Annotated in this window: 193 protein-coding genes, 3 rRNA genes and 2 pseudogenes (2 of these 198 cut by a window edge); 104 read left to right on the top strand and 94 right to left on the bottom strand. The window is 61.9% G+C overall.

From position 1 onward, the window contains the following. The 7 genes from QMK50_RS17600 to QMK50_RS17570 all read right to left on the bottom strand — a co-directional run. On the bottom strand, window positions 1-1,351 hold the beginning of the coding sequence (locus QMK50_RS17600; protein WP_320333620.1) for a type I restriction endonuclease subunit R. Its footprint begins 1,751 nt before the window's first position; only the first 1,351 of its 3,102 coding nucleotides appear in the window; it begins with the start codon at window positions 1,349-1,351; its stop codon lies beyond the left edge, outside the window. Further along, a complete protein-coding gene (locus QMK50_RS17595; protein WP_320333619.1) occupies window positions 1,344-2,543 on the bottom strand; it encodes an AAA family ATPase in 1,200 nt (399 codons plus the stop codon). The genes QMK50_RS17600 and QMK50_RS17595 overlap by 8 nt, the downstream gene beginning before the upstream one ends. 1 nt (window position 2,544) lies before the next feature. Then, on the bottom strand, window positions 2,545-3,810 hold the full coding sequence (locus tag QMK50_RS17590; RefSeq protein WP_320333618.1) for a restriction endonuclease subunit S: 1,266 nt from the start codon (window positions 3,808-3,810) through the stop codon (window positions 2,545-2,547). Further along, window positions 3,807-5,369, bottom strand: coding sequence for a type I restriction-modification system subunit M (locus QMK50_RS17585; protein WP_320333617.1), 1,563 nt, complete (start codon window positions 5,367-5,369; stop codon window positions 3,807-3,809). The genes QMK50_RS17590 and QMK50_RS17585 overlap by 4 nt, the downstream gene beginning before the upstream one ends. 92 nt (window positions 5,370-5,461) lie before the next feature. Then, window positions 5,462-5,665, bottom strand: coding sequence for a helix-turn-helix domain-containing protein (locus tag QMK50_RS17580; protein WP_095962098.1), 204 nt, complete (start codon window positions 5,663-5,665; stop codon window positions 5,462-5,464). Window positions 5,666-6,698: 1,033 nt separating this feature from the next. Next, a complete protein-coding gene (locus QMK50_RS17575) occupies window positions 6,699-7,790 on the bottom strand; it encodes an HNH endonuclease signature motif containing protein (protein WP_320333616.1) in 1,092 nt (363 codons plus the stop codon). A gap of 199 nt (window positions 7,791-7,989) precedes the next feature. After that, window positions 7,990-8,427: a YciI family protein gene (locus QMK50_RS17570; RefSeq protein WP_320333615.1), complete on the bottom strand. Its 438-nt coding sequence runs from the start codon at window positions 8,425-8,427 to the stop codon at window positions 7,990-7,992. A 180-nt stretch (window positions 8,428-8,607) separates the two neighbouring features. Between QMK50_RS17570 and QMK50_RS17565 the strand changes: the two genes are divergently transcribed. The 10 genes from QMK50_RS17565 (at window position 8,608) to QMK50_RS17520 (ending at window position 18,388) form a co-directional block, all read left to right on the top strand. Then, entirely contained in the window at window positions 8,608-10,017 is a 1,410-nt protein-coding gene (locus QMK50_RS17565) for a DUF2252 domain-containing protein (protein ID WP_320333614.1), read from the top strand. Between the two features lie 80 nt (window positions 10,018-10,097). Continuing rightward, window positions 10,098-11,054 carry a LysR substrate-binding domain-containing protein gene (locus QMK50_RS17560; RefSeq protein WP_320333613.1) on the top strand — a complete coding sequence of 319 codons (957 nt, stop codon included), beginning with the start codon at window positions 10,098-10,100 and terminating at the stop codon, window positions 11,052-11,054. Window positions 11,055-11,205: 151 nt separating this feature from the next. Then, entirely contained in the window at window positions 11,206-12,660 is a 1,455-nt protein-coding gene (locus QMK50_RS17555; protein WP_218274103.1) for a 2-hydroxymuconic semialdehyde dehydrogenase, read from the top strand. Window positions 12,661-12,677: 17 nt separating this feature from the next. Then, on the top strand, window positions 12,678-13,499 hold the full coding sequence (locus QMK50_RS17550; RefSeq protein ID WP_320333612.1) for a fumarylacetoacetate hydrolase family protein: 822 nt from the start codon (window positions 12,678-12,680) through the stop codon (window positions 13,497-13,499). Beyond that, entirely contained in the window at window positions 13,492-14,430 is a 939-nt protein-coding gene (locus tag QMK50_RS17545; protein WP_320333611.1) for an acetaldehyde dehydrogenase (acetylating), read from the top strand. Before QMK50_RS17550 ends, QMK50_RS17545 begins: the two co-directional genes overlap by 8 nt. Before the next feature lie 11 nt (window positions 14,431-14,441). After that, window positions 14,442-15,461 (top strand): 4-hydroxy-2-oxovalerate aldolase, encoded by a 1,020-nt coding sequence (gene dmpG / locus QMK50_RS17540; RefSeq protein WP_320333610.1) that lies wholly within the window; start codon window positions 14,442-14,444, stop codon window positions 15,459-15,461. A gap of 150 nt (window positions 15,462-15,611) precedes the next feature. Continuing rightward, window positions 15,612-16,400 carry a 2-keto-4-pentenoate hydratase gene (locus QMK50_RS17535; RefSeq protein WP_320334527.1) on the top strand — a complete coding sequence of 263 codons (789 nt, stop codon included), beginning with the start codon at window positions 15,612-15,614 and terminating at the stop codon, window positions 16,398-16,400. After that, the gene (locus QMK50_RS17530; RefSeq protein ID WP_095169511.1) at window positions 16,397-16,822 is read left to right on the top strand and encodes a RidA family protein; all 426 of its coding nucleotides are present in this window, start codon (window positions 16,397-16,399) and stop codon (window positions 16,820-16,822) included. Before QMK50_RS17535 ends, QMK50_RS17530 begins: the two co-directional genes overlap by 4 nt. A gap of 10 nt (window positions 16,823-16,832) precedes the next feature. Beyond that, window positions 16,833-17,405 carry a 3-hydroxyanthranilate 3,4-dioxygenase gene (locus tag QMK50_RS17525; RefSeq protein ID WP_095169512.1) on the top strand — a complete coding sequence of 191 codons (573 nt, stop codon included), beginning with the start codon at window positions 16,833-16,835 and terminating at the stop codon, window positions 17,403-17,405. Next, window positions 17,402-18,388, top strand: a complete 987-nt coding sequence (locus tag QMK50_RS17520; RefSeq protein ID WP_095169513.1) for an amidohydrolase family protein — start codon at window positions 17,402-17,404, stop codon at window positions 18,386-18,388. Before QMK50_RS17525 ends, QMK50_RS17520 begins: the two co-directional genes overlap by 4 nt. Before the next feature lie 401 nt (window positions 18,389-18,789). On the opposite strand, the gene QMK50_RS17515 is transcribed toward QMK50_RS17520, so the two are convergent. From QMK50_RS17515 to kynU (QMK50_RS17495), 5 genes are all read right to left on the bottom strand, one after another. Continuing rightward, a complete protein-coding gene (locus tag QMK50_RS17515; RefSeq protein ID WP_095169514.1) occupies window positions 18,790-19,815 on the bottom strand; it encodes a porin in 1,026 nt (341 codons plus the stop codon). A gap of 97 nt (window positions 19,816-19,912) precedes the next feature. Further along, window positions 19,913-21,634 (bottom strand): hypothetical protein, encoded by a 1,722-nt coding sequence (locus QMK50_RS17510; RefSeq protein ID WP_320333609.1) that lies wholly within the window; start codon window positions 21,632-21,634, stop codon window positions 19,913-19,915. 76 nt (window positions 21,635-21,710) lie between these two features. After that, window positions 21,711-23,027, bottom strand: coding sequence for an OprD family porin (locus QMK50_RS17505; RefSeq protein WP_320333608.1), 1,317 nt, complete (start codon window positions 23,025-23,027; stop codon window positions 21,711-21,713). A 200-nt stretch (window positions 23,028-23,227) separates the two neighbouring features. Further along, window positions 23,228-24,643, bottom strand: a complete 1,416-nt coding sequence (locus QMK50_RS17500) for an amino acid permease (protein WP_320333607.1) — start codon at window positions 24,641-24,643, stop codon at window positions 23,228-23,230. Between the two features lie 31 nt (window positions 24,644-24,674). Then, window positions 24,675-25,919 carry a kynureninase gene (gene kynU, locus QMK50_RS17495; protein WP_095169518.1) on the bottom strand — a complete coding sequence of 415 codons (1,245 nt, stop codon included), beginning with the start codon at window positions 25,917-25,919 and terminating at the stop codon, window positions 24,675-24,677. Between the two features lie 282 nt (window positions 25,920-26,201). On the opposite strand from kynU (QMK50_RS17495), the gene QMK50_RS17490 reads away from it, so the two are divergent. Together QMK50_RS17490 and QMK50_RS17485 are read left to right on the top strand one after the other, a co-directional pair. Next, a complete protein-coding gene (locus tag QMK50_RS17490; RefSeq protein WP_320333606.1) occupies window positions 26,202-27,656 on the top strand; it encodes an ArnT family glycosyltransferase in 1,455 nt (484 codons plus the stop codon). 232 nt (window positions 27,657-27,888) lie between these two features. Continuing rightward, complete coding sequence (locus QMK50_RS17485; RefSeq protein WP_320333605.1) at window positions 27,889-28,272, top strand: hypothetical protein; 384 nt, start codon at window positions 27,889-27,891, stop codon at window positions 28,270-28,272. Between the two features lie 98 nt (window positions 28,273-28,370). Here the strand turns inward: QMK50_RS17485 and QMK50_RS17480 are convergent, their stop codons facing one another. After that, a complete protein-coding gene (locus tag QMK50_RS17480) occupies window positions 28,371-29,204 on the bottom strand; it encodes a phosphatase PAP2 family protein (protein ID WP_320333604.1) in 834 nt (277 codons plus the stop codon). Window positions 29,205-29,467: 263 nt separating this feature from the next. Here QMK50_RS17480 and QMK50_RS27410 point away from each other — a divergent pair. Together QMK50_RS27410 and QMK50_RS27405 are read left to right on the top strand one after the other, a co-directional pair. Continuing rightward, window positions 29,468-30,481, top strand: a pseudogene (locus QMK50_RS27410) (methyl-accepting chemotaxis protein); the annotation flags it as partial. A gap of 42 nt (window positions 30,482-30,523) precedes the next feature. After that, entirely contained in the window at window positions 30,524-31,387 is an 864-nt protein-coding gene (locus QMK50_RS27405) for a methyl-accepting chemotaxis protein (RefSeq protein WP_401129984.1), read from the top strand. 51 nt (window positions 31,388-31,438) lie between these two features. On the opposite strand, the gene QMK50_RS17470 is transcribed toward QMK50_RS27405, so the two are convergent. From QMK50_RS17470 to QMK50_RS17445, 6 genes are all read right to left on the bottom strand, one after another. Continuing rightward, on the bottom strand, window positions 31,439-32,812 hold the full coding sequence (locus QMK50_RS17470) for a DUF1329 domain-containing protein (RefSeq protein WP_320333603.1): 1,374 nt from the start codon (window positions 32,810-32,812) through the stop codon (window positions 31,439-31,441). A 59-nt stretch (window positions 32,813-32,871) separates the two neighbouring features. Beyond that, window positions 32,872-34,827 carry a DUF1302 domain-containing protein gene (locus QMK50_RS17465; protein ID WP_095169524.1) on the bottom strand — a complete coding sequence of 652 codons (1,956 nt, stop codon included), beginning with the start codon at window positions 34,825-34,827 and terminating at the stop codon, window positions 32,872-32,874. A gap of 50 nt (window positions 34,828-34,877) precedes the next feature. Then, entirely contained in the window at window positions 34,878-36,194 is a 1,317-nt protein-coding gene (locus tag QMK50_RS17460) for a phospholipase (protein WP_320333602.1), read from the bottom strand. 1,032 nt (window positions 36,195-37,226) lie between these two features. Then, window positions 37,227-38,795 (bottom strand): FGGY-family carbohydrate kinase, encoded by a 1,569-nt coding sequence (locus tag QMK50_RS17455; RefSeq protein ID WP_320333601.1) that lies wholly within the window; start codon window positions 38,793-38,795, stop codon window positions 37,227-37,229. Window positions 38,796-38,870: 75 nt separating this feature from the next. Continuing rightward, window positions 38,871-40,454: a glycerol-3-phosphate dehydrogenase/oxidase gene (locus QMK50_RS17450; protein ID WP_320333600.1), complete on the bottom strand. Its 1,584-nt coding sequence runs from the start codon at window positions 40,452-40,454 to the stop codon at window positions 38,871-38,873. Between the two features lie 4 nt (window positions 40,455-40,458). Continuing rightward, complete coding sequence (locus QMK50_RS17445; RefSeq protein ID WP_320333599.1) at window positions 40,459-42,054, bottom strand: FAD-binding oxidoreductase; 1,596 nt, start codon at window positions 42,052-42,054, stop codon at window positions 40,459-40,461. A gap of 211 nt (window positions 42,055-42,265) precedes the next feature. Here QMK50_RS17445 and QMK50_RS17440 point away from each other — a divergent pair, with 211 nt between their 5' ends. Further along, the gene (locus QMK50_RS17440) at window positions 42,266-43,294 is read left to right on the top strand and encodes an AraC family transcriptional regulator (RefSeq protein ID WP_320333598.1); all 1,029 of its coding nucleotides are present in this window, start codon (window positions 42,266-42,268) and stop codon (window positions 43,292-43,294) included. Window positions 43,295-43,822: 528 nt separating this feature from the next. Here QMK50_RS17440 and QMK50_RS17435 read toward each other — a convergent pair. The 4 genes from QMK50_RS17435 to QMK50_RS17420 all read right to left on the bottom strand — a co-directional run bounded on the left by QMK50_RS17435 (window position 43,823) and on the right by QMK50_RS17420 (window position 49,007). Then, entirely contained in the window at window positions 43,823-45,283 is a 1,461-nt protein-coding gene (locus QMK50_RS17435; RefSeq protein WP_320333597.1) for a D-aminoacylase, read from the bottom strand. Window positions 45,284-45,647: 364 nt separating this feature from the next. Continuing rightward, on the bottom strand, window positions 45,648-47,315 hold the full coding sequence (gene ggt, locus QMK50_RS17430; protein WP_320333596.1) for a gamma-glutamyltransferase: 1,668 nt from the start codon (window positions 47,313-47,315) through the stop codon (window positions 45,648-45,650). A 139-nt stretch (window positions 47,316-47,454) separates the two neighbouring features. Then, window positions 47,455-48,366 carry a LysR family transcriptional regulator gene (locus QMK50_RS17425; RefSeq protein WP_095171262.1) on the bottom strand — a complete coding sequence of 304 codons (912 nt, stop codon included), beginning with the start codon at window positions 48,364-48,366 and terminating at the stop codon, window positions 47,455-47,457. Between the two features lie 44 nt (window positions 48,367-48,410). Further along, window positions 48,411-49,007, bottom strand: coding sequence for an NAD(P)H-dependent oxidoreductase (locus QMK50_RS17420; RefSeq protein ID WP_320333595.1), 597 nt, complete (start codon window positions 49,005-49,007; stop codon window positions 48,411-48,413). Between the two features lie 203 nt (window positions 49,008-49,210). Here QMK50_RS17420 and QMK50_RS17415 point away from each other — a divergent pair, with 203 nt between their 5' ends. Then, a complete protein-coding gene (locus tag QMK50_RS17415) occupies window positions 49,211-49,525 on the top strand; it encodes a putative quinol monooxygenase (protein ID WP_320333594.1) in 315 nt (104 codons plus the stop codon). Here QMK50_RS17415 and QMK50_RS17410 read toward each other — a convergent pair. Next, complete coding sequence (locus QMK50_RS17410) at window positions 49,515-50,279, bottom strand: sulfite exporter TauE/SafE family protein (RefSeq protein ID WP_320333593.1); 765 nt, start codon at window positions 50,277-50,279, stop codon at window positions 49,515-49,517. The two genes, QMK50_RS17415 and QMK50_RS17410, sit on opposite strands and share 11 nt — an antisense overlap. A gap of 165 nt (window positions 50,280-50,444) precedes the next feature. Here QMK50_RS17410 and QMK50_RS17405 point away from each other — a divergent pair, with 165 nt between their 5' ends. After that, window positions 50,445-51,329 (top strand): LysR substrate-binding domain-containing protein, encoded by an 885-nt coding sequence (locus tag QMK50_RS17405; protein ID WP_320333592.1) that lies wholly within the window; start codon window positions 50,445-50,447, stop codon window positions 51,327-51,329. Window positions 51,330-51,348: 19 nt separating this feature from the next. Here the strand turns inward: QMK50_RS17405 and QMK50_RS17400 are convergent, their stop codons facing one another. Together QMK50_RS17400 and kynU (QMK50_RS17395) are read right to left on the bottom strand one after the other, a co-directional pair. After that, complete coding sequence (locus QMK50_RS17400) at window positions 51,349-52,752, bottom strand: amino acid permease (RefSeq protein ID WP_095171271.1); 1,404 nt, start codon at window positions 52,750-52,752, stop codon at window positions 51,349-51,351. Window positions 52,753-52,932: 180 nt separating this feature from the next. Further along, on the bottom strand, window positions 52,933-54,183 hold the full coding sequence (kynU, locus tag QMK50_RS17395) for a kynureninase (protein WP_095171273.1): 1,251 nt from the start codon (window positions 54,181-54,183) through the stop codon (window positions 52,933-52,935). A 186-nt stretch (window positions 54,184-54,369) separates the two neighbouring features. On the opposite strand from kynU (QMK50_RS17395), the gene QMK50_RS17390 reads away from it, so the two are divergent. Then, window positions 54,370-54,843 carry an Lrp/AsnC family transcriptional regulator gene (locus tag QMK50_RS17390; protein WP_095171274.1) on the top strand — a complete coding sequence of 158 codons (474 nt, stop codon included), beginning with the start codon at window positions 54,370-54,372 and terminating at the stop codon, window positions 54,841-54,843. 12 nt (window positions 54,844-54,855) lie between these two features. Here the strand turns inward: QMK50_RS17390 and QMK50_RS17385 are convergent, their stop codons facing one another. Then, entirely contained in the window at window positions 54,856-55,869 is a 1,014-nt protein-coding gene (locus tag QMK50_RS17385) for an AraC family transcriptional regulator (protein WP_320333591.1), read from the bottom strand. A gap of 399 nt (window positions 55,870-56,268) precedes the next feature. Here QMK50_RS17385 and antA point away from each other — a divergent pair, with 399 nt between their 5' ends. From antA to QMK50_RS17365, 4 genes are all read left to right on the top strand, one after another. Further along, window positions 56,269-57,657: an anthranilate 1,2-dioxygenase large subunit gene (gene antA / locus QMK50_RS17380; RefSeq protein WP_095171278.1), complete on the top strand. Its 1,389-nt coding sequence runs from the start codon at window positions 56,269-56,271 to the stop codon at window positions 57,655-57,657. 2 nt (window positions 57,658-57,659) lie between these two features. Further along, window positions 57,660-58,151, top strand: a complete 492-nt coding sequence (antB, locus tag QMK50_RS17375; RefSeq protein WP_159993637.1) for an anthranilate 1,2-dioxygenase small subunit — start codon at window positions 57,660-57,662, stop codon at window positions 58,149-58,151. 112 nt (window positions 58,152-58,263) lie between these two features. After that, on the top strand, window positions 58,264-59,286 hold the full coding sequence (antC, locus tag QMK50_RS17370; protein WP_320333590.1) for an anthranilate 1,2-dioxygenase electron transfer component AntC: 1,023 nt from the start codon (window positions 58,264-58,266) through the stop codon (window positions 59,284-59,286). 77 nt (window positions 59,287-59,363) lie between these two features. Beyond that, window positions 59,364-60,767 carry an amino acid permease gene (locus QMK50_RS17365; protein ID WP_159993633.1) on the top strand — a complete coding sequence of 468 codons (1,404 nt, stop codon included), beginning with the start codon at window positions 59,364-59,366 and terminating at the stop codon, window positions 60,765-60,767. A gap of 78 nt (window positions 60,768-60,845) precedes the next feature. On the opposite strand, the gene kynA is transcribed toward QMK50_RS17365, so the two are convergent. Next, window positions 60,846-61,700, bottom strand: a complete 855-nt coding sequence (kynA, locus tag QMK50_RS17360; RefSeq protein ID WP_320333589.1) for a tryptophan 2,3-dioxygenase — start codon at window positions 61,698-61,700, stop codon at window positions 60,846-60,848. Next, complete coding sequence (gene kynB, locus QMK50_RS17355) at window positions 61,697-62,362, bottom strand: arylformamidase (protein ID WP_320333588.1); 666 nt, start codon at window positions 62,360-62,362, stop codon at window positions 61,697-61,699. The genes kynA and kynB overlap by 4 nt, the downstream gene beginning before the upstream one ends. A gap of 223 nt (window positions 62,363-62,585) precedes the next feature. Here kynB and QMK50_RS17350 point away from each other — a divergent pair, with 223 nt between their 5' ends. The 3 genes from QMK50_RS17350 to QMK50_RS17340 all read left to right on the top strand — a co-directional run bounded on the left by QMK50_RS17350 (window position 62,586) and on the right by QMK50_RS17340 (window position 64,037). After that, window positions 62,586-63,161 carry an NAD(P)H-dependent oxidoreductase gene (locus QMK50_RS17350; protein WP_095171288.1) on the top strand — a complete coding sequence of 192 codons (576 nt, stop codon included), beginning with the start codon at window positions 62,586-62,588 and terminating at the stop codon, window positions 63,159-63,161. Window positions 63,162-63,216: 55 nt separating this feature from the next. Further along, window positions 63,217-63,588 carry a MerR family transcriptional regulator gene (locus tag QMK50_RS17345; RefSeq protein ID WP_095171290.1) on the top strand — a complete coding sequence of 124 codons (372 nt, stop codon included), beginning with the start codon at window positions 63,217-63,219 and terminating at the stop codon, window positions 63,586-63,588. 104 nt (window positions 63,589-63,692) lie between these two features. Continuing rightward, a complete protein-coding gene (locus tag QMK50_RS17340) occupies window positions 63,693-64,037 on the top strand; it encodes a cupin domain-containing protein (protein ID WP_095171292.1) in 345 nt (114 codons plus the stop codon). A gap of 285 nt (window positions 64,038-64,322) precedes the next feature. Here the strand turns inward: QMK50_RS17340 and mmsB are convergent, their stop codons facing one another. Then, a complete protein-coding gene (gene mmsB / locus QMK50_RS17335) occupies window positions 64,323-65,210 on the bottom strand; it encodes a 3-hydroxyisobutyrate dehydrogenase (RefSeq protein WP_095171294.1) in 888 nt (295 codons plus the stop codon). A gap of 13 nt (window positions 65,211-65,223) precedes the next feature. After that, entirely contained in the window at window positions 65,224-66,750 is a 1,527-nt protein-coding gene (locus QMK50_RS17330; protein WP_095171296.1) for a CoA-acylating methylmalonate-semialdehyde dehydrogenase, read from the bottom strand. A gap of 149 nt (window positions 66,751-66,899) precedes the next feature. Between QMK50_RS17330 and QMK50_RS17325 the strand changes: the two genes are divergently transcribed. Next, entirely contained in the window at window positions 66,900-67,847 is a 948-nt protein-coding gene (locus QMK50_RS17325; RefSeq protein WP_095171298.1) for a LysR family transcriptional regulator, read from the top strand. Here QMK50_RS17325 and QMK50_RS17320 read toward each other — a convergent pair. From QMK50_RS17320 to QMK50_RS17270, 11 genes are all read right to left on the bottom strand, one after another. Continuing rightward, window positions 67,844-68,347: an OmpA family protein gene (locus QMK50_RS17320; RefSeq protein WP_320333587.1), complete on the bottom strand. Its 504-nt coding sequence runs from the start codon at window positions 68,345-68,347 to the stop codon at window positions 67,844-67,846. The two genes, QMK50_RS17325 and QMK50_RS17320, sit on opposite strands and share 4 nt — an antisense overlap. 4 nt (window positions 68,348-68,351) lie before the next feature. After that, on the bottom strand, window positions 68,352-69,620 hold the full coding sequence (locus QMK50_RS17315) for a diguanylate cyclase domain-containing protein (protein WP_159993631.1): 1,269 nt from the start codon (window positions 69,618-69,620) through the stop codon (window positions 68,352-68,354). After that, entirely contained in the window at window positions 69,617-70,192 is a 576-nt protein-coding gene (locus QMK50_RS17310) for a YfiR family protein (RefSeq protein WP_095171304.1), read from the bottom strand. The genes QMK50_RS17315 and QMK50_RS17310 overlap by 4 nt, the downstream gene beginning before the upstream one ends. 146 nt (window positions 70,193-70,338) lie before the next feature. Beyond that, window positions 70,339-72,441: an exodeoxyribonuclease V subunit alpha gene (gene recD / locus QMK50_RS17305; RefSeq protein ID WP_320333586.1), complete on the bottom strand. Its 2,103-nt coding sequence runs from the start codon at window positions 72,439-72,441 to the stop codon at window positions 70,339-70,341. After that, window positions 72,438-76,127 carry an exodeoxyribonuclease V subunit beta gene (recB, locus tag QMK50_RS17300; protein WP_320333585.1) on the bottom strand — a complete coding sequence of 1,230 codons (3,690 nt, stop codon included), beginning with the start codon at window positions 76,125-76,127 and terminating at the stop codon, window positions 72,438-72,440. Before recB ends, recD begins: the two co-directional genes overlap by 4 nt. Next, on the bottom strand, window positions 76,127-79,576 hold the full coding sequence (recC, locus tag QMK50_RS17295) for an exodeoxyribonuclease V subunit gamma (protein ID WP_320333584.1): 3,450 nt from the start codon (window positions 79,574-79,576) through the stop codon (window positions 76,127-76,129). The genes recB and recC overlap by 1 nt, the downstream gene beginning before the upstream one ends. Window positions 79,577-79,732: 156 nt before the next feature. Further along, a 5S ribosomal RNA gene (gene rrf / locus QMK50_RS17290) occupies window positions 79,733-79,848 on the bottom strand. A gap of 183 nt (window positions 79,849-80,031) precedes the next feature. Next, window positions 80,032-82,923, bottom strand: a 23S ribosomal RNA gene (locus QMK50_RS17285). Window positions 82,924-83,250: 327 nt separating this feature from the next. Further along, window positions 83,251-84,787 (bottom strand): 16S ribosomal RNA (locus QMK50_RS17280). The 16S, 23S and 5S rRNA genes sit together here, the layout of an rRNA operon. Window positions 84,788-85,361: 574 nt before the next feature. Beyond that, window positions 85,362-86,855, bottom strand: a complete 1,494-nt coding sequence (locus tag QMK50_RS17275; protein WP_095170232.1) for a CoA-acylating methylmalonate-semialdehyde dehydrogenase — start codon at window positions 86,853-86,855, stop codon at window positions 85,362-85,364. 142 nt (window positions 86,856-86,997) lie between these two features. Further along, the gene (locus QMK50_RS17270; protein WP_159993619.1) at window positions 86,998-88,347 is read right to left on the bottom strand and encodes an aspartate aminotransferase family protein; all 1,350 of its coding nucleotides are present in this window, start codon (window positions 88,345-88,347) and stop codon (window positions 86,998-87,000) included. Window positions 88,348-88,471: 124 nt separating this feature from the next. Here QMK50_RS17270 and QMK50_RS17265 point away from each other — a divergent pair, with 124 nt between their 5' ends. The 6 genes from QMK50_RS17265 to QMK50_RS17240 all read left to right on the top strand — a co-directional run bounded on the left by QMK50_RS17265 (window position 88,472) and on the right by QMK50_RS17240 (window position 94,899). Further along, the gene (locus QMK50_RS17265) at window positions 88,472-89,392 is read left to right on the top strand and encodes a LysR family transcriptional regulator (RefSeq protein ID WP_095170230.1); all 921 of its coding nucleotides are present in this window, start codon (window positions 88,472-88,474) and stop codon (window positions 89,390-89,392) included. Between the two features lie 100 nt (window positions 89,393-89,492). Beyond that, window positions 89,493-90,143, top strand: a complete 651-nt coding sequence (locus QMK50_RS17260) for a TetR/AcrR family transcriptional regulator (protein WP_095170229.1) — start codon at window positions 89,493-89,495, stop codon at window positions 90,141-90,143. A gap of 10 nt (window positions 90,144-90,153) precedes the next feature. Beyond that, entirely contained in the window at window positions 90,154-90,735 is a 582-nt protein-coding gene (locus QMK50_RS17255) for a YigZ family protein (protein ID WP_320333583.1), read from the top strand. A gap of 552 nt (window positions 90,736-91,287) precedes the next feature. Then, entirely contained in the window at window positions 91,288-92,853 is a 1,566-nt protein-coding gene (locus QMK50_RS17250; protein WP_320333582.1) for an ABC transporter ATP-binding protein, read from the top strand. A 13-nt stretch (window positions 92,854-92,866) separates the two neighbouring features. Further along, on the top strand, window positions 92,867-93,973 hold the full coding sequence (locus tag QMK50_RS17245; protein ID WP_320333581.1) for an ABC transporter permease: 1,107 nt from the start codon (window positions 92,867-92,869) through the stop codon (window positions 93,971-93,973). Next, window positions 93,973-94,899 carry an ABC transporter permease gene (locus QMK50_RS17240; RefSeq protein WP_320333580.1) on the top strand — a complete coding sequence of 309 codons (927 nt, stop codon included), beginning with the start codon at window positions 93,973-93,975 and terminating at the stop codon, window positions 94,897-94,899. The genes QMK50_RS17245 and QMK50_RS17240 overlap by 1 nt, the downstream gene beginning before the upstream one ends. Before the next feature lie 3 nt (window positions 94,900-94,902). Here the strand turns inward: QMK50_RS17240 and QMK50_RS17235 are convergent, their stop codons facing one another. Further along, complete coding sequence (locus QMK50_RS17235; protein WP_320333579.1) at window positions 94,903-95,337, bottom strand: hypothetical protein; 435 nt, start codon at window positions 95,335-95,337, stop codon at window positions 94,903-94,905. An 84-nt stretch (window positions 95,338-95,421) separates the two neighbouring features. On the opposite strand from QMK50_RS17235, the gene QMK50_RS17230 reads away from it, so the two are divergent. From QMK50_RS17230 to QMK50_RS17220, 3 genes are all read left to right on the top strand, one after another. Beyond that, window positions 95,422-95,772 carry a MerR family transcriptional regulator gene (locus tag QMK50_RS17230; RefSeq protein WP_320333578.1) on the top strand — a complete coding sequence of 117 codons (351 nt, stop codon included), beginning with the start codon at window positions 95,422-95,424 and terminating at the stop codon, window positions 95,770-95,772. 24 nt (window positions 95,773-95,796) lie between these two features. Further along, window positions 95,797-96,483, top strand: a complete 687-nt coding sequence (locus tag QMK50_RS17225) for an SDR family oxidoreductase (RefSeq protein ID WP_320333577.1) — start codon at window positions 95,797-95,799, stop codon at window positions 96,481-96,483. 171 nt (window positions 96,484-96,654) lie between these two features. Then, window positions 96,655-98,013 (top strand): 8-oxoguanine deaminase, encoded by a 1,359-nt coding sequence (locus QMK50_RS17220; RefSeq protein WP_159993611.1) that lies wholly within the window; start codon window positions 96,655-96,657, stop codon window positions 98,011-98,013. 33 nt (window positions 98,014-98,046) lie between these two features. On the opposite strand, the gene QMK50_RS17215 is transcribed toward QMK50_RS17220, so the two are convergent. Further along, entirely contained in the window at window positions 98,047-99,135 is a 1,089-nt protein-coding gene (locus QMK50_RS17215) for a calcium:proton antiporter (protein WP_320333576.1), read from the bottom strand. 273 nt (window positions 99,136-99,408) lie between these two features. Here QMK50_RS17215 and QMK50_RS17210 point away from each other — a divergent pair, with 273 nt between their 5' ends. Further along, window positions 99,409-100,491, top strand: coding sequence for a BMP family ABC transporter substrate-binding protein (locus QMK50_RS17210; RefSeq protein ID WP_095170220.1), 1,083 nt, complete (start codon window positions 99,409-99,411; stop codon window positions 100,489-100,491). Window positions 100,492-100,618: 127 nt separating this feature from the next. Then, complete coding sequence (locus tag QMK50_RS17205; protein WP_095170219.1) at window positions 100,619-101,572, top strand: adenosine deaminase; 954 nt, start codon at window positions 100,619-100,621, stop codon at window positions 101,570-101,572. 36 nt (window positions 101,573-101,608) lie between these two features. Here the strand turns inward: QMK50_RS17205 and QMK50_RS17200 are convergent, their stop codons facing one another. The 3 genes from QMK50_RS17200 to QMK50_RS17190 form a co-directional block, all read right to left on the bottom strand. Next, window positions 101,609-102,982: an MFS transporter gene (locus QMK50_RS17200; RefSeq protein ID WP_320333575.1), complete on the bottom strand. Its 1,374-nt coding sequence runs from the start codon at window positions 102,980-102,982 to the stop codon at window positions 101,609-101,611. A gap of 134 nt (window positions 102,983-103,116) precedes the next feature. After that, window positions 103,117-103,851 carry a helix-turn-helix transcriptional regulator gene (locus QMK50_RS17195; RefSeq protein ID WP_320333574.1) on the bottom strand — a complete coding sequence of 245 codons (735 nt, stop codon included), beginning with the start codon at window positions 103,849-103,851 and terminating at the stop codon, window positions 103,117-103,119. Window positions 103,852-104,157: 306 nt separating this feature from the next. Beyond that, a complete protein-coding gene (locus tag QMK50_RS17190; RefSeq protein WP_159993603.1) occupies window positions 104,158-105,087 on the bottom strand; it encodes a LysR family transcriptional regulator in 930 nt (309 codons plus the stop codon). Window positions 105,088-105,204: 117 nt separating this feature from the next. On the opposite strand from QMK50_RS17190, the gene QMK50_RS17185 reads away from it, so the two are divergent. Together QMK50_RS17185 and QMK50_RS17180 are read left to right on the top strand one after the other, a co-directional pair. After that, window positions 105,205-106,218 (top strand): zinc-binding alcohol dehydrogenase family protein, encoded by a 1,014-nt coding sequence (locus QMK50_RS17185; protein WP_159993601.1) that lies wholly within the window; start codon window positions 105,205-105,207, stop codon window positions 106,216-106,218. 146 nt (window positions 106,219-106,364) lie between these two features. Further along, window positions 106,365-106,535 carry a hypothetical protein gene (locus QMK50_RS17180; protein WP_174244562.1) on the top strand — a complete coding sequence of 57 codons (171 nt, stop codon included), beginning with the start codon at window positions 106,365-106,367 and terminating at the stop codon, window positions 106,533-106,535. A 1-nt stretch (window position 106,536) separates the two neighbouring features. Here QMK50_RS17180 and QMK50_RS17175 read toward each other — a convergent pair whose 3' ends face one another. Further along, on the bottom strand, window positions 106,537-107,730 hold the full coding sequence (locus QMK50_RS17175; protein WP_320333573.1) for a Bcr/CflA family multidrug efflux MFS transporter: 1,194 nt from the start codon (window positions 107,728-107,730) through the stop codon (window positions 106,537-106,539). 90 nt (window positions 107,731-107,820) lie between these two features. Next, entirely contained in the window at window positions 107,821-108,021 is a 201-nt protein-coding gene (locus QMK50_RS17170) for a heavy-metal-associated domain-containing protein (protein WP_095170213.1), read from the bottom strand. Window positions 108,022-108,166: 145 nt separating this feature from the next. Here QMK50_RS17170 and QMK50_RS17165 point away from each other — a divergent pair, with 145 nt between their 5' ends. The 3 genes from QMK50_RS17165 to cueR all read left to right on the top strand — a co-directional run bounded on the left by QMK50_RS17165 (window position 108,167) and on the right by cueR (window position 111,459). After that, complete coding sequence (locus QMK50_RS17165) at window positions 108,167-108,544, top strand: hypothetical protein (protein ID WP_159993597.1); 378 nt, start codon at window positions 108,167-108,169, stop codon at window positions 108,542-108,544. Window positions 108,545-108,652: 108 nt separating this feature from the next. Beyond that, window positions 108,653-111,049 (top strand): heavy metal translocating P-type ATPase, encoded by a 2,397-nt coding sequence (locus tag QMK50_RS17160; protein ID WP_320333572.1) that lies wholly within the window; start codon window positions 108,653-108,655, stop codon window positions 111,047-111,049. Next, window positions 111,046-111,459, top strand: coding sequence for a Cu(I)-responsive transcriptional regulator (gene cueR / locus QMK50_RS17155; RefSeq protein ID WP_320333571.1), 414 nt, complete (start codon window positions 111,046-111,048; stop codon window positions 111,457-111,459). Before QMK50_RS17160 ends, cueR begins: the two co-directional genes overlap by 4 nt. 54 nt (window positions 111,460-111,513) lie before the next feature. Here cueR and QMK50_RS17150 read toward each other — a convergent pair whose 3' ends face one another. After that, window positions 111,514-112,407 (bottom strand): PA4780 family RIO1-like protein kinase, encoded by an 894-nt coding sequence (locus QMK50_RS17150; RefSeq protein WP_095170209.1) that lies wholly within the window; start codon window positions 112,405-112,407, stop codon window positions 111,514-111,516. A 346-nt stretch (window positions 112,408-112,753) separates the two neighbouring features. On the opposite strand from QMK50_RS17150, the pseudogene QMK50_RS27400 reads away from it, so the two are divergent. Beyond that, window positions 112,754-113,842, top strand: a pseudogene (locus QMK50_RS27400) (cache domain-containing protein); the annotation flags it as partial. Between the two features lie 90 nt (window positions 113,843-113,932). Continuing rightward, a complete protein-coding gene (locus tag QMK50_RS27395; protein WP_371917605.1) occupies window positions 113,933-114,700 on the top strand; it encodes a methyl-accepting chemotaxis protein in 768 nt (255 codons plus the stop codon). An 18-nt stretch (window positions 114,701-114,718) separates the two neighbouring features. Here QMK50_RS27395 and QMK50_RS17140 read toward each other — a convergent pair whose 3' ends face one another. Next, complete coding sequence (locus QMK50_RS17140; protein WP_320333570.1) at window positions 114,719-115,996, bottom strand: acetyl-CoA C-acetyltransferase; 1,278 nt, start codon at window positions 115,994-115,996, stop codon at window positions 114,719-114,721. A gap of 118 nt (window positions 115,997-116,114) precedes the next feature. Between QMK50_RS17140 and QMK50_RS17135 the strand changes: the two genes are divergently transcribed. Both QMK50_RS17135 and QMK50_RS17130 read left to right on the top strand, forming a co-directional pair. After that, a complete protein-coding gene (locus QMK50_RS17135) occupies window positions 116,115-117,467 on the top strand; it encodes a 3-oxoacyl-ACP reductase (protein ID WP_320333569.1) in 1,353 nt (450 codons plus the stop codon). A 2-nt stretch (window positions 117,468-117,469) separates the two neighbouring features. Beyond that, window positions 117,470-118,324 (top strand): MaoC family dehydratase, encoded by an 855-nt coding sequence (locus QMK50_RS17130; RefSeq protein WP_320333568.1) that lies wholly within the window; start codon window positions 117,470-117,472, stop codon window positions 118,322-118,324. Between the two features lie 4 nt (window positions 118,325-118,328). Here the strand turns inward: QMK50_RS17130 and QMK50_RS17125 are convergent, their stop codons facing one another. The 3 genes from QMK50_RS17125 to QMK50_RS17115 all read right to left on the bottom strand — a co-directional run bounded on the left by QMK50_RS17125 (window position 118,329) and on the right by QMK50_RS17115 (window position 119,576). Continuing rightward, window positions 118,329-118,778, bottom strand: a complete 450-nt coding sequence (locus QMK50_RS17125; protein ID WP_095170204.1) for a DMT family transporter — start codon at window positions 118,776-118,778, stop codon at window positions 118,329-118,331. A gap of 101 nt (window positions 118,779-118,879) precedes the next feature. Then, window positions 118,880-119,299, bottom strand: a complete 420-nt coding sequence (locus tag QMK50_RS17120; protein ID WP_320333567.1) for a response regulator — start codon at window positions 119,297-119,299, stop codon at window positions 118,880-118,882. 58 nt (window positions 119,300-119,357) lie between these two features. Next, complete coding sequence (locus tag QMK50_RS17115) at window positions 119,358-119,576, bottom strand: Flp family type IVb pilin (RefSeq protein ID WP_320333566.1); 219 nt, start codon at window positions 119,574-119,576, stop codon at window positions 119,358-119,360. Window positions 119,577-119,905: 329 nt separating this feature from the next. Between QMK50_RS17115 and cpaB the strand changes: the two genes are divergently transcribed. From cpaB to QMK50_RS17075, 8 genes are read left to right on the top strand one after another with little or no spacing between them, the layout of a single operon-like run. Beyond that, window positions 119,906-120,865, top strand: coding sequence for a Flp pilus assembly protein CpaB (gene cpaB / locus QMK50_RS17110; protein WP_320333565.1), 960 nt, complete (start codon window positions 119,906-119,908; stop codon window positions 120,863-120,865). Window positions 120,866-120,885: 20 nt separating this feature from the next. Next, window positions 120,886-122,109, top strand: coding sequence for a type II and III secretion system protein family protein (locus QMK50_RS17105; protein WP_320333564.1), 1,224 nt, complete (start codon window positions 120,886-120,888; stop codon window positions 122,107-122,109). Beyond that, window positions 122,106-123,302, top strand: a complete 1,197-nt coding sequence (locus QMK50_RS17100; RefSeq protein WP_320333563.1) for a pilus assembly protein — start codon at window positions 122,106-122,108, stop codon at window positions 123,300-123,302. The genes QMK50_RS17105 and QMK50_RS17100 overlap by 4 nt, the downstream gene beginning before the upstream one ends. Next, entirely contained in the window at window positions 123,299-124,573 is a 1,275-nt protein-coding gene (locus QMK50_RS17095) for a CpaF family protein (protein ID WP_320333562.1), read from the top strand. The genes QMK50_RS17100 and QMK50_RS17095 overlap by 4 nt, the downstream gene beginning before the upstream one ends. Window positions 124,574-124,591: 18 nt before the next feature. Beyond that, the gene (locus QMK50_RS17090; protein WP_095170197.1) at window positions 124,592-125,476 is read left to right on the top strand and encodes a type II secretion system F family protein; all 885 of its coding nucleotides are present in this window, start codon (window positions 124,592-124,594) and stop codon (window positions 125,474-125,476) included. 1 nt (window position 125,477) lies between these two features. Then, on the top strand, window positions 125,478-126,362 hold the full coding sequence (locus QMK50_RS17085) for a type II secretion system F family protein (protein WP_320333561.1): 885 nt from the start codon (window positions 125,478-125,480) through the stop codon (window positions 126,360-126,362). 10 nt (window positions 126,363-126,372) lie between these two features. After that, complete coding sequence (locus tag QMK50_RS17080) at window positions 126,373-127,092, top strand: tetratricopeptide repeat protein (protein ID WP_095170195.1); 720 nt, start codon at window positions 126,373-126,375, stop codon at window positions 127,090-127,092. Between the two features lie 18 nt (window positions 127,093-127,110). Beyond that, complete coding sequence (locus QMK50_RS17075) at window positions 127,111-127,380, top strand: DUF3613 domain-containing protein (protein WP_095170194.1); 270 nt, start codon at window positions 127,111-127,113, stop codon at window positions 127,378-127,380. A gap of 18 nt (window positions 127,381-127,398) precedes the next feature. Here the strand turns inward: QMK50_RS17075 and QMK50_RS17070 are convergent, their stop codons facing one another. Together QMK50_RS17070 and QMK50_RS17065 are read right to left on the bottom strand one after the other, a co-directional pair. Beyond that, on the bottom strand, window positions 127,399-128,190 hold the full coding sequence (locus QMK50_RS17070) for a response regulator transcription factor (RefSeq protein WP_320333560.1): 792 nt from the start codon (window positions 128,188-128,190) through the stop codon (window positions 127,399-127,401). 125 nt (window positions 128,191-128,315) lie between these two features. Beyond that, window positions 128,316-128,786 carry a prepilin peptidase gene (locus QMK50_RS17065; protein ID WP_320333559.1) on the bottom strand — a complete coding sequence of 157 codons (471 nt, stop codon included), beginning with the start codon at window positions 128,784-128,786 and terminating at the stop codon, window positions 128,316-128,318. A gap of 75 nt (window positions 128,787-128,861) precedes the next feature. Here QMK50_RS17065 and QMK50_RS17060 point away from each other — a divergent pair, with 75 nt between their 5' ends. Then, a complete protein-coding gene (locus QMK50_RS17060; RefSeq protein ID WP_320333558.1) occupies window positions 128,862-129,308 on the top strand; it encodes a TadE/TadG family type IV pilus assembly protein in 447 nt (148 codons plus the stop codon). Then, window positions 129,305-132,049, top strand: a complete 2,745-nt coding sequence (locus tag QMK50_RS17055; RefSeq protein ID WP_413787299.1) for an ATP-binding protein — start codon at window positions 129,305-129,307, stop codon at window positions 132,047-132,049. Before QMK50_RS17060 ends, QMK50_RS17055 begins: the two co-directional genes overlap by 4 nt. On the opposite strand, the gene QMK50_RS17050 is transcribed toward QMK50_RS17055, so the two are convergent. The 6 genes from QMK50_RS17050 to pbpC form a co-directional block, all read right to left on the bottom strand. Next, window positions 132,046-133,998, bottom strand: a complete 1,953-nt coding sequence (locus QMK50_RS17050) for a pilus assembly protein TadG-related protein (RefSeq protein ID WP_320333557.1) — start codon at window positions 133,996-133,998, stop codon at window positions 132,046-132,048. The genes QMK50_RS17055 and QMK50_RS17050 overlap by 4 nt on opposite strands. A 104-nt stretch (window positions 133,999-134,102) precedes the next feature. Beyond that, complete coding sequence (locus QMK50_RS17045; RefSeq protein WP_095170190.1) at window positions 134,103-134,660, bottom strand: DUF4136 domain-containing protein; 558 nt, start codon at window positions 134,658-134,660, stop codon at window positions 134,103-134,105. 40 nt (window positions 134,661-134,700) lie between these two features. After that, window positions 134,701-135,321 carry a DUF4136 domain-containing protein gene (locus QMK50_RS17040; RefSeq protein WP_320333556.1) on the bottom strand — a complete coding sequence of 207 codons (621 nt, stop codon included), beginning with the start codon at window positions 135,319-135,321 and terminating at the stop codon, window positions 134,701-134,703. 23 nt (window positions 135,322-135,344) lie between these two features. Continuing rightward, window positions 135,345-136,094, bottom strand: coding sequence for a methyltransferase (locus tag QMK50_RS17035; RefSeq protein ID WP_095170188.1), 750 nt, complete (start codon window positions 136,092-136,094; stop codon window positions 135,345-135,347). Beyond that, entirely contained in the window at window positions 136,094-136,396 is a 303-nt protein-coding gene (locus tag QMK50_RS17030) for a MazG-like family protein (RefSeq protein ID WP_095170187.1), read from the bottom strand. The genes QMK50_RS17035 and QMK50_RS17030 overlap by 1 nt, the downstream gene beginning before the upstream one ends. Before the next feature lie 137 nt (window positions 136,397-136,533). Further along, window positions 136,534-138,870: a peptidoglycan glycosyltransferase PbpC gene (gene pbpC / locus QMK50_RS17025; RefSeq protein WP_413787324.1), complete on the bottom strand. Its 2,337-nt coding sequence runs from the start codon at window positions 138,868-138,870 to the stop codon at window positions 136,534-136,536. Window positions 138,871-138,996: 126 nt separating this feature from the next. Between pbpC and QMK50_RS17020 the strand changes: the two genes are divergently transcribed. Continuing rightward, window positions 138,997-139,290: a hypothetical protein gene (locus tag QMK50_RS17020; RefSeq protein ID WP_095170186.1), complete on the top strand. Its 294-nt coding sequence runs from the start codon at window positions 138,997-138,999 to the stop codon at window positions 139,288-139,290. 34 nt (window positions 139,291-139,324) lie between these two features. On the opposite strand, the gene QMK50_RS17015 is transcribed toward QMK50_RS17020, so the two are convergent. Next, window positions 139,325-144,226: an alpha-2-macroglobulin gene (locus QMK50_RS17015; RefSeq protein WP_320333555.1), complete on the bottom strand. Its 4,902-nt coding sequence runs from the start codon at window positions 144,224-144,226 to the stop codon at window positions 139,325-139,327. 178 nt (window positions 144,227-144,404) lie between these two features. On the opposite strand from QMK50_RS17015, the gene QMK50_RS17010 reads away from it, so the two are divergent. Beyond that, window positions 144,405-145,754, top strand: coding sequence for an MATE family efflux transporter (locus QMK50_RS17010; RefSeq protein WP_320333554.1), 1,350 nt, complete (start codon window positions 144,405-144,407; stop codon window positions 145,752-145,754). Between the two features lie 27 nt (window positions 145,755-145,781). Here QMK50_RS17010 and QMK50_RS17005 read toward each other — a convergent pair whose 3' ends face one another. The 6 genes from QMK50_RS17005 to QMK50_RS16980 form a co-directional block, all read right to left on the bottom strand. Then, complete coding sequence (locus tag QMK50_RS17005; protein ID WP_095170183.1) at window positions 145,782-146,567, bottom strand: DUF4123 domain-containing protein; 786 nt, start codon at window positions 146,565-146,567, stop codon at window positions 145,782-145,784. Then, window positions 146,564-148,111 (bottom strand): type VI secretion system Vgr family protein, encoded by a 1,548-nt coding sequence (locus QMK50_RS17000; RefSeq protein WP_320333553.1) that lies wholly within the window; start codon window positions 148,109-148,111, stop codon window positions 146,564-146,566. Before QMK50_RS17000 ends, QMK50_RS17005 begins: the two co-directional genes overlap by 4 nt. A 233-nt stretch (window positions 148,112-148,344) precedes the next feature. Continuing rightward, complete coding sequence (speA, locus tag QMK50_RS16995) at window positions 148,345-150,258, bottom strand: arginine decarboxylase (protein ID WP_159993549.1); 1,914 nt, start codon at window positions 150,256-150,258, stop codon at window positions 148,345-148,347. A gap of 222 nt (window positions 150,259-150,480) precedes the next feature. Continuing rightward, window positions 150,481-150,852 carry a translation initiation factor Sui1 gene (locus tag QMK50_RS16990; protein WP_095170180.1) on the bottom strand — a complete coding sequence of 124 codons (372 nt, stop codon included), beginning with the start codon at window positions 150,850-150,852 and terminating at the stop codon, window positions 150,481-150,483. Window positions 150,853-151,053: 201 nt separating this feature from the next. Beyond that, window positions 151,054-151,611 carry an NUDIX hydrolase gene (locus QMK50_RS16985; RefSeq protein WP_320333552.1) on the bottom strand — a complete coding sequence of 186 codons (558 nt, stop codon included), beginning with the start codon at window positions 151,609-151,611 and terminating at the stop codon, window positions 151,054-151,056. A gap of 3 nt (window positions 151,612-151,614) precedes the next feature. Further along, window positions 151,615-152,682, bottom strand: a complete 1,068-nt coding sequence (locus QMK50_RS16980) for a DUF2333 family protein (protein ID WP_095170178.1) — start codon at window positions 152,680-152,682, stop codon at window positions 151,615-151,617. Between the two features lie 285 nt (window positions 152,683-152,967). On the opposite strand from QMK50_RS16980, the gene QMK50_RS16975 reads away from it, so the two are divergent. The 12 genes from QMK50_RS16975 (at window position 152,968) to QMK50_RS16920 (ending at window position 169,810) form a co-directional block, all read left to right on the top strand. Further along, window positions 152,968-154,638, top strand: a complete 1,671-nt coding sequence (locus QMK50_RS16975) for a response regulator (RefSeq protein ID WP_095170177.1) — start codon at window positions 152,968-152,970, stop codon at window positions 154,636-154,638. Between the two features lie 52 nt (window positions 154,639-154,690). Next, on the top strand, window positions 154,691-156,652 hold the full coding sequence (locus tag QMK50_RS16970; RefSeq protein ID WP_320333551.1) for a methyl-accepting chemotaxis protein: 1,962 nt from the start codon (window positions 154,691-154,693) through the stop codon (window positions 156,650-156,652). 206 nt (window positions 156,653-156,858) lie between these two features. Then, window positions 156,859-157,311 carry a type II 3-dehydroquinate dehydratase gene (aroQ, locus tag QMK50_RS16965; protein ID WP_159993541.1) on the top strand — a complete coding sequence of 151 codons (453 nt, stop codon included), beginning with the start codon at window positions 156,859-156,861 and terminating at the stop codon, window positions 157,309-157,311. A 48-nt stretch (window positions 157,312-157,359) separates the two neighbouring features. Then, window positions 157,360-157,821: an acetyl-CoA carboxylase biotin carboxyl carrier protein gene (accB, locus tag QMK50_RS16960; protein ID WP_095170174.1), complete on the top strand. Its 462-nt coding sequence runs from the start codon at window positions 157,360-157,362 to the stop codon at window positions 157,819-157,821. Window positions 157,822-157,838: 17 nt separating this feature from the next. After that, on the top strand, window positions 157,839-159,197 hold the full coding sequence (gene accC, locus QMK50_RS16955) for an acetyl-CoA carboxylase biotin carboxylase subunit (RefSeq protein WP_095170173.1): 1,359 nt from the start codon (window positions 157,839-157,841) through the stop codon (window positions 159,195-159,197). Between the two features lie 923 nt (window positions 159,198-160,120). After that, a complete protein-coding gene (gene prmA / locus QMK50_RS16950; protein WP_095171151.1) occupies window positions 160,121-160,999 on the top strand; it encodes a 50S ribosomal protein L11 methyltransferase in 879 nt (292 codons plus the stop codon). A 30-nt stretch (window positions 161,000-161,029) separates the two neighbouring features. Next, window positions 161,030-162,283 (top strand): DUF3426 domain-containing protein, encoded by a 1,254-nt coding sequence (locus tag QMK50_RS16945; RefSeq protein ID WP_320333550.1) that lies wholly within the window; start codon window positions 161,030-161,032, stop codon window positions 162,281-162,283. Between the two features lie 186 nt (window positions 162,284-162,469). Beyond that, window positions 162,470-163,480, top strand: a complete 1,011-nt coding sequence (dusB, locus tag QMK50_RS16940; protein WP_320333549.1) for a tRNA dihydrouridine synthase DusB — start codon at window positions 162,470-162,472, stop codon at window positions 163,478-163,480. After that, a complete protein-coding gene (gene fis, locus QMK50_RS16935) occupies window positions 163,477-163,797 on the top strand; it encodes a DNA-binding transcriptional regulator Fis (RefSeq protein ID WP_003186237.1) in 321 nt (106 codons plus the stop codon). Before dusB ends, fis begins: the two co-directional genes overlap by 4 nt. Window positions 163,798-163,879: 82 nt before the next feature. After that, a complete protein-coding gene (gene purH, locus QMK50_RS16930) occupies window positions 163,880-165,487 on the top strand; it encodes a bifunctional phosphoribosylaminoimidazolecarboxamide formyltransferase/IMP cyclohydrolase (protein ID WP_320333548.1) in 1,608 nt (535 codons plus the stop codon). A 153-nt stretch (window positions 165,488-165,640) separates the two neighbouring features. After that, a complete protein-coding gene (purD, locus tag QMK50_RS16925) occupies window positions 165,641-166,933 on the top strand; it encodes a phosphoribosylamine--glycine ligase (protein ID WP_320333547.1) in 1,293 nt (430 codons plus the stop codon). A 102-nt stretch (window positions 166,934-167,035) separates the two neighbouring features. Next, entirely contained in the window at window positions 167,036-169,810 is a 2,775-nt protein-coding gene (locus tag QMK50_RS16920) for a hybrid sensor histidine kinase/response regulator (protein ID WP_320333546.1), read from the top strand. Window positions 169,811-169,833: 23 nt separating this feature from the next. On the opposite strand, the gene QMK50_RS16915 is transcribed toward QMK50_RS16920, so the two are convergent. From QMK50_RS16915 to QMK50_RS16905, 3 genes are read right to left on the bottom strand one after another with little or no spacing between them, the layout of a single operon-like run. Beyond that, the gene (locus tag QMK50_RS16915) at window positions 169,834-170,466 is read right to left on the bottom strand and encodes a hypothetical protein (protein ID WP_320333545.1); all 633 of its coding nucleotides are present in this window, start codon (window positions 170,464-170,466) and stop codon (window positions 169,834-169,836) included. Beyond that, the gene (locus QMK50_RS16910) at window positions 170,463-171,158 is read right to left on the bottom strand and encodes a hypothetical protein (RefSeq protein ID WP_320333544.1); all 696 of its coding nucleotides are present in this window, start codon (window positions 171,156-171,158) and stop codon (window positions 170,463-170,465) included. Before QMK50_RS16910 ends, QMK50_RS16915 begins: the two co-directional genes overlap by 4 nt. Window positions 171,159-171,218: 60 nt before the next feature. Beyond that, entirely contained in the window at window positions 171,219-172,007 is a 789-nt protein-coding gene (locus QMK50_RS16905; protein WP_320333543.1) for a hypothetical protein, read from the bottom strand. Between the two features lie 247 nt (window positions 172,008-172,254). Between QMK50_RS16905 and QMK50_RS16900 the strand changes: the two genes are divergently transcribed. Then, on the top strand, window positions 172,255-172,851 hold the full coding sequence (locus QMK50_RS16900) for a MarC family protein (RefSeq protein ID WP_095171137.1): 597 nt from the start codon (window positions 172,255-172,257) through the stop codon (window positions 172,849-172,851). A gap of 257 nt (window positions 172,852-173,108) precedes the next feature. On the opposite strand, the gene cobJ is transcribed toward QMK50_RS16900, so the two are convergent. Genes cobJ through cobG form a run of 4 tightly spaced genes read right to left on the bottom strand, consistent with a single transcriptional unit; the run spans window position 173,109 to window position 177,469 of the window. After that, window positions 173,109-174,812 carry a precorrin-3B C(17)-methyltransferase gene (gene cobJ, locus QMK50_RS16895; RefSeq protein ID WP_320333542.1) on the bottom strand — a complete coding sequence of 568 codons (1,704 nt, stop codon included), beginning with the start codon at window positions 174,810-174,812 and terminating at the stop codon, window positions 173,109-173,111. Beyond that, a complete protein-coding gene (locus QMK50_RS16890; RefSeq protein ID WP_095171163.1) occupies window positions 174,812-175,543 on the bottom strand; it encodes a precorrin-2 C(20)-methyltransferase in 732 nt (243 codons plus the stop codon). Before QMK50_RS16890 ends, cobJ begins: the two co-directional genes overlap by 1 nt. Next, window positions 175,543-176,169: a precorrin-8X methylmutase gene (locus QMK50_RS16885; protein ID WP_095171133.1), complete on the bottom strand. Its 627-nt coding sequence runs from the start codon at window positions 176,167-176,169 to the stop codon at window positions 175,543-175,545. The genes QMK50_RS16890 and QMK50_RS16885 overlap by 1 nt, the downstream gene beginning before the upstream one ends. Continuing rightward, on the bottom strand, window positions 176,162-177,469 hold the full coding sequence (gene cobG, locus QMK50_RS16880) for a precorrin-3B synthase (protein ID WP_320333541.1): 1,308 nt from the start codon (window positions 177,467-177,469) through the stop codon (window positions 176,162-176,164). Before cobG ends, QMK50_RS16885 begins: the two co-directional genes overlap by 8 nt. Window positions 177,470-177,602: 133 nt before the next feature. Here cobG and cbiE point away from each other — a divergent pair, with 133 nt between their 5' ends. From cbiE to ureC, 22 genes are all read left to right on the top strand, one after another. Beyond that, entirely contained in the window at window positions 177,603-178,814 is a 1,212-nt protein-coding gene (gene cbiE, locus QMK50_RS16875; RefSeq protein WP_159993521.1) for a precorrin-6y C5,15-methyltransferase (decarboxylating) subunit CbiE, read from the top strand. Further along, a complete protein-coding gene (locus tag QMK50_RS16870) occupies window positions 178,807-179,904 on the top strand; it encodes a cobalt-precorrin-5B (C(1))-methyltransferase (protein WP_159993519.1) in 1,098 nt (365 codons plus the stop codon). Before cbiE ends, QMK50_RS16870 begins: the two co-directional genes overlap by 8 nt. Further along, window positions 179,901-180,629 (top strand): cobalt-precorrin-6A reductase, encoded by a 729-nt coding sequence (locus tag QMK50_RS16865; protein WP_095171115.1) that lies wholly within the window; start codon window positions 179,901-179,903, stop codon window positions 180,627-180,629. The genes QMK50_RS16870 and QMK50_RS16865 overlap by 4 nt, the downstream gene beginning before the upstream one ends. 203 nt (window positions 180,630-180,832) lie before the next feature. Beyond that, window positions 180,833-181,135, top strand: a complete 303-nt coding sequence (locus QMK50_RS16860; RefSeq protein WP_159993515.1) for a type II toxin-antitoxin system RelE/ParE family toxin — start codon at window positions 180,833-180,835, stop codon at window positions 181,133-181,135. A 3-nt stretch (window positions 181,136-181,138) separates the two neighbouring features. Continuing rightward, window positions 181,139-181,429, top strand: coding sequence for an addiction module antidote protein (locus QMK50_RS16855; protein WP_320333540.1), 291 nt, complete (start codon window positions 181,139-181,141; stop codon window positions 181,427-181,429). 96 nt (window positions 181,430-181,525) lie between these two features. Beyond that, a complete protein-coding gene (locus tag QMK50_RS16850) occupies window positions 181,526-181,927 on the top strand; it encodes a DUF2946 domain-containing protein (protein ID WP_095171109.1) in 402 nt (133 codons plus the stop codon). Between the two features lie 61 nt (window positions 181,928-181,988). Further along, window positions 181,989-182,468, top strand: a complete 480-nt coding sequence (locus tag QMK50_RS16845; protein ID WP_095171161.1) for a copper chaperone PCu(A)C — start codon at window positions 181,989-181,991, stop codon at window positions 182,466-182,468. 72 nt (window positions 182,469-182,540) lie between these two features. Then, on the top strand, window positions 182,541-182,942 hold the full coding sequence (locus QMK50_RS16840) for a DUF2946 domain-containing protein (protein WP_320333539.1): 402 nt from the start codon (window positions 182,541-182,543) through the stop codon (window positions 182,940-182,942). Between the two features lie 90 nt (window positions 182,943-183,032). Next, window positions 183,033-185,162: a TonB-dependent copper receptor gene (locus QMK50_RS16835; protein WP_320333538.1), complete on the top strand. Its 2,130-nt coding sequence runs from the start codon at window positions 183,033-183,035 to the stop codon at window positions 185,160-185,162. A gap of 114 nt (window positions 185,163-185,276) precedes the next feature. Beyond that, window positions 185,277-186,659, top strand: a complete 1,383-nt coding sequence (locus QMK50_RS16830; protein WP_159993511.1) for a PepSY-associated TM helix domain-containing protein — start codon at window positions 185,277-185,279, stop codon at window positions 186,657-186,659. 326 nt (window positions 186,660-186,985) lie between these two features. Beyond that, the gene (locus tag QMK50_RS16825) at window positions 186,986-187,300 is read left to right on the top strand and encodes a hypothetical protein (RefSeq protein WP_237234958.1); all 315 of its coding nucleotides are present in this window, start codon (window positions 186,986-186,988) and stop codon (window positions 187,298-187,300) included. Between the two features lie 247 nt (window positions 187,301-187,547). Next, window positions 187,548-188,813: an urea ABC transporter substrate-binding protein gene (gene urtA, locus QMK50_RS16820; protein WP_095171104.1), complete on the top strand. Its 1,266-nt coding sequence runs from the start codon at window positions 187,548-187,550 to the stop codon at window positions 188,811-188,813. Window positions 188,814-188,945: 132 nt separating this feature from the next. Further along, window positions 188,946-190,445 (top strand): urea ABC transporter permease subunit UrtB, encoded by a 1,500-nt coding sequence (gene urtB / locus QMK50_RS16815; protein ID WP_320333537.1) that lies wholly within the window; start codon window positions 188,946-188,948, stop codon window positions 190,443-190,445. Continuing rightward, window positions 190,445-191,524: an urea ABC transporter permease subunit UrtC gene (urtC, locus tag QMK50_RS16810; RefSeq protein ID WP_159993507.1), complete on the top strand. Its 1,080-nt coding sequence runs from the start codon at window positions 190,445-190,447 to the stop codon at window positions 191,522-191,524. The genes urtB and urtC overlap by 1 nt, the downstream gene beginning before the upstream one ends. Further along, window positions 191,521-192,381 carry an urea ABC transporter ATP-binding protein UrtD gene (gene urtD, locus QMK50_RS16805; RefSeq protein ID WP_159993505.1) on the top strand — a complete coding sequence of 287 codons (861 nt, stop codon included), beginning with the start codon at window positions 191,521-191,523 and terminating at the stop codon, window positions 192,379-192,381. The genes urtC and urtD overlap by 4 nt, the downstream gene beginning before the upstream one ends. A 68-nt stretch (window positions 192,382-192,449) precedes the next feature. After that, window positions 192,450-193,148 carry an urea ABC transporter ATP-binding subunit UrtE gene (urtE, locus tag QMK50_RS16800; RefSeq protein WP_159993503.1) on the top strand — a complete coding sequence of 233 codons (699 nt, stop codon included), beginning with the start codon at window positions 192,450-192,452 and terminating at the stop codon, window positions 193,146-193,148. A gap of 30 nt (window positions 193,149-193,178) precedes the next feature. Further along, complete coding sequence (locus QMK50_RS16795) at window positions 193,179-194,018, top strand: urease accessory protein UreD (RefSeq protein WP_320333536.1); 840 nt, start codon at window positions 193,179-193,181, stop codon at window positions 194,016-194,018. 66 nt (window positions 194,019-194,084) lie between these two features. Beyond that, window positions 194,085-194,387, top strand: coding sequence for an urease subunit gamma (locus tag QMK50_RS16790; RefSeq protein ID WP_159993499.1), 303 nt, complete (start codon window positions 194,085-194,087; stop codon window positions 194,385-194,387). A gap of 9 nt (window positions 194,388-194,396) precedes the next feature. Next, window positions 194,397-194,930, top strand: coding sequence for a GNAT family N-acetyltransferase (locus QMK50_RS16785; RefSeq protein WP_159993497.1), 534 nt, complete (start codon window positions 194,397-194,399; stop codon window positions 194,928-194,930). 6 nt (window positions 194,931-194,936) lie between these two features. Beyond that, entirely contained in the window at window positions 194,937-195,470 is a 534-nt protein-coding gene (locus tag QMK50_RS16780; protein WP_159993495.1) for a GNAT family N-acetyltransferase, read from the top strand. Then, entirely contained in the window at window positions 195,467-195,772 is a 306-nt protein-coding gene (locus QMK50_RS16775) for an urease subunit beta (RefSeq protein WP_095171089.1), read from the top strand. Before QMK50_RS16780 ends, QMK50_RS16775 begins: the two co-directional genes overlap by 4 nt. A gap of 139 nt (window positions 195,773-195,911) precedes the next feature. After that, the gene (ureC, locus tag QMK50_RS16770) at window positions 195,912-197,612 is read left to right on the top strand and encodes an urease subunit alpha (protein ID WP_320333535.1); all 1,701 of its coding nucleotides are present in this window, start codon (window positions 195,912-195,914) and stop codon (window positions 197,610-197,612) included. Window positions 197,613-197,666: 54 nt separating this feature from the next. On the opposite strand, the gene QMK50_RS16765 is transcribed toward ureC, so the two are convergent. Beyond that, complete coding sequence (locus QMK50_RS16765; protein ID WP_320333534.1) at window positions 197,667-202,751, bottom strand: NEL-type E3 ubiquitin ligase domain-containing protein; 5,085 nt, start codon at window positions 202,749-202,751, stop codon at window positions 197,667-197,669. A 392-nt stretch (window positions 202,752-203,143) separates the two neighbouring features. Between QMK50_RS16765 and QMK50_RS16760 the strand changes: the two genes are divergently transcribed. Then, window positions 203,144-204,082, top strand: a complete 939-nt coding sequence (locus QMK50_RS16760; protein ID WP_320333533.1) for an RHS repeat-associated core domain-containing protein — start codon at window positions 203,144-203,146, stop codon at window positions 204,080-204,082. A 104-nt stretch (window positions 204,083-204,186) separates the two neighbouring features. Here the strand turns inward: QMK50_RS16760 and QMK50_RS16755 are convergent, their stop codons facing one another. Together QMK50_RS16755 and QMK50_RS16750 are read right to left on the bottom strand one after the other, a co-directional pair. Beyond that, window positions 204,187-204,492, bottom strand: a complete 306-nt coding sequence (locus QMK50_RS16755; protein ID WP_095171081.1) for a chaperone modulator CbpM — start codon at window positions 204,490-204,492, stop codon at window positions 204,187-204,189. Window positions 204,493-204,531: 39 nt separating this feature from the next. Continuing rightward, complete coding sequence (locus tag QMK50_RS16750; RefSeq protein ID WP_159993487.1) at window positions 204,532-205,473, bottom strand: DnaJ C-terminal domain-containing protein; 942 nt, start codon at window positions 205,471-205,473, stop codon at window positions 204,532-204,534. A gap of 293 nt (window positions 205,474-205,766) precedes the next feature. Here QMK50_RS16750 and QMK50_RS16745 point away from each other — a divergent pair, with 293 nt between their 5' ends. Next, window positions 205,767-207,041: an Hsp70 family protein gene (locus QMK50_RS16745; protein ID WP_320333532.1), complete on the top strand. Its 1,275-nt coding sequence runs from the start codon at window positions 205,767-205,769 to the stop codon at window positions 207,039-207,041. Window positions 207,042-207,913: 872 nt separating this feature from the next. On the opposite strand, the gene QMK50_RS16740 is transcribed toward QMK50_RS16745, so the two are convergent. From QMK50_RS16740 to QMK50_RS16720, 5 genes are all read right to left on the bottom strand, one after another. Then, window positions 207,914-208,927, bottom strand: coding sequence for an AI-2E family transporter (locus QMK50_RS16740; protein ID WP_095169528.1), 1,014 nt, complete (start codon window positions 208,925-208,927; stop codon window positions 207,914-207,916). Window positions 208,928-209,054: 127 nt separating this feature from the next. Next, window positions 209,055-209,360, bottom strand: coding sequence for a PsiF family protein (locus QMK50_RS16735; RefSeq protein ID WP_095169529.1), 306 nt, complete (start codon window positions 209,358-209,360; stop codon window positions 209,055-209,057). Window positions 209,361-209,494: 134 nt separating this feature from the next. Next, entirely contained in the window at window positions 209,495-209,986 is a 492-nt protein-coding gene (locus QMK50_RS16730) for a hypothetical protein (RefSeq protein ID WP_320333531.1), read from the bottom strand. 116 nt (window positions 209,987-210,102) lie between these two features. Beyond that, entirely contained in the window at window positions 210,103-210,537 is a 435-nt protein-coding gene (locus QMK50_RS16725) for a hypothetical protein (RefSeq protein ID WP_320333530.1), read from the bottom strand. Between the two features lie 82 nt (window positions 210,538-210,619). Beyond that, complete coding sequence (locus tag QMK50_RS16720) at window positions 210,620-211,402, bottom strand: helix-turn-helix transcriptional regulator (protein WP_320333529.1); 783 nt, start codon at window positions 211,400-211,402, stop codon at window positions 210,620-210,622. Window positions 211,403-211,498: 96 nt separating this feature from the next. Between QMK50_RS16720 and QMK50_RS16715 the strand changes: the two genes are divergently transcribed. Beyond that, window positions 211,499-212,374 (top strand): DMT family transporter, encoded by an 876-nt coding sequence (locus QMK50_RS16715; protein ID WP_320333528.1) that lies wholly within the window; start codon window positions 211,499-211,501, stop codon window positions 212,372-212,374. 10 nt (window positions 212,375-212,384) lie between these two features. Here QMK50_RS16715 and QMK50_RS16710 read toward each other — a convergent pair whose 3' ends face one another. Further along, window positions 212,385-213,275, bottom strand: a complete 891-nt coding sequence (locus QMK50_RS16710) for an esterase/lipase family protein (protein WP_159993477.1) — start codon at window positions 213,273-213,275, stop codon at window positions 212,385-212,387. A gap of 238 nt (window positions 213,276-213,513) precedes the next feature. Here QMK50_RS16710 and QMK50_RS16705 point away from each other — a divergent pair, with 238 nt between their 5' ends. Then, window positions 213,514-214,044: a ferritin-like domain-containing protein gene (locus QMK50_RS16705; RefSeq protein WP_320333527.1), complete on the top strand. Its 531-nt coding sequence runs from the start codon at window positions 213,514-213,516 to the stop codon at window positions 214,042-214,044. Between the two features lie 65 nt (window positions 214,045-214,109). Here QMK50_RS16705 and QMK50_RS16700 read toward each other — a convergent pair whose 3' ends face one another. Beyond that, on the bottom strand, window positions 214,110-216,179 hold the full coding sequence (locus QMK50_RS16700; RefSeq protein WP_320333526.1) for an AsmA family protein: 2,070 nt from the start codon (window positions 216,177-216,179) through the stop codon (window positions 214,110-214,112). Window positions 216,180-216,567: 388 nt separating this feature from the next. Between QMK50_RS16700 and QMK50_RS16695 the strand changes: the two genes are divergently transcribed. The 7 genes from QMK50_RS16695 to QMK50_RS16665 all read left to right on the top strand — a co-directional run bounded on the left by QMK50_RS16695 (window position 216,568) and on the right by QMK50_RS16665 (window position 221,520). Then, window positions 216,568-216,909, top strand: coding sequence for a hypothetical protein (locus QMK50_RS16695; RefSeq protein WP_320333525.1), 342 nt, complete (start codon window positions 216,568-216,570; stop codon window positions 216,907-216,909). Between the two features lie 168 nt (window positions 216,910-217,077). After that, complete coding sequence (locus QMK50_RS16690; protein WP_320333524.1) at window positions 217,078-217,710, top strand: TetR family transcriptional regulator; 633 nt, start codon at window positions 217,078-217,080, stop codon at window positions 217,708-217,710. Window positions 217,711-217,911: 201 nt separating this feature from the next. Then, window positions 217,912-218,412: an urease accessory protein UreE gene (gene ureE, locus QMK50_RS16685; protein WP_159993473.1), complete on the top strand. Its 501-nt coding sequence runs from the start codon at window positions 217,912-217,914 to the stop codon at window positions 218,410-218,412. Further along, window positions 218,409-219,083: an urease accessory protein UreF gene (locus tag QMK50_RS16680; protein WP_159993471.1), complete on the top strand. Its 675-nt coding sequence runs from the start codon at window positions 218,409-218,411 to the stop codon at window positions 219,081-219,083. The genes ureE and QMK50_RS16680 overlap by 4 nt, the downstream gene beginning before the upstream one ends. Before the next feature lie 23 nt (window positions 219,084-219,106). After that, a complete protein-coding gene (ureG, locus tag QMK50_RS16675) occupies window positions 219,107-219,721 on the top strand; it encodes an urease accessory protein UreG (RefSeq protein ID WP_095169540.1) in 615 nt (204 codons plus the stop codon). A 37-nt stretch (window positions 219,722-219,758) separates the two neighbouring features. After that, window positions 219,759-220,331 (top strand): HupE/UreJ family protein, encoded by a 573-nt coding sequence (locus QMK50_RS16670; protein WP_095169541.1) that lies wholly within the window; start codon window positions 219,759-219,761, stop codon window positions 220,329-220,331. Between the two features lie 55 nt (window positions 220,332-220,386). After that, window positions 220,387-221,520 carry an AGE family epimerase/isomerase gene (locus QMK50_RS16665; RefSeq protein WP_320333523.1) on the top strand — a complete coding sequence of 378 codons (1,134 nt, stop codon included), beginning with the start codon at window positions 220,387-220,389 and terminating at the stop codon, window positions 221,518-221,520. Between the two features lie 36 nt (window positions 221,521-221,556). On the opposite strand, the gene QMK50_RS16660 is transcribed toward QMK50_RS16665, so the two are convergent. The 8 genes from QMK50_RS16660 to QMK50_RS16625 all read right to left on the bottom strand — a co-directional run. Continuing rightward, the gene (locus tag QMK50_RS16660) at window positions 221,557-222,465 is read right to left on the bottom strand and encodes a cation diffusion facilitator family transporter (protein ID WP_095169543.1); all 909 of its coding nucleotides are present in this window, start codon (window positions 222,463-222,465) and stop codon (window positions 221,557-221,559) included. Between the two features lie 97 nt (window positions 222,466-222,562). After that, window positions 222,563-223,330 carry an SDR family oxidoreductase gene (locus tag QMK50_RS16655; RefSeq protein ID WP_095169544.1) on the bottom strand — a complete coding sequence of 256 codons (768 nt, stop codon included), beginning with the start codon at window positions 223,328-223,330 and terminating at the stop codon, window positions 222,563-222,565. Window positions 223,331-224,080: 750 nt separating this feature from the next. Next, window positions 224,081-224,797: an ABC transporter ATP-binding protein gene (locus QMK50_RS16650; protein WP_095169545.1), complete on the bottom strand. Its 717-nt coding sequence runs from the start codon at window positions 224,795-224,797 to the stop codon at window positions 224,081-224,083. After that, window positions 224,794-225,666, bottom strand: a complete 873-nt coding sequence (locus QMK50_RS16645; protein ID WP_320333522.1) for an ABC transporter ATP-binding protein — start codon at window positions 225,664-225,666, stop codon at window positions 224,794-224,796. The genes QMK50_RS16650 and QMK50_RS16645 overlap by 4 nt, the downstream gene beginning before the upstream one ends. Then, entirely contained in the window at window positions 225,659-226,966 is a 1,308-nt protein-coding gene (gene livM / locus QMK50_RS16640) for a high-affinity branched-chain amino acid ABC transporter permease LivM (RefSeq protein ID WP_095169547.1), read from the bottom strand. The genes QMK50_RS16645 and livM overlap by 8 nt, the downstream gene beginning before the upstream one ends. Before the next feature lie 3 nt (window positions 226,967-226,969). Beyond that, the gene (locus QMK50_RS16635; RefSeq protein WP_095169548.1) at window positions 226,970-227,884 is read right to left on the bottom strand and encodes an ABC transporter permease subunit; all 915 of its coding nucleotides are present in this window, start codon (window positions 227,882-227,884) and stop codon (window positions 226,970-226,972) included. Window positions 227,885-228,113: 229 nt separating this feature from the next. Beyond that, on the bottom strand, window positions 228,114-229,247 hold the full coding sequence (locus QMK50_RS16630) for a branched-chain amino acid ABC transporter substrate-binding protein (RefSeq protein WP_095169549.1): 1,134 nt from the start codon (window positions 229,245-229,247) through the stop codon (window positions 228,114-228,116). Between the two features lie 363 nt (window positions 229,248-229,610). Further along, on the bottom strand, window positions 229,611-230,686 hold the 3' portion of the coding sequence (locus tag QMK50_RS16625; protein WP_095169550.1) for an NAD(P)/FAD-dependent oxidoreductase. Its footprint extends 208 nt past the window's final position; only the last 1,076 of its 1,284 coding nucleotides appear in the window; the start codon falls outside the window, past its right edge; the stop codon is at window positions 229,611-229,613.

Genomic DNA, 230,686 nt, shown 5'->3' with positions numbered 1-230,686 from the left:
TAGTGTCCGCGCCCAGGGCGTTTTGCGGAAAAATAGGCGTGCCGGTAAAGCCAAACTGATAGAACTTTTTGAATTTCTTCTTTAGGTTTTTCTGAGCTTCACCGAACTGGCTTCGGTGGCATTCATCAAAAATAAACACCACCTGCTTGTTATAGATGGGTAGATCGCCTTCGCTTTTCATCAGATTATTGAGCTTCTGGATCGTGGTGACGACAATCTTGTTGTCGTCCTTATCCAGGTTGCGTTTCAGACCGGCGGTAGAGTCAGAGCCGTTCACGCTATCCGGTGAAAAGCGCTGGTATTCCTTCATGGTCTGGTAATCCAGATCCTTGCGATCCACCACGAAGAACACTTTGTCGATGAACTCAAGCTCGGTAGCCAAGCGCGCCGCTTTAAAACTGGTCAGCGTTTTGCCTGAGCCGGTGGTGTGCCAGATAAAGCCGCCGCCCTCAAGCTGACTCCAGCTCTTGGCCTGATAAGCGCTGTTGATCTTCCACAAAATTCGCTCAATGGCAGCAATTTGGTAGGGACGCATTACCAACAGCGCATTGCTAACATCAAACACCGAATAATGCAGCAACACATTGAGCAGGGTGTTTTTCTGAAAGAACGTAGCGGTAAAGTCTTTCAGGTCTTTGATCAGGCTGTTATCTGACTTTGCCCAATTCATGGTGAAGTCGAAGCTGTTTTTGTTACGCTGGGTGGTGTTGGCAAAATAACGGCTATCGGTGCCGTTGGAAATGACAAACAGTTGCAAATACTTGAACAAAGACTGCTCGCTGTTAAAGCTTTCTTTGCTGTAACGGTGCACCTGATTAAAGGCTTCGCGAATCGCCACGCCTCGCTTCTTCAGCTCCACCTGCACCAGCGGCAGACCATTGACCAAAATCGTCACATCGTATCGGTTGGCATGGCTGCCAGCTTGCTCAAACTGCTTGATCACCTGCACCTTATTGCGGGCAATATTCTTTTTATCCAGCAGATATATGTTCTGAATATGACCATCGTCAAACACAAAGTCATGGATATAGTCATCATGGATCTTGCGGGTTTTATCGACGATGCTGTCGCTGGGTCTGTCCAGATAGGTTTCAACAAAGCGCTGCCACTCGCCTTCAAGAAACTGCATGTTGTTCAATGCCTGCAACTGCTCGCGCGCATTGGACAGCAGTTTCGCAGGTGTGTTTAAACCAAGGGCATACTCGTAGCCCTGATTCTGCATGTCTTGAATAAACTCTCGCTCCAGGTCGCCTTCGCTTTGGTAGTTTTCTGCGACCTTCCATTCTTGGGTGTATTTGTCCAGAACGATGAAGCTATTCGATTCGGCGATGGGCTTTGTGTAATCAACCATTTTGATTTTCCTGCTGCCAAAATCTGTAGGTGCTCGCCAAGTGATTAAGCAATAGCGCGACCGTATTTTTTTCTGGCTCACTGGGCTCGGCGACAGTTTCGTGGGATAAGGTGCTATGACTGGTAAATTGAATAATAAACTTTAAATAGGTTTGTTTATCGTCAGGCAAAAGCTCCGCCCATCTTGGATAGCCCAGATAACTGGCTGTTTTTTCGTACAAATTACGCAAGAGCGTAAAGTGATATTTTTGCACCTGATTATCTGCAATTGCTTTCTCAAGAATTTTCTTAAGGTGCAAGTGATAGGAAAAGCTTGTATCGGAGTCACCATGCTTTTCAGCCAGTTCAAAGGTGCCATCCTCAAGTCGCCCTAACATATAACAGGTTTTATTTTTTAGCTCATTGTGCAGCACGTTATAAAACAGCGGACTGTGCGTTGTAATGATGAACTTTAGAGAAGATTGACTTGATTTTATCAAGCTCGCCAAATTGACAGCCAATTCAATTAAATGATTCTCATCCAGAGAGCTGACTGGATCATCAATAAACACGTACTCCAACTTATCGAACTGATTGGTTTCTCTCTCGGTAGGCTCGACGATATTTAAAATCGTTACCACCTGATCTAGCAGAGTGTGAAAAACGCTCCAAATGAAGTTGCTTTCTTCGCCTTTTGATATTTTGATATGACCGGTACGTTCATCGTCACCTCGCTCTAATGAAAAACTAACTTCAGTGAAGTCTTCGCTGAAATGCGGAGTTAGTTTGTCATTCGCATATCGCTGGAAGTAGGTAACGATATTTCTATCTTGCCCCAGATCTTTGAGTAGAGTGAGCAGCCAGTCTGTATAAGAATTGGGCTGAATTTTGAGTTTCGGTTCTGCATCACTCTCCAGATCGTTATCCCAATAAAACAAGTCCTCGGTAAAAGCGTTGTAATAAAGGACTTTGTTGCGCGTCAACTCAGCCTGATTGGGTTCATCATCGCCCCCATTGTCATCGGCTTTGGGCGCAATCAGCTGCTTGAACTCCCGTGAAAGGCGTGTCTTGCCTGTACCGTTAAAGGCATATATCAGCTGCACCTTTGGAACCGGCTTGGCTTCTTCAACCTCCTTGGTTTTTTCAGGTACAGTTTTTTTAACTGTTTTTGGTGTACTCAGTTGGTGAGCAATTTCCGTTAGCGTCTTGCTCATTTTATTCCACCACTTTTTCAGGCTCAGGGAAGCTCAGCAGTAAATCGCGGTAATGCTCGTATTGCTGTTGGCGCAACGCAATTTCGCGCGGCAAGCCTTCGGTGATAGAGCTGGTGAGGGCGTCTAATTTGTCGAGGATGGCGACGATACGGGCTTGCTCTGCGAGGGATGGAAAGGGCAGTTTTAATTGTTCAAAAGTGCCAAGATTGATATTGCTTTGCGCACTGCTTTTCTCTTTCCCTTTTTCTTCCAGCTTGGCTTTAGTTGATTGAAGAATGTATTCAACATATCCAGAGCTGGTTTTGTCAGGGTCAGCAACAAAGCCAATGATACTGTCAGGGAAGCAAGCATCAAAGCCCAGTATGGATGTTTCCGCGATGTTGGCTGCAATTGTGATGCATAGCGTTCCTTTGGGCCATAACTTGCTTTGCTTTAAGCCAAGCGCGCTGTATGTTTGACTGTATTGCGTGATTATGTGTGATGCGCCTCTAATATCACCTGTCTGTATAAAAGGAATATCGCCGCCATATAGCTTTTTGTCATTTCTCGGGCGATGCTTAGATTTTCCACGCCCAAAATCAAGAGCCATCTCTGGCAACGTCTTCCATTCCACATCCCCATCTTCAAAACTCAACAACTTGTCGCGATAGTAGTTGTATTGTTTTTTGCGGGCTGTAAGCTCGCTTGCAAGCTCGCTTGTAAGCTCGCTTGTAAGCTCGCTAAATGCGTCCAGAATACGGACAATTTTGGCTTGGATTTCAAGCGATTTTTTTTGGTTTCCGGGGCAGGGGATGGGGATTTTAAAATCCTTCACCTTTGCGTCTGAAATAGCGGGATACGCTGATCCGCTTTGGTTTTCTTCAACATAAGCCTTGAAGTCAGAAGAGGCAATCCAATGCAAAATCCACTTAGGTAATACTTCTGCTCTCTTTGCGCGCAAAACGCAGTAGCCGGTACTTGCAACTTCTCCAGCGTACTCATCATCAATTAAGCAGTAGCGTTGTTGGGCTGGACGAGTTGTTGCGAAAATCACGTCATTTTCTTCAACGAGCTTTTGCGCCCGACTTGGTGCATTGCTCTGCGTTATTTCGGGTGTTTCGATTATTGCCTTAGTTTCAATATTTACAGAGGTGAGATCAATATATCGATAGGTGCGATTTGCATTGCGCCATTTAATATTGGTTGTGGGCAGCGTTAACTCCCCTAGCGCTTTCCAGTCCACATCAGCACCATCCAGCAGCTTGTCCAAAAAGTTCCCGCCGCTCATGCCTCTAGCTCCTCGCCTTCAATCTCTGCGACGATGGTATCAATATCCATCCGAAGCTGGTCGATCTTGGCTACGGTAATTTTCAGTTCGGCATTGAGCTCGCCAATATCTACCACTTCGCGGTTGTCCTTGGCTTCGACGTAGCTGCTGACCGACAGGTTGTAGTCGTTGGCGGCCACTTTCTCGATCGGAACCGACAGGGCGAAGTGCTCCACATTCGCCTTGCTGTCGAACACCGCCATGATCTGGTCTATGTGCGTATCCAGCAGCACGTTGTTGTTAGTTTCCTTCTTGAAATAGTCTTTGCCGCTGGCATCAATGAACTGCGTGTTGGTGTCCGTTTTGTGTTTGGACAGCACCAGAATATTCACTGCAATGGTGGTGCCAAAGAACAGGTTGGGTGCGAGCGAAATCACGGTTTCGACGTAATTGTTATCCACCAGATATTGACGAATTTTCTGCTCAGCGCCGCCACGGTAAAAAATACCGGGGAAGCAAACAATCGCCGCGCGGCCTTTGCTTGAAAGATAGCTGAGGGCATGCAGCACAAAAGCAAAGTCGGCTTTCGATTTGGGAGCCAGCACACCGGCAGGCGCAAAGCGGTCATCGTTGATCAGGGTGGGGTCGTCCGCCCCCTTCCACTTCACCGAATACGGCGGGTTGGAGACGATGGCATCGAAGGGTTTATCGTCGCCAAAGTGCGGCTCGATCAGCGTATCACCGAGCTGGATATTGAATTTGTCGTAGTTGACGTTGTGGAGGAACATATTCATCCGCGCCAGGTTATACGTCGTGTGGTTGAGTTCCTGACCGAAAAAACCGTCTTCAATGATGTGTTCATCAAAGTGCCTCTTGGCTTGCAGCAGCAGCGAGCCCGATCCGCAAGCGGGATCGTAGATCTTGTTGATACTGGTTTGCTTGTGCATGGCGAGCTGGGCGATCAGCTTGGAGACCTGCTGCGGAGTGAAGAACTCACCGCCCGATTTGCCGGCATTGGCGGCGTAGTTGGAGATGAGGAATTCGTAAGCGTCGCCAAACAGGTCGATGTGGCTTTCGTCAAAGGTGCCAAAGTCCAACTTGGCTACACCTTTGAGCACGTCGGCGAGGCGCGCATTCTTGTCCTTTACGGTATTGCCCAAACGGTTGCTAGTGGTGTCGAAGTCCGCAAACAGACCTTTTATGTCGCGCTCGGAGGGGTAGCCGTTTGCTGAGTTTTCGATAGCGGCAAAGATGGCGGCTAGATCGGTGTTCAGGCTTTCGTTGGTGTTGGCACCGGCAGCGATAGTGGCAAACAACTGGCTGGGGTAGATGAAATAGCCCTTGGTCTTAATGGCATCGTCTTTGATATCTGCGGTGATGACCTTATCGGGCAACTCAGCGTATTTGATGCTGTCGTCTCCGCCTTCAATGTAGCTGGCGAAGTTTTCGCTGATGAAACGGTAGAACAAGGTGCCAAGCACGTACTGCTTAAAGTCCCAACCATCGACTGCGCCACGAACATCGTTAGCAATTGCCCAAATCTGGCGTTGCAGGGCGGCGCGTTGTTGGGTGCTGGTCATGGGGTATTCCTATTGATTATCTAAATGTTTGTCATTTGTTTGATGTCGTTAAGACGTCTGCTTGTGATCTGGAGCCTTGGCGGCAGCGCCATCTATGTTTGTGTCAGCTCAAACAGATCGCCTATTTGGCATTCAAACAGCAGGCACAGCCTCTCAATGGCTTCCAGATCCACTTTCTGCGCTGTTTCTTTGTAGAGCAGGGTTACCGTGGCGCGGCTTAGCCCTGTTTCTCTGGCAACATCAGCAATACGCATCTTGTGCTCGCCCATCATGCGGGCGAGGTGGCAGCGGATCATGGCTGTGCCCCCTAGCAATTTGTCTTCTCGCGAAACCCCGAGAGTAACGCGACGCTTTTCTTGGTGCGACATTTTGTTAGTCAAACTCAAATTTTTCAATAAAAAACAACTTTTATCGATTTTTGGATTGTATGGAAATTGAGCGCGAAATCGAGCCCAAGCAGGAGATCCGCTCCAGTTGCTATTCGGCAAACGCCTTCGTGGGCTAGCGAGGTGCAGCAGCAGCCCGACACTGACTGCATTATCGGAATGCAGCGCGTGACTGAGGGCCAGGCTGGCGAGTTCGGATGTTCAACCGCATCCACATCAAACCAAAACGGTGCCGGTGCCAACCCTTGCGCACGATCAACTACTGACAGGTTCTTGTGCTTACCTGCCAGGCGTTGATGAAGGAAATGATGCAGGCATTCATCAAGAGTACGGCCCTTGCTGAGTTCTGGCCGATTCAGTTCGTACACCGACTGGTAGTGCTATCGGCAGCGCTCTACTTTCTACCATCCCGCAGCGCCCATATCAGCCTTGAGTCATGGCCAGAGCCTTAACCATCGGCAGGCCTGAGCTCCACCAGCATCACAAGCGCCGGCTTACCCCCTTCTTTACCTGTCCCTTTCGTAGGCAACGAGCACCTACTGGTTTGAGCCGCAGATGCTGATCATTCTTGACTAGGTAACGCATGGCGTGGTGCACGTTAGCCCGCGCATTCAGATCTCGCCTATCCAGGACGAAAATCCTAGAGAGGTTCATTCTCAACGAAGCAGAGACAGGGTTGCACCTTGGTCAGATTCTCCGGAAGCGTTAGATCAGAGGCTGGTATTCCAAACGGTATTCCATGAAATAATCTAACCAGATTTTCTACAATAAAATCATATAATTATATTTCCTGTTCAGATTACCCCGGCCCACCAACTCAACGAAAAAAGACGTCCACGGACGTCTTTTTTTGTGCCTGGAATTCCATAAGCACGGAGGGTCTTGGCTAGGGCGACGACAGTTGCGGCGTCAGTCGCCAAATTCGCTTGGCACTACGAGTCAGTCAGCCTTCAATTACTTCCAACCGCTGCTTCAGCCGCTCATTCACAGATGCCCCGTGCACCCCAGAGTGGATCTCACGATGACAACTCGGGCACACAGCCCCCACATAACGTGGGTGATCTAACCCGCCATCCGAGAGCCGGTTTACATGATGTGGCTCTAAGTAGGGTGTGCCGTCCTTTTTTATGAATGGCGCCGGCTTCTCACAGCTTTCGCACTCCCCTTGGGCGCGCATCAGAACATAGTGGGCGACCTTTCGGCTTCGTTGGTAAATCTTACGTGGCGCAGATTGGCCTACCTCATCGCTGCCGGGCTTACATGCAGCCAACGCAGCCAATCGAGCGGCCGCCAGAGAGTCGGGAAGGTCAGCCTCGTCCTCCACTTCGGCCTCAATGGTCCCACTAGAAATACCCGAAGGCACCAACCGAAAAACAAGCGCAGCACGATCCTGACCGTCCACATCCGGTTGGGTTCTCGTAAACATGTCGGCGCATGAAAACTCGCCCATGTAGGCGTAGCCATTCCCTTTACCGAGAGACTTGAACAAGTACAGCGCGCGGCCGTCCACAGCATGCTCGGCAATGGCCCGGTTGCCGCGGGTCAAGGTCATCGGCCCGCGTTGCCCCTCCCCCGTGTAAAAGTAAGCGCCCCCTTCCCAGTGGTCGGCATACCCGTATTGCTCGCCGCTATCACCTGTAAACAAAAAAATCGCGGGGTGGGTAGCGGACGCTGCAATGCCGCTCTGCTGGCTTCCGCCGAACAGTCCGTTGATCTCAGTTTTGCGGTCGTATACAGCTTCCGGCGTGAACTGTAACTCTGGCTCACCCTCCCCTCGCGGTAGCTCCACAATCGTGAAGCCTCGCTTCTCTAGGAAGCTGTTGGTCGGACGACCACCGGAGAACTCTCCTACAGCAATGCCGGTAGCCAGGGAGACTATTTTCTTCGCAGGATACAGCTCACCGCCGACGTTAACGGCATAACGGTGGGCCAGATTATTTTCCCAGTCCTGCCACTCGCTCTTACTTCGGTATTCACGGTCAAATTCCAGCAAAGCTTTGCCTATTCGTTCCTTCGAAACCGCTTTTATCGCCACGAGTCACGCCCTTCGTCGCCGTAGGTTGTAGGAAAACTCCTATCGTCGCCAAAGTGCACCAGGGTTTCAACACGTAACAGGGCGAACAACCATTATCTTTGGGGGCTGATGCTCGATCGTGGCCATTTGGCTGATGCATCAGTACTTTTCTCAAACTTGCGGCCAAGCCCCTAAGCGCGGCGTTTACCGCGTGAATACCTCAACACTTCCTCCCCCCCTCCCGCCCATCCCCAAATACCCGCTCCTCCTGCTCCCGCAACTCCTGCGTCAACTCCGCCCCAAAATCCTCCATCTCAAACACCTGCCGAATCTCTATCTCAGCCTCAGTACCCGGCATCGGATTCGGACAGCGCTTAACCCATTCAACCGCCTCCTCTTTCGACTTCACCTGCCACAGCCAATACCCGGCAATCAACTCCTTGGTCTCGGCAAACGGCCCATCGATGACCGTGTGCGTGTCCCCCCTAAAGCGCACCCGTGCGCCTTTGCTGCTGGGGTGCAGGCCTTCGCCGGCGAGGAGGATCCCGGCCTTGAGCAGTTCTTCGTTGTAATTGCCCATCTCGGTCAGCAGTGCTTCGCTGGGCATTTTGCCGGCTTCGGAATCCTGGCTGGCTTTGATGATGATCATGAATCGCATGGCGGTTGCTCCTTTGGATTGGGTGACCTGACAAGTAGTCGAACGGCCGCTGTGCAAATCGACGGCGCAGGACAAAAAGATTTGCCACCGCGCAGCAACCCTGGCGGCTGGCCAAGCCCTGGATTCCTGCTAGCGTTTGAACCAGCGCTCGCCAGCACAAACCATTTCGCAAGGGACTCCATGACCACCGTCAAAGACCGTCTCAAACAAGGCAAGGATGCGCGCAAGCACTGCCCGCGCAGTTCCCAGGCGCAGCACCAGCAGAGCGAGCGCGATCCGATTCCGTTGATCAGGGCTTCCAGTGAGGGCCGGGTGCAGTCGTTGGTGGCTTTGCGTTACGGGCGCATGCTGGTGTCGCCGTTCACTTTCTACCGGGGCAACGCCTTGCTGCAGGCCCACGACCTGTCCCGCACGCCGGACATGGGTTTGCGTTCAACGATCTGTGGCGATTGTCACTTGATGAACTTCGGCGGTTTTGCCACCCCGGAGCGCAATCTGTTGTTCAGCGTCAATGACTTCGACGAGGTCCATCCGGGCCCTTGGGAGTGGGATCTCAAGCGCTTGGTGGCGAGTTTTCTGATTGCTGCGCGGGACCTGCGCCATGGGGCGACGGTGGAGGAGAATGTCTGTCGCCAGTTGATCGGCGCCTACCAGCAGAGCATGGCGGTGTGTGCCGAGCAGAGCGCCCTGGAAATCTGGTACGACTCGATTACCTACGACGATCTGCTGCGACAGGCGCGCTCGGACAACACCCTGGAACACGTGCAGCGAGCCATGGAAAAAGCCGAGCGCCGTACCCATGCCGAGTTGCTGCCGAAAATCTGTGAGCGGGATAACCAGGGCCGGTTGCTGATTCGCGACGATCTGCCGGAAATCTTCCACTTGCACAACACCACCACGTTGCTCGACGCCGACGACGCCTGGTTGCGCCTGGCCGATTGGCGGCCGCTGTATGACACCCTGATGCGCGATTATCGCAGCACCCTGGCCGGTGATCGCCGGGAGTTGCTGGCGCGTTTCCAGGTGCAGGACCTGGCCTTCAAGGTCGTTGGCGTGGGCAGCGTCGGCACCCGTTGCATGGTCGCACTGATGACTGACAATCAGGAGCGCCCGCTGTTCCTGCAGATCAAGGAAGCCCGACGCTCGGTGCTCGCCGACTATGTCAAAAGCAAATCCCGCGCCCGCCACAACGGCCAGCGGGTGGTGGAGGGACAACGCTTGATGCAGTCGGCCAGCGACCTGTTCCTGGGTTGGACCACTGGCCCCCATGGCCGGCATTTTTACGTGCGCCAACTACGGGACATGAAGGTCTCGGCGGAGCTGGAAACCTTCGATGACGAAACCTTCGCCGCCTACGCGCGCACCTGCGGCCGGGCGCTGGCCCGCGCCCATGCCAAGGCCTCGGGGCAGGCAGCGTTGATCAGTGGCTACATCGGCAAGAGCGATACCCTGGCCGACGCCCTGTACCAGTACGCCCTGGCCTACTCGGACCAGAACGAGCGCGACTTCGAGCGCTTCCAACAGGCCTGCCGCAAGGGCCGCCTGCTGGCCCGCTCGGAAGCGGACTTCGCCGCCGACCATCTCCCGTAAAGCCTCCCCCGCTGCTGAAAACACCGGAAGTGTGATACCTATAGCGCCCCGTCGAACCCACGCGACTCCCGAGGCTCTGCATGAAGTTCACCACCATTTCCGTTGCGCGCAAGCTCAAGTTCTACCAGTTGGTGGTGTTCGACCAGGTGCTGCAAAGCGGCTCGCTGGTCCGGGCTGCGCAGGCGCTGAATCTGACTCAGCCGGCGGTGACCAAGATCATTCACGAGCTGGAATCGTACTTCGACGCGCCGCTGCTGATTCGTGGCAATCGTGGGGTCAGCGCCACCGAACTGGGTGAGTTGGTGGTGCGCCGGGCCAAGTCGTTGCTGGCCGAACTGCGCTCGCTGACCGACGAGGTCAATGCCTTCCAGGAAGGCACCTCGGGGCACGTGATGGTCGGGACGCTGATTTCCGCGTCCACCTCGTTGTTGCCCCGGGCCATGCAGTTGCTCAAGCAACAGGCACCGGGGGTGCTGGTGTCGTTGCGGGTCGGGCAGATGGACCAGTTGTTCCCGGCGCTGGCCGTGGGCGAAGTGGACCTGGTGGTGGGCCGGGTACCTGATGACTGGCGCTGGCGCAACGAGTCGCCGATGCTCGACGTCGAGGTGCTGTATGCCGAGCAATTGAGTGTGGTGGCCGGGGCCAAGCATCCACTGCAGGGTCAGGCACCGGTCAGCCTCGCCGATCTGCACGCCTACCCGTGGGTGCTGCCGACCCGCGATTCCCTGCTGCGCCGCACCGCCGACAAGCTGTTCGCCGACGCCAACCTGAGTACCCCGGGCAACGTGGTCGAGTCGCTGTCGATCCTCACCAACATCACCCTGATGCAGGACCAGCAGACCGTGGCACTGATGCCCTACGAGGCGTCGCAGCAGTTTGTCAGCGCCGGCCTGCTCAAGGCCTTCGACCTCGGCGCGCCGTTGCAGTTTGGCGATATCGGCTGCTTCTTCTCCAACACCCGCGCCCTGGGGCCGGCAGCACGGCTGTTCCGCGAATGCCTGAACCAAGCGCGTAGCGAGTCGGATCAACTCCCATAGGGAAATTCGGAAAGATCGCAACCTTCGGCAGCTCACCTGGTATTCCAGATCGACATATCAAGGCGCGACCTTTTTATTATTCACTAATAGCCACCCTCCCTACACTCCCTCCGACTACCCACGTTTTCCGGAGGTTGATGTGTCTGCACCCCTGCAGTTGCTGCGTAATTACATCTCGGGCGAATTCGTCGCCAGCGAGCAGACCTTCCCCAATGTGTCGCCCATCGATGGCCGGACCCTCAGCCAGGTCTGCGAAGCCGACGAGGCCCTGGTCGCGCGTGCCGTCGCGGCGGCCAAGGCTGCGCAGCACGGGCCCTGGGGCGACTACAGCGCGAGCCAGCGTGCCGCCGTGTTGCAGCGTATCGCCGATGCCATCGAACGCCGCTTCGAAGACTTTGTCGCCGCCGAAGTGGCCGACACCGGGCGTCCGGTGCAGCAGGCGCGGACCCTGGACATCGCCCGGGGTATTCACAACTTCCGCACCTTCGCCGAACTGATCAACCAGGCCGGCAGCGAGTGCTTCGAGATGCGCGCCGCCGATGGCAACGACGTCTTCAGCTACTCGGTACGCAAGCCCCATGGCGTGGTGGCGATCATCTCGCCGTGGAACCTGCCGATGTTGCTGATGACCTGGAAAGTCGCCCCGGCCCTGGCCTGCGGCAACTCGGTGGTGATCAAGCCCTCCGAGGACTCCCCTTCCACCGCCACCTTGCTGGCCGAGGTGATGCACGAAGTCGGGTTGCCGGCGGGTGTGTTCAACCTGGTACACGGCTTCGGCCCGGGCTCGGCCGGTGAATTCCTGACCCGCCACCCGGACGTCGACGCCATCACCTTTACCGGTGAGTCGCGCACCGGCGAAACCATCATGAAAGTCGCCGCCGAAGGCATCCGGGACGTGTCGTTCGAACTGGGTGGCAAGAACGCCGCGGTGGTGTTTGCCGACTGCGATTTTGACGCGGCAGTGGCCGGCGTCCTGCGCTCCAGCTTCACCAACTCAGGCCAGGTCTGCCTGTGCTCGGAGCGGGTGTATGTGGAGCGGCCGATCTACGAACGCTTCGTTGCCGCCATGAAAGCCGGGGCCGAGGCGCTGAAGATCGGCTACCCGGATGAAGACGGGGTGAACATGGGCTCGTTGATTTCCCACAAGCACCGCGACAAGGTCCTGGGCTACTTCGAACTGGCCCGCAGCGAAGGCGCGACCCTGGTCACGGGCGGCGGCGTGCCGCACTTCGGCGACGAGCGCGACAACGGCGCCTACGTGCAACCGACCATCTGGACTGATCTCAGTGACGACGCCCGTTGCGTGCGCGAAGAAGTGTTCGGCCCGGTATGCCATATCGCCCCGTTCGACCGCGATGAAGAAGTGGTGCAACGGGTCAACGACTCGGCCTATGGCCTCGCCACCGCCCTCTGGACCCGTGACCTGAAGCGCGCGCACCGGCTTTCACGGCGTTTCGAGGTCGGCATGGTCTGGGTCAACACCTGGTTCCTGCGCGACCTGCGCACCCCGTTTGGCGGCACTCGCCTGTCCGGGCTGGGCCGTGAAGGGGGACGCCACTCCCTGGATTTCTACTCGCAAATCACCACCATCTGCGTCAACCCTTGAGCCCCGGAGTCTCGTCCATGCATGCAGCTCTCATCGAAGCGGCCAACCGGCTGCGCCAGGCCGAACGCGACGGGCAACCCTGCCCGCCGGTTCGCGAACTAATCGCCAGCGCCCTCGCCGCGGATCCCACGGCAGACCCGGTCGCCCTCGCCTACGCCGTGCAACACCACAACACCCAGGCCGCCATTACTGCCGGGCAACGTCCGGTCGGGCGCAAGATCGGCCTGACCTCCTACGCGGTCCAGCAGCAACTGGGGGTCGATCAGCCGGACTTCGGTCAACTGTTCGCCAGCATGGCCCGCGGCGACGATCAGCCGATCGCCTGGAGTGACACCCAGCAGCCCAAAGTCGAGGCGGAAATCGCCCTGGTGCTGGAACACGACCTGTGCCACGAGCGCCACACCATGGCCGACCTGATCCGCGCCACCGCCTTCGCCCTGCCGGCCATCGAAGTGGTGGGCAGCCGTATCGCCCAGTGGGACATCCGGCTGGTCGACACCATCGCCGACAACGCCTCCTCGGGCCTGTTCGTGCTCGGCAGTCGCCCGGTACAACTGGCGCAACTGGACCTGGTGCGCTGCGGCATGAACATGACCCTGGGCGGCGAGCCGGTATCGGTGGGCGCCGGTGCGGCGTGCCTGGGCAACCCGTTGAACGCGGCGCTGTGGCTGGCCGACACCATGGTCCGGTTCGGCGCACCGTTGCGCGCTGGCGACATCCTCCTGACCGGCGCCCTCGGGCCGATGGTCGCGGCCCAACCGGGCAATGTGTTTACTGCCCATATCCAGGGCCTGGGCAGCGTCACCGCCGCCTTTGAACGGAGCGCTGGCCATGACTGACAAACTGAAGGTCGCCATCATCGGCTCCGGCAACATCGGCACCGACCTGATGATCAAGGTCCTGCGCAACGCCCGGCACCTGGAAATGGCCGTGATGGTCGGCATCGACCCGGCCTCCGACGGCCTGGCCCGTGCCGCACGCATGGGCGTGGCGACCACCCACGAAGGGGTTGAAGGCCTGGCGCGAATGGAGGTATTCCAGGACATCGACTTCGTCTTCGATGCCACCTCGGCCGGCGCCCATGTCGCCAACGACGCGTACCTGCGGGCCATCAAGCCCGGCATCCGCCTGATCGACCTGACGCCTGCGGCGATTGGCCCGTACTGCGTGCCAGTGGTCAACCTCGAGCAGAATCTGCACCAGCTCAACGTCAACATGGTCACCTGCGGCGGCCAAGCGACCATCCCGATGGTGGCCGCCGTGTCGCGCATCGCCAAGGTGCATTACGCCGAGATCGTCGCCTCCATCGCCAGCAAGTCCGCCGGACCCGGCACCCGGGCCAACATCGACGAGTTCACCGAGACCACCTCCAAGGCCATCGAAGTCCTCGGCGGCGCCGGCAAGGGCAAGGCGATCATCGTGATGAACCCGGCCGAGCCACCCTTGATCATGCGCGACACCGTGTTCGTGCTGTCGGAGGCTGCCGATCAAGCCCAGGTCCAAGCCTCCATCGAAGAAATGGCGGCCGCGGTGCAGGCCTATGTGCCGGGCTATCGCCTCAAGCAAACAATCCAGTTCGACGTGATCCCCGAGCAGGCGCCGCTGCACATTCCGGGCCTGGGCAGCTTCTCGGGGCTCAAGACCTCGGTGTTCCTTGAGGTCGAAGGCGCCGCCCATTACTTGCCCGCCTACGCCGGCAATCTCGACATCATGACCTCCGCTGCCTTGGCCACCGCCGAGCGCATGGCGCAGTCGATGCTCAACGCCTGAGGAGCCTTGCGATGACCTTCAACCCCGGTAAAAAGCTCTACACCTGCGATGTGACCCTGCGCGACGGCAGCCATGCGATTCGTCACCAGTACTCGATCCAGAACGTGCAGGACATCGCCCGCGCCCTGGACAAGGCCCGCGTCGACGCCATCGAAGTGGCCCACGGCGATGGCCTGCAAGGGTCGAGCTTCAACTATGGTTTCGCCGCCCACACCGACCTTGAGTGGATCGAAGCGGCGGCGGATGTGATCAGCCACGCCAAGATCACTACCTTGTTGTTGCCCGGGATCGGCACGGTCCACGACTTGAAAGCGGCCTACAACGCCGGGGCACGGGTGGTGCGCATCGCCACCCATTGCACCGAGGCGGATGTCTCCCGACAGCACATCGAGTACGCCCGCGCGCTGGGCATGGACACCGTGGGGTTCTTGATGATGAGCCACATGATCCCTGCCGAGCAGCTTGCCGCCCAAGCCAAACTGATGGAAAGCTACGGCGCCACGTGCGTGTACATGGCCGACTCCGGTGGAGCGATGAGCATGCAGGATGTGCGCGATCGTTTGCGCGCCTTCAAGGCGATGCTCAAGCCCGAGACCCAGACCGGCATGCACGCCCACCACAACCTGGCGCTGGGGGTGGCCAACTCGATTGTCGCGGTCGAGGAAGGCTGCGACCGCATCGACGCCAGCCTCGCGGGCATGGGCGCCGGTGCCGGCAACGCGCCGCTGGAAGTGTTCATCGCCGCCGCCGACCGCCTGGGCTGGAACCACGGCACCGACCTCTACACCTTGATGGACGCCGCCGATGACATCGTCCGCCCGCTGCAAGACCGTCCGGTGCGGGTCGACCGCGAATCCCTGGCCTTGGGGTATGCCGGCGTGTACTCCAGCTTCTTGCGCCACGCGGAAATCGCCGCGCAGAAGTACGGCATCAAGGCGGTGGACATCCTCGTCGAACTGGGCAAGCGACGCATGGTCGGCGGCCAGGAAGACATGATCGTCGACGTCGCCCTGGACCTGCTCAAACGCTAACCCCACTGACCCCACACAACCAAATGTGGGAGCGAGCTTGCTCGCGATGACTGAGTGCCAGTCGACATCACCGTTGCCTGACACATCGCCATCGCGAGCAAGCTCGCTCCCACAGGAGAACCGGGCATGTTCGCCCTTGGAGCAACACCCATGACCACCGACATCGCCTACATCGCCAAGGCCCTGGACCAGGCAGCACGCAAAGCCGAAGCCGTGGCGCAGTTCAGTACCCACACGCCGTTCAGCCTCGATGAGGCCTACCAGATCCAGCGGGCATCGATGCACCATCGCTACGCTGGCGGCGAGCGCCAGATCGGCCTCAAGCTGGGCTTCACCAGCCGGGCGAAGATGATCCAGATGGGCGTCGACAGCCTGATCTGGGGCTGGCTCACCGACGCCATGCTCGAAGAAGACGGCGGCGTCGTCGACCTGCAGCGCTACATCCATCCACGGGCCGAACCCGAGGTGTGCTTTCTCACCCGGCGCACCATCGACCGCCCCTTGACCGCACTGGAAGCGGTCGACTACCTGGAAGCCGTGGCACCGGCGATCGAGATCATCGACTCGCGCTACCAGGCCTTCAAGTTCAGCCTCGAAGACGTGGTCGCCGACAACTGCTCCTCCGCCGGGCTGGTGGTCGGCGCCTGGTCCCGCGACTTCGCCGGCCTGGACAACGCCGGGGTGCTGATGCGCATCAATGGCCGGGTGGTCCAGGCCGGCTCCACGGCCGCGATCCTCGGCCACCCGCTGCGCAGCCTGGTGCAGGCCTCGCAGTTGCTGGCCAAGGCCGAGATCGCCCTGCCCGCCGGCAGCCTGATCATGGCCGGTGCCGCCACCGCCGCCGAAGCCCTGAGCCCGGGCGCCCATGTCAGCGTGCAAATCGCCGGTTTCGGCGAATGCTGCTTCAGCGTTGCCAACCACCCAGGAGCAGGACAATGAGCCTCAATCGATCGACCGTGGTCGCCGGCAAGGCGACGCCACGCGGACGTTTTCCCCACATCAAGCGCGCCGGTGATTTCCTCTACGTCTCCGGCACCAGCTCGCGGCGTCCCGACAACAGTTTCGAGGGCGTGGAAGTCGATGCCCTGGGCACCACCCGCCTGGATATTCGCGCGCAGACCCGCGCCGTGATCGAGAACATCCGCGACATCCTCAACAGCGAAGGCGCGGGCCTCGCGGACCTGGTCGAACTCAGCAGTTTTCTCGTCGACATGAACGACTTCGACGGTTACAACCAGGTCTACGCGCAGTACTTCGACGAAACCGGCCCGACCCGTACCACTGTGGCCGTGCACCAACTGCCCCACCCGCACTTGCGCATCGAAATCAAAGCCGTGGCCTACGCCCCCCTCAACGCTTAAGGACAACAAGATGGACAAGCATCACTTCAGTCCACCCCTGAACTTCAATCGCTGGATCGAAGAATACGCCCACCTGCTCAAGCCACCGGTGGGCAATCGCCAACTGTGGAAAGACAGCGACACCATGGTCACGGTGGTCGGTGGCCCCAACCAGCGCACCGACTTCCACGATGACCCGGTCGAGGAGTTCTTCTACCAGTTCAAGGGCAATGCCTACCTGAACATCTGGGACCGCGGCCAGTACGAGCGCATCGATTTGCGCGAAGGCGACATGTACCTGATGGCCCCGCACGTGATCCATTCTCCCCAGCGCCCGGAACCGGGCAGCCTGTGCCTGGTGATCGAAAAGTCCCGTCCAGAAGGACAGTTCGATGCCCTGCAGTGGTCCTGCGCCCATTGCGGCACCCTGGTCAAACGCTATGAGTTGCAATTGCAAAGCATCGTCAACGACCTGCCGCCGGTCTATGAACAGTTCTACGCCACCAGCGACGCCGAACGACGTTGCCAGGGGTGCGGTGAGATCCACCCCGGTCGCGATTGGCAAACCTGGCACCGCACCCTCGAAGCGGTGAAACGCCCATGAAAATCGACATGCATTCGCACTTTTTCCCCACCATCAGCCAGGCCGAGGCTGCACGCCTGAGCGCCGACCGCGGGCCATGGTTGCACACCAGCGGACGCACTGGGCAGATCATGGTCGGCGACCAGCCGTTCCGTCCGGTGCACGACGTGCTGTGGGACATGCACCGGCGCATCGAGCACCTCGACGAACAGGGCCTGGACGTGCAGATCATGTGCGCCACGCCGGTGTTGTTCGCCTACGATGCGCCGATCGAGCGTGCCCTGCCCTGGGCGCAACTGATGAACGACCGCGCCCTGGAAATGACCGCCGTGGCCCCGGACCGGCTCAAGGTCCTGGCCCAGGTGCCGCTGCAGGACATCGACGCCGCCTGCCGGGAAGCCAGCCGGGCCAAGGCGGCCGGCCATGTCGGTGTGCAGATCGGCAACCACGTCGGCAATCAGGATCTGGACCACGAAGGCCTGGTGAGGTTTTTCACCCACTGTGCCGAGGACGATATCCCGGTGCTGGTCCACCCGTGGGACATGATGGGCGGCGAGCGCATGCGCAAGTGGATGCTGCCGTGGCTGGTGGCGATGCCAGCGGAAACCCAGCTGGGGATTCTGTCGCTGATCCTCTCGGGTGCCTTCGAACGCATTCCGCCTTCACTGCGCCTGTGCTTTGCCCACGGCGGTGGCGGCTTCGCCTTCCTGCTGGGGCGTGTGGACAATGCCTGGCAACACCGCGACATCGTCCGCGAAGACTGCCCGAACCTGCCGTCGAGCTACGTCAAACGCTTCTTCGTCGACTCCGCCGTATTCGATCCGCGCTCGCTGAAGTTGCTGGTGGACGTGATGGGCAGCGACCGGGTAATGCTCGGCTCCGACGCCCCGTTCCCCCTCGGGGAGCAGAGCATTGGTGCCGGGGTTATCGAGCATCCTGAGCTGGATCAGGCGACCAAGGCGCAGATCCTGGGGAGCAACGCCCAGGCGTTCTTCGGGCTCTGACCCAACGCGGCACCCAGCCCCGCCGCAAGCGATTGCCGCGGGGCTTTTACATGCCCCCCACACAGTGTTTTTCAGCTGCCCACAGATTTTGCCTACCCCCACCAAACCTGTCGGAGCAGCCTGCTCGCGATGGCGGTGGGTCAGGCAGCATCGATGTTGAATGTGCCGGCCTCATCGCGATCAGGCTCGCTCCTTGGGATTTTGGGTGCCCATGCATCTTGCAGGCACCCACCAGTCCTGTGTAGGAGCGAGCCTGCTCGCGATAGCGGTGGGTCAGGCAGCATCGATGTTGAATGTGCCGGCCCCATCGCGAGCAGGCTCGCTCCCACCGGGATCGTGGTCGCTCGCAGGTTGTCCAGGCACAAAAAAAGGCGCCTTTCGGCGCCTGCTTTCAACCTGGCTTAAAACTTGTAGCGCACCCCCATCTGCAATCCCTCCGGGTTCTCGTTGCGCAACGGGCTTTCCAGGTTCCAGCTCACCGGGTAACGCACGTCCGAGTCGCGGTTGTGATGCACGTAGCCGTACACCGCATACAGGTCGGTCTGCTTGTTGAAGTTGTAGATGTACGCCAGGTTGATGCCAGTGGCGTCGCTCAAGGCTTGGTTCTTGCGGTCGTCCTTGTAGACCACGCTGGCGGCAATGTTCTGGGTGTCCCAGAAGTTGTGGCGAATCCCCAGTTGCAGGTCGCTGCCGTTGGACTCGAAGTCCACCCACGGTGCGTAGGCGTAGTAACCGACATAACGGTGATAGACCGCCGTCAGGTCCGTGGTGCCCATGCTGTAGACCACGGTGAAGTAGGCATCGGTCGCCTGCTCCATGGTGTGCTTGTCCCACAGATTGCGTTGGTACTTACGATCCACCGCGGCGGCAAAATACCAGGGGCTGTCGGCCCAGTAGTCGATGCTGGTGCTGTAGACCACGCCGTCGCGACTGCCATCGTTCTCGCCCAGGGTCGCCATGCCACGAAACTGATAACCCTCGTAGCGCGGGCTGATGTACATCAGCGAGTCGTCTTCACGCCACGGTGCATAGAACACCTGGACGTTGTTGACCAGGCTGTAGTCGTTGCCATAGAGGGGGTCGGCATAGCCGTAGCTGTTGGCCGAGGGGGTGTCCTGGCGACCGGCGCTGAGGGTCCCCCAGCGCTCGGAGATCACCTGGTAATAGACTTCGCGCTTACCCGTCGAGTCATCGGAGTGGGGGTTGTACATGGCTTCATAGACGGCGTTGAGCTTGATGTCGTCCGTCACTTCCTGGAAATACTTGAACTGGATACGGTTGGAGCTCAAGCCCGCCCCCGTCAGCCGATCCACGGTGTCGCCTCCCGAGCGCGCCACTTCGTACGTCAGGTCGACCACCCCGGACACCTTGAACTCCGCATAGCAAGCGCCACTCATCAACGGAAGGGCGAGCAATAGTTTGCGCATGAAAAACTCCGGACACTGCACAAGCGCTGGCCGGTGGTTCGTTGTCGAACCACCGCCAGGCTTTGCTTATTTGTTTTTATGGTGAGTTGTCTGGTTTTCAGTCCCGGGCTGGCCAGGGTTTGCTCGGGGCCTCGAAATTCGGCTTGCCGAGCAACGGCGTCGACAGGGCGTAGAAGCCGTGGTTGGTGAAGACCCAGATCAGGTTGCGGTCGTACTCGGTGTAGGTGCCGTGGGTCAGGTTGCCCATGGCGTAGCTGGCCACGTTCTTGGTATCGAACGGCGGCACGAAGTAGGCACCGATGGTCGGTTTGCCCGGCTCACGCACATCGAACACCTGGACCCCGGCGTTGTAGAAGGCGTACGGCAGGATGCCCTCGCGCGCGACACCAGGCTGGGTGTAGTAACCGGAACGCTTGGGCCCGAAGCTGCCCTTGCGCTGGCAGTAGTCGGTGAACGCGGCGTCGGCCGGTGGCGTCGGACGCGGCAGCACGTACTGGATCGCCGGCTTCTGCGGGTTGCTGACGTCCACCGCGAAGATATCCTTCTTCGCCTCGAAGCAATCTTCCGACAGTGGGTAGCCACTGAAGTAGATGATCCCGGTCTTCTCCACTTGCGAGACGTCGATGTTGTCGCCTTCGGTACCGGCCACGCTCACCGGGAACTCCAGGTGACCGACCACTTTCATGTTGTCGGCCTGGGTGATGTCGACCACGTAGAGCCCCATCCCGCCCATGGCGGCGTAGCCGTATTTACCACCCTGCTCGACGGTTTTCGGAATGAACAACGACATGCGCGCGCCCATCCAGGACGCACGGTTACCGGCGCGTGGGTTGGCCTTGAACACGGCTTCGTGCTGCGGGTCACCGACGATCTGGCCGGGAATGGTCAGCATGTCCAGGAGCTTGGGGTTGCTCGGGTCGGACATATCCCAGGACTGGTAGCCGGCGTTGTACAGGTCGTTGGGGTATTCAGTCAGTGCGTACTTGTCGCTAGGTGCGGCGGCCACGTACATCACGTCACCCCCGAAGTAGGCGGGAATATCACGCACACCGGAGCCCTGCTGCTCGCCGATCGGCGCATCCGGGTGTTCGATGTCGGTGGTGCGGGTAGCGATCAGTTTCCAGTCGTCCGGCAACGGGCCATTCATCTCGTAGACCTTGAAGCCTTTGAGGTGCTTGGACTTGCGGATGGCCTCGACTTTGTCCGGTTCGCGGTACTTGTCGCTCAACACGCCAAAACGGCGAACCTCGAAGGACTGGACCATGATGTACTTGCCCAGTTTCTTGTTCCACTGCACCGACGCCGCGCCGAACATATCGTCCGCGGCATAGGGGTTTTCTTCCTTGCCCGGGCCGTCCGCGCCCCAGGTCGAGCCCTTGGTGAACACCAGCTTCACGTCTTTGGGGTGGGTGATATCGAAGATCTTCAGGTTGCGGCGCACGTACTGGTAGAGGTAGCGCTTGCCGTCGAAGTCGACGATGTTCTGCCAGGTGTGGAACGGCTCGACCGTGATCGGGTAATAGGCCTCGACGGTCATGTTCTTGATATAACTTTTGGTGTCCCAGTAATCCAGCTCGCCAGCGAACGGTTCACCTTCATGGCTGAACGGCGTGGCCACCGGGTGGGTGAACTTGCCCGTCGTCTTGTCCATGCCATAACTGCCCGGGGCCGGCATCGGTGGGATCTTGTCCACCGACAGGGCCGTCTGCTGTTTGACGAATGGGTCGCTGATATTGACCGGTTTCGAGCTGTCCGCCTGGACACTGGTGCACAGGCCCAGCATCACGCAGGCGCTCAGCGCGCTGGTCAAAAAAGGCACACGGCAAGTGCTGGGGAGTCGCATTGTTTTCATTATTCACTCCAGTGGTGTTGCCCGGGTGGGCAGTACAGGGGGTCTACAAAATGTCGATCGGGTAATCGGTGATCAGGCGAAAGTCATCCAGGTCGCCCGAGCCCTGGTCGCGATCGGCCCGGTGCCAGGCCTGTCGAGCCCGCACACTCAAGCCCTTGGCCGGACCGGACTGGACCACGTAGCGCAGTTCCAGGTTGATTTCGTGATGCTGGCCGTCGTCGCCATAACGCCCGGCGTAGGGACTGTTGGCGGCGATGTGGCTGCCATCAATGCCCCAACCGCGCACATAGCGACTCATGAAACTCAGGCCGGGCACGCCGTAAGTAGCCAGCGCGAGGTCGTAACGCAGTTGCCAGGAACGCTCCTGCGGGCCGTTGAAGTCGGCGAATTGCGCCGCGTTGGGCAACAGGATCGAGGCCCCCTGGTCGTTGCCGTTGCGGCCGTGGCGGTCCTTGTCGCCGACACCGAGGTAATCGAAGGGGGTATCGCCGTCGATCTTCTGCAGCCCCAGCAACCAGCGATGACCACCGCTGCGCCAGAACGTCGAGAGGCCCAGGCTGGTGTTATTGATCTCGCCCGCCTTGGCCCGCCCCTCGTCCAGGGTGCGGTAGGCCGTCAGGCCCAGGCCGAGCTGGTTGTGCGAGTCGAGGTCGATGCGTGCGTCGAGGTTGGCGTAGTACTGGTTCCAGATATCCTTGAAGCGCGAGCCGTACAACGTGGCGCTCAACCCCGGCGTCAGTTGGTAGGTGCCGCCCAGGTAGTCCGCCGCCGGTGTGGTGACCCCGGCCATCACTGCCCACAGGTCGCCATCAGCATTGGTGGTCACCGGGCTGGTGCCGGAGGTGAAGTGCCCGGCCTGGACCTCCAGCGCCTCCACTTCACGGCTGATCAGCGACAGGCCCGTGGCGGTCTGCGGCACGATGCGAAAGTGACTGACGCCAAACACCGGGGTTTCCGGACGCTGCTCACCGTACTTGAGCACGCTGTCGGACAACCGCAGCTTCAGCGCCGCACCGGCCTTGCCGTAGCTGTCGGCCGGCTCGCCGTCATCGTGCACCGGCAGGTTGCCGGTACCGGACTTGTCCGCCGGGGCATCGAGTTTCAAGCCCAGGTAGGCGAAGGCATCCACGCCCACCCCCAGCGTGCCCTCGGTGAATCCGGAGTTGAACTGGCCAAGCACGCCTTGCGTCCAGTCGCGGGCATCGCGGCGGCCGTCCTCCTTGCTGCGGTTGAAGTAGGAGTTGCGCAGCAACAATTGCGCGCTGCTGTCGGCGATAAATCCGCGCGCCGGTTCTGCGGCGAACGAAGTCATCGCGCAGGCGCAGGCCAACAACAGAACGGTGGTTCTGGCGTGATTCATGACAACTCCGTGTGAAAGGTGGGCCGCTAAACACACAACCTGTGGGAGCGGGCTTGCCCGCGATAGCGGTGTGTCATCCAACCGTGACGTTGGATGTGCCGACCTCATGGCGGGCAAGACCGCTCCCACAAGGACTGTGTCTGGCCCTCATGTTTTCGGATTTAGAAAACGCCGGACCGTCCCTGGTCAGGCAGCGCCACTCAACGTTGCAGTGGCAAGGGCTTGGGCGCGTCTGTCGGGTGCACGGCCTTTTGCCGGAAGCGCAGGAAGTAGATCAACAGGATCACCGCCAGGAACGGAATGCCACACAGCAAGGTCGGGGCAAACTCTTCGGTGAACAACGTGGTGACCATCACCGCCAGCATCAGCAGCAACCCGCCCAGGCTGGTCCATGGGTACCCCCAGAGCTTGAAGGCCAAGGGTTGACCGGCCTGGCGGCGGCGGAAGAACAGGTGCGTGAGGAAGATCCCGGCCCAGGTGAACATCGCACCGAACATGGCGATCGACATCATCAGGGTGAAGGCTTTTTCCGGGTAGGCCAGGTACAGCAGCGTTGCCAGGCCAATTCCCACCGACGACAGCAGCAGCGCTGACAGCGGCACCCCTTTGCTGTTGAGGCGACCGAACACCGCCGGTGCCTGGCCGGCCCGCGACAGGCTGAACATCAAGCGCGTGGTGATGTACAGCTGACTGTTCATGGCCGACAGGGCGGCAATCAGGATCACCGCGTTGAACACCGCGCCGGCATAAGGCACACCAGTGGCCGCCATCACCGTGACAAACGGGCTCTGGCCGCCGCTGTTCTGGCCCCAGGGCACAATCGCCAGGACCAGGGCGATGGTCAGCAGGTAGAACACCACCAGGCGCACCACGGTAATCCGGAACGCGCGGGTCACTGCACGCTGCGGGTCCTTGGCCTCGCCGGCCGCCACCGCGATCATCTCGATACTCAGGTAGCTGAAGAACGCGACGATCACCGCCACCCAGGTGCCCCACCAGCCATTGGGGAAAAAGCCCCGGTCGTTGCTGTAGTTGGCAAAGCCGATCGAGGACTCGGCCGGCGCGCCGTACACCACATAGGCGCCCAGCAGGATGAACACCACGATGGCGCAGAGCTTGATCAGCGAGAACAGGTACTCGATGGCCCCAAATACCTTGACGCTGAAGGCGTTGGCGACGATCAGCGCCATGGAGAACGCGACCATCCAGTAGCCACCCGGCACGTCCGGGTACCAGTACTTCATGTACATCGCCGCCGCCGTGATCTCGGTCCCGACCGCAAACACGATCGACGACCAGTAGGCGTAGCGGATCGCGAAGCCAAACCAGGGCGCCACGTAGAACTCGGCAAAGGAACCGAACGACCCCGAGGTCGGATGGCGCACGGTCATCTCCGCCAGGCAGCCCATCAGCAACAGGGCGATCAAGGCACCGATGCCATAGCTGACCAGGACGCTGGGGCCGGCAAAGCCGATGGCAAAACCGCTGCCCAGGAACAGGCCGGTGCCGATGGCGCCACCAATGGCGATCATCGACAACTGGCCGCTGGTAAGGCTCTGCTTCAAGCCTTTTTCGCGGTCTATCAAGTGTTCGAAGGTGCTGGTTGTTTTTGTCATTGCACGTTTGCTCCGAATCGGTGGGAGGAACTCAGGTCACTGACTTGCGGGCCAGGAACTCCGGGCGATCCCATTCTTGTTGTTCGAGAATTGCACGCAGGGCGACCACGCTGTCCCAGACATCGACATAGCGGATGTACAGCGGGGCAAACCCGAAGCGCAGGATGTCCGGCGCGCGGAAGTCGCCAACGATGCCCCGGGCGATCAGCGCCTGCATCACCGCATAGGCTTGCTCATGCGCCAGCGACACCTGGCTACCGCGTTCTTCGCCGTTGCGCGGTGAGCGCAACTCGATGCCCAGGCCCGCCAGTTGCTCATCGCACAGCTGGATGAACAGATCGCCCAGGGCCACGCTTTTCTCGCGCAGCAGGTTCAGGTCGACGCCATCGAACACCTCCAGTGCGGCCTCCAGCGCCAGCACGCCGAGTTGGGGCGCGGTGCCGGTGAGCATCCGGTCGATGGTCGGGTGGGGGCGGAAGTGATGGTCGAAATCGAACGGCTTGGCGTGCCCGTGCCAGCCCGTGAGCGGCTGGCGGATATGCGGGATGTGGCGTTCGGCAACAAACACGAAGGCCGGCGCGCCAGGCCCGCCGTTGAGGTATTTGTAGCCACAGCCCACGGCGAAGTCGGCGTTCACCCCATTGAGTGCAATCGGCATGGCACCGGCCGAATGGCACAGGTCCCAGACCACCAGCGCGCCAACCGCATGGGCCCGCTCGGTAATGCGCGCCATGTCGTAGCGCTTGCCGGATTTGAAGTTGACGTGGGTCAGGGACACGATCGCCACGTCTTCATCAAGGGCATCGAGAATCTCGTCCGGCTCGACGCAGCGCAGTTGGCTGCCGGTCAGTTCGGCCACGCCATCGGCGATGTACACGTCGGTGGGAAAATTGCCCTTCTCCGCCAGGATCACACTGCGCCCAGGACGCAGGCGAGTCGCCGCCACCAGCACTTTGAACAGGTTGATCGAGGTCGAGTCGGCAACGATCACCTCGTGCCCCTGGGCACCAATCAAGGCGGCGATTTTCGCGCCGGTGCGCTGCGGGGCCGGGTACCAGTTGGCATCGTTCCAGGAACGAATCAGGCCCTGGGCCCATTCCTGCTTGAGGACTTTCTCGATGCGCGCGGGAATGTGTGCCGGCATCGCGCCCAGCGAATTGCCATCGAGGTAGATCTCGCCCTCCGGCAAATCGAAACGCTCACGCGAGGCGCCCAAGGCATCAAGACGGTCAAGGTACTCAAAATCCGCTCGCGTCGCGGGGCTGGACATGGACATACAGGCTCCTTCAGGATTTTCTTTTTCTAATTTAGGTCGACGGTCTGCAGCTTGAGGGGCAGTCCGCTACGAAGTGGCTTGATGCTACCCTCGCATGCCATTACCCGAAAATAGAAAAGCCTGCGTCAAGTATTCTCGACCGTTATAGCCAGCCAATCCGCACATCGGCTCAATCGCCCTGCAATGCACCATCTGTCACACGCCGTTCACTCATTGTTCAGATTCGCCGCCCTATACTTTGCCGCCCTCCTCCCCGCTCTTTCCTTCGGTGGCCCCCAGCACATGACGCGCCCAGCTCCGTTGTTATTCCTGCTCGCCGCCCTGCTGTTTTTCTTCGCCCTGGGCAATCACCAACTGCAAGGCTCCACCGAAGCCCGGGTCGCCGGAATTGCCATGCAGATGCACCTGGACAATGACTGGGTGACCCCCCGCCTGCTCGACCAAGCTTTTCTGGAAAAACCTCCCCTGAGCCTGTGGCTTGATGCGGCAGCGATTCGCACATTCGGCGGCACGCCCTGGGCGGTGCGCCTGGCGTCGGCCTTTGCCGGGTTGTTCAGCGTGATGCTGCTGTATGGGGCGCTGCGCCGCTTTGGCCGACCCAAGGCGATCGCCTTCAGCGCCGGGATCATGCTGGCCACCATGGGCAGTTACTGGGGCAATGTGCGCGGAGTCGGTGAAGATGCACTGCTGAGCCTGGGGGTCAGCCTGGCGTTGCTGGCCTTCTATCAGGCCCATCGACAACAGGCTGCCCGGCAGAGTGCCAAGGCCAGCTGGATGGTGTTCGCGCTCGGCATCGCCATCGCCACGTTGAGCAAGGGCGTGCTCGGCCTGGCGATGCCGGGGGTGGTGATCTTTGCCTTCCTGCTGGCCGAGAGCTTGATCGACAAGCGCTTCACACCGGCGCGCTGGGTACGCCCGGCACTGATGACCGTGTTCGGGCTGATTCCGCTGCTGATCTGGCTGTGCATGCTCTACCAGCGCGGCGGCGCATCGGCCCTGGCCGAGGTGCTGCTGACCAACAGCGTCGGGCGTTTTAATGGCTCGTTCGTCGAGGCCGGCCACTACGAGCCGTTCTACTACTACCTGGGCAAACTGCCAGAAGCCTTCCTGCCGTGGAACATCCTGGTCTACCTGGGGCTGTGGCACTTTCGCAAAAGCCTGGCGAGCAACCGCTACCTGCTGTTCTTCACCCTGTGGCTGTTGGCGCAGTTCCTGATGCTCACACTGGCGTCGAGCAAACGCACGGTGTACCTGATGTCGATGACACCCGCCGCCGCGGTGATTGCGGCGGAATATGCCTTCGTGCTACTGGAGCGGCTGCGCGGGCACACCACTGCGAGCAATTGGCTGGGCAAGGTCGCGCGTTCCCGCCGGGCTATCGCCATTGGCCTGCTCAGCCTGGTCATTGCGGCGTACCTGGGTGCCGCCCAATGGGCCGCGCCGCGCGCAGACCGGAGCTTGTCATTCCTGCCGCTGATGCAACAGATCCAGGCGCTCCAAGCCGAGGGGCGGCAAGTGGCGCTGTACCAGGCCAACGAACGAACGGCCGGGGCATCCGTGTTCTACACCCGGAGCATGCTCAGGAATCTACAGACAGAAGCCGAGTTGACCGCCTACCTGGGCACTTCTCCCTCCCACGTAGCGCTGATCGCCAGCGACCAGGAGCCCGCGCCGCCGCTGCAGGTACTGCAGAAAATGTCGGTGAGCCGGCAGGCGTATTACTTTGTGGGGGAGTAACACTGCCAGTAGCTGTAAGCCTTTCAGGACTTCAGCGAAAGGCATCACTTTGCAAAGCAGGCCAATCACTTAGAGAGAAAGCCTACATAAGCCAAAGAAACGTCTGATTTATCTTCCTTTACCCCACCATCTAGCGTGCGTCCTTTCGAGCCAACAAGGACGCACGTCGCATGAAGCGCTATCACATCACCGTCGGGGCCAAGACCTCCGCTGACGACAGCGATGAAGTCGAATGAGCAAGTCGGCATTTTTCGTTGGCTCGCTCGGCGGCGTAGTTCTCCTACTGATGATTATATGGATCGTCATCGCGCTCTACCTGGCGTACGCGAAGATGGACGTCATGCTGGAGCATCTGAAAAACAGTCGCTCGGTGATGAGGTTGTCTGGATCTCGGCGAATCGGACCTTGGGGGCAGCTAATGTTGATAGGGGGGATTGCAGGCTTCGTTACATTTCCTCGTCGGTACATCAACAAAGGTGCTATTTGCGCCGAAGATATCCATAACTTCCCCGCCCCACTCAAGCGCACGCTGGTCGTATTACATTGGAGTGGGTTAGTGCTTTTGTGCCTGCTTTTTCTAGTGGGTGGCATCGGCAAAATAGCTGGCTGGTTCTAGTCACTATCGGCGTATTCATTTGCCAGCGAGGTCGATCTCACGCTCGCCTTCGCTGGCAATCTCCTATGTAGGTCGTGACCTGCGCTGCAGGACCGACCTCAACCTGCTGCCTCGACCTGCGTCGCAGAGTCCGCAGCCTTGACCTTCTGCAGCACCGGCACATCCAGCCGCGCCCGGCCATAGAACGCCAGCGCCGTCAGCAAGCAGGTCAGCCAGACGAAGATCCCCGCCCAAAAGGTGTGGGACATGTAGTGCCAGCCTTGCAGGACCCGTGTGGTGCCATAAATGAAGCCCAGCCCCAGCGAGCCCCACAGGATGGCCTTGGAAAAGCGCCACTGATGACGCCGGGCCACGAAGTACAGGGCCAGCATGGTGAAGCCGCCGGAGGCATGGCCGCCAGGCCAGCAGCGGCCGTCGCCCGCTTCCTTGAACAACTGGAAGTTGCTGTACCACTCGATATGCGCGAGCTTGCCGCCATAGAGGGTGGTCTCGATCGGGCAGTACACGCTGGTGTGTGCCTTGAGGAAGTGGATCACCCCGGTGCAGAGGGCGAAGGCAAACACCACGAACCAGAAGTCCCGGCGATACTCGGTGGTAAAGCGCAGCACGGGCGCCACCTTGCTTCGCTCGAGAAATCCACTGAAGCGCGGGTATGTTCCGGCATTGATACGCGGCCAGACAAACGACAACAACCCGCCAATCAGGGCGATTTCCGCAGTCCAGTTCGGCACGATCCGCGCCCATTTGTGGGTGAACTGCTCGAACAAGCGGATGTGATCGAGTGGGAAAGTCTGGCTGACCGGATCGAACAACAGGTTGCTGAAAGCTATGTCGACCTGGGTCATATCGAACAACAGGAACACCAGCGCCGCACAGAGCAACGGGATTCCCAGGTTCATCCAATAGAATCGCTGGCGCGCGAACAGTTGCATCGTGGATCCCCACTCGGTATCGATCGCCGGACACTAAAGACCGGCAGGTGGGTGGTTGGTGAAATGAATGTGAAAAAAACCTGATCTCAGGCAAGCCCTCCGACAACGCGCTGAATAGCGGTGATCCGCTTGTGACAAAAATCGGTTCAGCTATCGCGACTGCGGCCGATACAGGCCATCTACACCCCTTGCTGGCTCCCAAAAAAAACAATCTTCCAGCCCAATGACGACTAAGTAGTGCAACGTTCCTGGAGGAATTGTTTATGAATAGCTGGTTCGCCAACATCAGCGTCAACCTCAAGCTGGGCCTGGGTTTCGGCCTGGTGCTGGCCCTTACCTGCGTGCTCGCCCTGACGGGCTGGACCAGCCTGGGCGGGCTGATCGACCGCAGCAACTGGATGAGCGACATCACCCGCCTCAATGCGGGCCTGACCAAGCTGCGCATTACCCGCCTGCAGTACATGCTTGCCAACGGTGACGAGGGCGTGGCCCAGACCGTGCAAAGCTCCCTCGATGACTTCAAGGCCCAGCAACAGGCCCTGCTGGCGCAGTTCAAGAGCCCGGACAACCTCAAGCTGCTCCGCGAGCAAGGCGCGGTCATCGACGCCTACCAGCAGTCGCTGAACAAAATGCGCAGCGCCTATCTGGCTGCCAACAGTGCGCGCCAGGCCATGGGCGACAACGCGGAAATCGCCAACAACCTGATCAACGACATCAACAGCCGTGTGCGCCAGATGCCCCTCAGCGACCAGCGTTTCGAGCAGTTCCAGGTGATCACCGAGGCCAAGGAACAGTTCCTGCTGGCCCGTTACGAAGTGCGCGGCTACACCGCCGACAGCAACCCGGCCACCGAGCAGAAGGCCGCCGTGCAACTGGACGCCGCGATTGCCAGCCTGAAAACCCTCAACCAGCATTTTGCCGACACCCAGGGCGACGCCCTGCGCCAGCTGGAACGGGTGCTGAGCAGCTACCGCAGTGCCTTGCAGACCTACAAGGCAGCTAATAGCCAGGCCATCACCGCACGCCAGGAAATGACCGTCCAGGGCAGCGACATCGTGACCCGCAGCGACGCGCTGTATCAGATCCAGCTCGATCGTCGCGACATCGAAAGCGCCCAGGCCCGCACCCTGCAACTGATCAGCACCTTGCTGGCCTTGCTGGTCGGCGTACTTGCCGCAGTGCTCATCACCCGTCAGATCACCCGTCCGCTGCGCGACACCCTGGCAGTGGTCGAGCGGATTGCCAGCGGCGACCTGACCCAGGACATCCGCGTGACCCGTCGCGACGAACTTGGCGTATTGCAGCAAGGCATCGCCCGCATGGGCGTGACCCTGCGCGACCTGATCAGCGGTATTCGGGATGGCGTAACCCAAATCGCCAGCGCCGCCGAGGAGCTATCGGCGGTGACCGAAGAAACCAGCGCCGGGGTCAACAGCCAGAAGGTCGAGACCGATCAGGTGGCCACCGCGATGCACGAGATGACCGCCACCGTGCAGGAAGTCGCGCGTAACGCCGAACAAGCCTCGCAAGCTGCCGCGGCCGCCGATGGCGAAGCCCGTGAAGGTGATCGGGTGGTCAACGAAGCGATCACCCAGATCGAGCGCCTGGCCAGTGAGGTGGTGCGTTCCACCGAGGCCATGAGCGTCCTGCAGAAGGAAAGCGACAAGATCGGCAGCGTCATGGACGTGATCAAGGCCGTGGCCGAGCAGACCAACCTGCTGGCGCTCAACGCCGCCATTGAAGCGGCGCGGGCCGGTGAAGCGGGACGTGGCTTCGCCGTGGTTGCCGACGAAGTCCGCGGCCTGGCGCAACGCACGCAGAAATCCACCGAGGAAATCGAAGGCCTGGTGGCCGCATTGCAGAACGGCACCCAGCAGGTCGCCACGGTGATGAGCAACAGCCGCAGCCTGACCGACAGCAGCGTGCAACTGACCCGCAAGGCCGGCTTGTCGCTGGAAAACATCACCCGCACGGTGTCGAATATCCAGTCGATGAACCAGCAGATCGCCGCCGCAGCCGAGCAGCAAAGCGCGGTGGCCGAGGAAATCAGCCGCAGTATCGTCAACGTGCGCGACGTCTCGGAACAGACCGCCGCCGCCAGCGACGAAACCGCCGCCTCGAGCATTGAACTGGCGCGCCTGGGTAACCAGTTGCAGATGATGGTCAGCCATTTCCGGGTGTAGGCCTACGCGTTAAACCACAACCGCGCGTCATCGCTGACGCGCGGCTTTGCCTTACCGCGTACCGCGTTGGCGCAACGCCGACGGCATGAAGTAGGAGTCCTCTGGCACCGGCTGGGAAAAGTCTACGGTTTCCGACTCTTCGTTATCCAGGTTCTGCACGTAGTAACGGCGCGCCTGCAAGTCGTGGAACACGTCCAGCGCACTCCAGGTGGTAGGCAGGTCGTAGAAGTTCTTCAGGTAGCCCATCGACACCCGCCACAACTCCCCTCGCCCGTCGTACTGATCCACCACGGCCGCACCCCAGCTGTCCTCGTCGAGAAACAGCACACGCTTGGAGTAGATGTGCCGCGAGCCCGGCTTCAGCGTGCCCTCCACCACCCACACCCGGTGCAGCTCATAGCGGGTGAATTTCGGGTTGAGGTGCCCCGGCGTGAGCAGGTCCGCGTACTTCACTTCAGGGCTGGTGACCTTGTAGTTGTTGTAGGGAATGTAGACCTCTTTCTTGCCCACCAACTTCCAGTTGTAGCGGTCTGGCGAGCCGTTGAACAGGTCGGTGTCGTCCGCCGTGCGCAAGCCATCGGAAGAAGCGATCGGGGTGTCGTACGCCAGGTTCGGCGCCCGCCGCACGCGGCGTTGCCCGGCGTCGTAGACCCAGGCCTGGCGTGGGTCCTTGATCTGGTCCAGGGTCTCGTGCACCAGCGCTGCACCACCGGCCAGGCGTGCCGGGCTCTTCACGAAGGCCAGGTAGTAGAACAGGATGTTCTTCAGGTCGGCGAACTGCCCACCCGGACGGTAGTAGGTGAACAGCCCTTCCTGTTGCGAAGTCACCAGGGCGAAGCTGCCATTGCGCTGCACCGGTGCTTCGGAAGCGCGCCGCACCACATAGATTCCGCGATAGCGGGTGATGTGGTTCCACAACGCCTCGACGCCGTCCTTGGGCACCGGGAACGGCACGCCGCCATAGGCATCGCTGAAGCCGTTGCCACCGTCCAGCAACTTGGCCGAAGTGGCGTTCTTGAAGGTGTTGTCGTACAGCCACTGCGGCGCCGAGCCGGAGCGACGGCTGGGGTAGATCGGCATCTGGAAGGTGTCGGGGTAGCTGTTGAACAACGCGATCTGACCCGCCGTCAACTGCCCCTTGTACTGCTCCAGATTGGCCTTGGTGATGGTGAACAACGGCTTGTCGGTGGGGAATGGGTCCAGGTGATGCTTGCCCGGCACATAGCCCTTGGGCGCCTGAGTGATGCCGCCATCCCAGGCCGGAATGGTGCCGGCTGCGTTACCCGCACGCTCGGCGCCCAGGGGCGTCAGGCTGGTTTTCAGTTGCTGCGCGTCCTGGGGTGACAGCGCGGCCAGCGCGCTGCCCGCTGCCAGGCTGAGGACCAGCGCCAGGCTGGTCTTGAGCAATCGTGGTGTGTGAAGCATGGACATTCTCCGAATCAAAGGCAGGGCCACAGCACCCGCATGCCAGGGGGCCTGAACCGTCACAGGAAATACTTGAGGTTAAAACCGACGTTGTCGCGGTCACGAATGCTGTTGTTCTGCCCACCGCCGTAGAACTCGGTGTATTGCAGCTCCGCTTCCAGCTTGTTCTGGTAGTTGGCCTTGATCCCCAGGGTGTAGGCCTTGCGCCCTTCGATGGTATTGCCGGCCTGGTAGCTGTTGCCCTTGAAGTCGTCTTTGTAGACCGCGTACGGCGAAACGTTGACCCCGGCGTACACGTCGTTCCAGGTGCCGTTGACCATCAGGGTGTAGCTGTAGGAGTCGCGATTGATCTGATCGTCCCGATCACCGCCCGAGACATAGGAGGTGTTGCCGGTGCCGGCGTAGTAGCGGTTGCTGCCGTCGAAGGCGGTGTACTGCAGGCTGCTGCCGCGCAAGTGCTCGGAGGCCAGCTCGAATACGCCAAACAGCGAATCGAACGACAGGTTCGGGCCGAAGTTGTAGATGCTGCCCAGCGAGGTATTGAACGCTTCCACGCGCTCGGCGTTGTTGATCTGGCTGTCGAGGGTGACCATCTGCCCGCCGACGTTGATCGACTGGCCGGTTACCGCAGCGGCTGCGCCGTTGGCCAGGTCACCGATCAGGTCGTTGGTCGCCGCGATGCCAATCGGCAGGTTCGGCCGGTAGGCCAACTCACCGAAGACCGAAGCCTGACCCAAGGTGGTGTTGAAGCTGAAGCCATACATGCGGATGTCTTCGGCGTAGCGGCGATTGGCCTGGATGTTGCCCATCACGTCGGCGGTGGCCAGGCCATTGGCCAATGCAGCGGCCTGGCTACCGGCCAGACCGCTCAACAGATTGGTCAGGGCGTCCATGTCGATGCCCTTGTAGCCACCCAGATTGGCGGCGATGGTCGGCTCCTTGGCGTGGTAGTTGACCATGTACACGCCGAACTCGGTGCTGTTGAGCTCTTCGGCGATGTAGCGGAAGGCGAAGCCGAACTGGCCGTCGTTACGGGCGTTGATGTCCTTGCCGATGGACGCCACCTTGAGGGTGTTGCCGTAGGCCGGGGTCACGCCGTTGGCGTACAAGCCGGTGCTGCCCAGGATCTGGTTGAGCGCCGGGTTGTTGCCCAGCGCTTCGTACAAGCCGATCACGTTGCCAAAGCCCGGCACTGGCGTATCCAGGGCGGTGCCGCTGAAGTTGTTGTAGCCGGTGTTGCCGCCGTCGGCGAACAGGTCGCCCTGGGAGTAGAAGGTGCCGACCGGATCGATGCGGGTTTCTTTCCAGTTGGTCTGGTAGAAACTTTCCATGGTCAGGTTGTCGCTCAGGCCGATGTTGAAGCTGACCGCCTCCACTGGCATCAGCACTTCCTTGACCTCGGCACCCGGCAGGCGGTACTTGGCCGCGTCCACCGGGTTGGTGGTGTTGATCCCGCCGCGATAGAAAATGCCTTCGCCCCAGTTGAATACCTGGCGACCCAGGCGCGCCGTCACCGGCATCTGCGCCACGTCCCAGTTGCCATAGACGTAGGCGTCGAGCATCTCGACCCGGCTGCCGGCGATGTCGCGAGTCTCGTCGGTGAAATGGTCGTCGTCGGGGTAACTCTGGCTCGGTTGCGAGGGGCTGTTGTTGCGGTAGTAATCGTTGCGCTTGTCCATCAACTGAGTGTCGTAGAACGCGGTGCCGCGCATGAACACCCCGTAGTTCTGGTAGTTGGCTTCCAGCTCCGAGGTGATCTTGTACACCTCGGATACCAGCCCGGTGTCGAAGTTGCGATTGCCATCGTTGGTGTTGACGTCGTCGTTGCTCTTGTCCCGTCCCTGGACCCGCCACAAGCGACCGTAGGACAAGGTGCTGTCGAACGAGCCCGTGACCTGGTTGTCCAGCACCTTGAACTCGGCAGCCAACGCGCCATCGACCACGCATAGCTGCAACAGCCCTGCCAGGCCTACCCCGGATATCGCCGCGCCCGAATGGCGTAATCGAATCCTCATGCGGTGTTCCTCCCTTCCCTGATCTTGTTGTTTTTGTTTTCGGGCAGCGGTTAAGGCGCTGCGTTGCCTGCCACCGCTGGCGCGAGTCCGGCACCGACATAAATCCGGCTGTGCGCACCGAAATGCCCCAACAACTGGAACAGCTGCTGGTTGAGTAATGGGTGGTCGTAGTCTTCGGTTTGCAGCTGATTGCCACTGCTGAAATTGCTGGTAGCCGGCGCCGTCTCCAGCCATTCACCGATGGCCTGGTCAAACATGGCGCCGGCCTCGGCGGACTGGGCGCTGACCACGTCGCGCAGGTAGTCCACCGAATAGGGCGGGTAGCTGGTGTCTTGTGCGGTATCGGCGTAGGCCTGGAGCATCGGATGCACCGGCTGCCCGCTGCGCAACAGGCGGTAGAGCCAGGCGGCCTGATACTTCTCCACCTCCATATGGCGACTGGCGACCCGCTCGATGGCCGTGCGCTTATCACTGTCGTAACCGGCCAGGGCCTGGCCTTCCATCAGCAGCATGCTCGCCAGTTCGACGCCTGGCAGTGGCTTGGCGTGATAGGGCTGGGTCAGGTCCTGAATGTGGTGCAGGCCCCAGCCAAGAAAGCGGTAACCCCAGTACGAATGACCCGTGGCGAACGCCAGCCGCGCCAGGCCCAGGTACTGATAGGCGCGCCAATCCGGCCAACTGCGCTGCAGAAAACCGGCGGCGGCATAGACCACTGGGCTCTCGTGGAAGAAGCCCATATGGAACGGCGCCTGGGAGCTGTACTGGAATCGCTCATCGCCGAACGGCTGCGGACCGAAGCCGTAGACCGCGGCCACCTCGCCAGGGTTGTCGCTGAACAGGTTGATGTCGTGCCCGTAATCCGGCTCGTCGGCGGCACTGGCCAGCACGGCCAGGGGCGCGACGTGTTCACCCTGCTCGAGCAGGATGAAGCGCTGGCGATTCCACGGCGACAGGGTCTGCTCGACCATCACCTGTTCGGCCTTGAGGTGCGCGCGCTGTGGCTGCTCCTGCCCGGGCATCGGCTGGATCACCATGGCCAGGTGGATCTGCGGATTGACCCGCAGGGCGTTGAGAAACGCCTGGCGCACATTGTCCCCCGGCGTAGCGGGCAACTTCAGGTTGTCGGGACGTGGCGGGTACTGGGCAAAGTGCTGACGAGCGAATTGCTCCTGCTGCTCGAGCAACTCGGCGATGGCGCCATATTGCTCAGTGAGGAACTGCTCCAGCGGCTCGACCGTGACCTGGGGTGCCTCGCGCAGCGCCGGCAACTCCTGCAACGCCAGGTAGCTGCCGACCGTATGGTTGGACCAACCCCACGCCGCCGGAGCGGTGCCGCAGAGCAGCAGCAGGAGAATTGTCAGCTTCATTGCTTTTGGTTCTTATTGGCTGAATTCGAGCACTGAGCCTAACAACCGACCCCGGCCCTGACACTGTCCAATCTGGCCAAAAAAACTCTCCGATAGCGCCATCGCGAGCAGGTTGGGTGACGGTATACACAATCTGCGAACAGCTAAAATCCATTGTGGGAGCGAGCCTGTGGGACTGGGCTTGCCCGGGATTGCGGTGTGTCAGGTCGATAAATGTTGGCTGTGCTGGCCCCATCGCGGCATAGGTATCTACACAACTGTGGTGCGACGTTGCACCTGTGGGCCTCTGGGGTGTTGGATTAGACCGAGTACATATCCATTTCTTCGGTAACGGCCTCCTATGGTTCCGCCTGACGGCGGCTCACTTTGAACAGCGCAAAAGTAAGCAAAACGCTTTTACCCCACCACTCGGTGCCTCGCTTAGGCTCGGCATGCCCGTACTCCGACATTGATTTGGGGGGCCGCCGCAATGGGCCCTCCCTGGCCCAGTGCGGCTAAACCGGCGTCCTGCCGGTTTACCCCCAAATCAATATCGAAGTACGGCCAGCGTGGTTAACGGGGCGCCCAGGATCAAAAACAAAGCGAGGCGGCCTTAGAGCCGACCTGATCGCTAGGGCATGCGCGGTGTAGCTTCTACTTCCTAAGACGCTGACGAAGTCAGCCATCTTTTGATCTGGCTCTGGCTCTGGCTTTGGCTTTGGCTTTGGCTTTTGATCCTGGGCGCCCCGTTAACCACGCTGGCCGAACGCAGGCTTGAAGCCGTGGGTAACCCGGCAGGACGCCGGGTTAGCCGCCCCGCGCCATGGATGGCGCGTGGCGGCGGCCCACGGATTCAAGCCGGAGTGAGGGCACACCGAGCCCAAGCGAGGTGCCAAGTGGTGGGGTAAGAGCCTTTTGCTTACTTTTTGCGCTGTTCAAAAGTGAGCCGCCGTCAGGCGGAACCATAGGAAGCCGTTACCGCAGAAATGGATATGTACTCTGCCTAATCCAATACCCCAGAGGCCGCCACGCGAGCAGGCTCGCTCCCACACATCAGGCAGGATACCCGGTGATCTGCCGAATACTCTGGTACAGCGGTTTGAGCTGACGGTACATGCGCAGGTAAACCTCCTTATACAACCGCTCATACATTTGCTGCGCCTCGGGCTGTGGATAAAACACCGTTCCAACCCGGCTCATCGACGCGATTGCCGTGGGGAAGTCGGCATGCAGGCCAAGCCCCACCGCACAGCAAATGGCCGCCCCCAGCCCAGAAGCTTCATAGACATGCGGGCGCTCCGCCGGCAGGCCGAAAATGTCCGCCGTGAGCTGCATCGCCGCATCGCTCTGCGACCCGCCACCGGCCACCCGCAAACGCTGGATCGGCTGTTTGGAACGCCGCTCGAGATTCTCCTTGCCCTGGCGCAAGGCATAGGCCAGGCCTTCGAGGATCGCCCGGTAGATATGCGCCCGGGTGTGCACGTCGCCAAAGCCGATCATCGCACCCTTGGCCTCCACCCCCGGCTCGCGGATGCCCGGCGACCAGTAGGGTTGCAGCATCAGCCCCATGGAGCCAGGCGGCACCGCGTTGACCAAGGCGTCGAACAGTTGCTCCGGCTCCAGCCCCTGCTCTTTGGCCTGCTGCATTTCCCGCAGGCCGAACTCATTCTTGAACCAGCTGACCATCCAGTAGCCACGGTAGATCATCACCTCGCAGTTGTACTGGTCCGGCACCGCGGCGGGGTACGGCGGAATCAACGGGACGATTTCCAGGTAGCGCGAGCGGGTCGTGGTGATGGTGGCCGTGGTCCCGTAGGACAGGCACACCGTGGCGGGGTCGACCACGCCGGCGCCCAGCACTTCACAGGCTTTGTCGGCTCCCGCGGCGATCAGCGGCACGCCCTCGGGAATACCGGTGTGCCGGCTGGCCTCGGCACTGATGTGGCCCAGGGTTTCCCCAGGCTTGAGCAGGCTCGGCAACTGCTCCGGACGGACCGCCAGCGCCTGCCATTTCCAGTCGGCAGGCGCGGCCCAACGCAGGCGCTTGAAGTCGAACGGCAAGTAACCGACGCAACAGCCCACCGAGTCGACGAACCGCCCGCACAGGCGATGGGTGAGAAACCCCGAGAGCAGCAGGAACTTGTCGGTCGCCGCCCACACCTGGGGTTGATGCCGGGCGATCCAGTTGGCTTCGGCCTGGGCGCGAAAGTAGTCCACGGTGGCCTGGGCGCCGACCAGTTTGAACAGCCAGCCCCAGGGCCCCTTGATCCCGCCTTCGACTTCGGTCTGGCGCTGGTCGAGCCACAGGATGGCCGGGCGCAGGGCCTGGCCCTGGGCATCGACGTTGATCAGCGTGCCGCGCTGGGTGGTCAGCGACACCCCGGCGATCTGCGAGCGGTCGACGCCGGTCTGCTGCCACAACAACTGGCAGGCCTCGCCCAGTTTGGCCCAGTAGTAGTCCGGGTCCTGCTCGGCCCAACCGGGCTGGCTGGAGTAGTAGGCCTGCAGCTCGACCTTGCCCTTGCCCAACAGATTGCCCTGCAGGTCGAACAGCAACGCGCGCACGCTCTGGGTGCCATTGTCGATTGCCAGCAGGTAGCGCTTATTCTTGTCGTTATCCATGGAGCTCTCTTGAATGGGCACTGATATCTACACATCGTTGGCAACTGACGCCCCGTAACAGCCTTGACGGGAGATTCATGGCAAACCGTGATGGCGTTGCCACAAGTCCCGATAACGCTGTTCTTCCGCCTGCCAACGGGCATCGTCCCAGCCCAGGCGGGGCTGGCACAGACGGCGAATGGCTGGCAGATAATCTGCCGCCCCTTGGGCCAGCAACAGGCCAATCCGGGTGCGGCGCAGCAGCAGGTCGTCCAAGTGCAGGATCAGTTCGGCGTCGCAGGCGAATGCCAGTTCCGCCCACAGGGTGTCGCTCGCGCCGACGCTGGCGCAGCCCAGTTGCTCGAGCAACCGCGCCAGGCGCGGCAAGTCGCGGCCATGGCGTCCGGCCAGGCGCCGCCACTGGCTGGCGCTGAGTCCGGGGATGGACAATGTCGGCACGCTGGCAAACACCGGCGCGCCGTCATCGCTGACCTCGCGCCCGAGCATCTGCCCACAGGCCTTTAGCACTTCCAGGGCCTGCGGGCGGAACGTGGTCAGCTTGCCGCCAGCCAGGGTCACGCAGCCGGGTTCGAGCCACAACACGTGCTCGCGGGTTTCATTGGACGGCTTGCCCGCTTGCTCGCCACGGGCGCTGCCCACCACCGGACGCACCCCCGACCAGGTCGACAGCACATCGTCTGCCACCACCTCGGCCTGGGGAAACTGCTGGGCACAGGCGGCCAGCAGGTACTCGAGTTCTTCGCTGCTGATGCTCGCGCTCTGGTCCAGATCATCCTGGTGATCGAGGTCCGTGGTGCCCACCACCGTGGCGCCCTCCCACGGAAATACAAACACCGGCCGCCGATCCCGCGCATGCAGGAAGGTCAAGGCCTGGGCCACCGGCAGGCGCCAGCCCGGCAGCAACAGATGACTGCCGCGCAGTGGGCGCAACTGCGCCGGGGCATCATTGGGCCGCAGGCGCTCGGCCCAGGCCCCGGTGGCCACCGCCAACGTGCGACAGCGCAACTGCAACGGCTCGCCGCCCTCGCTGTCCGCGACCTGCACTCCGCAGACCCGACCGTCTTCGCGCAGCAGTTGCTCGACCCGCACGCCATTGAGCGCCAGAGCGCCATCCGCCCGCGCTTCCGCCAGCACCCGCATCACCAGGCGCGCATCGTCAGTCAGCGCATCGACAAAACAGGTGCCGCCCAGTAACTGGTCTTCCTTGAGCCCGGGGGCCAGGTAGCGCAGTTGCTGGGCGTCATGAAAGCGATGGTTACGCCGCCCGGCCAGGGCGTCGTACACCGTCAACAGCCCGCCGAACAGCCGCGGCCCGGGAAACCCGCCACGGTAGTGCGGCATCATGAAACTCATGGGCTCCACCAACCCCGGCGCTTCGTCGAGCAGGCGCTGGCGCTCGTGGACCGAGTCGCGGGTCAGGCGCCACTGGCCCTTGGCGATGTAGCGCAAGCCGCCATGGACCATCTTCGAGGAGCGGCTGGAAGTACCCCAGGCAAAGTCGCGCTGCTCCAGCAACAGGCAGCGCCAACCGCGACGGGCCGCTTCGCGCAGGATCCCGGCGCCGCTGATGCCACCGCCGATGACGATCAGGTCCCAGCTCTGCTGCGCCAGGGTCGGCAAGACCTGCTGGCGCCACGCGGCATTCCAGTCCTGGGTCATGCCCTCACTCCTGCAGCAGGGTGCCGGGGTTCAGACGCCCGGCCGGATCGAAGTGTTGGCTCAGCGCCTGCAGGGTTTCCATGGCCAGCGCGCCCTTCTCGCGCAACAGGTAGGGGGCGTGATCCTTGCCCACGCCGTGCTGGTGGCTGATGGTGCCGTGGTGCTCGACAATGGTCTGGCTGGCCGCGTGCTTGAGCGCCTGCCAGCGCGCCAGGGTGGCAGGGTAAGTGGCCGCCGGGCGGAACACGTAGGTGGTGTAGATGCTCGAGCCTTCGCCATAGACATGGGACAGGTGGGTAAACACATGCACCTGCTCGCCTTCCGCCGCCAGGCCGTCGCGCAGGCTGGTTTCGATGCGATTGAGCAGGTTGTCGACATTGCTCCAGTCAGTGGCGGTTTCCAGGGTGTCCACCACGTAGCCGGCGTTCCACAGGTTCTCGCGCAAGTAGGGAAAACGGAAACGGTTCTGGGCCCACTTCTTGCCCAGCAAGGTCCCGGTGAACACCCCGCCAAAGGCTTTCAAGTGCTGGCGGGCCTGGCTCAGGGACAGGGCATTCTGCCGCCGATTGCCGGTCACGCCGAAGGTCAGCAGGCATTTGCCGGCACCCGCCCCGCGCAGGGACAGGTACTTCTCCAGCCAGGCGATCTGTTGCGGATGACCAGCCAGGGCCAGCTGGGTTTCGGTTTCCACGGCATTGGACAGACGCAGCATCGACAGGGGCACGCGGGCCTGGGTCAACTGGCGGATGGCTTGCAGGGCCTGGCTCCAGTTCGGCAGGAACACTCCATAAAAACGTTCGTCGGCCGGCAGCGGGCTGATCCGCACCTTGACCTCGGAAATGATTCCGAACCGCCCTTCACACCCCAGCACCACCTCACGCAGGTCGGGGCCCGCGGCCGAGGCCGGAAAGGTCGCGATCTGCAGCGGCCCGGCGAAGGTTTCCAGGGTGCCGCCGGCGAACAATTGCTCGATCCGCCCATAACGCAGCGACTGCTGGCCGCTGGACCGACTCGCCACCCAACCGCCGAGGGTCGACAACTCCCACGACTGCGGGAAATGCCCAAGCGTGTAACCCCGGGCACGTAACTGGCTTTCCACTTGTGGCCCACTGGCGCCGGGGCCGAAAGTGGCCAGCAGGCTCTGCTCGTCGAGGTCGAGCAAACGGTTCATGTGGGCCAGGGACACCGTCAGCACCGGGCGGGTGGAGGCCGGGGGATTGATGTGCCCGGCCACCGAAGTCCCGCCACCGTAGGGAATCAGGCACAGGTCGCGCTCCTGGGCCAGCGCCAGCAACTCGCGGATCTGCTCGGCGCTCTGCGGGAAGGCCACCCCGTCGGGGTAGACACCCAGCGCGCCCTCACGCAGCGCCAGCCAGTCCGGCAGGCTCTGGCCACGGGCATGCATCAGCCGGTCATGGGCCTGCACGCTATACAGCGGGTGCTCCGCCAGGCGCGAAGCCGGAACCCGGGCCAGGGCTGTTTCCAGTGTGGCGTCGGGCAATGCCCGTCCGGTGCCCACCCGTGCGGCGAGAAACCCCGCGCCCTGGGCCGGCAATTCGACCACCGTGGTTGCATCCCCCCAGCCGTTCCAGCGTCGCATGCGTGTGTCCTTTTGCGGTTCTTATAAGTGACATTTCAGGCGCCTATACTAGCCAGCCCCCCGCGCCTGTCACGGTCGCATCCGGCCAGCGCGAGTAGCCAATTGAGCCAACACGCGAACCCGGCTCCAGGCATTTACTTTAGCTGTGCTTTCAAACTACCTTTCAGGGTCTTGACCCGCGCCAGTCTGCCTCGATCAAAGGACCCCGATCATGCAATCCCTCGGCTACACCTCGCTCCCCCCGCTGCTCAAGTACGTGCGCCATGCCGAACAGCTGGGTCTGGCCATCGAACCGGCGCTGGCGGCGGCCGGGTTGCAGGTCGAGCAATTGAGCGACAACAGCCTGCGCTTGCCGGGCGAGGCCCATGAACGCCTGCTGGATTATTTCTGCGAACACTCCGGCGACCCGTTGTTCGGCCTCAATTCCGCGCGCTTCGTGTTGCCCAACTCCTGGAGCGTGCTGGGCTACATCACCATGAACTGCGCGACCCTGGGCGACGCCATGAATCGCATCATGCCGTTCGAGAAACTGGTAGGCGACATGGGCGTCAGCCGCGCCGAGCTGCAGGGCGAGCACGTGCACCTGATCTGGAACTGCCGCCACCAGCGCCCGCGCATCCGCCGCCACCTGGTGGAAAACGTGCTGGGTTCGTGGCTGCAATATGCACGCTGGATCGCCGACACCCACCTCTCGCCCGCCGCGGTGTGGTTCGAACATGCGCTGCCGAGCGACATCGACCCGACGTCCTACCAGCAGTTCTTCAACTGCCCGGTACTGTTCGGCCAGCCCTATTCAGCGCTGGTAGTGCCCCTGCCGTACCTGCAACTGCCACTGCGCCAGGCCGACGCACAATTACTGCGCACCCTGGAAGAACACGCCCTGGGCCTGATGGCCACACTGGAAGACGCCTCGCTGGAACAACGGGTGAAAAACATCCTGCGCCAACTGCTCAAGGAAGGCCTGCCGCGCAAGGAACAGGTGGCGGAACAGTTCGCCATCTCGGTACGAACCCTGCAGCGCCAACTGCACCAGGCCGGCACCTCGTACCAGCAGATCCTCGATGACCTGCGCCAGGAACTGGCCGAGCACTACCTGCTGCACAGCACCCTGCCGATCCAGGACATCGCCCAGTACCTGGGCTTCACCGAACCACGCTCCTTCCACCGCACCTTCAAAAGCCGCCGCGGCATGCCCCCAGGCGAATTCCGCCAGATGCACCGCGAGGCGGATGGAGACTGAGTCGAAGGCGGCGAGGACTGCGTCCTCGAACGCAGCCTCGCGGGCTCGGCAGCTGCTACAGGGGATTGGGGTATTGCCGAGATATGCGGTGTGGCGCAGATCGCCATCGCGGGCAAGCCCGCTCCCACAAGGGAACGCGACACCAGGGCAAGCAGGTCGGCCGGCAGGCCGCCTCGCCCGCTCTTACCACTCAGGCCGACTGCCAGGTCGCCGTGCTCTTGCTTTTGATCTTGATCCACCCGCCCCTTCGGCAGGCTGAGCGAAGGTGTCCATCAGGGGGCAGGCGCGTAGCGCCGTGCGGCGCAGCCGCATGCATCGAGAGGAGGTGCAGCGAAGCAAACCGTAGGCGATGCCCCCTGATGGATACCGTAGCGAAGGTACCCCGAGCCTTAGCGAGGGGCCGAACGCTGGGGCAAGACTTTTTGGGTACTTTTGTGTCGTTTGACAAAAGTGCCTCGCCGTAAGGGCGAAACCCTAAGCCGCCGTTACCGCAGCAACGGATATGTACCCGCCCCCCCCAAAAAAAACCTACACCGAAAACCCACCCCGCAAATCCCCCTCACGCGCCAGAAACCGCCCCTCCCGCCGCCCATTCGCCCGCCCATCCACATAACTGCGAACCCCATTGACCCACACCCCATCAATCCCCACCGCCGACCGCTGCGGATCACTGAAATCCGCCACATCGCGCACCAACAACGGATCAAACAACACCAGGTCAGCCCAATACCCCTGGCGAATCTCCCCCCGCGCCTGCAAGCCAAAGCGCGCCGCCGACAACCCCGTCATCTTGTGCACCGCAGTGTGCAATGGAAACAACCCGACATCCCGGCTGAAATGCCCCAGCACCCGAGGAAATGCCCCCCACAACCGCGGATGCGGAAACGGATCCTCAGGCAAACCATCGGAACCGATCATCGACAACGGATGAGCCAGGATCCGCCGCACATCCGCCTCATCCATGCCGTAGTAAACCGCGCCCGCCGGTTGCAGGCGGCGCGCCGCCTCCAGCAGCGGCACGTGCCACTCGCCAGCAATATCCAGCAGATCACGCCCACTGACCTGCGGGTGCGGCGTCGACCAGGTGATAGTGATGCGATGGGCATCAGTGACCTGCTTGAGATCCAGGGTCGAGGAACTGGCCGCATAGGGATAACAATCACACCCCACCGGGTGGGTTTTCGCTGCCTGCTCCAACGCCGCCAGCAGTTGCGGACTGCGCCCCCAATTGCCGGCCCCGGCGCACTTGAGGTGGGAAATGATCACCGGGCTGCGGGCATGCCGACCGATCTGGAACGCCTCGTCCATGGCCTCTAGCACCGGTTCGAACTCACTGCGTAAATGGGTGGTGTAGACCGCACCGCACGCGCCCAGCTCCTCGGCCAGTTGCTGCACTTCGTCGGTGGACGCACTGAACGCACTGGCATACGCCAGTCCCGTGGAAAGGCCCAGCGCACCGTCCTCCAGGCTTTCGCGCAATTGCCCGCGCATGGCGCTGATCTCCTGTGCCGTGGCGGTGCGCAACAGGTTGTCGAGGTGGTTGCTGCGCAGCGCCGTATGACCCACCAGCGCCGCCACATTGACGCTTGGGTGCGCCGCTTCAACGGCCGCGCGGTAGTCGCGAAAACGCGGATAGACGAAGGCGGCCGCGGTGCCCAGCAGGTTCATCGGGTCCGGCGGATCGCCGCGCAGGCTCACCGGCGACGCGCTGATCCCGCAGTTGCCGACGATCACCGTGGTCACTCCCTGACTGAGCTTGGGCAACATCTGCGGCTGGCGGATGACCACCGTGTCGTCATGGGTGTGCACATCGATGAACCCTGGCGCCAGCACCCGCCCGGCCGCGTCGATGACCTCATCGGCATGGGCATCACGCAAGTCGCCGATGGCTTCGATCCGGCCGTTGAAAATGGCCACGTCAGCCGGGTACGCGGGGCGGTTGCTGCCATCGATGATCGAGGCGTTGCGGATCAGCGTGTGGTACTGCATGTCAGTCTCCCTGCGGCAGATGGCAGACAAGAGGTGTCGCTCATGGATATGTCATATCGTGATGAATGAAAATGCGTAGGCGGGATTTTCATGAAGTTTGCGCATAACAATTAGCACTGTGCTCAGCCGACGTTCCTTCATCGAGCCACTTTTATGGCCGCATCACGCCGATGCAACAAAAAAACCCGATGTCGCCATCGTTATCCGTGCCATTTCCTGCACCTCAATCTCGCGCCAGAAAGTACAGGCATCTGAACGCGCACCGTAGGGTGTGAGGACCTTTACGCCACGATGCTGCGGCCAGACAAGCCAGCTCCTGAAGCGAAGGCCGCGATGCGGTCCTTCGCCAGGAGCCCGCAGCAGGTTATTTCACAACACTGCCAACCCCACGCCCCCGTGGGTCGGAGGCGGTTTCCAGTTGGTTGCCGTTGATACGAATGGCCTGGATGTCGCCCATCTCCCAGCCCTGGTCTTCCAGGGTGTAGCCCATGCTTTTCAACTCGTCGGCGACCTTGCCGGTGAGTGGCGCGTAGGCGTCGTAGTAGATGGTGTCCTTGGGCAGCAACTGGTGATGGACGCGTTGCGCGGCCACGGCTTTTTCCAGCGGCAGGTTGTAGTCATAGAGGTTGTTCAGCACCTGGAAGATCGAGGTGAAGATCCGCGAGCCGCCCGGGGTCCCCAGGACCAGGGTAACCTTGCCATCGCGGGTCACCAGGCTCGGGCTCATCGACGACAGCATGCGCTTGCCCGGGGCGATGGCATTGGCGTCGCCGCCGACCACACCAAAGGCGTTGGCCACGCCGGGCTTGGAGCTGAAGTCGTCCATTTCATCGTTGAGCAGGAAGCCTGCGCCCTTGACCACTACACCGCTGCCGTAGTCCCAGTTGAGGGTGTAGGTGTTGCTCACCGCGTTGCCGTCGGCATCGACGATGGAGAAGTGCGTGGTCTGGTGGGGCTCCAGGCCTGGACGGACTTTTTCGGTTGGCGAGATGGCCGTAGGGTTGACCTCGGCCGCGCGTTTTTTCAGGTAGGCCGGATCAGTCAGCTGCTTGACCGGCACATCGGAAAACGCCGGATCACCCAGGTAGTCGGCGCGATCGGCGAACACCCGTTTTTCGATTTCGGCGAGCAGGTGAATGTACTTCGCCGAGTTCAGCTCGACGCCCTTGAAGTCCGCGGCGCGGTCTTCCTTGATGGCGATCAGTTGCGCCAGGGCGATCCCGCCGGAACTCGGTGGCGGCGCGGTGTACAGGGTATTGCCACGCCAGTTGACGGTCAGCGGCTCGCGCCAGTTGACCTTGTAGTCGTGCAGGTCCTCCTTGGTGATCAAGCCCTTGTCGGCCTTCATCTGGGCGATCAGCAGGTCCGCGGTCTGGCCTTGATAGAACTCGTTGGCGCCCTTGTCGGCGATGCGCTCCAGGGTCGCGGCCAGCTCCGGCTGGCGGAAGGTCTCGCCGGGTTTCATGCTGCCGAAGTAGTCGGCGAAGTTGGTGGTGCCGTTGAACAGCTTCAGCGCATCTTCGCGGTACTGGTACTGCTTGTCGGCGACCTTGAAGCCAGTCTTGGCGTAACCAATGGCCGGGGTGATCAGCTCGCTCCAGGACAACTTGCCGAACTTCTGGTGCGCCTCCCACAGCCCCATCACCGTGCCCGGCACGCCGGCTGCGCGGGATCCTACCAGGCTGAGGTTCTCGATGACCTCGCCCTTGTCGTCCAGGTACATGTCACGGGTCGCCGCCTTCGGGGCGGTTTCGCGGTAGTCGAGGAAGTACGGCTTGCCCTCGATGAACATCGTCATGAAGCCGCCACCGCCGATGTTGCCGGCTTCCGGGTAAGTCACGGCCAAGGTAAAGGCGGTTGCTACCGCAGCGTCGACCGCGTTGCCGCCCTTCTTCAGGATCTGTGCGGCGACGTCGGCGCCATACTGGTTCGGCGCCGCCACGGCGCCCCCTTCGAGCAGCGCCGCGAATGATGACGAGCTGGCCGCAATCGCCACGGCGACCGTCAGGGTCTTGAACAAAACATAACGCATGAGATCCATCCTTTTCTTGTTATTGAGGCAGGTGGAACCATAGGCCCTGGCGTGGGTGTTGAGCAATCCAAAAACGCCAACGGCCACCTGCAGGTAGCCGTTTTGTGATGCGTTGCACTGACCGTGCCCTGGGGGCGAATCAGCCGTCGAACACCTCGTTGGCGTAGCCCGCCAGCTTGCCCTGGATAAAGTCCAGGAAGCACTGGATGCGCAAGGCCAGTTGCGAGTTGCGGTAGTACACCGCGTTGATCGGCTGACGGTAGCCGCTGTTGGCTTCGGCCAGCAGCAGCTTGAGGCGGCCGGCCTTGAGGTCGGCGATGGTCATGAAGTGCGAGAGGCAGGCAATGCCCTGTCCTTCGAGCGCCAGGTGACGCAGGGTTTCGCCGCTGGAGGCGCTGATGCTCGGCTCGATCTGCCAGCGGTCGCCGTGCACATGGCGCAGCGGCCAGTGGTTGAGGGTTTCGGTCTGGGTGAACCCCAACAGCGTATGCCCGGCCAGTTCGGCCACGGTGGTCGGGGTGCCGTGTCGTTCCAGGTAGGCGGGGCTGGCGAGGATGTGCAGCGGACTGCAGCCCAGCGAACGCGCGTGCAGGGTCGAGTCGGCCAGGGCACCGATGCGGATGGCAATGTCGGTGCTCTGCTCCAACAGGTCGATGATCAGGTCGTTGCTGTTGAGCTCCAGCTGGATGTCCGGGTACAACCGGCGGAACTCATCGATGTAGGGCACGATGGCGTGCAGCATGAAGGGTGACGCCGCGTTGATCCGCAGACGCCCGGACGGCGTGCTGTGGCGTGACGACAAGCGTTCTTCCAGTTCCTCCATCTGATCGAGGATGCGCTTGGCCTGCTCGAAGAAATACTTGCCCTCTTCGGTCAGGTCCATGCGCCGCGTGGTGCGATTGATCAACGTGGTGTCGAGCTTGGCCTCCAGACGCGACAGCGTGCGGCTGACCGCCGACGGCGTTTGCCCGACCTGCTCGGCCGCCGCGGATATCGAACCGCACTCGATCACGCAGACAAAAATCTGCAACTCATCGGATCTGGCTTTCACGTGTGTCCTCGTTCTCGGCAGCGCTTCTGGCTGCCGATACTAGCTCATGCAGCGGCCGGCAAGTTGAACACCGACTGCAGGTGCTGGGTGTAGCGGGCCACGTCGGCTTCGATGTTCGGACGTTTCATCACGTCGACGCAGAGGAAGGTCGGCAAGCCGTTCATCCCGAGGAACTGATTGGCCTTGTGGAACGGGAAATACACCGCGTCCACGCCCTTGGCTTCGAAGAAGTCAGTGGGGTCGTCGAACGCTTGCTGCGGCGCGTTCCAGGTCAGCGACAGCATGTACTGCTTGCCGTGGATCAGGCCGCCACTGCCGTATTTCTGCGAGGCGTCGGAGCGGGTGCGACCGTCACTGGCGTAGAGGCTGCCATGGCCTTCGGTGAAGACTTCGTCGATGTACTTTTTCACGGTCCAGGGGGCTCCCATCCACCAGCCCGGCATCTGGTAGATGATCACATCGGCCCAGAGGAACTTCGCGACTTCTTCAGCGATGTCGTACCCCTCGTCGATGTGGGTCACCTTGATGTCGATACCGCCCCGATCCAGCACGCTCATCGCGGCTTCATGCAGGGTGGTGTTGTAGCGACCGTCGGAGTGGGCGAATTGTTTGCCACCGTTGAGCAACAGAACTTTTTTCATGCAAGCCTCGTCATCTGGGTTTGATCCACCGCTTCCTGGAACAGGTGGCGGGGTCAGTAAGGTTTGATTCGATGACGGCAGGTTATAGATCGCCCCCCTGCTGAATTAGCCCTGTTGCGGCAAAATACATTTGACCTATACGCACGAATGACTAGCTGATTGTTGCCGTAAAATTCTCCTCATCCACTCAAGAGGAGTTCTCCATGAACCAGCAACAAGGCTTTATCCTGCACGCCAAAACCCGCCCGGAGCAGGCCGAGGCCTTTGCCGCGCTGTTCCACGCCTACGTCGAACCGAGTCGCGCGGAGCCGGGCTGCATCGAGTACCACATGCTGCGCGACCAGCAGGACCCGACACTGTTCATCTTCTACGAAATCTGGGCGTCCCAGGCTGATCTGGACCGGCACTCGAACCTGCCGCACATGCAGGCATTCTTTGCCAAGCGCATGGATTACCTGGAGCGCGATTTCGAGATCCGCCAGATCGACATGCTCAGCCCGTCATCCGCTAGCCGTTGACCAGCAGGTGAGCGCCAAGCAAGCCCAGGCCGATGAAAAACACCCGCTTGAACAGCACGGCGCTGATCCGCTGGCGCAGCCATTGCCCCAGCCACATCCCGAGCACCGCGGGAATCAGCGCCAGCAGCGACGCACTCAGCTCTCCGCCGCCGAGTGCGCCGCGCCACAGCAACGCGGCGGCCAGGGCCAGGGTCGAGACGCTGAATGACAGGCCCAGCGCCTGCACCAATTGATCCTTGCCCAACCCCAGCGCTTGCAGGTACGGCACCGCCGGAATCACAAAGACCCCGGTGGCCGCCGTGATGACCCCGGTCAGCACGCCACACAACGGTCCCAGCCAACGCTCGTGGCCGGCACCGACTCGCAACGCGGGCAACAGCAAGCCGCTCAGGGCGTAGAGCAACAACGCGCCGCCCAACGCCCGCACCACCCACTGCCCGCCGTCGATCCCCAGCCACAGGGTGCCTGCGCCGGTGCCGAGAAAAATTGCCAACAGCATCGGCCACAAGCGCCACACCAGCGCGCGCAAGTGTCCGCCGAACGCCAGTTGCCAGAGGTTGGTCAGGGTCGCCGGGATAATCAGCAACGCCGCAGCCTGCGCCGGCGCCATAGCCAGGCCCAGCAAGCCCATGGCGATGGTCGGCAGGCCAAGGCCGATCACCCCCTTGATCATGCCGGCCATCAGGAAGGTCAGAATCACCAGCAATGAAAGGGCCAGACCGAGGTTTTGGTAAAACGCCAGAAGTGTGTTCATGGGCTTATCGTGGCGTGTTCGCGGGCTTGTGAAAATCTGCCATATACTGAGGTTGCCTCTTGTTTTGACAGAGTCAGATATTTCATCGCGGCTGATGCCGTCATCGCGAGCAAGCCGCAAGCGGGCGCCGCAAGCGGGCGCTCGCTCCTACAGGGTGTCCCACCCATGCATTTCGATCTGGTTGACCTTCGGCTGTACTTGAACATCCTCGAAGCCGGCAACATCACCGCCGGCGCCGCGAGCAGTCATTTGTCACTGGCGGCGGCGAGTGCGCGGATCCGCGGGATGGAAGCTTCGGCGGGCACCGCGTTTTTCCAGCGCGGGCGCCGGGGTGTCAGCCCGACGCCCGCTGGCAAGGCACTGGCGCAACATGCGCGGCTGATGCTGCAACAGGCCGCACACCTGCAACAGGACCTCGCGGAATACGCCAAGGGTGTCAAAGGCCAGGTGCGCTTGCTGTGCAACACCACGGCGATTACCGAGTACTTGCCCGAGTTACTGGCGGATTTTCTGCGCGCTCACCCCAACCTCGACATCGACCTGCAAGAGCTGCCGAGCCTGCGCATCACCCACGCCCTGCATCAAGGCACGGCCGAGTTGGGCATTGTGTCCGATGCGGTGGACACTTCGGGCCTGGACACCCGGCCGTTTCGCGACGATCCGCTGGTGCTGGTCATGCCCCACGACCACCCTCTCGCCAGCGTTCGAGCACCGAGTTTCAGCCAGACCCTGGCCCATGAGTACGTTGGGCTCAATGCCCACAACGCGCTGGCGATCTATCTGGAAGAGCAGGCCTTGCACAGCGGGCAACGCATGTCGATGCGCATCCGGGCCGAGGGGTTTGACGGGGTGATGCGCATGGTCGCCCATGGCGCAGGACTGGCGATTGTGCCGCAGGCGGCGGTGCAGCGCTTTGCCGCCGGGCAGGGTTTGAAATGCTGCGCCCTGGATGAGCCCTGGGCGCAGCGCAAGTTGCTGCTGTGCGCCCGCTCGTTCGAGGCCTTGCCGCGTTATGCCAGCGCCTTGCTCGATGCGCTATCCACGGATTGATGATGTAGGAGCACGGGGGTTAGGCGTTTTCGAGATTGGCGGTGGCCGGCTTGGGCTTTCTGAAGAACAGCCCATACACCGCCGATAGGATCAGCAGGAACGGCACGCCGAACACCAGGGTCATCTTGAATGCGTCGGTGAAGTAGGTGGTGATCATTACCGCGGCCATCAACACCAGTCCCAGCAGGGTGCTGTAGGGAAAAAAGCGCATGCGAAAGGACAGCTTTTTCTCACCGTGACGCTGGTGATAACGACGGAAACAGTAGTGGGTGAGGAAGATCATGAACCAGGTGAAAATCGCCCCGAACATCGAGATCGCCATCATCAGGGTGAACGAACTTTCTGGGTACAGCAGATTCAGCAGCGTCGCCAGGGCGATGCCCGAGCTCGACAGTAACAGGGCGTTGAGCGGGATCCCGCTCTTGCTCAGCGCGCCCATTGCCTTGGGTGCGTAGCCACCACGGGACAGGCTGAACATCATTCGCGTGGTGATGTACAACTGGCTGTTCATCGCCGACAACGCGGCAATCAGGATCACGAAGTTCATCACCCCGGTCGCCCCGGGAATGCCGATGGTCTGCATCACGGTAACGAACGGGCTCTGCGCCTGCCCGGCCTGGACCCACGGCACGATCGCCAGCATCAGGGCCAGGGTCAGCAGGTAGAACACCACCAGGCGCACGATGGTCGCGCGAAAGGCTTTTTTCACCGCCCGCTCCGGGTCCTCGGCCTCGCCGGCCGCCACCGCGATCATTTCCACGCTCAGGTAGCTGAAGATCGACACGATCACCGCCACCCACATGCCCTGCAGGCCATTGGGAAAAAAGCCGCCATGGGCGGTGTAATGCTGCACCCCGTACTCCGGGTTGCCAGAGCCGAACACCACGTACACCGCAAGGATGATGAAGCCGACGATCGCGCCAATCTTGATGGTCGAGAACCAGTACTCGAAGGTGCCGAAGGTCTTCACGCTGATCGCGTTGAGCACGATCAGCACGCTGGAAAACGAGACGATCCAGATCCACTCCGGCACGTTGGCGAACCAGTACTTCATGTACATCGCCACCGCCGTTACTTCCGTGCCGACCGCCAGCACAATCGCCGCCCAATAGGCGTACCGCACCAGGAACCCGGCCAGCGGGCTGACGTAGAACTCGGCGTAGGCGCCGAATGAACCGGAGGTGGAATGGGCCACGGTCATTTCCGCCAGGCAGCCCATCAACAGCAAGGTAATGATTGCGCCGATCGCGTAGCTCAGTAGCACGCTGGGCCCCGCATAGCCGATGGCGTAGGCGCTGCCCATGAACAACCCGGTACCGATTGCTCCGCCAATGGCGATCATGCTCATCTGCCCCGAGGTCAACTGCCGCCGCAGGCCCTGCTCGCGCTTGGAAATCGTGTCAAAGCCACCGGCTTCGCTCATGTATCTGTCCTCTGGATATTATTTTTTTAGAGCACATCGTCGATCAGACACCGGGGCCCTGTAGGAGCGAGCTTGCTCGCGAAGAACCTGAGGGCGACGCGTTGTTTCAGGCAGCACGCGTTATCGCTGACGTTCATCGCGAGCAAGCTCGCTCCTACAGGGATCCGGTGAATCTATGAGTCAGGTCACGCTATGGCGCACCTGGAACTGCGCCTGGGCCCAGGTTTCCTGGTCGAGGATCTCGCCGAGGATCTGCACCGCATCGAACACTTCAGTGAAGCTGGTGTACAGCGGGGTGAAGCCGAACCGCATGATCCGCGGCTCACGGTAGTCGCCGATCACGCCCCGGGCGATCAGTGCCTGAATCACCGCGTAGCCTTGCGGGTGTTCGAAACTGACGTGGCTGCCACGCTTGGCGTGTTCACGCGGGGTGATCAGCGTCAGGTCGTAGGCCGCGCAGCGCTCCTCGACCAACTGGATGAACAGGTCGGTCAGGGCCAGGGACTTGCGGCGCAGGCTGCGCATGTCGGTCTGGGCGAAGATGTCCAGGCCGCACTCGACCATGGCCAGCGAGGTGATCGGTTGGGTGCCGCACAGGTAGCGCGCAATGCCTTTGCTCGGCTCGTAGCCGGACTCCATGTCGAACTGGCGGACGTGGCCGAACCAGCCCGACAACGGTTGCGCAACCAGGTCGCAGAGCTTCGGGGAGACCCAGGCAAACGCCTGCGAACCCGGGCCGCCATTGAGGTATTTGTAGGTGCAACCGATGGCGTAGTCGGCATCGGCCTGGCGCAGGTCCACCGGCACCGCACCCGCCGAGTGAGCCAGGTCCCAGATGGCCAGCGCGCCACATTCGTGGATCAGCGCGGTCATGGCCGCCATGTCGTGCATGTAGCCGGTCTTGTAGTTGACGTGGGTCAGCAGCACCACCGCGACGTCCTGGTCGATGGCCTGCGCCAGCGCCTCGGGGGTGTCCACCAAGCGCAGGCTGTAGCCTTGTTGCAGCAGGTCCATCAGGCCCTGGGCAATGTACAGGTCGGTGGGGAAGTTGCTCGACTCACTGACGATCACCTTGCGCTCCGGTGCTCGACCGGCCTGCACTTTCAGCGCTGCACCGAGCACCTTGAACAGGTTGATCGAGGTGGTGTCGGTGACCACCACTTCATCGTCGCCCGCGCCGATCAGGCTGGCCAGGCGATTGCCCAGGCGTTGCGGCAGGTCACGCCAGCCGGCGCTGTTCCAGCTGCGGATCAAGCCGTCACCCCACTCCTGGGCGATCACTGCCTGGGCACGCTCCAAAGCGGCGACCGGGCGGGCACCCAGGGAGTTGCCGTCGAGGTAGATCACCCCGGCTGGCAAGGCAAACTGTTCACGCAAAGGGGCCAGGGAGTCCTCGGCATCGAGCGCCAGGCAAGCGTTTCTTGTGGTCATTGTCGGTCCTGTTCTTTAAGTGGCATGCGGCCGGCGAGCACCGATTTCCGGAGGTTTTCGCACTTGCACGATGAGCAAATAATGAACGAAGGCTTGCAGAATTTTCGTGCAAAGTGCGAGGTCATATAGTAGTTATCTCGAAGATTATTCGAATCCAACCGATAAAAACGCGGATTTATTCAAACCATGAATCTCGACTCCACAGACCTGCGGATCCTCCATCACCTGCAGCAGGATGGGCGCATCAGCAACCAGGAACTGGCGGAAAAGGTCTCGCTGTCACCCTCGGCCTGCCTGCGTCGTTTACGCCTGCTGGAGAGCGAGGGAATCATCACCGGGTATCGCGCCGAACTGAGCGCCGAGCGCCTGGGGGTGGAGCTTGAGGCCATTGTCCATGTGTCCCTGCGCCAGGACACGGAGGACTGGCACGAGACCTTTATCAAGAAGGTCCAGTCGTGGCCGGAAGTGGCCACCGCCTACGTGATCACCGGCGCCAGCAACTACGTGCTGCGGGTGCAGGCGCGCAACCTCAAGCACTTCTCGGATTTCATCGTCAACAAGCTCAACCGCACGGCGGGGGTCACCGATATCCGCTCGGAAATCGTCCTGCAGAAGATCAAGGAGCGCGACGACCTGCTCGACCTGGTCGCGCGCAAGTAGCCCGGCAACAGCTCACAGCCCGCGCATGCGCCGGGCTTCGTTGCGCTGCACGGTCGCGCTGGGGGACTCGTCGAACAGCTTGCGGTACTCGGCGGAAAAACGCCCCATGTGGGTAAAACCCCAGGCCATGGCAACCTCGGAGATATTGCGCGCCTGACCGTGTTCGAGCAGGTCCTGGCGCACTGCATTCAAGCGGTGTTTTTTCAGGTAGGCCATGGGCGACAGGGCGAAGTATTTGCGAAACGCCTCGAACAGCTTGAACCGCGACACCCCCGCCGCGGCCTCGATGTCTTCCAGGTGCAAGGCTTCGCGGGCGTTGTCGTGGATGTACTGCTTGGCCCGCACCAGGTAGTGCGGCACCTTCACCCCCAGCACCCCGCGCAGCTCCTCGGAGTAGTTGTTGGGCTGGGCGAGGATCAGGCCCTTGATCAACGAGCTTTCGATGTCGCGGGTGAAGGTCACCTGGTCAAACAGCGAGCTGCTGTGCTCAAGCTCCGCAATGAAATAGCGCGCCATGCGCCACCACGCGGCCGATGCGCCATCCACCGCATCCATCAGCGGTTCAAAGCGCAGCGGTGCGTCGAGCGGACGTTGCAGGATGCCTTCCAGGGACTCGCTCATGGCCGCCCGGGTGATCACCACCTGGACCTTGCGGCAGTCGCCGGAAATCGCCAGCACCTGGTTTTCGTTCGGTGAAATGATCACCCCCTGGTCACGATCCGAGCGCAGCAGGCTGCCGTTCTTGCGCAGCTCCTGCTCACCCACCAGCGGCAGGCTGAGGCTGTAGCTGCTGAAGTGCTCGGCGTCTTCGATATCCACCGTCACGTCGGTGCCGTACTCGATGGTACCGAGGGTGGTGGCCATCGACTTGAAGACATTGGCACTGTGGTGAAAACGGATCCGCTCGGGGGTGGCGGTTTCCAGGCGATGAGGGCCACAGATACCGGACATCCAGGTCCTGGCCCCTTCAAGGTCATAGTGATCGATACGAATATCGCGACTCTGCGGATCGGCTTTGCTACTCATCACGGCGCACCCACGGCAATATTTTTTCAGTGCACTCTGACGGCGCACCTCTGGTTTGGACGGAGCAAGTTCCAGACCACTCGACCCGCTCCCTGAGTCGATGGATAGCAATCGCCGAATAAGCGGATAACCCGGCGCAACAGAGCAGGATAGTTGCCCTGGCACAGTCCTCCAAACTGGGCAAAACAGTACCTCAATGCTGCCGGTTGGGGCAGCCGTTCATCGTTTGGGGCGCAGCGATGGGTATTCGCTGCCCAGGTGTTACCCGCACCCACTGCCCGTTGTCGGCCCCAGCGGATTTTGTGGATTGCCTTCGTCGAGTAACCGGATAGACCCTGCCCCGCCCAGCTCTCTCTAATGTGCGCACCGATTAGCTTGAATAAAAAAAGGCGCAGACCCATGAGTGGCGAGAAAAACCTCGAGCAGTGGAAAACGTTTATCGAAGGTTGCCTGGACTTCCGTCCGGTGGAGGGCGTGTTTCGCATTGCCCGGGAGATGTTCACCGAGCCGCAGCTGTTCGACCTGGAAATGGAGCTGATCTTCGAGAAGAACTGGATCTACGCCTGCCACGAAAGCGAGCTGGCCAATAACCACGACTTCGTCACCATGCGTGCCGGACGCCAGCCGATGATCATCACTCGCGACGGTGACGGCCAGCTCAATGCACTGATCAACGCTTGCCAGCATCGCGGCACCACCCTGACCCGGGTCGGCAAGGGCAACCAGTCGACCTTCACCTGCCCATTCCATGCGTGGTGCTACAAAAGCGACGGCCGCCTGGTCAAGGTCAAGGCCCCGGGCGAGTACCCGGAAGGCTTCGACAAGGCCACTCGCGGCCTGAAGAAGGCGCGCATCCAGAGCTACAAGGGGTTTGTGTTCATCAGCCTCGATGTGCAGGGCAGCGACAGCCTGGAAGACTTCCTGGGTGACGCCCGGGTGTTCTTCGACATGATGGTCGCGCAGTCGCCCACCGGCGAACTGGAGGTGCTGCCCGGCAAGTCGGCCTACACCTACGATGGCAACTGGAAACTGCAGAACGAGAATGGCCTGGATGGCTACCACGTCAGCACGGTTCACTATAACTACGTGGCCACGGTGCAGCATCGCCAGCAGGTCAACAGCGAAAACGGCAGCGCCGGCGGCAGCACCCTGGACTACAGCAAGCTCGGTGCCGGCGATGCCAACACCGATGACGGCTGGTTCGCCTTCAACAACGGGCACAGCGTGTTGTTCAGTGACATGCCCAACCCCTCGGTACGCTCCGGCTACGCGACCATCATGCCGCGCCTGATCGAAGAACACGGCCAGCAAAAGGCCGAATGGATGATGCATCGCCTGCGCAACCTGAACGTCTACCCGAGCCTGTTTTTCCTCGACCAGATCAGCTCGCAGTTGCGCATCATCCGCCCGGTGGCGTGGAACAAGACCGAGATCATCAGCCAGTGCCTGGGGGTGAAAAACGAGTCGGACGCCGACCGCGAAAACCGTATTCGCCAGTTCGAGGACTTCTTCAACGTCTCCGGCCTTGGCACTCCAGACGACCTGGTGGAGTTCCGTGAAGCCCAGCGCGGTTTCCAGGCACGCCTGGAGCGCTGGAGCGATATCTCCCGCGGCAGCCATCGCTGGGCCACGGGCGCCACGCCCAACAGCGAGGCCATCGGCATCTCTCCGGCCATGACCGGCACCGAGTTCACCCACGAAGGGCTGTACGTCAACCAGCATGCCAACTGGCAGAAGTTCCTGCTCGACGGCCTGGACAAACAATCCCTGAAGCTGCGTGAGGTGTGACCATGAATGCGCAATTGCAGTATCAGATCGAGCAGTTTTTCTACCGTAAGTCCGAGTTGTGCGACGCCAAGGACTGGGACGCCTACCTCCAGCTGTTCGCTGAGCAGAGCGAGTTCCACCTGCCGCAATGGGACTCCGAGCACGTCTACACCCAGGACCCCAAGCGCGAGATGTCGCTGATCTACTACGCCAACCGTTCTGGCCTGGAAGACCGGGTGTTTCGCCTGCGCACCGGCAAGGCCGCCTCGGCCACGCCCATGCCGCGCACCCTGCACCTGATCAATAACGTGCGGATCAGCGAGCTGCCCCAAGGCGAACTGGAGGTGCGCCTGAACTGGCACACCCTGTTCTACCGCCTGGCCACCTCCGAGCAGTTCTATGGCAATGCCACTTATCGCCTGACGCCGCACAACGACAGCTGGCTGATCACCCGCAAGCACGTGCTGCTGCTCAACGACACCATCAACTCGGTGCTCGACTTCTACCACTTGTGACCTGTAGCAGCTGCCGAGCCCACGAGGCGCGCCAATCCCCGAGGGCGGTCCTGCGGACACGCAACGCAGCCTCGCGGGCTCGACAGTTGCTACGGCTTTTTTGGAGTTGTGAATGAACCATAAGGTCGCGTTCAGCTTTGCCGACGGCAAGACCCTGTTCTTTCCCGTGCAGGCCAACGAAATACTGCTCGATGCCGCGCTGCGCAATGGCATCAAGATTCCCCTGGATTGCCGCGAAGGGGTCTGTGGCACGTGCCAGGGTCGCTGTGAATCCGGCGATTACAGCCAGGACTATGTGGACGAGGAAGCCCTCTCCAGCCTGGACCTGCAACAGCGCAAGATGCTCACCTGCCAGACCCGGGTGAAGTCCGATGCCGCCTTCTACTTCGACTTCGCGTCCAGCCTGTGCAACGCCGCCGGGCCGGGCCAGCTTAGCGGCACCGTCAGCCAGGTCACCCAGGTTTCGGCCAGCACCGCGATCCTGCACCTGGCGCTGGAGCCCGGCGCACCGCTGCTGGACTTCCTCCCGGGGCAATACGCGCGGCTGCTGATTCCCGGCACCAGCAGCAAACGTTCCTACTCGTTCGCCAACCGCCCCGACGCCAGCAATCAGCTGCAGTTCCTGATTCGCCTGCTGCCGGACGGCGCCATGAGCAACTACATCCGCCAGCGTTGCCAGGTCGGCGATCGCATCGAACTGGAAGCACCACTGGGGGCGTTTTACCTGCGCCACATCACCCGGCCACTGGTGCTGGTGGCCGGCGGCACCGGTTTGTCGGCGCTGCTGGGGATGCTCGACGAAATGGCCGCACGCGGTTGTGATCAGCCGGTGCACCTGTACTACGGGGTGCGCGATGCAGCCGATCTGTGCGAGGCCGCGCGCATCCGGGCCTACGCCCAGCACCTGCCGGGATTTCGCTACACCGAGGTGGTCAGCGAACCCACGCCAGCCTGGACCGGCAAGCGCGGCTACATCGCCGAGCACTTCGATGCCAGCCAATGGCGCGACAGCGCCGCCGACATGTACGTCTGCGGACCACCGCCGATGGTCGAGTCGATCAAGACGTGGCTGGCGGCGCAAAGCCTGGAAAAGGTGCAGCTTTATTACGAAAAGTTCACCGAAAGCAACGTCTGACGCTCACAAACGGGCGGTAATTGAATAAGCTGTCGGGGTGCAACACAGCCGGACCAAAACAACTAGAAGGTAACCAGATGGCGGATGAAATACAGCAACAGGGCACACTCAAGCGAGGGCTGAAGAACAGACATATCCAGCTGATCGCCTTGGGTGGTGCCATTGGCACAGGGTTGTTCCTCGGCTCCGCAGGTGTACTCAAGTCAGCGGGCCCCTCGATGATTCTCGGCTATGCGATTGCCGGGTTCATCGCTTTCCTGATCATGCGCCAGCTCGGCGAGATGATTGTCGAGGAACCGGTCGCCGGTTCTTTCAGCCACTTCGCCCACAATTACTGGGGCGGGTTTGCCGGTTTCCTGTCCGGCTGGAACTACTGGGTGCTGTACGTGCTGGTGGGCATGGCGGAGCTGACCGCCGTCGGCAAGTACATCCAGTTCTGGTGGCCGCAGGTGCCGACCTGGGTCAGCGCGGCGGTGTTCTTTGTGCTGGTCAACCTGATCAACACCATGAACGTCAAAGTGTTCGGCGAGATGGAGTTCTGGTTCGCGATCATCAAGGTCGTGGCCATCATCGGCATGATCGCCCTCGGTTGCTACATGCTGTTCAGTGGTACCGGCGGCCCGCAGGCCTCGGTGAGCAACCTGTGGGAGCACGGCGGATTCTTCCCCAATGGCACCACCGGCCTGCTGATGGCGATGGCGTTCATCATGTTCTCCTTCGGCGGCCTGGAGCTGGTGGGCATTACCGCTGCCGAGGCCAGCGAGCCGCGCAAAGTGATTCCCAAGGCGATCAACCAGGTGGTTTACCGGGTGCTGATCTTCTACGTCGGCGCACTCACCGTGCTGCTCTCGCTGTACCCTTGGGACCAGCTGTTGCAGACCCTCGGCGCTTCCGGCGATGCCTACAGCGGCAGCCCGTTCGTGCAGATCTTTGCCTTGATCGGCAGCGACACGGCGGCGCAGATCCTCAACTTCGTGGTCCTGACCGCGGCGCTCTCGGTGTATAACAGCGGCGTCTACTGCAACAGCCGCATGCTCTACGGCCTGGCCGAACAGGGCGATGCACCCAAGCAGTTGATGAAACTGACCAAGCAAGGCGTGCCCCTGCTGGCGTTGAGCGTTTCGGCGCTGGTCACCCTGCTGTGCGTGGTGGTCAACTACGTGGCACCCCACGGTGCGCTGGAGCTGTTGATGGCCCTGGTGGTTGCTTCGCTGATGATCAACTGGGCGCTGATCAGCCTGACGCACTTGAAGTTCCGCAAGGCCATGCACCTCAAAGGCATCGTCCCGGGCTTCAAGGCATTCTGGTCGCCCTACACCAACTATCTGTGCCTGGCCTTCATGCTCATGATCGTCTGCGTGATGCTGGCGATCCCGGGCATACGGGCGTCGGTGTTCGCGATTCCGGTCTGGGTCGCGATCCTGTACGTGGCCTACCGCATGCGGGTTGCCCGCACACGAGCGCTGTCGGTCGCGCGATAACCGTCAGCCAGTAAAAAGCCCCGGCATTCGCTGAATGCCGGGGCTTTTTACTGTCTGCGTAAACCACAATCCCTGTGTTCAGAGGGTGGAGCGTACGCGCCACAGTTCAGGGAACAGCACGGTGTCGAGCATCTTGCGCAGGTAACCCACGCCTTCGGTGCCGCCGGTGCCTGGCTGGAAGCCGATGATCCGCTCGACCGTGGTCACATGGCGGAAGCGCCACTGGCGGAACGAGTCTTCGAGGTCGATGAACTTCTCGGCCAACTGGTACAGGTCCCAGTATTGCGTCGGGTTCTTGTAGACCACTCGCCAGGCGGCTTCGACCGAGGCGTCATGGGCGGTTGGCTGGGTCGGGTCGCAGGTCAGGCGCTGCGAGTCGATCGCCAGGCCGGCGCTGACCATCAGGCGAATCGCCTCGTCGTACAGCGATGGCGTGGCCAGCGACTGCTGCAGTTCGGCCAGCAGTTCCGGACGGTGGGCATGGGGGCGCAACAGGGTGGCGCTCTTGTTGCCGAGGATGAATTCGATCTCGCGGTACTGGAACGACTGGAAGCCCGACGACTGCCCGAGAAATGGCCGGATCGCGTGGTACTCGGTGGGGGTCATGGTCGCCAGCACGGTCCAGGCATGCACCAGTTGGTCGAAGATCCGCGACACCCGCGCCAGCATCTTGAACGCTGGTGGCAGCTCGCCCAGGCGCACGTGCTCACGGGCCGCCTTGAGTTCGTGCAGCATCAGTTTCATCCACAGCTCGGATGTCTGGTGCTGGATGATGAACAGCATTTCGTTATGGTCCGGCGACAACGGGTGCTGGGCGCTGAGAATCCGCCCCAGGTCCAGGTAGTCGCCGTAGCTCATGGAGTCGGAAAAATTCAGCTCGGCGTTATGCCATTCGTCTGTCTGGTTGCCCGGGGAATAGGGACATTGGCTCATTGCGCAGGCTCCTCAAGTGGCGATGTATTCAGCGGACGCAAAATCGCCCGGACCGGGCTGGCGTCAAGATTGGCAAAGCGCAGCGGCAAGGCGATCAGCTCGTAGTCACCTTCCGGCACGTCATCGAGGACGATCCCTTCGAGGATCGCCATGCCATGGCGAGCGACGGCGTTGTGCGCGTCCATGGTCTTGGATTGTTGCGGGTCGAGGGACGGTGTATCGATACCGATCAGGCGCACGCCGAGGCTGGCCAGCAGGTCCACGGTGTCCTTGGCCACGGCAGTGAAGTCCGGGTCCCAGGTGGCCAGCGGTACCTGCCGGTAGGTGCGTAACAGCACCCGCTCAGGCAACTGCTGCAGGCGCCCGGCAAGCTGCTCGGGCTGCACCAGGGTGCCGCTGTCCAGGCAATGCAGGACGCGGCACGGGCCCATGTAGACCTCCAGCGACACCTCGCCGATGGGCGCACCGTCCGGGCTGTAATGCAGGGGCGCGTCGACGTGGGCGCCGGTGTGCGGCGACAGGGTAATGCGCCCGACGTTGACCGGGCACTCGGGACCGAACGTCCAGACCCGCTCTTCCTGGAAGGGTGTATCACCCGGCCAGGTGGGTGTCGCGGTGCTCAAGGGTGGGCTGATGTCCCACCAGGATGGTGTTTTTTTCATTGTTCAAATCTCGGCTTGCTCACGCGTGAATGATACGAGCGAAACCCCTGAACTTTCTTGCGAAAAACTTCGGCATTCAGCAAATGTTTCGCACTTAATGCTAAAAAATCACCGTTTAGCCGATAGATATTTCACGCTACGCCAGCAGCATTCGCCGCGCCCCTTGACTCTCCCCCGTGGGGTCGACTTTATCCTCGCGCCTCGACTATCGCGGGGTAAGCACATGAGCAAACGGATACTGGTGATTCTCGGCCATCCTTCGAGCCAGAGTTTCTGCGGCGCCCTCGCCGATCACTACGTGCAGGCGGCCCGGGAGGCCGGGCATCAAGTGCGCGAGCTGCGCCTGGGTACCTTGAGTTTCGACCCGATCCTGCGCGAAGGCTACCAGCAGGTCCAGCCACTGGAAGCCGACCTGCTCAAGGCGCAGGAAGACATCACCTGGGCCGAGCACCTGACACTGGTCTACCCGATCTGGTGGGGGGCCATTCCGGCGTTGCTCAAGGGCTTTTTCGACCGAGTGCTGCTTCCCGGCTTTGCCTTCAAGTACCGCCCGGGCAAAGCCTTTCCGCAAAAGCTGCTGCAGGGGCGCACCGCCGATCTGTTGGTGACTATGGACACCCCGCCCTGGTACTACCGCTGGGTGTATCGCATGCCCGGGTTGCACCAGGTGCGCAAGACCACCCTGGCGTTCTGCGGCATCCGCCCGCGCACCACCCTGACCTTCGGCCCGCTGCTGAACTCGACCGCACGTCAGCGCCAGACCTGGCTGGCACGCGCCAAGGCTATCGCTCAGGGGTAAGTCTCAGGGATAATCCGCCGCGTTATCCGGGACATCCACGAAAAAGGGACTTTTCATGTACATCGGTAAAGCGGCGAAACTGTCCGGCACCACCATCAAGAGCATTCGTCACTACGAAGACATCGGCCTGTTGCCGCCTGCCCAGCGCCAGGGCAAGTACCGCATCTACGACCAGCAGAGCGTCGAGTTGCTGAGTTTCATCAAGTGCGCCCAGCAACTGGGTTTCAAGCTCAAGGAAATGCAGGCGATGTTCGAGCCGCACCGTGGCCAGACTCCGCCCTGGAACCTGGCGCACCAGGCGATCACCGACAAGAAGCGGCAACTGACCGACACCATCAAGCAACTGACCCGCCAACACCAGCAATTGAGCGCGTTGCAGGCCAGCCTGGCCCAGGTGCAGGACCAGTGCACGCTGGAGCGGGTCTGAGGTCCAGCGCGTTTCTGGGCAGCTGAGTGTCGAGCACAGACAACTGAGCCTGCGCCGGGCGCTATAGGGTGGGACTTCATTCCTGCCCAACGCCCGGAGTCAGCATGTCCCAACCCATTACCGTCCTTCGTGATACCCACCCGTTGCCAGTGCTCGACGCCTGCAAATGGGAAAAGCTCGAAGGCGACCCGCACACCGTCAACCTCAACGCCTACACCAGCGAGGATGGCAGCAAGATCATGGGCACCTGGATCTGCACGCCAGGCAAATGGCGAGTCGACTATGTGAAGTGGGAGTACTGCCATTTCCAGGAAGGCTACTGCGTGATCACCCCGGACGGCATGGCGCCGATCCATCTGCGTGCGGGTGACATCTTTGTGGTCGAGCCGGGGATGAAAGGCACCTGGGAAGTGGTGGAGACTGTGCGCAAGTACTTCGTGTTTGCCTGAGCATTGCATCCGGTAATGGGTGCAAAACCACTGTGGGAGCGGGCTTGCCCGCGAATGCGCCAGCACCGTCAACGTTGATATTGACTGTGCCGGCCTCTTCGCGGGCAAGCCCGCTCCCACAGGTTTTTTATGCGTATGCGGGATCTGTGTGTACCACAGATCCAATGTGGGAGCGGGCTTGCCCGCGATGGGTCCGGCACAGCCAGCATTTACGGCCACTGACACACCACCATCCCTGGCAAGCCCGGACCCACAGGCTTTTGTGTGTGTGTGGCGGTGCCTGTTTTACTGCGGCTTGCGGTAGCTGTTGATGATGGCCGAGAAATCCTGGCCACCTTCACCGCGCAGGCTCATGGCCTGGTACAGCTGCTGGGCCACCGCGCCCATTACCACAGGCTGATGCGCCTGGCGTGCTGCTTCGGTGGCCAGGCCGAGGTCCTTGAGCATCAGTTCGGCGCCAAAACCACCGGTGTAGCCGCGCGAAGCCGGCGCGGTTTCCACCACCCCAGGCCAGGGGTTGTACATCTCCGAACTCCAGCAACGGCCGGTCGAGCTGTTGATGATCCCCGCCAGCACGCCGGTGTCGATCCCCAGCGCGTCGCCCAGGGCCATGGCTTCACTGACGCCAACCATGGAAATGCCCAGCAGCAGGTTGTTGCAGATCTTGGCGATCTGCCCGGTGCCGACTTCACCGCAGTGCACGATGTTGCGGCCCATCTGCGCCAGCACCGGTTGCAGGGTGGCGAACAGCTCCACCGTGGCGCCGACCATGAAGGTCAGGGTGCCGGCCGCCGCACCACCGGTGCCGCCGGACACCGGTGCGTCAGCCATGGTTACGCCCTGCTTGGCTGCCGCTGCGGCGACATCGCGGGCGGTCTGCGGGTCGATGGTGCTGCAGTCCACCGCCGGGACCCCTTTGCCGATCCCCGCCAGTACGCCGTCTTCACCCAGCCAGACGCTGCGCACATGCACCGCGGCCGGCAGCATGGTGATCACCAGTTCGGCGCCCTGCGCGGCTTCACGGGCCGTGGCGCTGATGTGCCCGCCCAGTTGCTCCAGCTCGGCCAGCACCGCCTTGTTCAGGTCGACCAGGTTCAACGAATGGCCGGCCTTGATCAGGTTGCGCGCCATCGGCGCGCCCATGTTGCCCAGACCAATAAACGCAATCTTCATGATGTCGGGCTCCTTAGCGCAGGTTGATCGTGGTGTTCACACCGTCGTTGACGCTGTTGTCATCAAACCAGCGGCTGGTGACGGTCTTGGTCTGAGTGTAGAACTGCACCACTTGCTTGCCATACGGGCCCAGGTCGCCGAGCTTGGAGCCACGGGAACCGGTGAAGCTGAAGAACGGCACTGGCACCGGGATCGGGATGTTGATACCCACCTGGCCGACGTCGATTTCGCTCTGGAACTTGCGCGCCGCTGCCCCGCTCTGGGTGAACAGGCCGGTGCCGTTGCCGAACGGGTTGGCGTTGACCATGGCGATCGCCTGGTCAAGGGTGTCGACTTCGAGCACCACCAGCACCGGGCCGAAGATTTCCTGGGTGTAAATCTGCATGTCGGTGGTCACCCCGGAGAACAGGGTCGGGCCGACGAAGTTGCCTTGCTCGAAGCCCGGGACGCTAATCTCGCGACCATCGAGTTCCAGCTTGGCGCCTTCCTTGATACCGCTTTCGATCAGGTCGAGAATCCGTGCCTTGGCGCGCTTGGAGATCACCGGGCCGACATCGGTGCCTGGCTCACTGCCGGCATTGACCTTGAGTTTTTGCGCCAGCGCCTTGAGGTCCGGCAGCCATTGCTTGGCCGCACCTACCAGGACCACTACCGAGGTGGCCATGCAGCGTTGCCCGGCCGCACCGAAACCGGCACCGACCAGGGCGTTGAGGGTTTGCTCGCGGTTGGCATCCGGCAGTACCACGGCGTGGTTCTTGGCGCCCATCATCGATTGCACGCGCTTGCCGTGCTTGCCGGCCAGGTCGTAGACGTGGGTGCCGACCGCGGTCGAACCGACGAAGGACACCGCCTTGATGTCCTTGTGGGTGCACAGCGCATCCACCACGTCCTTACCGCCGTGCACCACGTTGAGCACACCGGCCGGTACGCCGGCTTCGATCGCCAGTTCCACCAGCAGCAAGGTCGACAGCGGGTCCTGTTCGGACGGCTTGAGCACGAAGGTGTTGCCGCAGGCGATGGCCATCGGGAACATCCACAGTGGGATCATCGCCGGGAAGTTGAATGGGGTGATGCCAGCGCACACACCGATAGGCTGGCGCAGGGTATAGGTGTCGACGCCACCGGCGACGTTCTCGGCAAACTCGCCCATTTGCAGGGTGCCGATGGAACAGGCGTGCTCGACCACTTCCAGGCCACGGAAAATGTCGCCTTCAGCGTCGGCGATGGTTTTGCCCTGCTCGGCACTGAGGACCACGGCGATGCGCTTGGAGTGCTCGCGAATCAAGGCCTGGAGCTTGAGCATGATGCGCATCCGCGCGCCGATCGGGGTCAGTTTCCAGGTCTGGAACGCACGATGGGCGGCGTCGATGGCAGCGTTGACTTCTTCAGCGGTGGCAAACGGCACCTTGGCCAGCACTTGCTGGGTCGCCGGATTGACGATGTCGTGCCATTCGGTGGTCTTGGACTCGACCCATTGACCGTCGATCAACAGCTTGGCCGTTTGCACGGTGGTTTCGTTGGGCGTGAGGGATGCGTTCATGCTGGTCTCCGGGACTTATAGTTATGCTGGGAGCCAAGGCGAACAAGCCGCCTTGAGATGAGGCGTGGACCGCGACGTGGTGGGCGGACTGTTTTTGGAGTATAGATGTGCAAACTTCTAATAAGAACGCACATAAAAGCCGGTCCAACATGCAAAAAAACATCACATCGCTGGGCTCCCTGAACTGGGATGACTTGAAGTTTTTCCTCGAAGTGGCCCGTACCCGCAAGGCCAGCACGGCCGCCAAACGCCTGGCCGTGGATTACACCACGGTGTCGCGGCGCATCAGTTCGCTGGAAGGCGCCCTGGGCACCCTGCTGTTCGAGAAGTCGCGGACCAACGGCTTTGTCCTCACCGCCGAGGGCCAGCGCCTGCTGGGCTATGCCGAGTCGATAGAAAGCACCCTGCACATGGCGTGCGAGCAGGTGTCAGGTTCGGGGGTGGCGTTGTCCGGCCATGTGCGCATGGGCTGTACCGAAGGCTTCGGCAGCTTTTTCATCACGCCGCAGTTGAGCCACTTCGTCGATGCCTACCCGGCGATCTCGGTGGACATCCTGCCGCTGCCGCACTTCATCAGCCTGTCCAAGCGCGAAGCGGACATCGTCATTGCTCTTGAGCGCCCGGAGCACGGGCCGTATGTCTGCTGCAAACTCTGCGACTACCGCCTGCAGCTGTACGCGACCCAGGACTACCTCGACCAACACCCGCCCATCCGCCGCCCGGCGGACCTGGCCCAGCATCAGTTCATCAGTTATGTCGACGACCTGGCCTTCAGCTCGGAGCTGCTGTACCTCGCCAACGTCCTGCCCGGCGCCAGCGCCAACCTGCGCAGCACCAGCGTGATCGCCCAATTCGTCGCCGCCCAGCAAGGCCGCTCGCTGGCCATCCTGCCGTGCTTCCTGGCGGCCCAGGATGCACGGCTGCTGCCGGTGCTACCGGCAGAAATCAACATCACCCGGCAGTTCTGGATGTACTGCCGGGAGGATTTGCGCAAGCTCAAGCGGATTACCCTGTTGTGGGACTACATCCGTAACGTGACCGAGCAGAACCAGGGGTTGTTGATGGGTGAGACCCGCCAGATACACTTTGCCGATTAGTCGGCGCTGACCACGATGGCCACGCGGCGGTTTTCGGTGCGGCCGCTGGCGGTTTTGTTCGAGGCTACCGGTACGCTGCTGCCGAGGCCGCGCAGTTGGACGTTTTCTTCACGCATGCCGACGCGGGTCAGTACGTTGCGCACGCTCTTGGCGCGGCGCATGGACAGTTGCTGGTTGTAGGCTTCCTTGCCGGAGGCATCGGTGTGGCCGTCGACTCGCACGCGGTCGATGCCAACTCCCAGTAGCGCCTTGCCGATGCGCTCGACAATTTCCGTGCTCTGCGCGTTGAGGCTTTCCACGTCGCTGCCGAACAGCACCTTGCCCGACAGGCCAAACGCCCAGCCTTCGTCTGTCAGTTCGAACCCCTGCTGTTTGAGCACGGCGATTTGCGCGGGGGTCAGGCCCTTTTGCGGCGCCGTCTGGCACCCGGTCAAGGCCAGCATGGCCATGAACAGGGTCAGGGTGAAGAATCGAAGGGAACGCTGGGTAACTGAGAACACGAGGTTAGCTCCTGGTTTTAAGATTGGCGGCAAGGTGCTCCGACCGTGCCGTGTATTGCCCGCCTCGGGAGAGGCGTTTGGCCTGGTACATCGCCGCGTCGGCGGCATGTAACAAGGTGCCAGGGGTGGCACCATGATCCGGGTAAAGCGCGATCCCGACACTCAGCGAGGTCTGGACCGAGGAGCCATCAGGCAACTGCACCGGCAGTGCCATGCTGGCGATGATCTTGCCGGCAATGCGCTCGGCATCTTCGATCTTGTGCAGAGGGGTCAGCAGCACGGCAAACTCATCGCCACCGAGCCGCGCCACCAGGTCTTCTTCGCGCAATTGCGCACGTACCCGGGTGGCCACCGCTACCAGCACCGCATCGCCGGCCGCGTGCCCGTAGTTGTCGTTGATGCCCTTGAACCGATCGCTGTCGAGAAACAGCACGGCCACTCGTTCGTTGTACTTGCTGGCACTGCGCACGGCCCGCGCCAGCCGCCCTTCGAAGAAGGCCCGGTTGGGCAACCCGGTGAGGCTGTCGTGATTGGCCTGGTGCGCCAGGCTTTCGTTTTCGCTCTGCAGGTGGGTCTGCCAGGACTCCAGTTCGTCGAGCAAGGCATTGAAGTCGTTGCCCAGGCTGTCCAGTTCGGCGATGCGCGCCGGCGGCACGCGCTGGTCAAAGGCGCGCTCGCTGCGGGCCGCGTGCGCCACTCGCGCCAGGCTGCGCAGCGGCCCGGTGATGCCCTTGAGTTGGCGCCGCGCGAGGAACAACGCAACCCAGGCGCTGAGGGCGCTGCACAGGATAATCCCCGCCAGGCCGCTGAGCAGGAAGCGCATCAGGCTGCCGCCATGGCCGATGATCAGGATGCTGCCGACTTCCCGGTCCTGATGGACGATGGGCATGCGGATCGGTTCTTCCAGCACGCGGCGGGCGATCTGCACTTCCAATGCCGAGACCAGCCCGTGCTCACCACGCTGCCAGCGGGCCAACAACTGGCCCTGGGCATCGAACACCTGCGCGTCGGCCACTTCTTCGGTGGAGGCGATCAAGGCCAGCGCTTCGTTGGCGGCGGCCTTGTCGTTGAACACCACCGCCGCTTCCACGGTGTAATTGATGGAACGGGCGATCAGGTGCAGGTTGTGATCGGCATACACCCGCAACGCCAGCACACCGAGCACCGTCAGGGACAAGCTGGTCATGGCCACCCCGACCAGCGCCACGATCAGGTTGCCACGGCCAATGACTGAACGCAGGGTCGGACGCCCGTCTCGGTTGAACAGGTTCATGGCGCTACCGACTTGCGACGCGAGAGTTGCAATACGCTGGGGTGAATGCGCACGCCGCTGCGCGCCACCGAGTCGAGGTTGACCTCGAACGACACTTGCTGGTCGCTGACTCGCAAGCAAAACAGGCTGCCCACCGCGCAATGCTCGTCGGCCTCGCTGATGCTGAGCACCGGGTGCCCGATCAACGAGGTGAACAAGCCACTGCGTTCCTCGGCGCTCAGTTCGCCGATATAGACCGCATCACATTCAGTGGCGATAGCCGGGTAGCTCGCCAACAGTCGGCGCACCAACACCGGACGGCCGGTGGCCTGGGTGGTGCCCTTGACCAGGTCGTCGGTGTATTGGGTAGGGCCGAGGAGGCACAGGCGCAATTTTTCGGGTTCGACCGGCCAGCGGGCGTAGCTGAGAATCCCCAGCACCACCTGGGTCACCGAGCGGGCGCGCTGGTCGGCCATGCTGGCCGGCAATCGGCTCTCGGCGAACAGTTGCACGCTGAACAGACAGAGAATCCCAGCCAGCACCAAGCGCTTGCAGCTCATCATGGATTCTGTCGTCCAGACAGCCAGCTTCATGCGGGGATTCTCGTTGATTTCGACAAAATGATGCCGCAACGATAGCACAGCGCCGATACCCCGGCGAGGACGCCCCGCCTGCCAGCCCGCGGGGCTATGCCGTTTGTTGCAGCACTGGCGTGACGCTGAGGAAGCTGACCGATCGGTCACCTATCGCTGGCGTCCGCCAATTCCAGCATCAGCCCGCTCAAGCGCTTGACCTTGCGCTTGACCGCCTCTTCAAACACCCCGCTGCGCGACTCGATCAGGCTGAACCAATCCTTGGCCCGGGTGATGCCGGTGTAGATCAGTTCCTTGGTCAGCACCGGGTTGAGGGCGTCCGGCAGGATCAGCGCGGTGTGGGCGAATTCCGAGCCCTGGGATTTGTGCACGGTCATGGCGTAGACGGTCTCTACATCGTTGAGCCGACTGGGCAACACGAACCGTACCCCGCCCTGCCCGTCGTTGCGGGCAAAGGCCACGCGCAGCACCTGCTTGCCGCCAGGCAGGGCATCGCGCTCAGGCAATTTGAGGGCGATGCCGATGTCGCCGTTCATCAAGCCCAGGCCGTAGTCGTTGCGGGTCATCAGCACCGGACGACCTTCGTACCACTGCTGGTCGCTGTCGATCAGCCGGGCCTTGAGCAGCGCCGCGGTGATGCGCTGATTGAGTCCTTCGACACCCCAGGGGCCCTTACGCACCGCACACAGCAGCTGGAACGCATCGAAGGCCTGCAACACCTGCCGCGCCCAATCCGTCCACACCTGATCCTCAGGCACGGCGTCCGGGCTGGGGCGCTGGTTGCGCAACAGGCTCAGGTAATGCCGGTAACCCTGCGGTCCGTCACCGTGACCTTCCAGCAACAGGCGCTCCAGGGCCCGGTCCTGCTCGCCCTTGAGCGCCAGGACAAACAGGTCGGCGTGACTGCGGGCCGCCAGCAACTTGCGCGCCTCCTCGGCCTGCTGCTGGTTGACCCAGCGCGCCAACTGGCCGATGCCACTGCCTTCGCCAAAGCGCCGCGAGTGACGCAACATCACCACTTGCTGCGCCAGCGGGTGGCTGGCGTCGAGGTCTTCCTGCAGGCCGCTGCTGCCCAGGTCCTCAGCGCTGACCGCCTCCAGCCAGGCCCGGGTCTGCGGGCTGTACCAGCCAGCTTCGGCATCCCGGCACAGGTCGCCCAGCACGGCACCGGCTTCCACCGACGCCAGTTGGTCCTTGTCGCCCAGCAGCACCAGGCGGGCATGGAGCGGCAAGGCGTCGAGCAGATTGGCCATCATTTCCAGGTCGATCATCGACGCCTCATCTACCACCAGCACGTCCAGCGGCAGGCGATTGCCAGCGTGATGGCGAAAGTGCCGAGTGCCGGGACGGCTGCCCAGCAGGCGGTGGACCGTGGTTACGTCAGCGGGGATCTTGTCCCGCACTGCGTCGGCGACCTGCAGGCTGCGTACCTGTTGGCTGATGGACTCGGTGAGGCGCGCGGCCGCCTTGCCCGTCGGAGCCGCAAGGCGAATGCGCAGCGGCTTGCCCACCTCCACGGCAGGCGCCTGGAGCAACGCCAGCAAGCGCACCACGGTGGTGGTCTTGCCGGTGCCCGGCCCGCCGGTGATGATGCTGAAGGCACTGCGGGTGGCCAGGGCACAGGCGAGCTTCTGCCAGTCGATCGGCGCACCGGCGCGCGCCTGGCCGAACAGCCCGCCCAGGCGCTCGGGCAGGTCGACCGGGGTCGGTTCGGCGGCGACCAGGCGCTGGCGCAGCGCCTGGTCGATGCGCCGTTCGTAGGCCCAGTAGCGGCGCAAGTACAGGCGTTTGCCGGACAGCACCAACGGGCGCTGCTGGGTTTCTTCACGTCCATCGGCGGCCAGCGCCACCAACGGGCTGGAGGCCAGCACCTTGCACCAGTGCGCGCCGTCCAGGCCTTCGAGCAACTGCGAGGGCAACAGCTGGGCGCCAGTCTGCACGTCGCCTTCCGGTGGCAAGGACAGGGCGAAGTCCGGCGCCTTGAGGGTCTCGAACAGGTCGAGGCAGACGTGACCATGCCCCAGTTGGTGACTGGTCAAGGTCGCCGCCAGCAGCACCAGTGGATCGTCTTGCGGCGCCCGCTCGTGGAGGAAGGCGACGAAGGCTTTGTCCAGCGCGCGCAGCCAGCCGCGCTCGACCCAACGCTCCAGCAGCAGCAACAAATCGCCGGCGCTGCTCAGGGGCTGGAGTTGCGCCAGGCTCTCGGCCGTCAGCGGCGTGGGTAACAGGTCGGCAAAGGAACGGTTCATAGCAATACACCCTGCTCCCAGGCCGGTTCAGGCTTGGCTTCTGGTTTGCCCTGGAACAAGCGGTCCAGGCGTTCGATCAGCTCGCGCGGCGGGCGGGCGAAATAGGCACCCTGGCTCGCCGCCCGGGTACCGCGCAAAAACAGGTACAGGGCGCCGCCCATGTGCCGGTCGTAGTCGTAGTCGGCGAGGCGCGCCTTGAGTTGGCGATGCAGGGCCAGCAGGTACAGCACGTATTGCAGGTCGTAGCGATGGTCGAGAATCGACTGCTCCATTGCCTGCTCGGTGTAGGCCGAATCGTCGCTGCCCAGCCAGTTGGATTTATAGTCGGCCACGTAGTAGCGCCCGGCGTGCTCGAAGGTCAGGTCGATAAAGCCCTTGAACATGCCGTTGAGCAGCATCGACTCGGCACCCACCCGGGCGACCCCGCCGTGGGTGTATTGGCGCACCAGTTCGTCGAGCTTGAGCACATCGACTTTATGGCTGGCGAACCAGAACTCCATCTCGACCCGGTATTCGCGCAGGTTTCCGAGGACCACCGGCGGTTGCTCGGTGCCCAGGCGCAGAGGGACCTGCAGCAAGTGCTGCAGCCAGTCGCTCAGCGTGACGATCCAGCCCTGCCAGCCGCGACGGTTGCAGCGCCGGGCAATGGCGTCGTCGATCGCCTGCGGGTCGGCACTGAATCCCTCGTCACCGGCCCACTCCAGCAGGCCGTGGAGGAAGGTGCCCGGGTTGGGCCCACGCGGGAAGCGATGGATATCGCCGCCACTGGCCTGCACTTCACGGGGGGCATCGGGGTCGAGGCGTTCGTCATCGAACAGTTTTTGCGCCTGGGCACTTTCCGGGGCTTCCTCGCTGGCGGCAGCAAGGCTGTCGCCAATGCGCAGCCCACTGTAGGAGGCGATCCACCAGTTTTCCGCGGCCTTGCGCTTGGGACTCAGCGCTGCCAGCAACCGTGCGGCGTTGCGCGGCGGCTGGTACTGCTCGTCGCTGGCGGCGGGCATCGGCTGATGCTGCAACGCCGCACACCCTTGCTCCAGCGCATGCAGCCAGGCGGACAGGCCACTGGACTGCGCCAGCGCGGCACCGCCGCCGAGCACATAGCCCAGGGCCGACAGGTGCAATACCGAGCTGTTGCTGTTGCCCCGCTTGAGGTCGGCGACACCCAGCCAGCACGCATGCTGGGCCCGGGTCAGGGCCACATAGAGCAGGCGCAGGTCTTCGGCCAGGCGTTCATGGTCGGCCAGGGCGATCAGCTCGGGCGTCGGGTTCAGGGTGACCTGGGGTTTGCCGCGCTCATCGTGGTAGTGCAACGGCAAGCGACTGCCATCCACCGGCTTGGCCGAGCAGATGAAGGGCAGGAACACCAACGGGTATTCCAGGCCCTTGGATTTGTGGATGGTTACCACCTTGACCAGTTGCTCGTCGCTTTCCAGGCGCAGAATCTGTTCCTCACCCGCCTGCCCGGACAACGCCAAGTGCTCGGACAGGTGACGGATCAGTGCCTGCTCGCCGTCGAGTTCGGCGGCGGCCTGTTGCAACAGTTCCGAAAGGTGCAGCAGGTTGGTCAGCACCCGCTCGCCATCACTGCGGGCGATCAGCACTTGCGGCAACTGGAAGTCGTGGAGCAGGCGCCGTAGCATCGGCAACACGCCCTGCTTGCGCCAGACCTCGCGATATTGGCGGAACTGCATGACCCGCGTTTCCCAGGCCAGCTCATCCTGGTTCAGGCGCTCCAGTTCGCTCAGCGGCAGGTTCAAGGTGGTGCTGGCCAGGGCCGCCCGCAGCGGGCGCTCGACATCCGGTTCGGCGCACGCCTTGAGCCAGCTCAGCAGGTCATGGGCCTCCTGGGCGGCGAACACCGAGTCCTTGTCCGAGAGATAGACGCTGCGCACGCCGCGGGCCGACAACTCATGGCGCACCGCTTGGGCTTCCTTGCCGTCGCGCACCAGGATCGCGATGTCGGCCGGCAACAAGCCCTTGAGGGCCTGGCTGTCGCGGACAAAACCCGCCCGCCCCTGCTGGCCGCCATTGAGCAACGCGGTGATTTGACTGGCGCAGGCCGCGGCCAGTTGCTGGCGATAGACCACCCCGGAAAGTGCCTGCTCGCTGGGCAGATGCCAGAGGTTCAGCGCCGGCACGGCCTGGCCGTCGATCTGCAACGACTCCTTGCGCCCCTGGGATTCGACGGGAGCGAAGGGCACCGGATTGTCACCGTTGGGCTCGCGGAACAGAAACGCGCCCCGGCCCTGCTCCCGCAGTTCGGCAGTCTGGAACACATGGTTCACCGCCGCGACCATGCCGTGGCTGGAGCGAAAGTTGGTGCCCAGGGTGTGCAGGCGGCCGGTGGTGGCCTGGCGCGCTCGCAGGTAGGTGTAGATGTCGGCGCCACGGAAGGCGTAGATCGCCTGCTTCGGGTCACCGATCAGAAACAGCCCGCACTCCGGGTCGTTGTCTTCGATGCGGTAGATGCGCTCGAAGATGCGGTACTGCACCGGGTCGGTGTCCTGGAATTCATCGATCAAGGCAACCGGGAACTGCTCACGGATCAAGGTCGCCAGGCGCTCGCCGCCATCGGCCTGCAAAGCTGCGCGCAGGCGCAGCAGCATGTCGTCGAAGCCCATTTCGGCACGCCGGCGTTTCTCTTCCTCAAAACGCCCGCCCACCCACTGCGCCGCATGCTTCAACACGGCGGCGTCCGGGGTCGGCAGCGCATCGAGCCGGGCCTTCAGGCCGGACATGGCGTCCAGCCCGGGATGGTCCGGCGCCTGGCCTTTCCAGGCTTCGGCCATGCCCTCGGGTGTCAGGCGGGTGAAGCCGGTGCCAATGTCCAGTTGCTCGAGGGCTGGATCTTCGGCCCAGGCGCTGATTTTCTCGAACCAGGGCTCGAAGTAGCGCGCTTGCATCTTGCGCCCGTCGACCGCCTTGCTGGCGACGCCTTGCAGGCAGATGTCCCGCAGCTCCTGCGCCCAGACCAGCCAGGGCGCCTTGAGTGTCACCAGGGCCTCGCGCCGCTGCTCAAGGCAGGCGGCGATCAACTGCTGCGGCGACTCGCCTTCGATGCTGTCGCGCTCACTGTCGAACAGGCCGCGCACTCGCGCGAGCAACGCGGCAGGTCCGCCCCAGTTGGCACGGACCCAGTTCAGCGCATCGCCCTGCATGGGATAGCAATACAGGCGCCAGTAGTCACGCACCACTTCGCCGAGCAGATCGCTGTGGTCGGTTTCCAGGGATTGGGTAAACAGGCTGCCGCTGTCGAAAGCATGTTCGCGCAGCATGCGCTGGCACCAGCTGTGGATGGTCGAGACGGCTGCCTCGTCCATCCACTGCGCGGCGATGTCCAGGCGGTTGGCACAGGCGGGCCATTGCTCGGCGCGGTATTCGTCGCGCAGGTCGGCAATCAGGCTGTCGGGGGCCGGGGTCTCGTCGCGGAAAAACCGTGCGGCTTCGGCCAGGCGTGTGCGGATTCGCTCGCGCAGTTCCTTGGTGGCCGCGTCGGTGAAGGTCACGACGAGGATCTGCGGCGGCAACAATTCGCGGCCAAAGCCGCTGGTGGCGTCACCGTGGCCAAGCACCAAGCGCAGGTACAGCGCGGAGATGGTGAAGGTCTTGCCAGTGCCGGCGCTGGCTTCGATCAATTGGCTGCCGCGCAGGGGAAACGCCAGGGCCAGGGGCAATGTCGCGGTCATCAATTTGACTCCTCGCCGGTCAGTGAGCGCCAGGGTGCCACGAGCAATGGCCGGTAGAGCGCGTCGCACCAGCCGTCAAAGGTCTCGTCGGCCAACAGGGCGTTGTAGTCGGGGAACTGGCGCGCCAGGGCCGGGCTTTCGCGGCGCTCACCCTCGGAAGTCTGGCCATCGCCTTCGTAGGCCTTGCGGGCAGCGGCATCCGCCTTGAGCGGGTCGGTCTGGCCGAGCCAGGCGAAGGCGGTCTTGACCGCGATGGGCAGGGGCTGGCGCATGCCCGCTTGCCAGGCTTGCATCAGTTCACCGAGGAGCTGCTCGGCATGGGGCTGATCCAACGGGTCCAGCAGCAGGCTGTCATCACTGGCGACCAACCCGGTGGTCATCGACAGGCCGCTGGCACAAGCCACCAGGTGATTGACCCAGGGCCGGATCAGGCGATGCCACTTACGCGTCTTGGGCGATCCGATGCTGTTGGGAATGCTGGTGATTGTCAGCAACCCACCATCGCTGCGCTGATGCAGACCACCCAGCCAACCTTCCAGGCTCACGCCCTGCAGGTTGAGCGATACGGGCAAGGCGCTGGTCAGTGGCGTAGGCCACAACTGCAGCAGGTGTTGATAACGCTGCAACAGGTCAGGAAGCGGCTCGATCAATTCACGCTGCAGGCACTCGCCAAAACCGGCCATTGGCAGCAAGCCGCTGTCCTGCAGGCGCTTGGCCTGGGCCAGCAACGCGGGCTCGGGTTGATCCAGATGGCCGAGGGCGGCGGTCAGCAGACTGTCGCTCAGGCTGTAGCGCTGCAAGGCATCGAGGACGAAAGGTTCTTCATCGGCCAGCGGCGCTTCGGCGGCTTCGAAAAATACTTTCAGGCGCTGGCTGAAAAAGTGCCGGACCGGGTTGCGCAGGAAATCCTGGAGCTGGCCCAGGGACAACGGCTCTTCTTGCACGTAGGGGTCCAGCCGGGTCGACGCTGGTGGGGCCGCGTGCTGCTCGTGCAACAGTTGCCATTCCCGGGCATAGCTGAACAGTCCATCACCCTCATGGAAATAACGGGCGCTGAAGGGTTGCAGCGGGTGTTCCTGGGTCAGCGCTTCGAGCAGTGCATCTGGCTCGCCAGCGAGCTTCCAGCCATTGGCCAGGTGGTCACGCAACTGTCCGATCAGCACCGAGGCCGGACGCTCGCTGTTGTCGCGGATGCTGCGCCCGACCCAACTGATGTAGAGCTGGTCCCGCGCCGAGAGCAAGGCCTCGAGCAGCAGGTAACGGTCGTCCTCGCGCCGTGAACGATCGCCGGGGCGGTAGTCGCTGCCCATCAGATCGAAGTCTAGCGGTGGTTGGGCGCGCGGGTAGTCGCCGTCGTTCATGCCCAGCAGGCACACCAACTTGAAGGGGATGGCGCGCATCGGCATCAGGGTGCAGAAATTCACCGCACCGGCGAGGAAGCGTTGGGACAGGCGGCCCTGATCGAGGCCGGCCAACCAGGCTTCGCGCACCACCGTCAGGGGCAGCGGATCGTGCAGGCCAACTGACTCACAGGTCTCCAGCCAGGTTTCACGCAGCAATTGGAGCTGGGCCAGCAGGTAGTCATCGTGTTCGTTGCTGGCCAGGAAAAACAGCTGCATCAGCGCTTGCAACCGGCTACCCCATTGTTCGGGGGAAGCGGCCTGGCTGAGTTCATCGTGGGCGATCTGCAAGGCATCGAGCAAGGCCACCAGGGGCCCGATCAAGGCCGCATCCAGGCCGCCGATTTCATCGTAGGGTTCGATGCCGTCGCAGGCCTGGCCACTGCCCACCGCGTAGCCGAGCAGCATGCGCCGTAAGCCGAAGCGCCAACTGTTCTGCTCCAGTGCGTCGGGCAGGCCGAGGCCGGCGCGTTGCTCGGCGCTCATGCCCCAGCGGATCCCGGCGCCTTCGATCCAGCGATGCAGGGTCGGCAGGTCGCGCTCCTGTACCCCGAATCGCGCGCGCAAGGCGGGCACGTCCAGCAGGTCGAGGATTTCGCTGACCGGGAAACGGCTGTCGGGCAACTTCAGCAGATGCTCCACGGCAATCAGCAGCGGATCACGGCCGCGCTGGCCCTGGTCGGTGAGGGTAAACGGAATGAAGCGCGGATCAGTGCGCTCCAGTTGCCCGAATACCGCGCTGATGTGCGGCGCATAGCTGTCGACATCCGGCACCATCACGATCACATCCCGCGGGCGCAACTGGGGGTCGGCACTGAAGCGCGCGAGCAACTGGTCATGGAGGATCTCGACTTCCCGTTGTGCGCTGTGGGCTATGTGAAAACGGATCGACTCATCCTGCGCCAGATCCACGACTGGCCATAGTTCGCGGGTTTCGCTCAGCGGACGCAATTCGAGGATGTCGTCCTGCAGTTGGTTGAGCAGGGTCAGTGGCTGGCTTTCGCTGAACAGGTCGATACGCCCGTCGCGAAAGGCCGAGCGATAGCTGTTGGGATCGTCATAGCTGTCGAGCAGGTTGATGTAATCGCGGCCTTGCTTGCCCCACGCAGCCAGCAGCGGGTGCGCGTGCTGATGCAGGGTTTGCGGATCGAGCACCACCGGCATCCCGGCCTTGCGCGCCTGACGCTTGTATTGGTGCCTTAACAGGTCTTTATCGGCGACGATGTCCGCCCAATGGTGCCGACAAGGGTTATGTACGCAGAGCAGCACCTGGCTGAAACGGGCCAGCCCGGCGAGTGCTTCCAGGGCCTGGGCCGGCAGCGAGGAAATACCAAAAACGATCACCCTGGACGGCAGGCCGGCAGGCGCGGTGTCGAGTCGGGTGATGGTCTCAATGAAACGTTGGTGAACCCCGGCGCGGCTCTGCGCCATGCCTTGCGCTCCGACGTCGAGCAATAGCGCCCGCCACAACTCCGCCTGCCAGCAGTTGGCGGGGGTCAGCGGCTTGCTCTCGCCTCTGCCGTTGCGTAATTGATGGCGCCCGGCGGCCCAGTCTTCCAGCCAGTCGGCGCGGTACACCTGGTACTGGTCGAACAGGTCGGCGAGGCGCTCGGCCAGTTGGTAGCGTTTACGCAGGTCGGTATCGTGGGTCAGGAAGCGCTGCAGCGGTTCGAAATGCGGCTGATCGATCAGTTCGGGCAGCAGGCGCATCAGGCGCCAGGTCAGCGGGGCCTTGTCCAGCAACGACTTGGCGGGAATCTCGGCACGCCCCAGGACCAGGCGGTACAACTGCCACATGAAGCTGCCGGGCAATTGCACATCAATGGCTGCGGCAATGCCACAACCGCCCATGTCGTCTTCTTCCGGGTCTTCGGCCAATGCCAGCTTCAGCCATTGGGCAATACCGTTGCTCTGCACCAGGGCGATTTCGTTTTCCAGGGGCGCCAGCGGATAACGCCGCATCCAACTGACCACCAGGCTACGCAGTTCATCCAGGCGGTTGCCGTGAACCACCATAAAACCAGTACTGAGTAGCGAGCCGTCCGCCATGAATGCTTCCTTGGATAAGTGCCTGAGCCAGGGCCGAACCTTAGCATTTTGTGGCAGCCTGGTGCCGCCCGAAACGGGCACAGTAGGGTGCGCACTTTCTCGCGGACAAAAACAAAACCCCTACCTGCATACGCAGATAGGGGTTTCGGAATTTAATCTTGACGATGACCTACTCTCACATGGGGAAACCCCACACTACCATCGGCGATGCATCGTTTCACTGCTGAGTTCGGGATGGGATCAGGTGGTTCCAATGCTCTATGGTCGTCAAGAAATTCGGGTACTGAGTCGTGGCCAGATGGCCTCGCTTCAGCAAATTGGGTATGTGATAGCTTTCGGTGTTGTGTGCTGCTTTGAGCAGATTCGAACTTTCGGTTCGTTTCGTCTTCACACACCGCAATCTGATGCTCCTCTTTGTTTCAAAATCAGGAGTAGTCAAATTGCTTGGGTGTTATATGGTCAAGCCTCACGGGCAATTAGTATTGGTTAGCTCAACGCCTCACAGCGCTTACACACCCAACCTATCAACGTCGTAGTCTTCGACGGCCCTTCAGGGGACTCAAGGTCCCAGTGAGATCTCATCTTGAGGCTAGTTTCCCGCTTAGATGCTTTCAGCGGTTATCTATTCCGAACATAGCTACCCGGCAATGCCACTGGCGTGACAACCGGAACACCAGAGGTTCGTCCACTCCGGTCCTCTCGTACTAGGAGCAGCCCCTCTCAAATCTCAAACGTCCACGGCAGATAGGGACCGAACTGTCTCACGACGTTCTAAACCCAGCTCGCGTACCACTTTAAATGGCGAACAGCCATACCCTTGGGACCGGCTTCAGCCCCAGGATGTGATGAGCCGACATCGAGGTGCCAAACACCGCCGTCGATATGAACTCTTGGGCGGTATCAGCCTGTTATCCCCGGAGTACCTTTTATCCGTTGAGCGATGGCCCTTCCATACAGAACCACCGGATCACTAAGACCTACTTTCGTACCTGCTCGACGTGTCTGTCTCGCAGTCAAGCGCGCTTTTGCCTTTATACTCTACGACCGATTTCCGACCGGTCTGAGCGCACCTTCGTACTCCTCCGTTACTCTTTAGGAGGAGACCGCCCCAGTCAAACTACCCACCATACACTGTCCTCGATCCGGATAACGGACCTGAGTTAGAACCTCAAAGTTGCCAGGGTGGTATTTCAAGGTTGGCTCCACGCAGACTGGCGTCCACGCTTCAAAGCCTCCCACCTATCCTACACAAGCAAATTCAAAGTCCAGTGCAAAGCTATAGTAAAGGTTCACGGGGTCTTTCCGTCTAGCCGCGGATACACTGCATCTTCACAGCGATTTCAATTTCACTGAGTCTCGGGTGGAGACAGCGCCGCCATCGTTACGCCATTCGTGCAGGTCGGAACTTACCCGACAAGGAATTTCGCTACCTTAGGACCGTTATAGTTACGGCCGCCGTTTACCGGGGCTTCGATCAAGAGCTTCGCGTTAGCTAACCCCATCAATTAACCTTCCGGCACCGGGCAGGCGTCACACCCTATACGTCCACTTTCGTGTTTGCAGAGTGCTGTGTTTTTAATAAACAGTCGCAGCGGCCTGGTATCTTCGACCGGCGTGGGCTTACGGAGCAAGTCCTTCACCCTCACCGGCGCACCTTCTCCCGAAGTTACGGTGCCATTTTGCCTAGTTCCTTCACCCGAGTTCTCTCAAGCGCCTTGGTATTCTCTACCCAACCACCTGTGTCGGTTTGGGGTACGGTTCCTGGTTACCTGAAGCTTAGAAGCTTTTCTTGGAAGCATGGCATCAACCACTTCGTGTTCTAAAAGAACACTCGTCATCAGCTCTCGGCCTTAGAATCCCGGATTTACCTAAGATTCCAGCCTACCACCTTAAACTTGGACAACCAACGCCAAGCTGGCCTAGCCTTCTCCGTCCCTCCATCGCAATAACCAGAAGTACAGGAATATTAACCTGTTTTCCATCGACTACGCTTTTCAGCCTCGCCTTAGGGACCGACTAACCCTGCGTCGATTAACGTTGCGCAGGAAACCTTGGTCTTTCGGCGTGGGTGTTTTTCACACCCATTGTCGTTACTCATGTCAGCATTCGCACTTCTGATACCTCCAGCAAGCTTCTCAACTCACCTTCACAGGCTTACAGAACGCTCCTCTACCGCATCACCTAAGTGATACCCGTAGCTTCGGTGTATGGTTTGAGCCCCGTTACATCTTCCGCGCAGGCCGACTCGACTAGTGAGCTATTACGCTTTCTTTAAAGGGTGGCTGCTTCTAAGCCAACCTCCTAGCTGTCTAAGCCTTCCCACATCGTTTCCCACTTAACCATAACTTTGGGACCTTAGCTGACGGTCTGGGTTGTTTCCCTTTTCACGACGGACGTTAGCACCCGCCGTGTGTCTCCCATGCTCGGCACTTGTAGGTATTCGGAGTTTGCATCGGTTTGGTAAGTCGGGATGACCCCCTAGCCGAAACAGTGCTCTACCCCCTACAGTGATACATGAGGCGCTACCTAAATAGCTTTCGAGGAGAACCAGCTATCTCCGAGCTTGATTAGCCTTTCACTCCGATCCACAGGTCATCCGCTAACTTTTCAACGGTAGTCGGTTCGGTCCTCCAGTTAGTGTTACCCAACCTTCAACCTGCCCATGGATAGATCGCCCGGTTTCGGGTCTATTCCCAGCGACTAGACGCCCTATTAAGACTCGCTTTCGCTACGCCTCCCCTATTCGGTTAAGCTCGCCACTGAAAATAAGTCGCTGACCCATTATACAAAAGGTACGCAGTCACCCAACAAAGTGGGCTCCCACTGCTTGTACGCATACGGTTTCAGGATCTATTTCACTCCCCTCTCCGGGGTTCTTTTCGCCTTTCCCTCACGGTACTAGTTCACTATCGGTCAGTCAGTAGTATTTAGCCTTGGAGGATGGTCCCCCCATATTCAGACAAAGTTTCTCGTGCTCCGTCCTACTCGATTTCATGACTAAGAGATTTTCGCGTACAGGGCTATCACCCACTATGGCCGTACTTTCCAGAACGTTCCGCTAATCTCAAAGCCACTTAAGGGCTAGTCCCCGTTCGCTCGCCACTACTAAGGGAATCTCGGTTGATTTCTTTTCCTCAGGGTACTTAGATGTTTCAGTTCCCCTGGTTCGCCTCTTAAGCCTATGTATTCAGCTTAAGATAACCATCTTATGATGGCTGGGTTCCCCCATTCAGACATCTCCGGATCAAAGTCTGTTTGCCGACTCCCCGAAGCTTTTCGCAGGCTACCACGTCTTTCATCGCCTCTGACTGCCAAGGCATCCACCGTATGCGCTTCTTCACTTGACCATATAACCCCAAGCAATCTGGTTATACTATGAAGACGACATTCGCCGAAAATTCGCACTTGCTCATAGAGCAACTCACAAATTTACCTTAGCCTGATCCGTTACCAGTGAAAGTAACGTCCAGTCTATCTTTCTATCACATACCCAAATTTTTAAAGAACGATCTAATCTTAAAGATCAGAAATCAACATTCACCATCGCCTCGATGGAATGCTCATTTCTAAGCTTTACGACAAACAACAACCCTATGCCTCAGGGCTGTTTCTCGTCTTCTTCAATGAATCAAGCAATTCGTGTGGGAGCTTATGCAGCAGCTGATGTCGTCGATTAAGGAGGTGATCCAGCCGCAGGTTCCCCTACGGCTACCTTGTTACGACTTCACCCCAGTCATGAATCACACCGTGGTAACCGTCCTCCCGAAGGTTAGACTAGCTACTTCTGGTGCAACCCACTCCCATGGTGTGACGGGCGGTGTGTACAAGGCCCGGGAACGTATTCACCGCGACATTCTGATTCGCGATTACTAGCGATTCCGACTTCACGCAGTCGAGTTGCAGACTGCGATCCGGACTACGATCGGTTTTGTGGGATTAGCTCCACCTCGCGGCTTGGCAACCCTCTGTACCGACCATTGTAGCACGTGTGTAGCCCAGGCCGTAAGGGCCATGATGACTTGACGTCATCCCCACCTTCCTCCGGTTTGTCACCGGCAGTCTCCTTAGAGTGCCCACCATTACGTGCTGGTAACTAAGGACAAGGGTTGCGCTCGTTACGGGACTTAACCCAACATCTCACGACACGAGCTGACGACAGCCATGCAGCACCTGTCTCAATGTTCCCGAAGGCACCAATCTATCTCTAGAAAGTTCATTGGATGTCAAGGCCTGGTAAGGTTCTTCGCGTTGCTTCGAATTAAACCACATGCTCCACCGCTTGTGCGGGCCCCCGTCAATTCATTTGAGTTTTAACCTTGCGGCCGTACTCCCCAGGCGGTCAACTTAATGCGTTAGCTGCGCCACTAAGAGCTCAAGGCTCCCAACGGCTAGTTGACATCGTTTACGGCGTGGACTACCAGGGTATCTAATCCTGTTTGCTCCCCACGCTTTCGCACCTCAGTGTCAGTATCAGTCCAGGTGGTCGCCTTCGCCACTGGTGTTCCTTCCTATATCTACGCATTTCACCGCTACACAGGAAATTCCACCACCCTCTACCATACTCTAGCTTGTCAGTTTTGAATGCAGTTCCCAGGTTGAGCCCGGGGATTTCACATCCAACTTAACAAACCACCTACGCGCGCTTTACGCCCAGTAATTCCGATTAACGCTTGCACCCTCTGTATTACCGCGGCTGCTGGCACAGAGTTAGCCGGTGCTTATTCTGTCGGTAACGTCAAGACAGCAACGTATTAGGTTACTGCCCTTCCTCCCAACTTAAAGTGCTTTACAATCCGAAGACCTTCTTCACACACGCGGCATGGCTGGATCAGGCTTTCGCCCATTGTCCAATATTCCCCACTGCTGCCTCCCGTAGGAGTCTGGACCGTGTCTCAGTTCCAGTGTGACTGATCATCCTCTCAGACCAGTTACGGATCGTCGCCTTGGTGAGCCATTACCCCACCAACTAGCTAATCCGACCTAGGCTCATCTGATAGCGCAAGGCCCGAAGGTCCCCTGCTTTCTCCCGTAGGACGTATGCGGTATTAGCGTCCGTTTCCGAGCGTTATCCCCCACTACCAGGCAGATTCCTAGGCATTACTCACCCGTCCGCCGCTCTCAAGAGAAGCAAGCTTCTCTCTACCGCTCGACTTGCATGTGTTAGGCCTGCCGCCAGCGTTCAATCTGAGCCATGATCAAACTCTTCAGTTCAAACATCTTTGGGTTTTTAAGAAACCCTAAACTTGGCTCAGCAATCGTTGGTTACATCTTTGATTTCTCGCGGAGTAACTTGTGATGCTGATAATCTTTTTGACTATCAGTCTGACAACACAAGCACCCACACGAATTGCTTGATTCAGTTGTTAAAGAGCGGTTGGTTAAGATCTTTCGTCTCAACCGAGGCGCGCATTCTACAGCAGCCTCATTTACTGTCAAGCGGTATTTTCAGAAGTTTTTGAAGATTTCCTCAACAACTTCAACCACTTGCGCTTCCGATCACTCGGTAGCGGGAGGCGAATTCTACAGCGTTACACGCTGCTGTCAACACCTCCTTTTCAACTCCTTTCGCGCTTCGATGAACTGAAGCAACCTGCTGCCGAAAACTGTGTAACTCATTGTTTACCAAGGAGTTTTCCGTTTCGACTGCGCCGGAAGTGGGGCGAATTATAGACACCTGAGATCTGCCGTCAACCGCTATTTTCATATTTCTGTCACAAAGGTCAAAAAAGCCCTGAAAACGCAAAGGCCGCCCCGTTGGGGCGGCCTTTTCACATTAGCTTGCGAGTTACAAGCTAGGAAACGCGAACTGCGAGGCTTCATGGCTTGCACGCTGTGGCCAGCGCTGGGTAATGGCTTTGCGGCGCGTGTAGAAACGCACACCGTCCGGGCCATAGGCATGCAGGTCGCCGAACAGCGAGCGCTTCCAGCCACCAAAGCTGTGATACGCCACCGGCACCGGCAGCGGCACGTTGACCCCGACCATGCCCACTTCGATCTCGTCACAGAACAGGCGAGCCGCTTCCCCATCGCGGGTGAAGATGCAGGTGCCGTTGCCGTACTCGTGGTCGTTAATCAGTTGCATCGCCTCTTCCAGGCTGTTGACCCGGACCACACACAACACCGGGCCGAAGATCTCTTCTTTATAGATGCGCATCTGCGGTGTGACGTTATCGAACAGGCAGCCACCCAGGAAGAAACCTTCCTCATGCCCCGCCACGCTCAGGCCGCGACCATCGACCACCAGCTTGGCGCCAGCCGCCACGCCGTCATCGACATAGCCGCTGACTTTGTCCCGCGCCTGGCCCGTCACCAGTGGGCCCATGTCCAGGCCGCAGGAAGTGCCCGCACCGATTTTCAGTGCCTTGATCTGGGGCACCAGTTTGGCCACCAGGGCATCGGCCACTTGATCACCCACGCACACGGCCACCGAGATCGCCATGCAACGCTCGCCGCACGAACCATACGCCGCCCCCATCAGCGCGCTGACCGCGTTGTCCAGGTCCGCATCCGGCATCAGTACCGCATGGTTCTTCGCCCCGCCCAGCGCCTGCACACGTTTGCCGCGCTTGGTGCCTTCGGCATAGATGTACTCGGCAATCGGGGTCGACCCGACGAAGCTCAAGGCTTTGACTTCCGGCGCTTCGATCAGCGCATCCACCGCCGACTTGTCGCCGTGCACCACGTTCATCACGCCTTTTGGCAAACCGGCTTCCAGCAGCAACTGGGCAATCAGCAGGGTGGAACTCGGATCGCGCTCGGACGGCTTGAGGATGAAGCAGTTGCCGCAGACGATCGCCAGCGGGTACATCCACAGCGGCACCATGGCCGGGAAGTTGAACGGTGTGATACCGGCAACCACGCCCAGGGGCTGGAAGTCCGACCAGGCATCGATGTTCGGGCCGACGTTGCGGCTGTACTCGCCCTTGAGGATTTCCGGTGCGGCACAGGCGAACTCGACGTTCTCGATCCCGCGCTTCAGTTCACCGGCGGCGTCTTCCAGAGTCTTGCCGTGCTCTTCACTGATCAGTTGCGAGATACGCGCTTCGTTCTGCTCCAGCAGTTGCTTGAAGCGGAACATCACCTGGGCGCGCTTGGCCGCAGGTGTGTTGCGCCAGGCCGGGAACGCGGCCTTGGCGGCGTCGATGGCCTGCTGGATGGTTTCGCGGCTGGCCAACGGCACTTTATGGATCGCTTGACCGGTGGACGGGTTGAACACGTCGGCGGTGCGACCGTTGTCGGTCACCAGTTCACCATTGATCAAATGCGGGATGAGGCTCATGCGGGGCTCCTGAATTCTGTTCACCGGCGTCCGCCGAGGGACGCCTTCTATATATAGATAACGTTGGCACGTAGCCCAAAGGCGATGGCGTCTATCGATCCGCCATCGCGAGCAAGCTCGGCACCTACTGTTTTGGGGGCGATCAGTCGATCTTGTTCAGCACTTCGCCGACCGCATCGAACAGGCGATCGAGGTCTTGTGGCTGGCTGTTGAACGTTGGGCCGAACTGCAGCGTGTCGCCGCCGAAGCGCACGTAGAACCCGGCTTTCCACAGGGCCATGCCGGCTTCGAACGGACGCACGATGGCGTCGCCGTCGCGCGGGGCAATCTGGATTGCACCGGCCAGGCCGTAGTTACGGATGTCGATGATGTTCTTCGAGCCCTTGAGGCCGTGCAGCGCATTCTCGAAATGCGGTGCGACTTCAGCCACGCTCTGCACCAGGTTTTCCTTCTGCAGCAGGTCGAGTGCCGCCAGGCCTGCGGCGCACGCTACCGGGTGGGCCGAGTAGGTATAGCCGTGGGGGAATTCCACCGCGTATTCCGGAGTCGCCTGGTTCATGAAGGTCTGGTAGATCTCCGAGCTGGCAATCACCGCGCCCATTGGAATCGCACCATTGGTGACCTGCTTGGCGATGCACATCAGGTCCGGGGTCACGCCAAAGCTGTCGGCACCGAACATCGAACCGGTACGGCCAAAGCCGGTGATTACTTCATCGAACACCAGCAGGATATTGTGCTGGTCGCAGATTTCCCGCAGGCGCTTGAGGTAGCCCTCTGGCGGCACCAGTACGCCGGCGGAACCGGCCATTGGCTCGACGAACACCGCCGCGATGTTCGAGGCGTCATGCAGTTCGATCAACTTGAGCAGTTCATCGGCCAGGGCGATACCGCCTTCCTTGGGCATGCCACGGGAATAAGCGTTGCTGGCCAGCAAGGTGTGCGGCAAGTGATCGACATCCATCATCGCCTGGCCAAACAGCTTACGGTTACCGTTGACGCCACCCAGGCTGGTCCCGGCGATATTCACCCCGTGGTAACCACGGGCGCGGCCGATCATTTTGGTCTTGGTCGCCTGGCCTTTCAGGCGCCAGTAGGCACGCACCATTTTCACCGCGGTGTCGGCACACTCGGAACCCGAGTCGGTGAAGAACACGTGGTTCAGGTTACCCGGGGTCAAGTCGGTGATTTTTTCGGCCAGTTGGAAGGACAGCGGATGCCCATACTGGAAGCCCGGCGAGTAGTCGAGAGTGCCCAATTGCTTGGCCACCGCTTCCTGGATTTCCTTGCGGGTGTGCCCGGCGCCGCAGGTCCACAGGCCCGACAGCGAGTCATAGACCCTACGGCCCTTATCATCGATCAGCCAGCTACCTTCAGCCCCCACGATCAGGCGCGGGTCACGCTGGAAATTGCGGTTGGCGGTGTACGGCATCCAGTGGGCATCGAGCTTGAGCTGGCTGGCCAGGGACGTCGGGGCGTTTTCAGGCAGGTTCATCGGCAAAACCTCGCAATGCAATAAGCGGCGTAGGGATTAAAAGCGTTGTTGCAGCTAAGTTGCCACGGCGATAAAGTCGGTGAAATCCAACTTTTCTAACCTTCAGTCAGGCCGTTACTAAACTATGAGCAGCCGCCGCCCCGATCCGCTGGCACAAGTCAGCGACTTTGATATCCGCCTGTTGCGGATCTTTCGCAGCGTGGTCGAGTGTGGTGGCTTCTCGGCGGCGGAAAGCGTGCTGGGGATCGGTCGTTCGGCCATCAGCCAGCAAATGAGCGATCTGGAGCAACGCCTCGGCCTGCGCCTGTGCCAGCGCGGCCGGGCCGGGTTTTCCCTGACCGAAGAAGGTCGCGAGGTCTACCAGTCGGCCCTGCAGCTATTAAGTGCCCTGGAAAGTTTTCGCACCGAGGTCAATGGCCTGCACCAACACCTGCGCGGCGAGTTGACCATCGGCCTGACCGATAACCTGGTCACCCTGCCCCACATGCGCATCACCCACGCCCTGGCTCAGTTGAAGGAGCGCGGGCCGGATGTGCAGATCCAGATCCGCATGATCGCGCCCAATGAAGTCGAACAGGGTGTGCTCGACGGCCGCCTGCACGTCGGCGTTGTACCCCAGGCCAGCGCCTTGTCGGGCCTGGAGTACCAACCGCTGTACAGCGAGCGGTCGCTGCTCTACTGCGCAGTCGGCCACCCGCTGTTCTACGTCGACGATAAACAACTGGACGACGCGCGCCTCAACAGCCAGGACGCGATTGCCCCGACGTTCCGCCTGCCCGCCGAAATCCAGGCGCACTACCAGGCGCTCAATTGCACCGCCAGCGCCTCCGATCGCGAAGGCATGGCGTTCCTGATCCTGACCGGGCGCTACATCGGCTACCTGCCCGATCACTACGCCAGCCTGTGGGTCCAGCAAGGTCGCCTGCGAACACTCAAGCCAGGCTCACGCTTTTATGACCTGAGCCTGGCATCGGTCACGCGCAAGGGCCGGCGCCCGCATTTGGTGCTGGAAAGCTTTCTCGAGAGCCTGGCGGCGACGCGTTGAGCCCCTGCAAACCAGGCATTTACCTCACCAAGGCTTGTCGGATTCCCGTGGGTGCGTTATCAACGCACTGGCGCCCCTACTGACCTGCCCGGAAACGTCCATGACCTTTGAAGTCCCAGCCCACAGCGGTAAACCTGCCAGCCGTATTCGTCAGAAAAACGAGGAGACCATCCTCAAGGCCGCCGAAGTGGAATTCGCCCGGCACGGCTTCAAAGGTACCAGCATGAACACCATTGCGCAGAATGCCGGCCTGCCCAAGGCCAACCTGCACTACTACTTCACCAACAAGCTCGGCCTGTACATCGGGGTGCTGAGCAACATCATCGAGTTGTGGGACAGCACCTTCAACACCCTCACCGCCGAGGACGATCCGGCCGAAGCGCTGACCCGCTACATCCGCGCCAAGATGGAGTTCTCCCGCCGCCACCCCCAGGCTTCGCGGGTGTTCGCCATGGAAGTGATCAGCGGCGGCGAATGCCTGAGCGAGTACTTCAACCAGGACTACCGCGCGTGGTTCCAGGGGCGCGCCAGCGTGTTCCAGGCCTGGATCGACGCCGGCAAGATGGACCCCGTCGACCCGGTGCACCTGATCTTCCTGCTGTGGGGCAGCACCCAGCACTACGCCGACTTCGCCACCCAGATCTGTCGCGTCACCGGCCGCAGCAAGCTGACCCGCCAGGACATGGAAGACGCCGGCAACAATCTGACCCGCATCATCCTCAAGGGCTGCGGCCTCACTCCCGCTATCTAAGACAGTCACCATGCCTTTTACCCTCGCCGGCCTTTGCGACTATCGCGAAGAGATTCGCAAAAGCCGCTTCATCGCCCTCGCGGCACCGATCACCAGTAGCGCCGAGGCACAGCTCTTCCTTGAACAGCACAGCGACCTGAATGCGTCACACAACTGCTGGGCCTGGAAGTTCGCCGACCAATACCGCAGCAGCGATGACGGCGAACCCGGCGGCACCGCAGGTCGGCCGATACTGGCGGCGATCGAAACCCAGGACTGCGACCAGGTGGCGGTCCTGGTGATTCGTTGGTACGGCGGCATCCAGCTGGGCACTGGCGGCCTGGCCCGGGCCTACGGCGGCAGCGCCAACAAATGCCTGCAGGGCGCGGCAAAAATCGAATTGATCAGCCGCGTGCCGATCGCTTGCGACTGTGCGTTCAGTGAGCTGGCGCTGGTCAAGTTACGGGTCGCCGAGTCCGGTGGCCTGGTGGTGAATGAACAGTTCACTGGCAATGGCGTGCACCTGCAGTTGGCCGTGGCCGAACAACAGATCGACACCTTGCAGGCGCAACTGGCGGGCCTGAGCCGCGGGCGGATTTTGCTGCAGCGCTGAACGCTGGTTATTTTATGTACAGCCCGACTGCAATGCTTTGGGGCATAACCGGCAGGCTGACACTTGCCCACAAGCGCTGTGCACCCGACTGTGGATAACCTGAGTACATAGCGCTGTAACCCTTCTGTCACGTGGCTTTGCGGGCATTGATCAGTTTTCATCCAATTGCCTGTTCTACAGGTCATTTACACTGCAAAACAATTGCTTAGAGCGCTTTAGCAGCTTTAGAACAAAGGCCCATGGTGCTTATGCCCGGTTCTTTGGCTTGCGCACAAATACTGTGGAGCAACCTGTGGATAACCCGTTCATGACTGGCGCAGTGGCATAGCTGGCATAGGTCGCAGGTTGATGATCATTTTTTAACCAATTATTTTCCGGACGTTACTGCACCACGACCTCCAGGAGCGCCCCGAAGTGGTGCCTGCTCCGCCAGCCGCACCCGCTCGATGTTTTCCACAGAACCCGGCTCACTGTGCCTTTCAGGACTTTCCTGACTCAATGGCCAGGAAATTGCTTTGCCACAGGCCTCTCGTTCAACGACCCGAGCCTGTGATGCCAAACCCCGTCCTGATCCCCGCTCCAACGCCACGCCTGCAACTGCACGGCATCAGCAAGCGATACCCCGGCTGCCTGGCCAACGATGGCATCGACCTGTGCATTCAACCCGGCGAAATACACGCCCTGCTCGGTGAAAACGGCGCTGGCAAAAGTACCCTGATGAAGATCATCTACGGGGTCACCCACGCCGACTCGGGGGACATGCACTGGCAAGGCCAGCGAGTCAGCCTGCGCAATCCGGCCCAGGCCCGCAGCCTGGGCATCGGCATGGTGTTCCAGCATTTTTCCCTGTTCGAAACCCTCACGGTGGCGCAAAACATCGCCTTGGCCATGGGCGCGGCAGCCGGGGCGCCACAGGCCCTGGCGCCGAAAATCCGCGAGGTGGCGCAGCGCTACGGCCTGGTACTGGAGCCGCAACGCCTGGTCCACAGCCTGTCGATTGGCGAGCGCCAGCGGGTCGAGATCGTGCGCTGCCTGATGCAGGACATTCGTTTGTTGATCCTCGACGAGCCGACCTCGGTGCTGACCCCGCAGGAGGCCGATGAACTGTTCGTCACCCTGCGCCGCCTGGCCAGCGAGGGCTGTAGCATTCTGTTCATCAGCCACAAACTCGCAGAAGTGCGCGCCCTCTGCCACAGCGCCACCGTCCTGCGCGGCGGCCGCGTGGCCGGGCATTGCCGGCCTGCGGAATGTTCCGATCAGCAACTGGCGCAGCTAATGGTCGGTGACGCCGCGCAGTGGCTCGCCGACTACCCCAAGGCCAGTGGCGGCGCGCCGTTCCTCAAGGTCAGCGGTCTGTCGTGGACCAACCCGGACCCGTTCGGCTGCTCGCTGCACGACATTGACCTGCAGGTGCGCAGCGGTGAGGTGGTCGGCATTGCCGGGGTGGCTGGCAATGGCCAGGACGAGTTACTGGCCCTGCTCAGCGGCGAGCAGCGCCTGCCGCGCCAGGACGCCTCGCGCATCGCCTTCGCGGGCCAAGCGGTGGCCGACTTGCCGCCCGATGCGCGGCGGCGGCTGGGCTTGGCTTTTGTCCCGGCCGAACGCCTCGGGCATGCGGCGGTGCCGGAGTTGAGCCTGGCCGACAACGCCCTGCTCACGGCCTTCCAACAGGGCCTGGTGAGCCATGGGCTGATCCAGCGCGCCAAGGTCGTGGCGCTGGCCGAGACCATCATCCAGCGCTTCGCGGTCAAGGCACCAGGTGCCCAGGCTGCGGCCCGTAGTCTGTCCGGCGGCAACCTGCAGAAATTCATCCTCGGTCGCGAGATCCTCCAGCAGCCGCGCCTGTTGGTCGCCGCTCACCCGACCTGGGGGGTGGATGTCGGCGCGGCGGCGACCATTCACCGCGCGCTGATTGCCCTGCGCGATGCCGGGGCGGCGATCCTGGTGATCTCCGAAGACCTCGACGAACTGCTGCACATCAGCGACCGCCTGGCCGCCCTGTGTGGCGGGCGCTTGTCGGCGCAACAAGCAACGGCGGGCACCACCCTGAGCGAAGTCGGCGCCTGGATGGCCGGCCAATTCGACACCCCTCACTCACTCGCACCTGTGCTGGCTTGACGGAGTTTCCCCCATGCTGCTTTCCCTAGAACCCCGTGGCCAGCATTCGCGCCTGATGCTCTGGTGCTCGCCCTTGCTGGCCGCCGCCCTGACCCTGGGTTGCGGTTCGCTGCTGTTCATCGCCTTGGGTCATGACCCACTGCTGACCTTGCACACCCTGCTGATCGCGCCGATCAGCGACGGTTATGGCGTCAGCGAACTGTTGGTCAAGGCCTTGCCCATCCTGCTCTGCGCGCTGGGCCTGGCGGTGGCGTATCAAGCGCGTATCTGGAACATCGGCGCCGAAGGCCAATTGCTGCTCGGCGCCTTGGCGGGCAGCGCCGTGGCGGTGCACCTCATCGACTGGCAAAGCCGCTGGGCGCTGGTATTGGTCCTGAGTACCGGGACCCTCGCTGGCGCGCTATGGGCGGGGCTCACCGCCTGGCTGCGCACGCGCTTCAACGCCAACGAAATCCTCACCAGCATCATGCTCAATTACATCGCCCTGAACCTGTTGCTGTTCTGCGTGCACGGGCCCTTGAAGGACCCGGCGGGCTTCAACTTTCCCGAGTCGGCAATGTTCGGCGAGGCCAGTCGCTTGCCGTTGCTCACCGCAGATGGCCGGGTGCACGCCGGGGTGTATTTCGCCCTGCTGGCATTGGTGGCGGTGTGGGTGCTGCTGCAGAAAAGTTTTATCGGGTTTCAGATCAAGGTGCTCGGCCTGGACAAACGCGCAGCAACCTTCGTCGGCTTTCGCCACAAGCGCCTGGTCTGGTTGGCGCTGCTGATCAGCGGAGGGCTGGCCGGGTTGGCCGGGGTCTGCGAAGTCAGCGGCCCGATCGGCCAACTGGTGCCGCAAGTGTCGCCGGGCTATGGCTATGCCGCGATCACGGTGGCCTTTCTCGGTCGGCTCAACCCCATCGGCATCCTGTTTGCCAGCCTGCTGATGGCGCTGCTGTACCTCGGCGGCGAGAGCGCGCAGATGAGCATGAACCTGCCACCAGCCATCACCCAGCTGTTCCAGGGGATGATGCTGTTTTTCCTCCTGGCCTGTGATGTGTTGATCCTCTATCGACCCCGGCTGAACCTGCGCTGGATGCGGCGTGACCCGGTGACCCACGTGCAAGCAGGAGCGCTGTGATGGATATCGATCTGCTAGGCAATATTTTCTACGCCATGGTCCGCTGCGGCACACCGCTGTTGCTGGTGGCGCTGGGTGAACTGATCTGTGAAAAAACCGGGGTCCTCAATCTCGGCCAGGAAGGCATGATGCTGTTTGGCGCGGTGATCGGTTTCATCGTCGCCCTGAACAGTGGCCAGCTGTGGCTCGGCGTGCTGCTGGCGATGGCCGCCGGCATGCTGCTGTCGGCGCTGTTTGCCTTGGTGGCACTGGTGTTCAATGCCAACCAGGTGGCCACGGGGTTGGCCCTGACGATCTTTGGCGTCGGCCTGTCGACATTCGTCGGCGCGGCGTGGGTCGGCAAACCCCTGGCCGGGTTCGAACCGGTAGCCATTGCCTGGCTCAGCGAGATCCCGCTGATCGGGCGCATGCTGTTTGCCCAGGACCTGCTGGTGTACCTGTCGTTTGCCCTGTTTGCCGTGGTGGCCTGGGTGCTGCTCAAAAGCCGGGTGGGACTGATCATCCAGGCCGTCGGCGAGAACCCCGACGCCGCCAGCGCCATGGGCATCCCGGTGCTGTGGGTGCGGACCCTGGCGGTGTTGTTCGGCGGCGCCATGGCCGGGTTGGCCGGGGCTTATCTGTCGCTGGCCTACACGCCGATGTGGGCGGAAAACATGAGCGCCGGACGCGGCTGGATCGCCCTGGCGCTGGTGGTATTCGCCAGTTGGCGCGTCAGGCGCCTGTTGCTGGGGGCCTACCTGTTCGGGCTGGCGAGCATCGTCCATCTGGTCGCCCAGGGCCTGGGACTGGCCATCCCCTCCAGCTTGCTGGCGATGCTGCCCTATGTGGCGACCATCCTGGTGCTGGTGCTGCTGTCACGCGACGCCGTGCGCACACGCCTGTATGCGCCGATGTCGCTGGGGCAGCCGTGGCAGGCCGGGCATTAGTGCTCAGGCCACAGGAGCCTGCGTAAGCGGGCCGGCTGGCGATGCCTGCCTGACGGGCAAGACCTGGGCAATGCCCCACGCCAGTTCAAACACCAGGAACAGCACCAGCAACCCGGTTGCGCCCTGCAGCAAGGCATAGGCCTGCCAGGTGGCAAACAGAAACCGTCCGGCCGCGTCATAGCGGCCGTACACCGCCTGCGGATCGCGGATCCGCAGCACCGACCAGACGCAGACAATCGACCCCAGCAGATTGGCCATCAGCATGTGCGCCGGCGCAAACGCCGGTAATTCACCGGGCAAGTCAAGCGCCTGACTCAAGCCCGAGAGCAGGCCGTGCAACGCGGTAAAACTCCAGGGCGTGACAAACGCCGCCATCACGATCAGGTCATACCAGGCACTGCTGCGCACCAGTCGGCGATACTGTTCCGGGGTCCACATGGCGAATACTCCGTTTATACAGGGAGCACCCAGGCTAAACCCTGGAGTATGCTCAAGGGTCAAGCCCCCCCAGGAGTCGCGAACATGCGCATCGGTGAATTAGCCCAGGCCAGTGCCGTCAGCCGCGATACCCTGCGCTTCTATGAGCAGCGTGGGCTGATCGCCGCCCAGCGTAGCGCCAACGGGTACCGCGAATACCCGGCCGACATGGTGCAACTGGTGCTCTACATCAAGACTGCCCAACGCCTGGGTTTCACCCTGAATGAAATCGGCAGCAGCGTCGCCGCGCTCTGGCAGGCCAAGGATCCGGAACAAGCGGTCGCCCGCTTGCTCCAGGACAAGCTGGCATTGATCGAAACCCGCATCGCCGAACTCGGTGAATTGCGCAGTGAATTGCAACAACGGCTTGGACAACACTGTCCACTGAACCCATGACCCTCTTTTTCCAGGAAGCCACTCATGTCTACGGCAAAAACCGCGCTGATCATCGGCGCCTCCCGCGGCTTGGGCCTCGGGCTGGTGAAAACCCTGTTGGCCGACGGCTGGCAGGTCACCGCCACCGTCCGTAATCCACAGAACGCCCAGGCACTGCAAGCCCTGGGCAAGGTGCAGATCGAACAACTGGACATGGACGACCAGGCCGCCGTGCTCGCCCTCAGCCAGCAACTCAAGGGCCAGGTATTTGACCTGCTGTTCGTCAACGCCGGGGTCAAGGGCCCGGAGGTGCAGACACCCGGCGGCGCGACCCTGGCCGAGGTCGGCCAGTTGTTCTTCACCAATGCCGTGGCACCGATCAACCTGGCCCAGCATTTTGTCGAACAACTGCGTCCTGGCAGCGGGGTGCTGGCGTTCATGAGTTCGGTGCTCGGCAGCGTGACCATGCCGGACGCACCGGATCTGGCCCTGTACAAGGCCAGCAAGGCCGCGCTGAACTCGATGACCAACAGCTTCGTCAGCCAGTTGGGCGAACAGCGTCCCACCGTGCTGTCACTGCATCCTGGCTGGGTGAAAACCGACATGGGCGGTGAAGGCGCCGACCTCGATGTCGAGACCAGCACCCGCGGCCTGGTGGACCAGGTCAATGCCTATGCCGGCCGGAGCGGGCATCACTTCATCAACTACAAGGGCGAAACCATTCCCTGGTAAGGCCATGAAGATCGCCGCCTATCGCGAGGCTTCTGCCGCCGGCGGCGATCTTTTGCTACCGCGGCACAACCTGAGTAAACTCGGCACCTCGTCCCCGCGACGAACCTGGATCAGCAGACAGGGCAACACTGAGCTGGCGAACCTGAACCCAACTTTCAGAGGAGCCGGCAAATGCCTGCGACCCGTACCTGGTTAAAAAACCCTCTCGCCATCTTCACGGCCAACGAGCTCGACGCCCGTGGCGGCCTGGTGCTGCAAGACGGCGTTATCGTCGAAGTGCTCAAGCAAGGGCAGCAACCGGCGACACCCTGTGGACACGTCTTCGACGCCCGCGAGCATGTGATCCTGCCGGGGCTGATCAACACTCACCATCACTTCTATCAGACCCTGACCCGCGCCTGGGCCCCGGTGGTCAACCAGCCGTTGTTCCCTTGGCTGAAAACCCTGTACCCGGTCTGGGCACGCCTGACCCCGGAAAAACTCGCGCTGGCCACCAAGGTCGCCCTGGCTGAATTGCTGCTGTCGGGTTGCACCACGGCCGCCGACCACCACTACCTGTTCCCCGACGGTCTGGAAAACGCCATTGATGTGCAGGTCGAGAGCGTCCGTGAACTGGGCATGCGCGCCATGCTCACCCGGGGTTCGATGAGCCTTGGTGAAAAAGACGGTGGCCTGCCGCCGCAGCAGACTGTGCAGGAAGGCGAAGTGATCCTCGCCGATAGCCAGCGACTGATCGCCGAATACCACGAGCGCGGTGCCGGCGCACAGATCCAGATCGCCCTGGCGCCCTGCTCGCCGTTCTCGGTGACGCCGGAGATCATGTCCGCCAGCGCTGCCCTGGCCAACCAACTGGACGTGCGCCTGCACACCCACCTGGCCGAAACCCTCGACGAGGAAGACTTCTGCCTGCAGCGCTTCGGCCTGCGTACCGTGGACTACCTGGACAGCGTCGGCTGGCTTGGCCCGCGCACCTGGCTGGCCCACGGCATTCACTTCAACCCCGATGAAATCGCCCGCCTCGGCGCAGCCGGCACCGGCATCTGCCATTGCCCAAGCTCGAACATGCGCCTGGCCTCGGGCATCTGCCCGACCCTGGACCTGATCGCCGCCGGCGCGCCGGTGGGTCTTGGGGTCGACGGTTCGGCGTCCAACGATGCCTCGAACATGATCCTCGAAACCCGCCAGGCGCTGTACATCCAGCGCCTGCGCTACGGCGCCGAAAAAATCACCCCAGAGGGCGTACTGGGCTGGGCCACCCAGGGCTCGGCAAAACTGTTGGGACGCAGCGACATTGGCGAGCTGGCCGTGGGCAAACAGGCCGACCTGGCCTTGTTCAAACTCGATGAGCTGCGCTTCTCCGGCAGCCATGACCCCATCTCGGCGTTGCTGCTGTGCGGTGCCGATCGGGCGGATCGGGTAATGGTCGGTGGCAAGTGGCGGGTGATCGACGGCCAGGTTGAAGGATTGGACCTGAAGGGTTTGATTGCCGACCACAGCCAGGCGGCTCGGCAGTTGATCAGCGGGGTCTGACCTGAGCGCTGCGCTGGCGCGCCAGCGCAGCCGCTAGAGCCCCAACAACGACAACATAATGAAGGTCGCAAACAGCACAAAGTGAGTCATCCCTTCGATGGCGTTGGTTTCGCCATCGTTGAGGTTGATCGCACTGACGATCAGGGTGATGAACACCATCACGGTCTGCACTGGCGTCATGGCCATCTGAAACGGCTGGCCGGTGTACAGCGCCATGGCTTCCATCACCGGCACCGTCAGAATCACCGTCGACAACGACGCCCCCAACGCAATGTTGACCACCGACTGCATGCGGTTGGCCAAGGCCGCGCGCAAGGCAGTAAGGATCTCCGGCGCCGCGGAAATCGCCGCCACCACGATCGCCGTCAACACCGGCGGAGCGCCCGTCCCCTCCAGGCCCAGGTCAAGCGTCTTGGACATCACCTCGGCCAAGGCGCCGATCACCACCACGCCAAACACCAGGGTACCGATGGACAGCCCGAGACTGATCGACGGTTCCTCCTGTTCGGGTTCCTTCCTGCGGCGTTTTTGCGGGTAGCTGTAGCTGAAAAAATAACTGTGGGGACCGACCTGCATACGCAGGAACAGGGTGTAGAGCACCACCATCGCGCCGATGGTGAAGGCCGAGTAGATCTTCCAGTCAGCTTCGGGAATGAACTCCGGCACCACCATGGACACGCCCATCGCCGTGAGAATCATCACGCTGTAGGTGCGCGCCGAGTCGTCGTTGTAGGACTGCTCGCCATGCTTGATCCCCCCCATCAATGCGGACAGGCCGAGGATGCCATTGATGTCGAGCATCACCGCCGAGTAGATGGTGTCGCGCACCAGGGTCGGCGAGGCCTCGTTGCTCATCATGATCGCCAGGATCACCACCTCCACCAGCACCGCCGCCAGCGTCAGGATCATGGTGCCGTAGGGATCACCGACTTTTTCCGCCAGCAGTTCGGCGTGATGGGCGACACGCATCGAGGCCATCACGATAAAGGCTATCAGCGCCATGCCGCCGGCCAGCGCGATCACCTGCCCGCTGTGCAGCAACCAGTGCTCCAGGGGAAAGGCGGTGAATGCTGCCAGCAGCGCCAGCAGGAGAACCTTTTCTTGCTTGAGGAAGGTGAGCATTACGGTCCCGTGTACCGAAGCCAGCAAAGCCTTGGCGATGAGTGACTGACTGCAACGTCACACCCATGTTCCGTTGAACCTTAGCGCACCGTTGCATGGCAGTTGGTGCGCGGGGCGCACTTTTTTGGCCTTCCCGACACCTGCACGATGATTAACCCGTAGGAGCAAGGCTTGCCCGCGATGGGTTGTGCCGGGTTGGACGGCATTAGTTGTCCTGTTGGTCAGTAATTTGCATTGACCTGGCCAACCCCAAAACACCCTGGAGCTCCATTCATGCACAAACGTCCGTTGCACACGCTGCTTTGCGCCGTCGTCACCGCCCTTGGTCTGGGCGCCAGCCTGACCGCCAGTGCGGCCGATCCGCTGAAAGTCGGCTTCGTCTACATCGGCCCGATCGGCGATCACGGCTGGACCTATCAGCATGAGCAGGGGCGCAAGGCGCTGGTGGAGAAATTCGGCGAACAGATCAGCACCCGCTACGTGGAGAACGTCGCCGAAGGTGCGGACGCCGAGCGGGTGATCCGCAACATGGCCAAGGAGCAATACGACCTGATCTTCACCACCTCCTTCGGCTACATGAACCCGACCCTGAAAGTCGCCCGGCAATTTCCCCAGGTGACGTTCGAACACGCCACCGGCTACAAGCAGGACAAGAACCTCGGCACCTACCTGGCCCGTACTTATGAGGGACGCTACGTCGGCGGTTTTCTCGCAGCGAAAATGACCAAGAGCAAAAAGATCGGCTACGTCGCCTCCTTCCCGATCCCCGAGGTCATTCGCGACATCAACGCCATCCAACTGGCCCTGAACAAATACAACCCCGGCACCGAGATCAAAGTGGTGTGGGTCAATTCCTGGTTCGATCCGGGCAAGGAAGCCGACGCCGCCAACGCCCTGATCGACCAGGGCGTCGACGTGGTGTTCCAGCACACCGACAGCCCGGCGCCGATCCAGGCCGCCGAACGGCGCGGTGTGTATGCCGTGGGCTACGCCTCGGACATGGCCCACTTCGGCCCCAAAGCGGTGCTCACCTCAATCGTCAACGACTGGGGCCCGCACTACATCCAGGCCACGCAAAGCGTCATCGATCACAGCTGGAAGTCCCAGGATTACTGGGGTGGACTGAAAGAGGGCACCGTTCAACTGCCGATCAGCGACCTGGTGCCCGCAGCAGTGAAAAGCGAAGCCGAGCAGATCATCGCCGACATCAAGAGCGGCGCGTTCCATCCGTTCACCGGTCCGATCAAGGACCAGGCCGGCAGCGAAAAAATCCCGGCGGGCGCAAGCGCGAGCAATGCCGAACTGGCGTCGATGAACTACTACGTCGAAGGCATGCAGGCCGAGATGCCGAAGTAACCCCCGCCCCCTGTGGGAGCAAGCGTGCTGCCACAGGTCCTGGGCTGAACCGCTTGGTCAGGTTTTACTCAATGTTTGCACGGGCATCTGTAGAATGCGCGCCATAAGCACCTGATGAGAACCGCACATGTACGATTGGCTGAACGCCCTGCCCAAGGCTGAACTGCACCTGCACCTGGAGGGCTCGCTGGAGCCCGAGTTGCTGTTCGCCCTGGCCGAACGCAACAAGATCGTCCTGCCCTGGGACGACGTCGAGACCCTGCGCAAGGCCTATGCCTTCAACAACCTGCAAGAGTTCCTCGACCTGTATTACCAGGGCGCCGATGTGCTGCGCACCTCGCAGGACTTCTACGACCTGACCTGGGCCTACCTGTTGCGCTGCAAGGCGCAGAACGTGATTCACACCGAACCCTTCTTCGACCCGCAGACCCACACCGACCGCGGCGTGCCCTTCGAAGTGGTACTGAACGGGATCGCCAGCGCGCTGAAAGACGGCGAGCAGCAACTGGGCATCACCAGCGGCCTGATCCTCAGCTTCCTGCGCCACCTGAGCGAAGAAGAAGCTGAAAAAACCCTGACCCAGGCGCTGCCATTCCGTGACGCGTTTGTCGCTGTCGGCCTCGACAGTTCCGAGATGGGCCACCCGCCGAGCAAGTTCCAGCGAGTGTTCGACCGTGCCCGTCACGAAGGTTTCCTGACCGTCGCCCACGCCGGTGAAGAAGGCCCGCCGGAGTACATCTGGGAAGCCATCGACCTGCTGAAGATCCAGCGCATCGACCATGGCGTGCGAGCTATCGAAGACGAGCGCCTGATGCAGCGGATTATCGATGAGCAGATTCCGTTGACCGTCTGCCCACTGTCCAACACCAAGCTGTGCGTGTTCGACCACATGTCCCAGCACAACATTCTCGACATGCTCGAGCGTGGGGTGAAGGTCACGGTGAACTCCGATGACCCGGCGTACTTTGGCGGTTATGTGACCGAGAACTTCCACGCGTTGTACACCGACCTGGGCATGACCCAGGATCAGGCTAAACGCCTGGCGCAGAACAGCCTGGATGCCCGCCTGGTAAAACCCTGAATGCAAAGGATCGCAGCCTGCGCGGCTGCGATCTTTTCAGACGGCCTCGGTCAACTCCTCCAGGGTCTTGCCCCGCGTCTCCATCCCGAACAACCAGACCACCGCCGCAGCAATCGCGAAGCACATCGCGCCTAACGCAAAGACTCCGCCCTGCCCGGTGATCGGGAACACCAACCCTGTCACCAGCGGTCCCAGCAACGAACCCACGCGGCCAATCGCCGAGGCAAATCCGGACCCCGTGGCCCGCGCTGAAGTCGGGTACAGCTCCGGGGTATAGGTGTAGAGCACCGCCCACATGCCGAACAGGAAGAACTGCATCAACAGCCCCGAGCCGATCAGCAGGCTGACGTTGCCGCCAAACACCGCGCTTTGCCCATACAAAAACGCCATCACCCCACCGCCCAGCAACGTGATGACGCACACCGGCTTGCGCCCCCAGCGCTCCACCAACCAGGCCGCCATGAGGAACCCGGGAATCCCGCCGAGGGAAATCAGCACCGTGTAATACACCGACTGGGTCACGGCAAACCCGGATTGTTGCAGCAGCGCGCTGAGCCAGGACGTCAGGCCGTAGAAACCGAGCAGGGCAAAGAACCAGACACTCCAGATCATCATGGTGCGCTGGCGATACAGCGGCGACCAGATTTGCCGCAAGGCGCTAAAGAAGTTGCCGGGACGGTGCTCGGCCCTGGGCAGGCGAATCGGCGTCGGCAGATCGGCACGCCCCAGGGAGGCCCGGACTTTGTCCTCGATCCGCAGCAGGACCTTGTCGGCGGCAGCATGGTGCCCAGCCTGCTCCAGCCAGCGCGGTGATTCGGGAATGAAGAAACGGATCGCCAGCACGAACACCGCCGGTACCGCCAGCACCAGGAAGATGTCGCGCCAGCCGATCACGGGCAACAGGAAATACGACAACACCCCCGCCGCGACAAACCCCAGCGGCCAGAAGCCATCCATCAAGGCGATGTAACGCCCACGCCGCTGGGCCGGAATCAGCTCGGACAACATCGACTGGGCAATCGGAAACTCCATGCCCATGCCAATCCCCAGCAGGATACGGAACAAGGTCAGGGTCTCGACGGTTTGCGCCGTGGAACACAGGTAGCTGGCGATCCCCCATAGCACGATGCTCCACTGGAACACCGGCTTGCGCCCGAAACGGTCCGCCAGCATGCCGGACAACGATGCCCCCAGGACCATGCCGAAGAAGCTCGAACTGGCCAGCAACCCGGCTTGCGCCGTGCTCAGGCCGAACTCGGCTTTGATCGAGCCCAGGAGGAAAGTCATCATGGCCAGGTCCATGGAGTCGAAGAAAAACGCCAGGGCAATGATGATGAAAATGACTCGGTGATACCCACTGATGGGTAACCGTTCCAGACGTTCTGCCGCACTGTAGCCTTGTGTATCCATGCCACGTCCCCCGATCCGATAATCCGCGGATCGAGTGTGCGCGAACGCCGGGGTGGAAGATTGCTGGATACGACCTGGCAACAGCCCTGAGCGACGTCTGAACCGGCGGCTGCAGACGTCGATCGCAACGGCGATTAAAGGGCCATTTCCAGCTCAGGCACTTTGCCGAACAGGTCCAGTTCCCGGACACCGGTCGGGGACACCTGCAAGGCCCGTGAATCGCCGGACACACTCAGCCAGCCAGACTGGATGAACAACTGCAACAACGCGGCCCCCAATGTGCCCCCCAGGTGCGGTCGACGCTCGCTCCAGTCGGGGCAGGCACAGGCCACTTGCGAGTTGCTATGGGCCAATGCCTGGACGAAGACCCCATGGCTGGCCAGTTGAATGGCGCCCTTGTGGGTCACCATGATGCGTTTGTCCAATTGCTCGATCCATCCCGCATCCAGCAGGCGCTGAAACAGATCAGCCGCCAGGGTACCGCCCAAGTGCTCCTCGCAGAGGCGGGCCCGCAGCAGCGACGACGGGGCTGCCTGGATCTTGGCCAGCGCGCTGGTACGCTTGAATACCTGGGCAATGTTGCCCGGCGAACTGGCGAGGGTGGCACTGGCCAATGCCTCGACCGCCGCCCCGACTTCGGGCGCGGCCAGTCGGTAGAACCGCTTGCGTCCACGCTCCTCGATCTTCAACAGTCCACCGCTGAACAAACGCCCGAGATGGGCGTTGGCCGAGGACGGCGACAAACCGGCCAGCAATGCCAGTTCCTCCGATTGCCGGGCAATCCCATCCATCAAGGCCCACATCATCGCGCTACGCTTCGGGTCAGCCAGTAGTGCGGCGATCTGACTGATGCAAGGTGCATGTTCCATGTATTCACTCCCTGTTGAATCATTTGTCTACTGCTCGGGGGACATCTTGATCAGTAATAGAATGCCGGCCAAGGCGTGATAACCGCCAAAAACCGGGCTAAAAAATCAGTTAACGCGACAAACTTCTTCGAAATCCTCAAGCCAGCCCAGTGATTTTCTGCTGCGCAAACCGGGGGATCGAGCAAGGCTGCCTGGGTTCGCGACCCCAGGCGGGCGCTAGTATAAGCGTGATGAACGACGGTTCCTGCCCCGGGGAAACCGCCAAAGCTGATAGCTGCTGAGTGAAATTTCGCTATGTGAGTGCGATTAATGGCTCACGACAAATCTTGTCGAAAATTGACCACTCAAATGCTCACACCGACGCTTGAGCATTTCTTTTAGCAGGTTCACCGGCTTACTCAATTGGGCGCGATGAGCGCACAACAAATTCAGCGGTGCACGTTCTCCCTGCAGCTCCGGCAGCAACACCGTCAAGCGTCCGGCCAGCACATCGGCGGCCACGTCCAGCCAGGACTTGTAGGCAATCCCGGCCCCCGCCACCGCCCACAGGCGCACCACATCGGCGTCATCACTGAAACGATCGCCGCTGACCGTCAGGCTCACGTCCCGTTTGCCATCGTGAAAGCTCCAGTGGTCGTGTACCCGGCTGCCCAGCATGTACAGCAGGCAATTGTGCTGGGCCAGTTGCTCCAACTGGCGCGGTACGCCGCACCTCGCCAGATATTGCGGGGCGGCACACAACACCCGGCGATTGTCCGGGGCAATGGGCAGCGCCACCAGGCTGGAGTCTTCCGGCTCGCCATAACGCAGGGCGATGTCCACTGGCTGGCGGAACAGGTCGGCGATCCGGTCGCCCAGCAGCAGGCGTACCGTGAGCAGGGGATGCTCACGCTGGAACTCGTCCAGCCACGGCAACAACAGATTGCGTCCAAAGTCCGAGGGGGCCGACAGTTGCAGGACCCCGCTGACCTGGTCCTGGCCGCGCGCCAGCAAACGCCGCCCTTCATCCAACTGGCCCAACGCCGCACGGGCATACACCAGGAACCCTTCGCCTTCTGCCGTCAGACGCAGGCTGCGGGTGGAGCGCGCCAACAGCCGCGCACCCAGTTGCTGCTCGATCCGCTTCAACGCCGCGCTGGCCACCGCCGGCGACATGTCCATACCCCGCGCCGCCGCCGACAGGCTGCCCAGGTCAGCCGCCCGTACAAACAGCAGCAAGTCATCGAAACGCAGCATCGGCGCCCTCGCATTATCAAAAAACTATTGAAAGAGACTGTGCTTTTAGCGGGTTTTATCTTGCAGATAAATAGCCAATCATCTGCTGCATCCCAAGACCACCGAGCCCAACCGCCCATGAAAGCCATTGCCTACTACCACAGCCTGCCCATCAGCGACCCGAACGCCCTGCAGGACATCGAGCTGCCGGCACCCGTCGCCGGTCCCCGTGACTTGCTGGTGGAAGTCAAAGCCATTTCCGTCAACCCAGTGGACACCAAGGTCCGCCAGAACGTCGCACCTGAAGGTGGCGCCGCCAAAGTCCTGGGCTGGGATGTGGCCGGCGTGGTCAAGGCAGTCGGCACTGACGTGAGCCTGTTCAAGCCCGGTGACAAGGTCTACTACGCCGGCTCCATTGCCCGCGCCGGGGGCAACAGCGAGTTGCACGTGGTCGACGAACGGATTGTCGGGCACATGCCCAAGTCCCTGGGTTTTGCCCAAGCTGCGGCGCTGCCGCTGACTGCGATTACCGCCTGGGAACTGCTGTTCGAACGCCTGCAGGTGCGCGAGGGCAACACGGCTGAAGGGCAAAGCCTGCTGATCGTCGGGGCTGCCGGTGGCGTGGGTTCGATCCTTACCCAACTCGCCAGCCGACTCACGGCCCTGAAGGTGATTGGCACCGCCTCACGCCCACAAACCCACGCCTGGGTAGAAAGCCTGGGCGCTGACCTGGTCATCGATCACCGCCTGCCGCTGAGCGAGGAACTCAAGCGCGTCGGCCAGCCCCAGGTCACGCATGTGGCCAGCCTGACCCAGACCGACCAGCACTTCGCCCAACTGGTGGAGGCCCTGGCGCCCCAAGGCAAGCTCGCGCTGATCGACGATCCCAAGGCGCTGGACATCACCCAGCTCAAGCGCAAGAGCCTGTCGCTGCATTGGGAGTTCATGTACACCCGGTCGCTGTTCGAGACCGCCGACATGCTGGAGCAGCATAAGCTGCTCAACCGGGTCGCCGCGTTGATCGACGACGGCACCTTGCAAACCACCGTCGGCGAGCACTTCGGCACCATCAATGCGACCAACCTGCGCCGGGCCCACGAGCTGCTGGAGAGCGGCACGGCCAAGGGCAAGATTGTCCTCGAAGGTTTCTGAATGTGAAGGACTGGGCCCCGCGCGCGCGAGAATTTGCGCGCGGGGCGCCGTCAGTCAGAGAGTTGATCCGTGTCACAATTTTGCGTGAGTTCGAGACTACAATCGACAGCTCACGCAATGCTCTCTTTTACGCACGGAGGTCAGCAATGAAGATCCTGATAAAAGAACTGGCAAAATCCCGCTGGCAAGTACGCCTGGACAATCAGACCGTGAACTTCCGCTCCGAAGCCGAAGCCCGGGCTTTTACCTCGACCCTCGAGGCCCGCTTGCACGCCCCCCATTACCTCCCTGAACCCCAGCAACGCGCGGCCGGCTGACTCAAGCCTGGGCCTGCGCCGCCCGGACGACTTGCAGGCGGCGGGTGAGCATCGCGACGCTCACCACCAGTATCCCGCACAAGCTGATGACCATCGCCATCGGCATGGCCGTGCCGTCGTGCAACACCCCCACCAACGCCGCTGCCCCGGCGGCGACACTGAACTGCAGGCAGCCGAGCATGGCCGAGGCACTGCCGGCGCGCGCGCCCTGCCCGTTCATGGCGCAGGCCGCGGCGTTGGGAATGATGCAGCCAAGGCTGGCAATACAAATGAACAGCGGAATCAGCAAGGGCCAGAGCTGCTCGGTGTGCAGCGTGCTGACCGCCAGCAGGGTCAGGCCCGCCGCCAGATAGACCCACACCGCGCGCGCCAGCAGGAACGCCGGCCCACGTTTGGACAGCAGCCGTGCATTGAGTTGCGCCACCAGGATGAAACCCGCCGCGTTGAGGCCGAACAGCCAGCCGAAATGCTCCGGCGGTACGCCGTACAGCTTGATGAACACGAAGGGTGAGCCGGCGATGTAGGCAAACATCCCGGCGATCGCAACGCCCCCGGTCAGTGCGTGCCCAAGGAAGACCTTGTCCGCGAGCAACCGGCCGTACTGGCGCAGCGCGCCCGACAATGGCTGGCGTGGTTGGTTGGCCGGCAGACTTTCCGGCAGGCCCATTGCCACCGCCAGGGCTGACAGGGCACTGAACGCGGTCAAGGCGATGAAGATCGACTGCCAGCCATACAGGTTGACCAGCAGCCCCCCGAGCATCGGCGCGAGGATCGGGGCCAGGCCCATCACCAGCATCAATTGCGAAAAGACTTTCGCCGAGCCCACCGCATCACACTTGTCACTGACCACCGCACGGGAAATCACCATCCCGGCGCAACCGCCGAGGGCCTGCACGAAACGTGCGGCGATCAACCAATCCAGGCTCGGCGCGAAGGCACACGCCAGCGAAGCCAGGGTGAACAGGGTCACGCCCACCAGCAGCGGAATACGTCGACCGAAACGATCGGCCACCGGCCCATAGGCCAACTGTCCCAGCGACAAGCCGAGGAAGTACGCGGCCAGAGTCATCTGCACGTGTTTTTCGTCGGTGCCGAACGCGGCGGCCATGGCCGGAAAGGCGGGCAGGTAGAAATCGATGGCCAGCGGCCCAAAAGCGCTCAAGGCGCCAAGAATCAGAATGGTACGGAAATTCATCAGGCGTCCAGCTCACATCAGTCGGCAGCCCGACAGTCTAGCCGCGCTTGGACGCCTTGAACATTCCGATAGGTCGCTAACTAATATTTTTCATCCTGCCAGTTTGACCGCGTACCCTTCCTCGCTGATCGCACTGATCACCTGCTCGGCCGACAAGCCGCTTTCCACACCCACTTCCTTTGCCGCCAGGTCGACCCGCACACTGGCCGCCGGATCCTTGGCCTGCAGGGCCTGGGTAATCGTGCGGACACAGTGACCGCATGACATACCTTGAACGTTGAATACTTGCATGGGGCATCTCCTTTGATGGGTTGGCAGCAGTCTTGAGCTTGCCACCGTGGCAAGGTCAAGTTCCGCGATGAACGGCCGGGCTGGCATTGCACCGCATGCTCGGTCAAGCTTGGCCATCCATGACATACAAGCAGGAGACTCAGCCATGCGCTGGCACGCTTTCAGCCTACTGGGCATGCTCAGTCTTTGCGCCACCGCCTCGCCGGCCAGTGCGCAAGACTACGGGGTACTGATCATTTCGCGCGAGCGCCTGGAAGTCGCGACCTCGTGCGAAATCGGCGTGTACATCCAGGACCAGCTGTCCGCGCGGCTGTTCCAGGAGCAAAGCACCTCGTTCAACCTGCCGCCCGGGACCTTCTCCCTGCGCCTGAAACTGCTGCCTGGCCAAGTGCCCGGCTGCAACCCCGGGATGCTCGCGCCCGGTTCGCAGAACATCACCCTGCGCGCCGGAGATATCCACAAGTACCGCGTCGCCATGAACGCCCAGGGCATGTACCTGAAGCCGGCGACATTGGGTTATTGACTCCCGCTACCCGCCGACCTGTGGGGTGTGGCGTTTTGCACATGGCGCTTGACCTTGCCAGCATGGCAAGGTTGAACCTGTAGGTCATTTCTACAGGGAGTAAGACCGATGTCCGATTCCACCACCTTCGATCTGCCGATTGCCGGCATGACCTGCGCCAGTTGCGCCGGGCGTGTCGAGCGGGCGCTCAGTAAAGTCGTGGGCGCCACCTCTGTCAGCGTCAACCTGGCGACCGAACAGGCGCGTGTCCAGGCCCCGCGCGACAGCTTGCCGGCCTTGATGCAGGCCGTGCAGCAAGCCGGCTACAGCGTTCCCGCCCAGAGCCTGGAACTGAGCATCGGCGGCATGACGTGCGCCTCGTGCGCCGGTCGCGTCGAGCGCGCGTTGAACAAGGTGGCCGGGGTCAAGAGCGTCAGCGTCAACCTGGCCAGCGAGCGGGCACACCTGGAGTTGCTCGGCCAGATCGACCCGCAGGTGCTGATCAATGCGGTGACCAAGGCCGGTTACAGCGCCAGCGTCTGGCAAGCCGAGCAACGCTCCAATGACGACCAGCAACAACGCCTGCAGCGTGAACGCTGGAGCGTCCTGCTGGCCGTGCTCCTGGCGTTGCCACTGGTGCTGCCGATGCTGGTGCAACCCTTCGGCCTGCACTGGATGCTCCCGGCCTGGGTGCAGTTCATCCTGGCCACTCCGGTGCAGTTCATCTTCGGTGCGCGTTTTTATGTCGCCGCCTGGAAAGCCGTGCGCGCCGGTGCCGGCAACATGGACTTGCTGGTCGCCCTGGGCACCAGCGCCGGGTATGGCTTGAGCATCTACCTGTGGGCGACCGCCAGCGCGGGCACCGAACCGCACCTGTACTTCGAGGCCTCAGCCGTAGTGATCGCCCTGGTCCTGCTCGGCAAGTACCTGGAAAGCCGCGCCAAACGCCAGACCGCCAGCGCCATTCGGGCCCTTGAAGCCTTGCGTCCGGAGCGGGCGATCCAGGTGATCGACGGCCGCGAACAGGACGTTGCCATCAGTGCCTTGCGCCTCGGTGACCTGGTGCTGGTCAAGCCCGGCGAACGGTTCCCGGTGGACGGTGAGGTGGTCGAAGGCCAGAGCCACGCCGACGAAGCCCTGATCAGCGGTGAAAGCCTGCCGGTGCCCAAGCAGCCCGGCGACAGCGTCACCGGCGGCGCCATCAACGGCGAAGGCCGCCTGCTGGTACGGACCCTGGCCCTCGGGGCGGAAACCGTGCTGGCGCGGATCATCCGCCTGGTCGAAGACGCCCAGGCTGGCAAGGCGCCCATTCAAAAGCTGGTGGACAAGGTCAGCCAGGTGTTCGTGCCGGTGGTGCTGCTGCTGGCCCTGGCCACCCTGATCGGTTGGTGGTTGTACGGTGCACCTCTGGAAACCGCAGTCATCAACGCAGTGGCCGTGCTGGTGATCGCCTGTCCTTGTGCACTGGGCCTGGCCACACCTACCGCGATCATGGCCGGTACCGGCGTCGCTGCCCGCCACGGCATTCTGATCAAGGACGCCGAAGCCCTGGAGCGCGCCCACGAAGTCAGTGTGGTGGTATTCGACAAGACCGGCACGCTGACCTCCGGCACCCCGCGCATCGCCCACTTCAGCGCCGTCGACGGCAACGAAGCGACGCTGTTGCAACAAGCCGGCGCCCTGCAGCGCGGCAGTGAACACCCGCTGGCCAAGGCCGTGCTGGACGCCTGCGCCGAACGTGAGCTGGCCGTGGCCGACGTCACTGCCAGCCAGTCTCTGACCGGTCGCGGCATTGCCGGCACCCTGGACGGCCGGCAATTGGCCCTGGGTAATCGCCGCATGCTCGAGGAAAGCGGCTTGAACGCCGGGGCCCTGGCAGACTCGGCCACGGCCTGGGAAGCAGAAGGCCGGACCCTGTCCTGGCTGATCGAACAAAGCCCCGAGTTGCGAGTACTGGGCCTGTTCGCCTTTGGCGACACCCTCAAGCCCGGCGCCCTGCAAGCCATTGAGGAACTGAACAGCCAGCACATCGGCAGCCACCTGCTGACGGGCGACAACCGGGGTAGCGCCAAGGTGGTCGCCCAAGCCCTGGGCATCAGCAACGTGCACGCCGAAGTGCTCCCCGCGGAAAAAGCCTCGACCGTCACCGAACTGAAGAAAACCGGGGTGGTGGCGATGGTCGGCGACGGCATCAACGACGCTCCGGCACTGGCGGCGGCAGACATCGGCATAGCCATGGGCGGCGGCACCGACGTGGCCATGCACGCGGCCGGCATCACCCTGATGCGCGGCGACCCTCGGCTGGTGCCGGCAGCGCTGGAGATCAGCCGCAAGACCTATGCGAAGATCCGCCAGAACCTGTTCTGGGCCTTCGTCTATAACCTGATCGGGATCCCGCTGGCCGCATTCGGCTTGCTCAACCCGGTCATGGCCGGTGCGGCGATGGCCCTGTCCAGCGTCAGCGTGGTCAGCAACGCCCTGCTGCTCAAGACCTGGAAGCCGAAAAAACTGGAGGATCTGGAATGAACATTGGCCAAGCCGCCCGGCAAAGTGGCCTGAGCGCCAAGATGATTCGTTACTACGAGTCGATCAGCCTGCTCAAGCCGGCGCACCGCACCGACAGTGGCTACCGTCTGTATGGCGAGCAGGACCTGCACAGCCTGGCCTTCATCAAGCGCTCCCGTGACCTGGGCTTCTCGCTGGAGGAAGTCGGCAAGCTGCTCGCCCTGTGGCAGGATCGCCAACGGGCCAGCGCCGACGTCAAGGCCCTGGCCCGCCAGCACATCGACGAACTGAACCAGAAAATCCTTGAGCTGGGCCAGTTGCGCGACACCCTGCAGGACCTGGTGGAGCACTGCCAGGGCGATCACCGCCCGGACTGCCCGATCCTCAAGGAACTGGCCTCGGGCTGCTGCGCCAAACCCGCTCATAGCTGACCCTGTAGGCACCCACAAAAAACCCGGCCGAGGCCGGGTTTTTGCTGCTCGCGATTACTGCATCCAGGGCGGAGGCGGCTCTTCGGCTTTGCTCGGTGGCGCGTCGTCTGCGGCGCGGATCGCCTGGCGGCGCTCCTCGTCCAGGCGGGCGGCCTCGATCTCACGCATGATGCCGCCGACGTCCGCCAGTTCTTCCGGCTCGTCGAACTCGCCGGTCAGGATACTGGCCGGGTGCAAGGTCCCGGCTTCGTACAGGGCCCACATCTCCTTGGCGTAGCGGGTGCGCTTGAGCTCCGGGGCAAAGCGCCCGAAGTACGAGGCCATGTTGCCCACATCCCGCTCGAGCATGCTGAAGGCGTGGTTGTTGCCCGCCGCATCCACCGCTTGCGGCAGGTCGATGATCACCGGACCGTCCGGCGTCAGCAGCACGTTGAACTCCGACAGGTCACCGTGCACCAGACCGGTACACAACATCAGCACGATCTGGGAAATCAGGAAGGCGTGATATTCACGCGCCTGATCGGCATCCAGTACCACGTCGTTCAGGCGCGGAGCGGCATCGCCGAACTCGTCGGCCACCAGCTCCATCAGCAGCACGCCTTCCAGGAAGTCGAACGGCTTGGGCACCCGCACCCCGGCACCGGCCAGGCGGAACAACGCCGCCACTTCGGCGTTCTGCCAGGCATCCTCGGTTTCTTTTTTACCGAACTTGGAGCCCTTGGCCATGGCCCGGGCCTGTCGGCTGTTGCGCACCTTGCGGCCTTCCTGGTATTCGGCGGCCTGGCGGAAACTGCGTTTATTCGCCTCCTTGTAAACCTTGGCGCAACGTAATTCGTTGCCGCAGCGCACCACATAAACAGCTGCTTCTTTACCACTCATAAGTGGGCGCAGCACCTCGTCGACCAGACCGTCCTCGATCAGGGGTTCAATGCGTTTTGGAGTCTTCATCAGCTTTTATTGTGGGTCCTTTATTACCAAACACGCGAAAGTCATTCGTTATACGGCAATCCACTCACGGCGGGGAGGGGTTGCCGACCTATGAACCCTGTGGATGCACTCAATGTGCCAGATTTATCCACTCAATCCTGAGGACCGGGGCAGATCATAGCCCAGACTCTGACTCAGGTTAGCAGCCGGATTAGCAGGCATTTGCGACAGAGTGCGCAATCCAAGAGCCAGCACCATGTAGGTTTTTTTCCAATAAAACCTCAATTTCCCCCTCCAGCGGCCGAAGTCATCCATGACAAAAGGATTTGTCTGACAATCGGCCAATAAGAACAATTCTGGAGCGCGGATGAACATCAAACAAAAACTGACCTGGGCATTTGCAATCATTGCCTGCTTGCCCGTGGTCCTGGTTGCCACACTGGTGGTGATGAACCTGCGCAGTGATGCCAAGGACAGCTTTGTCGACAGCAGCGGTCGCGAGATCCGCCAGGTCAGCAACGCCATGCAAATGTTTTTCGACGGCATCAGCCAGAACGTCGACTACCTGGCCTCGCTGCCGCTGATCAAGAACACCGACGCCAGCCTCAAGACCTACATGGCTGCCAACGCGGCGGACATCCCGCAGGGCGAGATGGACAAGCAAGTGTTCGCCCTCCTGCAGAACCTGGGCAACAGTCACCCGGCCTACGCCTATGCCATCGTCGGCACCAGCGCCGGCGGCTACGTGTCCTGGCCCGATGACGCCCAACTGACCAACTACGACCCACGCCAGCGTCCCTGGTACAAGGCCGCCCAGGCCAACCCGGGCAAACCGCTGCGCACCGCGGCCTATTACTGGACCGATAACAACACCACCTACGTCAGCACCGTGCGCACCCTCGATAACCAGTTGGGGCCCAACGGTGGCGTGGTCAGTATCGACGTGACGCTGACCCAGCTCACCGAACTGGTCAAACAGATCAAGCTCGGCGAAACCGGCTACCTGATGCTGATGGAAAACAACGGCACCGTGCTGGTCGACCCGCAACGGCCCGAGCATAACTTCAAGCCGTTGAACTCCCTGGGCGAGGGTTACGCGCAGTTGGCCAAGGCCGGCAAGGGCCTGGTGGAAGTCGAACTGAACGGCGAGCGCTACATGGCCAACGTCTGGCCGTCGGAGCAACTGGGCTGGACGTTCATCGGCCTGATCAAGCAAGCCGACGTCATGAGCGAGGCCACCCAGTTGACCTGGCTGATCGCGATCATCGCCGCAGTCCTGGCGGCGATCTTCGCCGTGGTCGGGGCCAGTTTCGCCAGCCTGATCGTACGGCCGATCCGCAGTGTCGCCAGTGGCCTGGAAGGCATCGCACAAGGCGAAGGCGACCTGACCCAGAACCTGCAGGTCCGTGGCAGCGACGAAACCGCGCAACTGGCCAGTTGGTTCAACCAGTTCCTGGCAGCGATTCGCAGCCTGATCCAGCACATCGGCGGCGCCGCGACCAAGATCCTCGCCAACTCCCACAACGCCACCCAAGTGTCCGGCGAGATGGCCGAAGCCGCCGGGCGCCAGCGCGAAGCGGTGGACATGGTGTCCACGGCGTTCCATGAAATGGTCGCCACCGCCAACGAAGTCGCCCGCTCGTGCAGCCAGGCCGCCGATTCCGCGGACAACGGTCAACGCCAGGCCCACGAAGGCCAGCAACAGATCGACGCCGCCGTGAGCAGCGTCGACCGTTTGAGCCAGGAAATCGAGCAGTCGGCGTTATCGATGCAGCAGCTGGAACGCGACAGCAATGACATCCAGTCGATTCTCGGCACCATTCGCTCCATCGCCGAGCAGACCAACCTGCTGGCCCTGAACGCGGCCATCGAAGCGGCACGCGCCGGTGAACAGGGTCGCGGCTTTGCCGTGGTGGCCGACGAAGTCCGCGCCCTGGCCAAACGCACCGCCGACTCCACGGCGGAAATCGACGGCCTGCTGGGCAACCTGGCCAAACGCACCAGCCAGGTGACCCAGCAAATGCACGCCAGCCTGCAAGTCTCGCAGCAGTCGGTGAGCCGCATTGGTGAGGCACGCAACAGCTTCGGGCAGATCCGCGAATCGGTGGACGTGATCCGCGACATGAACACCCAGATCGCCACCGCCGCCGAGGAACAACACCAGGTCGCCGAAGACATCAACCGGCACATCAGCCAGATCCATGGCGATGCGCAACTGGTGGCGGAACTGGCGAACTCGGCACGCCTGGACTCCCAGAGCCTGGCCGGGTTGTCCAATGAGCTGGACGGGTTAGTGCGACGCTTCCGCACCTGATCAAAGGGCTGGGGGTGCCTAACGCTCGATAATTGCCGTCACTCCCTGCCCCCCGGCGGCGCAGATCGAGATCAGTCCGCGGCCCTGCCCCGCCACTTCCAGCAGCTTGGCCAGGCTGGCGACGATGCGCCCACCCGTCGCCGCAAACGGGTGGCCGGCGGCCAGGGAGCTGCCTTTGACGTTGAGCCGGCTGCGGTCGATCGAGCCCAATGCCCCGTCGAGTCCCAGGCGGCTCTTGCAGTAGTCCTCGTCTTCCCAGGCCTTCAAGGTGCACAGCACTTGCGCGGCGAAGGCTTCGTGGATTTCGTAGTAGTCGAAGTCCTGCAGAGTCAGGCCGTTGCGCGCCAGCAGACGCGGTACGGCATACACAGGGGCCATCAACAGCCCCTCTGCGCCGTTGACGAAGTCCACCGCCGCCGCTTCGCCATCGCGCAAATACGCCAGGACTGGCAGGCCACGCTCTTGCGCCCAGGCTTCACTGCCCAGCAGCACCAGGGAGGCGCCATCGGTCAGTGGCGTCGAGTTACCCGCCGTGAGTGTGCCCTTGCCAGTCTTGTCGAAAGCCGGTTTGAGCGCCGCCAGTTTTTCCAGGGTCAGGTCCGCACGCAGGTTGTTGTCACGGGTCAGGCCGAGGAAAGGTGTCATCAGGTCGTTGTGCCAACCTTCGGCATAAGCGGCGGCCATTTTCTGATGACTTTCCAGCGCCAGTTGATCCTGTTCGGCCCGGGGAATATTCCAGGTCTGCGCCATCAACTCGCAGTGCTGGCCCATGGACAAGCCGGTGCGCGGTTCACCGTTGCGCGGCAGCTCAGGCAGCAAGTGCCGGGGACGCAACTGCAGGAAGGTCTTGAGTTTATCGGCAGTGGTCTTGGCGCGATTGGCTTGCAGGAGAATCTTGCGCAGGCCTTCGTTGACCCCGATCGGCGCGTCCGACGTAGTGTCGACGCCGCCGGCAATACCGCAGTCGATCTGCCCCAGGGCGATCTTGTTCGCCACCAGCAACGCCGCTTCCAGCCCCGTGCCGCAGGCCTGCTGAATGTCGTAGGCCGGGGTGGTCGGCGACAGCCGTGAGCCGAGTACGCACTCGCGGGTCAGGTTGAAGTCCCGGGAATGCTTGAGCACCGCCCCCGCCGCCACTTCGCCCAGGCGCAGGCCGTGCAGGTTGTAGCGCTCGATCAGGCCCTCGAGCGCGGCCGTCAGCATCGCCTGGTTGCTGGCGGTGGCATAGGGGCCATTGGAGCGGGCGAAGGGGATGCGATTTGCGCCTATGATCGCGACGCGGCGCAGCTGAGTCATGAAAAGCTCCTATTCTGTGAAAGCCATGACCCACAAGCGTAGGCCTTATCTCGCGGATCGAACGACTGATGACGATTCGTGGTCCACACTTTGAACCCCAACCGCTGGAGCGCGTTCCATGTCAGACCGCTATATCGACTTCGCCAACTCGTCACTCGGCCACCGCGTGGTCGGCGCCCTTGGCCTGCCGTCGCCGGTCCGCCTGGAACGCTGGGAAGCCGGTCGGCTGCGGCCGGTGGACGGCGCACTGCTGATCGGCGGCGGCCCGCTGGCCAGCAAGGTCCAGGCCTTCGCCAACAAACTGACCGAGCAGATCTACAGCTACGGCGCCGAACCGCTGGTGGCCCAGGCATGGATTCCCGGGCATGGGCCCAAGCTCAAGGCCGTGCTGTTCGATGCCAGCGACCTGCTACAAACCGGCCAGCTCAAGCAGTTGCGCGAGTTCTTCCAGCCACTGCTGAAAAACCTCGACCACAGCGCCCACGTGGTGATCCTCGGGCGTGCTCCGCAGAGCCTCAGCGACCCCTTCGCCGCCAGTGCGCAACGGGCCCTGGAAGGTTTCAGCCGCTCCCTGGCCAAGGAGTTGCGCAGCGGCGGCACCTTGCAATTGCTCTATGTCGACAGCGGTGCCGAAGAACAACTCGAAGGCGCGCTGCGGTTTTTCCTCTCGCCGAAAAGTGCCTACATCAGCGGCCAGGTAGTGCGGCTCAACGCCTGCGCCACTCAGGTCCAGGACTGGACCCGGCCACTGGCGGGACGCCGGGCCCTGGTCACCGGTGCCGCGCGCGGCATCGGCGCGGCGATTGCCGAAACCCTGGCCCGCGATGGCGCCGAAGTCGTGCTGCTCGACGTGCCCCCAGCCAAGAGCGATCTCGAAGCCCTCGCCGCCCGCCTGGGAGGCAACAGCATCACCCTGGACATCTGTGCCGAAGATGCCGCCGCACGCCTGATCGAACAGTTGCCCCAGGGCATAGACATCGTGGTGCACAACGCAGGCATCACCCGCGACAAGACCCTGGCCAACATGACCCCGGAATTCTGGGATGCGGTGCTGGCTGTCAACCTCAATGCCCCACAAGTGCTGACCCAGGCCCTGCTCGACAGCGGCACCCTGCAGGACCACGGCCGGGTGATCCTGCTGGCCTCGATCAGTGGCATCGCCGGTAACCGTGGCCAAACCAACTACGCCGCCAGCAAAGCCGGGCTGATCGGCCTGGCCCAGGCCTGGGCGCCGCTGCTCGGCGAGCGCGGGATCAGCATCAACGCCGTGGCGCCGGGGTTCATCGAAACCCAGATGACCGCACACATCCCCTTCGCCCTGCGCGAAGCCGGGCGGCGCATGAGTTCCCTGGGCCAGGGTGGCCTGCCCCAGGACGTCGCTGAAGCCGTGGCCTGGCTGGCCCAGCCCGGCAGTGGCGCGGTCAGCGGGCAAGCGCTGCGGGTTTGTGGCCAAAGTGTCCTGGGAGCCTGAGCATGACGACGAACTGGCAGGTTGTAGCGGGCGCACCAAAGCTGCCCGAGCTGTATTGGCGGGCCGCGACGCGACGCAAGATCACCGGCAGCGTCCTGCCCGATGACGGTCTGTGCGCCAGGCTCAACGTCGACCCCCAGTCAGTGGCGGCCTACCGCAAGGTCTGTGGATTTACCGAGAACGGCTTGCTGCCGCCGACCTATCCCCATGTGCTGGCGTTCGGTCTGCAATTGCAGTTGCTCACCGCCCAGGCCTTCCCCTTCCCGCTCTTGGGACTGGTCCACCTGGCCAACCGCATTCGCCTGCTGCGACCGCTGGGCGGGCTCAGTCGAGTCCAGGCCAGCGTCCATGTGCAGAACCTGCAACCCCACGCCAAGGGCGCGACGTTCGACCTGATCACCCGCCTGGACGATGCCCTGGGGCCGCTGTGGGAAGCCGAAAGCCGGATGCTGTGCAAAGGCGTGAAGCTTGCGGGCGAGTTGCCGGAACCGATCGCGCAGGACACCCAGGATATCGACGAGGTCAGCCGCTGGTGGGCACCGGCCGAAATTGGCCGGCAGTACGCCAAGGTCTCGGGAGACTACAACCCGATTCACCTGAGCGCACTGAGTGCCCGGCTCTTCGGTTTTCCCCAGGCGATCGCCCACGGGCTGTGGATCAAGGCTCGTACCTTGGCGGCACTCAGTGGGCATCTGCCCAGCTCGAACCTGGAGATCGCGGTGCAGTTCAACAAACCGGTGCGCCTGCCCAGCGAGGTGATCCTGCTGGCCAGCGCGGCGGGCTCAAGTGGCGCCTTGCAACTGAACGGCCACGGCGCGCTGCAGCATATGCACGGCCATTGGCAGCCGCTGGCCTGAGCGCTCAACCGCGTCGAATCAGGAACACCCCCGCCAGAATCAACACCAGCCCGGCAATCTTGCCGGCGCTGATGGGGGCTTCGCGAAACCCCGCCCAACCAAAATGATCCAGCGCCAGCGCCATGCCCAGTTGCCCGGCCAGGACCAGTGCCATGAACAGCATCGCGCCGATGCGCGGCCCGGCAAACGCGGCAGTGGTAATGAAGAACGCACCCAGCAAACCACCGCTCCAATGCCACCAGGTCAGGCTCTTGAGCGCTGCCAGGGTCGGGGTTTCACGCTGGATCAACACCAGCATCAACAGCGCCATGGTGCCGACAAAAAACGAAATCAACGCGGCAGACAGCACACTGGAAACCTGCTTGGCCAACTGGCCGTTGATCCCGGCTTGCAGCGGCAGGAAGGCGCCTGCCACTAACGGCAGACAAAGTAACCACCAGACGGGGGCCGGCATGTAGATCTCCAAGGACTCGAATAGGTGCGCAGTATAGCGCCCCAAACAGCTGGCTTGAGTGTGTCTGGCAGTTAAGGGGCTGTCGCACTCTGGCGGCGGATTCAGCTAATGCGTGCTGTGCCGGCAGGAGCCGCTTGTGGGAACAGATTGTCCAGGGTATCCAGCAGGCGCTGGTGATAGATGGGTTTGCGGAACAGATCCAGCACTTGCAAGCGCAACAGGTCGCTGACATCGGCCATGTCGGCATGACCCGAGATGACGATCACCGGCAGGTGCTGACGGGCAGTGTGTTCGCGCAGGCGACGGATCAGCGACAGGCCGCTTTCGTCGGGCATGCGCAAGTCGGTGATGACCAGCGCGATATCGGGATGCCGAGTGAGCTGCTGCAAGGCAAGTTTGACCGTGGTTGCGGTAAAACAACAAAAGCCTTCGAGCTCCAACAGTTCGGCAAGCTCCAAAAGCGCGTCCTGTTCATCGTCCACCAGAAGCAACTGTTGACGCTGGGAAGAAGACGCACTCATGGGTGATACCTGTGACAGTGTTGATGACTGAAAAACACACTGCAGTTCAGCGACGCTATCAGGGCGTACTAGGAGCTTTAGGAGCTGCAGGAAGCGAGTCGACCAACCCATCCTCCACCGCTTTAAACGTTGCCGTGATCGAACCGCTGATACCTGGTACAAACACAATCACCACCAACGCCACCATCGCCACAATCAGCGCGTACTCAATCGCTGAAGCCCCCTCGGTTCTACGAAAAAAACGACGCGTTTTAACGATCAGTTTCTGAAGGAACATAAGACTTCTCCTTGGCGCTCGGGGCGCTGATGTAGCAGGGCTGCAACATAATTGCTCTCTGCCAGCAGAGCATTGTCAACAAGCTCCACCCCAACAAGTGTAAGAAGCAACTAATCAGAAAGTATTAACACTAACTTTGTTGGAAAAAAAAGGCCGTATTTACAGGCACTTCCTCATTTTATGGGCTATTTAGTTATGCGTAATGGCATTTGGGATTAGCTGCACTACCTTCCAATAGCCAAATCGTTGAATGTTCATAGCTGCCTGATTGCGAAGTGATCTCGTTGACCTGAACGAGCCGGTATTGCAGCAGGAAAGGGAGAGCCGTCATGAACAGTCGTATCACTATGGGCCTGGCTGGGCTTCTCTTGGTCGCAGCCATCATCGTCGGATATTGGGGGCTGGTCTTGAGCCGCCAATCTGTCCCTGCTGCACCTGCGGCCAGTCCTGCCGTAACTCTCCCCACACCCAGCGTCATGGAAAAAACCGTCGCCCAGGCCCAAGAGCAGACTCGCCACCCCGTAGTGGTGTTGGTGCGCGATGTGCCGCCTTTCACTGCGCTGACTGCCGCCGACCTCGCACTGGAGCAGCTGCGCAGCGCTCCCGCTGGCAGCTTGAACAGCCTCGAGCAGGCCATTGGCCGAACCCCATGGCGCCCCTTGAGTGCGGGCACCTGGTTGAACCAGGAAAGCTTCGAGGCCGGAGGCCCGCTGGCGCGCATGATCCACCCCGATGAGCGTGCACTGGCCGTCGCCGTGGACGAAGTAGTCGGCGCTGCCGGGCAACTGCTACCTGGCGACTATGTCGACGTCCTGCTGTACCTGCGCCAGGACCAGAGCAACGCGCAACAGACAGCGCAGATCGTAATACCGGCGATGCGCGTACTGGGTGTCGGCGAACAGTTCGGCCTGACCAATGACGGCAAGCCTGCCACCCCCGCCGCCAGCCCCGAGGAGAAGCTCAAGCAAGATCAACGTCGGCTTGGCGCACGCACAATTGTGCTGGCGGTCCCTGAACAATTACTGAGCCGCCTGATGCTGGCGACGCAGGCCGGCACCCTGCGCCTGGCCGTACGCAGCAACGAAGAACAGCGCTTGGCCAAGTATTGGGCCGGCGAAACCGATTCGGCCGCCAACCTGCAGACCAGCAACCGCCAGCTATTCCAGTTCAACCAACTGGCACTGGGCGAAGCCCCGGTAAACCTCCCTGCCGGCAATAAACAAACGCCGATGCCTCGGCGCGCGATCGAGGTCATCCGTGGCAACCAGGTGACCCAACAAAACCCCTGATCGAGCAAGGATGCATCTTTATGCAAAGTCGTTCCGTGCTGCTCTCCCACCGCTTGATCTGTGCCCTGCTCCTGGTGGGCATGCCGGTCGATGTCGCCCTGGCAACGTCGGGCAATTGCAGTGCACTGGACCAACTGCCCGCAGTGTTGGAAGTGGGGGAAGGATTGCAACAGGTCCTGCAATCCCCCGTGGCGATTACTCGCCTGGCCATCGGTGATCCGAAAATTGCCGACGTTCACCCCAGCGGCAGCAATGCCTTCCTGCTCACCGGGATGGCCCCTGGCGCCACCAGCCTGATGGTCTGGACCGCCTGTTCGACTGCGCCGCGCCAAAGCATGGTGTTCGTCCAGGGCAAGGCCACGGCGGCCATGACCCGCGCCGCCGCGCAGCCTACCGAAGACCCGCTGCTGCCCAGCCAGGTGCAGACCGACATTCGTTTTGTGGAAGTTAGCCGCACCAAGCTCAAGGAGGCTTCCGCCTCGATTTTCGGGACCCGTGGCAACTTCCTGTTCGGCTCCCCCAGAACCCTGCCCACCATCGATGGCGTGGTCCAGGGACGCTTGCCGGTGAACAACGACCAGTTCAACTTCTCCTGGATCGGCGGCAAGACCATGGTGATGATCAATGCCCTGGAAGGCAGCGGGTTTGCCTACACCCTGGCCCGCCCCAGCCTGGTGGCACTCAGTGGCCAGAGCGCGAGTTTCCTGGCCGGCGGCGAAGTACCGATTCCGGTTCCCAGTTCCGGCAGCGACAACGTGTCCATCGAGTACAAGGAGTTCGGGATCCGCCTGACCCTCACACCGACCATCGTCGGGCGCAATCGGATTTCCCTCAAGGTGGCACCGGAAGTCAGCGAGCTGGATTTCAGCAATGCCGTGAACATCGCCGGCACCCTGGTTCCGGCGCTGACCATCCGGCGTACCGACACCAGCATCTCCCTGGCCGATGGTGAGAGCTTCGTCATCAGCGGCCTGATCAGCACCCGCAACAGCTCCCAGGTCAACAAGTTTCCGGGGCTGGGGGACATCCCGATCCTCGGCGCGTTCTTTCGCGAGACCAACATCAACCGCGAGGAACGCGAACTGCTGATGATCGTCACCCCGCACCTGGTTCAGCCGCTGGCGGCCGATGCCCAGTTGCCGTCCCTGCCGGGTGAAAAGCTGCGCAACTACGACCCGAACTTCTATCGCATGTTCTTCCTCGAAAACGGCAATTTCGACAAGCGCAGCGGGTTATCGCAATGAGCCAGAGCCAAAGCCTGAGCCAGACCTTTGTTGCCATCACGCGCAACAGCACCGACCTTGAGTGGCTGCAAGGAGCACTGGCGCCCCTGGGCCAGGTAGTCAGCGCTGGCGTCGGCAGCCTTGACGAGTTGCTGGCACTGGTCGACGTGACCTTCGCCAGCCTGGTGTTTGTCGGCCTGGACCGCGAACACGTGGTGGCCCAGAGCGCCCTGATCGAAGGCGCCCTGGAAGCCAAGCCGATGCTGGCGATCGTCGCCCTGGGCGACGGCATGGACAATCAACTGGTGCTCAACGCGATGCGCGCCGGAGCACGGGATTTTGTCGCCTACGGCTCACGCTCCAGCGAAGTCGCCGGGCTGGTTCGGCGCTTGAGCAAGCGACTGCCGCCGGTGGTGCCAAACACCCAACTGGGAGGGTTGAGCGTGTTGTTCGGCACCCAAAGCGACGCCGACGGTGCGCTGTTATCCAGTCACCTGGCGCTGGTCGTGCAAAAGAGTGGCCAGCAGACCCTGCTGCTGGATCTGGGCTTACCCCGCGGCGACAGCCTGGCCTTGCTCGGTATGGAAAGCTCGTTCCACTTCGGTGACGCGCTACGCCACCTGCGGCGTATCGATGCAACCTTGATCGACAGCGCCTTTACCTGCACACCCAGCGGCATGCGCATCCTCGCCTACGCCAGCAACGACGAACCGCTGGAGCACACCAGCGCCGCCGAGCTGTACATGTTGCTCAGCGCCTTGCGCCAACACTTCCAGCACATCGTGGTGAACCTCACCGGCCAGCCCGACAGCGAAGCGGTGCGTACCTTCGTCAGCCACTGCGACAAGTTGCTGTGGTACACCGACCAAAGCGTGCTCGACTGTCGACGCAACCTGGCCGTGCTCAACCTGTGGCGTGAAAAAGGCATGAAGCTCGAACATGCCCAACTGCTGGTGGATCGCTACCTGCGCAACGTTGCCCCCGACTCGCAAACCCTGGGTAAAAGCTTTGGCCTGGAAGTCATGGCCACGCTGGCCTTCAGCCCAGAGGTACGCCTCAACGCGAAAAACCAGGGAATAACCCTGTTCGAACTGGCCCCCCGCGAAGGCCTGACCCAAGCCCTGCGCAGCCTGGGAGAACGGCTCGCCCGGCGCTCCGAACACCCGGACAAACCCAAGGCCAGTTGGCTGAACCGTCTGCGAGGCAGCAAATGAGCAGCGAAAAACTGTTTGGCGCCACGGCCCGGCCAACGGTCGGCAACAGTGACCACGAAGGCCTGAAACTGGCCCTGCACCGCTACATCATCGACGCCATCGAGGAGTCCGGGAAAAACCTCCTGGAAGGCTCGCGCCAACTGCTGGCGCAGTTTGTCATCGACAAGGTCGCCGACTACATCGCCCGCCTGCACCTGGCCGTTTCCCGCTATGAAATGGAGCGCCTGGCCGAGGAAATCGTCGATGAGCTGACCGGTTTCGGCCCCCTCGAAGTGCTACTGCGCGACCCCGCCGTGACCGAGATCCTGGTCAACGGCCCGCACCGGGTGTTCATCGAGCGCGACGGGGTGCTGCACCAGAGCGACCTGCGTTTCATCGACGCACACCATGTCGAACGGGTCATGCAACGCATCCTCGCGCCCCTCGGCCGGCGCCTGGACGAGTCCTCGCCGATGGTCGATGCGCGCATGCCCGACGGCAGCCGGGTCAATGCGATCATCCCGCCGATTGCCCTGGACGGCCCCTGCCTGTCGATTCGCAAATTCCGCAAAGACATGCTCAAAAGCAGCGACCTGATGGCCATGCAAACCATCGACCAGGCTATCTTCGAATTCATCCAGGAAGCCGTCGGCCGCCGCTGCAACATCCTCATCAGTGGTGGTACCGGCACCGGCAAGACTACCTTGCTGAACATTCTCAGCCAGTTGATCAACCCCCACGAACGCCTGGTCACCATTGAAGACATCGCCGAACTGCAACTGGGCCATCCCCATGTGGTGCGCCTGGAAACCCGCCCGCCGAATGCCGAGGGCCATGGTGAGGTCAAGGCCAGCGACCTGATCCGCAACGCCCTGCGGATGCGCCCGGACCGCATCATCCTCGGGGAGATTCGCGGCGTCGAAGTGCTCGACGTGCTGACCGCGATGAATACCGGCCACGACGGTTCGATGAGCACCGTGCACGCCAACAACGCCCAGGACGCTTTGTTACGCCTGGAGACCCTGGTGGGGCTGACCGGTCGCCAGATCGCCGAGCGCACGCTGCGCCAGATGATCTGCGCCGCGCTCGATGTGGTGATCCAGTTGACGCGCATGCCCGACGGTCGACGCTGTGTCAGCGAGGTGGTGGAAGTGGTGGGCATTCGCGACGACATCTACGTCACCAACACCCTGTTTCGCCTCGACCGCCGCACCGGCTTCGGCTTCCTGCGCGAGGCGCTCAATCCCGCCGGCGACAAGCTGCGCCGGGAAGCAGGTCTGACACTCAACTGACCCGGCGAGGCCACCACAATGCTTGCACCGCTATTGCTGAGCCTGATTTGCCTGCTGTTGCTCGGGTTGTCGATCCGCCTGTTCTTTCAGGGTGTGCGCCAAACCGGCATTGAGCGTGTGATGAACCGCCTGGCCCAAGGGCAGCCTCAGCTTGAGTTGCAAAAGACCCGCTGGAGTGGCCTGGAGCGCGCGTTCCTGCGGGCAGGCCTGGGGCGCCCGACCGAGCGCCTGGGCCTGTGGCTGATGCTCTGGAGCCTGTCGATGCTGATCGGTTTCGCCGTGGCTGGCTGGTCGGGCCTGCTGGCATTGTTGCTGCTGCCGCCGCTGGTGCTACGACTGTACATCGCCTGGCGCTATCAACGCCGTTTGCGACGGATGATCGAGCAACTGCCGCAACTGCTTGACCATACCGTGCGCAGCCTCAAGTCCGGAAGAACCCTGGCGGACGCGGTAATGGGCAGTATCGAAGCCAGCGCCGACCCACTGAAAAACGCCTTGGGCCGCGTGCAGCGCAACGTGCAACTCGGGGTAAATCTACCCGATGCCGTCCACGACTTTGCCGAACTCTACGACCAGGACGTACTCCGCATGTTCGCCCTGGGGCTGAAGGTCAACCATCGTTATGGCGGCAATGCCAGTGAACTGTTGGAGAACCTGATCAAGCTGATTCGCGAGCGCGAACAGGGGGCACGGCAACTGCGCGCGATGACTGGCGAAACTCGCTTGACCGCCTGGGTCCTGGGGCTGCTGCCGATTGGCCTGGCATGCTACTTCCTGATTACCAACCCCAACTACATGCTCGGTATGTGGCACGACCCCAGCGGCCAGCACATGTTGATCAGCGCGGTACTGCTGCAGATTTGCGGCTCCCTGGCGTTGTGGCGCATGTTGCGGAGTATTTGAGATGGTGATCCTGATCAGTGCCTTTTTGTTGCTTGCCGCCGCACTCCTGGCGCTGGGCAGCGTACTGGCGCAACGACGGCGCGAGCGTCAGGTAGCGCAACGCCTGCAAGGCCAGATGGTGCGCGACAACCGTCTGAGCAGTTACCTGCGCGTACTGGGCGACAACAGGCTCAGCCAGCGCTCGGTAAGCACCGACAACGAGACCCTGGCCTTGCTCGCCCGCCTGGGTTGGCGTCGCGCCAGTGACCGCTCGTTGTTTGCCGCGATCCAGGTCGGCACGCCCTTGCTGGTGCTGGGGCTGGCGGTATTTTTGCGCGAGGTTTTTTTCCCCGCCGCCAGTCATCCCTGGTTAGTGCCGCTGTTGCTGATGGGGGTTGGCTACCTGCTGCCAAAACGGATATTGGCTTTCGCGGCCAAACGCCGGCAACGGATCATTGCCAAAGAAATCTCTACCTTCATCCCCTTGCTGCGCATCCTCTTCGAGTCAGGCATGGCCGTGGAACAGGCCCTTCGGGTGTTGAGCACGCAAGCGCAAAAACTGCTGCCGGAACTGACCAGCGAACTGCGCCTGGTCCTGGCCCGGGTCGACTCGGGCCTGGAACTGGGGCAGGAGTTGAACCAGAGTGCAAACGTGTTGGCCGTGGATGAATTCAACGACACCTGCGTGATCCTCCAGCAACTGATCCAGCAAGGTGGCGGGGCAATGAAATCGCTGCTGGCGCTCAAGCAACTGCTCGATGATCGACGCCTGACCCACCAGCAGGAATACATCTCGAAAATGTCCGCGAAAATGTCGGTGGTGATGATGCTGTTTCTGTTTCCGGCCTTGCTGATCGTTCTGGGTGGCCCAGGGTTCACCGCCATTGCCCGCGCGTTCGGCTCTTAGGGAGAAGCTGATGAGAATATTGATGCTTGCAACAAGTCTGTTGATGCTCACGGGTTGCGCTACGGGGGGACCAACCCCCTGGTCGGCGCTGACGGCATCGGGCAGTTGCGCCCGGCTCAATTCCGAGCAGGAACTGGCGGTGAACCTGGCCGACGACATGGCCAGCGACGGCAAGCTGCACGCCAGCCTGGCCAACCTGGAAAAGCTCCCCGACAACCTCAACGAAGTGCGTTTGCGCAAAGCCCGGGCCTATCGCCTGCTGGGGCGCAGCGAAGCCGAGCCGCTGTATCGCAGCCTGGTCGGCAGCTGTGTGTCGGCTGAAGCGGAACACGGCCTGGGCCAGTTGTATGCGGCTCGCGGTGATAACGGCCAGGCCCAGGCGCACCTGCAACGAGCTGTGCGCCTGGCGCCTACCAACGAGAAAATCCGCAATGATCTGGGGGTGGTCTACCTCAACCAGTTACGCCTGGACGAGGCCCGTTTCGAATTTCTCACCGCCATTGAACTGAAGCAGAGTGACCCCTTGCCGGCGGTCAATCTGGTGACGCTGCTGATCTATCAGGACAACTGGAAGCAAGCCGCCGAAGTGCTCAGCAGTGCCGGCCTGAGCCCGGAACAATTCACCGACGCCCGGGCCCACGCGGAACGACTCAAGGCACCGGCCACCGTCAGGGCGACAGCCAGCGACCGGGTGGCTGCGGCCGACACCACAGCGATCAGCCTCAAATAACCCGCAGGAGAACAGCAGATGAAACGAGCGACTATTGGCTGCCTGGTCCTGCTTGGCCTGCCCCTGAACGCCGGGGCGATTGAATCGGGACCAGCTTCGGCACAACAACAGGAAACCGAAGGCTGGCTGGTGCTGCAAAGCAGCAACCAGGCTGCCTCCGCCACACCCCAGACCGCCACCGCCACCGAGCGCGAATTGGCTCTGCAGCGTTGGCTGAAGAAGTACAGCTATAGCATTCCGGATTTCTACGATCAGGACAGTGCCGGCGAGATGTCGTCCGGCAACTGAACGGCGGACCGCCCTCGACTAATGCGCGGTCACTTGCTGGCGCATTCCCGAATTGCTCGGCGACAACGCCAACGCCAACTGCGTGCGGTTATGCATGTGGGTCAAGCGCAGGACCTGGGACACATACAGCTTCACCGTGTTCTCGGTGATGCCCAGCTCACAGGCGATCTGATAGTTGGTCTGGCCCTTGCCGACCAGGCGCGCGACGTCCAGCTGACGGGGTGAAAGCTGGTTGAACAGGGCCGGGATCTGGGCTTGCCCTGCGGCATTTGCGGCATCGGCTGCGAGGCTATGCGAGGCGTCGGCCGACGGTGCCCGGCGGGCTTTGTCGATGTCCTGGTAGAGGTCGTTGATGGTTTCGGAAAGGTGCTGCAGCTTCTGGTTCAAATGCCCCAGCTGCAACTCCTTCTGCCGCTCCTGCAGGGCTGCCTCCTGGCGCTGCAGACCCTCCAGCAGTTCATTGAGGTTGATCGGTTTCTGGTAGTAGTCCGCAATCCCGGCCCGCAGCGCCTTGATCACATCCTGCTTGTCGGCTCGCCCAGTGAGCATGATCGCTTCGAACGCTCGGTGCTTGCCCGCCACACGCTGTAGCGCATGCACCAACTCGATGCCATCGAGGTCCGGCATGCGCAAGTCACAGAGCACCAGGCCGATATCGGTGTCCTGGCAAAAGAGCTCGATGGCCTGTTGGCCGGACTCACAGGGAATGCAGGAGTAACCGCTGTTTTCGAGGAATTCGCAGAGCTCTTCAACAATCAACGGTTCGTCGTCGACCACTAATACTTTTACTGCCGATGGGGACTTGTTCACGCGCCACTCCATGCTCAGGCCGAAGGTTGATGATTGCTGTACCTACAGCCGGGAACTGTACAACTTGTGATCTGAAAATAGACGTACTTCCTGACTATGTACATAGCGATATAGCTGCACGGAGCCTATTGAATCCAGGCCATCGTCAGAAACATGCCGAGGAAAACGAACGGGGCAAAAGGTGGGTTTTTTGACAGCTCAGGTGCAAGAAACACAACACGCTTCCTAAGTCCTTGAGCCATAAGTGGCCAGACCGTTGGCGCCAATAACAGCCAGAGGGCACTCAGGACCCCGGCACCGATAAAACTGCCCAGCAAATGGACCGGCTCGGTGGCCAAGCCGATCGTCGCCATCATCTTCACGTCGCCGGCGCCCATCCGTCCCAGCGCATAACCGGGCAAAGTGAACGCCACTGCCAGAAGGAAAGCCCATCCCCCCTGCTCGGCCGGTGCACCCAGCCAGGTGGTGCCGCTCCAGAGGAAATAGGCCAATGCCGCAGCCCCCGCTCCCAAGGTCAGGCGATTGCCAATGTGGCGTTGCTGGACATCCTGGACCGCGCACAGCGCCAACCAGATCATCAGGACAAGACTGTGCATCAGGGAATAATCGTCCATGTGGGCGGAATGATTCTATGCTCAAGGCACGTCGTAGTAGTCAGGGTAGACGCACTCATGAAAACAGACCTGCCACACAAACAAAAAGGCGCTGTCGCCATTGAGTTCGCCTTGGTGTTCGTGATTTTTTTTGCGGTGTTCTACGCCATCGTCAGTTACAGCGTGCCGCTGTTGCTGATGCAGTCCTTCAATGAAGCCACGGCCGAGGCGGTGCGGCGCAGCGTCGCCCTGGACCCCAATACCAGCGACTACCCAACCGCGGTGGTCAATCTCGCCAACTCCGTCCTGCAGCAACAACTGTCCTGGGTGCCCAAAGCCTTCAACCTCACCTACGGCACTGGCGGCGATGCCAAGGCGGTCTACAGCGCCGGCCAGTTGACCGCCAGCGTGAGCTACCCCACCAGCAAGCTCAACCAGGTGATTCCGTTTTTGGTGTTGCCGGGAGTAGGCACGGTTCCCAGCCTGCCAACCAGCCTGAGTGCGCAGTCGAGCATTCAATTTTGAGTCCTGCCGGCAAGCTGTTCGGGCGACTGTTGCAGCGTTCCCCTACCCTGCCACTCGACACCCTTGCGCACACGGTGATGCCCAGCGTGGGGCTGCAATTGCACCTGGACTCGCAAGGCCGGGTGCTACAGATCAGCGGCCCCGTGCGCCATTTGCTCGCCCATCGATTATCGGGCAGCACCGCCCTGCACCTGAGCGACTACCTCCTGCCCGGCAGCCGGCTGGCCGTCGAAGGCCCACCCAGCGAATGGCACGGACACAGCCTGGACCTGGACTTCACAGGTCTTGGTGCAACCACCCTGCACCTGCGCGGCTGGGCACAACCGGCTGAGGATGGCTGGCTCCTGCAATTGCTCGATATCGGTGATTTGCTGCAAGAGCGGCAACAGGCCCAGACCCGGGACACCTGCCAGGCACTGGCCGCACGCTGCAGTGAACACCTGCGCCTGTGCAGCCTGACGCGCCTGCCGCAGGTTCTGCGTGAGCAATTGCAGGACCTGGCCCAGCAGTGGCGAATCCCCTGTGTGGCGATTGCCCTGCTCGATGAGGCGCAACAGGACTGGCGGATCCACAGCCATTACCACGCCCACGATGCTCCCCGGCTCTGGCACACCGATCAGTCGCTGGGCAGCGCCCTGGACAGCCTGGACGGCAGTCGTCCCCACGCGCTGCATGGCGCTGCGGGTGTCAGTCTTGCGCCGCGTCTGCGGGACATTTTTGCCGATGCCGAAGGCTTGCTGGTGCCGTATCGCGACGCCCACGGGATCGGTGCCTGGCTGCTCTGTGGTTTTTATCCGGCAGTGCAGCCTGCGCCAGCCCTCGGTGAGCGTGACTGGTTGCTGCTGCTCGCCGCCCTGGCCGCGCCGCTACTGGGGCGCTTGCGTGAGCAGCAACAACAGCAGCAACTGCAACGCCTCGATGCCCTGCAAGGGCTGCTCGGCAGCGGCTGGTGGGAACTGCACGAGGGGGTGCAACTGGCCCCGCAACTGGCCCGCAACCTGCACCTGGAACACGCGCGATTGTCCCTCGGCGAATGGCTGGCGGTGTTCCATCCGGTCGACCGTGCCGAGCTGCAGAGCCGCCTGCAGGACCTGTTGCAGGGCGACCGCCCGCTGCTACTCAGTGTGCGCCTGCAAGCTCGCGACGAGTTCCAGGCGCCGATCTGGTATCGCCTGCAAGGCCAGCTGTTGCAGTTGGGCGAGCAACGTCGGCCAGTGGGGTTCATGCTCGATATCAGCGACATCAAGAACCAGCAGCAACAGGCCGCCGCCGCCCATGCCCGGCTGGACAATCTGATCGCCAGTTCGCCCGCGGTGATCTACGTACAGCGGTATGAGGAAGGTGCCCTGCAACCATGCTTTTTCAGTGACAGCCTGCTGCCGCTGCTCGGCTGGCAACTGAGCGAACTGACGGAAACCAGCCTGATCGAGCGGATTCACCCTGACGATCGCGACCTGTATTTCGCTCGCACCCGCCAGCTGTTGCGCGAAGGCAACGTGCGTGCGCGCTACCGCATGCGTGACCGGGCCGGCGATTACCACTGGCTGTTGGATGAGGCCCGCTTGCTGCGCAATGACCTGGGTTTGCCAGTCGAGGCGGTCGGCCTGTGGCTGGACGATACCGAAGCCACCCTGGCCACCGAGCAGGTCCGCCAGAGCGAGGAGCGCTACCGGATCCTGGTGGAGGATTCGCCGGCGATGATCTGCCGTTATCGTCCCGACTTGACGCTGACCTTCGCCAACCGTCCGCTGGCCAAGTACCTGGAATGCCCGCCGGAGCAATTGCCGGGGGTCGACCTGGGCAGTTGGTTGTCAGCCGAGCAGCGCGTTGCCTTCCTGCTGCGCATCCAGCAACTGACGCCGGAGTTCCCGGTCAGCACCGCAGAAATCAGTCTGCAACTGCCCGGTCGCGAACACGCCTGGTGGGTGTGGTCGGACCGCGGCGTGTTCGATGAACAGGGGCAACTGCTGGAAGTCCAGGCGGTGGGCCGCGACAACACTGAAGTGCGGCGCTCCCAGCAACAGCTGATGCAAAGCGCCAAAATGGCCACCCTCGGGGAAATGGCCACGGGCCTGGCTCATGAAATCAACCAGCCACTCAACGTCATGCGCATGGCCATCGTCAATGTGCTCAAGCGCTTGAGCAACGGCGAGGTACCGGTCGACTACCTGCAGGACAAGCTCAGCCGGATCGACACCCAGGTCCAGCGGGCGGCGCGGGTGGTCGATCACATGCGGGTGTTTGGCCGGCGTTCGGAGATCGAGCAGCAGCCGTTCAATCCGGCGCAGGCAGTGGAAGGCACCTTGGCCCTGCTGGCCGAAGGCATGCGCGGCAAAGGCGTGGAGTTGCGCATCCCCTCCCTCGACTTCGAGGTACAGGTCCGCGGCCATGTCGATCAACTGGAGCAAGTGTTGATCAACCTGCTGGTCAATGCCCGCGATGCCCTGTTGAGCAAGCGTGAAGTGCAGCGCGAATTCGAACCCTGGATCAGCCTGCGCGCCGAAGCCGATGCGCGCGTGGTGCGCCTGTGGGTCGAAGACAACGGCGGCGGCATCGACCCGCGTCTGCTGGAGCGCATCTTCGAACCGTTCTTCACCACCAAGCCGGTGGGTGTCGGCACCGGCCTGGGGTTATCGGTGAGCTATGGCATCGTGCAGAACATGGGCGGCCAGTTGAGCGTGCGCAATGCCGAGCAGGGTGCTTGTTTCTGCATTGAGTTACCGATTGCCGGGGCGCGTTAGATTGCCAATTGCGCTCCACCGCCTGAATGACAACTGAGGTTGGCACCAATCTCCGCGTTCCCCAGGCTGACCCCCAGGGCCTTGAGCAAGGTGTTGACGAGCGGGTCCAGCAACGGCCCGATGAATCCCCGTACGGCGTTGACCAGTATGCCGCTGATTTGATTCAACAACCCCGCCACCTGCGCCAGTGCAGTGCCGGTGATATTGCCGCTGGGCGGAACATAGGAGGTCACCTGCAGACCGCTCAACGTGTCGCCCAGACTCGTAAGGATGTTGATCGAAGACATCGCTTGATACTGCGCAGGCAGGCCGATATTGGGGGGCAACGGATAGACCAGGCTTTGTGTGCGCTGGCCGATAGTGGTTTGCGCCTTGAGCCCCAGTCCTCCGCCCTTACCCAGCGTGACCGGGCCACAGCCTAGAATTCCAGCGCAGGTTCTGATGCCGATATCAATCAGTCGCACAGGCTCAACGGCAATGGCCGCGGATGAGGAAAAGGCCTGGACCGGGTCAATCTTGCCAATGCCCAGGTTCGCGATGGAGGTGGTTGCCTGGACCGTCACGCTCTTGGCGGCCTCGCTGGCGCAGTTGTAATCGGCAAGGTAACTTTCGGCACTGCCGGCTTCCAGGCTGATATCCAGCCTGGAAGCAATCGATAGGACGGTGTTATCGCAAGGCGCTATGACCAGGCATAAAAGCGAATTCACCACGCCCACCAGATTAAGATGCAACAGGTTGTTCACGACCCCCGAAACTGGCGTCAACAGGTCGGGAAGCGCCGATACCAACTGGGAAATGGTCTTGAGTATCGGCAACTCGATGGAAACCAGGGCCCTGACCTGGGCCGTCCGGACAAAAATCTGATCCTTGCCGGTGGCCAGGCCAGCCTTGGCCAGCGCCGGATTGCCGATCGTCGACAACTGTGGCGGCTCGATCACCTTGAGCTTCACCCCTACTTTGCCGATCAACGGAATACTCACCTCAGTCGAGACCGCAGCGGCACTTTTACTGTTGGCCAGTTGGGCGACCGCCTGGACCAGCTGGAAAACCTGCACATTGGAATCCAGACCCGCCGTGGAGGCCCCCGTCTGCACGTTCAACACCTCCCCCAGCTTGAGTGTCTGCGCCGCGCTGGAAATATTGCTGATGGACTGCAGCGCCTGCACAGCAACCTGAGCCGTTGCGCCGCCTTTGCTCAGGACCTTGATTGCCGCGTTGATCAATTGTGTGGGCGACACCGCCGTACTGAGCAGCGTTTCGTAGTCACCGGCGTTCAGGAGCAAATCCACCGCCAACTGATCCAGATAGCTGAGAAGCTTGATCTCGGTTTTGACCAACCCATCCCAACCGACGGCGGTCAGCTTCAGATTGCCACCCAGCATGCCGCCGATCAGCGCATCAAGCAGTTCCGACTTGGTGCTGTCGATTTCGCCCAGGATGGTGCGGATAGTCAGCATCGCCAGTGGTGAGGGTGACGCGGCAACGGCGGTGGCGGTCAGCCCGGTGCGCAATGGCAGCGGTCCCTTGGAAAACAATGCCGCCACCCCGGAAGCGATGCTCCTGGGCACGGAATTATGGGCGACGACTCGAATGGCGTCTGACTTGCTGGGATCGACGCTGAAGCGCCGCAGGTTATCGCTACCGGTGGCGAGGGTGCCGCATTCAATCGCAAGAGTTTGCTCTGTATTGACACTGAACCCGTTGCGCGCTGCACTTTGCGTCGCGTAGGTCAGTGCTGTATTGGCCGCCTGACAATGCCCACCGCGGGTCACTGCTTCCAGCGCGGCGGTGTCGACCACCCGCTGCAACTTGCGCTGCTCCAGATACAGCCGACCACTGTCGACCACCAACAGCGCAAACAATAGCGCCAGGCCCAGGGTCATCGCCGCAACCAGGCCGATGGCCCCACGCTGGCGACTTCGACCGCGAAAGCATGAACGAGGAGACATCGAGCACTCCTTGCTACCTCCAGTAGTGCTCGCAGTGTAGTCAACGCACGCGCGCAGCGCTGGCAAGTTGCCAGTGCCGCTGCCAGATAGTCCGTCAGGCGTACTTATCTTGGCGGATAGTTACTCAGGATCCGCGTCACGGTTTCACGAATCGCATTGCTGCGATCGCTGGGATTGGGGGAGCTGCTGAGCATCTGTTCGTCACTGCCGCGCCATACCAACTTGCCGTCCTTGCCGTCCAGCAGGTCGATCTGGATGGTCGCGACCTTGTAGCTGACATTGCGGGTTTCGTTGTACATCGGCGCGCCCCAGTAACCGTTCCAGGGGTTGCCCCAGGCGCCGCCGTAGTTGGTGGTGACCTGTTGCTGGCGCTCTTCGATGATCAGGTAGGTCTGCACATTAAGGTCACCCTTGCTGCTCCCGGCTGCCGGGCGCAAGCCGCGCTGGTCGAGCTGATCGGCCACCGACTGGCGAATACGTTGCTCGGTGAGGTCGCTCTGGATCCGTGGATCATCCGGGCGATATTGCAGGGCGGGCTCCTTCCAGGTCCAGCTGTGGTAGGCAGCGAAGTCGCGGCTGGCGTCAAAGTCGTGATTGATCTGGTTGGACTGGCAAGCACTGAGCAACACAGCACATGCCACGAATGCGAGACGGCGGAACATGGTTTTTCTCCGGTGCAGGCCCGCACACGAATGCGAGTCATTAAGAAGGAGGATACGCCGCTACGGCCTTTTGAACAGCTTCTCTTAATGCGTCACCGCGTTCGCGTTGCGTTCCATCGACGCTGGTTTCAGCACTGGCACTCCACACCGGTTGGCCGGTGCCCGCGTCGTACAGATCGACCCGCACCACCAGCACCTGGATCTGGTAGGTGCGCACAACGGGCACCGTGTTGTACATGCCGACGCCACTGCCATAGCCGTTGCCATAACGGTTGTAACCGCCGTAGGCGCCATAGCCGTAATCGTCCTGCACTTGCTGCAAGCGGGTTTCCTGGTGCAGGTCGGCACTCACCAGCAGGTCTGCTGTGCGCTGGTCATGCAAGGGGCGCAGGCCTCGCTGGTCGAGGGCGTTGCTCACGGTTTCGGCGATCTGAGCCGAGTCCGCCCAGGCCGAGCCATTGGGCATCTGGCCGTCGAGCCAGGCCCAACTGCGGTAGCGACTGAAGTCTCGCGGAGCCGCAGGGTAGGCGCTGCGATCAAACGTCTGGGCCGCTTGCGGCGGCGCCGGTGGCAAGGGCCTGGAGCTGGCGACATACGGGTTGCTGCCCTGGCAGGCGCCAAGCCCCAGGCACACGGCAATCAATCCAAGGCGGCGGTTCATGATGCCCTCCACGGGTATTGGGGTCAGGCCGGGCGGCAGATCCAATGCAGGTAACGTCCCAGCCCGGCAAATGTCGGGTGCCGACGGTGCGCCAGTTCCATCTCCAGCAAGTCGAGCAGTTCGGCACGGGCCTGGAATTCCACGGGCATGTAGTCATGGAAAACCCGCACCCCACTCTGGGTTTCGACCGTCCACAGGCCCTGCAGTTGCGTCGCCAGTTCACGCGGATCCAGGGGCATCTGTGGGGTCAGGCTCTGCTTTTCGCCCGCCATGTCGTTCTTGCGCATTTTGCGGAAGTGACCCTTGAGCAGATTGCGGTAAATCAGCGCGTCGCGGTTGTAGAACGCCAGCGACAACCAACCGCCCTGCGCGGTCAGTTGATGCAGCACCGGCAGAATCGCATGGGGTTCGGCCAGCCACTCCAGCACCGCATGGCACAGCACCAGGTCATAGGGCTCGGTGAGTTGGCCGAGCAGTTCCTGCCAGGGCGCCTGGATGAAGGTCGCAGTTTGTCCGGCCTCGGCGAAACGCTGGCGCGCCCCTTCGAGCATCGGTGCGGCCGGCTCGGCCAGGGTCACCTGATGGCCGCGCTCGGCCAGCCACAGCGACATGTGGCCCAGGCCCGCGCCGATGTCCAGCACCCGCAGCGGGCGGTCCGGCAAGGTTTCCGCCAGGTCCGCCTGCAACACCGCGAGGCGGATCGCGCCTTTGGCACCGCCGTAGATTTTTTCCGCGAAACGGGTCGCCAACTGATCGAAATGACGGTCGCTCATCAGCTGAACCGCCGTTCGCTGTCGGCCAGCTTGCTGCGCACCACCTGCTCCATATCCAACCCCAGCTCGCTGCACAGCAGCAGCAGATAAAGCACGATGTCCCCCACTTCCTGCCCGGCGTGGGCCAGGGTGTCGGGCGGCAACTGGCGCGACTGGTCTTCGCTCAGCCACTGGAATATTTCCACCAGCTCGGCCATTTCCACACTGGCGGCCATGGCGAGGTTTTTCGGGCTGTGAAATTGCCGCCAATCATTGCGGTCGCGGATGCTGTGCAGGCGTTCGGTCAGTTCAACAAGGTTCATCGGGCTCTCCTGAAGGCGTATAGCTTCGGGCGGATGACCGTAGGAAGCAAGCTGTCGCTACGCGACAGATCGCGGGCAAGCCCGCTCCCACAGGCTCCGCCGTATTCAGCACAGCTCCGTCTGCTCACGCTGGCGCTCTAATCGACGACATTGAACTCGACCCGCGCCGTCTGCCCGCCCTCATCCAGCACGCTCAATTCAACCCGTCCAAGCTGTTCGAAAGTCGCGTTGATGCTGTCCTGGTTTGCGCTGTCACCCAGCGGTGCGCCGTTGACGAACCACCAGCGCCGACCGCTGCCCCCCAATGCCGACAACTTCAGGCGCAGCAACTCCTGGCTGGCCGCCGGGCGCCGTAGTTGATCACCCTCGCGCACGCCGACGATCGACAACGGTGAGGATGCCGCCAGCAGCGGACCCGGGCAGTCCGGATCGTTGGCCGGCAAGCGCGCTTCGCGCCGTTCGACCCGCGGCAACCAAGGCTCCAGCGGTGCCGGCCACAAGGCGATATCCCGGGCCACCGCCCCCGGACACTTGGCGTCGACTCGCAGCCCACGCTCGTTAACCCAGACTTTTTCCACCAGGCCCACGCCCAGGGGCTGGTCCATGGCTTGCAAGGTCGGCGGCGTGGTGCCGTCCAGGGTCCAGGCGAAGCGCTGGCGGCGGCAGTTGGGGTCTGTACGGCTCATGGGCTGTCCCAGGGGCCAGCAGATCGCAGCCACCCCGACGTTCAAGGGCACCGGCTGCACCGGGGCGCTGATGCCACGCTGACTGTCACGGTTGATCAGCACATCGTGTACCTGCAGCATCAGCGGTGCCGCCGAGGCCAGGCCAAACTGCCCGGGCACCGGGGTGCCGTCCGGGCGGCCGATCCAGATGCCGATCAGGTAACGCGGGCCGACGCCAATTGCCCAGGCATCACGAAAGCCATAGCTGGTGCCGGTTTTCCAGGCCAGCACCGGCCGCTGCACCAACTCGGCTCGCGGGTCACGGTCGGGGCGCGCCTGCCCACTGAGAATGCGCCGCACGATCCACGCCGAACCCGGCGACAGCAGCGGTCGTTCGCGCAGTTCGTCGTCGGGCTGCAAGCGGATAGTGGCGCTCTTGCCGCCACGGGCAAAGGCGCTGTAGCCGCTGACCAAGTCCTCCAGCCGGCTCCCGGCACCGCCGAGGATCAGCGACAGGTTGGGCTCGGCCAGGGGCGGCAAGGCCAATGGCATGCCGCCGATGCGCATTTCGGCGGCAAAGCGTTTCGGGCCGTAGGCTTCGAGCAACTGCACCGCCGGCAGGTTCAAGGAAGTCGACAGCGCACTGCTGGCCGGCACCGGGCCGCTGAAGCCCATGGAGAAGTTGCCCGGGCGGTAATCGCCATAACGCCGGGGCACGTCCTGCAGCAGCGACTCGGAATGGATCAGCCCGGCGTCCATGGCCATGCCATAGAGGAACGGCTTGAGCGTCGACCCCGGCGAGCGCAGGGCGCTGATCATGTCGACATGGCCGAAGCGCCGGGGGTCGTTGATGTCCACCGAGCCCAGGTAGGCACGCACTGCCATGCTTTGTGCCTCGACCACCAGAATCGCCGCCGAGGTGTGCTCAGGCAAGCGCGCGCGCCAGCCCAGCAACAGGTCCTCGAGACGCCGCTGCAAATTAGCGTCGAGGGTGGTGCGAATCAGCGGCGGGCTGTGCGGGCGGTTCAAGCGGCGCGCCAACAAGGGCGCCAGGCTGGGCTCCAGGCGGGGCGCCAGCAGCAAGGGTTCCTCCAGGGCCTCGTCGACCGCCGACTGCGGCCACACGGCAAATTCACCGAGCCGGCGCAGCACCTTGTCCCGCGCGACTTGTGCGCGGGCCGGATGGCGGTCAGGGCGCAAGCGACTGGGCGCTTGTGGCAACACCGCAAGCAACGCCGCTTCGGCGTGGGTCAGGTGCTGCGGAGACTTGCCCAGATACGCCCAACTGGCGGCGGCCACGCCTTGCAAGGTGCCGCCGAACGGTGCGCGATTGAGGTACAGGTTGAGAATCTGCTCCTTGGACAAATGCCATTCCAGCTGGGCCGTGCGCCACAGTTGCCGCGACTTGCCCAACAGCGTCCGCGGATGGGGATCGAGCAGACGCGCCACCTGCATCGACAGCGTGCTACCGCCGGACAACACCCGACCGCCGCTCAGGTTCTGCCACGCCGCCCGGCCCAGCGCCAGCGGGTTGACCCCGGGATGCTGGTAGAACCAACGGTCTTCGTAGGTCAGCAAGGCGTCGAGGTAATAGGGCGAAACTTCGCTTGTCTGCACCGGGTAACGCCACACGCCGTTGGCATCGGCGAAGCGCCACAGCGGCGTGCCGTCTTCGGCCAGCACCACCCGCGCCAGATCGTCCTTGGGCAGGGGCAACGGCCAGAGCCGGTCGGCCAGCCACACCAGGACCACCAGCAGCACCACGCTGCCCAGCAGCCAACGCCACGCCCGCTTGCACCACGAACCCAGGCGCCGCGTTAGTATTGGAAAAATCAAACCCGCAAACCTCTATGCTTCAAGGGAACTCACCCACAGATTCAACAGCCAAAGACTCAGTTCTGGCACCCACGCCCACTCTTTCATCAGGATGCACACATGCAGGTAGAAAGCTTTTTCGAATGGCTCGGCCAGGCGCTGGGGTCGGTCATCCGCTTCATCGTCGACATACTCAGCGGGTTGTTCAACACCTTGAGCCACGCTGGCGGCAACTTTGTCGAAGGGCTGTCACAGGCGCTGGGCATGGACACGTCGATCGTCAGCATCCTTGCGCTGGTGGTCGGCCTGTTGCTGCTGTACTCGGCCATCCGCGCCTTCATGCGCGCCTCGATCATCGGCGGGATCATCTGGCTGGTATTGGGGTTATGGGTGTTGAGTTGGGTGATTCACTGAACCACCCAACCCCTCGTAGATAAAGCCGCAGCATTCAACGGCCTTTGATTACCATCTCTGGCAGCGTCTCACCCACCGCCTGCCAGTTCGGCCGGTACATCGACTCCACTTGCGGCGGCGGTACACGATAGGTGCCGGGCGTGACCGCCCGCGCCAGATACAGCAGGTGCGTGGTGCCATAGCCGTCGAGGTTCAACGCTGCGACGTAACGATCGTCACGGAACTCCTGGTGCTTGAGGCTGGCGTTCTGCATCGACTCACGCCACTCCTTGACCTTGCTGCTGGCGTTTTCCAGGCTCGCAGCGCTTTGGGCCAGGTTCTGGTTTTCCAGTTCCAGGCCGGCCGGCAACAAGTCCACCACCAGGGCATCCGGCACGCGCTGCTTGGCGCTGACGGCGATATGCACCAGTACCAGGTCGCCGCTGGCCAACGCCTTGAGGTCCAACGGCTGGCCGTTCATGCCCAGGTACTCACGGCGAATGCTCAGGTTCTCGCCACCCGGCGCTGGCGCCTGCTGTGGATAACCGGAGATGGTCAGCTGTTGATAGACCGGCTCGCTGCCGGCATTGCTCAGCGTCAGCGGCGAGGCCAGCAACGGTCCTTGCAGCTTGAGCCCAGGCTGGGCGTTGTTCAGCTCACGGGTTTGCGTGCCACTGCTCAACTGCGCAGTCCAGTTGGCTTCAGGCTTGCCCAGCAAACTACGGCCGGCGAGGAACAGCGAGTTGCGCTCCTGGGTCGACAGGTACGGGCTGGCAGCCAACTGGTCGGACAGCTCGAACAAGCGCTCTTCGCGCTTGCCCTTGTCCAGGTCGTATTCCTGCAGCAACGCCAGAATCAGCGCCTGGTCCCGCAGCGGGCTGCCGTAGTCGGCCAGCCAGTCGTTGGCCTTGCGTGTCGCCGCAAGCCCCGCGACCAGCGCCTGCGCGGCGCGTGGTTGATCGCCCATGAGCTGCAGGGCCACCGACAATTGCACCAGTGGCAACCCGGAACGGGCATCGCTGCGCCGCTCGAACAGACTGCGCAGCGCGCCCAAAGGTGCCTGTTGGCTGCGGGCCAATACCAGGCCGGCATAGGCCTGCACCGCAAACCGCGTGTGCTCGGCGTTTTCGCTGTAGTCGACTTCGATCAGGTTACGCTCCTGCAGGTAACGCAGCAGGCGCTCGTTGGCTTTTTTCAGGGCATCGGCCGGCACGCCGAAACCCTGGTCGCGGGCGCGCAGCAGGAAGTCGGTGACGTAGGCTGTCAGCCAGTACTCCTCTTCCCCGTCGGCCCCCCACAGGCCGAAGCTACCGTTGTAACGCTGCATGCCCAGCAAACGTTCGATGCCCAGTTCGATCTTGCGCTTGCGCGCAGCTTCCGGCTCGCCTTCCAGGCCCAGGCGTTTCAGGCTCGCCGCGTCGGCATACAGCGACGGGTACAGGCCGCTGGTGGTTTGTTCGGAACAACCATAGGGGTAGGCCTTGAGTGCACGGATCTGCTCGCCCAGGTTCAGCGGTGGCCGGCTCGACAGGCTGAGCAAGGCTTCGCGCCCGGCCGGTTCGAACAGTGCCAGTTCACTGTCAGGCAGGCTCCAGGGTTGCTCCTTGAGTACCGCGCGATAGTGCTTGAGCAGCGCCGGATAGGCCGGCCGCACGCCCAGGGTCCATTCCCGGGTAAACGGCGGCAGGCTCTCGCCCGGCAGGTCGAGGCCGTTGACCAGCACCTTGACCTTGCCCTGGCCAAAACCACCGAGGGCGCGCAGGGGAATGCGCAAGGTGGTGCGCTGGCCCGGGGTCAACGCCACACTGTGGGCCGCCGTGTCCACCAGGGCCAGTTGGCCCTCGGTGCTCAGTTGCACCTGCAGCGTCTGCGCCTTGCCCGAGAGGTTCGACAGATCCAGCGCCAGGCTGGTCTGGTCGCCGCCAGCGAGGAAGCGTGGCGCCGAGAGTTCGGCGATCAAAGGCGCGGCGATCACCGTCTTGGCTTCGGCCATGCCGTAGCGATCCTCGGTCCAGGCCTGGGCCATCAAGCGCAGTTCGCCGTTGAAGTCCGGAATATCGACACTGACCTGACCTTCGCCCTGCTCGTTGAGGGTAACCGGTGCGCTCTGCAGGGCGACAATGGTCACGCTGGTGTCCGGGCGTTTGCCGCCCTTGGCCAGCGCCGCATCACCACCAAAGGCCAGGCTGGCCAGACGGCCTTGGCCGGCTTCGATCAATTGCCCGTAGACGTCCAATTGGTCAGCGCCGTAGGCCTTGCGTCCAAACAGGCTGGAGTAGGGATCCGGGGTCGGGTACTCGGTGATATTGAGGATGCCGACATCGACCGCAGCCAACAGCACGTGCACTTGTTTTGGCACGCTGCCGTCGGCATTCCTGGCCTGGATCTTCACGCTCAGCGGCTGTTTGGGGCGCATTTTTTCCGGTGCGCTCAGGCTCAGGCCAAGCTTGCGCTGGGTCCGATCCAGCGGCAAGTGCAGCACGCCGACCGCACGTTTGGGGGTGACGTTGGCCTTGCGCTCACCGGGACGAATCACCAGCGCGCTGACATACAGATCGTGCCGCGACCATTTCGGATCGAGCTTCACGGCAAAGCTCTTGCCCTCGGCCGGCACTTCGATTTCCTGCCACCACAGCGGGCCATCGGCCGACTCCACCAGCAGGTAGCCTTTGCCGGCCGCCGGTGGCGTTACCGTGACCGTGGCCGTGTCGCCATCGGCATAGGCCGGTTTATCCAGCGCCTGTTTCACTTGGTCCGGACGCACTGCTCCGCCTTCGGCGTTGTCCTGGGCACGGTAGCCGGCCCAGAAGCGCAGGCTGCTGGTCACCCCGGTCTGTGGGTCTTCGACTTCCACCCGGTAAGGGCCCCACTCCACCGGGAAGCTGACCTTGGCCGTGTCACCGGCCTTGATGCTCAGGGTCTCTTCGGCAAGGTTGAGGAACTTCTCGTTGAAGTGATAGCTCCAGCCATCGTTGTCCGAGTAGTTCCAGTAGTAGTCGCGGCGCTCGCGAATCAAGCGCACCTTGAGGTTGTCGGCGGCCAGCTTCTGGCCCTGGTTGTTGGCCATCAACAGTTCGAACTCGACCGGACCATCGCCGTCGGTTTCCTCGCCATCGAACAAGGCGCGCAGCCCCGGCATGCGCTCGGCCGGCCACACCGGTTGCACCACGCGCCGGGTAATCGGCCGGCCACCGGACTCCTGCAGGCTGGCCTGGACGATCAGTTGCAGCGGTGACTTGGCTTCGGCCCATTTGCTGTCCAGGGAGATCAGCACTTCGCCGTCTTCGTCCAGCGCGGTTTCCTCCAGCTCCAGGTCCTGGCTCAGCTCCTCTTCGGTCACCGAGCCGAATTGATAACCCGGCAGGCTCTTGACCGCCTCACGCAGCGGTCGCACGTACACCTGGCCACTCAAGCGATTGCCGGCGGCCGGCGCGCCGTAGAGATAACGACCATTGACGCTGATTTGCGCGGTGTCGCCCGGTTTGATCGGTTGCTCGCTGCCTTTGAGTTCGAGGGCCAGGCGTTCGGGCAGGAAGTCTTCGACGAGAAACTCGTAGAGTTGTGGCTTGCCGTCGCCCAGGTCGAACACCAACTGCCAACGCCCGGTCGGCGCTTCGCCGGCCAGTTGCAACTGATACTGATACAGGCCGGAGGCATCGGCGTCCCAGACGAACTTGCGACTGACCTGCTCGTCCGGGCGCCGCACTTCGACACTCACCGGCTGCGGCTTGACCGCGTTGCCGTCGGCGTCGCGCAGCAGGGCGTTGAGCAACACGGTTTCGCCGGGGCGGTAGAGATCCCGCGGGCCGAACACGAAGAACTGCAATGGATGGGATTGGGGGCCGCCGATGTTGAACTCGGCCAGGTCCAGCGCTGCACTGTTGAGTCGCAGCAGGCTGGTCTGCTGGCCCTGGTGGGCGAGGAGCACTTCGGCTTTTTTCGGCAGCGGCAACTGAGCGTGGCCGCCCTGCCCAGTCTTGCCCTGGCCGACCACGCGGCCGTCGCTGTCGAGCAACTCCAGGCTGACATCGTCCAGCGCCTTGCCGCCCTCCAGGGCTTGGGTGAACACGTCCAGGCGGTTCTGGTAGCGGTGCACCGAGAGGCCGATGTCACTGAGGGTAAACAGGGTCGCAGGTTGCGAATAGTTGTACGTGCCCGAGGCGCGCATGACCGCCAGGTAGACGCCCGGTTGCTGCAGGGGCTTGAGGCCGGCGATCGGCAACAGCAGGGTTTCACGGGTGTTGCGCGCCGGGTTCAGGTCAAAGCGGCCGCCATACACCAACTCGGCCATGGGCAGCAGTTCACGGGACTCATAGCTTTGCAGGCTGTTGTTGCGACCCCATTGGGCGAGGAACGCTGGCAGCGATTCGGATTTGATCCGGAAAAATTCGACGTCGACCTTGTCGACATTCAGGGCAATCACCGGCAGGCCTTCGGCCAGGCGCGTCGGCAGCAGACTGCCACGGCTGGCAAACCCTACGGTCGGTTGCAGGTCGCGGGTTTCCAGGCGGCTGACATATTCGCCGGTCAGCTTGGCGTCGTTGACCGCCAGCAATCCGGCATCCACCGTCAGCACCAGCTTGCGCTGCGGCTCAAGGTGACGCAGGCGCAGCTCCATCAGGTTGTCGGAAAGCTCCCAGGCACCATCGACCTTGCCGCTTTTGCTGTCGACCAGGTGCAGCTTGTCGGCGAATTTCTGCTGGGGGTCCAGCGGCACCGAAAAGCTCACCGACAGGGTGCTGGCACCGTCGAGCTGGATTTCCGAGACATCCACCACGCTCAACTCACGGCCGGCGTAGCGCTGCTTCAGCGCCGCCAGGTCTTGCCCGGTGTGCGTCTTGGCGGCGCTGACCGTGGCCGCCGGTGCGGAGCTGGCCGGGGGTTGGCCGGGAGTCGATGAATCGCAGGCGCTGAGCAAGGTCAGCGCAGCGGCCAGAAACAATCCTTTGTTAAGCATGGGGCACTCGTGGGCAGGAGTATCGAAGGGTTGAACTATAGCCCAAGCGCTTGCCGGGCTGGAGTGATTGACCGACGGTTGGGTGTTTGGTTCTGCGCCCGGGAGCTGATCGCCGCTGATCCCGAACCACCGCCCCTGCGGATCTGCCGCTACAATGCCGCTCGCCCAAGGAGCCTGCATGTCCACCCTGATCAACGACTGGCGCGACCGCCCGACCCACCGCCGTGTCTGGGCGCTCGCCGCGCCGATGATTCTCTCCAACCTCTCGGTGCCGTTGGTGGCGCTGGTCGACAGTACCGTGATCGGCCACCTGCCCCACGCCCACCAACTGGGCGCCGTGGCGGTCGGTGCCAGCCTGTACACCTTCCTGGCCTGGGCCATGGGTTTCCTGCGCATGGGCTCCACCGGGTTCGCGGCCCAGGCCGCCGGACGCGGGGACGGCGCGGCCTTGCGCCAGATCTTGCTGCAGGGCCTGCTGCTGGCGCTGGGGCTGGCCGTGCTGCTGGGCAGCCTGGGCGTGCCACTGAGTGGCGTGGCGCTGCACTTCATGCAGCCGTCGGCGGAGCTCGAACACCTGACTCGGGAGTTTTTCCACACCCGGCTGTTTGGCTTGCCTGCGGCCCTGGCCAGCTATGCGCTGGTCGGCTGGTTCCTCGGCACCCAGAACGCCCGCGCGCCACTGGCGATCCTGCTGACCACCAACCTGGTGAACATTGCCCTCAACCTGTGGTTCGTCATTGGCCTGGAGTGGGGCGTGGTCGGCTCGGCCCGGGCGTCGGTGATCGCCGAATGGACTGGCGCCCTGCTCGGCCTGGCCATGACCCGCAGCGCCCTGCGCGCTTTTCCCGGGCATATGGCCTGGGCGGCCCTGGCGATCTGGCAGAGCTGGCGGCCGCTGCTGGCGGTCAACCGGGATATCTTCATCCGCAGCCTGGCGCTGCAGTCGGTATTTTTCATGATCACGGTGCAGGGCGCCCGACTCGGTGATGCGACGGTGGCAGCCAATGCCCTGTTGCTCAACGGCCTGCTGTTGACAGCCCACGCCCTCGATGGCCTGGCGCATGCCGTGGAGGCGCTGTGCGGCCACGCCATCGGCGCCCGTGATCGCCAGGCCCTGCGCCGTTCGCTGGTGGTGGCTTGCGGTTGGTCCTTGATCGCCAGCACTGGCTTCGCCCTGTTGTTTCTGTGTGCCGGGCACCTGTTCATTGAAATGCAGACGAATATCCAGAGCGTGCGCGACACCGCTTTCAGCTACTTGCCTTACCTGGCCGCCCTGCCCCTGATTGCGGTCTGGAGCTACCTGCTCGACGGCCTGTTCATCGGCGCCACCCGTGCGCGGGAAATGCGCAACGGCATGCTGTTGACCGTGGTCATCGTCCTGCCGTTCGCCTGGGCCCTGCAAGGCCTGGGCAACCATGGCCTGTGGCTGACATTCCTGCTGTTCATGTTGCTGCGCAGCCTGACCCTGGGCGTATTCGCCTGGCACCTGCGCAACAAGGACCAATGGTTCACCGGCCACACGCAGTGAACCACCGTACTGGCGCAGACGCCGGCTTCAAGTCGGATCGTTGCGCCAGTGCTGACGCAGGCTGTCCAGACGCTCCTGCTGAGTGCCTCCCGGCAGAACCACCTGCAATGTGGCGGATGGGTATTGCAGGCGCAGGCGCAACCAGCCGTCCAGCACCGCGTGCTCGGTGAAGCCCTGTTCCAAGCCTTCCTCGAGGCAGCACCAGATCACCCCATAATCATGTCCAGTGGCCCGGCACCACGACCAGGCATGGCGCTCCAGCAAACACGTCTGCAACTTATCCTGCTGGTGCTGGCTGAGGTTGTCTTCGATCGCCAGCTCACTTACAGCCCGGCGCGGATTGACCATCTGCTGCCACCCCAGGCTGCCCATGGCCCGATCCGCCCAGGTGCCGCCGTACCAGTACAACCGGTCGATCGGCCCCAACCAGCGGCTTAACTCACTGGCGTCGCGGGCATCGAAGAAGTAGCTGGCGGTCCAGGGGTTGTAGTAGCTCAACAGGCCCTTGTGATGCAGGCCGAAGGTCACCGTGAGCATGCGCCGCAAGTGCTCGAGCAACGGACCTGCCGACACCGAGGTCTGCAACAGGAGCCCAGGCCAGTCTTCCGGCTGATCATGGACACAATCGGCCAGCCGCGCGTGGCTCGCCAATTCGATCACCTGCGGCCCCTGCTCGCGCAACCCATGCAGGTCGGTGTTGGCAAACAACGCGTGCCGCACCGCGCCGGCAAAGCCGTGCTGCAACCGGCTGCAGGCCTGCGGTGCGGCGGGTATGTCGAGCAACAGCCATTGCGCTGTGCGAGTCAGGCTCATGCTGCACCACTCAGGCCATCACCTGTCGCCGTGCGACACACGCAGATGAACTGGCGGCAATGGCTGTAGCTGCCACCACCGGGCAGCAGGCACAGCAACACCAGCGGCTGACTGGTGCGCAGCAGGGTCAGCAAGTCCTGGGCCGCGATCGCGGGCACTTCCTCCATGGTTGCACTCGGGGTCTCGACCGTGGGCGGTTCCATGGCCTTGAGATGAATGTTCGGGCTGGACAGGCGCAAGGTTTCACCGTCGAAACTCACTTCGCTGCAACCGACCTTGAACTGCCGTTCAACGCTGGGGCCAACGGCCTGTGCCGGCCCGGGCGACACTTGCAGCTGTTGCTCGCTCCCCATGAATGCTGCCGCACTGATCTGCAGTTGCAAGCGTGTCGCAGGCGAGCCGGTAGCGGCCAGGTTATCCCCGGTCTGCAGTGGCGTGACGAGCACGCCACAGATCAAGGGCTGGTCCGGATCACCCTCGGTATAGCTGACGTACACCTCCACACCTGTCCTGAGAGCGTTTATCGCCTGGACAGATAAATGCGCAGACACCGGCAACCAGCAATGACTGGGACGACCGCCCTCGCCCTGGTACAGCCACTCCAGTTGCACCGCGATCCGCTGCTGCGCATCACGGTGTTGGCCGTCCACGCTCACCACCCAGCCGAGTTGCAGGCTGCTCATGCGCGGTTTCGCCGGCGATTCGGCTGGCACGTACGGCACGCCCCACGGAATGGCCCGCAGTCGATTGTGATAGTGCGGCACGTCGTGCTGGCTCGCGCAATGTTCGACCCGGATGATCAACCACTGGCCAGTGCCCTCGGTGCTGGGGTGTCCGGAGCAGGATAAAAGCCGCCCAGCGCGCACTGTGGGCCGCTCGGTTGCTGCCTGCACATGGATGCCGTCCGCTTGCGCATGCACTGCAAATCGCCTGACACCGGCGGCACCTTCAACCCCGAAGCTCAGCGTCTCGGCCACGCAGTGGTGCTGCCCGCAATCGCTAAACACCAGGCAATGGCCTGCTCGGCGGTGCCGGAAGTGGTAGTCAATCGACTGCTGGCCACACAGGCGCTGGACAAACGCCAGGTCGGATTCACGGTACTGAGTGCAGAACTCCAGTGCCGGATACTCACCGCGCAATTCGAATCGGCAAGCCTGCCCGTCAATGCCGTGCTCACTCAATACCTGGGCGAGGATCTGCGGCACCGACAATCCGCTGAATACACGCTGGGTGAAGCGACGTGCCAGACAGGCCAGTCGCGGGCCCAGGGTCACACGCCAGAGGCCAGGTTGTGCTTCATCGTGAAGCGGCACCAGGCCCTGGATCTGTCCATGAATGCCGCTGACCGCCGTGCCGAAGCACAGATAGGCCGCGCGAAACATCAGGCTGGACAGGTCCAACTGGCGCTCGTCCAGGTGCAAGTCCAGCAGGAACTCAAAGGGTTGGCTGATGGCTTCGCTGCCGCTTAACGCGACCACGACCAGGGGCTGGGGTTGACCCGCTATCTCCAGACGAAATGACGGCTCGTAAAGGGGATCGAACATCGGCTTTTCTCTACAGGAGGGGCGGCCGGGGATTCTCGCTGAGAGACATGGCCGAGTAGAGTGCCGAAATACAACTTGGGAAATGGACTACATGAAATGAGGAAGCACCATCGTTGATAGTGCTACACCATTAAAAATCGCTGAAAAAACTAGGAATCGCCTTACCAGACCATCCGAATTTTCCGCAAGACGCGGAACATTTTCAGACAGCCTGGTTTCAGCGGTTCGTTACCTCAGGAAGACAGGTACGAAGAACGAGTCAGGCCCAGGCGCAGTGCGTCGAGGAACTGGGTACGCTCGGCAGCGGTGATCCGCGCACTGGCGACTTTGTCGCGGTAGTGAGTCATCAGCTCTTCCGGCGACAAGTGCACGTAGCGCAGCATGTCCTCGATGGTGTCGTGGGTCTCGATCCCAGCGTGATAAACACTGCCGTCGGCATTCTGGTAGATGTTCACCGAGTCGGTGTCACCAAACAGGTTGTGCATATCGCCGAGGATTTCCTGGTAGGCGCCCACCAGGAAGATCCCCAGCAGGTAGTCTTCACCGTCCTTGAGGGCATGCACCGGCAGGCTGGTCTCGATGCTCTGCTCGTCGACGTACTGCTTGATCTTGCCGTCGGAGTCGCAGGTCAGGTCTTGCAGCACGGCGCGGCGCAGCGGCTCTTCGTCGAGACGGTGCAGCGGCAGGATCGGCAGGACCTGGCCGATGGCCCAGGTGTCCGGCAGGCTCTGGAATACCGAGAAGTTGCAGATGTACTTGTCGGCCAGCTTGTCGTTGAGTTCGTCGAGCACCTGGCGGTGCGAGCGCTGACGGGCCTTCAACGAGTTGTGCAGGCGACGGCAGACGGCGAAGTAGCATTGCTCGGCCAGGGCTTTCTCGGCCAGGGTCAGCTTGCCATCGGCGTACTGGGCCGCCACGTCGCTCATGTAGTGAGTGGCGCGCCAGTAGGTTTCGGTGACCATCTCGATGTCGGTCGGACCCAGCAGGTCCACCAGCCATTGCACGGTTTCCGGCAGCGCTTCCTTGTTCTCGATCTGCGGTACGTCGTCGTTGTGTTTCTCGACGTCGGTCACCTGCACCACCAGCATGGCGTGGTGGGCGGTCAGGGAGCGGCCGCTTTCGGAGAAGATGTTCGGGTGTGGCAGGCTCTGCGCGTCGCAGAATTCCTTGAGCATCCCGACCACGACACCGGCGTAATCGTCCATGTCGTAGTTGATCGAACTGGCGTTACGCGAATGCGTACCGTCGTAGTCCACACCCAGGCCGCCGCCGACGTCGATGTGGTCGACCGGCAGGCCGAGGTTGCGCAACTCGCCGTAGTAACGGATTGCTTCCTTGAAACCGTGCTGGTAGTCCGCCAGGTTGGCGATCTGCGAACCCATGTGGAAGTGCAGCAGGCGGATGCCCTGGTCCAGGCCAGCGGCGCGGAAGCGCTCGACCACCGACAGCAGTTGCGCCGCCGACAGGCCGAACTTGGATTTCTCACCACCGGTGTCCGCCCACTTGGACGAAGCCAGGGACGACAGGCGTACCCGCAGGCCGACCTGTGGCTTGACCTTGAGCGAGGCGGCTTCTTCGATCACCAGGCCGACTTCGGATTCTTTCTCGATCACGATGAATACGTTGTGACCGAGCTTCTGGCCCATCAGCGCCAGGCGGATGAACTCACGGTCCTTGTAACCGTTGCAGACGATGGTGCCGCCCTTCGGCGCCAGGGCCAGCACGGCCAGCAGCTCAGGCTTGGAACCGGCTTCAAGGCCGATGGACACATCCTGGGTAGCGATGATGTTCTCGATCACCGCTTCTTGCTGGTTAACCTTGATCGGGTACAGGGCGGTGTATTTGCTCTGGTATTCCAGGCGCTCGATGTTCGCATCGAAGGCGCCAGTCAACTGACGCACGCGGTCTTGCAGAATGTCCGGGAAACGGACCAGCAACGGCAAGGACAGGCCACTTTTGCGCAACTGGTCGACTTGCTCGAACAGGTCGATAGGCGAGCTGCTCGGACCGTTCGGACGAACTTCGACGCGACCGGCGTCATTGATCGCGAAATACCCGGCCCCCCAATGGCGAATCCCGTAAACACTGCGGCTGTCCGCAACTGTCCATTGGCTGCCATCGTCTTTGCGTGTGCGTCGTACGGACATCGAAGTCCCCTATAAATGAAGTCAAAGAGCGCCACCCGGGTTGAGGGCTGGCGCAGCTTAAAGAATGAAAATGACGATTAGCCTGCAACGAGGGGATAGACCTCGAATGCAGCCCTGAGTTTAGAAACCGGTCAGAACAGGCTCTGTGAAAACCATGGAGACGCTGCCGACGCTGATCGGGATCAGGCCTGCGTCAAGTCGGAGTGGTCTTCACAGAGGCTGCTAGCCGCCGGATTTCTTCGCTTTGAAACCGTGCTTGATCAGCTCTGCCAAGAGTAGCTCGACATGATCGCCCTGGATTTCGATGACCCCGTCCTTCAACGCGCCGCCGGTACCACAGCGTTTCTTCAACGTCGTGGCCAGGTCCTTGAGCGCGTCTTCGGCCAGCGGTACGCCGCTGATGGTGGTCACCGTCTTGCCGCCACGGCCCTTGCTTTCGCGGCGCACGCGCGCGATGCCATCACCGGCCGGGATAACGGTTTGTTGGCAGATACAGGCTGCCACGGGCTGGCTACAGTCCGGGCAATGTCGACCTGCGTCGGTGGAAAATACCAAGCCACCAAGGGCGGCGAAGGATGCGGCTTTTTTGGCCACCGGCAATCCTCTTGGGAGGACAAAGACTGGTCGCAGCCACGTTGGCACGGGCTATCGACCGCGAAGCCCCACTCAGGCAGGGGCAGCGCTACTGGAACGGTACAACAAGCATTTCACTGTAGGAGCGGGCACTCGCTCCTACAAAAGGTCGCGCAGTGTAACGACAAAAAGCTCACTTGCTAAGAGCCAATCGGCGCCAATTTATGCATCTTTTGCGACGTCGATGCCGCGCACCCGCAGATAGCGTTTCAAGGCCGCCAAAGAGTCCGGGCAGTAAGGCTTTTCGCTGATTTCCTGCATGACCTGGGCAAGGGGGATAAAACGCGCCTGCAGCACCTCTTCCGGCTGCAGTATCAAGGGCCCGTCCCAGACCGCCGAAAACGCCGCACACCACAGGCGGCTGTCGGTGTCCTCGAAGAAAAAATGGTCGTGGGCGGTCAGTTCCACCCCGCTAACCCCCAATTCCTCCGCAAGCTCCCGGGCCGCCGACTCGGCGTAGCTTTCATCGGCACCGACCATGCCGCCGGCCGCCACATCCCAGAATCCGGGATAGAGCGCCTTGCTGAAGGTGCGCTGATGCACGCACAACTCACCGCAGGAGTTGAACAGCATGATGTAGGTGCCGCGCCCGATCAGCCCGCGCTCGCGCAACTCTGAGCGCACCAGTGAGCCGAGCAGGTGGTCCTGCTCGTCGACCCAGGCGATCTGCTCGGCATCCGAGGCCGCACGGTGCGCGGCCTCCCGGGCTTGATCAACCATGACTCAGCCCTGGTTGAGCAGCTGACGCAGGTCGATCACCGCTGCGTTGGCCCGCGAAATGTAGTTGGCCATGACCAGCGAGTGGTTGGCCAATGGACCAAAACCGCTGCCATTGAGGATCATCGGGCTCCAGACTGGCTCCTGCGAGGCTTCCAGCTCACGAATGATCTGGCGCACGCTGACGGTGGCGTTCTTCTTGGCCAGGACATCGGCAAAGTCGACTTCGATCGCCCGCAGCAAGTGCGACAGGGCCCACGCCTGGCCGCGCGCCTCATAGAACACGTTGTCGATCTGCATCCACGGGGTTTCCACCACTTCCTCGTCGACCTGCGGCACCTGGCCTGGGGCCACGACTTCGGTTTTCAGCGAGGTGTTCAGCTTGACCCGGCCGACACTGGCCGACAGGCGTTGCGACAGCGAACCCAGGCGGGTGCCGACATCGCCCAGCCAGTTGTTCAGGTTGTCGGCGCGGGCATAGAACAGCGCGTTCTTTTGCGAAGGGTCCGACAGGCGCGCCTGATAGCGGGTCAGGGAGTTGATGCCTTCCTGGTATTCCGACTCACTGGAAGGCAGCACCCAGCTCTTGTTGTCGAAGTTGAAGCGCGGCTCGGCCTTGGCCAGGTCGGCGTCTTCAGCCGACTGCGATTGCGAGCGGGCAAAGTCTTTGCGCAGGGCCCGGGTCAGGTCGCGGACCTGTACCAGCACTCCGTATTCCCAGCTCGGCATGTTGTCCATCCACAGGCCCGGCGGGAACCGGTCGTTGGAAATGTAGCCGCCTGGCTTGTTCAGCAAGGTACCGGCCACCGACTTCAGGGTTTCCACCGTGGTGTAGCCGACGACCATCTGCTTGCCGTCTTTCTCAGCGGCGATCTGGGCGTTCTGCTGGACCGGGAACAGCGCAGGCTCCTCGCTCCAGTACCAGCCCAGGCCGATGGTCACCAGCAGATACAGACCGATCAGCGTAGCCAGCGCACGGCTGAACAGCAGGCCACCCAAATAGCTGCGGGTGTCCGACTTGGGTTCGGCGGCGCGCTCGGGCGCGCTGCCTGCACGGTTCTTCCAGTCCAGCATGGCGATATCCTTTCAATCACTTGAGTTCATCGGTTCGACCACAACCCTACTCCATCGTGCCTCGCCAGCAGCGGATTAATCCTGCCCTGGCACGGCGCCGCATGTCTGGCGGTCGAGCGAGCACTATAGATGAAGCAGAGCCACGAGCCTACGAGACCAGTCGGTCATAAACTGAATGGAGTCGCTTTGCACAATATTGACTGGCGACACTCATGCAACTGGAAAGTGGTGCTAGCATAGAGCCACCACTCGACCTCAGCATGCACCCTCACTAGTAGTCAGGATATGACCGAGCCAGAAGACCCCAGCCGTGAGCGCCTCAAGCAGCACTTTGCCCAGCGGGTAATTCATCAGGCACGTCAGATTCTTGAGATTTGGCAGCGCCTGCAAGGCAGTGAGTGGTCGACAACCGACCTGGCGGAGCTCAGCGAAGCCAACCTGCGCCTGCTACGTTTCGCCGAGCGCTTCGAACAGCCCGAACATACCCAGTTGGCGCACGGTATCAACCAGTCCCTGCAGGCCGTCGACGCCAATCGTGGACGCTTGAGCAGTGGCCTGATCAGCGACCTCAACCGCTTGATGCAACGCTTGTCGCGCACCGGCCTGCGCCAGGGCGACCAGCTCGAGCAAACCTATCTGCCACCCTTGCGCAAGCCGGTGTACGTATTGCTGCAGGATCACGACCGTGCCGAACGCCTGGCCAAGCAGCTGGAGTTTTTTGGCCTGAGTGCCCAGTCCCTGGACAGCGTGGCGGCGTTTCGCGCGGCGATGGTCGAGCGCCTGCCGAGTGCGATTGTCATGGACGTCGATTTCGAGGGCCCAGGCTTGGGCCTGCAACTGGCGGCCCAAGCCCAGGAAGGCCTGGAGCACAAGCTGCCGCTGCTGTTTTTCAGCCTGCTGGAAACCGACACGCCGACGCGCCTGGCCGCGGTCCGGGCCGGCGGCCAGGAGTTCCTCACCGGCACCCTCGAGGCTTCGAGCCTGCTGGAAAAGATCGAAGTGCTGACCTGCATCGCCCAGTACGAACCCTACAAAGTGCTGATCATCGACGACTCCCGCGCCCAGGCCATGTACACCGAGCGCCTGCTCAACAGTGCCGGGATCATTACCCGCACCTTGATCGAGCCGATCCAGGCCATGGCCGAGTTGGCGGACTTCCAGCCCGACCTGATCATTCTCGACATGTACATGCCGGCCTGCACCGGTACCGAACTGGCCAAGGTGATCCGACACAACGACCGTTATGTCAGTGTGCCGATCATCTACCTGTCGGCCGAGGATGACCTGGACAAGCAACTGGACGCCATGAGCGAAGGGGGCGACGACTTCCTGACCAAGCCGATCAAGCCGCGCCACCTGATCACCACCGTGCGCAATCGCGCGGCCCGGGCCCGCAACCTCAAGGCGCGCATGGTCCGCGACAGCCTGACTGGCCTGTATAACCACACCCATATCCTGCAACTGCTCGAAGACTGCAGCTTCCGCGCCCGCCGCGAGAACAAGCCCTTGAGTTTTGCCATGCTCGACATCGACCACTTCAAGCGAGTCAACGACAGCCACGGCCACCCCATGGGCGACCGGGTGATCAAGAGCCTGGCGCTGTTTCTCAAGCAACGCCTGCGCAAGACCGACTTCATTGGTCGTTATGGCGGCGAAGAGTTCGCCATCGTCATGCCCGACACCGATATCGAATCGGCCTACAAAGTACTCGAGCAGATCCGTCGACGCTTTGCCGAGATTCACTACCCAGCCCAACCGCAAGACCTGTGGTGCACCTTCAGCGCCGGCGTGGTCGACCTGAGTGAAGACAGCGACAGCCTGATGATGGCCAGCCAGGCAGACGAAGCCCTGTATCGCGCCAAGGCGGCAGGTCGCAATCGGGTGCAGGCTGCGCAGCAATCAAGGCAAAGTGCCACTTTTTCCACGGAAACCACCGATTTGGTCATAACGCTGTAATACGAACGCAATAACTTCGGGCGCTTACCATTCTGTCGTCGGTAGAAACCTGATGCGCCTGAAGTGGCTGACCAATCTCAATACCCTGCTGTTAGTGGCGGTGTGCCTCGCACTCGGCACCACTTTGTGGTGGTCGCAAAAAGCCCTGGAACGTCCTTATCTGTTGATGGAGCGTTACCTGGGACTCTCCCAGCAGTTCCAGAACCAAGTGGCACGCAAGATCGAAGACTACCTGCAAAGCGGCGACGCCTTGCGCCTGAGCAGCGCCACCCAGGCGATTACCACGCTGCAACAAGGCCTGGATGAAATGCCCCCCGAGCTGGCGCAAAGCCTGCGCCCAAGCCTGGCCAGCCTCGAGGCGTTCAGCAACACCGAGCTGCTGGCGGCGGGCAAGCTGGCTGGAGATCCACAAGCGCTGCTGCTGCAAGCGGAACGCGAACTGGGGGCCAGCCTGGAGCAACTCGGCCAGTACGCCACCGCCAGCCCCGGCCCGGAATCCGCCGCTTACTTGCCGGCGTTGCTGGCGGCGGCCCAACACCTGAGCAAGCTGTCCCTGGCCCGGGACAAATTGGTGAGCAGTGGCCGCAGTGAGTTGGCGGTCGATGTCGAGCGTGAAGTGACCAACATCCGCAGCCAGGCCGGCCTGATCGACGCCTTGCCATTGCTCGGCGTGGCGAGCAGCCAGGCGTCGAACAGCGACGACTTCGCCGCGATGATGGGTCTGCAAGGCAACGAACAAACGGTCGCCGAAGATGCCGGCACCGGCTACAAGCGCGAATTGGCCAGCCTGCTCGCCCGCTACCCGGCTGAACTGGCCCGAACCCGCGAACAGATCCGCCAACGCAGCGAACTGAGCGCCGCCACCCACCTGAAAATCGACGCCGTGCAGCAGGCCATCGCCGGGCTGGAGCCCGTGGTGCGCGCTCAGCATGGGCAGATTCAAGGCGAAGTGCGCTTGCTCCAGGGCGCGATGATCGGCCTGATTCTGTTGATCGCCCTGCTGATCGACACTCTGCAAAGACGCCTGGCACGAGTCCTGAGCAACCTGGCACCGGCCTTGTCGACCTGGGCCGAAGGGGATTTCAGCGCCGACATCCACTTGGGGGCGACCAACCGTGAACTGCACGACATCGAGGCATCGCTCAATCGCCTGCGCGCCTACCTGGTGGATCTGGTGGGCACCATCCGGCGCAACGCCGAACAAGTCGCCGGCAGCAGCCGTGTGCTGGCCGAACTGAGCAACGAACTGCACAGCGGTGCCGAGCATCAGGCTGGCGACACCGCGCTGATCCGCGACTCCCTGGGCGAGCTGGAAGCCACTATCGTGCAAGTGGCCGGCGATGCCAGCCAGGCGGCCGACGCCAGTCGCCATGCCGGCTTGGCAGTCGCCCACGGGCAGCAGGTGATCGGCATGAGCCTGACCGGGCTGCACGCGCTGGTCGACGAGGTCCAGGGCAATGCCCAGATGATCGAGCACCTGGCCGAGGAATCAGCGACCATCGGCGGCGTGCTGACAGTAATTCGCTCGATTGCCGACCAGACCAACCTGCTGGCCCTGAACGCCGCCATCGAAGCCGCCCGCGCCGGGGAAATGGGCCGTGGTTTTGCAGTGGTCGCCGAGGAAGTTCGCTCCCTGGCCCAACGCACCGCCGGCGCCACCGCCGAAATCCAGACCCTGATTGCCGGCTTGCAACAGGCGGCGCGCTTGTCGGTGGACGGCATGCGCGCCCAGGTCGAGCACGCCGAGGCCACCGCCAGCCAGGCGCAGGCGGCTGACGGCGCCCTGGATAAAATCGTCGATGCGATCCAGACCATCGCCGATACCGCCGTGCGCATCGCCGATGTCACGGCCCAGCAAAGTGGCGCGGTCAGCGAAATCCGTGATCACAGCGAACGCATTCATCAACTGGGCGGGGACAATCTGCTGCGCATTGGCCAAGGGCGCAGCCAGGGCGAGAACCTGTTGGTGCTGGGTGGGCAACTGCATACGGCAGTGCAGGCCTTTCGTGTTTGAGCGACCTGTTGCAGGCGCTTCGCCTGTCGCCGGGACTTCGCCGAACGTGCAGCCATCTTGAATGACCAGATTTAATCAGTTGGTCATATACTTCGCGCAATCATCGGTAATCGTGCTGGCTATTGCAGAGAACTGGACAGTCATATTTGCTTTGCGGCATAGTCGCCGGGTTCTGATAACTACGCATAGATCACAAGGAACAGCAGATGGCGACCCTACTGGTGCTGCACGGACCCAACCTGAACCTGCTCGGCACCCGTGAACCGGGCGTCTACGGGGCTGTGACCCTGGCCCAGATCAATCAGGACCTGGAACAGCGGGCACGTAACGCCGGCCATCATTTGCTCTACCTGCAAAGCAACGCCGAGTATGAATTGATCGATCGTATTCACGCAGCTCGTGTCGAGGGCGTGGACTTCATCCTGATCAATCCAGCAGCTTTTACGCATACAAGTGTCGCATTACGTGACGCGCTGCTGGCGGTGAGCATCCCATTCATCGAAGTGCATTTGTCTAACGTGCACAAACGCGAACCTTTCCGCCATCACTCTTACTTCTCCGACGTAGCGGTGGGAGTGATCTGCGGCCTTGGCGCCAGCGGTTATCGACTGGCCCTGGAGGCCGCCCTGGAACAGCTTGAAAGACCGGCAACGGCTTGAACAACAAGCGTTAAACGCCCCTGACCGACCCTTGGGAGTTGATGATTCATGGATATCCGTAAAGTTAAGAAACTGATCGAACTGCTGGAAGAGTCCGGCATCGACGAGCTCGAGATCAAGGAAGGCGAAGAGTCCGTACGTATCAGCCGCCACAGCAAGACTCCAGCCCAGCAGTACTACGCTCCGGCGCCAATGGCTGCACCTGTTGCCGCCCCGGTTGCTGCAGCGCCTGCTGCTGCCGCTGCACCTGCCGCTCCGGCCGCACCCGTGCTCAACGGCACCGTGGCCCGCTCGCCAATGGTAGGTACCTTCTATCGCAAGTCTTCGCCGACTTCGCCGTCCTTCGTTGAAGTAGGCCAAAGCGTGAAGAAAGGCGACACCCTGTGCATCGTCGAAGCCATGAAAATGATGAACCACATCGAAGCTGAAACCAGCGGTGTGATCGAATCCATCCTCGTTGAAGACGGCCAGCCGGTTGAGTACGACCAACCGCTGTTCACCATCGTTTGAACCGCGGAGTGCCTTTGATGACTGCGAAGTTGGAAAAAGTCCTGATCGCCAACCGCGGTGAAATTGCCCTGCGGATCCTGCGCGCCTGCAAAGAGATGGGTATCAAGACCGTCGCCGTTTACTCCAAGGCCGACAAGGAGCTGATGCACCTGGGCCTGGCAGACGAATCCGTTTGCATCGGTCCGGCATCGGCCGCGCACTCTTACCTGCACATCCCGGCAATCATCGCCGCAGCCGAAGTGACCGGCGCTACTGCCATTCACCCAGGCTACGGGTTCCTCGCGGAAAACGCCGACTTCGCCGAACAGGTGGAGAACTCCGGTTTTGCCTTTATCGGCCCGAAAGCTGAAACCATCCGCCTGATGGGCGACAAGGTTTCGGCCAAGCACGCCATGATCGCTGCCGGCGTACCCACCGTTCCAGGCTCCGACGGCCCGCTGCCCGAAGACGAAGAAACCGCTCTGCGCATCGGTCGCGAAGTGGGCTACCCGGTGATCATCAAGGCCGCTGGCGGCGGCGGTGGTCGCGGCATGCGCGTGGTGCATAAAGAAGAAGACCTGATCTCCTCGGCACAACTGACCCGCTCCGAAGCAGGCGCGGCGTTCGGCAACCCGATGGTCTATCTGGAAAAATTCCTGACCAACCCACGTCACGTGGAAGTCCAGGTGCTTTCCGATGGCCAGGGCCACGCCATCCACCTGGGTGACCGCGATTGCTCGCTGCAACGTCGCCACCAGAAAGTTCTCGAAGAAGCGCCGGCACCGGGCATCGACGAGAAGGCTCGCCAGGAAGTCTTCGCCCGCTGCGTCAAGGCGTGCATCGACATCGGCTACCGTGGCGCCGGCACCTTCGAGTTCCTGTACGAGAATGGCGCGTTCTATTTCATCGAAATGAACACCCGCGTTCAGGTTGAGCACCCGGTTTCGGAAATGGTCACCGGTATCGACATCGTCAAGGAGATGCTGAGCATCGCCGCTGGCAACAAGCTGTCGTTCACCCAGGATGACGTGGTCATCCGCGGTCACGCGCTGGAGTGCCGGATCAACGCCGAAGACCCGAAAACCTTCATGCCGAGCCCGGGCACGGTCAAGCATTTCCACGCGCCAGGCGGCAACGGCGTTCGCGTCGATTCGCACCTGTACAGTGGTTATGCCGTTCCGCCGAACTACGACTCGCTGATTGGCAAGCTGATCACTTACGGGGCAACCCGTGACGAAGCCATGGCGCGCATGCGCAATGCGCTGGACGAAATCGTGGTTGACGGGATCAAGACCAACATCCCGCTGCACCGCGACCTGGTCCGCGATGAAGGCTTCTGCAAAGGGGGCGTGAACATTCACTACCTCGAGCACAAGCTGGCGGGCGAGAAGCACTAAGCTTCGAAGCTGCACCTGACAAAGCCGCCTTCGGGCGGCTTTGTTGTTTCTGCACCATCCACCTTGTGGGAGCGGGCCGGGGTGTTGGATTAGACCGAGTGCATATCCATTTTTGCGGTAACGGCCTCCTATGGTTCCGCCTGACGGCGGCTCACTTTTGAACAGCCGGAATGCCGGCCCAGGCAAAAGTAAGCAAAACGCTTTTACCCCACCACTCGGTGCCTCGCTTAGGCTCGGCATGCCCGTACTCCGACATTGATTTGGGGGCCGCCGCAATGGGCCATCCCTGGCCCAGTGCGGCTAAACCGGCGTCCTGCCGGTTTACCCCCAAATCAATATCGAAGTACGGCCAGCGTGGTTAACGGGGCGCCCAGGATCAAAAACAAAGCGAGGCGGCCTTAGAGCCGACCTGATCGCTAGGGCATGCGCGGTGTGGCTTCTACTTCCTAAGACGCTGACGAAGTCAGCAATCTTTTGATCTGGCTCTGGCTCTGGCTCTGGCTTTTGATCCTGGGCGCCCCGTTAAGCACGCTGGCCGAACGCAGGCTTGAAGCCGTGGGTAACCCGGCAGGACGCCGGGTTAGCCGCCCCGCGCCATGGATGGCGCGTGGCGGCGGCCCACGGATTCAAGCCGGAGTGAGGGCACACCGAGCCCAAGCGAGGTGCCAAGTGGTGGGGAAAGAGCCTTTTGCTTACTTTTGGGCTGTTCAAAAGTGAGCCGCCGTCAGGCGGAACCATAGGAGGCCGTTACCAAAGAAATGGATATGTACCCCGCCTAATCCACCCCCCCAGAGGCCGCCACGCAAGCAAGCTCCCTCGCCCCAGCTCACAGCCCACTCCCACAAAACCTTCGCGCTCGCGTAAACTTGCGGGCTTCTCGCAGACCGCTAGGCTGCAATCAATATTTTTCAAAGGTGCCCGCCATGCCTTGGCTGCAAGTCCGTCTCGCCATCAGCCCAGAACAAGCCGAAACCTACGAAGACGCTTTCCTTGAAGTGGGCGCCGTCTCGGTGACCTTCATGGACGCCGAAGATCAGCCGATCTTCGAGCCGGAACTGAACACCACCCCACTGTGGTCGCACACTCACCTGCTGGCCCTGTTTGAAGGTGGCACTGAGCCTGGCCCGGTGCTGGCTCACCTTGAGCTGCTGACCGGCGGCCCGCTGCCCGAGCATCACAGCGAAGTGATCGAAGATCAGGACTGGGAACGCAGCTGGATGGATGGCTTCCAGCCGATGCAGTTCGGCCAACGCCTGTGGATCGTGCCAAGCTGGCACGCCGCCCCCGAGCCCGACGCGGTAAATCTGCTGCTGGATCCGGGCCTGGCGTTTGGCACCGGTACTCACCCGACCACCGCGCTGTGCCTGGAGTGGCTCGACGGCCAGGACCTGCAAGATTGCAACGTGCTGGACTTCGGCTGCGGCTCGGGGATCCTGGCCATTGCCGCCCTGCTGCTCGGCGCGAAACAAGCGGTCGGCACCGATATCGACGTGCAAGCGCTGGAAGCATCGCGCGACAATGCCGGGCGCAACAACATTGCCGAAGAGCTGTTCCCACTGTACCTGCCACAAGATCTGCCACCGGTGCAGGCCGATGTGCTGGTCGCCAACATTCTGGCCGGGCCCCTGGTTTCACTGGCACCGCAACTGTCCAGCCTGGTCAAGTCCGGCGGACGCCTGGCGCTGTCGGGGATCCTTGCCGAGCAAGGTGACGAGGTCGCTGGTGCTTATGCCCAGGACTTTGATCTCGACCCGATCGCCAATCGCGACGGCTGGGTGCGTATTACCGGCCGTCGGCGCTAGAATGAGCGCTTGCAGACTCCGGATGGCCGCATGACCGACAGCTTCGTCACTCAATGCCCGCACTGTCAGACCAGTTTTCGCGTCAGCCACACTCAATTGAGCGTGGCTCGCGGGGTGGTTCGTTGCGGCTCGTGCCTGCAAGTGTTCAACGCCGCCCGCCAGTTGCTCGAGCAACGCCAGGGTCAGCAAGCAGCCCCGCTTACCCCGCCGCCGGCCATACCTGCTCCCGAGCAACGAGCGATCAGCCAGAAGCAGTGGACCGCCGCCGAGCTTGACCTGGACCACCTCGACCTCGACGAGGAACTGGCCCGGCTGGAGCAGCGGGAAATCCAGCCGACCAAGGAGTTCGGCCAGGAGCGCAAGCCTCGGGAAGACTCGCTCAGTGCCCGGCGCGACAGCGGCGAAAGCGAAGAACCCTGGTCCGACAGCCTGTTCAGCGAGTCTGCCGCCGAACGCGCCTTGACCAACGACGACAGCCCGGCAACAGGCAACGTCTCGATCGACGATCTCGACGAACCCCACACCTCCTCACGCACCGAGCCTTCGCTGTCGCTGGTCGATCTTGATGACGACGAACCCGAGGCTCCGCAACTGCGCCTTGAGCCTGTGGACGAGGACGCCAGGCCGGACCAGCGCCACGAACGGCTGTCCGCCACCGATGACGACGAGCTGGAAGATCAGCCCCAGGTTATCGAACCGCCGCGCAAGAAACGCCCGCGCAACGAGTCCGCCCGCCATGATGAAGTGCTGCAGGACCTGGTCGACGACCCGTTGCAACTGGACTGGCAAAAGCGCCGCTCGCCCTGGGGCCGACGCCTGTTCTGGGGCTTGATGGTGCTGCTGGCGGGCGGCGCCCTGGCCGGCCAGTACATCGCCTACCACTTCGACGAACTGGCCCGCCAGGACCAGTACCGCCCCTGGTTCCAGCAACTGTGCCCACAGATTGGCTGCAATGTGCCGTCCAAGGTCGACATCGCCAAAATCAAGAGCAGTAACCTGGTGGTGCGCAGCCACCCGGACTTCAGCGGCGCCCTGGTGGTGGACGCCATCATCTATAACCGTGCGCCGTTCTCCCAGCCGTTCCCGCTGCTGGAGTTGCGGTTTGCCGACCTCAACGGCCACCTGATCGCCAGCCGGCGATTCAAGCCGGGGGAATACCTCAATGGCGACCTTGCCGGCCTGGCGGAGATGCCGCCACAAACGCCGATCCACATCGCCCTGGACATCCTCGACCCCGGCTCCAAGGCCGTGAATTACAGCCTCAGCTTTCACTCGCCCGAGTGAATCGGTTCAGTGTCCTGCCTTTGACGGTGGCTTTCTGACGGCTGGCGAGGCGCACCAAACTACTGGCAATAACAAAGTAACTGTTCAGATTTTATCCAATTCAGCCTTTAACCAGTCATCGAGAGCGGGTATCATGCCAACCCTTTTTCGAACTCTCATGATCCGACCCCACAACAGGGAAGTCCTATGTCGGCGGTACGCATCGGCCCATATACATTGCACAACGGCTTGATTCTCGCCCCGATGGCGGGCGTCACCGACCAGCCCTTTCGTCAGCTGTGCAAGCGACTGGGCGCAGGGTTAGTAGTTTCGGAAATGGTAACCAGCGACATGAGCTTGTGGAACACCCGCAAGTCGCGCCTGCGCATGGTCCACGAAGGTGATCCCGAGCCTCGCTCGGTACAGATCGCCGGTGGTGATGCACAGATGCTGGCGGATGCGGCCCGGGCCAACGTCGAGCTGGGCGCACAGATTATTGATATCAACATGGGCTGTCCGGCAAAGAAGGTCTGCAACAAGGCCGCCGGGTCCGCCCTGTTGAAAGATGAAGCACTGGTGACCGAGATCCTGCATGCCGTGGTGGCTGCGGTTGATGTGCCGGTCACCCTGAAGATCCGCACCGGCTGGGACCGGGCAAACAAGAACGGCCTGACCGTGGCGAAGATCGCCGAGCAGGCCGGGATCACGGCGCTGGCGGTGCACGGGCGCACCCGTGCCGACCTGTACACCGGGGACGCCGAGTACGACACCATTGCCGCGATCAAGCAGGCGGTGTCGATTCCGGTGTTCGCCAATGGCGACATCGATTCGCCCGAGAAGGCCCGGCACGTGCTTGACGCGACCGGTGCCGATGGCCTGCTGATAGGCCGGGCTGCCCAGGGGCGGCCATGGATTTTTCGTGAGATCGAGCATTTCCTGCGTACCGGCGAAAAACTGCCGGCTCCGCAGCTGAGCGAAGTGGAACGTATTCTGCTTGAGCATCTGGCCGCACTCCATGCTTTTTATGGAGACGTCATGGGCGTACGCATTGCGCGCAAGCATGTCGGCTGGTATCTCGCAACCTTGCCGGGCGCCAGGGAATTTCGCGCCCACTTCAATCGTTTGGATGGAACGGAAACACAATGCGCCAACGTCCGGGAGTTTTTTGCCGAGCGTTATAAGAGCCTGACAGGGGACGGAGAAGGGGTGGCCGCATGACGATGATGACCGAGACTTTAGTGAGTGGAACAACACCCGTGAGCGACAACGTGAATTTGAAACAGCACCTCAATACGCCGAGCGAAGAAGGCCAGACCCTTCGCGGGAGTGTCGAGAAGGCGCTGCACAATTATTTCGCCCACCTTGAGGGCGCTGCCGTCACGGATGTGTACAACCTGGTGCTCTCCGAAGTCGAGGCTCCCCTGCTCGAAAGCGTGATGAACTACGTCAAGGGTAACCAGACCAAGGCCAGTGAGCTGCTGGGACTGAACCGCGGCACCCTGCGCAAGAAACTCAAGCAGTACGATTTGCTGTAAGCATTTAATCAAACCAGAAAGGCGCCCGCGTAAAACCGGTCGCCTTTTTTGCTGACTTCCTTTGCTTTTGATGGAAATTGAGATGACCGACCAGACTACCCGCCTGCCGATCCGCCGCGCCTTGATCAGCGTTTCCGACAAGACCGGGATCCTCGAATTCGCCAAGGAGCTTGAAGCCCTTGGGGTTGAGATCCTCTCCACCGGTGGGACGTTCAAGCTGCTGCAGGACAATGGCGTAGCCGCTGTGGAAGTCGCGGATTACACCGGTTTTGCCGAAATGATGGACGGTCGGGTGAAGACCCTGCACCCGAAAATCCACGGTGGGATCCTCGGTCGTCGCGGTATCGACGACGCGATCATGAACGAGCACGGCATCAAGCCGATCGATCTGGTGGCGGTCAACCTGTACCCGTTCCAAGCCACCATCAACAAGCCGGGCTGCGACCTGCCGACCGCGATCGAGAACATCGACATCGGCGGCCCGACCATGGTCCGTTCGGCAGCCAAAAACCACAAAGACGTAGCGATCGTGGTGAATGCCAGCGATTACGCCAGCGTCCTGGAAAACCTCAAGGCCGGCGGCCTGACCTACACCCAGCGTTTCGACCTGATGCTCAAGGCGTTTGAACACACCGCCGCCTACGACGGCATGATCGCCAACTACATGGGCACCGTGAATCAGGCGGCTGACACCCTCAGCACCGAAGGTCGCAGCGAATTCCCGCGCACCTTCAACAGCCAGTTCGTCAAGGCCCAGGAAATGCGTTACGGCGAGAACCCGCACCAGAGCGCGGCGTTCTACGTAGAAGCGACGCCTGCCGAAGTCGGGATCGCCACTGCGACCCAACTGCAGGGCAAGGAACTGTCGTACAACAACGTGGCCGATACCGACGCCGCGCTGGAGTGCGTGAAGAGCTTCGTCAAGCCAGCCTGCGTGATCGTCAAGCACGCCAACCCGTGCGGCGTAGCGGTCAGCCCGGACGCCGAAGGCGGTATTCGCCAGGCCTACGAGCTGGCCTACGCCACCGACACCGAATCGGCCTTCGGCGGCATCATCGCGTTCAACCGCGAACTGGATGCTGAAACCGCCAAAGCCATCGTCGAGCGTCAGTTCGTCGAAGTGATCATCGCCCCGAGCGTCAGCGCCGAGGCCCGCGCCATCGTTGCGGCCAAGGCCAATGTGCGCCTGCTGGCCTGCGGCGAGTGGTCGGCTGACCGTGCCGCTGCCTGGGACTACAAGCGCGTCAACGGCGGCCTGCTGGTACAGAGCCGCGACATCGGCATGATCGGCGCCGACGACTTGAAAGTCGTGACTCAGCGCGCACCGACCGAACACGAGATCAACGACCTAATCTTCGCCTGGAAAGTGGCCAAGTACGTCAAGTCCAACGCCATCGTCTACGCCAAGAACCGCCAGACCATCGGGGTCGGCGCTGGCCAGATGAGCCGTGTGAACTCGGCCCGTATCGCTGCGATCAAGGCTGAACACGCCGGCTTGCAGGTAGTCGGTTCGGTGATGGCTTCCGACGCGTTCTTCCCGTTCCGCGACGGCCTGGACAACGCAGCCAAGGCCGGCGTGACCGCGGTGATCCAGCCAGGTGGCTCGATGCGTGATGCAGAAGTGATCGCAGCGGCCGATGAAGCCGGCATCGCGATGGTCTTCACCGGCATGCGCCACTTCCGTCACTGATTAACCGATTCCCTGTGGGAGCGGGCTTGCCCGCGATGCAGACACCTCGGTTTTTCAGATGGACCGCAGTGATGCTATCGCTGGCAAGCCAGCTCCCACAGAAAAGCGCCCCTGCGGTGCTCCACAGAATTAGCGTCATCCGAGGTTTTTGAAATGAATGTTTTGATCATTGGCAGCGGTGGCCGTGAACACGCCCTGGCCTGGAAAGTGGCTCAGGATCCGCGTGTGCAGAAGGTTTTCGTGGCACCCGGCAACGCCGGTACCGCCATTGAAGCCAAGTGCGAAAACGTCGCGTTCGACGTCCTGGCCCTTGAACAACTGGCAGACTTTGCCGAGCAGAACGTCGCCCTGACCATCGTCGGCCCGGAAGTCCCGCTGGTGGCTGGCGTGGTTGACCTGTTCCGCTCCCGTGGCCTGGATTGCTTCGGCCCAACCGCCGGCGCGGCCCAGCTGGAAGGCTCCAAGGCCTTCACCAAGGACTTCCTGGCGCGCCACAAGATCCCGACTGCCGATTACCAGAACTTCACCGAGATCGAGCCAGCCCTGGCTTACTTGCGTGAAAAAGGTGCGCCGATCGTGATCAAGGCCGACGGCCTGGCTGCCGGTAAAGGCGTGATCGTCGCCATGACCCTGCAGGAAGCCGAAGACGCGGTGCGCGACATGCTCGCCGGCAATGCCTTCGGTGACGCCGGTTCGCGCGTGGTGATCGAAGAGTTCCTCGACGGCGAAGAAGCCAGCTTCATCGTCATGGTCGACGGCAAGAACGTCCTGCCGATGGCCACCAGCCAAGACCACAAGCGTGTGGGCGATGGCGACACCGGTCCGAACACCGGCGGCATGGGGGCCTACTCCCCGGCACCAGTGGTCACCAGCGAAGTGCATCAGCGGGTCATGGACCTGGTGATCTGGCCAACCGTGAAGGGCATGGCGGCCGAAGGCAACGTCTACACCGGCTTCCTGTATGCAGGCCTGATGATCGACAAGGCCGGCAATCCGAAGGTCATCGAATTCAACTGCCGTTTCGGCGACCCTGAGACCCAACCGGTGATGCTGCGCCTGCAGTCGAGCCTGGTGTTGCTGGTCGAAGCGGCACTGGCCCAAGCGCTGGACAAGGTCGAAGCCCAGTGGGATCCACGCCCAAGCGTCGGCATCGTCCTGGCTGCGGGTGGCTATCCAGCTGACTACGCCAAGGATGATGTAATCCAGGGCCTGGATGCAGCCGCCACACTGGAAGGCAAAGTCTTCCACGCCGGCACTGCGCTCAAGGACGGTAACGTCGTGACTGCCGGTGGCCGGGTGCTCTGCGCCACGGCGATGGGCGCCAGCGTCGATGCCGCCCAGCAGCAAGCCTACCAACTGGCCGCCAAGATCAATTGGACCGGCTGCTTCTATCGCAAGGACATTGGCTACCGCGCCATTGCCCGCGAGCGTGGCGAAAACCAGTAATAAGCCAGCCGTTCGGCCAGGCAAGGGCCGCTGGTCCTTGCCGCCCTGTTCCAGGCCCGCGCATAGTTGTAATCTGGCATCAACCTAAGAAGGGATTCCGCCGTGCGCTGGCTCAGGATTGCCATTGGCTTGACCGTCACCCTACTGACCCTGCTCTGCATGCTCCCGGCCCAGGCCACGCAAGGCAGTGGCTGGGCGGTATTGCTCGACGAACAGGGCAGCCTGCAACTGACCGACATCCGCTCGGCCCGCTACACCAATCAATTCAGCCCGATTGAACTGGACCAGATCACCGCCGCCGACCCCGATGGCGCGCTGTGGCTGCGCTTTCGGCTCAATCCTGGCAAACACGAACAACTGCTGCGCATCTTCGCCCCCGACCTGGTGCACCTGGACCTCTATGTGCTGGACGGCGACACGCTGATCGAGCAGACCCACAGTGGCAACGACCAGGCACTGAGTACCCGCCCGCTGCCCAGCACCGACTTCATGGTGCCACTGCCGCAGGTCCAGCAGCCACTCGACGTATATCTACGCTTGGTGTCCGAACACCAGTTGCGGCCCTACATCACCCTGCAATCAGCGGTCATGTCCGCCGCCAACCAGACCCAGACGCTGATCTACGGCCTGTTGTTCGGTTGCATCGCCATGCTGATCCTGCACAACCTCACGCGCTATGCCTTCACCCGCTCGCAAACCTGCCTGTGGCTCGCGGCGTGTGAAGGCCTGCTGATGCTGGGCATGCTCCTGCTGTTGAATCTGGCCGGCCCATGGCTACCCGACTGGCATGCCCTGCAAACCCCCGACGCCTACCTGGCCCTGCTACTGACGGCGCCGTGCGGGCTGATGTTCACCTACCGGTTCTTTACCCCGCTGGGCCCGCACCCGCTGAACAAGCTGCTGATGGGCGATATCCTGTTCATTGTCCTGTGCAGCCTGTTGTTGCTGTTCGTCGAGACCTTGCCGCTGAACCTGATGACCTATGCACTGGTCGCGCTGGCCGGCCTGAGCATGCTCCTGGTCAGCGCCTACCACTGGCAGCAGGGCTACCGACCGGCCCGCTTCTTCGTCATGGCGATGGTGGTGTTCAACCTCGGCACGCTGATCATCTTGCCGGCGCTGCTGGGCCTGACAGTGGTCGCCCCACAAAGCCTGATCACCGCCTTGTTGGCCTTTATCGGACTGAGCGGCCTGCTGATGGGGATTTCGCTGACCGAGCGCCAGCGCAGCATCATCGAGAACCGCTTCAGCATCAGCCGCGACCTGGCCGCCAGCAATGCCGAAATCAACGCCAAGGCCGAGTTCCTGGCGAAAATCAGCCATGAAATTCGCACCCCGATGAATGGCGTACTGGGCATGACCGAACTACTGCTGGGCACGCCACTGTCAGTCAAGCAGCGCGACTACGTGCAGACCATCCACAGCGCCGGCAACGAACTGCTGACGCTGATCAACGAGATCCTCGACATCTCCAAGCTGGAGTCCGGGCAAATCGAGCTGGATGACGTGCAGTTCGACCTCAACGCCCTGGTCGACGACTGCCTGAGCATCTTCCGCGCCAAGGCCGAGCAGCAGAACGTCGAGCTCATCAGCTTCATCCAGCCCCAGGTGCCACGCGTGATCAGCGGCGACCCGACACGCCTGCGCCAGACCCTGCTGAGCCTGCTGGAAAACGCGCTGAAAAAAACCGAGGAAGGCGAGATCCTGATTGTTGTCGCCCTCGATGAGCGCAGCAGCAAACCGCGCCTGCGCATCGCCGTGCAGGACAGCGGGCTGCCCATGGAGGCGCAAGAACGTGAAGCCTTGATGCACGCAGAACTGCACAGCAAGAACTTCCTCTCCGCGACACCCCTGGGCGGCAACCTGGGCCTGGTGATTGCCCGCCAGTTGATCCTGTTGATGCACGGCGAGTTCGGCATCAAGTGCGGCAGCAATCAGGGCAATACACTGTGGCTGACCTTGCCCCTGGACCCGGACCGTCTCGAACACCCGACATCCGACCTCGACAGCCCGCTGCAAGGCGCACGGGTGCTGGTGGTGGACGACAACGACACCTGCCGCAAGGTCCTGGTGCAGCAATGCACGGCTTGGGGCCTGAATGTCAGTGCCGTGCCTTCCGGCAAGGAAGCCCTGGCCTTGCTACGTACCAAGGCGCACCTGCGCGATTATTTCGACGTGGTCCTGCTGGACCAGAACATGCCCGGCATGACCGGCATGCAACTGGCCGCCAAGATCAAGGAAGACCCGAGCCTGAATCACGACATCCTGCTGATCATGCTCACCGGTATCAGCAACGCCCCGAGCAAGATCATCGCGCGCAACGCCGGGATCAAGCGCATCCTGGCCAAGCCCGTGGCCGGCTATACGCTCAAGACCACCCTGGCCGACGAGTTGACCCAACGCAACAAAGGTCAGGCCGTCTCCCCGTCCCTGCCCGGCAACCAACCCCTGGAGGTCAGTGTGCCCAGCGACTTCCGCATCCTGGTCGCCGAAGACAACAGCATCTCGACCAAAGTGATTCGCGGCATGCTGGGCAAACTCAACCTGCAACCGGATACCGCCAGCAACGGCGAAGAAGCCTTGAAGGCGATGAAGGCCCAGCGTTATGACCTGGTGTTGATGGATTGCGAAATGCCGATCCTCGACGGTTTTTCCGCCACCCAGCAATTACGCGCCTGGGAAGTCGGCAACCAGCGCACTCGGACCCCAGTGGTAGCACTGACCGCGCACATCCTCGCCGAACACAAGGAGCGCGCACGCCAGGCCGGCATGGACGGGCACATGGCCAAGCCGGTGGAGTTGTCGCAACTGCGTGAACTGGTCGAGTACTGGGTGGTCCAGCGCGATCAGCACAATCGCAACACATCGCCCGTCTGATCAATCCCCTCGCTGCGTCCCAGTCAAATCGACAGCCCGCGGATGGACGTGAGTGATTGCTCCAGGACCGCTTTTTTAACTTTCTCGCGAAACTGCGCGTAGTAAAGCGTATTGAAGGTCAGCAACGCCATCTGCTCCCTGCTCTCTCGCACCTGTTCTTGCGCGAATAGAAACTGCGGAGCGCTTCGATACAGCCTGAACTGTCGGTGGTAGAGACCCAGGTCGATCTTGTTCGGGCCGTTGGCGATGCAGGGAATCATCTGAAAGACCCCGGTTTGCTGTGTCAGGCTGCTGGACTCGAACAAATCGAGCGCCGCCTGGTTCTGCTCCAGGGCTGCCATTGCACGACTGATGGGACTGGAAAAAGCCTCACCCAGGCGCCTGGAAATCTGCTGAATGACCTGATGGCCCATCGAGTCGGTGGACGTGAGCAGCAACCCCTCCGGCCGTGGCACATCCCAGCCGATGAACTTGAGCGTGTTGCGGTAATACTCAAACCAGTCGCCTTCCAGGCCATCGGCAACTGCCGCGCGGGTCGCCCTTTGCGCGTACAGGGTACTGAGGTAAATGTCTTCCCGATGGGACTCCGGTAGATCACCGGCAAAGGCGATCAGGCTGCCACCCACCACGGCGGCCTGTGCAGTGGTATCGATCATGAGCGGCCCTCCACCGTGAAGGGTTTACAGGTGACATCGGTGATTTCACCCAGCTTCGCAAGGTTGTCGCTCAGTTTATCCCTGAGTTTCAGGTCAACCGCCTCACGAGCCCGTGCATAAAGGAGTTCGGAAAGATTCGCCCGCGCCTGGCGAATGCATACAGGGCCCACCACCTCCTCAACGCAAAATGCCTGCGACCAGGGGTTTGCGCTCAGCACCTGGCGAGTCTGGAAGACGATATACAGGCTGATGATCGAGGTTGGCGTCAGCGCCAGGATCGCCAACAGACGCACGTCCTGCAGGGGTGGACTGGCGTTTCCAGGCAGCTCGCCAATGGCTGCAACGGAGCTGTTCAAGTGCGCTATATGGGGCAGGAAAGCGGCAAAAGCCTGCCCCGAACGATCTTTGCAATTGGTCATCATCCCGGCTGCCCACTCCAAGGGGGAACTGCCACTCTGGGGTCCCAGGGAAAAATGCTGCTGCGCCTTGAGCGAGCGTATCCAAAAATCATCGACCACCTGCAGATAGGCGTCGTACCAATCGACAGCCGCCTTCATCTGCATTTTTTTATTAGCCACCAGTTGGGCCAACAGGCACGATTTGACGACATCAGAACACGTGGCCAGGCCATTGGCTCCGGGCAATGCAACAACCGCATCCCTTACTGCATACACCATGTAATGCTGTTCCATAGCAAACCCCCAAAACTAAAAGGGCAGCCACTGCATGGCTCCCCTTTTATTTTTATTCCGTTAAATTTGGTAGTTGGAGATCTTGGTTTTTGCGTTGATACCTAACTTCTCTAGAATGACCTCGCGGGTCACCTCGACAATAGCCGGTACTTTCCTGAATATCGACTCACCGCGATACAGCTTCACATCGCGAGAATCCCAGTCGGAAAACAGAACCTGGGTCGAAGTATTCTTGCGAATAAACCGCACGGTCCCCAAGGCCAGTGTCACTTCACCATTGATTTCCGTACAGGTTCCGGCCGCGGTACCGCCTACGCCATTTTCAAGCATGTTGCGCTCATACAGGGTCAGCGCGGTTTCGCGCTTTTTCAGTGCGTTGATGGCGGAACTTGCCACTTTCAGCATCAGTGCGGAGGTAGAACCCGGCAAGGCAATCCCGGCCACGACAGCCCCAAGGATCTCCAGGACCAATTCATCCATGCGCACCGAGTTACCCCCGATATTGATGTCGTTATAAAACTTCTGGGTGGGCAGCCAACCGGCATCGGTCATGACCTGGACAAAATGGTAGTACCACTCCTTACCCTGCTCCTCGCGCGGAAATGCTTTGTTCGACGCCAGCGTTGCAAAAAGAAACGCGTGCATGACATCGTCGATATTTTGCCCAGCGAGATTACCGGTAAAAGACAAAACACCCTCCCCGACAACAGCAGCTTTTTCCGGCGCCTCAACTTCCGGCAAAGCAAAACTGCGGGAGCGTAGAGTCGAGGAGTTCGCTATCTCATAACTCCTGATACGTTCAACACATCCGACGGCAGTCATTCCATACACACCATCAACAACATTCATGACCAGCTCCTTGATTATAATTCCAGCCTCTTCATGCGACTGCAGAGCGACCATAAACAGGAACAAGGAAAATCACAAACAACAACCTGTAACTTTCCAATAATAACTGCCACCCAAGTATTGAACTACCTAAACAAAACAACTAACTACGTACCGACAAAATAATCATTGATCTCCCAGCCATCTCCCACAACCTATAGACCGACTGATAGACTCCCCCAACACTCTCCCGCCGCGAGCCAAAACCATGCTCCACGTGCTATTCAGCGTTTACCTGAAAATGTTGGTGCTCTATAGCCCGTTCTTCGTGCTGTCGTGCTTCATCAGCCTGACCCGCGGCTATTCCAACAAGGAGCGTCGGCGCCTGGCGTGGAAAGTCGCACTCGCGACCCTGATTTCCAGCATTTTGCTGTACCTGTTCGGCCGGGTGATTTTCAACGTGTTCGGCATCACCGTAGACGCCTTTCGCATCGGCGCCGGCAGCGTACTGTTCATCTCGGCATTGGGCATGGCCCAAGGCAAATCCGCGGTGCAGACCGACAACGTGCAGCAGGATGTGACCATCGTCCCGCTGACCATCCCGCTGACCGTCGGTCCCGGCACCATCGGTGCCTTGCTGGTGATGGGCGTCGGCCAACCGCACTGGGACGATAAACTCACTGCGATCATGAGTATTGCCCTGGCCAGTCTCACTGTGGGCGTGGTGCTGTACCTTTCCAATCGGATCGAGCGGATTCTCGGTGACCAGGGCTTGCAGATCGTCAGCCGCCTGATGGGGCTGTTTGTCTGTGCACTGGCGGCGCAAATCATCTTTACCGGGGTCAAGGGCTACCTGGTGCCCTGAGGCCCGGCTCAAGCCCCGCCATCAGCTCTGCTGGTGACAGCGAGACACGCTCGCCAGAAAACTCCATGGCCAGTTCCAGTCCATGCCTTGACGCCGCATCGAGCGCTTCGGCACCGCGAAACAGCAGACCGAGAGAATGACTTCAAGCTGTGATTTATTCAGCGTTATACGGCCACGGTTATCTGCCCCCAATACAAACTTCACAAATCCGTTAACAGGGGTAAAACAATAACGCCCCTAAGAAGGGGCGTTATTATTCAAGTGCCAGGCTTTTCACCATACCAACGTGGCGTATAGACCCACTCACCGCCGTCGCTACGTGGAAAAGTGCAGGTCGTGGAAGAACCGACCAGCACCATAGTGCGCATGTCGACTTGATCAGGGGTCAGCGCACCGAGGGTGGTGATGCGCAGGGTCTGGCCGGGGCGGCCGATGTCCCGGCCCAGGACTACCGGCGTTGCAGGTGCGCGATGCTGGGCGACAATCTCCAGCGCGCGCCCCAACTGCCAGGGGCGCGAGCGGGAAATCGGGTTGTAGAACGCCAGCGCCAGATCGGCCTCGGCTGCCAGGTCCAGGCGCTTCTCGATGATCGACCAGGGTTTCAGGTTATCGGAGAGCGACATCACGCAGAAGTCATGCCCCAGCGGTGCTCCGGCCTGGGCGGCGGTGGCCAGCGAAGCAGAGACCCCGGGCAGGATTTGCAGGTCGACGTTATGCCACGCCGGGTCATCCGACTCGTGCAACGCCTCAAGCACCGCCGCCGCCATGGCGAACACTCCCGGATCACCGGACGACACCACGATCACCGAACGCCCCTGGGCGGCCAGTTCAAAGGCGTGCCGGGCCCGTTGCATCTCTTCGCGGTTGTCGGTGCAGTGCTGCACCTGGTCCTCACGAAACGGTCCGGCCATGCGTACGTAGGTTTCATAGCCGAGCACATCGGTGGCTCGCGCCAGTTCGGCTTTCACCGCTGGCACCATCAGTTCGGCGGCGCCCGGGCCGAGGCCAATCACCGCCAGACGCCCACGGGGGCGGCCGATAAGATTCACCTGCAGCGGCTGTTCGGCCACGGCAATCATCAGCTCCTGGGTGCAGGCGATCAGACGCCCCTCTGGCACGGCGCTGCGCGCCAGGGTTTCAAGGTCGATCGCCGAGGCGACAAAACGCAGCGGTACGGCCAACGCCAGCGCGGCTTCACGCAACACCGGGCAGGCCATCTGTGCCTGCGGCGCCACTAGGCAGGCCAGGGCCGGCAGCGCGAGTTGCGCCTCCTGCAAGGCCGCGCGAATCCGCTCTGGCAGATCCTCTGCGGCGCTGGCCACGATCACCGCGACGCTGCGCGGATAGATCAACAACTCGTTGACCGTCGCCACACGCTCGGCACTGCCGACGTGGATCGAATGCTGGGCCTGCGGATCCTCCGGCAGTTGGGCTTGCGCCAGCCAGGGCGCGGCACCTTCGACGCGCACGGAGTGACCGGCCAGCAGATCGGAGACAAAACGTTTACCCGCCTCCAGATCACCCAACGCATATCCGCTGGGTGGATTGAGCAAGCAGGTGCCGAAGCGCAACTCACCGCTGGTGGTGATCGCTGGCGCCACCTCGAATGCCGCGGCAATCTCCCGGGCCATGCCATTCACCCCGCCGAGACCACCCAGCAGCGGCACTACTGCGCTGCCGTCTTCCGCCACCGCCAGCACCGGCGGCTCGGCACCTTTCTCCAGCAGCAACGGTGCCAGGGTGCGGATCACGATACCGGCCGCACACAGGGCAATGATCGGCGTGCCCTGTTGATAGAGTTCGCGCAGGGTCGCGCCGAACTCCCGATACACCCGGTCTGCGCCTTCTACCCGCCCACCGAGACCGTGGATCAAGGCGGTGGGATACACCTGTTGCAGGCGACGCGCAGTGGCCAGGCTACCCTGGCCGAGAATGACAATGGCTGGCGTGGAATGGGTCATCAGCCTTGCCACCTTTCGCCAGGAACGATAATCAGCGAGAAGTACGGCGAGGACATCGGCTCGACCTGATCCAGCGGCACAATCTTCTGATTGGCCATGGTCGCCCGCTCGACATACAGCGCTCGCTCGGCCAGTCCCAGCTCCTCGAGCACTTGGCGCACTTTCGGGAAGTTACGGCCAAGCTTCATGATCACCGCCGCGTCCGCATCGGCCAGGCGGCGCTTGAGGTCTTCGTGGGGCAGCACGCCGGACAGCACCGACAGGCTCTGGTTGCGATACACCAACGGCGCGCCAAGCACCGAAGCGCCACCGAGCATCGAGCACACACCTGGCACCACTTCGGCTTCATAGCGCGTGGCCAGACGGTCGTGCAGGTACATGTAAGAGCCGTAGAAGAACGGATCGCCTTCGCAGATCACCGCCACGTCGCGGCCGGCGTCCAGGTGCGCGGCCACCGCCTGGGCAGCGCCGTCGTAGAAATCACTGATGATTTCTTCGTAGGACAGCGGCGCTGGCAACGCTTCGGTGGTCACCGGGTACACCAGCGGCAACAGGTTTTGCGCCTCTTGCAGGTGGGCTTCGATGATGCCGAAGGCATTGCCTTTCTTGCCCTTGGCCACGAAGTACGCCACCACGGGCGACTCGCGCAGCAGGCGCAGGGCCTTGACGGTAATCAGTTCCGGGTCACCGGGGCCCACGCCCAGGCCGATCAAGCGTCCAGGTTGCTGCATCATTCAATCTCCGTGGCGAGGGCATTGACCGCGGCGGCGGCCATGGCGCTACCGCCCAGCCGGCCTTGCATGATCACGAAGGGCACGCCTCGGCTGTCCGCCGCGAGCATGGCCTTGGATTCGGCGGCGCCGACAAACCCCACCGGGAAGCCGAGAATCAGCGCCGGCTTGGGTGCGCCGGCGTCGAGCATTTCCAGCAGGTAGAACAACGCGGTCGGGGCGTTGCCGATCACCACCACGCTGCCTTCCAGGTGCGGACGCCACAACTCCAGCGCCGCAGCGGAACGGGTGTTGCCCAGTTCGCGCGCCAACTCGGCCACGCTGTCGTCGCGCAGGGTACAGATCACTGGGTTGTTGGCTGGCAAGCGGGCCCGGGTCACGCCCTCGGAGACCATCCGCGCGTCACACAGAATCGGTGCACCGGCCGCCAGCGCATCACGCCCGGCCTTGCCCGCCCCGGCGGAAAACTGCAGGCCATCGATGGCCTCGACCATGCCGCAGGCGTGGATCACCCGCACCGCGAGTTTTTCCAGATCGGCCGGAATACGGTCCAGGTTCGCCTCGGCGCGAATGATCGCGAAGGAGTTGCGATAGATCTCCTGACCGTCGCGGATGTAATCAAGCATCAAGGGGGCTCCGTGGGCGGGCATCAAGCAGTGCACCCGCCGCTTCAATAGTGAGGTTACGTGCTTGCAGGGCGCCGAAACCGGCCTGCCCTGCATCGCGAAAATAGAGGTCGTAGTGACCGGGGCTGACCGCCAGCAAGGTCACGGGCGCCGTATGGGCGGCGGCGCAGGAACGCGGGCAACCGGATAAATGCACCTGCAGTGGCGCGTCGGCTGATTGGCGCAGCGCGGCCAGGCGCTGGCCGTCGCGCTTGGTGTCGGCCAGGCCTTTGGCACAACCGGTGGAACCGGTGCAGGCCAGCACATGGGCCAAGGCCTGATCGGCGCTCAACAGGAACCCCAGCGCTTGCAACTGTTGGCTGAGGGCGGGCGCGTCCTGCTCGCAGATGTTGGGCAGCAACAGACTCTGCCAGGGTGTCAGGCGCAGACTGGCATCACCGTATTGCTCACACAGTAGCGCCGCGCCTTGGAGCATTTCCGAGGTCAGCCGTCCCAACGGCGGCACGGCCCCTACATGGACCAGGCCCGGCTGACGCTGTGGATAAGTACCCAGGTGCCGCCCCGACGGTGCCGGCGTGCGCTGCCAGGTATCGAGTCGCTGCAGCGGCAGCCGTTCACCGAGCAGCACCAGCAGCGAGTCCACGGAACGTTCGGCCAGCAAGTGGCGCATGCGAGTCTGCTCCGGCCGCGCCAGTGCGAGAAACAGCTCCAGCACCGCCACCACCAGGCAGTGGCCGTCGTCGAGCCGCACGGCACCCGCGGCGGTGTCCGTCGGGCAACCGGCCAGGCCAAAGGCCAACCAGGGCTCACCCTTGCGCTCGAACGCACTCAACCACAGGTCATGGGGGTGCTCGAGCATGGCCAGCGCCTCCCCGCCATCCAGTTGCACGGCGAACTTGGCGGACAGGTCATGCAGGCCCGGATTGCTCTCCAGGGTCGCGAGGATCTGCGCCGCCAGCGCCCGGGTATCCAGCACCATGGCGCGGTCGATGCCGGCGGCCGGACTGAGCATCAGGTTGCGTACATCGTCACCCGCCGCCGAGCGCGGACCGAGTCCGGCCGCCAGCAGGCGCTCGATCAGCCGCGAGTGCTCGCCGGTAATGCCGCGAATCTGCAAATTGGCGCGGTTGGTCGCCTCGATCACCCCACCGGCAAATTCCTCGGCAGCCGTGGCTACCGCAAGGGCCTGGGCGGCACTGATCGAGCCGCCGCTCAGTTTGATCCGACAGATCCCGCCATCCAGCGCCTGGACGATACGCAGCAACCCCGGACAGGCCGAGGGGCGTAAGGCAGGATGCAACGGACGTTCGTTCAAGGGGGCGACCGACTCAAGAGGTAGAAGCACTTCGCGGGCGAAGGCGCGGTATTATGCCTGCTTTGTCCGACGGCATGAAAAGCCTGCCCGTCGGAACCTTCATGTTTGAGGAATATAGATGGCCCCCTGGCTGACAGTCGTAGGCATCGGAGAAGACGGCTTCAAGGGACTGGGCAAGCAGGCCCGGCGTGCATTGCTGGGGGCCGCACGGATTATCGGCGGCCAGCGCCAGCTCGATCTGCTGCCGGTGTGCATCCGTGGCGAGCGCCAACTGTGGCCAAGCCCGTTCTCCCTGGAGCCGCTCCTGGTGCAACGCGGCGCACCGGTCTGTGTGTTGGCCAGTGGTGACCCGATGTTTTTCGGCGTCGGCGCCAGCCTGGCGCGTCAGGTGCCCAGCGAAGAGATGCTGATCCTGCCCGCGCCGTCGTCCTGCTCCCTGGCAGCCGCCCGCCTCGGCTGGCCACTGCAAGAGGCGGTCTGCCTGTCGCTGGTGGCCCGGCCACTGGCCGCGCTCAACGGCCAATTGTTCAGTGGGGTACGCCTGTTGGTGCTGAGCAACGACCGACACAGCCCGGCTGCATTGGCCGCGCTGCTGCGTGAACGGGGCTTCGGCCCGAGCCGGATCAGCGTGCTGGAACACCTGGGCGGCGAGCAGGAGCGGCGGATCGACGGCCTTGCCAGCGAATGGGACGATCCCGCGGTCGCCGACCTCAATGTGCTGGCCATCGAGTGCATCGCCGAACCGACTGCTGCGCGCCTGTCGCGTCTGGCCGGCCTGCCGGACTCGGCCTTCGCCCACGACGGCCAATTGACCAAGCGCGACGTGCGGGCCGTGACCCTGGCCCACCTGGCGCCGATACCCGGCGAATTGTTGTGGGATGTCGGCGCAGGCTCAGGCTCGATCGGTATCGAATGGATGCGCGCCCACCCCAGTTGCCGCGCCTTTGCCATCGAGGCGGACCCAGGCCGCCAGCTACTGATCGAGCGCAACCGCGACACCCTCGGCGTCCCCGGCCTGCAGCTGATTCGCGGCAGCGCACCACAAGCGCTGGCCGGACTCGAACGCCCGGACGCGATATTCATTGGCGGCGGCGTGACTCGTGCCGGCGTGCTCGAAACGTGCTGGGCGCAACTCAAACCCGGCGGCCGACTGGTTGCCAACGCCGTCACCCTGCAAAGCGAAATGACCTTGCTGGCCTGGCGTGAGCGGCACGGCGGCGAACTGACCCGGCTGCACATCGCCCAGGCCCAGCCATTGGGCGAGTTCGACACCTGGCGCCAGGCGCTGCCGATTACCTTGCTGGATCTGGTCAAACCCCTCGATGCGTGACGAAACCGGCGAACAACCCGCCCCCCTGCGCAGCGGCCTGACCACCGGCAGTTGCGCCACCGCCACCAGCCTCGCGGCGGCGCGCTTGCTGCTGGGCGGCGGCAGCAGTGACGCGGTGCAGATCGTCCTGCCCAAGGGCAAGCAGGTGCAGATGCGCCTGGAGTTCTGCCGGCTCCTGGCCGACGGCGCCGAGGCTGGCACAATCAAGGATGCCGGCGACGACCCGGACGTGACCCACGGTGCCTTGCTCTACAGCCAGGTGCGCCTGACCGCCGAGCCCGGCATTCGCTTCAGTGCCGGGCTTGGCGTCGGCACCGTGACCCGCCCAGGCCTGGTGCTGGGCGTCGGCGAGCCGGCGATCAATCCGGTGCCGCGCAAGATGATCAGCGACCACCTCGGCGCCCTGGCCCTGGAGCTCGGTTATGCCGGCGGTTTTGCGGTGACGGTCAACGTCCAGGACGGTGAAGCCCTGGCGCTGAAGACCATGAACCCGCGCCTGGGCATTCTCGGTGGCCTGTCGATTCTCGGCACCAGCGGCATCGTCCGGCCGTTTTCCTGCGCGGCGTACATCGCCTCGATCCACCAGGGCATCGACGTCGCCAAGACCAACGGCTACCTGCACATCGCCGCCTGCACCGGCAACGCCAGCGAAGACACCATGCGCCGGGTCTACAACCTGCCGGAAATCGCCCTGATCGAAATGGGCGATTTTGTCGGTGCGGTGCTCAAGCACCTGCGCAAAGTGCCTGTGGATAAACTCAGCCTGTGTGGTGGCTTCGGCAAGATCAGCAAGCTCGCCGCCGGCCACATGGACCTGCACAGTCGACATTCGAGCATCGACCTTGGGCAACTGGCCGAATGGGCCGCTGCGGTGGGCGCCGACGCCGCACTGCAGCAGCAGATTCGCCAAGCCAACACCAGTCAGCAGGCCCTGGCGATGGCCAGCGCCGCCGGCATCGCCCTGGGTGACGCGGTGTGCCAGCACGCCCTGGCGTTCGCCCGCAGCGTGGTGCCGGCCCAGGTCCAGGTCGAAGTATTTGCCATCGACCGCCAGGGCGGCATTGTCGGTCAAGCGGGAGTCTTGCCATGAAACGGCTGTTGTTGCTCGGCGGTATCACCGAAGCCCTGGCGATCGCTCGCACGCTTGGCGCGCAGCACATCTACAGCCTGGCCGGTGTCGGCCGGGTACCCAGCGACCTGACGTGCCAGGTGCGCGTCGGCGGTTATGGCGGCGCCGAAGGCCTGGCCCGTTTCATCCAGGAACAAGGCATCGACCTGCTGCTCGACGCCACCCACCCCTACGCCGCACAGATCAGCCAGAACGCCGTCACTGCCGCGCGACTCAGCGCTATCCCATGCTGGGCGCTGCGCCGGCCAGCGTGGCAGGCGCAAGCCGGCGATGACTGGCGCGAAGTCAGCGACTGGGCCGAACTGAGTGCAGCCCTCAAGCCGTTCCAACGCCCGCTGTTCACCTTGGGCCGCGAGCCGCTACAACACCTGGACGAAATCCCGGCCGGGCAGTTCTGGACCTTGCGCGCGCTCGAGGTTTACCCCGGCAACCCGCGCTGCGAAGTGCTCGGAGCCCGCGGCCCATTCCACCTCGAAGACGAACGCGCGCTGTTCCAGCGTCGGCAGATCGACGTCCTGATCAGCAAGAACAGCGGCAGCAGCGCCACCGAACCGAAACTCGAAGTAGCCCGCGAGTGTGGGGTGCCGGTGCTGATTCTCAAGCGTCCGGTGTTGCCAGCGGCGGATCGGGAATTTGTCACTGTGGAGCAGGTATTGAAGGCACTGTCGTTGTCAGACGGTTCCTGACCACCAACGGCAAGCAAGAAAAAGCAGGCAAGACAACCAGAAAGCGCTGTCTGGTGTAACCCGACACGCCTGCTCTACATTGCGTCAACTCTTCGTAAATACCTCAATCTTTCGAGCACACGACCCAAGATTACTCGGCACCCGCCGTTCGCCCTGGAGAAAGTGCTGCTTGCCAACCTGTATCCCAAGGAATACGATCAGCCATGATCGACTTCGAACAGTCAGACCTATTTTCCGACTGGCTTGGCTCAATCAAGGACACCATCGGCAAGGCTCGCCTGCTGGCGAGGCTTCGAGCTGCGGAACATGGCAACTTCGGTGATTGTGAACCTGTGGGTGAGGCTGTTTATGAAATGCGTGTTCATTACGGGCCTGGCTATCGAATGTACTTCACCCGCAAACATCGAGTGGTTTATCTGTTGTTGGCGGGAGGGGACAAGTCGACGCAAAAACGCGACATCCAGCGCGCGCAGTCGATGGCGCGAAACATCGGTAGCGAGGAGTAAGCCATGGCTGAACAATTTATCCGTTTCGACGTCGCCCAATACCTCAAGACACCTGAGGAAATGGCGGCCTACCTGGACGCCTGCTTTGAAGAGGATGCAGGCGACGGTGTATTGATCCGTTGCGCGCTCAATGACATTGCGCGCGCCAAAGGCATGACACAGATCGCCCGCGACACCGGGTTGGGCCGTGAAAGCCTGTACAAGGCACTCGGCAGCACTGGCAATCCGGAATTCGCGACTATCATGAAGGTGATGAAGGCCCTGGGCCTCAAGCTTCACGCGACAGCTGCCTGATGACACTGCGACACCACACCGCACGACAGCTTTTTACTTATCCACCCCGATCAGGCTAAATACGCCGCCTGATCTCCCACTTCACCGGATCTGACCATGTCCCGACAACGGCTAGCAATTGCCTGGATCGCCTGCTTCGCAGTGCTGTTCAACATGCTCGCCATGCCGATGTCCAGCGCCATGGCCAAAGCGTCCGGCCAGTCGCCGACCGAGCAATTGATGTGGGGCAGTTTCTGCTCGTCCAGTGGCACCCGCATGGTCGCCATCTCCCTGGGTAACCTTGAACAGAAAACCCCGCCCGGCGAGCAACACTCCAACATGCAGCACTGCTGGTGCTGCTCGGGTTCAGCGCCCCTGGTGGCATTGCCCGGGCATACGCCGCAGCTGTACTTCGCCCGGTTCGAAGCCAATCGCAGCCTGCCGGCGCCGACCCTCGACTCGCCGACACCGCGCCAGCAATGGCCCAGTCTCAACCCCCGGGCCTCTCCCCTGGTCTGATTCGATTCGCAACTACCCTGCGTTTTAATCGTTTCGGAGAACTGCCATGTCAAAACCATCCCTGGTGAAGCACACGTTGCTGCTCGCCGCATTGCTGTTGCCTGCCTGCTTTGCCAATGCCCATGAATACAAGGCCGGTGAGCTGGACATCGCCCACCCCTGGTCACAAGAGCTGCCGCCCAATGCCCCGACCGTGGCGGCCTACTTTGTCATTCACAACAATGGCAAAACCGCTGACCGACTGCTCAGTGTGGACTCGCCTATCTCGGGCAAAGCCGAGTTGCACGAACACCTGATGCAAAAAGACCTGATGAAAATGCAGCAGGTGCCCAGCGTCGAGATTCCCGCCGGCGGCACCATCACGTTCGCGCCAATGGCCTACCACGTGATGCTCATGGAGCTTAAGGACCGCAGCCTGCTGAGCGACGGCAAGCGCTTCCCGTTGACCCTGCATTTCGAGAAGGCCGGCAACCTCACCGTGGACGTCGCGGTGCAGAAACAACCGCCCGCTGGCACCGACACGCACCAGCACGCCCAGTAACCGGCAGCACCACCGCCCGTGAACGCGCAGCGCTCACCCGGCCGCAGGCGCACAACTCCACGCAAGACCAGCTTGACGGTCGCGCGTGGCAGTTGGGTCAGTCTGTTTGCCATGCTGTTGATCTTTATCGGCCCACTGATTTCTCAGTCGATGCCGATGGATCAACGCGCCCCAATGTCCATGAACATGTCGATGGACATGAGCATGGACATGGCGCCCGGAGCCCATGCCGGGCATGAGGCCCAAGCGCCCGCCGAACACTGCGCGCCCCAGGCCGATCACCATGCAATCTGGGAAAAGTGCGGCTACTGCAACCTGCTCTTCAATTGCCCGGCACTGCCAGGCAGCCTGGCCCTGGCGACTTTCGACCCGCCTCTGGCGCAAGGTTTCATCAGCTCATCACCTCGCCTGGGTCATGCCCGGCTGACCGTCTTCCCCGGCGCCCGCACCCGCGCCCCACCCATCAATGCGTAAACACCCACATCCCCACTGACACGGCCAACTGTTGAACTCGACAGCCACAGGCTGCTGGCCGTGTGTTTACGACTGATTGATGGAACTGTTATGTCCAGGTTTTCTGCTGCCCCACGCCTGAGCGCTGCCCAGGCAACTTTCGCCCCTAATACCTTGCGCGTTCGCCTCAAACAGGCCACCGCGCTGCTGTGCGGCGCCCTGCTCACGCCATTGGCCGGCGCCGCCGAGACGGCCGTTGATCACAGCCAGCACGCCGAAGAGCTGAGCCCCACCGTGATTACGGGCATTGCCCCCAGCTCGCCCCTGACCATCGTCACCAACCCCAAGGACCCGCGCCAACCGGTGCCGGCCAGCGACGGTGGCGATTACTTGAAGACCATTCCCGGCTTCGCCCTGGTGCGCAACGGAGGCACCAATGGCGACCCGGTGCTGCGCGGCATGTTCGGCTCGCGGCTGAACATCCTCACCAACGGCAGCATGCTGCTGGGCGCCTGCCCTGGCCGCATGGACGCACCCACCTCGTACATCTCCCCGGAAACCTACGACACGCTCACGGTGATCAAGGGCCCACAAACCGTGCTCTGGGGCCCCGGCGCCTCGGCTGGCACGATCCTCTTCGATCGCGAACCGGAAAGTTTCGGCGAACTCGGCAGCCGGGTGAATGCCAGCGTGCTGGGCGGCTCCAACGGGCGCTTCGACAAAGTGCTGGATGCCGCTGCGGGTGGCCCACAGGGCTACGTGCGGGTGATCGGCAACACTGCCCACTCCGATGACTATAAGGACGGCAACAACGACAGCGTGCCGTCGCGCTATGACAAGTGGAACGGCGACGTCGCCGTCGGCTGGACCCCGAACACCGACACCTTGCTGGAGTTGACCGCCGGCAAGGGCGACGGTGAAGCGCGTTATGCCGGACGCGGCATGGACGGTTCACAGTTCAAGCGCGAAAGCCTGGGCCTGCGTTTCGTGCAGTCGGACCTCAGCGAAGTGCTGGAGAAACTCGAAGCCCAGGTCTACTACAACTACGCCGACCACGTGATGGACAACTACACCCTGCGCACGCCCTCCGGCACCGGGATGATGGCCGGCCCCATGGCCTCCAACGTCGACCGCCGGACCCTCGGTGCGCGGGTCAAGGCCACCTGGCGCTGGGCCGACCTGCAACTGGTCAGCGGTGTCGACGCACAGACCAACGAACACCGCCAGCGCAGCGCCATGGGCATCGACACCTACAAGGACGTGCCACGCAACAAGGATGCGGACTTCCACAATTACGGCCTGTTCGGTGAACTGACCTGGTACGCCGCCGACCGCAATCGCCTGATCACTGGCGCACGCCTGGACCGTGCCTCGGCCAAGGATTTTCGCCAGAGCATCGGCTCCGGAATGATGAGCAAGCCCAACCCGACGGCCGACGACACCCGCGCCGATACCTTGCCCAGCGGCTTCGTGCGCTACGAACACGACCTGGCGGACAGCCCGACCACCCTGTACGCAGGCCTGGGCCACGCTGAGCGTTTCCCGGATTACTGGGAGCTGTTTTCGCCCAAGTCCGGTCCCGCGGGGTCGCTCAACGCCTTCGACTCGATCCAGCCGGAGAAAACCACCCAGCTCGACGTCGGCCTGCAATACAAGACCCAGGACCTCGAAGCCTGGGCCTCGGCCTACATCGGCGAAGTGCACGACTACATCCTGTTCGACTACACCCCCACGCCCATGGGCACCAGCTCGCGGGCCGAGAACATCAACGCCCGCATCATGGGTGGTGAACTGGGTGCAGCCTACAACCTGACATCCCACTGGAAAGCCGACGCCACCCTGGCCTACGCCTGGGGCAAAGACACCACCCACGACACCGCCCTGCCGCAAATGCCGCCGCTGGACGCGCGTTTCGGCCTGACCTACAGCGAAGACAACTGGAGCGCCGGTGCCTTGTGGCGGGTAGTCGCCGCGCAAAACCGCATAGACCAGAACAAAGGCAACGTGGTGGGCAAGGACTACGACAAGAGCCCCGGCTTCGCGGTGTTCTCCCTCAATGGCGCCTACCGCATCGACCAGCACTGGAAGGTCAGCAGCGGCATCGACAACCTGTTCGGCAAGGACTACGCCGAGCATTTGAACCTGGCCGGCAACGCTGGGTTCGGCTACCCGGCCAATGATCCACAAGCGATCAATGAACCGGGGCGCACGTTCTGGACCAAAGTGGACATGAGTTTCTAAAACGCTTCGCAAGGACGCCATGCCTGTAGCAACTGGCGCTGCCCGCGCCAGTTGCTACAGAACCAGCAGCACACAACACCTATAAAAGATTCATAGCCGAGCGGAGTGCTATTGATGAGCCAACCCAAAGTGTCCTTCTACAACCTGGCCTGGCGCTGGCATTTTTATGCCGGGCTGTTCGTCGCCCCTTTCATGGTGATGCTGGCACTGACCGGCACCATTTACCTGTTCAAGCCACAACTCGATCCCCTGATGTACGGCAACCTGCTGAATGTCCCGGCCGGCCATCACACCCTCAGTGCCGACGACCTGCTGCGCAGGGTGCAAACGGCGTATCCACAGGGCCAGGTCACCCAGTACCTGCCGGCGATCAATGCCGAGCGCAGCGCGCAATTTGTGCTGCACAACCAGGGCAACGAACTCAACGTATTCGTCGACCCCTACCACGGCGACATCCTCGGCGAGCAGGATGCCAAGTACAACCTGCAAGCCATCGCCCGCGCGATTCACGGCGAACTGATGATCGGCACCCTCGGCGATCGCCTGATCGAGATGGCGGCCGGCTGGGGCATCGTGCTGGTGGTGTCCGGGGTCTACCTCTGGTGGCCTCGTGGCAAGGGCGGCGCCGGCATTCTCTGGCCTCGCCTGAACAGTCGTGGTCGGGTGCTGTGGCGTGACCTGCACGCCGTCACCGGCTTCTGGGGGGCGGCATTGCTGCTGGTCATGCTGCTCAGCGGTATGACCTGGACCGGTTTCTGGGGCAAATCCTACGCCGAACTCTGGAACCAGTTCCCGGCCGCCATGTGGGACAACGTCCCCAAGTCCGACGAGCAAGCGCGCAGCCTCAACACCGCGGCCCGCCAGACCGTGCCCTGGGCCATGGAAAATACGCCGATGCCGATGTCCGGCGACCACGCCGAACACATGGCCCACAACGGCGCCAGCAGCGCGCCGGCAGCACCGGGCATCAGCCTGCAGGCGGTGCAGGACATCGCCGAGCAAGGCCGGGTCGAGCCGGGCTACAGCATCACCTTGCCTACCAGCGCCAGCGGTGTGTTCACCATCGCCGTGTTCGCCGACGACCCGCGCAACGACGCCACCCTGCACGTCGATCAGTACAGCGGCAAGGTCCTGGCCGATGTGCGCTGGGAACACTATGGCAACGTCGCCCGCGCCACGGAAATGGGGGTAATGCTGCACGAAGGCAAGATGTTCGGCGTGCTCAACCAGCTCATCGTGCTGCTGATCTGCCTGATGATCCTGCTCAGCGCCGTCAGTGGCGTGGTGATCTGGTGGAAGCGCCGGCCCCAGGGCAAAGTCGGGGTACCACCGTTGCGCCATGGCCTGCCGACCTGGAAAACCGGGGTGCTGATCATGCTGGTGCTGGCCGTGCTGTTCCCGCTGGTGGGTGCTTCGCTGGTGGTGATGTGGGTGCTGGACCGTTTCCTGCTAGCGCGCGTGAGCCGGCAGACTGCAGCGGCCTCCTCTTCTTCCTGAACATCGCCAGGGACGGAGCAACGGTATTTCAAGGGTGCTTGAAATACCGTTGAACAACTTGAAAAGTCTTGTCTTGGGTTGGTTTTGAGCCGCCGCCTAATCCTCGGCATACTCCCGCTGCCGCAACTTAAGCACCCACTAACCAGACAACATTAGTTGCGGGAAACTTCCTACTTTTCAATCCGTACAATTCCTACAAAGAATTGAAAGAGGTCAACTTGATAAAGAAGATCCTAGCCTCCCTCGCCTTCGTTTCACTGCCCGCACTGGCAGCCCAGCCGCCGTTCACCGGCACTGACTATTCGGGAAAATATCAATGTACTGGCATGGACAGTCATATAGGGGAGTACAAAGGCACCGTCGATATGCAGCTCAACCCCGAGCAAAGTACCGGTCCGTATGGTGCCTACAGTTTCACCCTGACCCTGGCCGACAACTCCTTCTACAACGGCTTCGCCGCCGCGCACAGGAAGTCGCTGGCGATCTACTTTGCCCACACTGACCCGGCCCTGAAAGATTACGGCGTGGGAATCGCGCAGGTTAAAACGGCCGCCGATGGCCGCGTATCTTTCAGCAAGTATTACTACGGCCCGGAGTATGAAGGCGGTGGCAACGGCATGGAGACGTGCATCAAGCAGTAAACCCCCTCGATAAGCTGACGGGAGCCCCCACCTGGGGTCCCGGCACCGCCACCCATGCGCCAAGCTGGCGCATGCCCCTGCACCAACGCCCGCCGATTGTCCCCTCCTGGTGCATTGCCAGCCAACGCCAGCGCTCTAGCACGACATTTACCTGCCTTTCTCCGACTGGGCACAGCCCTTGCTAATGAGCCTTCAGTAGTTCGCATCTGCCAACCAAGAAAACTCATGAGTTCATGGAGATCGCACAATGAAGCGTCGCAGCTTGATCAAGGCTTTCACACTTTCGGCAAGCATTGCCGCGATGGGCATGACCTGGACAGTCCAGGCCGCCGAGACCATCAAGGTTGGCATCCTGCATTCCCTGTCCGGGACCATGGCGATCTCTGAAACCTCGCTCAAAGACATGGCGTTGATGACCATCGACGAAATCAACGCCAAGGGCGGCGTCAATGGCAAGCTGCTGGAGCCGGTGGTCGTCGACCCAGCGTCGAACTGGCCACTATTTGCCGAAAAGGGCCGGCAACTGCTGACCCAGGACAAGGTGGCCGTGGTATTCGGTTGCTGGACCTCGGTGTCGCGTAAGTCGGTATTGCCAGTGTTCGAAGAGCTCAATGGCCTGCTGTTCTATCCGGTGCAATACGAAGGCGAGGAGATGTCGCCGAACGTGTTCTACACCGGTGCCGCGCCGAACCAACAGGCGATCCCCGCCGTGGAATACCTGATGAGCGAAGAAGGCGGCAGCGCCAAGCGCTACTTCCTGCTGGGCACCGACTACGTCTACCCGCGCACCACCAACAAAATCCTGCGCTCGTTCCTGCACGCCAAAGGCGTGGCCGACAAGGACATCGAAGAGGTCTACACGCCGTTCGGCCACAGCGATTACCAGACCATCGTCGCCAACATCAAGAAGTTCTCGGCCGGCGGCAAGACCGCCGTCATCTCCACGGTCAACGGCGACTCCAACGTGCCGTTCTACAAGGAGCTCGCCAACCAGGGCTTGAAGGCCACCGACGTGCCCGTCGTCGCATTCTCGGTAGGCGAGGAAGAACTGCGCGGCATCGACACCAAGCCATTGGTGGGCAACCTCGCGGCGTGGAACTACTTCGAGTCGGTGGAGAACCCGGTCAACCAGAAGTTCGTCGCAGACTGGAAGGCCTACGCCAAGAAACACAACCTGCCGGGCGCCGACAAGGCCGTCACCAACGACCCGATGGAAGCCACGTACGTCGGCATCCACATGTGGGCGCAAGCCGCCGAGAAAGCCAAGTCCACCGATGTCGACAAGGTCCGTGAAGCCCTGGCCGGCCAGACCTTCGCCGCACCGTCGGGCTACACCCTGACCATGGACAAGACCAACCACCACCTGCACAAGCCGGTGATGATCGGCGAGATCCAGGCCGACGGTCAGTTCAACGTGGTCTGGCAGACCGAAGGACCGATCCGCGCCGAGCCCTGGAGCCCGTTCATTGCCGGCAACGACAAGAAGCCGGATTACGCGGTCAAGAGCAACTGAGCGGACCAATAGAATCCTGTGGGAGCGGGTGCCCGCTTGCGGCTTGCTCACGATGGCAGTGTGTCTGATGCACCGCTATCGCGAGCAAGCTCGGCTCCTACAGGGGTAGTCGCTGCTATTCAGGACATCACCATGTCGCTTTTTCGCCTGTTCCTTACACTCGCAGCGCTACTGCTGCCTCTGGCCAGCCACGCCGGCGATGCCGAAGACTTCGTCGCCGCCAATCCGGCGCAGCAAGCCCGGCTGCTCGAAGCCTGGGCCGCGCAGCCCGATCCGGCGCGCGTCGAATTGATCGATGCCTTGCAGCAAGGCGTAGTGACCGTCGACGGCCAAGCCAAGACCCTGCGCCTGAACAATCGCCTGCGGGGTCTGATCGACACCGCCGTGGCCAGCCAGCAACTGCTCGCCGCCGATCCCCGGGTGCGACTCGGTGCGGCGCAACAACTGCAGAAAAGCGCCAAGCCGGCACAATTGAAATTCCTCGGCCAGCAACTGGCTGGCGAAGCGGATGAACCGGTGCACGCGGCCCTGAGCCTGGCCCTGGCCAACCTGCAACTGGTCGACAGTGACCCGGCCGTGCGCCTGGCCGCAGTGCGCCTGCTCGGTGAAACCGGCGACCCACTGGCCCGCACCCGCCTGGAAAGCCTGCTCCAACCTGGAGTCGAAACCGACACCGCGGTCCTCACCGCAGCGCAAACCAGTCTCGGCCAGGTCAAGCGCAAACTGCTGGTGGGCGAGTTGCTCGGCCAGGCATTCAGCGGCATGTCGCTGGGCTCGATCCTGCTGCTGGCGGCATTGGGACTGGCGATCACCTTCGGCCTGCTGGGGGTGATCAACATGGCCCACGGCGAAATGCTGATGCTCGGCGCCTACTCCACCTACATGGTGCAAATGCTGCTCCAGCGCTTCGCCCCCAACGCCATCGAGTTCTATCCGCTACTGGCCTTGCCGGTGGCGTTTTTTGTCACCGCCGGCATCGGCATGGCACTCGAGCGTACGGTGATCCGCCACCTTTACGGCCGCCCGCTGGAAACCCTGCTCGCCACCTGGGGCATCAGCCTGATGCTGATTCAACTGGTCCGGCTGCTGTTCGGTGCGCAGAACGTCGAGGTCGCCAACCCGACCTGGCTTTCGGGCGGGATCCAGGTCCTGCCCAACCTGGTGCTGCCGTACAACCGTATCGTGATCATCACCTTTGCGCTGTTTGTGGTGGTGCTCACCTGGCTGCTGCTGAACAAGACCCGCCTGGGTTTGAACGTGCGCGCCGTCACCCAGAATCGCAACATGGCCGCCTGCTGCGGCGTGCCCACCGGGCGCGTGGACATGCTCGCCTTTGGCCTCGGCTCCGGGATCGCCGGGCTCGGCGGCGTCGCGCTGAGCCAGATCGGCAACGTCGGCCCGGACCTCGGCCAGAGCTACATCATCGACTCCTTCCTGGTAGTAGTGCTCGGTGGCGTCGGCCAACTGGCCGGTAGCGTCTTCGCCGCCTTTGGCCTGGGGATCGCCAACAAGATCCTCGAGCCGCAGATCGGTGCGGTGCTGGGCAAGATCCTGATCCTCGCGCTGATCATCCTGTTCATCCAGAAACGCCCGCAAGGCCTCTTCGCACTCAAAGGACGGGTAATCGACTGATGAACCAGCCCCTGCTCATTACCGCCACCCGCAAGGCCGGGCCCAAGGTGACGATTGCCGTCGGTACGCTACTGGTGTTGTCGCTACTGGCGCTACCGCTGTTGTCGCTGCTGCCCGCCGACAACGCCCTGCATGTCTCGGCCTACACCCTGACCCTGGTCGGCAAGATCCTCTGCTACGCCATCGTCGCCCTCGCCCTGGACCTGGTCTGGGGTTACGCCGGCCTGCTGTCCCTGGGCCACGGCCTGTTCTTCGCCCTCGGTGGCTACGCCATGGGCATGTACCTGATGCGCCAGGCCTCGGGGGACGGCTTGCCGGCGTTCATGACCTTCCTCTCCTGGACTGAGCTGCCGTGGTTCTGGACCGGCACCAGCAGCTTTCTCTGGACCCTGTGCCTGGTGGTGCTGGCCCCCGGCTTGCTGGCGCTGGTGTTCGGTTTCTTCGCCTTTCGCTCGCGGATCAAGGGCGTGTATTTCTCGATCATGACCCAGGCCCTGACCTTCGCCGGCATGCTCCTGTTTTTCCGCAACGAGACCGGATTTGGCGGCAACAACGGCTTCACCAACTTTCGCACCATCCTCGGCTTCGGCATCACCGAACCTGGCACCCGCGCGGTGCTGTTCAGTGCCACCGTACTGCTGCTGGTGGCCAGCCTGTTCATCGGCTGGCGCCTGGCGCAAAGCAAGTTCGGCCGAGTGCTGACCGCCCTGCGCGACGCGGAAAACCGGCTGATGTTCTGCGGCTACGACCCACGCGGGTTCAAGCTGTTTGTCTGGGTCTTGAGCGCGGTGCTCTGCGGCCTGGCCGGTGCGCTCTACGTGCCCCAGGTAGGCATTATCAACCCCAGCGAAATGTCCCCGACCAACTCCATCGAAGCCGCCGTCTGGGTCGCCCTGGGCGGACGCGGCACGCTAATCGGCCCGCTGCTGGGCGCCGGCGTGGTCAACGGCATGAAGAGCTGGTTCACCGTGGCCTTTCCCGAATACTGGCTGTTCTTCCTCGGTGCGCTGTTCATCATCGTCACCCTGTACCTGCCCAAGGGCGTGATCGGCCTGCTGAGAAAAAGAGGTGAACAATGAGAGTCACTGCGACCGCCGAATTCATGCTCGAACCGATCCTGGAACCAAACAAGGATGCCGGCAGCAGCCGCGATGCCATCGGCCTCGGGCAGCGCGCCGGAAAAGGCCTGAACACCCGCCACGGCACCCTCCTCACCCTGGAGGACATCAGCGTCAGCTTCGATGGTTTCAAGGCGTTGAACAGTCTCAACCTGTACATCGGCGTCGGTGAACTGCGCTGCATCATCGGTCCCAACGGGGCTGGCAAGACCACCCTGATGGATGTGATCACCGGCAAGACCCGCCCCAGCCACGGCAAGGCCTGGTTCGGCGAGACCCTGGACCTGACCCGCATGAGCGAAGTGCAGATCGCCCAGGCCGGGATCGGCCGCAAGTTCCAGAAACCCACGGTGTTCGAAGCCCTGAGCGTGTTCGAGAACCTGGAGCTGGCGCAAAAGACCGACAAGTCGGTATGGGCCAGTTTGCGCGCCCGACTCAATGGCGAGCAGCGCGACCGGATCAGTGAGGTGCTGGACACCATTCGCCTGACCGCCTCGGTCAATCGCCCCGCCGGCCTGTTGTCCCACGGGCAAAAACAATTCCTGGAAATCGGCATGCTGCTGATGCAAGACCCGCAATTGCTGTTGCTCGATGAACCGGTAGCGGGCATGACCGACGCCGAGACCGAGTTCACCGCCGAGCTGTTCAAGCGCCTGGCCGGTAAACATTCATTGATGGTGGTGGAGCACGACATGGGCTTCGTCGGTTCGATCGCCGACCACGTCACCGTATTGCACCAGGGCAGCGTGCTGGCCGAGGGGTCACTGGCGCAGGTGCAGGACAACGAGCGGGTGATCGAGGTTTATCTCGGGCGCTGAACGCAGGTGTGGATTGCTCTCTGTAGGAGCGAGCGCCCGCTCCACAGGGAATTGAGGAGAATTTGAACATGCTGCAAGTCGATAAATTGCACCAGTACTACGGCGGTAGCCACATCCTGCGCGGCCTCAGTTTCGAGGTGAAGGTTGGCGAAGTCACCTGCCTGCTCGGGCGCAACGGCGTGGGCAAGACCACCCTGCTCAAATGCCTGATGGGCCTGCTGCCGGCCAAGGAGGGCGCGGTGAACTGGGAGGGCAAGACCATCAGTGGGCTCAAGCCGCACCAGCGGGTTCATGCTGGTATCGCCTATGTTCCCCAGGGCCGGGAAATCTTCCCCCGGCTGAGCGTCGAAGAAAACCTGTTGATGGGGCTGTCGCGTTTCCCCGGCGCCGAAGCCCGGGAAGTACCGGGCTTCATCTACGAGCTGTTCCCGGTGCTGCTGCAAATGAAGCTACGCCGTGGCGGTGACCTCTCCGGTGGCCAGCAGCAACAGTTGGCCATCGGTCGTGCGCTGGCCAGCCGGCCACGCCTGCTGATCCTCGATGAACCCACCGAAGGCATCCAGCCCTCGGTGATCAAGGAGATCGGCGCGGTGATCAAGCAGCTTGCGGCACGCGGTGACATGGCCATCCTGCTGGTGGAACAGTTCTACGACTTCGCTGCAGAGCTGGCCGATCAGTACCTGGTGATGTCGCGAGGCGAGATCGTCCAGCAAGGTCGCGGCGAAAACATGGAAGCCGAGGGTGTACGCGGCCTGGTAACGATCTAGTCTCTAGCGTCCTGACGATAATCAGAAAATATGACTGCCACTGCCCAACACAACGCATTCACACCCAGCTGGCATGCCGAGCTCGAGCTCGGCTACGCCCGTTTCGGCGCCAGCACGCGGCCGACCCTGCGCCGCCACCAAGGTCCGCTGCGGGTGCAAAAACACCTGTACGCCGAAGGCCCAGAAGTGTGCCAGCACATCATTGTCCACCCACCCGGTGGGATTGCCGGTGGCGATCGCCTGGAGGTCCGTGCGAGCGTCGGGCCCAACGCCTGGGCGCAGTTGACCAGTCCTGGCGCCGCCAAGTGGTATCGCGCCGCCAGCCCCGCCTATCAGCAGCTCGACTTGCAGGTCGCCACCGGTGCCACACTGGAATGGCTGCCCCAGGAGACCATCGTCTTCAGCGCCGCCCGGGCAGAGCTCAAGACCTCGATCGAACTGCAGGGCGATGCGCGATTGTTCTATTGGGACGTGGTGGCACTGGGTCGCCCGGCCAGCGGCGAACGCTTCGAGCATGGGCACTTTCAAGCGCAACTGGAGATCCGCCGCGACGGCCAGTTGCTCTGGCATGAACGCCAGCGCATTGTCGGCGCTGACGGTTTGCTCGACTCGCCGATTGGCCTGGACGGCCAGCCGGTATTTGCCACCTTGCTGGTGACCGGCGAGATCGACAGCGAACTGCTGCAGGCCTGTCGCTCATTGCCCAACCCGGTACGCGGGGATTTGACTCAACTTCCCGGGCTGCTGGTTGCCCGCTGCCTGGCCAGTGAAACCTTGCTGGCGCGGGGTTGGCTGATTGATTTATGGACACTGCTGCGCCCGGCCCTGCTCGGCCGCGAGGCGCTGGCGCCGCGAATATGGAATACCTGAACACCGACAACGGGTTCGGGTCGACCTTACGAATGCTCTTTTTTTCTGCCCAGATGGATTTCCACGATGGACCTGACCCCACGCGAAAAAGACAAGCTGTTGATCTTCACTGCCGGCCTGGTGGCCGAGCGGCGGTTGGCCCGCGGCGTCAAACTCAATTACCCGGAGGCCATGGCGTATATCAGCGCAGCGCTGCTCGAAGGCGCGCGGGACGGCCAGAGCGTCGCCGAGCTGATGCACTTGGGCACCACCCTGCTGCAGCGCGAACAGGTGATGCCCGGCATCCCGGAAATGATCCCGCAGATCCAGGTCGAAGCCACCTTTCCCGATGGCACCAAACTGGTCACCGTCCATCAACCTATCGCCTGAGGTCGCGCCATGCCGTATCACATCCGCGATGCCGTGCCCGCCGACCTGCCGGCGATTCGCGACATCTACAACGACGCTGTGCTCAACACCACCGCGATCTGGAACGAACAGGCGGTCGACCTGGCCAATCGCCAAGCCTGGTTCAGCGCCCGCCACGCCCAGGGCTACCCGATCCTGGTGATCGCCGCTGCCGACGAGCAGGTGCTCGGCTACGCCTCTTTCGGTGACTGGCGGCCCTTCGATGGGTTTCGCCACACCGTGGAACACTCGGTGTACGTGCGCAACGACCAACGCGGCAACGGCCTCGGTCCGCGCCTGATGGAAGCACTGGTGGTGCGCGCCAGGGACGCTGGCAAACACGTGATGGTGGCGGCCATCGAGAGCGGCAACGCGGCGTCGATCCGTCTGCATGAGCGGGCCGGCTTCATCACCACCGGACAGATGCCGCAGGTGGGCACCAAGTTCGGTCGCTGGCTCGACCTGACGTTCATGCAATTGACCCTCAACCCAGGCTCGGAGCCACCCCAGGCCCACAAGGAGTAAGCCACGATGAACGCCGCCCAACTACGCCGGGTCAACCCGGAAAGCTTTGCCCACTACCGCCAGGGCTTGCACGACTTGCTGTTCGACGCCGTGCAGCACGGGGCCTCGATCGGCTTTCTGGCCGACATCGATGACGCCCAGGCCCGCGCCTACCTCAACGCCGTCCAGGTCGACCTGGAGAACGGCAGCCTGCTCTTGTGGGTGGTGGTCCAGGAAGAAAGGGTCCTGGCCAGTGTGCAACTTGGCTTGTGCCAGAAAGCCAACGGGCGCAATCGCGCCGAAGTGCAAAAACTCCAGGTCCTGCACCAGGCCCGTCGACGCGGCCTCGGCCAGCAGTTGATGAATGCCCTGGAACTTGCCGCGCGCCAGCACCAGCGCGGCCTGTTGTACCTGGATACCGAAGCCGGCTCGGCCGCGGAAACCTTCTACCAGTCACTGGGCTATACCCGCGTCGGCGAACTGCCCAACTACTGCCAAAGCCCGGACGGCCACTACGCGCCGACCGCCATCTACTTCAAGACCCTGGGACAACCTGCATGATTCCTGGCGAATACCGGATCCAGCCCGGCGAGATCGAGCTCAACGTCGGCCGGCGAACCCTGAGCCTGACCGTGGCCAACAGTGGCGACCGGCCGATCCAGGTCGGTTCGCACTATCACTTTTTCGAAACCAATGACGCCCTGGCTTTCGACCGCGCCGCCACCCGCGGCATGCGCCTGAACATCCCGGCCGGTACCGCGGTGCGCTTCGAGCCGGGGCAGAGCCGCGATGTGGAACTGGTGGACCTGGCCGGGCATCGCCGGGTGTTCGGGTTTGCCGGACGGATCATGGGGGACCTTTAAATTTTACGGCGTCTGCACTGGCCTCTTCGCGGGCAAGCCCGCTCCCACAAGTGATCGCATTCCCCTGTGGGAGCGGGCTTGCCCGCGATAGTGAGCGCAGCGAACGACTTCAAACTTTCCTGAATCTCAAGGCGAACGAATGAAAATCTCCCGTCAGGCCTACGCTGACATGTTCGGCCCCACCGTCGGTGACAAGGTCCGCCTGGCCGACACCGAGTTGTGGATCGAGGTCGAGAAGGACTTCACCACCTATGGCGAAGAAGTGAAGTTCGGTGGCGGCAAGGTGATCCGCGACGGCCAGGGGCAGAGCCAGTTGCTGGCGGCCGACGTCGTCGACACGGTGATCACCAACGCGCTGATCCTCGACCACTGGGGCATCGTCAAAGCCGATGTCGGCCTCAAGGACGGGCGCATCGCCGCCATTGGCAAGGCCGGCAACCCGGATATCCAGCCCGACGTGAGCATGGCCATCGGCGCCGGGACCGAAGTGATTGCCGGCGAAGGCATGATCCTCACCGCTGGCGGCATCGACACGCATATCCACTTCATTTGCCCGCAGCAGATCGAAGAAGCCTTGATGAGCGGCGTTACCACCATGATCGGTGGCGGCACCGGTCCTGCCACCGGCACCAACGCCACCACCTGCACCTCCGGGCCCTGGCACCTGGCGCGCATGCTCCAGGCCGCAGACGCCTTTCCCATGAACATCGGCCTCACCGGCAAGGGCAACGCCAGCCTGCCGGGACCGTTGATCGAGCAGGTCAAGGCCGGCGCCATTGGCCTCAAGCTGCACGAAGACTGGGGCACCACTCCAGCCAGCATCGACAACTGCCTGACGGTGGCCGACCTGTACGACGTGCAGGTGGCGATCCACACCGACACCCTCAATGAATCGGGTTTTGTCGAAACCACCCTCGCCGCCTTCAAGGGCCGCACCATCCACACCTATCACACCGAAGGCGCGGGTGGCGGTCACGCCCCGGACATCATCAAGGCCTGCGGTTTTGCCAACGTGCTGCCGAGTTCGACCAACCCGACCCGGCCGTTCACCCGCAACACCATCGACGAACACCTGGACATGCTGATGGTCTGCCATCACCTGGACCCAAGCATTGCCGAGGACGTGGCCTTCGCCGAAAGCCGTATCCGTCGTGAAACCATCGCCGCCGAGGACATCCTGCACGACCTCGGGGCGTTCTCGATGATCAGCTCCGACAGCCAGGCCATGGGCCGGGTCGGCGAAGTCATCATCCGAACCTGGCAGACCGCCGACAAGATGAAGCAGCAGCGCGGCCCACTGCCGGGCGATGGCGAGGGCAACGACAACTTCCGCGCCAAGCGCTACCTCGCCAAATATACGATCAACCCGGCGATCACCCACGGCATCAGCCACGAAGTGGGTTCGATCGAAGTGGGGAAATGGGCCGACCTGGTGCTCTGGCGCCCGGCGTTTTTCGGGGTCAAGCCCAGCCTGATTCTCAAGGGTGGGGCGATTGCCGCCAGCCTCATGGGCGACGCCAACGCCTCGATTCCGACGCCGCAACCGGTGCACTACCGCCCGATGTTCGCAAGCTACGGTGGCTCGTTGCACGCCACCAGCCTGACCTTCATCAGCCAGGCCGCAGAGGAAGCAGGACTGGCGCAGGCATTGGGTTTGAAGAAGACCATCGCCGTGGTCAAGGGTTGCCGCAGCGTGCGCAAGACCGACCTGATCCATAACGACTACCTGCCCAGCATCGACGTCGATCCGCAGACCTATCAGGTCAAGGCCGATGGCGAACTGTTGTGGTGTGAGCCGGCGGATGTGTTGCCGATGGCGCAGCGGTATTTCCTGTTCTGACTACGCAAAACCCCGAAGGCTGCCGCAGGCAACATTCGGGGTTGGAGCTATCCGCTAAGCAGTATTACCGCCATCTTCCAGGCTGAGTATTTCCTCGGGTGTCAGCAGGTCGATGAGCCGTTGCTCGACAACCCTGGCCTCGACGGCCAGGGCCTTGGACTGAGTGTTGTAGGCATCACTGGTCATCGTCGTCCGGGCGATGTCCAACTGCTCCAGGCGTTCAAGGATTGACTCATAGGCCAGATCGAACCTGGAGCGATATTTTTCTTTGAGGTACTGCACCCAGAAATCACGGTGCGCGATCGATTCAATCTCGGCCTTCGAGTCCTTCAGGCTGTGCACATACTGTTCTGCTTCCTGTAGCTTGGCGCGAGGCACGTACTGCAAACCCGCGTATTCAGCCTTCGTCGGCTGTCCCGGCAAGTCGAGCCTGTCCCTGAGGTTGACCCGATAGGAAAGCCGCACTTCGATTTGGTCCATCAACAACAGCTGGCGGCCCTTTTCGTGCGTCGATTTATCGGAACGGACTATGGTCTTGATACGCTCGTTAATGTCCTTGAGCGCAAACGCTTCCACCTCATCCAGACGAAACAGGCCTTGGGCCAGTTTGAGCAATTGAAGACCTGCGCCGCTATCGCCGACGCGCGCCAGGGCCTTGTGAGTCAGGACCTTGATTTCCAGCTGGCTGAACATCAGCGCAGCACGATCGCTGCAGGTTTCTGGCTCTCCTGCCAACTGGAACAGTTCACGACGCAGCACTGCGTTTTCTTCGGCCGCATCCAGCACAGCCCAAACCCGAGCCTTGAGGTCGGGGTAGGCTTTTTTGTACTCGGCCGTCGCATGCAGTTTTTCCAGCAAGCGGAAAAACTCCTCGCTTTCACTGACCGACCCTCCAGCCTCTCCTGCGGCGGCTTCCCTAGCGAGGGCTTCACTGTCGAGGAGTGCCCATTGCGTCCTTCTGACATTCTGCTCCGGCGCTGGCGTATCGCGCATCCAGCGCTCTAGGCGCTGCGCCGAGGGCGCCAGGGTGCCGCCGGCAGCACCACGATCAGCCGGCGAATCAGGGGGAACCGGCGCTAATCCGGCCTCATCGTTGTCCAGGTAGATACGCGCCAGAATCTCCCCATACTGCGTGATGCCCTGGTCGGAAAGAGGATTGCCGTTCAGTTCAGTGACTCGCAATACCCGATTGATGGCCGCCGACTGCTGCGCAGGTGGATTCACCGCCCATTCGGGAAACGAGGTGAGCTGGTTATCGCGCAAATCGACCATGCCCAGGCGGGGTGGATCGGCCAGCCCGACTGGCCATTGACTGATTCCGGTGCCCTGCAAGCGAACCACGCCCAACTCTGTCATCTGGCTTAGATCAGGCACTCGCTCCAACGGGTTGTGGTTTAGATTCAGCTCTCTGAGCCCCCTCATCCGAGCCAGTGAATCCGCTTCGCCGGTGGTTAACCTGATGCGGTTACCGGACAGGTCCAAATAGGCAAGACTGGGCATTTCATCCAGTTGCGCGGGGATGTCTACAAGACGGTTGGCCTGCAGTTCCAAGCGTTGAACCAAGGGAAACGATTCGAGAAACTCGTTGGGAGCCGCCATGAGGTCCATGCCACTGAGGTCCAGAAAATTCACATGACTAAAGTCCACTTCCAGAGCAGGCAGCGCCCCAACCGCTCGACCTCGCAGCCTCAGTTCATACCCCCGACGAACACCATAGCGCGAGTATTTGAGTGACTGTTTTTGCCAGCTACGCTTGAGCAACTCAGCGACCACTTGTTTTTCATACTGCTCGACGGCGACAACACTGCCATCTGGCAAGACACGCGTCGACGGAGTCGCCAGCCATTGCTCAGACCAGCTCAGCAACCGTTGATGCTCCGCCTCAAAATTGACCAGATACACTTCCCGCTCGGCTCCCAACAACTCCAGAAAACCCTCAACCTGACCATCAGTGAAGCTGGGAAACAGCTTGAGCACTCTGGCCTCGTCCGATACCGGCACGGGATGAAAACCCGCCCCGCGCCCGGACAGTGGATAACCCAGGCGGCCATCGATCCAGCGCTGGGGCGCCCTGAATCCGGGATTGATCGGTTGCATCCCCAGTAACGAGCGCAACTCACCGCGCGTCAGTAGGTGCTGCCTGATCAACGCCTTCAACTCTGGCCCCTGCCCCACATGAGGCAAGCCTAGCGCTTTGCGCTGGGTATCCGGCAAGGCATGCTGAAGAGCAGCATAAAGATCATCGGCCCCGTGCAAATGCTCATTATTCTGATCTCGGGCCTCGTACCGCCCTTGGTCATTACGCACCAGCACCTTTGAGCTTTCAGCACTCTGGGGACCGACACTGGCCCGCAGCGCACCGCTGAACGAGCCGTCTCGAACCTCAATGCGCAAATCATCCGACCAGCCTGGCAGCTTTTTCAGTGAGTTGAGTACCAGCGTCTCTGCGTCCTGCCCCATCAAATCGTCCAGGTAAAAACCCTCGTAGGTTCGTGACAGACGCACCTCGCGCTGGATCCAGCGCAGTTCTTCCGCCAGGCGCAGGGGTATGGGCTTGGTTTGCAACTTGTCGGCAAAGTCCCATTTGGCCATTTGCTGACGCTCACCAGGGCTGGCTTCGGCCAGCAACTGTTCAATCACGCTCGTGGGTACGTTGGAAAAGCGCGACTTGATCAGACTGAGCCGTGGATCGCTGCTGTCGGTCCTGGCGTTGTAGATATCATTGAAGAACTCGACCTTATGGCTTTCGGCAACACGAGCAATGCGCTCGCGCAGTCTCTCGATGCGTTTTTCCAGAACTTCCCGCGGGGCCCCAGGCGCTTGGCCAAGCACAACATCGGTTTCACTTTCAGTGAGACTTTCCAGGAGCGTTTTCAGCAGTCGCCCCCCTCGAACCTGCGCATCATGGATCTGCACGATCCGCACTTTGCCCTGTACACCCTGGGGATTGACGTATTCCCAGAGGGTCTTCGCCTGCGCATCGATGATCCGTACCGATACCGTGTCCGGCCACGTGCCATACCGCGTCAGGACATGCAACTGGTTGATCGAATGATCGGTTGCAGAAGCGCTGGATGAGGCGCTCTTCATATCGGCGATAAATTCCTCGACCTGCCTGTACGCCTGAAATCGACTGATCGTATCGGCCAGCATCGGTGCAGGTGGTTCGTTCTCGACGTGCATTCGACGCAAGACGCCCTCATCGATGCCGCTGACATGGCGAATCTGTTCAAGCTCGGCGTCACTGAACTCGCGGACACCATGCCCTATCCGCTGCATCAATTCGCGGCCCTGCCAGGTCCGAGGCTGCTCCACTTCATGGCTCCAGGCACCGAAACCGTTGTGGTTGAGTTCAGGCCCATAGGCATTTGCCCTGACAGGATGGACGACCCGGTACTGGCCGCTGGCAGGGTCCATTTTCACCCTGTAGCACTTATCTCCCAGGACCAGGAACGCCTGGCCATCGTGATGCAGCAACCCCAAGTCATCGGGCTTCAGACCTGCCGGCAATGCTCCCGTGTGCTCGTAGGGTTTTAGATCGGGTTTCCACAACCGAGTCTCTCCATCCGGCAAGGTGACCTGTTGCAAACTATCGACAAACGGCGAGCGCTTGAGGGGGGTAACTGGTTCTGCGCCCTCAGCACCAACCGCGGCCAGGAGCGCTAGCTGAGCGAGGTTTTGTGCAACATCCATCAGATAGATAAAACCCTCATCCGTGTCGCCCTGCGCCAATGCCTCGACGCCTTCTACCACCTCATAGGTCAGTTGCGTCGCCATCACAGCCATCATCGCCACACCCAGGGGCGGGACAAACAACGCAACGACATTGAGCACTGCCAGCGCCGTACCCAGATAACCGAGCAGTTTGTCAGTACGCGCCTGCGCATCAACATCTGCCGTGGACACTGCAACAAACGTTGCATCGTTGAGGAGCTTGTTCAGTTGCTGGTCGAAGAGAAAAACCCAAAGCGCCCCTAAAACCGGCGTTTCCTCCATATGGATCCTGGCCTCAGGATCTGGAGTTCTTATATAAAAACGGCCGTTGGGCTGCGGTTTAAGCGGCGTCAGCCGATCATTCAACCGCCTGAAAAAACGCGCCTTGTCTTCCTGCCTGACAAACCGACTGAAAAATTCCTGATAGCCAGGGTCACGCAATCGATCACGCAACTCGCTGTGGAAATGCTGCGCCGATGGGTACTCCTTGATCGGGCTGATCGGGTCATGCGGAATGTACACAACCAGGCGCTGCACCGATTCACTGCTGATGCGGTCCGGCCCAATCAGTACCACGCCGATCAACTCGGTTTCCCCGAGCAGTTTCAGCCCGTTGAATTGCACAGGCTTGTCATCCAGAGTCAGGTCATTGAGGTTGTCCCGGACCTGGATAAGCAGGTTATAAATAGTTGAATCGGGTGTGACTCTGTCGATATCACCCTGCATTCGCGCAAGATCGATGGCCGCACTGAACGCATGTTGTTGACTCAGTATGACCCTGGCCTTCAAGACACCTTCAGCCACGACCTCGGCGATACCCAGTGCGCTCTTGATATGCGCCTGATACTTGGCACCCAAGTCCAACTGTCGAGACAACGCGGCAAATTGTTCAACGGTAAATGGCAACCTTCCTTGCGGTGAAAGCAGCAGCACACTATTACTGCTGCGCGTTGCAGCATAAGTGTCAACTTCGTCAGCCTCGGTAAAGTTATGCAGGGCCGCATCCAGCAGACTGCTGGTTAATCGAATATCGTCGGCAAAGGGTTCGGGGTTCGAGACCGCGTAGGATAACAGCGTATTATCAACATCCACCGAGACGTTGAACTTCTGCATAATTGCAGCCGTCAGGAGTGGGCGGGAAAAGGCCTTGACGTCCTGCAGGTTGACCAGCATCTGATCGAGCGTATTTTGCGTAGCGTAACTCTGCCGACTGCTACGTTTGAAAGCAGCCTGGTGATCCTGGGTTGCAGCTTCGTGCTGGCGGGGCCTAGCCAACCCGGCATCGCGCAGTTCCCTGCGTCTTTGTGGTGTTGCCTGCAAAAGCCAGGCAGGCAGTTTATTCTTTACATAATCATAGTGAGGCCCTTTATCCTCAGCGAGTGCAGTTTCAGCACTACTTGCAAACGGTTTATTTAACTCAGCCATCGTCTGATCCACTCACGTCATTTTCAAGAGCACCAAACTTACTAAAAAGCCGAGCCGATAAACAAACCAAATAGCTGCAAGGAAACTTGCCAAACAACGAGCTAATCTTCGACTATCCGAATACCGAAAGTACTTATATACCACCCGCCCGGATGCGCCGCGCAATAAGCCGACAGATACCATTATCAATGGCGCAGCATTACTTCCTGTTCTGAGGTGGTGCCCTGGTAGTATTTGCATGTCGAGCACCTTCGACGAACGGTCCGACTTGATATGACGGGTGCATTTCGGTGGCAAGGGTGACGCTTTACTAGCAGTTCTGCTAGTTACCCGCGTTATGCGTTATCGGTAAAATTGATTCGCGTCGCACCTCTTCACAAGGAAGGCCGGTCATGACCCACTCTCGATCTGACAGTAGCGACGGCTCGCGCCAGGCACGAACCCTGCTGCTGGCCACCGATAACAAGCGCTCGATCATCGCTGAGATTACGGCGGATCGGACCAACCCTATCGCTTACCCTCCTTACGGCCAGCAATCCGGACAACAGGCAGTTACGACGGGACTGGGTTTTAACGGTGAACTGTGCGAAGCGCGACTGGGCTGGTACTTGCTAGGCAATGGCTACCGCGCTTACAACCCGATATTGATGCGTTTTCATAGCCCAGACAGTTGGAGCCCGTTTGGACGAGGTGGGTTGAATGCGTATACGTATTGCGAGGGGGATCCGGTGAACTTTTCGGATCCGACGGGGCATATGCTCAAGTCTTTATGGTTAAGGTTCAAGGGCCAAAGGCCTTCGCGTAGTTCGTCTGAAACAAGCCTCATATCGAACAGCTCAAGTACCAGTCCTGGCGTTTCAAACACTTCCACTGGCGGAAATACACGCACCACCGGACAAACGCCGCCTGGGCAATATGGACAGCAATCACCTACAACGGATCCCACTACTGGTGACCCTATCTACGACCATCTACCCTTTGGCGCGCGGACTTGGACGCCCCCCTCTCACTCACCTGCGCGCGAGGGAATGATGACTTATAGTGAAATGGCCCAACAACAAAACCAGCGCGAGGTTTGGAGGAGCGAACCCTCTACAGCCCGAATGAATGACAGTGGCGGTCAAGTGGCCATATCCCAGTCAAGTCCAAGTCCAAGTCCAAGTCCAAGTCCAACTCTCCCACCTCCTCGCCCTGAAAGGTATCTTTCGAATGGCAGTGTCATTGGTAGTGACGGTGTAACGCGAATGACTTTCTCAAACATACAAAGAACGCTACAAGGGCAACCCCCCCTACACCCAAAGAAATCCAAAGATCGTATAAGAAAGTCGTAGGCTTCTGGCTTGCCAGCAATACCGCCCGCGAATCAACCATCGCCGGCAAGCCGCACCGCAAAAGTTTTGTTGGTGAGTAATGGGTTGGTTATGCACCCTTTACACTATTCGACGACCAACCGCGCCAGGCGTTGCTTGAGCATCTGGTTTTCGGCGCGCAGTTGCTGCACTTCTTCGAGTAGGTCGAGCGCCAGGGCGACGCCTTCCCACTCCAGTTCCAGATCGTGGCGCAACTTGGCGGCGCGCTTGGCGACCGCCAGTTCGTAGTCGTTGAAACGCCAGTCCTTGGGCTGGGCGCCCTGAGGTTCGAGGATGCCGTGCTCGACGATTTCGATCACGTAGACGTCCGGTAGATCGGTCGCCTCACAGAATTGCGCCATGTCCAGTTGAACGATCAGGGGACTGCTCATTGTCAGTTACTCCAGGTTCTGGAACTCGAATGTGCTCGATCAGAAGTGCTCACGCGGGTTGAACGCGGCTTTGCTCGCCAGTTCCTGCCACAGCGCCTTGACCTCCTCGTCGCAGGTCTTGGGCATCACGGCCTTGAGCTGCACGAACAGGTACCCGCGCTCGCCGGCCTTGTTCAGCAGGCCATGGCCTTTGGCGCGCATGCGCTGGCCGTTCTGGCTGCCGGCCGGGACCTTGAGGTTGATCTTGCCGGTCAGGGTCGGCACCGCCACTTCGGCACCCAAGGCCAGCTCCCACGGCGCTAGCGGCAAGGTGATGATCAGGTTCTCGCCTTCGACGTCGAATTTTGGGTGCGGCGCAAAACGAATCGTCAGGTACAGGTCGCCATTGGCGCCGCCACCGATTCCCGGTGCGCCCTGGCCCTTGAGGCGGATGCGCTCGCCGTCGGTCACGCCGGCGGGGATCTTCACGTTGAGGCTCTTGGCCGTGTTGCTGACGTGCTGGCCAGCCGCGTTGTATTGCGGCACCTGGAAGCTGATCTTCTTCGACTCGTTCGACAGGGTCTCTTCGAGAAAGACCGCCAGTTCCATTTCCACGTCTTGCCCTCGCCGACCGGCGCTGCGGCCAGACTGTGCACCACCGAAGCCTGGGCCACGGTTACCGAAGATCGAACTGAAGAAGTCCGAGAAGTCGCCGCTGTCCTGCGCGCCGCCAAAACCGCCACGGCTCTGCCAGCCAGGCGGACCCTGGAACGGCTGCCCATGCTGGCCATAACGGCGCAGGTCGTCGTACTCGGCGCGCTTGTCGGCACTTTTCAGCGCTTCATAGGCTTCCGAGGCGTCCTTGAATTTGGCTTCGGCGTCTTTTTCCTTGCTGACGTCAGGGTGATATTTACGCGCCAGCTTGCGATAGGCGGCCTTGATCGTCTTGTCGTCAGCGGTCGGTTCGACACCGAGAATCTTGTAATAGTCTTTGAAGTCCATCGCGGGAATCACCATCCGTTATCGATATCGCGCCGTCTGCCAGCATGCACCAGCGGGGCGCAGCGGGCTTGACCGATCTCATGGTTGTGACCGGACAGCGCAGCAGAAGTTTATCGGCAGCCGGGCGAATCCGTTGATCGCGCAGTGGCTGCCAAGCCATGCCTGTAAGTTTGGGGAGCAAGGATAGTCTTTCAAGGCACTTAAAGCTGAGATTTAGCGGATAGTCGGCCTTCGATTCTGCGTCGCACTGACATACACTGCGCGGCCGTTTTTTTAACCGGAACCAGAAAGACATGAAAAACGCATCTCCAGCTCGTGCCTGCGGTATCGACTTCGGCACGTCCAACTCCACTGTCGGCTGGCTGCGCCCTGGCATGGAAACGCTCATCGCGCTGGAGGACGACAAGATCACCCTGCCTTCGGTGGTGTTCTTCAACATCGAGGAACGCCGCCCGGTGTACGGCCGTCTGGCGCTGCACGAGTACCTGGAAGGCTACGAAGGGCGCCTGATGCGTTCCCTCAAGAGCCTCCTGGGTTCCAAGCTGATCAAGCACGACACCAGCGTCCTGGGCACGGCGATGCCGTTCAAGGACCTGCTGGGCCTGTTCATCGGCCAGTTGAAGCTGCGCGCCGAGACCGCCGCCGGTCGGGAATTCGAAGAAGTGGTGCTGGGCCGGCCGGTGTTCTTCGTCGATGACGACCCGATGGCCGACAAGGAAGCCGAAGACACCCTGGTGGATGTGGCACGCGCCATTGGCTTCAAGGAAGTGTCGTTCCAGTACGAGCCGATCGCGGCTGCCTTCGACTATGAGTCGACCATCGAGCGTGAAGAGCTGGTGCTGATTGTCGACATCGGCGGCGGTACCTCCGACTTCTCGCTGGTGCGCCTGTCACCCGAGCGCCGAGGCCTGGACCAGCGCCAGGACGACATCCTCGCCACCGGCGGCGTGCACGTCGGCGGGACCGACTTCGACAAACAACTGAGCCTGCAAGGCGTGATGCCGCTGTTCGGCTACGGCAGCCGGATGAAAAGCGGCGCCTACATGCCCACCAGCCAGCACATGAACCTGGCAACCTGGCACACCATCAACTCGGTGTACTCGCAGAAATCCCAGCTGGCGTTGGGCAGCATGCGCTATGACATCGAGGACACCGGTGGCATCGACCGCCTGTTCAAGCTGATCGAGCAGCGCGCCGGGCACTGGCTGGCGATGGAAGTGGAAGAAACCAAGATCCAGCTGACCCATGCCGACAGCCGCCACGTGCCGCTGGACCGCATCGAGCCGGGGTTGAGCGTGGAGCTGAGCCGGGCGTTGTTCGAGTCAGCCATCGATGGGCTGCTGGAGCGCGTGCGCAACAGTGTCAGCCAACTGTTGCTGGACGCAAACATCAGCGTCGACCAAGTGGACACGGTGTTCTTCACTGGCGGTTCGAGCGGGATTCCGGCCCTGCGCAACAGCGTCTCGGCCATGCTGCCGAACGCCCGCCATGTCGAAGGCAACATCTTTGGCAGCATCGGCAGCGGCCTGGCGATTGAAGCGGCGAAGCGTTACGGTTCGATGGATTGATCCGATACTGCGGCGCGCCCATCGTGCCCATCGCCCCCATCGCGGCATAGGTATCTACACAACTTTGTAGCGGCCTGTGGGCTGGCCGGGGTGTTGGATTAGGTCGAGTACATATCCATTTCTTCGGTAACGGCCTCCTATGGTTCCGCCTGACGGCGGCTCACTTTGAACAGCGCAAAAGTAAGCAAAACGCTCTTGCCCACCACTTGGCACCTCGCTTGGGCTCGGTGTGCCCTCACTCCGGCTTGAATCCGTGGGCCGCCGCCACGCGCCATCCATGGCGCGGGGCGGCTAACCCGGCGTCCTGCCGGGTTACCCACGGCTTCAAGCCTGCGTTCGGCCAGCGTGGTTAACGGGCGCCCAGGATCAAAAGCCAGAGCCAGAGCCAGAGCCAGATCAAAAGATTGCTGACTTCGTCAGCGTCTTAGGAAGTAGAAGCCACACCGCGCATGCCCTAGCGATCAGGTCGGCTTTTAGGCCGCCTCGCTTTGTTTTTGATCCTGGGCGCCCCGTTAACCACGCTGGCCGGAATCCGATATTGATTTGGGGGGTAAACCGGCAGGACGCCGGTTTAGCCGCACTGGGCCAGGGAGGGCCCATTGCGGCGGCCCCCAAATCAATGTCGGAGTACGGGCATGCCGAGCCTAAGCGAGGCACCGAGTGGTGGGGGTATGAGCGTTTTGCTTACTTTTGCGCTGTTCAAAAGTGAGCCGCCGTCAGGCGGAACCATAGGAGGCCATTACCGCAAGAATGGATATGTACTCGGTCACTACGCAAGCAGGTTCTCTCTCCACAGGTGCAACGTCGCACCACAGCTGTGTAGATACCTATGCCAGCGATGACGTCAGGTCAGGCAACCCACATCTCGCAGATCAAACCATCCCCGCCTGCTTCAACTCACTCTTGAGATACGCGTAGTAAATCGGCCCTGCCACCACCCCCGGCAAGCCGAACGCAGCTTCGAATACCAGCATCGCCAGGAGCAACTCCCACGACTTGGCACTGATCTGCCCGCCGACGATCCGTGCGTTGAGGAAGTACTCCAGCTTGTGGATGAAAATCAGGTAGCCCAGCGCCGCCATCGCCACCCAGATCGACAGCGATAAGCCGACGATGGTGATCAGGGTGTTGGACATCAGGTTGCCAATCACCGGCAGCAAGCCAAGCAGGAAGGTCAACACGATCAGGGTCTTGGTCAGCGGCAGGTGAATGCCGAACATCGGCAGGATCACCGCCAGGAAGATCCCGGTGAAGAAGGTGTTGAGCAGGGAAATCTTGATCTGCGCAAAAACGATGTTGCGAAAGGCCTGGACCAGCAGGTGCAGGCGGTCGAACAGCGCGGCAGCCAGGGGTTTGCGCTTGGTCAGGTCCGGCACCCGCTGCAGGGCAATGATTGCCCCCAGCACCATACCGATCAGCAAGGTGACGAACATGTGCGCCGCGTCCTTGCCCACCAGTTGCAGGTCGCTCAGGTGTTTGCTCAGCCATTCACCGATGGCCACGCGGAATTCGGCGGCACTGGCCGGCAAATAGGCGTCGACGAACGGCGGTAGCTGGCCGCGCGCCTTATCGACCACGCCCATGAATTTATCCAGCGACGCCCCGGGATTTTCCGCTTCATGCAACAGGAAGCTGAAGGCGCCGGCAAAGATCAACGCCAGCACACTGACCACCAGCGTACCCAGCAAGGCCACCGCCAACCAGCGCGCACGCCGCCCTTCGATCAGCCGTTGCAGTTGGGGGGTGAGCATGTTGACCAGTTCGTACACCAGCAACCCGGCCAGCAGGCTGGGCAACAGCCGCAAGGGCAGGACCAGCAGCAAACCACCAAAAATGATCACCCAACTGACTACCAGCAACACGTGACGCTGAGAAAACGTTGGCATACAGCCTCAAAACAAACGGCGTTAAAGGATTGGCAGTCTGCCAGCGTTCGGCCCTTGAAGCGAGCGGATGGCCGATATCGATCGGCACCACTGGCTTGAACGCTGGCCGCCAATTTGCCCTGGTAGTTTATTTTTTCTTCAGGCAATCACTCATGAAGGTTTTACGTGCCTCGCCGGTCAGCGCCTGGGTGGCTGCGGTGGCGTTGCAGGTTTTCATCTTCTCTTGTTGTGGGGTCAGGGCCTTGGCGTCATTGGCTGCCGGCTGCGCTTTGAGGCAATCGCTCATGAAGGCTTTGCGCTCGTCGCCCTTGAGGGCCTTGGTGGTGGCGTCGGCGTTGCAGGTGGTCATTTTGTTCTGTTGCGCCGTGGCGGCAAAACCCTGGGAGCAGAGCAGCAAGCCGACCATCAACAACGGGATACGCAGCATCTTCATGGAGACTTCTCCTGGTTGCTGCGCCGAGGGGCGCAGCTTGAACTGCAGTGTAGACAACAGCTGTTACAGGTTCATCCAGGAGCAGCAAACGTCAGGGCGCGATTAACCCACCCCGGTCCCGGCTTCGCAGCTCGTCAGACGGGGCCAATCGCCTGTACGTATTCCTCATAAGCCTTTATTCGGCGCTCAATGAGCTCGGCGCGAAAGCGTTCGAAAGACACCGGCTGCCCGCCGGGCTCACGATAGGTAGCGCCCAGTGCATTCGATGAGGTCCATTGGGCGTAAGAGCCTTTCTGATGCAACTTCGCAACCTTGATTGAACGCAAGGTCGAGTCATCGGTGCCCCGCGCGGGTAACGTCGGAGGACCTGGTGGCGTGTCATTGATAAAGCTGTACTCGGCAATCGCCGGCCCGGGCTCCAGGCTGATCACGGGATCAGGATCAAAGCCGAAGCAACCCTCCTGGGCCAGGTGTGCAGCGGGCAGTTCTGGCCAGGAGTCAGCGACCACCAACTCGGCGGGCTTGCTCAGGTCACCGATGAGCACGTATTGGTGGTCAAAATCGCTGGCCCTGACAATATGCACCGCAGCAGATCTTGGCTGGCTGGCCAGAATCGAAAAGGTCACCTTGGAGTTTTCCGAGCAGTTGCCGCCCATGATTTTCATCGCGGCCTGAGCTGCCTCGCCGATGGTCAGTTCGGCGGTGGCCTGGCCGGTCGCCAGGTCGATCTTCCTGAGGTTTTTCAGTTTGGCGATGGCCGAACCGCCTTTTCCCAGATGCTCGGCCTTTGATTGCCGGACAGGGGCAGCAGCTCCTTGCGCCGGGCGACGGTTCGTTGTGCCAACTGCAGATTGGCCATGGTTGGCGCGTCCACTTCAATCACTCTGCCTGGCTGCACCGGCAGATCGAAAAGCTGCGCATAGCTAAACAGGTCTGCTGCGGTATCTGACCGAGTTCCCTCGGCCGTCGTCGACTGCGCCAGCGCATCGTACTCACTGGCACGCCCGGTTTGCTTCAGATAACGCGCGGTCATGGCCAACTCCCGCTGAGCAGCGGACAGTTCCCCTCGTTGCTCGCTGAACGCATTGTCCAACACGCTGGAAAACTGTTCAGGCGTCAACAGCCCGTTCAATTCGGGTAAAAGCTCGATACTTTGCCTGAGTCTTTCTATGGCCAAGGGGCTTTCGCGCGCGTACGCGTATGAAACGTCTGGCTAATGCGTAAACACGCAATCTTTAAATCCCGCGCCATCGCACAATTCAAAACCCTTTGTTTCGACGATAGTGTTCCGGCGAACAACCGGCCTGGCGCTGAAACATCGCGGTAAAGGCCGAGGCCGTGCTGTAGCCCATATCGAAGGCGATTTCCTGGATGCTGCGTGAACTGTCCAGCGCCTCGATCGAGGCCAGAAAACGCAGGCGCTGGCGCCACTCGCCGAAACCCATGCCCAGTTCCCGCAGGCATTGACGCGCCAGCGTCCGCTCGCTGATGTGCACGTGCGCGGCCCATTGCGCCTGCGTGCGGTTGTCACCCGGGGCCGCCTGCAAGGCTTCAAGCACTGCCGACAACGCCGCGCTGCGGGCGTAGGGCAGATAGCCGTTGTGAACCGGCGCCTGGTGCAGTTGATCTATCAGCACTTCGGCCAGGCGCTGATCGGCAGCCAAGGCGGGGATTTTCACATCGCGCGCGGCGAAGTCCTTGAGGATCGCCTTGAGAATGTCGCTGATCGCCAGCGTGCAGGCCTGCGCCGGCAACTCGCGACACACCTGGGGCGCCAGGCACACCGCGCGATAGTTGATTGGCTGATCGCTGTAGAAACTGTGCTCGGTCTGCGGCGGCACCCAGATCGCATACTGGGGCGGTGACATGAAGCGGCTGCCGCCAACTTCCATGTGCAGCACACCATGGGCCGAATACTCCAGCGTGCCCCATGGGGGGCGGTGAGCGGCGGCATACAGGTGCGCGTCGAAATCGGCATAACGAAAGTACACCGGGGCGGGCAGCTCGCTGAAATCCAGCAGATCAATGTGTTTACGGCTCATGCTGTCCGGATTCAAGGGCAGGTTGTCTGAATGCAAGTATAGGCCTTGATCCAGACAGGCGGATAATCCCCCCTCATTAATGCTCTGGTTGTCCTCATGCAATACGCTTATCCCCTGCTGGCCATTTTCATCTGGGCCGGCAACACCGTAATCACCAAAATGTCGGCCGGGGCGATCTCCCCCGCCGAGATCGGCTTTTATCGCTGGCTGCTTGCCGGCCTGCTGTTCACCCCGTTCATGCTCAAGCCAGTGCTGCAGCATTGGCCGCTCATCCGCCCGAACCTGGGCAAGATCTTTGTCCTCGGCGTACTCGGCATGGCGGTGTATCAAAGCCTGGCGTACTTCGCCGCAAGCCTGACCTCGGCCACCAACATGGGCATCATCCTGTCGCTGATGCCGCTGATGTCACTGGCCATGGCCATCATCAGCCTCGGTCAGCGCCTGACCGCCGGGGCGCTGGTCGGAGCGCTGCTGTCATTTTCCGGGGTGCTGGTGGTGGTGTCGTCCGGTAGCCTGGCGACGCTGCTGGAGCATGGACTCAACCTGGGGGATGCAATGATGCTGATCGCCACCCTCGCCTATGCGATCTACAGCACCCTGTTGAAAAAATGGCAACTGCGCCTGCCGCCCCTGGTGCTGCTCTACCTGCAAGTGCTGGTGGCGGTGGTGGTGCTGTTTCCGCTGTTCGTCGCCTCGCCGAAAACCGGCCTGACCCTCCACAATGTGCCCCTGGTGCTGTACGCCTGCCTGCTGGCCTCGATGGTTGCGCCGCTGGCCTGGATGCAGGCCGTGGTGCGCCTGGGGCCAAGCCGGACCACGCAGTTTTTCAACCTGCTGCCGTTGATCACCGCACTGATTGCCGCCGTGGTGCTGCACGAACAACTGGCGTTGTACCACCTGGTGGGTGGGGCGCTGACCCTGGGCGGGGTGATTGTGTGCGAACGCTGGACCCGGGTGCTGGGCCGCAGATGATCGGCTGAGGCTAGACGCCCGCCGCCTTCAACCGCTGCGCATGTTCGACAAACAGGCGCACCGGGTCCGCACCCTTGCCCACCAGCCCGAGCGACTGGTTGACGATGTCGAAGTGATCCAGCGGGAAATCATCACCGATGACCGTGCCCAGGTGCGAGCTGTAGCGCCCGACCATGCCATCGCAGTGCCCGGCCTCGCGGACGAAGGTGCGGGCAAACAGCCGGCAACTACGGTTGGTGCCGTCGATCAGGTTGCCGCCACGATCGGTGATACCCGGCTGCAGGGTGCCCGACCACGAGTAATAACGCACACCATTGACCTCCTCGGGCCCCTGCCCGCCCCAAGTCTGCGGCAAGCCCTGTGGATAACATTGGTTGAACAGTGCCACCCCGGCGCTGGTCAGCGAGTTGTGGGAGGCGTGCACATCCACTGGCCATCGGCGCACGTGGTGGCCGGTCTCCAGCAATCCCATCAGCCAGGCGACGCCTTGTAACAGGGCACTCAGCAGCCGACCCTTGGCGCTCTCGGGCGGGTAGTGCTGGTGCAGGTAGTCCGCCAGCTCCGAGCCGTGGTTGGGACCGGCCACCGAGGTCACCGAGGCCACCAGGTCGGGGCGTTTGGCGGCGGCGTAGCGGGCGGTCAACGAGCCTTGGCTATGGCCGATCAGGTTGACCTTGCTGGCGCCGGTTTCCCGCAGGATCGCCTCGATCTGCAGCAACAACTCTTCGCCGCGCACCTCGTTGGAGTTGACCGGCGACACCTGCACCGCAATCACCTTGGCCCCGCCCCGCCGCAGCGCCGGGATGATCGCGTACCAGTACGGATACAGCACCAGGCGAACAAACCCGAGCATTCCCGGGACCAGTACCAAAGGGTAGCGAGTGGCAGTGTCTTGCGACATGGGCAAACATCCTTGTGATCGATGGGAAAGCCCGGGAGGGGATGCAAGACGTCGGCCATGACTATCGCCAGCCAGGATGACGCCTTCACGACCACTCTATGACATTCCCCCGCGCCCGCCTCAACCTCGTCATCGTGGCTCGCAACATCCGATAAAACTTTTCTCGCGGCCCATCACTCACACCTAAGGAGCACGCCAACAGAGCGTGATGCCGAGTGATCCGCCCGAGGAGATTGAGATGAGTGAGCAACAGTTGTCTGATATCAACACCCTGCGCCAGCGGGCGCGCACCCACGTCGAGAACGGCGCCGTGACCGAAGGCTATAGCGCCGACCGCGAGGAGGTGCTGCGCCTGCTCAATGAGTCGTTGGCCACTGAGTTGGTCTGCGTGCTGCGTTACAAACGTCACTACTTCATGGCCGATGGCCTGAAGGCCGCGGTGGCGGCCCAGGAGTTCCTCGAACACGCCACACAGGAAGCCGAGCACGCCGACAAACTTGCCGAGCGCATCGTGCAACTGGGGGGTGAACCGGAATTCAATCCGGACTTGCTATCGAAAAACTCCCATGCGCAATACGTCGCCGGCAATACCCTCAAGGAAATGGTCTACGAGGATTTGGTGGCCGAACGTATCGCCATCGACAGTTATCGCGAAATCATTCAGTACATCGGTGACAAGGACCCCACTACCCGCCGCCTGTTCGAAGATATCCTGGCCCAGGAAGAAGAACATGCCGACGACATGGCGGACTTGCTGAAGGACTTGTAGGTTCGCCTATTCAGCCTTGTTGTGCCGACTCACAACAAGGCTCCAACACTCGTCAAACCCGCAGATCAGTCCTTCACGGTCTTCGGCGCCTTGCCCGACTTCATCTGCTCCAGCAACGGTGCACACTGATTCGGTTCGCCACCACTGGGCGCCACCAGCGCCAGCAAACCGGCCGCCGGGCCGGCAATGACCCCCAGCGCCACCATCCCTGCGCCGCGCAGCATCAACGGCACGCCCTTGACCCCAGCATCCGGCTTGATGAACTTGCCGCGCACGTACAGCGGTGAGCGCAAGGAGATCAACCGCCAGCCCTTCGACTCGGGGGTGATGGTCAGGTCCAGTTGTTCGCTGGCCATGTTCGCCGTGCCGTCGATGTAGATGATCGCGTTCTCGGTGTCGAACACAAACAGGCGCGTGGTCGCCAAACCGCTCTTGATCCCGAAGTCGGCAGCCGCACAGTTGATCTTCACTTCCTTGTCGCCAAAGATTTTGCCAACCAGGTAGTTGCCCACGTTCAACCCGGCCAGCTCCATCAGTTCACGGCTGATCGCGCCGTCGTTGATCAGCATCTTCAGATCGCCATTGGCGCTGCCCAGCAACGCCGCCACCGAGTTGCCCCGTCCGGTTATGTCGGCATCGCCATTGAGTTCGCCGAAGCTGGTTTTCATCGGTTCAAAGGTCGGGAACAGCTGCTTGAGCTTGAAACCCCGCGCGCTCAGTTTGGCCCGGCCTTCCAGCGGCGTGGTCTGGCCGTTGAGGCGGATCTGTGCGTCCAGCTTGCCGCCCGCCACGCCAAAACGCAGTGGCTGCAGGTTGAGCTGGCCGTCATTGAGGATCACGTGGGCATACAGGTCATTGAATGGCAGTTTCTCGCTGTGGACGATGCGCTTGCCGGTGAATTCGACATCAGCGTCCATATCGCGCCAGCGTTCAGTGCGGAACTCCTCCACTGGCAGCAGCTTATCGGCCGGCTGTTTGCTGTCGCCGCCGCGGGCTTTTTGCTTGGCGTTGGAGTCGGCGCCGATCAGGGGCGCGAGGTCGGCGAACAGCAGTTGATTGGAGACCAGTGCACCGCTGAGCTTGGGTCGTGGCTGGCTGGCCACGTAGGCCAGGTTGCCATGGATGTCGCTGCCGCCGATGGTGCCGTTGAAGTCTTCATAGCGGAACTTCGCCCCCTCCGGTGCCCGCAGGTTGGCGATCAAATGACCGTCGGTAGCATAGGGCGAGGAGTCCGGCAGGGTGATGCCGGTCAATGGGTAAAGGTTGCCCAGGCTGCTGCCCGCCAGTTTCAGGCGCAGGTCCAGCGCGCCGAGGTTCAGCGGATCGGTCAGGGTCCCGGCCAGTTCGACCCGAGTATCGGCAATCCGCACTTGGGCCTGCAGTGGAAAGGGCTTGGCGGCGTCCTGCAAAGCCAGCAGGCCGCCGATCTTGCCCTGGCCCGACAGCGCCTGGCCGTGGTACTGGCCTTTGACCTGCAGGGCAAACGCATAATCCTGCGGCGCCGCCCCCTGGTCCTGGGCTTTTTTCGCGGTCTTGTCGCCGACGATATCGCTGAACGCAATTGGCTTGCCGAGTGGGTCGATCAGCAGGTCGAGACGGGTCTTGAGGCTTTGATCGTCCAGCGTTACGTGGCCCTTGTCGAAGCCGATCGCGCCAATATCCACCACCCAACTGGAAGGTTCGGCATTCGGGTCCTTGGGGTCGAAAGTGAAGGTCCAGTTGGCGCGCCCATCCGCCAGGCGCTGCAGTTGGGCATTGGGCTCGGTCAGGTCGATGCGCGGAATCACCACGCGCTGCGCCAGCAAGGCCAGCGGCGAGATCCGCAGCTCGACGCGCTTGAGGCTGACCATCTGCGGTTGTTTGGACCAGTGCGGGTTACCCAGGCTCAGGTCCTCGGCCACCACATGCGGCCATGGCACCCAGGCGCGCCAGCCACCCTCGTCGAGTTCGCGCTGCCACACCACTGACAGGTTGCCATTGATCGCAAAGGGCCGATGCAACTCCTCCGAGACCTTGGCATTGAGCGGCGGCTTGATCCGGTTCCAGTCGAAGAACGCGATGACCAACACCAAGACGGCGATCAACAACACGAGGCTGGCAAAGACCCAGGCGAGAATTTTACGGGTGCGCGTCATTGCACAAAGCTCCTGATGACTGCTCGGCGCCCGGACCGCGACGCTCGATAAAAATCCTAGGCCATAAATCGACCGACTATGAAAACTACGACTGGCAAATGGCCCGCAGGTTTAACCAAAAACCCGATTCAGCGCTAAATAGCCGCTTTTTTCCTGACCGAGTCGCCAGAATCCTGTTACCTGGGTCGCACTTTGACGGTGCACAAGCGGGTCGAAAATACCCAATCCGCTGCTGAAACGTTCCCCGCAAACCCGCGTTCTAGAGGCGCCCGGCAGAACAATCAATTCTGTTGATTATTACCATTGTCTTTATGAACTTTTATATCAATTTATCGAGAGTAGCATTGGCTCCGTACCCACTTTATCGCCCCCACACGGAGCACCGACCATGAAACGCCAATTATTGCTGAGCCTGACCCTTTCCCTCCTCGCCGCTAACGCTTTTGCATTGCCAGCGGCCGAGCAAGCCACCCCACAAGCCAAAACCGAACACTCGGTGTTCAGCCAGACCGTTGCCAAAGGTGGTTCCGACCGTCTGCTGGAACGCAACAAAATCGCCGCCGATGGCTATGACCGCACACCACAAGGCCAGACCGTTGCCGAAGGCGGCCGTGATCGCCTGGAAGAGAAAGGCCTGGTTGAAGATGGCTACGACCGTACCCCACAAGGCCAGGCTGTTGCCGAAGGTGGTGGTGACCGTGTCATCGAACGCAATAGCGCAGTGAGCTGAGCCCATGGTGGCCCTGAAAAAAGCCCGATTCCCTGGAGTCGGGCTTTGACTTTGCGTCAACCGCAACGCCCCGCTACGCCCTTGCTGTCTCCTGCCACTGAAGTTCGACGCCAGCAAAGCTGATTTGCTAGAGTGCGCCGCTGTCCCTGATTAGAAGTCAGCCGCCTGATGCTGCCCCGCGCCGAACAGAAACAACAGACCCGCAATGCCCTGATGGACGCTGCCCGCCACCTGATGGAGTGCGGCCGAGGATTCGGCAGCCTGAGCCTGCGCGAAGTAGCGAAAACCGCCGGCATAGTCCCCACCGGCTTCTATCGGCATTTTGCCGATATGGACCAACTGGGCCTGGTGCTGGTCAGCGAAGTTGGCCAGACCTTCCGCGAGACCATTCGCCTGGTGCGCCACAACGAGTTCGTCATGGGCGGGATCATCGATGCCTCGGTGCGTATCTTCCTCGACGTGGTGGCCGCCAACCGCTCGCAATTCCTGTTCCTGGCCCGCGAGCAGTACGGTGGCTCCCTGCCGGTGCGCCTGGCCATTGGCCAATTGCGCGAGAACATCAGCGCCGACCTGGCAGCGGACCTGGCCTTGATGCCCAAGCTGCAACACCTGGACCTGGCCGGCCTGTCGGTGATGGCGGACCTGATCGTCAAGAGTGTATTCGCCACCCTGCCCGACATTATCGATCCCCCCGTCGAAGCACTGCCCGAGCATCTGACCCCGCAGGCGAAGATCACCCAACAATTGCGCTTCATCTTTATCGGCCTCAAGCATTGGCAGGGGCTGGGCAGCACCGAATAAGCCCGCCGGGCCCCGTCGCCTGATCGCGCGACAAAAAGGTGCGTCCGCACGCCCTCGCGCACCAAACCACGCCACACCATCCCCCCTGGCCCCGCACCACTTTCTAGCATTCACGGGCTAGCCGAGGAAATTTCCTGCAACCATTCCTGTTGGCAAGCCCCTTGCTCTAAACCCTGCATTGTCCCTTGCCGGAAGTTTGCCATGCTGGTGATTCATCGCAGAATCGACCCTCAACCCCTCTGGGCCGCCGAGTTGCACCTGAACTTCGAGGCCCGCAGCAAAAGCCGCCTGCGCTGTTTCAGTGCCGCGGGGGAAGATGTCGGCTTGTTTCTGGAGCGCGGCCAGCCACCCCTGTTCAACGGTGAATGCCTGGAGGCCGAGGACGGTCGCATCGTGCGGGTCTGCGCCCGCCCTGAACAACTGCTGCACGTCACCTGCGCCAACGCCTTTGAACTGACCCGTGCGGCCTATCACCTGGGCAATCGCCACGTCGCCCTGCAAGTGGGCGATGGCTGGCTGCGCCTGCTCGACGACTATGTGCTCAAGGCCATGCTCGAGCAGTTAGGCGCCCGCACCGTCAGTATCGAGGCGCCGTTCCAGCCGGAGCACGGTGCCTACGGTGGCGGCCATCACCATTCGCGCCACGGCGACGAAGACTTCAACTACGCCCCCAAACTGCATCAGTTCGGCGTACGCCTGTGAATCCCGCCTGGGCGCTGCTACGCCTGGCCAGTCCACAGTTGCCGATTGGCGGCTACAGCTATTCCCAAGGCCTGGAAATGGCAGTGGACAACGGCCGCGTCAGCGACCCGTCGACCGCCAGGCGCTGGATCAGCGACCAGTTGCTGCTCAACCTCGCACGCTTTGAGGCGCCCTTGCTGCTCGCCCACTGCAACGCTGCCGCCAGCGCAGACTGGCCGCAGTTGTCGAGCCTCTGTGAGCAGCACCGCGCCAGCCGCGAAACCCGCGAGCTGCACCAGGAAAGCCGGCAGATGGGCTACTCCCTGCAACAACTGCTCAGCGGCTTGCCGGAGTTGGACCCACCTGCCCGAGCATTTCTCGAGCGCTGCCACGAGCCCCATCTGGCCCTGTGCTGGGCGCTGGCCGCCCGCGCTTGGCACATCACCCCGCAGGACGCCCTGGCGGCCTGGCTGTGGAGCTGGCTGGAAAACCAGCTGGCGGTGCTGATGAAAACCCTGCCGCTGGGCCAGCAAGCGGCGCAGCGCCTGACCAGCCAATTGCTGCCGCTGCTGCAACAGGCGCAGCAGGACGCCAGCCGAATCAATCCCGAACACCTCGGCAGCGCCGCGTTCGGTCTATCCCTGGCGTGCATGGCCCATGAGCGCCAGTACAGCCGCCTGTTCCGTTCCTAGGGCCGGTCATTTTGGAGAATCACATGAACACACAACCTCTGCGTGTCGGTATCGGCGGCCCGGTCGGCTCCGGCAAAACCGCCCTGACCCTGGCCCTGTGCCTGGCGCTGCGTGAGCGCTACAACCTGGCAGTGGTGACCAACGACATCTATACCCGCGAAGACGCCGATTTCCTGGTGCGCAACCAAGCGCTGGCCCCGGAGCGGATCATTGGCGTGGAGACCGGTGGCTGCCCGCACACGGCGATTCGCGAAGACGCCTCGATCAACCTCGAGGCGGTGGATCAACTGAACCGGCGCTTTCCGGGACTGGACCTGATCCTAGTGGAGTCCGGCGGCGACAACCTGTCGGCGACCTTCAGCCCCGAGCTGTCCGACCTGACCATCTACGTGATCGACGTCTCGGCGGGTGACAAGCTGCCGCGCAAGGGCGGGCCGGGGATCTGCAAGTCCGACCTGCTGGTGATCAACAAGATCGACCTGGCCCCACTGGTGGGCGCCTCCTTGAGCCTGATGGACAGCGACACCCAGCGCATGCGCAACGGCAAACCCTTTGTCTTCAGCAATCAGAAAACCGGCCAGGGCCTGGAACAGATCATTGCCTTCATTGAACGCCAGGGACTGCTGACCGCGGCCTGACAGTTATCCACAAGACACTCGCAAAGGAAGCCTATCCATGACACTCAAACGCCTATTTGCCGCCGCGGCCCTGCTGCTCACCCCGGCCCTCGCCTTCGCTCACCCGGGCCATGGCGACAACGGCTTACTGGCCGGCATCAGCCATCCCATCGGCGGCCTCGATCACCTGCTGGCGATGCTCGCCGTCGGTTTGTGGGCTGCGCAACAACAAGGTGCCGCACGCTGGGCACTGCCCTGCACGTTCGTCGGCACCATGCTGCTGGGCGGATTTCTTGGGTTCGAGGGCTTGAGCCTGCCGGCCCTGGAAAGCGGCATTGCGGCCTCGGTGCTGGCGCTGGGCCTGGCGGTGGCGCTCGCGGTGCGACCAGCCCTGAGCCTGGCCGTTGGCGCGACCGCCCTGTTTGCCCTGTTCCACGGCGTGGCCCACGGCCTGGAGCTACCCGAGATGTCCAGCCCGTGGACCTACGCCGGCGGCTTCGTCATTGCCACCGCCAGCCTGCATGCTGCCGGGTACGCCCTGGTGCGCGTGTTGCCACAAGCCGCCGCGCCGCTGGTACGCCTGGCCGGTGCAGCATCGGCGGCGACCGGGGCCTGGCTGCTCGCGGGGTAAGGGGGGCAGCTGCTACCATGTCGCGCAAACACTCCTGCCGTGACGACGCCAGCCAATGCCCGATGCTCCCCGCTCTGCCTCCCAGCCTGAACTGACCGCTCTGTTTGCCACTGTGCAGCAGCATTTTCGCGGCGTGATCGTGCCTCTGTGGCAGGGTCCGGGCTGGAATGCGCAGATGGCATTGCCCTACGAAGCCCTGGATGCCCGGCACCAGCCATTGCCGCCCCAGCGCTATCGGGCCATGGCCTGCGCGCGCCAGTTGTACCTGTTCGCCAGCCTGATCGGTGAAGTGCCGGCGGCCGAGGAGCGGGCTGCGGCGCTGTTCCGTTCGTTGCAACAGCACTTTCATGATAGCGAGCATGGCGGCTGGTTCTACAGCATCGACCCCCAGGGTGCGCCGCTGGATCAGCGCAAGGACCTCTACACCCACGCCTTCATCCTCTTCGCCTGCGCCCATTACTGGGCCAAGGTGCGTGAGCCGCTGGTGGAGTCGGTGCTCAACGCCGCCCTGCAGGTGCTGGCCCAGCACTTCGCCACTGGCAACGGCCTGTACGAAGCGAGCCTGGACCGCGACTGGTCGTCACTCGGCGCAGGCCCCCTGCAAAACCCGCTGATGCACCTGGCCGAAGCCTTCCTGGCCACCCTGGCGGTGCGCGAGGACCTGGCCGTCGAGGCGGCACTCAAGGCGTTGTGCGCCGCCATGCAGCAGCACTTCATCGACCCGCAGCACGGGGTGATGATGGAGAAGCCGCTGGGGGCTGTGGATAACTGGTTTGAGCCGGGGCATCAGTTCGAATGGTTTTTCCTGCTGGAGGCCTCGCCGACCCTGCGCGGCTCGGCGCTGCATGCTTCGCTGGACCGCGCCTTCGCCTTCACCGAACAACGGGGGGTGGAGCCGCAGACTGGGGCCGTCGCCGCCATGCTCGACCTGGTGGAGGGTCAACAGCCGCGCGATGCCACCCAGCGCATCTGGGCCCAGGCCGAATACCTGCGTGCCCTGACCTTGCGCCCGGCCAGCCAGGCTGCGCTGTTGCACCAGTTACAAGCCTTGCAGCAACGTTTCCTGCACGCCGGCGGCTGGCACGAATGCCTGGACGCCAGCGGTACCGTCAGCCGCCAGGATATGCCGTCGACCACGCCCTACCACCTGGCGACCTGTTATCGCGGGTTGGCTGAGTATCTGGGTTGAGCTAAACCCCGCTTTCGCGACAAATCGCCTCGGTCGTCAGCCAGCAATCCACTTCGGATCAGCGGTAAAGCTGATGGTCAGCCATCGCGCGGCATCCGGCTTGCCCAATTGCGCCGAAATCTGCTCACGCAGGGCATCCAGCGTCGCCACGCCCTCCAGCCGGTAATCCACCGGCAACACCACGTGAATCTCGATAAACCGCGCCCGCCCGTGTTTCTGCACGTAGCTGACGTAGTCGGCAAAACCGTGCTCGGCCTTGGCCGCGTCCATTACCTGGCGCACCTTGTCATCCAGTTGATCGGGGGCAATCCCCAGCACATCGCGCAGCGCCGGGCGCAGGATCTTCCAGGCCGGTGCCAGCATGCTCAAGGCCAGCAGGATCAGGATCAGCGGGTCGACGTACAGGGCCCACTGGCCATACCCCTGGGTCTTGAGCAGCAGCGCCGTGAGAAAGCTCACCAGCAAGCCCACCGATAGCATTGCATCCACCAGCCAGCTGATGTTGTCGAACTGGATCAACGTGGACTTGAGCGCGCGATTGCGCTGACGGATGTAGAAGAAATAGGCGAACTCGACAACGGTAAACACCGCCGCATAGACGATCACCAAGCCCAACTCGATCTCGCGGCCACCGTTGATGATGCCGAACACACCGTTGAGAAAGGCGTAGATCGCAATCAGCAGCAGGAAGCTGCCTTCAATCAACAGCACCATGGGCTCCAGGTGCCAGAAACCGAACTGGAAACGCTGATTGCTTTGCTTGGCGATCAGCTTGGCGGTGATCAACATCAGGACCTTGATGAAGGTCGCGATCAACGAAAAGAAACCATCGAACAGGATGGATTGGGACCCGGAAACAAAACCCGTGACGATCCCGGCGATCGCCACGGCCAACATCAGGACGGTCGATTGCTTGAGCAGTGCCTGCTCACCTCGGTTACTCACATGGCCTCCTTGTGAACCCGGACAACCGCGACATGCGGTGGGGGTTCAACAAGGAGTGTACCTTATGCCCTGTTTTGGCCGAATCGGCGCCTGCGTCTTACCCCTTGGCGTTACGATCAATCGCAAAGCCACCCCAGGTCTGGCTCACGGGCATCAGTTCCAGGCGGTTGATGTTGATGTGCGCCGGCGCGTTGAGCACCCAGAAGATGGTGTCGGCAATGTCTTGCGGCTGGATCGGCTCAGCCCCGGCATAGGTCGCGTCGTAGCGCGCCTGGTCGCCAGCAAAGCGCACCAGCGAGAACTCGCTCTCGCACAGGCCCGGCTCGATGTTGCTGACACGCACGCCAGTGCCCTGCAGGTCGCACCGCAGGTTCAACGAGAACTGTTTGACGAAAGCCTTGCTCGCGCCATACACGTGGCTGCCCGGGTACGGGTAGTTGCCGGCGATGGAGCCCAGGTTGATGATCCCGGCGCCACGACCGTGGGCGATCAGGCGGGGCAACAACAGACGCGTGCTGTACATCAGGCCCTTGATGTTGGTGTCGACCATGGTGTCCCAATCGTCGAGGTCGCACTTGGGTGCCGGGTCCACACCCAGGGCCAGGCCGGCGTTGTTGATCAGCCCGCGCAGCGTGGCAAAGGACGGCGGCAGGTTGGCAATGGCCGCTTCCATCGCCTGGCGATCCCGCACATCGAGCACCAGGCCATGGACCTCGGTCTGCTTCGACAATTCGGCGCACAGGGCATTCAGACGCTCTTCACGACGCCCCGTCAGCACCAGTTTCCAGCCAGCCTCGGCAAAACGACGGGCGCAGGCTTCACCAAAACCGGATGTGGCGCCGGTAATAAACAGGGTGTTGGACATCGTGCTCTCCTGGATTGGGCTGATCCACAGCCTTGAAATCGATTAACTAGCGGCAGCATGCCCGGCCACGTTCCGAGGGGCAACCTCGGGTTTTCTGGACAAAAAACAACCAACTCGGCCGAGCCCTTGTGGACCGTGGCCCGCAGCCAACTGCACGCACCTTATCCACAGCCCCGTCCACAATCTTTGGGGGCAAGTACAAAAGCCTGGGCACCGCTATCCACAAGGCTTTGCGGGCAGATTGAAAAGTTTTTTGCTTGACCGAGGCCGCCCCACGTGTCGCCCTCCCGGGTTGAACCCGACCGGCCGGTCAAATTGGCGATGGCTTCAGCCAGCAAATTCGCTGCTTTGCGAAGTCTTTCCAGAGTTTAACCACAGACTTATCCACAGGCTGCGAGGGCGATTTTCACCTGCATCCGGCGGCCAATAAAAAGGTTGACAATCCAGGCTCAGGGCCATGCCAAAGCCGCTGTGCAAAAATCAACCACAAGCTTGCAAGCCACGTAAACAAAGGCCTGCAGCGAGTTGCACCCACGTTACCCACAGCCAGCTCCACAGCAAACGGGGACAAGTCAAAACTGTGGAAAAACAGCCATTTGCAGCGTCTTTATGTCGCGCTTTGACAGCTGTTGAATATTGTTTTCCACATTTTCCGTTTCACCCCGAAAATCCACGATCAAGCCTCCATAACAACAAAAAAAACGCCCTGAGGGCCGGAGCCGTCAGGGCGTTGGTTTGCCGCTTGCCGGTCTAGTGACCGCCAAGGTAAGCGTTGCGCACCTCTTCGTTCACCAGCAGCTCCTTGCCGGTACCGGTCAGGCGGATCTGCCCGTTGACCATCACATAGGCGCGATCCGACAGGCGCAGGGCATGGTTGGCGTTCTGCTCCACCAGGAAGATGGTCATGCCGGTCTTGGCCAGCTCGCGCAAGGTGGCGAAGATCTGCTTCACCACGATCGGCGCCAGCCCCAGGCTCGGCTCATCGAGCAACAACAGCTTGGGCCGGCTCATCAAGGCACGCGCAATGGCGAGCATCTGCTGCTCGCCACCGGACATGGTCATGGCCCGCTGGGTCCGACGCTCCTTGAGTCGCGGGAACAGCTCGAACATGCGCTGCATGTCTTCGCTGGCGTACTTGTCGCCGATGGGAATGGTGCCCATCAGCAGGTTTTCCTCGACGGTCATGTCGGGGAATACCCGCCGTCCTTCCGGCGACTGCGCGATGCCGTTGGAGGCGATGTAGTGGGACGACTTGTGGGTGATATCCACCCCCTGGTAGATGATCTGCCCGTCAGCGGCCCGGGGCTGGCCGAAGATCGACATCAGCAGGGTCGATTTACCGGCACCGTTGGAGCCGATCAGGCTCACGGTTTCGCCTTCGTTGATGTGCAGCGAGACTTTTTTCAGGGCCTGGATTGGCCCGTAGAACACGTCCAGCTCCTTGAGTTCGAGAATCGGTTGGCTCATACCAGCTCCTCTTCATCGGCACCCAGGTAGGCGGCGATCACTTTCGGGTCGTTGCGAATGGCTTCGGGTCCGCCCTCGGCGATCACGTTGCCGTGGTCCAGCACCACGATGTGGTCGGAAATGCTCATTACCATGCCCATGTCGTGTTCAATCAGCACCACGGTCAGATCGTGCTCGTCGCGCAGCAGCCGGATCATCGCGCTCAGCGCTTCGGTTTCCTGAGGGTTGAGACCGGCGGCCGGTTCGTCGAGGCAGATGATCTGCGGCCGCGTGCACATGGCCCGGGCGATTTCCAGGCGGCGCTGCTGGCCGTAGGACAGTTCACCGGCCAAGCGGTTGGCGCAGTCCACCAGGTCAACCACTTCCAGCCAATAGAACGCGCAGTCCAGCGCATCGCTTTCGGCCTTGCGGTAGCCCTTGGTGTTGAGGATCCCAGCCAGCAGGCTGCGGTTGACCCACATGTGCTGGGCCACCAGCAGGTTTTCCAGCACCGACATTTCCTTGAACAGGCGAATGTTCTGGAACGTACGCGCCAAGCCGGCGCGGTTCACCAGGTGAGTGCCACCGAACATTTTGTAGTACAGCCGGCTGACGAAGTTTTTCGGCGAGACGAAATCGCTGGCCTTGAAGGACTCGCCCAGCAACTGGATGACGTTGGTAGCCTGGCCACGGGTATTGAGTTCGATCTTGCCGCCGGAGGCCTTGTAGAAGCCGGTCAGGCAGTTGAACACGGTGGTCTTGCCGGCACCGTTGGGGCCGATCAGGGCAAAGATCGAGTTGCGATGGACCTTGAGGCTGACGTCACTGAGGGCCTTGATGCCGCCGAAGTGCATCATCAGTTTTTCTACCGAGAGTACGACTTCACTCATGGCGCTGCCCTCTTTCATACGCAATGGCACCTTTACGTGGAGTCACACCGGTACGGCTGATCCGAATCAGGCCGCGCGGTCGCCAGATCATCATCAACACCATCAGGATGCCGAACAGCAGCACCCGGTACTCGGCGAAGCCGCGCAGCAGCTCCGGGGCCACGGTCAGCACGAACGCGGCGATCACCACGCCGATGGTCGACCCCATGCCGCCGAGCACCACGATCGCCAGGATCAGTGCCGACTCGAAGAAGGTGAACGAGGTCGGGTTGACGAAGCCCTGGTAGGTAGCAAAGAACACCCCGGCCAGGCCCGCGGTCGAGGCACCGATGGTGAACGCCGAGAGCTTCACCAGCACGTGGTTCAGGCCCATGGAGCGGCAGGCGATTTCATCTTCGCGCAAGGCTTCCCAGGCGCGGCCGACCGGCATGCGGGTCAGGCGATGCTTGATGTACAGCACTGCCAGCACTACCAGGAACAGCACCGCGTAGATGAAGTAGTACTTCACGTCCGGGTTGTAGGCGATCCCGAAGAACTCATGGAACGGCACCCCGCCCTCTTTGGCGCGCTTGCCGAACTCCAGGCCGAAGAAGGTTGGCAGCGGTGCAGCCATGCCGTTCGGACCGCCCGTCAGCGACAGCCAGTTGTTGAGGATCAGGCGAATGATTTCACCAAAACCCAGGGTCACGATGGCCAGGTAGTCGCCGTGCAGGCGCAGCACCGGGAAACCGAGGATGCAGCCGGCCAACGCGGCCGTGATCGCCGCCAGTGGCAGCACCGTCCAGAAACCCAGCCCGAGGTATTGATAACCCAGCGCCAGGCCATAGGCACCGATGGCGTAGAAGGCCACGTAGCCCAGGTCGAGCAGCCCTGCCAGGCCCACCACGATGTTCAGGCCCAAGCCCAGCAGCACGTAGATCAGGCCCAGGATCACTACACCCAGCAAGTAGGAGTTGGAGAAGAACGGAAAGACCACGGCGATGACGATCAGCAGCGGGATGATCCAGCGCAGCCGCGACTTGTAGTCCGGCGCCAGCACGTGCACGCCGGAGCCAGTGGACTCGAAACCTTCGAGGATCCGCCGGCCCTTGGGCGACTGCAGGAACAGGCTCAGGGCGAAACGTCCGGCCATGACCACGGCAATGATCCAGGCAACGCGCTTGGGTTCCAGGTTGAAGCTGTAGCCATCCAGCACGACCCCGACAATGGGGCCAAAGACGATCAGGGCAATCAGGCCGGCAAGAATCGCGTCGACCACACTTTCTTTGACATCAATGGATTTTTTATGGGTTGAAGACATCGCTTACACCTTCGACACAAGAGGACGGCCGAGCAGGCCTTGGGGCCGAAAGACCAGAACAAGCACCAGCAGCGAGAAGCTGAAGACGTCCTTGTAGTCCGAGTTGACCAGACCGGAGAACAACGACTCGGAAATGCCCAGGATGATTCCGCCGAGCATCGCCCCGGGCAGTGAGCCGATACCGCCCAGGACCGCTGCGGTGAAGGCCTTGATGCCGATGACGAAGCCTGCGTAGAAGTCGAAGGTGCCGTAGTTCATGGTGATCAGCACGCCGGCCAGGGCCGCCATCGCTGCACCGATGATGAACACGTAGGAAATCACCCGGTCGGTGTTGATCCCCAGGATCGAGGCCATCTTGCGGTCTTGCTGCGTGGCACGGCACATGCGGCCGAGCTTGGTGTACTTGATGACGTAGGTCAGCAGCGCCATGCCGGCGAATGCCGCGACCAGGATGAAGATCTTGGTGTAGGTCAGTTGCACGAACCCGTCACCGATGTCCACGCGCCAGGCACCGGTCAGCAGTGTCGGAACCCCTTGTTGGCGGGCGCCCTGGCTGATTTGTGCATAGTTTTGCAGGATCAGGGAAATACCGATGGCACTGATCAGCGGTGCCAGGCGGGTCGAGTTGCGCAGCGGTTTGTAGGCGACACGCTCGATGACCCAGCCATACACCCCGGTAACGATGATGGTGAAGATCAACGTGCCGAGCATCAACAGCGGGAAGGATTCGATACCGAAGTAAGCCAGCAGTGCCAGACTGATTGCCGCGAGGTAAGCGGAAATCATGTAAACCTCGCCGTGGGCGAAGTTGATCATGCCAATGATGCCATAGACCATTGTGTAGCCGATGGCGATCAGGCCATAGACCGACCCGAGGGTCAGGCCATTGACCAGTTGCTGCAGGAAAATACCATCCATAACGCTATCTCACGCAGTGAGAACCCGCACCCTTGTCGGGGTGCGGTTCTTCTAAGGAAAATACAGATTTACGTCGCAGTAATGTCAGACAGGCCACCGCAGCCCCCTTGTGGGAGCTGGCTTGCCAGCGATAGCGGTAGATCATTCAACAGAGTTGTCGACTGTCAGGCCGTCATCGCGGGCAAGCCCGCTCCCACAGGGAATGTGGCGTCCGCTTGATCAAGTGCCGTTATTTCTGTTTTTCCAGCTGGTGATATTTACCGTCCTTGTCCCACTGGTAGACCACGTAGTCGGAGACTTTCAGGTCGCCCTTGGCGTCCCAGGTCTTCTCGCCCATCACGGTCTTGACCGGGTTGGCCTTGAGCCACTTGGCGGCGTCTTCGCCCTTGTTCGACTTCGCGCCGTTGAAGCCTGCAGCCAGGGCCTGGACCGAAGCGTAGGCGTACAGGGTGTAGCCTTCAGGCTCGGTGCCAGCCTTGCGGAAGGCATCCACGACCGTCTTGCTCTCTGGCAGCATGCGTGGGTCGGCGCCGAAGGTCATCAGCACGCCATCGACGTATTGCGGGCCACCAGCGGTGGTGACCAACTCGTCGGTGACGATGCCGTCATCGGACATGAACTTGACGTCTTTCAGGCCTTCGGTACGCAGTTGCTTGACCAGCGGACCGGCTTCCGGGTGCAGGCCGCCGAAATACACCACGTCGGCACCGGCCGCGCGGATCTTGGTGACCACGGCGCTGAAGTCTTTTTCGCCGCGGGTCAGGCCTTCATACAGCACCGGCGTTACGCCGCGCTTTACCAACTGGGCCTTGGTTGCGTCCGCCAGGCCCTGGCCGTAGGTGTCCTTGTCGTGCAGCACGACGACTTTTTTGCCCTTGAGCACATCGACGATGTAGTCGCCGGCCACGATGCCTTGCTGGTCGTCACGCCCGCACATACGGAACATGGCGCTCAGGCCGCGCTCGGTGACCTGTGGGTTGGTGGAACCCGGGGTGATCGCGATGATCCCGGCTTCGTCGTAGATTTCCGAGGCTGGAATAGTCGAGGAGGAGCAGAAGTGACCGACCACGCCGGCAACTTTCTGGTTGGTGAGGTCCTTGGCGACCGTCACTGCCTGTTTTGGCTCGCAGGCGTCATCGCCCTTGACCAGCACGATCTTCTCGCCATTCACGCCGCCTGCGGCGTTCACGGCGTCGGCCGCTGCCTGTGCACCCTTCATGTACTGCTCGCCAAATGCCGCGTTGGCGCCCGTCATCGGACCCGCTACACCGATCTTGAGGTCGGCCTGAGCAAACGCAGAAACACCCAACGCAGCAGCCACTGCGAGGGCCAGAAAGCCTTTCTTGTAAAACGTCTGGGACATGAGGTGGTGCTCCAAGGTTTTTTTTAGTTGGCACTGCAACTTCACTGAATGCTCAGAGCAAGGGCCGTGCCATCGGTTTTTTATTCTTGAGCAAGTCGTTGCCTTATTGTTTTTTCGACAGTTTTGGGCCCATTTTCATTGGGCGTGCAACCGTCTAGATCGCAGAAGGTGAAACCGTTATTTTTTAAGGGTGAAACCTTCGCGTGCCACCATTGCAACCGTCAGCAGAAACGACGTGCAACCAACCTGTAACAGCCCGCGTCACCGAACTGCACACTGCTGGTGCGGGACTGCTACAACCCGCACCATTACAGGCTAGACGTTACCGCCGAAAGTGCCGCGCCCAAGGGCAAATTCCCTTGTTTAAATGACAATCCGCAGGCACTGGCCCGCGTGATAGAGGGAGAACCCGGTTTCGTACAGGCAACTGCGCAAACCCACGCCCAGCACTGGCTGCATGGGTGCGAAGGGAATCGGCAAGGCTTGCGGATCACCGTGGCACAGGTAGTCGGCGAAGGCTTTGCCGACCACGGTACCGGTGGTCACTCCACGGCCGTTGTAGCCAGTGACGGCGACCAGGCCGGGCGCTGGCTCGAACAGGCGCATCAGGTGATCGGGGGTAAAGGCGATGCAGCCGGTCCAGGTGCACTCCCAGTCCACCGGTTTGAGGTAGGGGAAATAGTGTTGCTGCACCCGATCGGCCCAGGCCTTGAGGAACCAGGCGGGCTTGCGGTTGCCATTGCCCAGGCTGCCGAGCAACAGGCGACCGTCCTGGTCACGGCGAATGCTGCTCAGGACCTGGCGGGTGTCCCAGGAACCCTGGCCGCCTGGCAGGATCTGCTGCGCGGCTTCTTCGGTCAGGGGCGCCGAAGCGACCTGGTAGTAGTAACCCGGGAAAAAGTTACGCCGCAGCTCGGTCCAGTCACCCTCGGTGTAAGCGTTGGAAGCGATCACTACCTGTTCGGCGAGAACCGCGCCCTCGGCGGTGTGTACTGCCCACAGCTGGCCCTGGCGCTCCAGCCGGGTCACCGCTGAGTGGTCGAACAACTGGCCACCCAGGTCGGCGGCGGCCTTGGCCAGGCCACTGGTGTAGGCCATTGGATTGAGTGTGCCAGCGCGGCGATCAAGCAGCGCGGCGGCGATTTTCCTGGTCCCGGTGGCTTGCTCACAGGCCGCTCCGGTCAACAGTTCGACCGGGGCGCCGCGACGTTTCCATTGCGCTTCGCGGCTGCGCAGATCGGTTTCGCCAGTACGGTTGTGGGCCATGTGCAGCGTGCCCTCACGGCGCAACTGGCAGTCGATGCGGTACTTGTCGATCAGGCTGAACACCAGCGCGGGGGCCGCGCCGAGCATACGATTGAGCTGACTGCCGACGACTTCGCCAAAACCCTCTTCAATCTCGTCCGGGGGAATCCACATGCCGGCGTTCACCAGCCCGA

The sequence above is a fragment of the Pseudomonas sp. P5_152 genome (genome assembly GCF_033989915.1).
Lineage (GTDB): Bacteria > Pseudomonadota > Gammaproteobacteria > Pseudomonadales > Pseudomonadaceae > Aquipseudomonas.
Note: the sequence above shows the minus strand (reverse complement) of the source record. Positions and strands in the feature narration are given on the sequence as shown.

Coding starts and splice junctions, on each gene's coding strand:
- urtD (WP_159993505.1), top strand. CDS start 191,521: ATGAGAGTCACTGCGACCGCCGAATTCATGCTCGAACCGATCCTGGAA.
- QMK50_RS17130 (WP_320333568.1), top strand. CDS start 117,470: ATGACGACGAACTGGCAGGTTGTAGCGGGCGCACCAAAGCTGCCCGAG.
- kynB (WP_320333588.1), bottom strand. CDS start 62,362: ATGAAAAAAACACCATCCTGGTGGGACATCAGCCCACCCTTGAGCACC.
- QMK50_RS17545 (WP_320333611.1), top strand. CDS start 13,492: ATGACTGACAAACTGAAGGTCGCCATCATCGGCTCCGGCAACATCGGC.
- QMK50_RS17310 (WP_095171304.1), bottom strand. CDS start 70,192: ATGAAGCTGGCTGTCTGGACGACAGAATCCATGATGAGCTGCAAGCGC.
- QMK50_RS27395 (WP_371917605.1), top strand. CDS start 113,933: ATGGCCGAAGCCGCCGGGCGCCAGCGCGAAGCGGTGGACATGGTGTCC.
- antA (WP_095171278.1), top strand. CDS start 56,269: ATGAGTGGCGAGAAAAACCTCGAGCAGTGGAAAACGTTTATCGAAGGT.
- QMK50_RS16945 (WP_320333550.1), top strand. CDS start 161,030: ATGACCGACAGCTTCGTCACTCAATGCCCGCACTGTCAGACCAGTTTT.
- QMK50_RS16720 (WP_320333529.1), bottom strand. CDS start 211,402: ATGAGCCGTAAACACATTGATCTGCTGGATTTCAGCGAGCTGCCCGCC.
- QMK50_RS17565 (WP_320333614.1), top strand. CDS start 8,608: ATGACCACCGTCAAAGACCGTCTCAAACAAGGCAAGGATGCGCGCAAG.
- cueR (WP_320333571.1), top strand. CDS start 111,046: ATGAACATTGGCCAAGCCGCCCGGCAAAGTGGCCTGAGCGCCAAGATG.
- QMK50_RS16670 (WP_095169541.1), top strand. CDS start 219,759: ATGACACTCAAACGCCTATTTGCCGCCGCGGCCCTGCTGCTCACCCCG.
- QMK50_RS16785 (WP_159993497.1), top strand. CDS start 194,397: ATGCCGTATCACATCCGCGATGCCGTGCCCGCCGACCTGCCGGCGATT.
- QMK50_RS17325 (WP_095171298.1), top strand. CDS start 66,900: ATGCAAAAAAACATCACATCGCTGGGCTCCCTGAACTGGGATGACTTG.
- aroQ (WP_159993541.1), top strand. CDS start 156,859: ATGGCGACCCTACTGGTGCTGCACGGACCCAACCTGAACCTGCTCGGC.
- QMK50_RS17490 (WP_320333606.1), top strand. CDS start 26,202: ATGACGCGCCCAGCTCCGTTGTTATTCCTGCTCGCCGCCCTGCTGTTT.
- QMK50_RS17225 (WP_320333577.1), top strand. CDS start 95,797: ATGTCTACGGCAAAAACCGCGCTGATCATCGGCGCCTCCCGCGGCTTG.
- QMK50_RS17270 (WP_159993619.1), bottom strand. CDS start 88,347: ATGAACCTGCCTGAAAACGCCCCGACGTCCCTGGCCAGCCAGCTCAAG.
- QMK50_RS16735 (WP_095169529.1), bottom strand. CDS start 209,360: ATGAAGATGCTGCGTATCCCGTTGTTGATGGTCGGCTTGCTGCTCTGC.
- QMK50_RS17330 (WP_095171296.1), bottom strand. CDS start 66,750: ATGAACGCATCCCTCACGCCCAACGAAACCACCGTGCAAACGGCCAAG.
- QMK50_RS17135 (WP_320333569.1), top strand. CDS start 116,115: ATGTCAGACCGCTATATCGACTTCGCCAACTCGTCACTCGGCCACCGC.
- QMK50_RS17530 (WP_095169511.1), top strand. CDS start 16,397: ATGAGCCTCAATCGATCGACCGTGGTCGCCGGCAAGGCGACGCCACGC.
- QMK50_RS16765 (WP_320333534.1), bottom strand. CDS start 202,751: ATGGCTGAGTTAAATAAACCGTTTGCAAGTAGTGCTGAAACTGCACTC.
- QMK50_RS17150 (WP_095170209.1), bottom strand. CDS start 112,407: ATGAAGACTCCAAAACGCATTGAACCCCTGATCGAGGACGGTCTGGTC.
- QMK50_RS17090 (WP_095170197.1), top strand. CDS start 124,592: ATGCTTGCACCGCTATTGCTGAGCCTGATTTGCCTGCTGTTGCTCGGG.
- QMK50_RS17435 (WP_320333597.1), bottom strand. CDS start 45,283: ATGCAGTACCACACGCTGATCCGCAACGCCTCGATCATCGATGGCAGC.
- QMK50_RS16705 (WP_320333527.1), top strand. CDS start 213,514: ATGAGTGAGCAACAGTTGTCTGATATCAACACCCTGCGCCAGCGGGCG.
- QMK50_RS17230 (WP_320333578.1), top strand. CDS start 95,422: ATGCGCATCGGTGAATTAGCCCAGGCCAGTGCCGTCAGCCGCGATACC.
- QMK50_RS17465 (WP_095169524.1), bottom strand. CDS start 34,827: ATGAGGATTCGATTACGCCATTCGGGCGCGGCGATATCCGGGGTAGGC.
- QMK50_RS17095 (WP_320333562.1), top strand. CDS start 123,299: ATGAGCAGCGAAAAACTGTTTGGCGCCACGGCCCGGCCAACGGTCGGC.
- QMK50_RS17115 (WP_320333566.1), bottom strand. CDS start 119,576: ATGTTCCTTCAGAAACTGATCGTTAAAACGCGTCGTTTTTTTCGTAGA.
- dusB (WP_320333549.1), top strand. CDS start 162,470: ATGTCGGCGGTACGCATCGGCCCATATACATTGCACAACGGCTTGATT.
- QMK50_RS17400 (WP_095171271.1), bottom strand. CDS start 52,752: ATGAGCGAAGCCGGTGGCTTTGACACGATTTCCAAGCGCGAGCAGGGC.
- QMK50_RS16860 (WP_159993515.1), top strand. CDS start 180,833: ATGATCGACTTCGAACAGTCAGACCTATTTTCCGACTGGCTTGGCTCA.
- cpaB (WP_320333565.1), top strand. CDS start 119,906: ATGAACAGTCGTATCACTATGGGCCTGGCTGGGCTTCTCTTGGTCGCA.
- QMK50_RS16830 (WP_159993511.1), top strand. CDS start 185,277: ATGAGCCAACCCAAAGTGTCCTTCTACAACCTGGCCTGGCGCTGGCAT.
- QMK50_RS16885 (WP_095171133.1), bottom strand. CDS start 176,169: ATGCTTGATTACATCCGCGACGGTCAGGAGATCTATCGCAACTCCTTC.
- QMK50_RS17275 (WP_095170232.1), bottom strand. CDS start 86,855: ATGAGCCTCATCCCGCATTTGATCAATGGTGAACTGGTGACCGACAAC.
- QMK50_RS17190 (WP_159993603.1), bottom strand. CDS start 105,087: ATGCTGCGTTTCGATGACTTGCTGCTGTTTGTACGGGCGGCTGACCTG.
- QMK50_RS16970 (WP_320333551.1), top strand. CDS start 154,691: ATGCGCCTGAAGTGGCTGACCAATCTCAATACCCTGCTGTTAGTGGCG.
- urtB (WP_320333537.1), top strand. CDS start 188,946: ATGTCGCTTTTTCGCCTGTTCCTTACACTCGCAGCGCTACTGCTGCCT.
- QMK50_RS17205 (WP_095170219.1), top strand. CDS start 100,619: ATGTACGATTGGCTGAACGCCCTGCCCAAGGCTGAACTGCACCTGCAC.
- QMK50_RS16890 (WP_095171163.1), bottom strand. CDS start 175,543: ATGCAGCAACCTGGACGCTTGATCGGCCTGGGCGTGGGCCCCGGTGAC.
- cbiE (WP_159993521.1), top strand. CDS start 177,603: ATGGCCCCCTGGCTGACAGTCGTAGGCATCGGAGAAGACGGCTTCAAG.
- QMK50_RS16835 (WP_320333538.1), top strand. CDS start 183,033: ATGTCCAGGTTTTCTGCTGCCCCACGCCTGAGCGCTGCCCAGGCAACT.
- QMK50_RS17020 (WP_095170186.1), top strand. CDS start 138,997: ATGCAGGTAGAAAGCTTTTTCGAATGGCTCGGCCAGGCGCTGGGGTCG.
- recD (WP_320333586.1), bottom strand. CDS start 72,441: ATGAACCGTTCCTTTGCCGACCTGTTACCCACGCCGCTGACGGCCGAG.
- QMK50_RS27405 (WP_401129984.1), top strand. CDS start 30,524: ATGGGCGTGACCCTGCGCGACCTGATCAGCGGTATTCGGGATGGCGTA.
- QMK50_RS17420 (WP_320333595.1), bottom strand. CDS start 49,007: ATGAAAAAAGTTCTGTTGCTCAACGGTGGCAAACAATTCGCCCACTCC.
- ureE (WP_159993473.1), top strand. CDS start 217,912: ATGCTGGTGATTCATCGCAGAATCGACCCTCAACCCCTCTGGGCCGCC.
- QMK50_RS17500 (WP_320333607.1), bottom strand. CDS start 24,643: ATGACAAAAACAACCAGCACCTTCGAACACTTGATAGACCGCGAAAAA.
- QMK50_RS16690 (WP_320333524.1), top strand. CDS start 217,078: ATGCTGCCCCGCGCCGAACAGAAACAACAGACCCGCAATGCCCTGATG.
- QMK50_RS17210 (WP_095170220.1), top strand. CDS start 99,409: ATGCACAAACGTCCGTTGCACACGCTGCTTTGCGCCGTCGTCACCGCC.
- QMK50_RS17460 (WP_320333602.1), bottom strand. CDS start 36,194: ATGAAGCTGACAATTCTCCTGCTGCTGCTCTGCGGCACCGCTCCGGCG.
- ggt (WP_320333596.1), bottom strand. CDS start 47,315: ATGCGTTATGTTTTGTTCAAGACCCTGACGGTCGCCGTGGCGATTGCG.
- QMK50_RS16975 (WP_095170177.1), top strand. CDS start 152,968: ATGACCGAGCCAGAAGACCCCAGCCGTGAGCGCCTCAAGCAGCACTTT.
- QMK50_RS17390 (WP_095171274.1), top strand. CDS start 54,370: ATGAATCTCGACTCCACAGACCTGCGGATCCTCCATCACCTGCAGCAG.
- purD (WP_320333547.1), top strand. CDS start 165,641: ATGAATGTTTTGATCATTGGCAGCGGTGGCCGTGAACACGCCCTGGCC.
- QMK50_RS16695 (WP_320333525.1), top strand. CDS start 216,568: ATGAAACGCCAATTATTGCTGAGCCTGACCCTTTCCCTCCTCGCCGCT.
- QMK50_RS16910 (WP_320333544.1), bottom strand. CDS start 171,158: ATGGAACAGCATTACATGGTGTATGCAGTAAGGGATGCGGTTGTTGCA.
- purH (WP_320333548.1), top strand. CDS start 163,880: ATGACCGACCAGACTACCCGCCTGCCGATCCGCCGCGCCTTGATCAGC.
- urtC (WP_159993507.1), top strand. CDS start 190,445: ATGAACCAGCCCCTGCTCATTACCGCCACCCGCAAGGCCGGGCCCAAG.
- QMK50_RS17000 (WP_320333553.1), bottom strand. CDS start 148,111: ATGTTCGATCCCCTTTACGAGCCGTCATTTCGTCTGGAGATAGCGGGT.
- QMK50_RS17010 (WP_320333554.1), top strand. CDS start 144,405: ATGTCCACCCTGATCAACGACTGGCGCGACCGCCCGACCCACCGCCGT.
- QMK50_RS16855 (WP_320333540.1), top strand. CDS start 181,139: ATGGCTGAACAATTTATCCGTTTCGACGTCGCCCAATACCTCAAGACA.
- QMK50_RS17265 (WP_095170230.1), top strand. CDS start 88,472: ATGAGCAGCCGCCGCCCCGATCCGCTGGCACAAGTCAGCGACTTTGAT.
- QMK50_RS16870 (WP_159993519.1), top strand. CDS start 178,807: ATGCGTGACGAAACCGGCGAACAACCCGCCCCCCTGCGCAGCGGCCTG.
- QMK50_RS16700 (WP_320333526.1), bottom strand. CDS start 216,179: ATGACGCGCACCCGTAAAATTCTCGCCTGGGTCTTTGCCAGCCTCGTG.
- QMK50_RS17440 (WP_320333598.1), top strand. CDS start 42,266: ATGCAATCCCTCGGCTACACCTCGCTCCCCCCGCTGCTCAAGTACGTG.
- antC (WP_320333590.1), top strand. CDS start 58,264: ATGAACCATAAGGTCGCGTTCAGCTTTGCCGACGGCAAGACCCTGTTC.
- QMK50_RS17410 (WP_320333593.1), bottom strand. CDS start 50,279: ATGAACACACTTCTGGCGTTTTACCAAAACCTCGGTCTGGCCCTTTCA.
- QMK50_RS17105 (WP_320333564.1), top strand. CDS start 120,886: ATGCAAAGTCGTTCCGTGCTGCTCTCCCACCGCTTGATCTGTGCCCTG.
- QMK50_RS17535 (WP_320334527.1), top strand. CDS start 15,612: ATGACCACCGACATCGCCTACATCGCCAAGGCCCTGGACCAGGCAGCA.
- QMK50_RS17040 (WP_320333556.1), bottom strand. CDS start 135,321: ATGAACCGCCGCCTTGGATTGATTGCCGTGTGCCTGGGGCTTGGCGCC.
- QMK50_RS16745 (WP_320333532.1), top strand. CDS start 205,767: ATGAAAAACGCATCTCCAGCTCGTGCCTGCGGTATCGACTTCGGCACG.
- QMK50_RS17260 (WP_095170229.1), top strand. CDS start 89,493: ATGACCTTTGAAGTCCCAGCCCACAGCGGTAAACCTGCCAGCCGTATT.
- QMK50_RS17350 (WP_095171288.1), top strand. CDS start 62,586: ATGAGCAAACGGATACTGGTGATTCTCGGCCATCCTTCGAGCCAGAGT.
- QMK50_RS16755 (WP_095171081.1), bottom strand. CDS start 204,492: ATGAGCAGTCCCCTGATCGTTCAACTGGACATGGCGCAATTCTGTGAG.
- QMK50_RS17455 (WP_320333601.1), bottom strand. CDS start 38,795: ATGGATAACGACAAGAATAAGCGCTACCTGCTGGCAATCGACAATGGC.
- speA (WP_159993549.1), bottom strand. CDS start 150,258: ATGTCCGTACGACGCACACGCAAAGACGATGGCAGCCAATGGACAGTT.
- QMK50_RS17485 (WP_320333605.1), top strand. CDS start 27,889: ATGAGCAAGTCGGCATTTTTCGTTGGCTCGCTCGGCGGCGTAGTTCTC.
- QMK50_RS17255 (WP_320333583.1), top strand. CDS start 90,154: ATGCCTTTTACCCTCGCCGGCCTTTGCGACTATCGCGAAGAGATTCGC.
- QMK50_RS17085 (WP_320333561.1), top strand. CDS start 125,478: ATGGTGATCCTGATCAGTGCCTTTTTGTTGCTTGCCGCCGCACTCCTG.
- QMK50_RS17235 (WP_320333579.1), bottom strand. CDS start 95,337: ATGTGGACCCCGGAACAGTATCGCCGACTGGTGCGCAGCAGTGCCTGG.
- QMK50_RS17180 (WP_174244562.1), top strand. CDS start 106,365: ATGAAGATCCTGATAAAAGAACTGGCAAAATCCCGCTGGCAAGTACGC.
- urtA (WP_095171104.1), top strand. CDS start 187,548: ATGAAGCGTCGCAGCTTGATCAAGGCTTTCACACTTTCGGCAAGCATT.
- QMK50_RS16635 (WP_095169548.1), bottom strand. CDS start 227,884: ATGGATGGTATTTTCCTGCAGCAACTGGTCAATGGCCTGACCCTCGGG.
- QMK50_RS17175 (WP_320333573.1), bottom strand. CDS start 107,730: ATGAATTTCCGTACCATTCTGATTCTTGGCGCCTTGAGCGCTTTTGGG.
- QMK50_RS17140 (WP_320333570.1), bottom strand. CDS start 115,996: ATGACTCAGCTGCGCCGCGTCGCGATCATAGGCGCAAATCGCATCCCC.
- accC (WP_095170173.1), top strand. CDS start 157,839: ATGACTGCGAAGTTGGAAAAAGTCCTGATCGCCAACCGCGGTGAAATT.
- QMK50_RS17450 (WP_320333600.1), bottom strand. CDS start 40,454: ATGACCCAGGACTGGAATGCCGCGTGGCGCCAGCAGGTCTTGCCGACC.
- QMK50_RS16900 (WP_095171137.1), top strand. CDS start 172,255: ATGCTCCACGTGCTATTCAGCGTTTACCTGAAAATGTTGGTGCTCTAT.
- QMK50_RS16630 (WP_095169549.1), bottom strand. CDS start 229,247: ATGTCCCAGACGTTTTACAAGAAAGGCTTTCTGGCCCTCGCAGTGGCT.
- QMK50_RS17030 (WP_095170187.1), bottom strand. CDS start 136,396: ATGAACCTTGTTGAACTGACCGAACGCCTGCACAGCATCCGCGACCGC.
- dmpG (WP_320333610.1), top strand. CDS start 14,442: ATGACCTTCAACCCCGGTAAAAAGCTCTACACCTGCGATGTGACCCTG.
- QMK50_RS17120 (WP_320333567.1), bottom strand. CDS start 119,299: ATGAGTGCGTCTTCTTCCCAGCGTCAACAGTTGCTTCTGGTGGACGAT.
- QMK50_RS16850 (WP_095171109.1), top strand. CDS start 181,526: ATGTCCCGACAACGGCTAGCAATTGCCTGGATCGCCTGCTTCGCAGTG.
- QMK50_RS16980 (WP_095170178.1), bottom strand. CDS start 152,682: ATGCTGGACTGGAAGAACCGTGCAGGCAGCGCGCCCGAGCGCGCCGCC.
- kynA (WP_320333589.1), bottom strand. CDS start 61,700: ATGAGCCAATGTCCCTATTCCCCGGGCAACCAGACAGACGAATGGCAT.
- QMK50_RS17065 (WP_320333559.1), bottom strand. CDS start 128,786: ATGCACAGTCTTGTCCTGATGATCTGGTTGGCGCTGTGCGCGGTCCAG.
- QMK50_RS16790 (WP_159993499.1), top strand. CDS start 194,085: ATGGACCTGACCCCACGCGAAAAAGACAAGCTGTTGATCTTCACTGCC.
- QMK50_RS17100 (WP_320333563.1), top strand. CDS start 122,106: ATGAGCCAGAGCCAAAGCCTGAGCCAGACCTTTGTTGCCATCACGCGC.
- QMK50_RS17595 (WP_320333619.1), bottom strand. CDS start 2,543: ATGAGCAAGACGCTAACGGAAATTGCTCACCAACTGAGTACACCAAAA.
- QMK50_RS17525 (WP_095169512.1), top strand. CDS start 16,833: ATGGACAAGCATCACTTCAGTCCACCCCTGAACTTCAATCGCTGGATC.
- QMK50_RS16665 (WP_320333523.1), top strand. CDS start 220,387: ATGCCCGATGCTCCCCGCTCTGCCTCCCAGCCTGAACTGACCGCTCTG.
- QMK50_RS17340 (WP_095171292.1), top strand. CDS start 63,693: ATGTCCCAACCCATTACCGTCCTTCGTGATACCCACCCGTTGCCAGTG.
- QMK50_RS17170 (WP_095170213.1), bottom strand. CDS start 108,021: ATGCAAGTATTCAACGTTCAAGGTATGTCATGCGGTCACTGTGTCCGC.
- kynU (WP_095169518.1), bottom strand. CDS start 25,919: ATGTCCATGTCCAGCCCCGCGACGCGAGCGGATTTTGAGTACCTTGAC.
- QMK50_RS16865 (WP_095171115.1), top strand. CDS start 179,901: ATGAAACGGCTGTTGTTGCTCGGCGGTATCACCGAAGCCCTGGCGATC.
- QMK50_RS16645 (WP_320333522.1), bottom strand. CDS start 225,666: ATGAGTGAAGTCGTACTCTCGGTAGAAAAACTGATGATGCACTTCGGC.
- QMK50_RS17165 (WP_159993597.1), top strand. CDS start 108,167: ATGCGCTGGCACGCTTTCAGCCTACTGGGCATGCTCAGTCTTTGCGCC.
- QMK50_RS16915 (WP_320333545.1), bottom strand. CDS start 170,466: ATGATCGATACCACTGCACAGGCCGCCGTGGTGGGTGGCAGCCTGATC.
- QMK50_RS16905 (WP_320333543.1), bottom strand. CDS start 172,007: ATGAATGTTGTTGATGGTGTGTATGGAATGACTGCCGTCGGATGTGTT.
- QMK50_RS16825 (WP_237234958.1), top strand. CDS start 186,986: ATGGACAGTCATATAGGGGAGTACAAAGGCACCGTCGATATGCAGCTC.
- QMK50_RS17125 (WP_095170204.1), bottom strand. CDS start 118,778: ATGCCGGCCCCCGTCTGGTGGTTACTTTGTCTGCCGTTAGTGGCAGGC.
- QMK50_RS17590 (WP_320333618.1), bottom strand. CDS start 3,810: ATGAGCGGCGGGAACTTTTTGGACAAGCTGCTGGATGGTGCTGATGTG.
- QMK50_RS17580 (WP_095962098.1), bottom strand. CDS start 5,665: ATGATCCGCTGCCACCTCGCCCGCATGATGGGCGAGCACAAGATGCGT.
- QMK50_RS17560 (WP_320333613.1), top strand. CDS start 10,098: ATGAAGTTCACCACCATTTCCGTTGCGCGCAAGCTCAAGTTCTACCAG.
- QMK50_RS17250 (WP_320333582.1), top strand. CDS start 91,288: ATGCCAAACCCCGTCCTGATCCCCGCTCCAACGCCACGCCTGCAACTG.
- QMK50_RS17470 (WP_320333603.1), bottom strand. CDS start 32,812: ATGCTTCACACACCACGATTGCTCAAGACCAGCCTGGCGCTGGTCCTC.
- QMK50_RS17195 (WP_320333574.1), bottom strand. CDS start 103,851: ATGGAACATGCACCTTGCATCAGTCAGATCGCCGCACTACTGGCTGAC.
- QMK50_RS17220 (WP_159993611.1), top strand. CDS start 96,655: ATGCCTGCGACCCGTACCTGGTTAAAAAACCCTCTCGCCATCTTCACG.
- livM (WP_095169547.1), bottom strand. CDS start 226,966: ATGTCTTCAACCCATAAAAAATCCATTGATGTCAAAGAAAGTGTGGTC.
- QMK50_RS17035 (WP_095170188.1), bottom strand. CDS start 136,094: ATGAGCGACCGTCATTTCGATCAGTTGGCGACCCGTTTCGCGGAAAAA.
- QMK50_RS16715 (WP_320333528.1), top strand. CDS start 211,499: ATGCAATACGCTTATCCCCTGCTGGCCATTTTCATCTGGGCCGGCAAC.
- QMK50_RS17520 (WP_095169513.1), top strand. CDS start 17,402: ATGAAAATCGACATGCATTCGCACTTTTTCCCCACCATCAGCCAGGCC.
- fis (WP_003186237.1), top strand. CDS start 163,477: ATGACGATGATGACCGAGACTTTAGTGAGTGGAACAACACCCGTGAGC.
- recB (WP_320333585.1), bottom strand. CDS start 76,127: ATGACCGCGACATTGCCCCTGGCCCTGGCGTTTCCCCTGCGCGGCAGC.
- QMK50_RS17405 (WP_320333592.1), top strand. CDS start 50,445: ATGCATTTCGATCTGGTTGACCTTCGGCTGTACTTGAACATCCTCGAA.
- QMK50_RS17445 (WP_320333599.1), bottom strand. CDS start 42,054: ATGCGACGCTGGAACGGCTGGGGGGATGCAACCACGGTGGTCGAATTG.
- accB (WP_095170174.1), top strand. CDS start 157,360: ATGGATATCCGTAAAGTTAAGAAACTGATCGAACTGCTGGAAGAGTCC.
- QMK50_RS17480 (WP_320333604.1), bottom strand. CDS start 29,204: ATGCAACTGTTCGCGCGCCAGCGATTCTATTGGATGAACCTGGGAATC.
- kynU (WP_095171273.1), bottom strand. CDS start 54,183: ATGACCACAAGAAACGCTTGCCTGGCGCTCGATGCCGAGGACTCCCTG.
- QMK50_RS17200 (WP_320333575.1), bottom strand. CDS start 102,982: ATGGATACACAAGGCTACAGTGCGGCAGAACGTCTGGAACGGTTACCC.
- QMK50_RS17160 (WP_320333572.1), top strand. CDS start 108,653: ATGTCCGATTCCACCACCTTCGATCTGCCGATTGCCGGCATGACCTGC.
- QMK50_RS17385 (WP_320333591.1), bottom strand. CDS start 55,869: ATGAGTAGCAAAGCCGATCCGCAGAGTCGCGATATTCGTATCGATCAC.
- QMK50_RS17215 (WP_320333576.1), bottom strand. CDS start 99,135: ATGCTCACCTTCCTCAAGCAAGAAAAGGTTCTCCTGCTGGCGCTGCTG.
- urtE (WP_159993503.1), top strand. CDS start 192,450: ATGCTGCAAGTCGATAAATTGCACCAGTACTACGGCGGTAGCCACATC.
- QMK50_RS16985 (WP_320333552.1), bottom strand. CDS start 151,611: ATGGTTGATCAAGCCCGGGAGGCCGCGCACCGTGCGGCCTCGGATGCC.
- QMK50_RS17045 (WP_095170190.1), bottom strand. CDS start 134,660: ATGTTCCGCCGTCTCGCATTCGTGGCATGTGCTGTGTTGCTCAGTGCT.
- antB (WP_159993637.1), top strand. CDS start 57,660: ATGAATGCGCAATTGCAGTATCAGATCGAGCAGTTTTTCTACCGTAAG.
- QMK50_RS17060 (WP_320333558.1), top strand. CDS start 128,862: ATGAAAACAGACCTGCCACACAAACAAAAAGGCGCTGTCGCCATTGAG.
- QMK50_RS16795 (WP_320333536.1), top strand. CDS start 193,179: ATGACTGCCACTGCCCAACACAACGCATTCACACCCAGCTGGCATGCC.
- ureC (WP_320333535.1), top strand. CDS start 195,912: ATGAAAATCTCCCGTCAGGCCTACGCTGACATGTTCGGCCCCACCGTC.
- QMK50_RS16780 (WP_159993495.1), top strand. CDS start 194,937: ATGAACGCCGCCCAACTACGCCGGGTCAACCCGGAAAGCTTTGCCCAC.
- mmsB (WP_095171294.1), bottom strand. CDS start 65,210: ATGAAGATTGCGTTTATTGGTCTGGGCAACATGGGCGCGCCGATGGCG.
- QMK50_RS17585 (WP_320333617.1), bottom strand. CDS start 5,369: ATGACCAGCACCCAACAACGCGCCGCCCTGCAACGCCAGATTTGGGCA.
- QMK50_RS16740 (WP_095169528.1), bottom strand. CDS start 208,927: ATGCCAACGTTTTCTCAGCGTCACGTGTTGCTGGTAGTCAGTTGGGTG.
- QMK50_RS16710 (WP_159993477.1), bottom strand. CDS start 213,275: ATGTCGCAAGACACTGCCACTCGCTACCCTTTGGTACTGGTCCCGGGA.
- QMK50_RS17185 (WP_159993601.1), top strand. CDS start 105,205: ATGAAAGCCATTGCCTACTACCACAGCCTGCCCATCAGCGACCCGAAC.
- QMK50_RS16655 (WP_095169544.1), bottom strand. CDS start 223,330: ATGTCCAACACCCTGTTTATTACCGGCGCCACATCCGGTTTTGGTGAA.
- QMK50_RS17315 (WP_159993631.1), bottom strand. CDS start 69,620: ATGAACCTGTTCAACCGAGACGGGCGTCCGACCCTGCGTTCAGTCATT.
- QMK50_RS17415 (WP_320333594.1), top strand. CDS start 49,211: ATGAACCAGCAACAAGGCTTTATCCTGCACGCCAAAACCCGCCCGGAG.
- QMK50_RS16775 (WP_095171089.1), top strand. CDS start 195,467: ATGATTCCTGGCGAATACCGGATCCAGCCCGGCGAGATCGAGCTCAAC.
- QMK50_RS17245 (WP_320333581.1), top strand. CDS start 92,867: ATGCTGCTTTCCCTAGAACCCCGTGGCCAGCATTCGCGCCTGATGCTC.
- QMK50_RS17075 (WP_095170194.1), top strand. CDS start 127,111: ATGAAACGAGCGACTATTGGCTGCCTGGTCCTGCTTGGCCTGCCCCTG.
- QMK50_RS17570 (WP_320333615.1), bottom strand. CDS start 8,427: ATGCGATTCATGATCATCATCAAAGCCAGCCAGGATTCCGAAGCCGGC.
- QMK50_RS17550 (WP_320333612.1), top strand. CDS start 12,678: ATGCATGCAGCTCTCATCGAAGCGGCCAACCGGCTGCGCCAGGCCGAA.
- QMK50_RS17240 (WP_320333580.1), top strand. CDS start 93,973: ATGGATATCGATCTGCTAGGCAATATTTTCTACGCCATGGTCCGCTGC.
- QMK50_RS17080 (WP_095170195.1), top strand. CDS start 126,373: ATGAGAATATTGATGCTTGCAACAAGTCTGTTGATGCTCACGGGTTGC.
- QMK50_RS17345 (WP_095171290.1), top strand. CDS start 63,217: ATGTACATCGGTAAAGCGGCGAAACTGTCCGGCACCACCATCAAGAGC.
- prmA (WP_095171151.1), top strand. CDS start 160,121: ATGCCTTGGCTGCAAGTCCGTCTCGCCATCAGCCCAGAACAAGCCGAA.
- QMK50_RS17365 (WP_159993633.1), top strand. CDS start 59,364: ATGGCGGATGAAATACAGCAACAGGGCACACTCAAGCGAGGGCTGAAG.
- ureG (WP_095169540.1), top strand. CDS start 219,107: ATGAACACACAACCTCTGCGTGTCGGTATCGGCGGCCCGGTCGGCTCC.
- recC (WP_320333584.1), bottom strand. CDS start 79,576: ATGGCGGACGGCTCGCTACTCAGTACTGGTTTTATGGTGGTTCACGGC.
- QMK50_RS17515 (WP_095169514.1), bottom strand. CDS start 19,815: ATGCGCAAACTATTGCTCGCCCTTCCGTTGATGAGTGGCGCTTGCTAT.
- QMK50_RS17505 (WP_320333608.1), bottom strand. CDS start 23,027: ATGAATCACGCCAGAACCACCGTTCTGTTGTTGGCCTGCGCCTGCGCG.
- QMK50_RS17015 (WP_320333555.1), bottom strand. CDS start 144,226: ATGCTTAACAAAGGATTGTTTCTGGCCGCTGCGCTGACCTTGCTCAGC.
- cobJ (WP_320333542.1), bottom strand. CDS start 174,812: ATGACCCATTCCACGCCAGCCATTGTCATTCTCGGCCAGGGTAGCCTG.
- QMK50_RS16750 (WP_159993487.1), bottom strand. CDS start 205,473: ATGGACTTCAAAGACTATTACAAGATTCTCGGTGTCGAACCGACCGCT.
- QMK50_RS17005 (WP_095170183.1), bottom strand. CDS start 146,567: ATGAGCCTGACTCGCACAGCGCAATGGCTGTTGCTCGACATACCCGCC.
- QMK50_RS16760 (WP_320333533.1), top strand. CDS start 203,144: ATGACCCACTCTCGATCTGACAGTAGCGACGGCTCGCGCCAGGCACGA.
- QMK50_RS16650 (WP_095169545.1), bottom strand. CDS start 224,797: ATGAGCCAACCGATTCTCGAACTCAAGGAGCTGGACGTGTTCTACGGG.
- QMK50_RS17050 (WP_320333557.1), bottom strand. CDS start 133,998: ATGTCTCCTCGTTCATGCTTTCGCGGTCGAAGTCGCCAGCGTGGGGCC.